Here is a 230686-nt window from a genome sequence, read left to right on the forward strand (position 1 = left end):
CATCGGCAACTCGTTGGCCGGGCTGCTGGCCGATTCCCACGGCTATGCCGGTGCCTACGCGGTGGCTGCCGGGGCAGCCGGGTTGATCCTGGCCGCCGGCATCGCGATGGCGATCCTGCGCCTGCGCCAGCGCCGCGCCATGCTCTCGGGCAACGGTCCGCGCGCCTGAGTGCAACCACCAGGAACCAACGGCGGGCTCCGGCACCGAGGAATTGTTCCTCGTGCCGGCGCCCGCTTTTCGCTTTCCGGGGCTGGATCAGGCCAGTTCGGCCTCGATGGCCAGCGCCGCGGCCTTCATCCGGGCGCCGATGGCAGCGACCTCGCTGGTGTTCGAGCCGGTGCTGTAAACCACCGCGACGGCCGCCGGAAGCCGGCCGGGGACGTTGATGGGTGCGGCCACCGACGACAGGCCCGGGATGACCTCGTCGATGCTGGTGGCATAGCCCTGGGCCCGGGCCACTGCGGCGTTCTGCCGGTACGGGGTCTCGTGGTTCAGGGCGTTCCACTGGGCCTCGGTGAGCGTGGACTGCATGGCGATGCCCGGCGCACCGTGCCCGAAGGGGTGCCGGGTGCCGGGGTGCTGGACCACCGCGGCGTGCACGTGGCGCGGCTCGACCGTCACCAGCGTGGTGCAGTCCGGCTGGTCCCACACGGCAATGAAGGCACACATCTTCAGTTCGTTGGCCAGCACCGTCAGCTCGGGCAGCGCCGCGCTTTGCAAATCGCGCTGCACCCCGCGGGCCAGCACCGCGAGCCCGGGGGCCCCGTGCACCCGGCCGGACTCGTCGCGGGTGACCAGGCGATGGGATTCCAGGGTGCGCAGGATCCGGTAGGCAATCGACCGGTGCACGCCCATGTCGGCTGCCAGCTCCGCAATGGTCCGCGGACCGTCGGCCTCGGCCAGGATCTCAAGCATGCGGATGCCGCGGGACAGGGTCTGCGATGCCGGGGCCGGGGTGCTGGTGGCAGTCATGGGTTTGGTGGCCATCCTCTGTGGGAATCGTGCTGATGTGGCGTTCTGGTTGCCGCCGGGGGTTGTTGGTCAACCGGTGCTGGGCTATGGTGCAAATATAGTTCTTTATTGGAACTATACGTTCGATATTAGAACATTTCCTCCTCCGTTGCGAGGAATTGAACGGCAGGAAATGGATCCGGGAGCACGCCATGATCGTTCCGCGCAACAGGGGAGCCGCAGAGGGCGGCCTTCCGCGCAGGATCGATGCCTCAACATTGCCACATTTCCGCGGCAGCCTCGGGCGTTTTGCCACGGGAGTCGCCATCGTGACCTTTGACGGGGCAACCCGCCGGCACGGGATCACCGTCAACTCCTTCACCTCCGTCTCCATGGACCCGCCGCTGGTGCTGGTGTCCATCGCCCGCAAGTCCAGGGCCCACGACGAACTGGCCAACACCCCTTTCACCGTGAACATCCTGGGTGCCGAGCAAAAGGAGCTGGCCCTGCACTTCGCCGGCCGCCCGAGCCACGATCCAGCCTGGATCGAGGGGGAGATTGCCCCGCGGCTGGCCGGGGTGCTCGCCTATTTCTCCTGCACCCCGTGGGCCGCCTACGACGGCGGGGACCACACCCTGTACCTGGGCGAGGTCCAGGACTTCAACTACCGGCGCGGCGACGCGCTGGCCTTCGCCAACTCCGCCTTCACCACCATCCCCGAAAGCCAGCTCGGCGTCGAGGAGTTGCTCTAGGTCCTTGCCCGCCGCATGGCCGTCCCCTCACGCCACCGCCAGAACCGAAGAAAGCCCACCACGCACAAAGAGGTCTTCACCATGGGAATCCGAACCGGCCAACAGTTCCTGGACAAGCTCGATGCGATGTCCCCGCACCTGGTGATCGACGGGGAGGTGGTTTCGAAGAACCTCACCCAGCACCCGGCATTCAAGAACCTGGCGCTGACCTACGCCAAGCTCTTTGACATGCAGCACGATCCGGCGTCCCAGGACGCCCTGACCTACACCTCGCCCAGCAGCGGGGACAAGGTCAACGCCTCCTTCCTCATCCCGCGCACCCAGGAGGACCTGGCCCGACGCCGGGCCGCGACCAACACCTGGGCGCAGTACTCCAACGGATTCCTGGGCCGCACCGCCGACTACATGAACTCCGCGCTCACCGCCCTGGCCGGCGCCAAGACCTTCTTCGCGCAATCCGACCCGGTGTACGGCCAGCGCATCGAGGCGTACTACGAGTTCGCCCGCGAAAACGACCTGCTGGCCACCCACACGCTGATCCCGCCGCAGGTCAACCGCTCGGTCTCCGGCTCCGAGCAGCTTGGCGGGCAGCTCACCGCCCGCATCGTGGAGGAACGCAGCGACGGGATCATCATCAACGGGGCGCGGATGCTGGCCACCGTCGCCCCGATCGCCGACGAGCTGTTGGTCTTCCCCTCTACGGTGCTGCGCGGCACCCCGGAGGACGCCCCGTACTCCTTCGCCGTCGCCATTCCCAACGACGCCCCGCGGCTGCGCTACCTCTGCCGCACGCCGCTGCACAACGGCGGGAACACCCACGACGAACCGCTTGCAGCGCGCTTCGACGAGATCGACGCGGTCGTGGTGTTCGACGACGTGTTCGTGCCCAACGAGCGGATCTTCATGCTCGGGCACCCGGAGCTGTGCAACGCCTGGTACACCGACACCGGTGCCGGGGCGCTGATGACCCACCAGGTCGTCACCCGCACCGTGGCCAAGTCCGAGTTCTTCCTCGGGTTGGCCTCGGAGATCGGCGCGGCCATCGGCATCGACGGTTTCATGCACATCCAGGAGGCGCTTGCCGAGCTGATCCGCGACGTGGAGATCGGCAAGGCGCTGGTGGTGGCCGCCGAGGCGCAGGCGGCGATGAGCCCCGACGGGGTGCTGCTGCCGCACTGGGACACGTTGAATGCGGCGCGGAACTGGTACCCGAAGATCTCCCAGCGCTTTCCGGAGATCATTCGCATGATGTGTGCCTCGGGCCTGATGGCGCTGCCCGGCCAGGCGGATCTGGAGGTGGCGGGCGATGACATCGCCAAGTACCTGCAGGGCAAGTCGCTGACCGGACCCGAGCGCATCGCGCTGTTCAAGCTCGCCTACGACGCCTCGATCACCGGGTTCGCCGGGCGCCAGTCGCTCTACGAATACTTCTTCTTCGGCGACCCCGTCCGCATGGCCGGGGCCATGGTCAACGGCTACGACCGCGAGCCGGTGCGGGCACGGGTGCGCGAGTTCCTGGCCCGCGACCGGTGACCCGGGGCGGGGCCCGCCTCCGCAGCCGAGCTGTTGCGCCACGGCCGTCGTGCGTGGTGTCGGTCGCCGGAACGGTACAGATTCCGCGCCGAGGGGATGCACGGACGCACCCCGGGCAGCGGGGCGACGTGAGTGAACTCACGATCATGGGTTATCATGGTCACAGTCCAATACCGTCCGAACGGTCGGTATAGCCACACCCACACCGCGCGTAGCGCCCAACGCTGGAGATCCCCATGGCCCGCACCTCCCTGGCTGCAAGCAAGAAACGTTCCGAGGAACGTCGCGTTCTTGCCGGCACGCTGGTCGGCACCACCATCGAGTGGTACGACTTCTTCATCTTTGCCCAGCTCACCGCCACCTTGCTGAGCCCGCTGTTCCTGGAACCGCTGAGCAAGTCGAACCCGGGCTTCGGCCAGATCCTGGCCTTCGCCATGATCGGCATCTCCTTCCTCTTCCGCCCGCTGGGCGCCATCGTGGCCGGCCACCTGGGGGACAAGTACGGGCGCAAGCGCATCCTGGTCGCCACCCTGATCATGATGGGCGCTGCAACCGCGCTGATCGGCCTGTTGCCGACCTACGCCTCCATCGGCCTGGCAGCCCCGCTGCTGCTGGTGCTGCTGCGCATCATCCAGGGATTCTCCGCCGGCGGCGAATGGGGAGGCGCGGCCCTGATGGCCGTCGAGCACGCCCCGAAGAACAAGCGCGGCTACTTCGGCGCCTACCCGCAGATCGGCGTCCCGATCGGCATGATCCTGGCCACCGGCATGCTCTACATCCTGCGCACCTCGATGACCCCGGAGCAGTTCGCCGCCTGGGGCTGGCGCATCCCGTTCCTGCTCTCGGTGGTGCTGATCCTGGTCGGCTACATGATCCGCAAGGCCGTCGAGGAATCCCCGGTCTTCAAGCAGCTGGCGCTGCGCAAGGCGTCCGAGCACACCCCGCTGAAGCAGCTGTTCCAGACCAACACCAAGGAAGTCATCCAGGCCGCGCTGATCTTCATCTCCAACAACGCCGCCGGATACCTGGTCATCGCGTTCTTCATCTCCTACACCACCAAGGTCCTGGGCATGCCGGTCGCACCGGTGCTGCTGGCCACCACCATTGGTGCTGTCGGCTGGCTGATCTTCACACTGGTCGGCGGCTGGCTCTCGGACCACCTGGGACGCCGGAACACCTTCGTGATCGGCTACGGCATCGTCTTTGTCTGGATGATCCCGATGTTCATGCTCATCGACACCGGATCCATCTTCCTCTACGGGCTCTCGGTCTTCGTGCTGACCACCGGGCTGGGGCTGTCCTACGGACCGCAGTCGGCGATGTACGCCGAGATGTTCCCGGCGCACATCCGCTACTCGGGCATCTCCATCGGCTACGCCCTGGGTGCAATCCTTGGCGGTGCCTTCGCGGCGACCGTCGCCCAGATCCTGCTGGAGGAGACCGGCAAATCGATCTCCATCGCCATCTACATCATGGTCCTGACGCTCATCTCGATCGCCGCGGTGCTTTGGGTCGGGGAGACCAAGGGCAACAACCTGCATGTCGAGGACGTGGACCCGGGGCTGCAGGCCGCCCACGACGAGGCGCAGCGCGACCAGCTCGCCTAGCAAGCACACCCGGTGCGTCGCCTCGCGCCAAGCAAGCGACCAACAAGCAAGGGGCCGAGCGGCTCCCGTTCCCCGGTATTTCGGGGAGCGGAAGCGGCTCGGCCCCTTTGCTGCCTGCGCCCGGGCGCTGCCCGGGGTTTCCGGCTACAGGTGGGGGACCAGGGCCAGGATCTCGTAGTCGGCCAGCGAGTCGAAGCGCGAGTAGAAGGCGCTGACCGAGTGAAAGACCCGCGGGGTGATGGCGCAGATGAATTCGTCTACCAGCGGCTGAACCGCCTTGCACGCCGGGGCCGGGGCCACCGGGATGGCCGTAACGATGCGTCCGGCGCCGGCTTCGCGCATCAATTCCACCGCGGCGAGCATTGTCGCCCCGCTGGCCATCCCGTCGTCGACCAGGATCACGGTGCGACCGGCGACCGGCAGCACGGCCTGACCCACCAGGCGGGCCCGCAGCTCGTCGAGCTCCTTGCGGGCGTCGGCCTCGACCTCGTCGAGGATCTCCTTCTCGAAGCGCAGCTGCGCCGAGTCCCAGACCCCGTCGATGTACTTCAGCGAGGTGTGCTCCCCGTAGGCGGCCAGCGCGGCGAAGGCGATGTCGGTTCGTTCGGGCATCACCAGGCGGCGCACCGCCAGGGCGTCGAGCGGCAGCCCCAGCCGCGCGGCGATTTCCGCAGCCACCGGGACCCCGCCGCGCAGCAGGCCGAGCACCAGCGCGTTCGGGTCCCGGGCGTACTTCTGCAGGTCGACCGCCAGGAATTCGCCGGCGGCCGTGCGGTCCGCGAAGCGGTTGGGGGCAATGTGTTCGGGTGTCATGTCTCCAAGTCTGCACCCCCGCGTGTCCGGGCGGGAGCCAAGCCACGACTTGGGCGCCTCTTTGGCCGTCAAACGCCCATTGTTGCGTACTACGATGTGGGCATGAAGCGATCTCCAGCCCTCGTCATGGCTGCGGCGCTGGCCCTGGCGCTGGCCGGCTGCGCGGGCGCACCCGGTGCGCCAGCTCCGGAAAGCACCGCGCCCAGCGTGTCCTTGCGCCTGGACATCGTCGAACCCACCGACGGCAGCAGCCTGCCGCGGGCGGTGCGCCCGACCGCGATGCCGACTCCCACAGCCGTGCCGCCGCCGAAAGCCTGGGCGCCGACACCTGCCATGCCGCCCCCGAGCGGCCCGGTTGCCGCCGCGGTCACGGGCCAGTGGGGCGGGGCGACCGAGGGCTCCCCGGTGCTGTGGTTCTCCGACACCGGCCGCTTCAACGGCAACGACGGGTGCAATTCGCTCGCAGGCTCCTGGGTGGTGGACGGGGCGCGCATCGAGCTGAAGGACACGATCATGACGCTGGTGGCCTGTCTCGGGATGGACACCTGGCTCTCTTCGGCGGCAGCGGTGCGGGTGAAGGGCGACACGCTCCACGTCACCGACGCGGCCGGCCGGGAGATCGGCACGCTGCCGCGCCTCAACCTCGGCTACTGACAACCGCGGTGCGGGCCGGGAGGTGCGGGGGGCGAATCGAACAGGTCCGGCTGCGGTGATTGCCGATTCCCCGGCTACTGCATGATCTTCCCGTTTCCGAGTGGATCCGGCGCCCGGCGAACCCCGACCGCAGTGCCCGGTCGTGGCTGACCAGCACCACGGTTCCCGCGAAGTCATCCAGGGCCCGCTCGAGGTCATCGGCCAGCGCGGGGGACAGGTGGTTGGTCGGATCATCGAGCAGCACCAGGTCCGCGGGCCGGGAAAAGAGCCGCGCCACATCGAGCCGGCGCCGCTGGCCCAGCGACATGGCCCCCACGCGCGCGACCAGTTCCCCGGGCCGGAACAGGCCCAGGGACGGCAGTTGCTCCAGGTCCTCTTCGAGTCCGCGCCCCGAGCCGTGGCAGAAGGCCTGGGCAGTCAGCCAGTGCGCGGGAAACCCGGTGAGATGCTGGCGCAGGTATGCCACGACTTGGTTGGCCGCGCAGGTGACGGAGACCGGCTTCAGCACACCGGCCATGACATCGAGCAACGTGGATTTCCCGGCGCCGTTGGAACCTGTGACCAGTACCCATTCCCCGGCGCGGACCTGCAGCCGGTCGATGTCCAGGCGTCCGGGAACACGCACAACGGAAAGCTCCAGCGCCGCGGGAGAGGGCCGGTCCGCGGGGCCGGTCCGCGGGGCCGGCAACGGGAACCCGGCGGCCACCACGATCGTGCGTGGCGGGAACGCCGGGCGGTCCGGACCACGGGTGGAAGGCCCACATGCCACGCCCCTGGCAATCGGGTGCGAAGAATGTCGATACCCCCTGCCAGCCGATGCACAGCCATCCACGCGGCCGGCCCGGTTCGCGTACCGGTTCCGGAAGGGGCTTTTGGCTATCGGGCCGCCAACCCCGGGGGCCTACACGCGCGCACCGGATGGCCTATAGCATCGGGCGAAGATGCACCCTGCGCGCGGAACACGCGCGCGGAAGGCGGGTCTGCTCCCGGTGCACGCGCGGGAGGAACCCGAAACGCAGGAAAACGAACCCGGAGACAACGATGCACGACCGAACCCCGGAAGCGCCCGTCCCGACGCCGGACCCGGCCCGCTGGAGGGTGCTGGCGGTGCTGCTGGCCACGCTTTTCATGATGATGATCTCGGTGAGCATCGTCAACGTCGTTTTGCCTTCGGTTCAGGTCGGACTGGGCGCCACGCAGGCTGACCTGCAGTGGGTGCTGGCGGGGTACGCGTTGACCTTCGGGGTGCTGCTGGTCGCCGCCGGCCGGGCCGGGGATGTCTATGGCCGCGGGGCGATCTTCCTGGCCGGGGTGCTTCTCTTCACGCTCTCCTCGGTCGCCGCCGGCATGGCCGCCGACCCGCTGGCACTGAACGTTGCCCGGGCCGTCCAGGGCATCGGCTCGGGCCTGATCAACCCGCAGATCATGGGGATGATCCAACACTACTTCCGCGGCAAGGAACGCGGCCGGGCCTACGGCAGCGTCGGCACGGTGCTCGGGCTTTCGGTGGCGCTGGGCCCGCTGCTGGGCGGGACGCTCATCGCCTGGCTGGGCCCGGATGCCGGATGGCGCTGGACCTTTTTGATCAACGTGCCCGTCGGCGTGGTGGCCGTGGTGCTGGCGTTGCGCTGGTTCCCCCGCCCGCTGTTCACCGGCGCGCGGGCCCGTTCCCGCCAGGCGGCCAGGAGCCTGGCCCCGGGCACCGGCGGACCGGTAGCGAAACGAACCGACATGGACCCGGTGGGCGGGGTGCTGCTGGGTCTCGGGGTCTTGGCCGTGCTGCTGCCCTTCGTGCAGGGCAGGCAGACCCCCTGGGTGTGGTGGCTGCTGCCCACCGGGCTCGCGGTGGTGGCCGGATGGGTGCTCTGGGAAAAGAACTACGCGGCCCGCGGGAAATCCCCGATGGTGGACCTGGGGCTGTTCCGCATCGGCTCCTATTCCATGGGCACGGCGGTCGCCGGGCTCTACTTCGTCGGGATGCCCAGCGTCTGGGTGCTGGTGGCGATCTACGTGCAGCAGGGGCAGGGCTTCAGCGCGCTTCAGGCCGGGCTGCTGGGCCTGCCCGCCGCCGCCTGCACGGCCGTCGGCTCGCATCTGGCCGGGATGCGGGTCATGGAGTACGGGCGCAAGATCGTGATCTCAGGGATCGGGTGCGCGCTGGCCGGCCTGCTCATCTGCATCGCCGTCATCGAGCTGCATGCCCGCGGGATGATCGGGATGTGGTGGCTGCTGGCCGGCCTGGCGTTCCTCGGCCTGGCCCAGGGCGCGGTGATATCCCCGAACCAGGCCCTGACCATGCTCGAGGTCCCGCTGAAGTCGGTGGGAAGCGCCGCCGGGGTCATGCAGACCTCCCAGCGCATCGGCACCGCCGTGGGCATGGCGATGATCACCGCGGTCTTCTTTGCCGTGCTGGCTGCCAGCGACTGGGACGTGGCCATGCGCGTGGGGCTGGCCGCGATCGCCGTGGTGGTGCTGGCGACGCTGTGCGTGGCGCTCGCCGACCAGCGCCGGCGCGCCCGCGAGGGCTGAGGAACGGGACCCCGACGATTCGGTTCGCTCGGGGACCCCGGATGCTGCGGCCCGGGCCGGCGGCATTCCATCCCGGGCCTGGTGCCGGGGCTAGCGATCCAGGCGCCGTTGGCGGATGGCGCCGTAGACCCCGGCGACAATCACCGCGCCAACGATGGACAGCACCCAGGTGCGCAGGTTGAAGAGTCCGCCGAGCCCGGTGTGGAAGATGAGGCTGCCGATCCAGCCGCCGACGATGGCGCCTGCCACGCCCAGTGCCAGCGAGGTGAACCAGCCGCCGTTGACGCGCCCGGGCATGATGTTCTTGATCAGGGCGCCGACGACCAGGCCCAGGATGATCCAGCTAACCAGCCCCATCGGGTGCTCCTTCGAGACATCGGGCGCCCGGGTCCCGGGCCGTCCGTGCGGACGGTGCCCAACACCGGACGAGCAACAATTTACGGCCCAAACCGCCGCTACGCAATGCACGGCGGGCGGCGAATCCCGCGCGGGAGTCCGCACCACGGCACCCGCAACCGCACCGGTGTTCAGGACCGGCGGTAAACCGCCGTGTGGCGTGGGCCTTTGGCAGGGATGCCGGGAGCGCGTATGAATGGAGTGAGAAGCGAAGGGGGAAGCGATGCGCGGCGAGGTGCCGGAAGCGGAGAGCCACGTGCCCGACCCCGGACGCTGGCGCATCCTGGCGGTCCTGTTGGTCACCATGTTCATGTCGCTCATCGGGGTGTCGATTGTCAATGTCGTCCTGCCGGCCCTGCAGCAAAGCCTCGGTGCCTCGCAGTCGGACATCCAGTGGGTGCTCTCCGGGTATGCGCTGACCTTCGGTGTGGTGCTGGTGGCAGCCGGGCGCGCCGGGGACGTCTTTGGCCGCGGCGCCCTGTTCATTGCCGGGGTCGCGGTGTTCACCCTGTCCTCGGTGGCCGCGGGGCTGGCACCGGATCCGCTGAGCCTGAACCTCGCCCGCTTCATCCAGGGCGTGGGGTCGGGATTGATCAACCCGCAGGTGCTGGGCATGATCCAGCAGTACTTCCGCGGCACCGAGCGGGGACGGGCCTACGGCGCCATGGGCACCATGGTCGGGTTCTCGGTGGCGATCGGCCCGCTGCTCGGCGGGGCGTTGATCGCGCTGCTGGGACCGGACGCCGGGTGGCGGGCGACCTTCCTGGTCAACGTCCCGGTCGGGGCGCTGGCCATCGTGCTGGCGCTGCGCTGGTTCCCGCGGCCGATGTTCACCCGGGCCGCCCTCCCGGAACCGCAACCGGCGCCCGGTGCCGGGCGCCGCACCAGGCGCCGAACCGACCTGGACCCGGTCGGCAGCACGCTGCTGGGGCTCGGCGTGCTGGGCATGCTGCTGCCCTTCGTGCAGGGACGCGAGAGCACCTGGGTGTGGTGGCTGCTGCCCGCAGGTCTTGCGGTGATCGCCGGCTGGGTGCTGTGGGAGTGGAACTACGCGGCCCGCGGCAACTCCCCGATGGTCGACCTGGACCTGTTCCGCATAAGCTCCTTCACCTTCGGCACGCTGATCGCCGGGCTGTACTTCGTGGGGATCTCCAGCGTGTGGGTGCTGGTGGCCATCTACGTCCAGGACGGGCAGGGGTTCACGGCGCTGGATGCCGGGCTGCTCGGGTTGCCGGCGGCGCTGTGCGCGGCGGCCAGCTCGCACCTGGCCGGGCTGCGGGTCATGGAGTACGGACGCAAGATCGTGATCCTCGGGATCCTGTGCGCGCTGTTCGGGCTGCTGGCCAGCATCGTGGTCATCGAGCTGCACGCGGGCGGGCGCGTGGGCCTGTGGTGGCTGCTGGGCACGCTCGCGTTCGTGGGCATCGCCCAGGGCGCGATCATCGCCCCGAACCAGGCGCTGACGATGCTCGAGGTTCCCGCCGAGCACTCCGGCAGCGCCGGGGGAGTCATGCAGACCTCCCAGCGCATCGGCACCGCGGTCGGCATCGCCATGATGACCGCCATCTTCTTCGCCACGCTGTCCGCCACGGCCTGGGACACGGCCATGAGCGTGGGCCTGGCCTCGATTGCCGCGGTCGTGCTGATCACGCTGCTGGTGGCGCTCGCCGACCAGCGCCGGCGCACCCGGCAGGGGCCGGCGGCCGGGGGCGGCTAGGCCTCCGGGTTCCGCGAATCCCGCAGCAGGGCCGCCACGGTCTCCTCCTCGACCTGGGAGAAGTCCTCGTAGTGGGCGCCGACGGCGGAGAACTCGCGCGGGGAGTGCAGGGCGATGATGGCCGATGCCCCCTCCATGGCGTGCACCCGGTCCCGCGGTGCCACCGGGACCGCGACGACTACCTGTCCCGCCCCGCACCGGGTGACCACGTCCAGGGACGCGTGCATCGTGGCACCGGTGGCCAGCCCGTCGTCGCACAGCACCACGATCCGCCCGGCCACCGACGGCGCGAAGTCGGCGAAGCGTGCGGCCAGCACTTCCAGTTCTCCGGCGGCCCGGTCTTCCACGGCCTGGAGTTCGGTGTTCCCGACCGAGGCCTGCGCGTGGTGGTGGACCGAGGGCACCAGGTACCGGCCGGTGACGGATCGGTAGGAGGCGATGGCGCCGAAGGCAACCTCCGAATGTCCCGGGACCCCGAGTTTGCGCACGGCCAGCGCACCGAGCTCGGCACCCAGTCTTTGGGCCAGCGGGGCGGCGACCGGCAACCCGCCGCGCAGCAGCCCCAGCACCACGGTGTCGGCGCCCAGGCCCTGGGCGGCCAGGACCTCGCCGAGCAACGCGCCGGCCTGCGCCCGGTCGTGGAACTTCACCGCTGCATGCCTGCCCATGCCTCCAGTGTGCCCGCGTTTGGCGACCGGGTGAATACCGGGCAGGGACCCCGGCCGCCCAATATCGCGCCGCCGACGGCCGGGGTCTGCACGCGTGCCCGGATCGACCGGTCACTTGAAGGGGTTCCACCCGGCGGTGGGAAACAGGAACGCCAACGAGGATCGCATCATCAGGAACCCGAGGATGCCCGTGATCCACGGCAGCCACTCCGCTGACGACTTGGCCAGCCACGCGGAGAGCCGCCCCAGCGGGCCCTGGAACCTCAGTCCTGCAACCGCCCGGATGCCGATGACCGCCGCTCCCGGAATCAGCATCACCAGGCAGTAGAGCACCAACAGCCCGGATTGCACCGGCAGGGAATAGGGGCTTTGGGTCAGCAGCCCGATGGCCCCCAGGTAGGGGAGCATGGTGGGCAGCTCCAGCAGCCCGGCGGTGACGCCCAGCCCCGCAATGCCCCACGGGCTGGCCAGTGCCGTGTCCAGCCGACGTGCCCAGCGGCCCTCGGAGCCCGGCCCGGTCTGGCGTGCGGCGTCCTGTGCGGGAGCAGGTGCGCGGCCGGTTTCCGCGGCCGACCGGCCCGCACCCGTGGTCACTGCCCCGGATGAGGCCCTGGCCTTGTCCGGGGTTTTCTTGAAGGACCAGGCAAGCATCCCGGCGCCGAGCAGCAGCACCGCCCACCGAAAGGTCGAAGAGCCCAGCAATGCGCCGGTGAATTCCTTGCTGACCAGATCGACACCGCCGAGCAGCAGCAGCCCGACGGCCAGGTAGAAGCTCCCCAAGACCCCCAGGTAGGCCAGCGCCGAGCGCAGATCCCCGCGCGACCTTGCCCGGAGCACCAGCCACACCGGGATCACCAGGGTGCCGATGCTGGTGGCATCGATCAGGGCCAGCACGGCCAGGGAAGCGAACAATCCGGTGGTTCCAAGCATCATGCTTCCAGCTTCCCCCGGGCACCGGCGTATTGGCGTCGATCAATGGGAGCATCCGGGGTCATCCCTTCGTAGGACACCGGGCGCCGACGCCAAGGCGCAGCGCCCCGAATCCGCCACTTCCTCCGCTTCCGCTGCCCCCGCGGCCCGTGCCTCGCGCGCGCGACCCTGATGAATCTGGCCGATGCACCGGGTTTGTGGCGCGTCGCCCCCGGGCCGCGCGCGCCGCCCAGGCATTCAAGAAGGCACTGAAGGCCGCGGGAACCCCGGGCCTCGCGCGCGCGGGCGCCCGCGACGGACTTGGCAGGGGCACTTCGTGGTGTCGCCCTTGGTAAAAGCACCCCGACGTACCACGATGAAAGGGTGATAGCCGATGACAACGCCACCGCGACGCCCGGGCCCGGCCGTCTCGGACGAGTGCGACCCCAGGACCTGGCCCTGGCGCTGGGCTATGGGGGACTCACCTGGCTGCTGCACGCCCTGGCCATGGACAACGACGGGGCCTGGGGGCTGCAAAGGTACATCGGGTGGTGGCCGCTGCCGCTGGCCATCGGCTGCCTGGCCATTGCCCTGAGGCAACTCCACGTCCTGGCCGCCTCGGCCACCATGGCGGTGGCCGGGATCGTGCTGTTGCTGGTGGGCAGCAGCGGAGGGTTCTTCCTGGTCTTCGAAACCGTCTTCACGTTGGTGCTTTGGGGTGGCGCCAGGGTTTCGCGGGCCGCCGAGCACGGCTCGCTGGTGCTCACGGCGCTGCTGTCGATCGCGATGTACTTCGTGACCGGTTCCGCCGCGATCAGCGTGACCCTCGCCCTGGTTGCGGCGATGGTCCTGGTGATGCCCGCGCAATGGGCGGGAAACATCCGCCACGGCCGGGAGCTGGCGGCCAGCGAGGCACGCACCGCGGCTGCCATGGCCGAGGCCGCCGCGGCGCGCTCCGCGGCCCAAGATGCCGAACACGAACGGATGCTGGTGGCCGAGCGCACCACCATGGCCCGCGAGGTCCACGACGTGCTCTCCGCCCGGCTTGCCGCGATTGCGCTGCAAAGCGGTGCGGCACTGAACGCCCCGCAGAACCCGGCGCTGGCCGCCCGCGCCATGGACGAGATCCGCGCACAGAGCGTCAACGGGATCGAGGAGCTGAACACCATGATCCGCATGCTGCACCGCGGCACCCCGCTCGCGCCGGCCGGGTCGCTGGGCGATGTCCCGGCCCTTCTCCGGACCTACAGCAGCTCGGGGCTCCGCGTCGCCTACCGCAACGAGCTGCCCGGACGGGGAAGCACCCTGGATGCCGTGACCCAGGCAACCATCTACCGGACCATCAACGAGTCCCTGGTCAACTTCGCCAAGCATGCCCCGGAGGGCGAACTCTCGCTCTCGCTGGTGCCCCGCGACGGGTCGGTGCTGTTGACGGCGTCCAACCCGGTGGCCGCCGGGCATCCGGGCGATGGCGGGGCCGCCGGCGTCCACGGCACGGGCACCGGACTGCGGGGCATGCGGGCCCGAAGCGCCGAGCTGGGCGGATCGTTCCGGATCTCGACGGCCAACAACGCCTTCGCGGTGTTCATGCTGCTGCCGATGGGCCACCGCCCGCCGGCAGCGGCCCCGGCGCCGGGGAAACCGGCCCCGCCCCTCGGCCACGCACCTGCCCACCTCAACGAGGGAACCACGTGAGCGCACACCAACCGCCGGAACCGGGCCCCGAATCCCGCGAAGCACCACCCCGGGGTGCGATCACCGTGCTGCTGGCCGACGACCACGCCGCGGTCCGGCTCGGCATGCGCATGGTCGTGGAATCTGCACCGGGATTCACCGTCGTCGGCGAGGCCGAAAACGGTGCCACCGCGGTATCCATGGCCCGCGCCCTGCGGCCGGACGTGGTGCTCATGGACCTGCGCATGCCCGTCATGGACGGGGTTGCGGCCACCGGGCGGATCGTGGCCGAGGAGCTGTCCAAGGTCCTGGTGCTCACCACGTTCGACCACGACGAGTACCTCTTCGGGGCGCTGGCCGCCGGTGCCCAGGGCTTCCTGCTCAAGAGCGCGTCCCCGCAGTCCATCATCGCCGCCATGCACGCGGTGCTCGGAGGCGAGAAGGTGCTGGCCCCGGAAGTCACCGCCAAGATCGTGCACGCGGCGCTCGAGGCGGCGTCCGCGCCCGCCGCGGAAGCCATGGGCATCGACCCGCGCACGGTGCTGACCGGGCGGGAGCTGCAGGTCCTGCGGGAACTCGGGGCGGGCCACACCAACCACCGGATCGGGCGGAACCTGGGCATCGGCGAGACCACCGTGAAGACGCATGTTTCACGGCTCATGGGCAAGCTGGGCGTCGCCTCCAGGGTCCAGGCGGCCTTGGTCGCGCACCGTGCGTTCGCACAGGAACAGGAAATCCGCACCCAGCCCCCGGGCACCGGCCACAGGCGGAACCGGTGACTTCCCGGCCGGCGGGGAGTAGCCTGAACCCGACGCGCCGAAGGGCCCCGTCCACCGTTCGGGGATACCCGGGGCGCCCGGGAAAGGGAACACCATGGCCAAGCTGATCTACGCGTACCTCGCCTCGCTGGACGGGTACGTCGCCGACGCGTCGGGGGACTTCGGCTGGGCGTACCCGGGCGAGGAGGTCATGGACTTCATCAACGCCGCCGAGCGCGACGTGGGCACCTACCTGTACGGGCGCACCATGTACGAAATGATGTCCGGCTGGGAAACCGACCCCGGGTATGCCGCCGGGTCGCCCGGGGACGCAGAGTTCGCCCGCCTCTGGCAGGCCGCCGACAAGGTCGTGTTCTCACGCATCCTTCAGGCGGCGAGCACGAGGCGCACGCGGATCGAGCGCACCTTCGATGCCGGGATGGTGCGGGCACTGAAGGAAACCGCGGCAAAGGACCTCAGCGTTTCCGGCGCCGAGCTGGCGGCCGAGGCGTGGCGCGCGGGGCTCATCGACGAGTGCCAGGTCTTCGTGTCCCCGATGCTCGTCGGGGGAGGCAAGCGGATGTTCCCCGACGGGATCCGCCAACCGCTCGAGCTGCTCGAGGAGCGCCGCTTCGACAACGGCATGGTCTTCATGCGCCACCGCGTGCTGCACTAACCGCCCCGGCGGCGGGATGCGGAAACGTTGCCGCATCCGCAAACACCGCCGGCTCCCGGCACGCAGAAGGAGCCGGGCACGCCGAAGGGGCCGGCGCGCACGCACCATCGCCACGATGGTGCCATGCACGCCGACCCCCCGTCGAACGCGAAGGTCCGGTGGTGCTGCGGGTTGCCGGGGGCCGGCTAGAGCTGGTGGCCCATCTTGAAGCCGACTTCCTCGCCCGGGTCCCCGGTCAGCGCGTTGCCCGGTGCGCGGGTGTAGGAGAAGCCGTCGGCCCCCACGGTCACCGCCATCTCGGAGGAATCGGTGCGCTTGACGACCTCGCGCGGGTTGCCGTCCAGGTCAAGGACCAGGGAGGCCTCGGTGTACCAGGACGGGACCACGGGGTTGCCCCACCAGTCGCGGCGCTGGTTGTCGTGCACGTCCCAGGTGATCACCGGGTTGTCCGGGTCCCCGGTGTAGTAGTCCTGGGTGTAGATCTCGATGCGGTGGTCATCGGGGTCCAGGATGTAGAGGTAGAACGCGTTGGAGACGCCGTGGCGTCCGGGGCCGCGCTCGATGCGGTCGGACATGCGCAGGGCGCCCATCTTGTCGCAGATCTGGATGATGTTGTGCTTCTCGTGGGTGGAGAAGGCCACGTGGTGCAGGCGCGGGCCGTCGCCGCCGGTCAGCGCGGTGTCGTGCACGGTGCCCTTGCGGTGCATCCAAGCGGCGTAGGTGGTGCCTTCCTCGTCCTGGATGTCCTCGGTGACGCGGAAGCCCAGGTCCTCCAGGTAGGCCCGGCCGCGCGGCACATCCGGGGTGACCTGGTTGAAGTGGTCCAGGCGGACCAGCTCGCCGGCGTTGTAGATGTCGTAGCGCTGGTGCAGGCGCTCGACGTGGGTGGTCTCGAAGAAGAACTCGTAGGGGAAGCCCAGCGGGTCCTCCACGCGGACCGCATCGCCGATGCCGCGCACGAAGCCCTCGGTGCGGCGTTCGGTGCGGCAGCCCAGTTCCTTGTAGTAGGCCTCGGCGGCGTCGACGTCCGCGTTGGAGCGCACGCGGAAGGCCATGGCCTTCAGCGCCGCGACCGGGCCGAGGGTCAACACCAGGTTGTGGTGGATGAACTCCTCGAAGGAGCGCAGGTAGATCTGCGTGTCGTCCTCGTAGGACACGTGCAGGCCCAGCATGTCGACGTAGAACTTGCGCGAGGCGGCCAGGTCGGTGACGACGAGCTCGGCGTAGGCGCAGCGCAGGATGTCCGGGGCCGGAACCGAGGGGGTGGGAACGGGGTTGGTGGGTGTCTTGGTCATGACGGGGTTCGCTCCTTCGCGAATAAAGCTGGAAAGTTGGGGGAGTGGCTAGGCGCCGAACTTGGGGGTGTGGACCTCTCCGAGGGTGATGTGCACGGCCTGCTGGTCGGTGTAGAAGTCGATGGAGCGGTAGCCGCCCTCGTGTCCCAGTCCCGAGGCCTTCACGCCGCCGAACGGGCTGCGCAAATCGCGCACGTTGTGGCTGTTGAGCCAGACCATGCCTGCCTCGACGTCCTGGGCGAAGTTGTGCGCGCGCTTGAGGTCGTTGGTCCACACGTAGGCGGCCAGCCCGTACTTGGTGTTGTTGGCCAGCGCCAGGGCCTCCTCGTCGGTGTCGAACGGGGTGATCGCCACGACGGGGCCGAAGATCTCCTCCTGGAAGATGCGGGCGTCCGGGGCGACGTCGACGAACACGGTCGGGGCGACGTAGGAACCGTTCTCCTGGCCTTCGGGCAGGTTCTCCGGGCGTCCGCCGCCGGCCACGACGCGGGCCTCGGTCTTGCCGATTTCCACGTAGCCCATGACCTTGGCGTAGTGCTCGGGGTGCACCAGCGCGCCGACCTGGGTCTCGGGATCGTGCGGGTCCCCGACCTTGATGTTCTTCGCGCGCGCGGCGTAGGCCTCGATGAACTTCTCGTAGATGGGGCGCTCGACCAGGATGCGCGAGCCTGCGGTGCAGCGCTCGCCGTTGAGCGAGAACACGCCAAAGAGGGTGGAATCGATGGCGGCGTCGAAATCGGCATCGGCGAACACGATGGCCGGGGACTTGCCGCCCAGCTCCATGGACATGCCCTTGAGGTTTTCGGCGCAGTTGCGGAAGATCAGCTGGCCGGTGGAGGACTCGCCGGTGAAGGAGATCAGCGGAACCTTCGGGTGCTTGACCAGCGCGTCGCCGGCCTCCTCGCCGATGCCGTTGACCAGGTTGAAGACGCCGACCGGCAGGCCCGCATCCTCGAAGATGGTGGCCCACAGCGAGGCCGAGAGCGGGGTGAACTCGGCCGGCTTCAGCACCACGGTGCAGCCCGAGGCGATGGCCGGGGCGAGCTTCCAGGATTCGAGCATGAACGGGGTGTTCCACGGGGTGATCAGCCCGGCCACACCGATCGGCTTGCGGTTGACGTAGTTCAGCTGGGAACCGGGGACCTTCAGCGCGGTGTCGTGCTGGGCGACGATCAAATCGGCGAAGAAGCGGAAGTTCTCCGCGGCGCGCTGGGCCTGGCCGCGGGCCTGGGTGATCGGCAGGCCGGTGTCGAAGGTTTCCATCTCCGCGAGGCGGTCTTCGGCGGCGACGACGGCGTCGGCGATCTTGTACAGCACCTTGGCGCGGGCGCGGGCACTCATGGTCGGCCACGGGCCGTTCTTGAAGGCCTCGGTGGCGGCCGCGACCGCGGCGTCGATGTCGGCCTTCTGGCCCGCGGCGGCGGTGGCGTAGGTCGTGTTGGTCACCGGGTCCAGCACCTCGAAGGTCTCCCCGTTGATGGAGTCGACGAACTTGCCGTCGATGTAGTGCTGGATTCTCGTCGGAAGGTTCTCGGGAACGAAGTGCTTGCTCATTTACTGGCTCCTTGTGGGGGATTGCGGGGGAAAGCGGTGTGCTGCGAAAAGGGCTAGAGCGGGGAGGCCGGGAGGTTGGCCGCCGCCAGGTAGGCGTTCAGGGTGGTGGTGCGGTGGGCACGGGCCGCCTGTTCGATTTGCGCGGCCGGGGCCCGGGTCTCGATCAAATCCAGCAGCCGGGCGTGCTCGGCCACCGATTCCCGGGCGCGGCCGGGGATGTGGGTGAAGGAGGAGGTGCGCATCACGGCCAGGCGGTTCCAACCGCGGTGCACCAGCTCTAGGATGTGCGGGTTGGGGCAATTGCGGTAGAGCACCTGGTGGAACTCGTTGTTCAGTTCGGTGAAGCGCACCGCGTCGAAGTCGACCAACAGGTCGGCCATGGCCTGGTTGATGGCCCGGGCCGCGGCCAGCTGGCCGGCGTCGATGAACGGGGCGCTCAGCGCGGTGGCCGCGCCCTCGATGATCGCCAGGGTCTGCATGGTGTGCAGGTAGAGCGTGGTGTCCGCGGCGGCCACCATGGCCCCGACGTTTCGTTCGAAGGTCACCAGGCCCTCGGCCTCCAGCCGGCGGATGGCCTCGCGGACCGGGACCACCGAGCAGCCAAGCTCGGCGGCGATGGTGCCCAGCACCAGCCGGTAGCCGGGGGTGAAGGTTCCCTCGGTGATCTTCTCGTGCAGCAGCCGGTAGGCCGACTCTGACTTGCTCGGTGCCATGGCGGGCCTAGATTTCCGGTTCGCCGTCGGCGACCCACTGGTTGTACTTGGCCTTCCAGCCGGTGTTCATCGGGAACAGGCCCTCGATCTTGCTGCCCTTGGACACGTTCAGGAAGACGAAGGTGTCCTGGCGCTCGGATTCGACGACCTCCTCGGCGATCTCGGCGGCCAGGTGCGGCGGGATGACCAGGATGCCGTCGGCGTCGGCGATGACGATGTCCCCGGGCACGATGGTGGTCCCCCCGCAGCCCACGGCCACGTCGGTGTCCCACGGCACGTGCTTGCGCCCCAGCACCGCCGGGTGCGCGCCGTTGTGGAAGGTCGGGATGTCTAGGGCCGATACGGCGTCCAGGTCGCGGACCCCGCCGTCGGTGATGATGGCCTCGGCGCCGCGGACCTGGGTGCGCATCGCCAGGATGTCGCCGAGGGTGCCGGAGCCCTTCTCGCCGCGGGCCTCCATGACCAGGATCTCGCCCGGGCCGATGTCGTCGATGACGCGCTTCTGCGCGTTGTAGCCGCCGCCGTGGGACTTGAACAGGTCCTCGCGGCCCGGCACGTAGCGCAGCGTGCGGGCGGTGCCGATGACCTTGGTCATGCCCTTGGTGGCCTGCAGCCCGTCGACCGAGACGTTGTTCAGTCCGCGCTTGCGCAACGCGCCGGAGATGGTTGCGGTGGCCACGGAGAGCAGCTTTTCCTTGACCTCGTCGGTCAGTGCCTGCTTGCCGGTGATCGGCAGCTCGATGCCCGCGCCGGCGGCGGTGCCGAAGGCGTCGATCCGATCCGCGTCGGTGATCTTGGGCTGGTTGCCGAAGGCGGCGAAGTCCGCCGTGCCCTCCACGACGGTGGTGGACAGGCGCCCGGTGCCCAGGCCGGCGGCCTCATCGTCGACCTGCACCTCGACCGTATCGCCCGGGACGATCACCGAGGAACCTGCCGGGGTGCCGGTGAGGATCACGTCGCCGGCCTTCAGCGTCATCTGCTGCGAGAGGTCCGCGACGATCTGCGCGAAGGAGAAGATGAGTTCTTCGGTGGTGGCGTCCTGGGCGAGCTGGCCGTTGACCCAGGTGCGGATGCGCAGGGCTTCCGGGTTCACGGCCGCCGCGGGAAGCAGCACCGGGCCCATCGGGGTGTAGCCATCTCCCGACTTGGAGCGGATGTTCGAACCCTTGTCGGCGTACTTCATGTCGTACACGCCCAGGTCGTTGGAGGCGGTCACGTACCCGACGTGGCTCCAGGCGTTCTCGACACTGACGCGGCGGGCGTCGTCGCCGATGACCAGGGCGATCTCGCCCTCGAAGGCGAGCAGTTCGGTGCCGGCCGGGCGCTCGACGGTGGAACCGGAGGCTGCCAGCGAGGAGGAGGCCTTCATGAAGTAGGAGGGGAATGCCGGGGTGCGGCCGCGTTGGGCGGCGCGGGAGGAGTAGGAGAGGTGCACTGCAAGAACCTTGCCGGCCTTGTCGAAGATGGACTGGTCGACCTGGACCGGTTCGGTGGCTGTGGCGTCGCTGCTCACGGTTTCCTCCTGTTGTGTATGAAATCGTATACGATCTAGTGTGATCTCGATCTCCCGGCCTGTCAAGGGTTGGCCCGCCGCAAGGGTGTCGGTGCTGGCATGAAATGCCCAAGATCCCCGGATCCATGCGGGAAATCGGTGGCCCGCCCGAGCCGGAAAAGATTTTCCGACAATCCCGCGAAATCGGCGTCACGATCCCGGGCACCCCGGCTCTTAATGTTTGAAACCAGCAAGGTGAACGCCTTTGCTGCTTCGAGAAGGGGTGCACGGAGCGCTACGGCGGGTTCTTGGGGAACCTGCCGCGGCCCGCGGGCACCGGTCAAGCGATGTCGGCTAGCGAATCGGCCGCTGCGTGTCTCGTCTCCTTTGGGGGAGGCGGGGCACGCCATCGTGACGACGCGCGACGTGGTGTGGCCGCGACACGGATTTCACGGCGGGGCCCGGATTCCTTGGGGAGGGTCCGGGATCCGCCGATGCCGTACCCGAGGGGCGGCCCAGGGGCCGCGCGCCGAAACGTCGGTGCGCCATGGAAGTGTATGCGGCAACCATCGTCCCCGTTGCACATCAGGAGCCAACCGACATGCCGGAAACCACAGACGCCTGCCAGCCATGGTGCAACAACCATTTTGGCGGCACCTGCGCCGCAGCGTTCGAACTGTATGAGAAGCCCGCGTCGCTTCGCGGCAGGGAGGCCCTGGCGGGGATCGACCTGCAGGGCGCCGGCGGTGCCACCGGCTGCAACGACCTGGAGCTTTCGGTGGGCAGTGAATTTCTGGACGACGAGGATGAAACCCCCGCGCTGTGGTGCACCCTGAACCTGGCCCTGATTGGTGAGACCTACCGCGGGGAGGCGGCGGCATCGTTCCAAACCAATGGACCGGGCATGAAGAGCGTCCGCGCGCAGCTGGGCAGGTTCCTGGCCCTGATTCGCAGCGGGGAGGCACACCGGGCCGAGCTGGAAGAAGGCATCGCCCCGGCCCGCGCCGGTTGGGCGGCCCTCAATCGGTCCGACCAGCACCCGGACGACTGCCAGCCGTGGTGCCGGGACCACGGCGACGACGGCTGCCGGCTGACCATGACCCTGGGGTTGACCGCCGGGAGTGGTGACCAGAACCTGGTCTACGGCACCCCGGGTGAGGCGGCCGGGGCGGCCGACCTGCTGGCGGCACGGGCAATCTACACACCCGGCGCCGAAGGCAGCCGAGGCTCCTTCCACCTCGCGCTGGACTGCTGGAACACCGTCGGCAACGACCCGGACGGATACCGCATCGACCGCACCGCGTCGTTGCCGGTGACGATGCCTGCCCTGAAGCGCATCCACGCCCGGCTCGGCGACCTGTTGGTTCAGGTGGGAGCCGCCGGCTGAGGACCTTCGCGCAACCACCGGGCGCGGGAAGGTCCTTCGGGACATGGTCGGGTACGGGTACGGGGGCGGGTACGGGCTACTTCCCGCCCAGGAAGGCGACCGCAGCGTTCCTGAACTCCCGGCTGGTCACCGCGTTGGCATGGTCGCGTCCGGCCAGCCAGAGCACGGACTTCTCGGTCTCGCGGGTTGCCAGCAGCTCGGTCAGCCGCGGCATGGTCGTGGCCAGCGCGTCCCCGTCCCCGGCCACCAGCAGCGTGGGCATGGTGGGGACCATCTGCTCGGGGGAGAAGGGCTCGGTCTTGATGGCCTGGATCATGCTCATGAGCGAGAACATGTCGTTGGATTCCACGGTTTGCGCCATGCGCAGCAAATCCGCCGTCGACTCGTCGGCGATCGAGGTGCCGTCGGCCAGGAATTGCTGGGCGGCGTTCAGGTCGAAGGCGGCCAACGGATCGATGCTCGCCGGCCCGCCGAGCACCAGGCGGTTGACCAACTGCGGCTGGGTGCCGCCGAACTCCCAGGCCAGGCGCGCACCCAGGGAGTAGCCGACAACGTCGATGCCGCTGAGCGGGTCGCTTGCCGACAGGGTTTTCGCGCCGTGGTCCATCAACAACTGCAGCAAGTCAGCGCGCATGCGGCTGGGCGTGTAGGCATCAAGGTCCTCGGGCGCCGGGGAGGTGCCGTGCCCGGGAAGATCCACCGCCAGCACCTTGCGGCCGGCCTCGGTCAACGAGCGGACCCACCCGGACTTCACCCAGTTCAGCTCGCTGGAGGAGGCAAAGCCGTGCAGCAGGACCACCGGGCGCAACGCGGTGGGGGAGCCTGGTTCGTAGACGGTCAGGCCCAGTGCGTTGGCGGTGCCTTCGACAAGGTGCTCGTGTGTGGATTCCATGTGGCAGATCCTTTCAGATCCGGAAGGGCTTGGCGAATGTCCCGGCGTTGCGCGGGGCGCTCGTCGGGGCCGCTGCCACTTTGCATGGTGATGTCATGTGGCGATGCGCGGGGCGGTGGTTGCCGGTTCAACGGCCTGAAAGTGTTCGACCACCGGGAACGGATCGTAGAAGCGATGCAGCAGTGCCTTCCACTGGCGGTAGTTCCCCGAACCGCGGAAGCCGACGGTGTGCGCCTCGAGCGATGTCCAGGAGACCAGCAGCAGGAAGTGGTTGGGCGTCTCGATGCTGCGGGACAGCTGCAGCCCGAGGAAGCCCTCGGTGGCGGAAATAAACGGGCGGGCCCGCTCGAAGGCGGCCATGAACTCGTCCTCCATGCCGGCGATGACCGGCAGCAATGCGTGTTCGGTGATCATGGTTCCCAGTGTGCGCCCTGGCGCCGCACCAGGGCGACATTGTGGCGCGGACCGGTCTGTCCGCGCCGCAAGGCCGCTCAGCGGTCGGCTGTCCCGGATTCGAGCAGGGCCTTGAGCTTGCCCAGGTCCTTGCCCATGGCGCGGCGCATCATGGGGTCCATCAGGAATCCGGCGACCTTCGAAAAGCCCGCGGGTTCACCGGTGTTGGCCAGGACCATGCGCGTTGCCGCGCCCTCGTCTTCCCACGTGTAGGTGGTCTGCATGGGGAAGGGGCCCTGGGCGGTGCGCATGACCAGCCTGCGCCCGGGCACCCAATCGACGAACTCGTAGGTGTATTTCAGTTCCCGCCCCATGAAGCGGGCGCCGAAGTCCACCAACGTGCCGGCCCCCAGCGGCGGGCCGCCCCGGTGGACGGCCGAGTCGATGTTCGAGTACCACGACGGGGCGTTGGAAGGATCGGCAGCATAGCCGGCCACGACCGCACGCGGACGCTGGATCACGATCGAGCACGCGACATCGACCATCCTGGCTCCTTGGTTCGCCGCTGCGCCTCAGCGGGCCGTGACGTTCCGGCCGGTGAAGGCCACCAGGCGTTCGAGGCTGGCGGCGGATTCATCGACCAGGGTCTCGTCGGCAAAGCTGTTGCCGCGCATCTGCGGGCTGATGGTGTTCCGGGCGAGCCCCAGCACGTAGTCGGACAGGCCCGGGTGGACCTGAAGCGACTGGCCGGTGGCCGTGGCCAGGTCCCAGGCGTGGACCAGGAATTCGAGGTTCAGGATGTTCGCGACGATGGTGGCAGGAAGCTGGGCGAAGCCCATGTCGATGGTGCCCTCCAGCCCGCGCCTGGTGAAGGACTCGAGCGTCGCCTGGGCGGCGTCGGCCACGCGGGCCTCGGCCGGGGCGGAGGGGTCATCGAGCAGTTCCAGGCCCAGGGCCTTGCCGATGCCGTGCACCGAACCGATCAGGTGGTCCACCAGCTGGGTGACGCTGAAGTTTTCGCACGGGGTCGGCAGCCCGTTGTCGGCGGGCGTGAGCTTGTGCAGCACCCGCTGGACGACGGCCAGGGTTGCCTCGGCGCTGGCCAGCTCGTTGATCGGATCCGGGATCGCGGCCCAGTCATCGGCCCCGGCATCGCCCTCGGTGGCAAGGCGCACCAGGCGGTCCAGGAAGTGGTTCCAGCCCTCGGTGTGCCCGGCGACCTCCTCGGGGGCAAGGCCCTCGTGCAGCAGGGTCAGGCGGGTGCCGCCGTCGACCGGTTCCAGGGTGATGGTGACGGTCGAGGTCGCGGATTCGCTGCCTTCCCAGCCCCAGTCGAAGACCAGGCGCTTGCCGGGCTCGACCTCCTTGATGGTTCCGGCCGCTGAATGGCCCGGGGTGATGGTCCAGCGGTATTCGCCGCCGGCGCGCAGATCCATGCGCGCCGCGACGGTCTGCCAGCGACGGAGCCGCTCGGGGCGGGTCACCAGCTCGAAGGCGGCCTCGGGATCGATCGGGAGGAACACTGATTTTTCAATGGACATGGGGTATCTCCTGTGGGTGTGTTCATGAATGATGTCCCGTGGCCTCGTCGACCAGCAGCTCGAGCTCCGAGGTCCAGAAGGACTCCAGCGATCGGCGCAGCGTGGCCATCCCGGACGGGTCGAGGCGGTAGAACCGGTTGCGGCCGTCCTTGCGGGCGGTGACCAGGCCAACCTCTGCCAGCAGCAGCAGGTGTTGGGAGATGGCTGAGCGGGTCACGGGGAAGCGCCCGGCCAGTTCCGTGACGGTGCGTTCCCCGTCGGCCAGGATGTTCAGCAGGGCGCGACGGGTTGGTTCGGCAGCGGTTTCCAGGACGTCGGGCACAAAAGATACGTTAGTCGTCGCTAACGCATCGCGCAAGGGCTCGCGGGCGGGCAAATCGACATGCCGGGAAACTTTCGCGTCACAGGGCTTGTGAACGGAAGGGCCGGGCCGTATTCTTAGTTCTGGTCAAGATGACACTAACTAGGAAGGTGGATCGGTTGCCGTTTTCGAATGTGGCAGAACGCCGCGAACAGCCACCGGCACTGGCCGTGTCCACGGTGATCTTCTCGCTGCGCGACGATGAACGCACCGGGCGCAAGGGCCTGTGGCTGCCACTGGTGCGCCGCACCCGCGAACCCTTCCGCGGCCAATGGGCCCTGCCCGGCGGCCCGCTGGGCCCGCGCGACTCGCTGCTGGACGCCGCGGCAAACAACCTGCGCGACACCACCGGGTTGGTCCCGCGCTACCTCGAACAGCTCTACGCCTTCGGGGACCTGGACCGCTCGCCCACCCGCCGCATGGTCTCCATCGTCTACTGGGCGCTGGTCCGCGAGGACGACCCCCACGACACCGCCACCTCGGTGCTCGTGGACGACCCCAACGTCGCCTGGTTCCGTGCCGACGACCCCGAGGTGCTGGGAAACCTGGCCTTCGACCACCGGCAAATCATCGAGTACGCACTGTGGCGACTGCGCAACAAGGTCGAATACGGCTCCATCGCCCACCGACTGCTCGGCGAGCGCTTCACCCTCGCCCAGGTCCGCGAGGTCTACGAGGCGGTGCTGGATCGGGCGCTGGACCCGGCGAACTTCCGCCGGACCCTGCGCAGCACCCCCGACATCGAGGAAACCGACGAGTTCCTCTCCGGCGGCAAGCACCGCCCCCCGCGCCTCTACCGCTACACCGGCTCAACCACCCACCCCCTTGAGAGCGAGAACATCTCATGAGCAGCATCCAAGCCACCCTGCAGACCCTGAAGCTGGTTTCCCCCGAAGCCAGCTGCAACACCGATTTGACCAAGGGACCGTGGCTCTTTGACACCGGGGAGGCCGACTACGGGCCGGGCTCCTCTCAGGACGACGTTGCCCCGGCCGACACCCCGCGGCAGGGCGAGATCCCGGCCGAGTACCGCGAGGCCTCGGATGCGGAGCTGACCGCGCGGATCCTGGCGGCCAAGGAAACCCTGGGGGATTCGCTGGTGGTCCTGGGCCACCACTACCAGCGCGACGAGGTCGTGGCCTTCGCCGACTTCGTGGGGGACTCCTTCCAGCTGGCCAACGCGGCGCTGACCCGCGAGCAGGCCAGGTACATCGTCTTTTGCGGCGTGCACTTCATGGCCGAGACCGCCGACATCCTCTCCACCCAGGAGCAGGCGGTGATCCTGCCGAACCTGGCCGCGGGCTGCTCGATGGCCGACATGGCCGACGAGTCCTCCGTGGAGGAATGCTGGGAGCAGCTCATGGACCTCTACGCGCACGAGGACTCCTCCGACGGTTTGGCCGCGGTCATCCCGGTGACCTACATGAACTCCTCCGCCGCGCTGAAGGCCTTCGTCGGCAAGCACGGCGGGATCGTGTGCACCTCCTCCAACGCCGCCACGGTGCTTGAGTGGGCGTTCGAGCGCGGCCGCCGGGTGCTCTTCTTCCCCGACCAGCACCTGGGCCGCAACACCGCCAAGGCCATGGGCATACCGCTGGAGCGGATGCCGATGTGGAACCCGCGCAAGCCCCTGGGCGGGAGTGACGAGGCCACCTTGCACGATGCCAAGGTCATCCTGTGGCACGGCTTCTGCTCGGTGCACAAGCGCTTCACCGTCGCCCAGATCGAGCGGGCCCGCGTGGAGCACCCCGGCGTGCAGATCCTGGCGCACCCCGAGTGCCCGATGCCGGTGGTCGACGCCGCAGACGCGGCGGGGTCCACCGACTACATCCAAAAGGCCGTCGCCGCCGCCCCGGCAGGATCGGTCTTCGGCATCGCCACCGAGATCAACATGGTCAACCGGCTGGCCGCCGAACACCCCGAGCACACAGTGTTCTGCCTGGACCCGGTGATCTGCCCGTGCTCCACCATGTACCGCATCCACCCCGGCTACCTCGCCTGGGTGCTCGAGTCCCTGGTGGACGGAGTCGTGCTGAACCGGATCGAGGTGCCCGCCGAGGTGGCGGCCGACGCCAAGGTCGCCCTGGAACGGATGCTGGCGGCACGGCCGTGAACGGCACCGATCTGGTGGTCGTCGGCTCCGGGGTCGCCGGGCTCTACGCCGCGCTGACCGCCGCGGTCCGCGGGCTCGATGTCACCCTGCTGACCAAGGACAAGCTGGCGGACTCCAACTCCTGGTACGCCCAGGGCGGCCTGAGCGCCGTGGGCCCTGCCGGCGCCGCGGCGGGGGACTCCATCGCCAGCCATGTCGCAGACACGCTCACGGCCGGGGCGCACCTGAACGACGCGGACGCCGTGGCGATCATGTGCTCCACCGCGTGGGGCCACGTCACCCGGCTCATCGAGGCCGGTGCGCAGTTCGACACCGATGCCTCCGGCGCCTTCGCCCTGGGCCTGGAGGCAGCGCACGCCCACCCGCGGATCCTGCACGCCGGCGGGGACGCCACCGGCAAGGGGCTGGCCGGCGCGCTGATCAATGCCTGCCGCACCCAGCAGGCCGCCGGCCGGCTGCAGATCCGCGAACACGCCTTCGTCACCGAACTGCTCACCGAGGCCAACCCGTTGGCCCGTGCCCAGCGGGACCCGGCCGCCATGGTCACCGGGGTTCGGGTGCTTGGGCCCGACGGGGGCAGCGAGGAGCTTCGCGCGCGCGCGGTGCTGCTGGCCACCGGCGGGACCGGGCAGCTCTTCGCCGCGACCACGAACCCGTTGGGTGCCACCGGAGACGGGGCCGCCCTGGCCTACCGGGCCGGCGCGGCGCTGGCGGATGCCGAATTCATCCAGTTCCACCCGACCCTGGTCTCCCCGGGCGGCTTCATGGTCTCCGAGGCCGTGCGCGGGGAGGGCGCGGTGCTCATCGACGGCCACGGCGAACGCTTCATGGTGAAGGTGCACCCGGATGCCGAACTGGCGCCCCGCGACGTGGTGGCCCGCGCCATCCACGCCGTGCGCGCGCAAGGCGGCACCGTGCACCTGGACGCCCGCGGCGTGGAGGCCACGCACGGGCCCGGGTTCCTGGCCCGGCGCTTCCCCTCCATCACCGCCGAACTGGCCAAGCTCGGCTACGACCTGACCGCCGAACCGGTCCCCGTCACCCCGGCCGCCCACTACTGGATGGGCGGGGTCCTCACCAACGACACCGGCGCCACCACGCTGCCCGGGCTCTACGCCGCCGGGGAGGCGGCCTGCACCGGGGTGCACGGCGCCAACCGGCTGGCTTCCAACTCGCTGCTCGAGGGGCTGGTCTTCGCCTGGCGCACCGTGGTGAACCTGCCGGCGAACCCGCTGGACGCCGCGGCTGCCGGCCCGGCCACCAGCAGCAGGGACACCAACCTGATCATGACCCACCCTGCCGGCGATGCCGGGGATGCCGACGACGACGCATCGCGCGCGCGAGGCACGGCGCTCCAAGAGATGGAGCTGCCCGCGCTGCAGGCCCTGGCCCAGGCGCACCTGGGCGTCGAACGCACCGCCGACGGGCTGCGCACCGCCCTGGCCCAGCTCGCGCGCTGGCACGTCACAACCCAAGACCGCGCCTCCCGCGAGCGGGCCAACCTGCTTGAGCTGGCCAAACTCATCGCCACCGCCGCGCTGAACCGGGAAAACTCCCTCGGCGCGCACTACCGTTCCGACGCCCCCGAGGCACCGCAGCGCCTGAACGGGCACCTGCCCCGCTACGCCCAGGTGCCGGCCACCACGAACCTGAACCTAAGGATCTCCTCCCTTGTCTGACATCGCCACAACCACGGCCCCGGCCATCGCCGCCCCGGCCCGCCCCGCCACGCTGCTCCCGGTCCCCGCCCGCGCCATCGAGAAGATCGTGCTCGCCGCCCTGGAAGAGGACAACCCGCGCGGGGACCTGACCGGAAACGTGCTGATCCCCGCCGGCACCACGGCCACCGCCGCGGTCATCGCCCGCGAACCGGGCATCTGCGCCGGGCTGGAAACCTTCATCGCCGCCATGAAGCTGACCGACCCGGCCCTGGAGCTCACCCCGGCGCTCGCCGACGGGGAGCCCTTCGCCACCGGCGACACCCTGGTCACGGTCTCCGGCCCGGCCCGCGGGCTGCTGGCCGGGGAGCGCGTGGGGCTGAACCTGCTCCAGCGAATGAGCGGCATCGCGACCGCCACCGCCGCCTTCGTCAAGGAGGCCGAAGGCACCGGTGCGCGCATCGTTGACACCCGCAAGACCACCCCGGGGCTGCGCGTGCTCGAACGCTACGCGGTGCGCTGCGGCGGCGGGCACAACCACCGGGACAACCTCTCCGAGGCCGTCATGGCCAAGGACAACCACCTGGCCCTGCTGGGCAGCGGCTCCGAGCTCACCGCCGCGCTGCGCCAGGCCCGGGGGAACCTCGGGCACACCGTGCACTTCGAGGTGGAAATCGACTCGCTGGACCAGCTCGACGCGGTGCTTGCCGCCGGGGTGGACACCATCATGCTGGACAACTTCTCCCTGGCCGACCTGGCCACCGGGGTGCGCCGGATCGCCGGCGCCGCGCTCGTGGAGGCCTCGGGCAACGTCAGGCTGGAGACCGTGGCAGCCATCGCCGCCACCGGGGTCGACGTCATTTCCTCCGGCGCCCTGACCCACTCGGTGCGCGCCCTTGACCTCGGCCTGGACATCGCCATCGATCACGGCCGCGGGGCGAACACCCCGTGATCTACCTCGATGCGGCGGCCACCACCCCCGTGCGCCAGGACGTCCTGGATGTCATCATCCCGCTGCTGACCAGCGACTACGGCAACCCCTCCAGCACCCACTCGATGGGCCAGACCGCCGCCCGCGCGCTGGACTACGCCCGGGGAACCGCGGCGAAGGTGCTCGGGGTGCGCACCGGGGACGTGGTCTTCACCTCCGGCGGCACCGAGTCCAACAACCTGGCGATCAAGGGCCTGGCGCTCGGAAACCCGCGCGGGCGCCACCTGGTCCACTCGGCCATCGAGCACCCCGCGGTGGCGCAGGCTTGCGCCTACCTGGTCAAGCACCACGGGTTCGAGCTCGACGTGGCCCCGGTCGATGCCTTCGGGATCCTGGACCTCGACGCATTCACCGCGCTGCTGCGCCCGGACACCACGCTGGTCTCGGTGATGGCGGTGAACAACGAGGTCGGGACCATCCAGCCGGTCGCCGAGGTCGCAGCGGCAGCCCGCGCGGTGGGCGCCCTGGTGCACTGCGACGGGGTGCAGGCCGCCGGCTGGCTGGACATGGCCGGCATCGCTGCGCATGTCGATGCGTTGGGCATCTCCGGGCACAAGATCGGCGGGCTCAAGGGCGCCGGGCTGCTGATGGTCCGCGGCAAGCTGGCCCTGGAGCCGCTGATCCACGGCGGCGGGCAGGAACGCGAACGCCGCTCCGGGACCGAAAACGTGGCCGGGGCCGTCGCCACGGCCACCGCGCTGTCGCTGGCCGCCGCGGCCAACACCACCGGGACCGCGCAGGGCCACGGCCGGCACCTCATCGACACCGTGCTGGGCGGGCTGAACACCGACGGGCGGATCCGTGCCCGGCTCACCGGGGACCCGGAGCGGCGCGTGCCGGGCATCGTCTCCTTCGTGTTCCCCGAAACCGGCGGCGAGACGGTGCTGCTGGAACTCGAGCGCCGCGGGGTGGTGTGTTCCTCCGGGTCGGCCTGCGCCGCCGGGTCCACCGATCCCTCGCACGTTTTGCTGGCCATGGGGTACGACGAGGACACCGCGCACACCGCGGTGCGGCTGAGCTTCACCCGCACCGTGAAGGAGGCGGAGATCGCCACCGCCGCCCGCGCCGTGGTGGCGGCGGTCAAGGCCATCGCCGGCAACTAGCTCCCGGACCCGGCGGGGCAGGGTAAACGAACCCGGCAGGAGCGCTTGGGCCCGGGGCATCCTTCGTGATTTCATGGCTCCATGTCGATAGTGCTGGTTGAAGGCGAGTCCGACGCCGTCGCCGTGAAGACCCTGGCCGTCAGGCTCGGCCTGCCCGAACCGCGCGTGCTGCCCGTCGGCGGGTCCAAGGGCGCCCGCCGCGCGGCGGGTCAGCTGGACGGGCAGCGGCTGCTTGGCCTGGTGGACGCGGCGCAGCGGCGCGACTTCGAACGGGTGCTGGGCACGGTGTTCGTCTGCGACCCGGACCTGGAAGCGGAATTCATCCGCGCCCTGGGCGTGGAGGGGGTCGAGGCGGTGATCGCCGGGCAGGGCGAGCTCGAGTCCTTCCGCCGCCTGCAGGCCCAGCCCTTTTTGCGCGAAAGGCCGATCGAACACCAGCTGGCCCGGTTCTTCGGCGGCCGCAGCGGCAACAAGGTGCGCTACGCCCAACTGCTGGCCGAGGCGGTGCCCTTGGACGCGATTCCCGCCCCGCTGGCCGGGCTGCTTGCCGCGCTCGACGGCGCGGATCCGGCTGCCGAAGCCTGAGGGGCGGCAACTTCCCTTCCGCCCCGGCTTGCGGGGGACAGTGGACCTCTCCCCGACGCCCTTCACAACCTTGGGGTTGTGCGGTAAACATGGGTGCATGCAGGAAGACGCGAGCGCAGCGGCCCCGATGACACCGGCGGCCATCACGGCCAGGGCACAGGTCCTGGCGCGCGAACACCGGTTGATGCGCGCGGAACTGGTTGGCTTCCGGCGGGAGGCGGGACTGTCCCAGGGCGAGGTTGCCGAGCGCATGGGGGTTACGCAGCAGGCGGTCTCAAAGTTCGAGGCCTACGATGCCGACCCCAGGCTATCGACCCTCCGGCGCTACGCCAATGCGGTGGGAGCGCTTCTCGGGCACCGGGTTGAGCAGGACCAAGGGCAATCCGAAGAGCTGGCAGGTGATCCCTTCGCGCGCGTGCGCGCGCGAGGCATCTCCGGTTCCGCCGATCAGCCGTAACCGATCCGATAAGACGCCTGCGGGTGGACGGCCGTGGGCCGGTCGACCGCCCGGCGCCGCGGCATAGACTGTCAAACATGTCACCCACCTCACATCCGGCAGGAATCCCCGGCCAGGCCGCGCAGCAGGTGGCGGCCAAGCTGGCGCAGCTGATCGCCTGCCGGACCGTGTCCCGCCCGGACCGCGACGACGAGGACCGGGCCGAATTCACCAAGCACGCCCACCTGCTCACCGAGCTCTTCGGGCACATCGCCGGCGCCGTCGAGCAGCACACTCTGGGGATCACCGGGCAGCTGTGGCACTGGCGGGGCACCGAAAGCAGCAAGCCCGTGGTGCTGATGGCCCACCAGGACGTGGTCCCGGTGCAAGGCGAAGCGGACTGGGAGCACCCGCCCTTCGCCGGGGTCATTGCGCAGGGCCGCATCCACGGACGGGGCACCCTGGATGACAAGGGGGACCTGGCCTGCATCCTGCAGGCTGCCGACGACCTGGCCGCCTCGGGCTTCGTTCCGGGACAGGACGTGTACTTCTTCTTCGGTGACTGCGAGGAGACCTCCGGGCCCACCGCCATGGAGGCGGTGGACTTCCTCACCGCGGCCGGGGTGCGCCCCTGGATGGTGCTTGACGAGGGCGGGGCGGTGGCCAGCCAGGCGTTCCCGGGGATCGATGCCCCGGCCGGGGTGATCGGCGTGAGCGAGAAGGGCATCCTGGACCTGCTGCTGGAAGCCGAGGACGTCGGCGGGCACGCCTCCGCACCTCCCCGCTTCGGAGCCGTGCAACGCATCGCCCGGGCCGTGGGCAGGTTGCAGGCCAAGCCGTTCCCCGCCGCCCTGCACCCGGTCACCCGGGAGACCTTCCGCCGCCTGGCCGCCACCGCCCCCGGGATCACCGGCACCTTGCTGAAGCTGGCGTCCCGCCCCGGGCGTCTGGCCGGCGAAGTGCTGGCCCGTGCCGGGGCGGAACCAGCGGCCATGGTGCGCACCACCGTCGCGGCCACCCGGCTCGAGGGAAGCGACGGCATCAACGTGCTGGCGCGGCGGGCCGCGGTGGGGCTGAACATCCGCATCAACGTCACCGAATCCGTGGAATCGGCGATTGCCGGGGTGCGCAGGCGCGTGCGGGATGCGAAGATCGCCTTCACGGTGCTCGGCGCCACCGAACCCTCGCCGATCTCACCGACGGACTCCGACGGCTTTGCCCTGCTGGAATCGGCGCTTGGCCATTCGCACCCGGAGGCCCGCCCGGTCCCGTACATCATGATGGCGGCCACCGATGCGCGGCGCTTCACCGGGATCTGCGAGCAGGTCTACCGCTTCGCGCCCCTGGGCATGGACAAGGCCCAGCGCGGGGCCATCCACGGTACCAACGAATCGGTGGAGGTCGCAGAGCTGGGCAAGGCCGTGCAGTTCTACACCTTCCTGCTGAGGGCGCTATAGCGCGGGGAGCTCCACGTGCCGGATGCCGCAGGGGGGCACGGGGATGCTCAGGGGCCTTCGGCGGCCGGGGGCGCGGTGTCTGCGTGCCGGTGCACGACCTTCCATTCGCCGTCCTCGCGGCGGTAGATCTGGGTCACGCGCAGCACGTAGGCGCTGGGTTCACCGTTGACGTGGGTCGAGGTGGTTGCCCGATGCACCGTGTAGGCCAGGTCGCCGCTCACATCCGCCGCGATCAGCTCGATGTCGCCGGACACGGAGTGGGAGAAGCCGTCGGCCAGCTTCAGGAAGACCTCCCGTGCCGCATGGGGACCCAGGGCTTCGTGCCAGGCACCGAAGAGCGTGACCGGCTTGCGGTCCGACCAGGTCGTGAACCTGGCGGCCGCATCGCCGTTGTGCAGCGTGTCCTCGGCCCGGCGCCACGTCGTGTTGAACCACTGGAGGAAGTCATTGCGATCGTCCATGGCAATGGTCTACACCCGCGGCCCGGGCCGGGGAAGACCGCGGTCGCGGGCGGATCGATCCGAGGTTGCCCGCACGCCGCGGGCAGCCCCGGGGCCGTCGCGAAAATCGCCATATTCGAAACTGTGTTCTAGTCTGGTTCGGGAATGGCCGGAAGCGGGGCTAAAGCACCCGATGCATCACGTTCAGGCCCACCAGCCCGTGGACCGGGTGGTTGAAGGCCTGCGGGATCACTGTCAGGACCTCGAAGCCCAGCGACTGCCAGAGCTGGATGGCATGGACGTTGGTGGAAACCACGGCATTGAACTGCATGGCCGTGAAACCCTGCCCGGCCGCCGCCTCGATGACATGTGTGGCCAGGGCCCGCCCGAGCCCCCTCCCGGAGGCATGCGACGCGACCATGAAGCCGGCATTGGCCACGTGGGAACCTGCGGCGGGCTGGTTTGGATGCAGTTCCGCGGTGCCCGCCACCGCGCCGTCGTCGTCAACCGCGACGAAGACCGTCCCGCCGGCCTTGCCCATCCACCACGCGCGGCACTGCTCCTCTGTCGCATCCACGGGCCAGCAATAGGTCTCGCCCTGGCGCACGACCTCCTCGATGATGGGCCACAGGCCCGGCCAATCTTCCTGCGTGGCAACACGAATCTCCATCCACCCAATCTATTCCAGATTCCCCCTGTCACCGGCCACGCCCGCGCGGGTAATGTGGCGCATAGCGGGAGGGAAGGCGGGGAATGCCGCCGGCGACGGGGGCACCAGTCAGGGAACCGGGAAGGGGCGGGGCAGATGTCCAAGCGCAGCGACGCACGGGTGCGGGAACTGCTCGCCTCCATGGCCTCGATCGCCGGGGACCTCTCCGTCACCGCCATCACCCACCGCGTGCTGGACGAAGCCATGAAGATCTTCGGCGCCAGCTCCGGGGTGCTGGAACTGACCAACGCCTCCCACCAACAAGGGCACCTGTCCAAGGGCAAGGACGCGGCAAGCCTGCTCGAGGCCGCGGGCAAGGACGAAGCCAAGCGCCTGCGCCTGGATCTGAAGACCCGCCAGCAACACTTCGCCCGCCTCACCCTGGGGCCCAAGCACGGCAAGGACCGCTACTCCCGGGCCGACCGGGAACTGGGGGAAGCGCTCGCCGGAAGCGCCGGGGTGGCCCTGGAGAACGCCCAGCTCTACCAGGACGCCGCGGACCGCGCCCGCTGGCTGGCGGCTTCCGCACGCATCGGCACCCTGCTGGGCGGCGAATCCCGGCACCACACCCAGGGCCTGAACGACGTCGCCGAACTGGCGCGCCGAGAATCCCGGTCCAAGTACGCCCTGCTGCTGACCCCCATCACCGGGGAGGAACCCGAGAACACCGGCTACCGGATCGCCGGGATCAGCGAATACGTCCACCCCCACCTGGCCGGGCGCGTGCTGCTGCAGGTGGGGGTGCGCCACAAGCTGGTGCTGCGCAACAGCCCACCGCTGCTGCTTGAAGCCCCAGACGCCATCGTCCCGCTGGGCGAACTGGCCGACGGGGAAGGCACCCTGGTCACCGAGCTGCTGGCCCGCGGCATCCACTACGGGCTGCTGGTCATGGTCAGGGAGCACGGGGCGCAGGGCTTCCGCCCCGTCGAGGCCCAGATGGCGGGGATCTTCTCCGCCAACATCGCCCAGGGGCTCGGCCTGGTGCAGATGCACCACCTGCGCGAGGACGTGCTGCTCTACCTGGAACGCGAACGCATCGCCAGGGACCTGCACGACATCGTCATCCAACGCATCTTCGCCGCGGGCCTGGGCATCAGCGCCCTGCGCAAGCAACTGCCCACCCCCGCCGCCCGGGAGCGGGCCACCGGCCTGGCCGGGGAACTGGACACCACCATCGCCGAGCTGCGCGCCACCATCTACTCGCTGCGCGCCGACGCGGGGGAGACCGAGACCCCCAGCTCACGGATCCTGCGCGCCATCCGACTGGCCTCCGAACCGCTGGAAATCACCCCGGCGCTGCGCCTGGGCGACGAACTGGATGCCCTGGCCGACGAAACCACGCTCGCGCACCTGCTGGCGGTCATCACCGAGGCCCTGAGCAACGTGGTCCGCCACGCCCGCGCCAGCTCCGTCGAACTGACGGTGGAACGCACCGACGGGACCCTGGCCCTGACCCTGCGCGACGACGGGGCCGGCTTCATCCCCGGAGGGCCCGAAAGCGGGCTGGCAAACATGCGCCAGCGCGCAGGGGAACTCGGCGGAACCCTGGACATCGACTCGACCCCGGGCCAGGGGACCGTGCTGCACTGGGTCGTGCCCATGCCCGCCGAAGACTAGGTGCCGCCGTCGGCTAGGTGCCCCCGTCGTTTGGCCCCGGCAGCGGATGGGTCACGAACACCGCCGCCTGCGTGCGCGACTCGAACCCCAGCTTCGCCAGCATCGAGGAGACGTAGTTCTTCACGGTCTTCTCCGCCAGGCGCATGCGCTCGCCGATCTGCCGGTTGCTCAGCCCCTCGCCGACCAGTTCCAGCACGCGGCGTTCCTGGACGGTCAGCTGCTTCATGCGCGGGTCCGGGTTTTCGTGGGTGATCAGCCCGGAGATGATCCGGGCCTTGAGCCCCGGGGTGAACAGCGATTCCCCGCGGGCCGCACGGCGCAGCGCACGGATCAGGTCGTTGCCGGCGATCTGCTTGAGCACGTAGCCCACCGCACCGGCAAGCACCGCCCCGCGCAGCGCCTGCTCGTCGTCGTAGCTGGTCAAGATCAGGCAGTTCAGCGACCCGTCGATGGAGCGCACGTCCCGGCAGACCTCGATCCCGGTGCCGTCGGGCAGCCGGGCGTCGAGCACCGAGACATCCGGGCGCAGCGCCGGGATCTGCTTGCGGGCGTCGTTCGCGGTGCCGGAGGTGCCCACCACCTCGAAGCCCTCGCCCTCCAGCAGCTCGCGCAGGCCGCGGCGGACCAGCTCGTGGTCATCGAGGATGAAAACGCGGATGGGGGCGGCTGGTTCCGGGTCGGTGGCGGGCTCGGGGCCGGTGGCCTGCCCCGGGGCGTTCCCCGTTGCCGCTGCGTGGTCCATGACGGTCCCTCCCGATCCCGTGGGTGCGTGCCGGTGCCCCTGCACCCTTCCATTCTTGGCCGCCGAACCGGCTTCGGACAAGGGGCCAAAGGCCCGTGGTGGATTTCGGTGGCCGAAGGATCCGGCCCCGGCGATCCCGGACGGGACCCACCGGAGGCTGCCGGAGGCTAGGCGGGCTGCGGGAATCCGAGCAGGTCCCGGACGCGGGAGTACTTCGCGGCCAGGCGGACACGGACCTGTTCGGGCAAGATGGCCGTGCGGGCCGGGTCGGTGTTGTCCTCGATGTCGGAGCGCTTGACCAGCAGGCCGATGGGGTTGGCGCGCACCCGTGCGCAGTAGTCCTCCAGCGTTTCGCCCTCGGCCTTGGTGACGGCACGGACGGCCTCTGTGACGGCGGCGGGGATTCCCGCTGCCAGCAGGTCCTCCTCGGTGACGTCGCAGTCCTCCAGCACGTCGTGCAGCCAGGCCGCGGCCACTGCGGCGTCGTCCCCGCCGTGGGTGGCCACGCCCGCGGCCACGCGCGCGGGATGGGTGATGTAGTCGACTCCGGACTTGTCGAGCTGGCCTTTGTGGGCGCGGCGGGCGATGTCTTCGGCAACCTGCACGAATGCGTGGCTGGTCATGGGGGTCCTCCGTTGGGTGCTGGAATGCTCTGGCTCCCAGCGTAACGAGGGCCGGTGACGGTTGATCCGGCCGGCAGGGCGAGGGACGAAAAGAACCGGCGGTGCGCAAACACGCCGCGGAACGTCTTGCCCGCGGGTGCGGTGCGAGGATTGCCGCGGTGGGAATGCGGAACAATGGATGCCGTGATACGCAAACGACGCAAGAGGAGCCGCTCGGCCGGGCGGACGCCAAGACGCCAACGCAAGAAGTTGACGCCGCGTCAGCGATGGGGCGTGTGCCTGTGGACGATCGGACTATTCCCGGCCTATGTCGGGTTGCTCCTGGTGATCGGCGGCGCCATCTACCTGCCGTCCGCCGCCTCCGCCCATCGGGCCGACGTCGAGGTGCGCCAAAACGGGGCCCCGGCCACCGGCGAAATCGTCGAGATCGGGCGCGCGTCCACGCCCGGCGGCGGACGCGGCGGCGGAAGCACCACCTACTACCCGGTGACCGAGCAGGAAATCCGCGGCGTGCACACGAGAACCGAATGGAGGCACTACGCCTCGACGGAAAGCGGACTCTGGGTCGTGGGGCGGCAGCTGCCCCTGCTGTACGACATGGGCGGTTCCACGCGCATGGTCATCGACACCCCCGAGGCCTCGGCGCTCCTGGGCCGGAAGGTCCGGTCCTTCCAACTCGGCCTGCTGTATGGCGCCCCGGCGTCGGTGGTCGGGTTCGGAATGGTCTACACGGGCCGGCGCATGAACCCCGATGCCCGTGAAAAGCGGGCCCGGGCCCGGGCCTTGCGGAGCAAGCAGCTGCGGCGCCGGACCCCCTGACGTTCCCGGCTAGGGCGTGCCCTCTGCCGGGTCCTGCGAGGCAGGCGGGTAGGTGATGGCGGTGCCCTGGACGCGGGCGAAGGATGTCAGCGTGTGGGCGGTGGCCTTGGTGTCGGAGAAGATGTCCAGGACCTCGATGCCGCGCACCAGCAGCGCGTCGCCGACCAGCGAGCGGTGGCAGCGCCAGGGGACGGCCTCGGCGCACATCACGGCCGTGTCGTTGGCTCCCGCGCGCGCGATGAGCCCGTCGAGGGCCCGGGCGAAGGCCTCGGTCTGCATGTAGTCGGCGTAGCCGCGGAACGAATCGTTGTGCCAGGCGCCGTTGATGCTGTCCTTGTGGGTGGGCCGCAGCCCGCCCAGCTCCTTGGCCCGCAGGTAGCGGATGCCTGCCGCGACCAGGGCCGTTTCCAGCTCGTCGCTGTTGAACTGGGGGTTGTGCCGGGACTTGGGGATGGTGCGGATGTCGGCCAGCTGCGTGATGCCGTGGGTGTGGAGGATTCCGATGAATTCCTCGACGGCGTGCGTGGAATGCCCGATCGTGTAGATGCGTGTGCTGCCCATGGTGTGCTCCCGCTGGTGTCTGCCGGTGCGGGGGACCGCGGCTTCGGCCCCCTGCCTTCAGCGTAGAAGGCTTTCTTCAAGATGCCCACTGGTCCGCCATGGCGCAGCGGGCGAAGCCATCCCGGCGTGCTGCTGATTGCGCCGGAACCCATTTCCTGCCGGGCCATGTCCGGATCACCGGCCAATGTTTTGCCCAGGGCGGGCGTGTTCCGGGGAACCTGGACCCAGGGGCGCCGGCGACTACCCGTTGGCGTACCGGTCGAGGAGATCCACGGAGTCTGGGTTGGCCGAGAGCTCGGCAATGCTGTGGGTTTCGGCCAGCAGGTGGGTTTCCAGATCCTGGATCACCGGGGCCCGGAGCAGGCGTTTGGTCGGTCCCAAGGCATGCACTGCCCCTTGCAGGAAGCCGTCTTCGACCTGGGCCAGGCGTTCGGCGAAATCCGCCGCGGGAACCGATTGATTGGCCAATCCCCACTCGACAGCCTCGACCCCGGTCAAACGACGCCCGTTCAGCGTCAGGTCGACGGCTCGTTGATGGCCTACGGCACGCGGCAGCAGAAAGGAAACCCCGGTGTCAGGGGTCAGACCGATCGTGGAATAGGCCGCCACGAGGCGTGCGTTCTCGGAGACCAGGACCCAGTCCGAGACGAGCAGCAAACCCAGGCCCGCGCCGGCGGCGGCACCATTGACTCCGGCGACGGCGATCAGGCGGGAACGCACGATGGCCAAGGCCAAGTCGTGTGCGGCGGTTGCCAGCTCGCGAAGGTATCGGGGCCGGTTTGCCGGAAGTTGTTCCGCGATGCCGTGGATGTCCCCGCCGGCGCAGAAGAACCTGCCCACACCGGTCAGGCCCAGCACGTGGACCGTCGGGTCGGCTTCGGCGGCACGCAAGGCGGCCAGGATTTCGCGTGCCATGGCCAAATCCAATGCGTTTCCCTGCGCCGGCCGCTGGAAAACGATTCTTGCAACGCCGGGACGCCGCTCGATGCGGATCGGCCCGGCCGGCTCGGAGTACGTCACAGCTACCTTCCCTGGGTGCTTTGGTTGTTCAACTTACCCGGGGGGGGAATCCACCCGGACCGCCGAAGGGACCCGGTGGGCAGCAGGGTGCCGTAATGCTTGGACGTCGAGGGCCATGGTCCCCATGTTCAGGAGCGCTCGGCCCGCAATTGGCGCTTGAGCAGCTTTCCGGACTGGTTGCGGGGGAGCTCGGACACGAAATCCACCCGCTTGGGCACCTTGTGGTTGGCGATCCGGCCCTTCACGTGCCGGCGCACCGACTCCGCGGTCAATACCGCGCCGTCCTTGAGCACCACCACCGCTGTGATGGCTTCGATCCAGCGTTCATCCTCGAGCCCGATCACGGCCACCTCGGCCACCTCGTCGAGTTCGTAGATGCAGTCCTCGACTTCGCGAGGGGCCACCAGTACCCCGCCGGTGTTGATGACGTCCTTGATGCGGTCAACCACCTGGATGTATCCCTGGTGATCACGGGTGACTTGGTCGCCGGAACGGAACCAGCCGTCGGTGAACGCCGCGGCGGTTTCCTCGGGCTTGTTCCAATACCCGGACATGACCTGGGGGGAGCGGTACTGGACCTCGCCGGGCTCGCCATCCTTGGCGATCATCCCCTCGGCATTGACCACCCTGGCCTCGACGAAGAACACCGGCCGGCCGCAAGAGGCCGGACGGGCCTCGTGTTCATCCGGGCGCAACACCGAACACAGTGGCCCGAGTTCCGACTGGCCGAAGCAATTGTAGAACCCGATCCCGGGGTAGCGGGAGCGCAAGCGATGCAGCACCGTCACCGGCATGATGGAGGCACCGTACTGGGCCTTGGTCAGCGATGACAGGTCGCGGGTGTCCAGATCCGGATGGTTGCCCAGGGGCACCCACACGGTGGGCGCCAGGAACAGCGAGCCAATGTGCTCGGCTTCGACCCGTTCCAGGATTTCGGCGATGTCGGGCTTGGCCAGCAAGCGGACCGTTGCCCCCAGGGACAGGTAGGGCAACAGGAAGACATGCATGGCCGCCGAGTGATACAGCGGCATCGCAATCAGGGGCCGGTCCTCGGCCGTGAAATCCAGGGCGATGATCGAGGAGACATACTGTGCGACCAACGCCGAGTGGGTCATCATCGCACCCTTGGGCGCGGAGGTCGTCCCCGAGGTGTACAGGAGCTGCGCCAGATCGCCGCCGCCAACCCCCACGTCCACCGGGTCCTCGCCCGCCTCGGGGTCCAACGCGGTGTCCAGGATCGAGGCCGTTTCGGAGGCGCCGGGCAGCAACGACCACACCTGCTCGATGGCGCCGGCCCGTCCATCGGCACGAACCTGGTTCACCAGCGGCAGTCGTTCCCCGTCGGCCACCACCACGACGGCTCCCGAATCCTCCAGGAGGTAGGTGAGTTCATCGCCCTTGAGCGCGAAGTTCACCGGTACGTGGACAAGTCCGGCGGCGGCGCAGGCCAGGAACAGGATTGCGTAGGCATCGGAGTTGGCGCCGTAGGCGGCGACCCGGGAGCCTGCCGGAAGATCGACCCTGCGCAGCCTGCCGGCAACCCGATGCACCGCGGCATCAAGTTCCCGATAGGTCCAACGCCGATCCTGGAATTCCAAGGCGGTGGTGTTCGGATTGCGGGAGGCGCTGCGGCGCAGCAACGCAGCGATGGTATCGCTGGGATCCGTGGCGGCGATGGTCGTGGCCTGTCCGCCCCCTGGCGTGGAGTCTTTCATGGTGAAGGTCCCTTCGAAAAAGTCATCAAGCCTGGACTGGAGTCGTTCGATGATGGCGACGTTGGCCTGTCGGCCGCCCTCGCACATCGTGGGCAGCCCCCACCGATCTCGGCCACGGGCACTCCTCCAGGGGGTGGTGTTTCGCGTCTTGGGCGGTGGCGGCGCTTGCAAAAGGGAAACGGCCAGTCGATTCCAGATGAACGGTGATACTAGGATGCCCAACTAATTTCGAGTTGTCTAGGTCACACCCCCGGTTCGGGGCCCATGGTTTGATGCGGGGCGGGGGTGGGCGAACAAGGCATTGGATTCGGGCAACACGCAACACGGGGTCTCGTGGACATGCCTCTTGGCCGGAAGCGGCAAATGAAGGAGCCCTGCGGCACGGACCCGCGGCACCTATGCCTTCCCTGGGCAAGCGAGGGAAGCGGTGGACGTCTTGCCGGCCAGAACGGTCCGCGCCGCGCAGATGCCCTCGGTTTCGGACTGCAGCCACGGCGTGGGCCACCACCGTCTTGACGGTGCCGGACCACGTTCTCGACGTCGTGGAAGTCCCCCCGCGCGCGCGTCGGGATTCGTCGTGGCCCGAGGAATGGCCATCCCGGGGAGTACTGCCAAACCGGGGCAGTCCGGCTTCAATGAACCGTCCTCGCCGCGGTCGGAAAGCACCTGTTCGCTCCGCCTCGGGCCGCCGGGCAGGTTGCCCGCCCGGGCAACAACCGACCGCTTCGGCAACTAGGTGCCGGGGGATTCGGAGCTGGCGGCCAGCCACTGCTCGCGGGTGATGGCGTATTCGACGTCGCCGAGCTCGTCCCCGTCGATGTGCACCGGCCAGTCGGCAACGAAGTGGCGCACCAAATCCATCCCGCACTTTTCCATGACCAGCCGCGAGGCGGTGTTCACCGCCATGGTGCTGGCATGGATGCGGGTGACCGGGGGAACGGAGAAGCCGTGGGCGATCAGCGCGCGGGCGCCCTCGGTGGCCAGCCCGCGGCCCCAGAATTCGTGTTTGAGCCGGTAGCCCAGCTCCGGGTCCGTGGCCGGGGACCCCGGCTCGGGGCGCAGGTGGAACCAGCCAGTGAATTCGCCGGTGCCGCGCAGCTGGGCCACCCAGAACCCGAAGTCCGGGCCCGCCCGGTGGTACCTGAGGTAGGCGGGGATGTATTCGTCGGTGATCTCGGCCCGCGGGGTTGGCACGCCGTTGGAGATGTAGCGCATGACCCGCGGATCGGCGTCCAGTTCAACCAGCAGCCCGGCATCGTCGGCGGTGAATTCGCGCAACACCAGCCGCGCGGTCTGCAGCAGGATCCTCATGCACCCATTGTGCGCCGGTTGGTCCATTTGCGCGCCGGTTATTCCTTGACGGCTCCCTCGAGCATGCCCTTGATGAAGTGGCGCTGCATCAGGAAGTAGAGCACCACCACGGGCAGCGCGACCATCACCGCGGCGGCGGCCAGCAGCGCCGTGCCCTGGGTGTATTGGCCCTGGAAGAAGGCCAGGCCCAGCGGCGCGGTGCGGAATTCCCCGGAGGGGGACATGACCAGCGGGATCAGGAACTCGTTCCAGGTCCACATGAACATCAGCACCACCATGGTGGTGATCGCCGGGCGGCCCATGGGCACCAGGATGGAGAACAGGATGCGGCCCTTCGAGGCCCCGTCCACGCGCGCGGCGTCCATGATCGAGGGGTTCACGCTCTTGAAGTAGGCGCGCATCCAGTAGGTGCCGAACGCCACGGACTGGGCGACCTGCGGCAGCGCCACAGCCCAGACGGTGTCGGTGAGCCCGAAGGTGCGCAGGTCGAAGAACAGCGGCACGATGATGGCCTCGGAGGGCACCATGATGCCCAGCAGGAAGAGGTAGAACAGGGACTGCTCGCCGCGGAACCTCATGGTCCCGAACGCGTAGCCCGACAGGATCGAGAGCAGCACGGACAGGGACACCACGATGACCGCCACGAGCACCGAGGTGCCCATGTACTGCCCGAAGCGGCCCTCCACCCAGGCGGTGGCGAAGTTGCCCGGGTGGAAGGCGCCCTCGCGGGCTGCGGAGGCGTTGGCCGGGCCGAACGCGGCGGCCAGGATGGAAAGGACGGGGGTGAGCACAATGAGGGAAAAACCGATGAGGATGGCGTAGTTCAGCGTCCGCTCGGTGGCCGAGACCCTCATGCGCCGCGCTCCGAGATCCGGTTCACGGCCAGGGTCACCAGGAAGATGATGATGGTCAGGGTGACGCCGATGGCCGCGGCACTGCCGACCTGCCCGGTCTCGAACGCCCGCCGGTAGACCTCGTAGCTGGGCACCGTGGTGGAGGAGCCGGGCCCGCCGGAGGTGGTCATGTAGATCAGGTCGAAGGTCTTCAGCGAGGCGACGATGGTCAGCGTGAGGGCCACGGTGAGCTCGGCGCGCACCGAGGGGACGATGATGTAGAGGAACTCGCGCACCGCCCCGGCGCCGTCCAGCCGGGCGGCCTCGAAGAGCTCGGTCGGGATCCTGGCCATGCCGGCCAGCAGCAGCACGGTGACCAGGCCGGTTGACACCCAGGAGCCGATCAGCCCGACGGCGGGCAGCGAGAAGACGTAGTCCCCGAGCCACGCGCGCGTGAGGGAATCCAGCCCGATGGAGCGCAGCACGGAGTTCAGCAGCCCGTCGGGCGCGTAGATCTGCTTGAAGGCCACCGAGACCACGACCATCGCAATGACCTGGGGCAGGAACACCAGGGTGCGGAAGAGCGCCAGCCCGCGGGCCTTGGCCCGGGTGAGCACCGCTGCAAGCACCAGCCCGATCCCGCAGGGCAGCACCGCGTAGAAGAAGATGAAGGCGCCGGCGTGCCCGAACGCGGCGCGCAGGCGCGTGTCGGAGAGGATGTCGGTGTAGTTTCCCGTCCCCACGAAGGTCGCCAGGCTCAGCCCGTCCCAGTCGTAGAGCGAGAGGTGCACGGCGCGGGCCAGCGGGTAGAGCATGAACGCCGCGTAGATGATGAAGGCCGGGGCGATGAAGAGGTAGGGGGTGATGGCGCGCCCCTGGCGGGCCGTGTGCCTGCCGGGGGCGCCGTGTCCGCTACTTGCCCTGGGTAAAGCCCGCATAGTCCGCTTCCATGGCCTCGGTGAAGGCCTTCGCATCGATCCGGCCATCGAGCAGGCCCTGCAGCGAGTCGCCGAGGGTGTCGCCCATGGTCGGGGTCGCGTAGTCCAGGTACGGCAGCAGCACCCCGTCGGTGGTCACCGACTCGAACGCGGTGTACACGTCCTTGAGCACGCCCGATGCCGGGGCGTGCGCCGCGGTGTCGAGCACCGGCAGGTTCCCGGTGTCGGCCAGGACCTTCATCGCGTCCTCGTTGGTGATGAAGTCGATGTAGGCGGCGGCCAGGTCCGCGTTCTTGGTCTTGGCGGTCACGGTGAAGGGCAGCCCGGTGCCGCCGGTGGTGTGCGCGCCTTCCCCGGCGGTGGCCGGCGGGGCGAAGAACCCGACGTCCTCGCCCATGGCGTCGGCCAAATCCGCGGCCATCCAGGAGCCGCCCATCAGGAACACGCCCTCGCCCTTGGTCAGTTTCTGCCAGGCGGCGTCGTAGTCGGTGCCGTTGACGCCCTTGTTGAAGTAGCCCTTGGCGCTCCAGTCGGCCAGCGTCTGCGCGGCGGCCTGGTTCTCCGGTGTGGTCCAGGAGGCACCGGCGTTGCCGAAGCCGAGCTTCTCGATCTGCTCCGCGGGGACCTTGGCGCCCTGGATGGGGCCGAAGACGTGCCCGGCGGGCCACTTCTCGATGTTGCCCAGCAGCAGCGGGGTCTCGCCCTTCTCCTTGGCGGTGGCGATGGCCGATTCGAACGCCGCCCAGTCGGCGGGGACCTCCAGGCCCAGGGATTCGAGCTTCTTCTTGGAGTAGAACACGCCCACGACCTCGCCGACCTGCGGCAGCCCGTAGACCGAGCCGGAGCCGAAGGTGGTGCCGTCGGTGGAGTACTGCGAGTACTTCAGCACCGAGGCCGGGTAGCGGTCACTCCAGCCGTAGGCCTTGGCCCAGTCGTCCAGCGGCAGCAGCTGCCCGGCCTTGACGAACGCGCCCATGGTGTTGCGGGCGTTGTTGGCCTGGACCACGTCGGGGGCGTCGGTGCCCGAGAGGGCCAGGCGCAGGGTCTTGCCCAGGTCCTCGAAGGACTGGGAGTTCCGCTTGATGGTGATGTTCGGGTACTTGGCCTCGAAGGCGTCGTTGAGCTTGGTCATCTGCTCGTTCTGCCCGCCGCGGACCTCCTGGTCCCAGACGGTGAGCGTGGCCTCGCCCATCTTGGAGACATCCTTTTCGATGGTAGCGCCGCTTTGCGGCGTCGACGGGGCAGGGGCCTCGGAGCCGGGGGCGCAGGCCGAAAGCAGCAGGGCGAGGGCTGCGGTGGCGGCCAGCGCCAGTGTGCGGGTTTTGCCTCTGGGTGACATGGTGGGTGTCCTTTCATGCAAGGTGCGGTGGAAATCGGTGTGCGGCGCGTTGCTGCGGAAGCCGGCGGCCGCGGGTGGAAGCTGGCGGGCGCGGGGATCAGCGGGAGGGCGGCAGCGGGTCGTGCCCGTGCGGACGGTAGTGGGCCTCGGCCTCGGTCAGCAGCCCGAAGGTGGCCTCGGCGCGGCGCACGGCATTGGGCTTGTGCTGCGGGAGCACCTCGTCGAGGAAGCCGTAGCGCTTGGCGACGTCGGCGCATTCGGCGTTTTCCCGGGCGCGCAGCTTCGTCGATTCCCACCAGTCGGCAATGTCGCCCCAGCCCGGGGAGGCCAGGGAACCGCCGAAGTGCTTCACGGCCAGGGCCGAGCAGAGCGTGGAGAAAAGCAGCCGCCGTTCCAGCGGCCAGCCGGCCAGGGTGCCCAGCACGATGCCGGCCGAGAACACGTCCCCGGCGCCGGTCGGGTCGATGGCCGCCACGCGCAGGCTGGGAACGCTGGCCTGTTCCCCGGTGGAGGAGTCGATGGCGATGGCCCCGTCCACGCCGCGGGTGATGACCACCAGGGGTGCGCGGGAGGAGAGCGCCTTGAGTGCGGCGTCGGGCGAGTCGGTGCGGGAGTAGGCCATGGCCTCGACGTGGTTGGGCAGGAAACCGTGGCAGAGTTCCAGGTCGTTGAGCGTGGAGGTGTCCCACTTCTCGGTGGGGTCCCAGCCGACCGCGGCGAAGACCTTGCCCTGCCTCGGGTGCGTGGCGATCCACCAGGGTTCCCCGTGCCCGGGCATGGCCAGTTCGGCGATCATGGCCTTGGAGGTGGGCGGGGTGCCGATGAGCTCGGCGGCGCTGATGGGCATCGGGTGGCCGTGGGTGATCATGGAGCGGTCCCCGCCGCGGGCCAGGGAGACGGTGAGCGCCGAGTGCCAGCCCTCGAAGATGCGCGAACGGCTCAGGTCGATGCCCTCCTGCTCCTCCAGCAGCGACCACGACCAGGCACCGTACGCGTCGTCCCCGAAGCCGGCCGACAGCCCGGTGGACAGGCCGAGCCTGGCGGCGGCCACCGCGAGGTTGGCGATGCCGCCGGGGACCGACCCCATGCCCTCGGCCCAGACCTCGGTGCCGGGCTGCGGGGCGGTGGGCAGGCCGGTGAAGATGATGTCAAAAAAGAGCGAGCCGGTGAGGAACAGGTCGAGTTCGGTGTCGGGCTCGGATGCGGTGTTCACCTGTATGTTCCTCTTGCTTGCGCCGCCAGCGGGCGGTCCGGGACGCGTGCCGGTTTCCCGGTGGCGTTCGGGGCGCTCGGCGCACCCTTGATTGGACGTTAGCACGCACCAGGGGGTGGTACAAGTGATTGAAAATGCTCGGTTCTGCTCATTGGTGACTGTTAGTCTTGGGGCATGCTGATAAGTGCGAGGCAGGGCTCGATCCTGCGCCGGCTCCAGGAGACCGGGGACGTCTCGGTCCAGGAACTGGCCAACGACCTGGGTGTGAGCCCGTCGACCATCAGGCGGGACCTGAACCTGCTCTCCTCCGAGGGCCACCTGCGCCGGGTCCACGGGGGCGGGTCCCTGGACTCGGACAAGATCGACTTCCGCGAGGTGCTGGCCAGGAGCTCGCCGGCCAAGGAAAAGATCGCCAACCGGGCCGCGGAGCTCGTCGAGGACGGCGACGTGGTGCTGCTGGACATCGGCACCACCACCGCAATGCTGGCCCGGGCCCTGCGCGGGCGCAGGATCACGGTCATCACCTCCAGCCTGGCGGTGCTTGACGAGCTGCGCACCGACCCCGAGGTGGAATTGGTCATCCTCGGCGGAGTGCTGCGCCGCTCCTACCACTCGCTCGTGGGCTCGCTGACGCTGGCGTCGCTGGCCAACATCCGGGCGAACATCAGCTTCCTGGGCTGCAGCGGCATCAGGGAAGACACCACGGTGCAGGACACCACCGGCATCGAGGTGCCAGTCAAGCAGGCCATCCTGGACACCAGCGCGAAGATCGTGCTGCTGGCCGACGAGACCAAGTTCCCCGGGGTGGGGATCCGCGACGTCTGCACCGCCGCGCGGATCACCACGCTGGTGACAAGCCGGGGTGCCGATCCGCGCACCCTCGAAGCATTCAGGAAATCAGGAAGCGAAGTGGTTCTGGCATGAAACTGACCATCATCGGCGGCGGCGGATTCAGGGTCCCGCAGATCTTCGAGGCGCTCTCTGCCGGGAACGAGGCCGTGCGCATCACCGAACTGTGCCTCTTCGACTCCCATTCGGAACGGGTGGCGGCGATCGAGTCCGTGCTGTCCCAGATGGCACCCTCCCTGCCCGCACCCCCGAAGGTCACCACCGCCGCGTCGCTGGACGAGGCGGTCACCGGGGCCAGGTTTATCTTCTCCGCCATGCGCATCGGCGGGACCGAAGGGCGGATCCAGGACGAGCGCGTCGCCCTGGAAATGGGCGTCCTCGGGCAGGAAACCACAGGGCCCGGCGGCCTGGCCTACGCCCTGCGCACCCTGCCGCACGCCCGGGACCTGGCCGAACGCGTGGCCAGGCACGCGCCGCAGGCCACCGTCATCAACTTCACCAACCCCGCCGGCATCGTCACCGAGGCCATGCGCGAGGCGCTGGGGGACCGGGTCGTGGGGATCTGCGACACCCCCATCGGCCTGATGCGCCGGGCGGTGGCCGCCATCGGCTCCACCCCGGACGCGGTGGACTTCGACTACGTGGGCCTGAACCACCTGGGCTGGCTGCGCTCCCTGGTGGTGGACGGGGTGGACAAGCTGCCTTCGCTGCTGGCCGACGACGCGGCGCTTCAGGGGATTGAGGAGGCCCGGCTGATGGGCCCGGACTGGGTCCGGGCGCTGGGCGCGATCCCCAACGAGTACCTGTACTACTACTACTTCCAGCGCGAGGCCACGGCGCGGCTGCGCGGCCCGGAGCCCACCCGCGGGGAGTTCCTGCACCGCCAGCAATCGGGCTTCTACAAGGATGCCGCCGCGCACCCGGAACGCGCGCTGGATGCCTGGCTGGCCACCAAGCACGAGCGCGAGGCCAGCTACATGGCCGAAAGCCGGCCCGAGGACCAGCGCACCAACCGGGAGGCCTCGGACATCGAGGGCGGGGGCTACCAGCAGGTCGCCCTGGATTTGATGGCCGCGCTGCTGGGCGGGACTCCGGCCACCATGATCCTGAACGTCGCCAACCGCGGGGTGGTGCCCGAGCTGCCCGACGACGCGGTGATCGAGGTGCCATGCACCGTCAGCGCCGCCGGCATCGTGCCCAAGCACATCGCGCCGGTCACCGGGGAGATGCTCGGGCTGCTGCAGCAGGTCAAGGCCGTGGAGCGGATGGTCATCGCAGCCTCGAGGGAAAGAAGCGAGACGCTGGCCTGGCGGGCGCTGGCCGCCCACCCGCTGGTGGACTCGATCTCCGTCGCCCGGCAATTGCTGCAGAACTACCGGGAACGGATCCCGGGGGTGGCCGAAGCGTTGTCCCCGGGTGCCTGAGCACAGGGCCTGAACCGGCGTTCCGGGACGGATACGCGGGGCGGTGTCGGGGTGGATTCTTGGTCGGCCGCGCGCGCGAGGGCCGCGAGGGTAGGGTTTGTCGGCCGATATCCCGGCCGATGACCAAGATCTTGGGTTGCCTTCACGCGCGGGGGAAGTATTTACGCCAAGAACCAAGCCAAGAACCAAGCCAAGAGCCAGGTGGAAGGCCACGGATCACCGGGCGGCCTCGCGCGCGCGGGCCTGCGGGACGGGTTCAGTCCAGGAGCCGGGCCCCGGCCTCGGAAATCAGTGCATCGAATCCGCCGGCGTGGAAGAAGCGCCGCTGGGCAGCTGCACCGTTGCCCTCGCCGGCGATGCGCGCCAGCCCGGCACCCACGAAGTCGGTGTCGCCGCTGTCCTCCAGTTCCCCTCCGATGTAGTTCAGCAGGGCATCCAGGCGCCGGTCCAGGCTGGCCTTGGTGCCGGCGGCCAGGTCGTAGTGGTTTCCCCGGGTCCCGAACTTCGCCGCCTGCCATTGGGCCATGTCCAGGGCCTCGGGTGCGGGATCCGGGATCCGGCCGGGGCTGTTGGCCCCGGCGGACACCAGCGCGCGCATCACCAGCGCCAGCACCACCACGTCCCTGGCACCCATCTGGGCATCGGCCACCCTGATCTCCAGGGTCGGGAAGCGGGCCGAGAGCCTCGCGCCCCAGCCGATGTGCCCGGCATCCAGGACCACGTCGGAGGCCAGCAGGAATTCCATGCGCGCCAGGTAGTCCCGGGCGTCGGCGAAGTGCGGCGGGATCCCGTGGATCGACCAGCGCAGGTACGCGATGCTGCGCCAGGACGCGAAGCCGCTGTCGGCGCCGCGCCAGAAAGGCGAGTTGGCGCCCAGCGCCGTGAGCAACGGCAGCCACTGGCGCAAGGAGTTCAGTGCCTGGACCCCGGTTTCGAGGTCCTCGATGCCCACGTGCACGTGCGTGCCGCAGAGGTAGTGCTCGGAGGTGATGCCGGGGCAAAACCGGTTGATGGCGTAGTAGCGTTCCGAGGCGTGGACGGCCGCCGGGCCGGCAGGGATCCGCGGCGCGGTGCCCAGCCCGACCAGTTGCAGCCCGGCCTCGCGGGCGACCGCGGAGAGCTCCCGCCGGGCGGAGACCACCGCCTCGAGCGCCTCCGCGCCCGTGGTGCAGATCGGGGTGCTGTTTTCCACCTGGCAGGCCAGGAACTCCGGATGCGTGTGGGTACCGCCGCTGCGCAGGGCCATGAGCTCGTTGTGGACATGGTGGCGGGGCACCGCCGGAAGCCCGGTGGCGGGATTGATGAGGAAGAATTCCTGCTCGATGCCGAAGGTGCGCACCGCGGGCACCGCCCTACTCGTAGGCGCCGGAGAGCCGGTCCGCGGACGGGCCGGGATGGACGGACACCGACGGCACGGCATCCTCGAGCCCCGGAATCTGCCTGCGGGCATCCCGTGACACCTTGGTGCCCGCCCATGCTTCGGCAGCGGAATCCGGTGCCGCGTCCGGATAGCGGACGTAGCGGGGGTTCTCGGAGGCCAAGCGCACGGCCTGGCGGTCATCGGGTACCTGCGTGGTGAGCATCCCGTAGAACGATTCGCATTGCCCGCACCAGAACTCGACGTCCCAGCATGGCGGCTGGACGCGCCGCCGGTCCAGCCGCAGCTCGACGTGCTCGTACACCAGGAAATCGCTGGAGCCGCAGGAATCGCAGGTGGGTGCCTCGTCGGTCGGCACCCGGGAGGGGTGCACCGACAGTTCAAGCGCCGGAGGGATGTCGGGCGCGGAGCGCAGCAGGGACTGGGAGGTGCGTTTGCCAAAGGACTTCTTCATGGGAGCACTTTCGACGTACCGGCCGGAAGGGACGGGCGCCGCAGTGCGTGCCCACACCATCTTGCTCCGCGGCGGTGCACCGGCACAATGAGCCACGGGAATTACCCAACGTCCTGCCATGGAGTTCCATGGCAGGACGTTGGGAATTCCGCGACAGGAACCTCTACGAGTTGATGCCGATGCGCACCTTCCCGGCTTCGACTTCCCAGCGGGCATCGAGCCGGACATTGTCCAGCAGCCGGCGGTCGTGGGTCACCAGCAGCAGGGCGCCCTCGTAGGATTCCAGGGCCTCCTCGAGCTGCTCGATGGCCGGCAGGTCCAGGTGGTTGGTCGGCTCGTCGAGGACCAGCAGGTTCACCCCGCGCGCCTGCAGCAGGGCCAGGCCCGAGCGCGTGCGTTCGCCGGGGGACAGGTCGCGGACCAGGGAGGCGGTCTGGTGCGCCTTGAGCCCGAACTTGGCCAGCAGCGTGCGGGCCTCGGCGGGGTTCATCTCCGGAACCGCCAGCTCGAAGGCATCGCCCAGGGCGGAATCCTCGGGCAGCTGGCTGCGCGCCTGGTCGATCTCGCCGATGGCCACCGAGGAACCCAGCGAGGCGGAGCCGGCGTCCGGGGCCAGGTGCCCGAGCAGCAGGTTCAGCAGCGTGGACTTGCCCGCTCCGTTGGGTCCGGTGATGCCGATCCGCTCCCCGGCATTGACCTGGGCGGAGACCGGGCCGAAGGTGAAGTCCCCGCGGGTGACGATTGCCTCGTTGAGCGTGGAGACGACGGAGGAGGAGCGCGGGGCGGCTGCGATCTCGAATTGCAGCACCCATTCCTTGCGCGGCTCGGCGACCTCGTCCAGGCGCTTGATGCGCGACTCCATCTGGCGGACCTTCTGCGCCTGCTTCTCCGAGGACTCGTTGGACGCCTTGCGCCGGAGCTTGTCGTTGTCGGGGCTCTTCTTCATGGCATTGCGCACACCCTGGGAGGACCACTCGCGCTGGGTGCGGGCGCGGGAGACGAGGTCCGCCTTCTTGTCGGCGAACTCATCGTAGGCCTCGCGGGCGTGCCGGCGGTTGATGGCGCGTTCCTCCAGGTAGGAGTCGTAGCCGCCGTCGTACACCGCGACCTGGTTCTGCGCCAGGTCCAGTTCGACGATGCGCGTGACGCAGCGGGCCAGGAATTCGCGGTCGTGTGACACCAGCACCACGCCGGTGCGCAGCGAGGAGACGAAGGATTCGAGGCGTTCGAGCCCGGCCAGGTCAAGGTCGTTGGTCGGCTCGTCGAGCAATACCAGGTCGAAGCGGCTCAGCAGCAGCGCGGCCAGGGCGACACGGGCGACCTGCCCGCCGGACAGCGCGGTCATCAGGGTGTCGGTGGGCAGGGTGAGGCCGAGTTCGGCCAGCGTGGCCGGGGCGCGGTCCTCGAGGTCCGCGGCGCCGGCGGCCATCCAGTGGTCGAAGGCAGCGGCGTAGGCGTCGTCGGCACCCGGTGCCCCGGAGCCCAGGGCCTCGGCGGTGGATTCCATGGCGTGCGTGGCAGCTGCGCAGCCGGTGCGCCGGGCCAGGTAGGCGTCGATGGTTTCACCCTCGATGCGTTCGTGTTCCTGCGGCAGCCAGCCGATGAACGCGCCGTCGGGGGCACTGGAGACGGATCCGCCCAGCGGGGCATCGACCCCGGCGAGCAGCCGCAGCAGCGTGGACTTGCCGGCGCCGTTGGCCCCCACCACCCCGATGACGTCTCCGGGGGAGACGGTGAAGCTGAGGGAGGAGAAAAGGGTTCGGTGGGCGTGGCCGCCGGCAAGGTCCTTGGCCACGAGTGTTGCAGTCATTGTTCCAGTTTAGATTCCCTAGGCGCACTCCCTGACATCGGGCCGCGGCCGGGGCACTCAGCGCAGGTACTGCGAGCTCATCCACCCGGTCGTGCCGCGGTGCGTGGCCTGGACCCAGGTCCCGGATTTCTTGCCGGTCAAATGCACCGCCGAGCCCCGGGGCACCGTCCTGATGATGGTGCTGCCGGTGGACGGTCCACGGCGCAGGTTCAGGTTTGCGGTGGTCTTCCTGGAGTTCTTCACGGTGCCGGATTTGGGTGCCGGGGGCTTGGCAGCGGTGGGCTTGGATTTCGGGGCGACGCCGTAGAACTGCTCCAGGGTCTTGGCCTTGGACCCCGCCATGGCCTTGGCCTGGGCGGTTCCTACCTAGCGGAAGTGCCACGGCTCGTAGGCGTAGCCGGTGACCGATTCCATGCCCTTGGGATAGCGCAGGATGAAGCCGTGCCTCGGCGCGTTCTTGGCCATCCACTTGCCGACCTTGGTAGTGGCGAAGCAGGCCTGCAGCGCGCAGGCGCGGTTGCGATTACCCACGTCGATGGCCAGCCCGGTCTGGTGCTCGGAGCTGCCGGGTTTGGCCGCGATGCGCCGGGCGTAGGTCGATCCATAGGCGCGGGTGTACTTCTCGAGCAGTCCCTTTTGCACCGCGTAGGACCGGTAGCCGGAAGTGAGCCTGATGTTCACCCCGTCGCGGCGGGCCGCGGCAACCAGCTTCCTGTAGGCCTTGGCCGCCGGTGGCTGCAGGCGGATCCCCGTGCCGGGCACCTCGGTGAGCCTCGGCACGTACTTCCGGGGCACCAACGGGTATTTCTTGTTGACCAGGACATCGGACTTGGCCGGGTCCCGCGGGGGCTTGGGCTTGGTGGCCAACGCAGCCGCGGCGGACCTCGCCGGCGAGGCATCGAGCTCCACTTGCACCACCTGGTGCGTTGAAGCCGGCGTGGCCACGGCGGGCGGGGCCGCCAACGGGGAGATCGCGATCGCCAGGGCGAATGCGGCGGCGCCGAATGCGGCCGGGCGTTGGTGCCGTGTGCTCATAAGGGCGAACTCCGTTGGGTTGGTGGCGGGACCCCGAAGCGGGTTCGGGCCGGGGATGGGCAAGGAATCGGTTGGCCCATCCTAACCATCGGCCGGGGCAAAGAGAATGGAGCCGGGATTGAGCATTCCCGAGGCGATGTAGAAGACGTTGCTCAGCAGGATCAAGACGAGGTTTGTCGCCAGGTACATCGCGGTGGTCACCGCGGGCACCGCATCGGGTTCCAACAAGTAGGCCAGGATCACGCGCAGCACCGCGTCAAGCAGGAATCCGCACCCCCACATGACTGTGGAGATGCGCCACATGCGCCGGAAACGCGGTGCCTGCTCCCAATGGGTTTCCCAGCCACCGGGCCAATGAAAGCGGCCCTCAACGATGGGCTTGGTCAACGTATAGACCAGGGGTCGTGCACCGCGCAGCGTCGAGATGAACCAGATGCCGGTTCCTGCGGTGATCAGCGCGTCGCGGGCCAGCAGGAATTGCGGGCTGCCCGGAATGAACGCCAAAACGACGGCGGCAACGGAGGCGAGCGAAAAGTAGGTGGTTATCACGTGCTTCTTCGGACCGCACCGGGTGAGCGAGAGCAGGGCAGGCAATCCGGTGGCAACCGCGACCACCACCAGCGACACGTAGATGGACAACCCGAAATGACGCAGGAGATAGAACAACAGCGGCGGAACGGCAATGGCAGCGACCGTGCCCAGGACACCGCGCAAGCGGCCTGCGGCCCGAAGCACGGTGTCCTGGGCCTGTTTGCCGGTTGCCTTGCGTTGCCGTCGTGTCATTTCGGGTCTGCCACCCGAGGCGGGCGTTGCCTATGCCTGGTGTTCGGCCCGGTAGACATGGACCAAGGCATTGGCATGGCCGTGGCCGATCCCGTGTTCGGTTTTGAGCCAGTTCACCTGCTCCAGGTGCTTTTGGCCCGCCACCTGGTCCAGCAGTTCCATCCAATGGCCAATGGGGTGGCCGTACTTTGTCTCGATCGACGGGAAATAGGATTTGGGGCCTTTGGCGGATTCGCTCATGGTTTCCATCAAACAGAGCTGGGAGGGATACCGCAAGGGGGTGGGTGCGTGCCTCACCCAAAGTGCTCGCGAAACACCAGGCTTGCCACTATCCATTAGAGAAATAGCCGGTCGTCGAGGGGGTGCAGGGATGGCGCCCGCGTGCCTCACCAAAAGTGCTCGCGAAACACTACGCGTGCCTCACGTGGATTTGCTCGCGAAACCGGTGGGCAAAGCAGCGGAGGTGCCCTCGAGCTCGGCACCGTGACTTTGGACCCTACCAGCGGAGGGGCGCGACGGGCAGGATGGGATTACAGCCGAAGGGATGGCACGGCAGGAAAGTTGGGGCCAGCTGGACCGTCGGCACCGCAAGGGCATCCTTCGCGATTCCGGAACATCCGCGAATCGGGGGTGTACGGAAGACAAAGGAGATCTGGACCATGAAGCGATGGACTGCATGGCAAAATTGGGTCGCCGTGGCTGCAGGCCTGTACACGGTCTTGGCCATGACGTGGACCACGGCAGTGGGATCCTCGAATGCGTACATGCTGACCGGCGGCGTTGTCTTGATTGTCATCGGCGTGATCAACTTGGCGGCTCCGGGTATGCCCGTGGCCGAATGGGTGCAGCTGGTTGTGGCCGCACTCGTTGTCGCATCTCCCTGGATGGGCAGCTTCGCCACGGATATGCCGGCCGTGGCATGGCATACCTGGATCCCGGGTGTTGTGGCACTGATTGCCTCGATCATGGCAATTCAGCCCGCGATGAAGGTCTACCACGAGCATCATCCAATCGGCTCGCACTAGACAATCAACCATCAAGGGCCCGGTCGTCGACCGGGCCCTTGACCTGCTTCTGAACGGTTTCAGCGGCGCAAAGCCCTAGGCTGGGGAGATGAAGATTCGAAGCGAGGTGCCGGCCGACCGGCAAGGTATCCGCAAGTTGACGATCAGTGCCTTCGCCGACCCGGATTCCGGCAGGGAACCCGGGGAAGCGGCATTGCTTTCCGAGCTGTATGCCTGCGACGGATACCTGCCCGAGTACTCGGTGGTGGCAGAGATCAACGGCCACCTGGTGGGCCACGCGATTGCCACCCGGGGGTGGCTCGATGGAGACATCCCCCTGCTGGGACTTGGGCCCGTGTCGGTTGAACCCGGCCACCAAAAACAGGGTGTGGGCACGGCGCTGTTGGCCGAAATCCGGAACCGCGCCGCGAAGCATGGAGAGCGTGCCATCGTGCTGCTGGGCAGCCCCGAGTACTACGGGCGCTTTGGCTACGGCCCGGCCATGGCCGCGGGCATCATCCCCTCGGACCCGTCCTGGGGCGATTACTTCATGGTGCTGAACCTGTCGGCCATGCAGCTGCCGAAGGGCAACTTCCGCTACGCCGAACCATTCGGGGTCTGAGCCGGCCGGCCCGCTTGGCCTCGGGCATGCGCAGGGGCCTTGTTGCCAGGGATTTTTTCCTGGCAACAAGGCCCCTGCTTCGTGCGTGCGGGAATCGGTGGCTAACGCGCTTCCATGTGGAGGCGCAACTTGTTCGACAATTCCTGGAGCGTCGCGAATTCCTCGGTGCTCAGCGCGGTGCCGATCAGGGCGTGGATGCCCTTGACATGCTCGCGTCCGATCGCCTTCTGAAGTCGGGCGCCCTCTTCCGTGAGTGTGAAGAGCACCGCCCGCTGGTCCGTGGGATCCGGCTGGCGGGTGACCAGGCCCTTTGCTTCCAGTCGCTCGGCCATGCGGCTGAGGCTTGGCTGGGAAATCAGCAGGTGCTGGTTCAGGTCCTTGAGACGGCTGGTCCCGGCCTCGCAGCGCGAGAGGTTGAAGAGCACGTCGTATTCCCGGGTGCTGAGTTCCTTGAACTCCGGCAGCTTCTGGATCTCTCGCATCACCGTCACCTGTGCCCGGAACAGTGACTCCCAGGCGGCGTTGGAGGAGCGCAGCGAGGCCGGGCTAGGCATTGTCGCTCCCGGCGGGGGTGGCGGCCAGCTTCGCATCGCGGGCGGCGACGCGGTTGGCGTGGGTGGGTGCCTCGGGGTGGTCGGCCGGCTTGCGGGCTTCAAGTTCCTTGCGCAGCGTCGGCAGCACCTCTTCGCCGAAGAGGTCCAGCTGCTCCAGGACGGTCTTGACCGGCAGGCCCGCGTGGTCGACCAGGAAGAGCTGGCGGTGGTAGTTGCCGAATGCCTCCTGGAAGGTGAGGGTCTTTTCGATCATTTCCTGCGGCGAGCCGACGGTCAGCGGGGTCTGGTCGGTGAAGTCCTCCATCGACGGCCCGTGGCCGTAGACCGGGGCGTTGTTGAAGTAGGGACGGAACTCGTTCTTGGCATCCTGCGAGTTCTTGCGGATGAAGAACTGCCCGCCCAGGCCCACCATGGCCTGGTCGGCGCGGCCGTGGCCGTAGTGCTCGTAGCGCTCGCGGTAGAGATTGATCAGCTGCATGTAGTGCTCCTTCGGCCAGAAGATGTTGTTGGCGAAGAACCCGTCACCGTAGTAGGCAGCGATCTCGGCGATCTGCGGGGTGCGGATCGAGCCGTGCCAGACGAAGGGGGCCACGTCATCGAGCGGGCGCGGGGTGGAGGTGAAGTTCTGCAGCGGGGTGCGGAACTTGCCCTCCCAGTTCACCGTGTCCTCGTCCCAGAGGCGGCGCAGCAGGTTGTAGTTTTCGATGGTCAGGTTCACCGAGTCCTGCATGTTCTTGCCGAACCATGGATAGACCGGGGCGGTGTTGCCGCGGCCCAGCACGAGGTCCACGCGGCCGTCGGCCAGGTGCTGGAGCATCGCGAAGTCCTCGGCGATCTTCACCGGGTCGTTGGTGGTGATCAACGTGGTGGCGGTGGAGAGGATGATCTTTTCGGTCTGCGCCGCGATGTAGGCCAGCGTCGTGGTCGGGGAGGACGAGAAGAACGGGCGGTTGTGGTGCTCGCCGATGGCGACGACATCCATGCCGACCTCTTCGGTCTTCTTGGCGATGGCCACGATGTCCTTGATGCGCTGGGCCTCGGACGGGGTCTTGCCGGTGGTGGGGTCGCGGGTGATGTCGCTGACCGAGAAAATTCCGAACTGCATGGTTGCCTCCTGTGTACTGGTCTCTGACATCCATTGTGCCAGATTTGTATGCGTTTGCATGTAATAGCACCCGTGGCCGCGGAATAATTCCCCGGAGCCGGCGTGAGGTCCCTCACTGCCCCGTGCAACTTCGCGATAGGCTCCCGCTATGGACACCCCGCTTTCCGCAAACGAGGATCCGGCCCAGGCCCAACCGGTGCGCTGGAGCGCGGTGGCCGGGATCGTCGGGTTCCTGGCCATCGTCGAGCTGACCAGCGGCATCCTGCAGGGCTACTACACGCCGCTGATGACCGACATCGCCCGCCATCTGGGCATCCACGACGCCGACGTGAACTGGTTCGAGGCCGCCCAGCTGATGGTCTCCGCGCTCGCTGTGCCGCTGCTGGCATCGCTGGGGGACATCTTCGGGCACAAGAAGATGCTGCTGCTCTCGGCCGTCGTCACCGCCATCGCCTCCTGGGCCGTGGTGTTCTCCGGGTCCTTCACCACCTTCCTGATCGCCTGGGCCTTCCAGGGCTTTTACGCGGTGTGGCTGCCGCTGGAAATCGCGATCGTTTTCTCCCGCGCCCGCAAGCTCGGTGTGCCGGGGCCGATGACCCGGCGGGCCGCGGGGCTGCTGGTCGGGGCGCTCGAGTTCGGGGTGATCGGCGGGGCGTTGGCCGGCGGCGCCTTGATCGGGGTGTTCGACGGGAACATCGCGCTGACCATGGCCATCCCCGCCGTCGCCACCACCGCGTGCATCTTCGCCGTGGCCTTCGGTGTGCCCGACGACGGGGACCGCAACGGGGCGAAGATCGATTCCGGTGGATTCGCCTACCTGGCCATCGGCCTGCTGCTGCTCACCAGCGGGCTGAGCTTCCTGCGGATCAACGGGCCTTCCAGCCCGCTGGTGTGGGCGTGCCTGGTGCTGGGACTGGTGGTGCTCTACGTCTTCTACCGCCATGAGAACAAGCAGGACGATCCGCTGATCGATTTCACGGTGCTCTTCGCCCGGTCCATGTGGCCGGTGCAGTTGACCGCAGGGCTCTTCGGCGTCTCGGTGCTCGGCGCGCAGATCCCGATGAGCACCTTTGCCCGCACGGACCCGGGCGTGAACGGCTACGGCCTGGGCCTGAGTGCCTCCGGGGTCTCGGTCATCATCGGCGCCTACGTGCTGGCACTGCTCATTGGTGCACTGCTCTTCCCCGTCGCCGCCCGCTGGGCCGGAACCCGGATGACCCTTGTCGCCGCCAGCGCCCTGGTAGGGATCGGCTACCTGCTCTTCCTGCCGTTGCACGATTCGCTGGCACAGGTGCTGGCGAACATGATGATTGCCGGAATCGGCTCCGGCGCCCTTGTCGCCGCCCTGCCCGCGGCGGCGGCCGCCGCCGCGCCGTTCAACCGAACTGGCATGGCCACGGGGCTGACCAACGCGATCAAGACCGTTGGCGGGTCCTTCGCCTCGGCCATCTTCGGGCTGGCGCTCATCGGGCAGGTGGCCGGTGCGGTCTCGGACGGGGCGGGCGAGAACTTCGCGGCGCCACTGGCCGGGTACATGATTGTCTGGGCGATCTGCGGCGGCACCGCGACCGTGTGTGCGCTGGCCCTGTTCGCGGTGCCGCGCGATGCGCTGGAGGACGTCCACCACGCCTGAGCTTCACGCCGTGGTTGAGCGAACCCGGGGTGGCTGGTGGATGCTCAAAAGAGCGGTGGTTGTTCGCTCTGCCAGTGCTTGTTGCGGCGGGGAAGCTGGTCGGGGTCCTCGAACGGGGCAAGCTTCACCCACGGGACGCCGTTCTTCATCACGACCTCGAAGTCGCCCTTGTCGGCGCCGCGGTGCTCGGAGGGGCAGAACATGCCCAGGTTCCACACGCTCGTGGTTCCACCCTCGGACCACGGTTTGATGTGGTGGTAGTCGCAGTGTTCGGGCGGCACTGCGCAAGCGGGCTTGAGGCAGCCGCGGTCGCGGGCGCGGATCGCCTGCTTCATGGACTCGGGTGGATGGCGTCGCTCGCGCCCATAGTCCAGGATCTGGCCCTCGCCGCCGAGCGTGATGGGAATGATTCCGAACTCTGCCAGTCGTTTGCGCAGCTCGGTCACGGAGATCTCCAGGCCGTGCGCGCTCCATCCGGCGCCGCGGGCCAGCCCGAGCAGGACTTCCAGGGTGATGTAGACGAAGAGCTTTGCCGTGGGCAGGCCGGTGGCGCCGTTGGCCGAGGTCCTCGGAGTGCGCATCAAATTCAGCAGGGTTTGCAGATGCCGTTGGGCCGGGGTCGGCTCCTCGGTAACCGCGCCGGTCCCGGTTTCCAACGGCGGAGGATCGTCGAAGGTTTCCGCGTCGGCCGGATGGTCGAACCAATCGGGTCCGTCCGCGGGTTCCGGTGGCGGGAACAAGGAATCCTGGGTGGGGTCGGGGCCCATGGCCGGGATCGGGGGTGAACCGGGTTCAGGTTCAGGGTTGGAATCGGGGTTTTCAGGGGTTGACGGGGTGCCGTTTGCGGTGGGTGAGAAGTCGTCGGCTTCGACCGGGGTGGCATTTGTCCCTGCGTCGGAACCGGGATCGGTGGCCGTGGAGGACGTTGCGTCGCCGCCGTCCGCGGTGCCGGTTCCTTCGTGGTCCGTACTGCCCGAGGGGGTGCCGTCTGCCTTCGTGGTGGAGCGGTCGGTGCCGAGTCCGCGGCCCGGGAGCGTGGCCGCCGCGGCGATGGCCTGGCGGTTTCCGGCCAGGGTGCGGGCGTTGTCGGACTCGGCGAAGTGCGAGAGGAAGACCTCGGCGTCGGCATTGAGCATGCAAGCGGTGAAGTAGGTGAAGTGCCGGGTGCGCTTGGTGACGGAAATGCCGGCCTTGTTGCGGATTTCCTTGGGCGTGGGGGTGGAATCGGCGTCGTCGAGCTCGTCGCTGATCTTGTCGAAGAGCTTGGTGGTGTTCTTTGCGTCGCCCTCGGCCAGGGACTGGGCCACGCGGGACTCGACCTGCTCGGCGAACTGTGCGGCGTCGGGTCGGGATTCGATGGCGGGGCGCAGCTTCTCCAGCTTGCGCGCCGCAGCGGCAACGGTGCTCGGCGCGCTCTTGCCGGTGGCCAGTTGCTGCGCCAGCTGCGGGTAGCGCGGGCCGCGCGGCACGCCGTGCTCATCTACGCCCGGCAGCAGGTCATCGCCCGCCTGCATGCGGTTGAGGGCCTCGAAGTAGTCGATGCCCGCCATGCCGGCGAGGCAGTCGGCCGGTGTCTTGAATTGCAGCTTGCCGGTGGGAACCGTGCGCGGGTCTTCGGGCAGCTGCGCTTGACCGGCCAGGAATGCGGTGGGGTCTTCGGCGATGGCGCGCAGCTCGGTCAGGGTGTTGGCGGGAAGCTCGTGCACGAGGGATTGCCGGGCCATTTGGGCGACCTTTAGCTGTGCGACGGCGATGGCGTGCTTGGCCTGCTCGATCATCATGGCGGTGAGCAGGGCGCGGGTCGGAGAAGCGGGACGGGCAGCGATCCGGGCGACGAGCACGTCGATGCCGCGGATGCCCTCGAACAGGGCGCGCAGTTCATCGTCCGGGGTCGGTGAGTACCCCGGATCGTCGCTGTGTCCAGCGAGGTTGGCGATGAAGGCGTCTGTTTGCATGCCTCCAGTGTGCGGGCTCGGCAGTGCGATGGGGGCCGGGCCGGGAAATTGTGGATAACCCGGGGTCGGGCGATTCGGGCGTGCCGTGCGCGTGGGAGCACCCGCGCGCGAGGAGGCGAATGGGCGGGGGAGCGGATCGTTGGGTGCCGGGCAGGGGGAAGGGACGAAAGGGGGAAGCGGCCTGGCTGGCGGGTGCGGGGTGTGGCCGGGGAAAAACCAGGGGCGTCTCGGGGCGGACCCTGAGGGATTTTGCTGTGAATGGGCCCGGGCCCGGCCTAGCGTGGAAGGCAGGGAAAAGCACATGGACAATCGGGCGGGGGACTGCCCGGAAAGGAGGGGATCGTGATCACGCTGGAGGACCTGAGCAAGGATTTCGGGTCGGTCAGGGCCGTGGATTCGCTGAGCGTCGAGGTGGCACCGGGGAAGGTCACCGGGTTCCTGGGGCCCAACGGAGCGGGGAAAACCACCACGATGCGGATGCTGCTGGGCCTCGATGCCCCGAGCTCCGGCCGGGCGCTGGTCAACGGGGTCGGTTATGCGAAGCTGGCCGCGCCGCTGCGCACCGTCGGTGCGCTGCTCGAGCCGCGCACCGGGCACCGCGGGCAACGTGCCGATTCCCACCTGCGGGGACTGGCACGCAGCAACCGGATCCCGGTGGCCCGCGTGGATGCGGTGCTTCAGGAGGTCGGGCTGGGGGAGGCCGGGAAGCGGCGCATCGGCACGTTTTCGCTGGGCATGCGCCAGCGCCTGGGCATTGCCGCGGCGCTGCTGGGCGAACCGGAGGTGCTGGTGTTCGACGAACCGGTCAACGGGCTGGACGCCGACGGGGTCGCCTGGATCCGCGACCTGATGCGGGCCAATGCAGCGGCCGGGGCGACGGTGTTCGTCTCCAGCCACCTGATGAGCGAGATGCAGTCCACCGCGGACCACCTGGTGGTGATCGGGCGCGGGAAGCTGCTGGCCGACGAATCGATGGACGCGGTGCTGGCCGCCAGCGCGCAGACAGCCGTCGTCGTCTCCTCCCCGCAGGCCGGGGTGCTGGCGGCAGGCTTGGAGCGCGCCGGGTACGCCGTGGCGGTGGCGGGGCACGAATCGCTGCGGGTCACCGGTGCCACGACGCAGGAGGTCGGCGGCGTCGCGCATTCCCTGGGCGTGCGGATCAACGAGTTGGGCCTGCGGCGGGCCTCGCTGGAACAGGCCTACACGGAGCTGACGGCCCAGTCCCTGGACTTCGTGCCGACACGGATCGGGGAGGAATTATGAGCGGGTTCAAGGCGACGCAGGGGGAAACCATGAGGCAGGCACCGATGAAGCAGTCGGAGGGCCCGCGTCCCGGGTTCGGGGCGGCGGTGGCGTTCGAGTTCACGAAGCTGTGGGCGGTGCGCTCCACCCGCATCACGCTGGGCGTGGCCCTGGCCGCGCAGCTGGCGATGGCCTGGCTGCTCGGGTTCTCCGCGTGGGCCAGCGGGGAAAACGGCTACGAGTCGGCGATGCCCGCACCGTTCATGGCGCTGGCCTGCCTGCAGCTGGCCCAGCTGTTCATCGCCACGCTCGCGGCGCTGGCGATCACCTCGGAGTATTCGAACGGGACGATCATTTCCTCGCTGCAGGCCGTGCCGGTGCGCTCCCGGCTGCTCGGTGCCAAGGCCGCGGTGCTGGGCATCGTCGGGCTGGTAAGCGGCGTGGTGCTGGTGGGCACCGGGACGCTGGTGGCGGCGCTGGCGGCCGGGACGTATGGCGCCTTCACGGTGTCGGACATGCTGCTCGCGCTGTCCGGGGGCGGGGTGTACCTGGGGATGCTGGCCCTGGTGATGCTGGGTATCGGGGCGCTGCTGCGCAGCACCGCCGGGGCGATCACCGGCGCGTTCGTGCTGCTCTTCGGGCTGCCGCAGATCCTGCCGCTGTTCACCGTCGACTGGGTGCAGCGCGTCGTGGGCTACCTGCCGACGACGGCCGGGCAGGTGCTGGGCACCGGGGCGGTGGAACCCTACGGCGCGGCGACGGCGATCACCGTGCTGGTGGCGTGGGCAGGTGTGCTGCTGGGTGCCGGGATGTGGGTGTTTACGCGCCGGGATGCCTGAGCCCCCTGGGACGGGCATCGGTCCGGGCATCGGCCCGGCCACGGCGGCCTAGCCGTGGCGCATGTGCTTCCACCAGGTCAGCGGGTCGGCGACCTTGAAGCGCCGGCCCGTCATCGAGGCCGGGACGATGCGCACGAACTGGTCCTTGGGGCCCGACTCCCACGGGAAGAGCATCAGGTTGAAGGAGTCCAGGGTTTCCTCGATGCCGCCGAAGAGCTCGGCCTTGCCCTGGATCATGACCGACCAGGCGATGCCGGTCTCCTGGTTGACGCCGTCGGCCTGGAACGCGACCTGGGGCTGGGCCCGCAGCGTCTTGAGCTTGGTGCCCTCCCCGGTGCGGAACACCACGGTCCCGTGGTCGACGGTGAAGTTGACCGGGAAGATCTGCGGCATGTCATCGTGGCTGACGGCCAGATGGCCGAGTGAAACCGCCCGCAGCAGTTCCAGGCACTGGTTAGATTCGAGTTTCTCGACGTCCGTATGAGTCTGGTTCTCTTCCATGGATTGAGCGTACGTCGGCGCGCGCCATGTGGCCAGAGCTGGACGGCGTCTCTCCGGGGCCTTGCCCGGTGGGGAGCCCGGAATGGTTGGACCAGGTGGCGTCGGGGCCGATACCGAGACGATTTTTCGTGGGTTGCCGACGCGAACATCGTGCGCCCCTGCATGAAGGATGCCCGACGTTGGTCGGTAGAGCCACAGCGTCTTCCCGAGCGGTCCCGACAGCCCCAAGAGTACGCTTCGCGCGCGCACGCGCGTACGCGTGCGAGAAAATTTCGGGGTGGAGCGTGTTGGGGGAAGCCGGCCACCGCGCCTGGAGGCGGAAAGATGCCAATAAAATACGCGGGGCGGCGGGAACCATTGGTTCCCGCCTCCCCGTGTGGTGCCCGCGCTAGGAGTCCTTGGGCTTGCGCTTGAGCTCGCCCTCGATTTCCTTGCGTTCGCGGCGGGTCAGCGGAATCGATCCGGTGGCCGGGTTGATCAGCACCCCCGGTGCCGGGGCAGGAGCCGTGGGGCTCGCTGGAACGTGCATCGGGATGGCTCCCGCGCCCGGCCCGGAGATCGGCGTCGAGGTCACCTTGGGAGCGGCCTGTGCCGCGGGCACCTCCATGCGGGCACCCACCAGCGCCATGACCTCCTCGGTGACCGGGTGGGCACCGTGCCTTTCGTCCCGGCGCGCGGCGGCACGCTCCTTGGCTCCCTCCACCAGATGGTAGAGCACCGGGACCAGGATCAGGGTCAGCGCGGTGGAGGAGACCAGCCCGCCGATGACCACCACGGCCAGCGGCTTGGAGATGAATCCGCCGCCGCCGGTCAGGCCCAGGGCCATCGGCACCAGTGCAAAGATGGTGGCCAGCGCCGTCATCAGGATCGGGCGCAGGCGCTGCCTGGCGCCGTGGTGGATCGCATCCTGCAGGTTCATGGCCGGGTGCCCGTCGCGCGGCAGGCGGTACTGGTTGATCAGGTCGATCAACACGATCGCGTTGGTGACCACGATGCCCACCAGCATCAGCATGCCGATCAGCGAGGGCAGTCCCAGCGGCACATTGGTGAGCAGCAGCAGGGCGATGGCGCCGGTGGCGGCAAACGGGATGGACACCAACAGGATCAGCGGCTGCACCAGCGACTTGAAGGTCGCAACCATGACCACGTAGACGATGGCGATCGCGGCAAGCAGTGCCAGGTAGAGCTGGGCGAAGGACTCGGCCTGTTCGGTGGCGGCCCCGCCAAGTTCGGCGGTGGCACCCTCGGGCAGGGTGAGCGCATCCAGGCGCTTGGTGACCTCCGCGGAGACAGCGCCGAGGTCGTTCTCGCCCGGGGTGATCGAGACCGTGGCGATCCGCTCCCCGTTCGAGGAGGTGATGGTGGCCGGGGACTCGGAGCGTTCGACCTTCGCCACATCTCCCAGACGCACCGTTCCGGTCGCGGTGGGCAGCTTGAGGTCGCGCAGCTGGTTCAGGTTGGTCAGGTCGGTTCCCTCACCGATGCGCACCGGGTAGTCGGTGTAGCCCACGCGCACGGTGCCGGCGGGGATCGGGGAGAGGGTGCCGGCGGTCAGCGCGCCGATCTGGGCCTCGGAGAGCCCGGCGGCCGCGGCCTTGGTCCTGTTGATGGACACCGAGACCTGCGGGCGGGCGGTGGAGAGGTTGTCACTGACGTCGGTGGCGCCCTCGATGCCGGTCATGGCCTCCAGGGTGGCCTCGGTGGCCTCGGTGAGGATCTCGGGGGTGGGCGCGCCGACCTTCACGGTGACCGCGGAGGATCCGCCCATTCCGCCCTCGGAGGCGGAGATGGAGATGTGGGAGTCCTTGGCCAGGGGCTTGATCGCGGTGCGGGCCGCGTCCTGGATCGCTTCCTGGTCGGCGTCGGCATCGGTCATCACGGTGAAGGACGCCGAGTCGGTCCCGCCGGCCAGGAATGCGGCGAACCCGCCCGAGGGGGTTCCGGCGGTCAGCTGCACGTCGGCCACGGAATCGAGGTTGCGCAGCGCCTTCTCGACGGGGGCGGCGGCCTTCATGGTGGTCTCCAGGGAGGAACCTGCCGGAAGTTTCTGCGTGACCGAGAAGGTGTTCTGCCCGGTGCCGCCCAGCAGGTTGGTGGGCACCAGCGGGACCATGATGACGGTGAGCCCCAACAGCGCCACGGAGGCGACAAGCGTGATCACCGGGTGCTTCTGGGTGCCCTTGAGGATGGGGGAGTAGCCGCGCTGCAGCCAGGAGGAGGCTTCCTTTTTTTCGGCCTTCGCGCGCGCCGCGGCGAGGTCCGCCGCGCCGGGACGCGAGTGGCCCAGGAACCAGTAGGCCAGCACCGGGACGATGGTCAGGGAGACCAGCAGCGAGGCCAGCAGGGCGATGGTCACGGTCAGCGCGAAGGGACGGAAGAGTTCCCCGGCCATGCCGCCGACCAGCGCCACGGGCAGGAACACCGCCACGGTGGTCAGCGTCGCGGCCGTCACGGCGGTGGCGACCTCGCGCACCGCGGTGAGGATGGCCCTGGACTTTTCCTCGCCGTAGGTCAGGTGCCGCTTGATGTTTTCGATGACCACGATGGAATCGTCCACCACCCGGCCGATGGAGATGGTCAGCGCGCCGAGGGTCAGCATGTTCAGCGAGTAGCCGCCCATGCGCAGCCCGATGAAGGTGACCAGCAGGGACAGCGGGATGGAGATCGCGGTGACCAGGGTGGAGCGCACCGAGAGCAGGAAGATGAGGATGACGATGACGGCGAAGCCCAGGCCCAGCAGGCCCTCGACGGTGAGGTCGTGGATGGACTGCTCGATGAAGGGTGCCTGGTCGAAGACGGTGGTGAACTTGGCGTCGGCGCCGAGCTGGTCGGCCAGGGCGGGCAGCGCGGCGGCCACGGCGTGGGAGATGCCCACGGTGTCCCCGGCGGGCTTCTTGGTCACCGACACGGCCAGGGTTTCGACCCCGTTGGTGCGGGTGATGGAGGTGGCGGTGTCATCGACCATCTTCACCTCGGCCAGCTGGGAGAGGTCGTACACCCCGGAGGCCCCGCGCACCGGCAGGGACTTGACGGCGTTCAGCGAGTCGACCAGCGAGCCGGAGGTGACCGGCAGGTCCAGGCCGTCGGTGTCCAGCCGGCCCACGGGCATCAGCCCGGAGCCTTCCTCGATGACGGTCTTCAGGTCGTTCACGCCCAGGCGCTCGGAGGCCAGCGTGGCGGCGTCGGGCAGCACGGCGATGTGCTGGGAGGTCCCTCCGGAGACGTCCGCGGTGCGCACGCCGTCGATCTTGGAAAGCTTGGGCAGCACCAGGCGCTCGACGTCCGAGCGCAGCGAGTTCAGGTCCTTCCCGCCGGAAACCGCCAGGTAGACGATGGGGAAGTCGGAGATGGAACCGGCGAACGCGGAGGGCTCCACGTCGTCGGGCAGCGTGGCCTTGGCGTTGGAGATGGCCTTGTCGACCTGGGCGCGGGCGCGGTCCAGGTCGGTGCCGTAGGCGAAGGACAGCGAGACGGTGGTGAAGCCGGTCTGCGAGGTCGAGGAGGAGGACTCCAGGCCCTCGACGGCCTGCAGCGCGCCCTCCAGGGGTTGGGCCACCTGCTTGTCGATGACCTCCGGGGATGCGCCGGGCTGGGATGCCACCACGGAGATCCGCGGGAACTCGAGCGCGGGAATGAGTTCCTGCTTGAGTTGCCCCATGGTGATCACGCCGAAGACCGCCACAAACACGGTGATCAGTGCGATGAGGGCGCGGTTGCCCAGGGAAAGTGCGGCCAGCCGATGCATCTGCCATCCTAGAAAGATTGTCTTGTTCGCTATTGCTCTGCCGTCCACTCTAGTTGGCGCCGGAGGCAGCCGGGTCCACCCAAAGGCGTACCTTGACGCACGCGGGCGCCGGCCACCGAGGGGTGTACTTCACTCCCGGCTCCGTGCAACCATGGGCCAACGGCCCGCAGCTGCATCCGGCGTCCGGGACCAACCCGTCGCCGGGGACTGCGGCACGAACGAGCGTCAACTCCCATCAGCGAAGGAGAAACATGTTCCCGAAATCCACCGATGAATCAAGCCCCTGGATGGTGCCGGGCAGCGAATCCACCATGCCGCCGGAGCACGCCCCGTCCCCGGAACCGCCGCCGGGGCCACCGCCCGGTCCGGAACCGGACTATCCGCCCGCACCGCCCTCGAGGCCGGAGCCGGAACCAGATCCCGGTCCGTACCCGATTCCCCCTGGGCCGTCGCCCGAACCGTATCCGCCGGGGCCGGTTCCGGACCCCGCCCCGTTCCCGAACCCGGTGCCCGGCCCTGACCCGATGCCGCATCCGGATCCGACCACCAGGCCTCCGGCCTGAGCCGCATGCGTGTGGGCCCGCTCCGTGGAGCGGGCCCACACGCATGGCTTGATGTGTACCTTCACGGGCGCCGGGAATCCCCCGATTTATGTATTGTTTCCTGGCGCCCGCGAAGGGGTCATTGATGATGCTTGTTCCTGGCGGTGGCCCGTATCGGCGGGCGCGGATGCCAGGGAACGGACCGGGGCGTGCTCGCGGCTAGGCGGCGGTCGGCCGGGTTGCTGCAGCCGGCCCTCGAGGTCCCGGATCAGGTTTCAGGTTTCGGTCGCCCCGAGTCACGGGCCCTGCCCGGCCACCGGGCCGAAAGCGGCCCCGATTGACCGACGATGCCGGACCGGGAACGGTCTTGCCGAACACTGGAAAACCTGTCTGGGCCATGGGCCGCCCTCCCTGATAGATGTGCTGATGGTGACGTTACCGAAGGTGCAGGTCAGAGGGGAGTGGAAGGAACGTTTCCGGGACGGATTTTCTTGGGACACGGGAAAGGGTGTTGGGAAAATCGATACAGCCGTCCCCGAAGGGGCAGGGCTACATGGCCCGGCCGGTGCGCAGGTCGATGGAGGCAACATGGATTCCGCCCACGTACACGTTCAGGTCCCCGGTTCCCGGCAGGGCATCGCCGCCCGGGACGGTGCCGGAGATGTCGATGCGGAATTCCGGGGCATGGGGTGCCGGGAAATCCAGGATCTTGTACATGCCGTCGCTGGACTCGGCTTGTGCGGCCGGGGATACCGAGATCGTGCCCCAGGAATCCAGATAGCCCAGGTCGATGCACAGGGTGAGCGGTTCGTTGATTCCTGCGACCGAGCGGATCTCGATGGCCAGCGCGGCAGCGCCCCCGGGAAATGCGGAGCCGGGGGTGTGCACGGTGACCGCGTAGCTGCTTCCCCAGATGGCCTCGATGCCGCCCAGCCCGTCGATTCCGGGCAGGTCCGGATCCAGCGGGGTCGAATCGGGCAGTTCGGGTTCCTGCGCCGGAGCTCCGGGGAACATGTCCATCGTGCTTCCTCTCGTTCCCGCCCGCGCGGGCCGACTGCCGTTGTTGGGTGGATTGCCTCCCTGCCACCGTCTCGCTCCGTGCCCCGGGCGTCAAGTGCCCGCGGCACCGAAAACGCGGTGCCATTTCCGTCCCCGGGTACAGGGGGCCGGCGGGGTGCCAACGGACCGAAGCACGGTGGGCTTCCTTTACACGCCGCCGGTCCGTGGTGAATGCTGTCCCTAGTGCCGCAACGGCAATCCCGCCGGCCCCGGACCGGGGCCGGCGGACCGGAGGGCGAATGCGTGAGGAGCGTGGGGACCGGTGGAAGGAATCCGCTTGCGCGTCCAGGACGCCATGCAATCGCACAACGACGGCCTGACGCAGGCGAAGATGGCCCGTGAAATCGGCATGAGCCGCGATGCGCTCAGCCGTTCACTGAGCGGGCAGCGGAACTTCAGCGCCACCGAGCTGGCCAAGCTGTCCAAGGTGCTCGAGGTGTCGCTGAGTTGGCTGGTCACCGGGGACCCGCGCCCCGAAGGGTCCAACGGCAGGGCTGGTCAGGCTGCGGGCTGGAAGCACGATTCCGTGGCGGAGACCGTGGCCTTCCCCGCCGGGGCGTATCGGGAGGTGGGGCTCTCCACCGGGACGGTGCCGCAGCTTGAGCCCGGCCTGGGCCCGGAGGAGGGCGCGGCGGCGGTCGCGACATTGCTGGATGCGGCCCTGGGCCAGGACTTCGTGCACGACCTGCCCGCGGCAATCGAGCGGGCCTACGGGATCGGGGTGTTCGTGGCGGCCGAGGGACCGGCGTTCGACGCCCGGGCCATGCGGACCCACGACGTCACCTACATCATGGTGCGCGGCACCGGCGCCTGGTACCAGGCCAACCTGGTGCTCGCCCGCGAACTGGGCGCGCTGCTGGGCGGACGGCACGAGGGCATCGGCATCCGTACGCAGGCCGAGGACGGTTGGGCCCGCGACTTCGCCCTTGCGCTGCTGCTGCCCGCCGCGAGGCTGAGGTCGATCGACTGGAACCGGCAGACCCCGCGCGAGCTGGCCGGGTTCCTGTGGGAGTCCGGGGCCTCGGCCAAGGCGCTGGCGCACCGGCTCGACGCGCTGGGCATCGGCCGCGGCCCGGCCATGGTTCATGCCGACGAGGGAACCTTGCAGCTGCTGGTCTGGCAGGACCCCGAGTGTCTGAGCCACCACCGGGCCGGGGCGTACCGTGCCCCGCGGATTCCGGCCGACTTGTTCGGTGCCCACCTGTTCGGCATGCGCCGCGGCGTGGTGGACGGGTCCTCGTTGGCCTGGATGCTTGACACCCCGCTGTCGGAGCTTTGAACCGGCAGGCATGATTCAGTGGGTGATCGTTGGGCCGTGTGTTCGGTACGGATTGCCGGGGCAGGTTGGGTGCGTGGCCAAGTGATGGGGCAGGGAAGGGCTCAGGTGCCGGTTCCGGGGTCCATGGCCGCGTAGTACTTCTCGAGCATGTCCTTTGCCGCATCGTTGAGTTCGGAGGCCGGGTCGATGTTCGGGGCGTGCTTGATGACGTCCTTCGGAAAGCGGACCTGCAGGTGGCCGTCGGTGAACACCGCGCCCTCGAGCGAGACCAGGGCCTCCTCGGAGCCGAACAGGCCCAGGTGGATGCTGACGAAGTCGGCGTCCCCGGTGCGCACATCCATGAAGATGTTCCCCAGCGTGCCGACCTTCTCCCGCGCCGGCCCGTAGACGGTGCTTTTCGCCTTCTTCAACGCGTTCAGGTAGCCGTGGCCAAGCATTGCGGTGTCCTCACCGGATGGGCCTCCCGGGCGCGGCCGCCGGCACCAGGCTGGTGCAGGTCAACAAACCGCAACGGATCAAGGCAAGCACGACCATGGCAGGCACATTCTCCCGGGCATCCACCTCAAGCAAAGCACCGCGCGCGCGGCCTTTCAAGGGCCCGGATGCGGCCAAGGCCCGGCCCCCGTGATCGGGGACCGGGCCTTGGCAGCAAAGCCGGGGCAATGAAATCAGGCGAGCTTGAGGACCTTGTCGGTCTCGGCACGCACCTCTGCGTAGAGCGAGGGGTTCTCATTGAGCTTCACGCCGTAGGACGGGATGATCTCCTTGAGCTTGGACTCCCAGCCGGAGAACTGCTTCGGGAAGCAGCGGCCCAGCAGCCCGATCATGATCGGGGTCGCGGTCGAGGCACCCGGGGATGCGCCGAGCAGACCGGAGATGGTGCCGTCCTCTGAGGTGATGACCTCGGTGCCGAACTGCAGCACCCCGCCCTTCTTGGCGTCCTTCTTGATGACCTGGACGCGCTGTCCGGCGGTGATCAATTCCCAGTTCTCACCCACGGCCTCGGGCAGGTACTCGCGCAGCGCGTCGTCCTTCTTGGTCCGGGACTTGAGCACTTCCTTGACCAAGTACATGGTCAAGTCCAGGTTGTCCTTGCCCACTGCCAGCATCGGAAGGATGTTGTGCGCGCGGATGGAGAGCGGCAGGTCCAGCAGCGAGGAGGTCTTGAGGAAGTTGGTGGAGAATCCGGCGTAGGGGCCGAACATCAGCGAGCGCTTGCCGTCGACGAAGCGGGTGTCCAGGTGGGGCACGCTCATCGGCGGGGCGCCGACCGAGGCCTGGCCGTAGACCTTGGCGTGGTGCTGGTCGATGATTGCCTCGTCGGTGCAGCGCAGGAACTGGCCGGAGACCGGGAATCCGCCGAAGCCCTTGATTTCCTCGATGCCGGCCTTTTGCAGCAGGCCCAGGGCGCCGCCGCCGGCGCCCACGAAGACGAACTTGGCCTTGACGGTGCGCTGGGCCTTGGTGGCGTTGTCGCGAACCGTGACGGTCCAGCCGGCGCCGTCGCGCTTGATGCCCTTGACGCGGTGGCCGAAGTTGACATCGGCGCCGTTGGCGGCGAGGTCGTCGGTCATCTGGCGGGTGAGCGAACCGAAGTCCACGTCGGTGCCGGAGCTGACGCGGGAGGCTGCCACGCGCTGGGACTCGTCGCGGCCGTTGGCCACCAGCGGGGTCCAGGACTTGATGGTTGCCAGGTCCTCGGTGTGCTCGATCTCGTTGAACAGCGTGTTCGGCTTCAGCGCCTCGTAGCGGTTCTTGAGGTACTTGGCGTTGTCCTCGCCGATGACGAAGCTCATGTGCGGCAGCGCGTTGATGAAGGTGGACGGATCGCCGACCTGCTTGTTCTTCACCAGGTGGGAGAAGAACTGGCGCGTGACCTGGAACTGCTCGTTGATGCCGATGGCCTTGGCCGGGTCGACGGTGCCGTCGGGGCCCGCGGCGGTGTAGTTCAGTTCGCACAGGGCCGAGTGGCCGGTGCCGGCGTTGTTCCAAGGCGAGGAGGACTCGAGGCCGGCCTGGTCCAGGTTCTCGAAAAGTCCAATGCTCCACCCCGGCTCCAGTTGCTTGATCAGGGTTCCGAGCGTTGCGCTCATGACACCGGCGCCGATAAGGACGACGTCGAATGACTGCTGGGTGGATTCAGAAGGCACGGGGGGATCTCCATTGAAAGTTCTTCTAGACTCTACGCAAGGGTAGCTTGATGCGGCCGCGTCCAGGAAATTGGTCGCTTGACATCGACGGTGTTAAGTGTTCAGTCTCACATCGGAGAAAACCTCGTCCAGCACCGGGGACGAAGGATAGTTCTTCACGGTGTCATTGAAGGCCAGCGCGGAAATCGGGAAGGCCAGCGGCAGGGCCGGCAAATCCCGGGCCAGCGTGTTGGACAAATCCTCGTAGGCGGCCACGCGTGCCTCGCCGGCGGGCATGGAGCGGGCCAGCAGCACCTGGGCGGTGAGGATGGGGGAGTCGTAGTCGAATTGCCGGTTGTTCGAGGCGAACAGCGCGCCCATGAAATCGTCAGGGTCCCGGTAGCCGCCGTTGAAGCCCAGCAGGTGCAGCCCCGGGGTCTGCCCCGAGCGGACCTTGGACACGTAGCCGTCGGTCCAGTCGATGGGCACCGGCCGGATCTTGATGCCGACCAGTGCCAGCTGCCGGGAGAGCTCGGCATAGATCAGCTCGGGCAGCGGTAGGTAGGCCCGGGAAATGTTCAGCGGATACAGGAACGGGATGGGGGTGCCGTCGTAGCCGCAGGATTCGAGCAGCTCCTTGGCGCGCTTGGCGTCGGGCCCGTAGTAGGTGTCGGAGGTCTTGATGCCCAGCGAGGCAGGCAGGAAGCCGCGGGCCTCCTTGGTGCCGGAGATGAAGAACTGCTCGATGATCTTGTTCCGGTCGATACCGTGGGCGATGGCGCGGCGGAACTCGTCCTTGGCCAGCCACTCGTTGGACCGGTTCATGCCCAGGTAGGTGACGGAGTACGGGTCGCGCTGCACGATCAGCTTGCCCTCGCGCACCAGCTCGCGCAGGCCCGTCACCGTGACCATGTCGAAGCCGTCGATTTCCTTCCGGCCCAGTGCGCCCAGGCGCCCGGACGGGGTGCGGATCTCCTGGAAGACGACCAGCGTGGGGGAGGTGGTGTTGGCCGCGACGGCGTCCGCGTCCCAGTAGCCGGGGAAGGACCGCAGCGTGATGGCCCCGTCCTTCCAGGACACGAACCTGTAGGGCCCGGTGCCCACCGGGTGCGCGGAGAGCGCCGAATCGGTCCGCCCGGATTCCGGTGCTGCGGCCAGCGCCTTGGGCGAGGCGATGGCCAGGCCCGGCAGCGTGAGCGCCTCGATGAGTCCGGTGATGGGCTTGCGCAGCGTGAGCACCACGGTGTGGGTGTCGGCGGCCTTGATGGATCCGAAGTAGCTGGCGGTCCCGCCGGTGTTGGCGCCCACGAACGGGTCGTCCTTGAGTTGCTTGCGCAGCGATTCGAGCAGCTGGAGTTGCTCGGCGTGGTGGGCAAGCTGCTGCGGGTCGACGATTTCGTCGCCGTTGGCATCGAGGGTCGGCTCGGGTTCGGGGATGGTCTTGGGCAGCACCGGGAGCTGGTCGTTGGGCCTGAAGACCTGGGTGAAGCCCTGGTCGGAGTTGGCGCGCACGTCGGCGGGCAGGGCCACCCAGTGCTCGAAGTTGGTGACCACTGCCGCCGCGTCGAAGTCGGTGCCGTCGTGGAACTTGACCCCGCGGCGCAGGATGAAGGTGAATTGGAGCCGGTCCGGGCTCACGATCCAGTCGGTGGCCAGCAGCGGGATCGGGGCGCCGGTCTCGCGGTCGACTCCGATGAGCCCCTCGTAGACCTGGCGGGTGACGCGGAAGGTCTCGTTGTCCCCGGAGATCCCCGGGTCCAGGGTCAGCGGGTCGGCGGCGGAGCCGAAGTGGAAGGTGCGGATGGCCGGTTCGGTGCTGGCGGTGGGGCTGGGGGGCGCCGGGGTTTCCTTCGGGACGCAACCGGCCAGGGCCAGGGCGCCGAGCCCCAGGCCCCCGGCCAGGAAGGCCCGGCGGGTGGCGCGCGGTGGTTGAAGGCTGTGCGGCTGGCTTGGCACCAAAGACTCCTCGTCAGTGTTTTGGGCTCCACGATCGTGGCTGGCCGCTGCCGGTGGTTAACGAGCAGGGCCCCCGAAATCATCCGGGGGCCCTGCGCGATGCCGCTGGTCCCCAAGGGGGATGCATGCGGCTCGGGAGTGCGAGCGGGGGGACTTGAACCCCCACGTCCGAAGACACTGGAACCTAAATCCAGCGCGTCTACCAATTCCGCCACGCTCGCAAGGCAGCGAACCGCTTTCGAAGTTCGGCAGGAATCAGTCTAGCGGAGATTTTCGGCCCGATTTATCGCTTTTGGGCTGAGGGCGAAACTTTATTTGGGGTCAATACCCAAATCACGACGCAATTTCGCAACGTGCCCGGTGGCACGCACGTTGTACTGCGCCGCCTCGACGATTCCGCTCTCGTCAACCACGATCGTTGAGCGGATCAGGCCCTCGTAGGTGCGGCCGTAGTTCTTCTTCTCGCCCCAGGCTCCGTAGGCCGCGGCCACGGCGTGGTCCTCATCGGCCAGCAGCGGGAAGGTCAGCTCTTCCTTCTCGGTGAACTTGGCCAGCTTGGCCGGGGCATCGGGGGAGATGCCCACGACCTGGTATCCGGCGGACGCCAGGGATTCCAGGGAATCGCGGAAGTCGCAGGCCTGCTTGGTGCAGCCCGGGGTGGATGCGGCCGGGTAGAAGTACACGATGGTCTTCTTCCCGCGCAGCGAGGACAGGGCGAGCTCCTGGCCGCGGGCATCGGTCAGGGTGAAGTCCGGTGCAGTGTCTCCGACGGACAGGCGGACGGCTTCGGCGGTGGTGTTCTCACTCATCGGTGTGGGTGCTCCCTAGGGTCTTGGGGGTCGATGGGCCAAGGGAATTGGCATGCCCGGCGCATCGAATAGTGAATGGGGTTCTGCCCATGAGCCTATCGAAGTCTGTTGAATTGGATGTCAGTGTGTCGCCCCAATGCCTGACTGATTGCCTTCCATGTCAAGATCAGATCATGGAAAGCGATGACGCACTTTACTTGGCGCGGGTGAAGGAAAAACTGAAACCAGCCGTTATCCGATCGACGATGACATATGCGGGTCTTTTTCAACTTACCCATCAATTGATCGAGCTCGCGGTGGTTGGCAAGGTCAAGTCCCATTACGGGTTCGTCGACTTCACGGGTCCGCATTTTTGGATGGATGACTTTGGCGGCGAGCGCGATTACAAGGAGGAAGTGCTGAAACTTTCGCCCAAGAACAAGTTCTTGGCATCGGTTCAGTGGCTTCTCCAACAAGGTGGGCTGACCCGCCAACAAGCCGACCAGTTGCGCGAGATATACGATCATCGAAATGACTTGGCTCATGAGCTAACCAAATACATTATCGATGTCGACCATGAGCCCAATTACTCCTTACTCGGTGATGCACTGATCATCTTGCGCGACCTTGACCGTTTCTGGATGTCCAAGGAAGCAGGGGCGGTTTCCTTTGATGTCACGGAGGAATCGGATCTTGATGACGTCCAATCCGGGACGTCCGTGGTTTTGTCGCTTTGTCTCCAAGCCTGCATAGACAGTTCAACTTGAACCGAGCTCGAAACGCGGCAGGCGGGTCCCGGTGAACGTTGCCGTCCGGGGGCCCGCCTGGCGAGGGGGAGGGAGATCCTTAGCTTTCCTTGTAGACCCGGCGCACCACGGTCAGGCTGACCAGCGACACCGCGGCAATGGCCAGCAGGTAGAAGCTCGGTGCCAGCAACGACCCGGTGGAGGCGATCAGCCAGGTGAGGATGAACGGTGCGAAGCCGCCGAAGACGGTCACGGCGATGTTGTAGCCCAGCGACATGCCGGTGGTGCGGATCTGCGGCGGGAAGATCGAGGCCATCAGAGCCGGCAGCGGCGCGAAGTAGGCGGTGGCCAGGAAGCCGAAGACGATCTCGATGCAGATCATGGTCGCGATGGTGGGCACGTTGACCAGGAGGATGAACAGCGGCAGCGCGGCAATCAGGGTGCCGATCGCGGCGAAGGTCATGATGCGCGCAGGGCCAATCCGATCGGCCAGGGCGCCGACGAACGGTGCGCACACGGCCATCATGATGCCGAAGATCAGTGTGGAGGCGAAGGCCGCGGACTTGGTCATGTCCAGGTTCACGATGGCGTAGGTGGGCATGTACAGGGCCAGGTAATTGGCCACGGAGCACAGTGCCACGACCCCAACGATGGCCCAGAGCCGGCCGCGGTTGGCCACGAAGGCCTCGGTGAGCGGGGCCTTGGATTTCTCGGTGGCCAGGAACTCGGGGGTCTCGTCCATCTTGGTGCGGATGTACCAGCCGACCGGGCCGATGGCCAAGGCGAAGATGAAGGGTATGCGCCAGCCCCAGGACTCCAGGGACTGGGTGGAGAGGTAGTTGTTCAGCACGAAGCCGAAGAGCCCGGCCAACAGGATCGCCGCACCTTGGGTGGCGACCTGCCAGGAGCCGTAGAAGGCCTTGCGGTCCGGGGCGTACTCGATCAGGAAAGCGGTGGCGGAGGCGAACTCGCCGCCGGCGGAGAAGCCCTGGAGCAGGCGTGCGGTGAGGATGATGATGCCGGCCGCCACGCCGATGGTTGCCGCTGTGGGAGCCACGGCGATCAGCAGCGTGCCGACGAACATCAGCACGATCGAGAGCATCAGCCCGGCCTTGCGTCCGGCCTTGTCCGAGTAGCGGCCAATGACCACCGCGCCCAGCGGGCGCATCAAGAAGGAGACCCCGAAGGTGGCGAAGGCCAGCAGCAGGGAGGACTTTTCGTCGTGGGTGGGGAAGAAGAGCCTGGAAATGGTCACGGCGAAGGTTCCGTAGACGACGAGGTCGAACCATTCCAGGCCATTGCCGATGGAGGCGGCCACGACGGCCTTGCGGGCGTCGCGGCGTTTCTTCTCGAGCTCGGCGGTGCCGATGCGGGTGGAGCGTGAGTGATCAAGCATGATGTTCTCTCCGAAGTGGTGTGCGGTGTGGGGGAACGGGATTGCCGGGGCGGGGTGCCCCGGTGCGGGAGTGGTTAGGGCCGTGCCTGGAGGTCGGCGGCCAAGTCGAGCAGGAAGGTCTCGAGCGCGGTGATCTGGGAGAGCTCGATGAATTCGTTGGCGGTGTGGGCCTGGGCCAGGTCGCCGGGGCCGCAGAGGATCGTGTCGATGCCGGCCTGCTGGAAGATCCCGGCCTCGGTGGCGTAGGCGACCTTGTCGCTGGTGGCGGAGCCGAGCAGCCGCCGGGCCAGGTCCCCGGTGTCGCGGGCGCCCAGGTGGCTGAGTCCGGGGACCATCGCCACTTCCTCCAGGCGGACCCCGGCGGCCGGGTTTTCCGCCCGCATGGCCGGGTTGATGTCTTCGTCGAGGAAAGTGCGGATGCGGGAAACCATCGTGGCCGGGTCGTCGGCCGGGATGGTGCGGAACTCGAAGTCCACTGTGCAGGAATCGGGCACGGTGTTCACCGCGACGCCGCCGGAGATCATTCCGGTGCTTGCGGTGGTGTGCGGGACATCGAAGTCTGGGTCGAAGGGGCCGTTGGTGCGGTGCCCGTCGGCCAGGGACCGGATGAACGAGATCGCCCGGGCGGCGTATTCGATGGCGTTGACCCCGTGGGGTGTCAGCGAGGAGTGGGTGGCCACCCCGGTGAAATGCATGCGGTAGAGGTTGCTCGACTTGTGCGCGGAGATCACCCGCATCATGGTCGGTTCCCCGACGATGCATTTGTCCGGCCGGATGCCGAGGCGGGTGAGTTCGGCAAGCAGCTCGACGGCACCGTGGCAGCCGATTTCCTCGTCGCAGGTCAATGCCAGGTGCACCGGTTCGCGCAGCGGCCGGGCCAGGAATTCGGGCAGCAGGGCCAGGATGGCGGCACAGAAGGCCTTCATGTCGCTGGATCCGCGGCCGTAGAGCCTTCCATCGCGGACCTGGGCGGTGAAGGGGTCCGAGTGCCAGTCCTGACCGTCGACCGGAACCACGTCGGTGTGGCCCGAGAGCATGATCCCGCCCTGGGTGGAGCCGTCGGCGGCCGGGAGCGAGACGAAGAGGTTGGCCTTGCCGGACGTGCTGGAGGGGACCACCAGGGGATCCAGGCCCAGGGAGCGCAGGAAAGCCTCGACGTGGTTGACCAGTTCCAGGTTGGAGCCGCGGCTGGTGGTGTCGAAGCCGATCAGCGTGCCCAGCCAGTCGATGCTGCGCGGCGCGGTGGAGGTGCTCATCGGACGAATCGTTCCATGTAGGTGCGCAGCCGGGCCACGCCGTCGTCGATGCGGGGCAGTTCGCTGGCGAAGCACCAGCGCAGGTAGCCCTCGCCCTCGGGGCCGAAGGCGATTCCCGGGGCCAGGCCGAGGCCGGTTTCGGAGATCAGGTCGCGGCAGAAGGCCAGCGAGTCGGTGGCGCCGGTGACCTTGAAGAAGGAATACATGGCACCGGGTGCGGCGGCTGCAAGTTCGATGCCGGGGATGGTGGAGAGCTCGGCCTGCAGGTGGTCGCGGGCTGTCTTGAGCCGGGCGACGGTGCGGGCGATGAGCGGTTCTCCGTGGTTGACGGCATGGTTGGCGGCCGCCTGGACGAATCCGGGGGTGCAGGTGGTGGAGAATTCCAGCAGCTTGCCGATTTCCGGCAGGGTCGCCTTCGGGGCGACGATCCAGCCGATGCGCCAGCCTGTCATGAGCCAGGTCTTGGAGAACGAGTTGCAGCTGATGACCCGGTCGGCCTCGTCGGCGATGTCCAGGAAGGTGGGGGCGCTGGTGCCCTCGAAGTAGTAGCGCTCGTAGACGTCGTCGGAGATGATCCAGATGCCGTGCTTGCGGCAGTGTTCAAGGATGGTGCGCTGGTCCTCGACGGAGATGACCCAGCCGGTGGGGTTGTTGGGGGAGTTCAGCAGCAGGGCCCGGGTGTCGGGGGTGAGCATGTCAAGCAGTTTCTGGACATCCAGGCTCCAACCGGTGGCCTTGAAGTCCAGTGAGACGGTGTCCACCCGCGCGCCGAGAACCTTGGGGATTTCCACCAGGTTGGGCCACAAAGGGGTCACGGCAACCACGTGGTCGCCGTGGCCGACGACGGCCTGGACCGCGGTCATCAGGGCCGAGGTGCCGGAGCTGGTGACAGCGATCCGGTCGACCGAGCCGCGGCCATGCAGGCGGGCGGTGTAGGCGGCCAGCGATTCGCGCAGGGCGTTCGTGCCCAGGGTCTGGACGTAGAAGACGTTGCCGTCGTTGATCTCGCGTGTGGCGACGTCGCGGATGTCCTGCGGCGTGGGCTCGTCGGGTTCTCCGAACCAGAAGGGCAGCACGCCCTCGGTGCCGATGGCGGCGTTGGCGACCTCGCGGATGGCGGAGGAACGGAGCTGCTGGACCTGGGTGCGGGCCCGGAGGTCCCAGCCGGCTGGAGCCGTGGGGAGTGACATTGCGATGGTTTCCTTCCGCCCGTGGCCCGGAACGGTGGCCGCGGTGCTGGTTTTGGCGGGCGTTGGGAGGCGCCGCCGATCTGACATGATCAACTGTGCGGCAGCTCACGAGCGAATGTCAAGATAATCCAAAAAATATCTACGTGTTTGAAAAGTCTTGAATTGGATGACCTTTCATATGTAAGGTGGAGCATCAGTCCTCGCCGAGGGCCGGAGACGAAAGGCAGCAAGCGTGGATGCCGATACGGGAAATGCAGGTCATGGGCCGGATGCCACCGCCAAGGGGCGGGCGCCGCTGGGCGGCCTGAGCCAGGCGATCCGTCCGGTTCCGGACGAGGAAAGCTTTGACGCCGTGGATGTTGCGTTGCTGCAGCTGCTGGCCGCCGATGCGCGGCAGTCCCAGCGCACGCTGGCCCGGCACGTGAACATGTCGGCGCCCGCCGTGGGGGAGCGCATTGCCCGCCTCGAGCGGGTGGGCATCCTCCAGCAGTACACCGTGAGGGTCGACTGGGCGCGCCTGGGCTACCCCATGGTCGTCTACCTGCCGGTGGTTGCCGTCGCCGGAACCGATATCGGTGCGCTGATGAATTCGCTGACCGAGCTCGCGGAGGTCGAGGACATCAATGTCGTCTCCGGTGCCTACGACCTGCTGGTGCGGATCCGGGTGCGAAACCACAAGCACCTGACCGAGATCCTGCTCGAAAGCATCTGGCAGATCCCCACGCTCCAGCGCACCGAGACGCTGCTGTGCCTGGCCGAATCCAAGCAGGAATCGTTCACCGAGAAACTGCTCGGCCAGCTTCACGAACGCATCACCGGCTAGCCGCCACCACAACCCACGTTTTCAAGGAGTCCTTGCAGTGCGCACGAACATCATCAAGCAGTCCCTTCTCGCCCGGACCTCCAGCACCGGCGCCTGGCTCACCCTGGGGTCCCCGGCCGTGGCCGAGGTCATGGCGCACTGCGGTTTTGACTGGCTGGTCATCGACCTCGAGCATGCCCCCAACGACCCGGCCAGCGCCACCGAACAGCTGCGCGCCCTGGGCGCCGCACGCGACGCCGGCGCCCGGGCCGAGGCGCTGATCCGCATTGCCGAGCTCGACCCGGTGCTGGTCAAGCGCGCCATGGACATTGGCTGCCAGAGCATTGTGGTGCCCAACGTCAATGCTGCCGAACATGCCGAACTCGCGGTGCGCTCCATGCGCTTCCCGGACGGTGGCAACGGTGGCATCCGCGGTGTTGCCGGGCTGGTGCGCGGCGGGACTTTCGGGCTTGACCCCGAATACGTCAACGGCTCCAACGCCCAAGCGTGCACCATCGTGCAGATCGAGTCGGCCGAGGCACTGGGGAATGTGGAGGCGATTGCGGCTGTCGACGGGGTCGATTGCCTGTTCATCGGCACCGCGGACCTCTCGGCCAGCATGGGCCTGCTCGGGCAGCCGACCCACCCGGCGGTGCGTGAAGCGATCGCCAGGATCATTGCTGCGGCACGCGCGGAAAACAAGGCCGTGGGTGCCTTTGCCGTTAGCGTCGAGGACGCGCGCTGGTACCGCGAGCAGGGCGCCGAGTTCATTGCCCTGCATTCGGATGTCGCGTGGCTGGCCCGCGGTTCGATGGGAGCCTTGGCGGAGCTGAACGCCTGAGTATTTCCGCCGGCACGGCTTGTGCTTTTGGGAACGAGAGCCCTACCCTTAGTGATTGAAAACATTCAATCACTAAGGGTAGGGCTCTTTCCATGACGAAGAAAAACCGCACGGCCGCGTCACCGGGCTTCGCCCTGCCCGAGGAGCTGGTCGCCCAGCGCGTGGCGTTTGCGGCATCGGGTGCCGCCGGGACGCATGAAGACCAGATGTCCCGCATCCATCGCACCGGCTCGACCAACCGGGTGGGATCGCGCTCCGCACGCACGCGTGCAGCCATCCGCAACGACGGCTGGTGACGGTCGCGGGGTTGAAGTGGAGGTGCTGGGCACGTTCGGGAACCCGTGAGAACTTTTTCAGTGCCGGAGCGCTTCGCGGTTGTTCCTGAATGACCGGGCTATGGTGACAATCACTCGCGAATGAATTTCGCGGGACGTGCAATGGATCCAAAAGGGGGAAGCATGCCGAACGAGGCAATGCAGAAAATCACCGAAACCCAGGCCTTGGAATACCTCAAGCGGTACTTCGGCGATGGAACGGGCCAGGGTGGGTTTCTCGGTTTGAACTTTGAAACCTTCGGCGGGGGCGGCTCCGGCGATCCCTTCGCCATCACCGCCGAAGACCTGCTGGCCGTATCCATGCTCAGCGTGCACGTCCCAGCAAAGGCTGCCCTGGGAATACTTGGAGAGGACGCAGCGAGGATTTCGGAGCTCTTGCGGAGACTGGATCCCGACCTCAAGTTCGAGGAACTAGGCCAAGACGGGTTCGACGATCTGTTGGGACCCCAAGGTCCCGCTCAGGAGTTGTGGGACCTCTTGAGGCGCAACGGCTCGGAGCGCTGGGGGATAGGAGCCACTACTGCCAGCAAGATCATGGCGCGCAAGCGCCCGCACCTCATACCGATCTATGACTCGGTGGTGGCCAAGGCCAGCCGCCTGACATCAAGCAAGGACCATTGGACGGTGTGGTATCAAGCCCTTGCTCCACTCGCGCTGCCGAGTGCAAGCGGTTCCGCCGAGAAAACACTGACCCAGCGACTGGGGGACTTACGTGAAAAATCCGGACTGGCCGACAAGTCGTTGCTGCGCATCCTGGATGTCGTGATCTGGATGCACGACCCAAAGAGCGGATCCCGAAGGTCTTCGAACAACCGGAGCTAACGCTGCGGTCGAGAAGCATGCATTCGTGGGGTCAGAAGCGGCGCTGGAAGCCCCGGTGGAGCAGGGAACCAAAGCGTCAGGACCAGCCCATGGATCCGGGCACTTCCGGGGCAATCCCGGGTTCGAAGCCAAAGTGCCCGTGGGTCGATTCCTGTTCCTGCTCCGCGTCGCTCTCCCCGGTCCCTCCCAGCAGGCTGCGGGTCAGCGATGCGGCATCCGACATGAGCTCGGTGGCCGCCGCCGACAAATGCGCATCTCCCGGCTCCTCGCCGGCCAGGGCCGCAAGCAGGATGGCGCGGCGGGTCAGTTCCTTGGCAAAGGAGGCGGTGGTCCCGTCGATCTGCTCGGCGATGGACTCGATGGTCTGCGCCGAGGGGTTGAGCCTGCGCCCGTAGAGCTCCAGCAGCGCGCGCCGGGCCGCCACGTCGGGACGCGGCACCGCCACGGCAAGGTCGACGCGTCCCGGCCGCTGCACCAGGGCCTCCTCGAGCAGCTCCACCCGATTGGTGGTGAGCAGGAACGCCACATCCGCATCGGTGTCCAGGCCGTCCATGGCATCGAGCACCTCGAAGAGCAGCGGCTGGGGCCCGTGGCCAAAGCTCCTGTCCTCGGCAACGAGGTCGCAGTCCTCCAGCACCACGATGGCCGGCTGCAGGGCCCTTGCCATGCGTGCGGCCTCGCTGACGAAGGCAAGGGTGTTGCCCGAGAGCAGGATGACGGTGTGCCCGGCCGCTGCGGATGCCAGGTAGCGCACCGTATGCGTCTTGCCGGTGCCCGGAGGGCCGTAGAGCAGCACTCCGCGCTTCAGGTGCGCTCCGTGCGCCAAGAGCTTTTCGCGGTGCTCACCGACGCCCAGGACCTGCGCCTCGATGCGCTCGAGCGTCCCCGGTGGCAGAACCACATCGCCGGCCGCCACGTTTGCGCGGCGGTGGAAGGTGATCCCCGCGGCGGAAGAGGAGTAGTCGTTGGCGGTGAAGGAAATGACGTGGCCGCGGAAGATGCTGTTTTCGCGAAGACTCGTCTTGAAATGCTTGAGGAAGTCATCCACGGCATCCGGGCTGGCGCCGAGCACTTCCACAGTGGCGCGTTCTCGCCCGTACTGGGGATTGGCCTGCCGCATCAGCACCGCCAGGGGATTGCCGGCGTGGGTGAAAAGGAAAAGCCCGAAGGAAACGATTCGGCGTTCCTCGTCCGGGCCGACCGAAATTGTCTCGTAGTCCGGTTCGCCGAGCCACCCGGCATGCATGCCGTTGCTGGCCACGAGGTCCGAGAGATCCATGTGGTGGCGCTGCTGGCCGGCCAGGCCGTGGATCCTTGCGCCGGGGTCGGCCTCAATCAAGCCAGCCAGGATCCCGGAGGCGTCAGCGAGCCGGTGGGAGGGGAAAGGTTCGACCACCACGGGCAGCCGTCCGGGTTCCGTGCCGAGGTGCGCTTCGATGGTCGGCAGCAGCGGGGTGCCGCCGGTGATCTCGGAGGCCATGGAGGCCAAGGTCGTGAGCTTGGAGAAATCGCGAAGGAAGGATGCCAGCTGTTCGTCCATGACCGGAGCCTATCAGCGGGCTCAAACGATTCGGGAGACCATAGCGGGAAAACGAAAGACCCGACCTGTCGAAACAGATCGGGTCTTTCTCACCGTGCACCCCTCGGGACTTGAACCCGAAACCCATTGATTAAGAGTCAATTGCTCTGCCAATTGAGCTAGAGGTGCTTAGTCGCTTCGGTCAGCGCCCCATGCGGAGCCCGTCCTTGCGACGCAGATAATCATAACCAGAAAGTGGTGTGGAAATAAAATCCGTGATTCCATGAACGCGCGGCTTGCCAAATACCGCGATTTCATGCGGATTTCAGAGTCTTTCCAGGTGCGAAACTTGATGCTTTTGCGCCTTCGGGGACGAAAAGCAATTTGTGATGGTGCGCACAGTGAATGCCGTTGTGGCTCGCTGTCCCGGAATTCGGCCATGAAAGTCAGAGTCGGAGGCGGTTGAAGCCAGGGTTTGCCGAGCGGTTTCGCGGGCGGCGGGGCATCCGGGTCTTCGCCGGGCGAGTGGTCGCTTGAACGTGGATCCGCGGTGCAACCCTTGACCGCCTGAAATGTTAGCGACTAACATTTTGTGCATGGGAAAAGCAGCCGCCACCAAGGCCCGCTTGCAGGAGTTGGCCATGGAACTCTTCGCCCAACAGGGTTTCGACGAAACGACCGTTGCGCAGATCGCCGACGCGGCCGGAGTCTCGCAAATGACCTTCTACCGGTACTTTCCAACCAAAGACTCCGCCGTCTTTGACGACCCGTACGACCCGCTGATCTCGGCCCACATTCTCGCGCAGGACCCGGGGCTGCCGGCGATCGAGCGGGTCCGGCGTGGGCTGCTGGCATCGTGGAGCTCCGTGCCGACCCCGGTTGGCGACGAAACCCGAAAAAGGATCCAGCTGATTGCCGGCAACACCCGGCTTGCTGCCGGGGTTTGGGAGAACAACCGCAGGACGGAAGGGCTGATCGTTGATGCCCTGACGGGATCCGGTGTACCCCGGCTTGAGGCACGGGTCGCAGCCGGCGCGTGCCTGGGCGGACTGACCTCAGCGCTGCTGGATTGGGCAGCGGAGCCGAACGGGCAGGAGCTGCGCGAGCGCATGGAGGAGGCGCTGGCCCTGATGGGCCAATCAAGTCAAACCGTGAGGGGCAACCGATGACCACCCCGGCGTCCATTGAGGCACGGCACATCTCAAAGGTGCTGGGCGGACACCTTGTCCTTGACGATGTCTCGTTGGAGGTGGGGCCGGGGGAAACCCATGCCCTGATCGGACTGAACGGCGCCGGGAAGACGACGTTGATGCAGATACTGCTGGGCATGCTCAAGCCGGAGAGCGGTTCGGCATATCTGGCAAGGTGCCCGGTGGCAGGACCGGGGGAGCCCCAATGGTCGAGGGTTGGCCAGATGCTGGATACCGCATTCGCGTACCCGGAGCTGACCGCCAGGGAGAACATCTATTGTTCCGCCCGATTGCACGGGATGGGCAGGCGCTCCGCCGGCGTTGCGGCGCAGCGGGCATTGTCGGACCTCGGGCTGGAAGAGTATTCGGCCCGTCGTGCCGGAGCGCTGTCGCTGGGAAACCGGCAGCGCGTGGGGCTCGCCGCCGCGCTGGTCCAGGAGCCGGACCTCCTGGTCCTGGATGAACCGACCAACGCCCTGGATCCCCGCGGTGTCATCGTTCTGCGGCGGTTGCTCCGGGAGGCGTGCCAACAGCGAGGTGCATCCGTCCTGGTCTCCAGCCACCACCTGGACGAGGTCGCCCGAATGGCAGACAAGATCAGCGTGCTTCACCGGGGCAGGATCATCGGAACCCTGCGTGCCGGAACCGTGGACCTGGAACGACGGTTCTTCGACATGGTGCTCCAGTCCGACATGCAAGGGCAGGGGCAAGACCGGGAACAGGATCGGTGATGGGTGCTGCAGCGCAGGCCAGGGAATTCGAGGCCCTGAAGTTCCGCAGGGCGCCGGTGGTACGGACGGTGTCCGCCCTGATCGGTGTCTGCTTGCCGGTGCTCGCGGCGGCCTTCATGGTTGCCGCGACCTCCGACGCCTCCAGTCAGATCGGTCTCAAGGCCGCGGCCATGCTGACCGGTGCAGGTTGGGGCGGGTACCTGTCGATGGTGGGGATGATCCTGTCCGTTGGGGCGCTGCTGGGCGTCGGCTTCGTGGTGTGTTGGAGTTTCGGGCGCGAGTTCACGGACAAGACCCAGGGCTGCCTCTTTGCGCTGCCGGTCGGCCGCCGCAGGATTGCGTATGCGAAGTTTGAGGTGATCCTGCTGTGGGCGTTGCTGCTGTGCCTGGCATGCATGGTGGTCGCCTTTCTGGCCGGCGCCGTCATCGGCCTGGGTGTTCCCGGCCCTGATGCGGTGCTGGTTGCGCTCAAGGCATTCAGTGCCGGTGCCTTGGCGGCCTTGCTGGCCTGTCCGCTGGCTCTCGTGGCCAGCATGGCGCGAGGCTATCTTCCCGGAGTGGGCGCGCTGGTTCTGCTGGTCGTGGTCACCCAGGTGGTGACGGCCTTTGGTGCCGGGGCGTGGTTTCCCTATGCCGCGCCGGGGCTATGGATGGGCATGGGAGGCCCGGCGGCCGCCGAGGTGGTCAGCCCGGTGCAGCTCTTCCTCTGCGTCCCGGTCTCCGCGCTAGGCATCGCGTTGACTGGTTCGTGGTGGAAGAGGATGCAAATCACTTCCGGTTGAGACACGCTCCCGGCGGCCCGGGGATTGATTTCGGCAGCCCGGGTCGAAGTATCCGATACACGTTGTCCCGAAACCTAGACACGCCGATGCTGCCAAGCCGCAATAGGAAGTGGACGGTGTGCGTGGCCGGGAGCGCCGTCCTTCGCGACCGGATGGGGCGCTTGGGAGAAACTCCTTGACGCACCGCAAGTGACGCGTATTAGCCGCGCCCCCTGGGACGCCGTGGGCCCGGTGCAATCCGGGAAAAGCAGAAGGCCCGGTCCGCTTTAGCGGACCGGGCCTTCTTGACTGTGCACCCCTCGGGACTTGAACCCGAAACCCATTGATTAAGAGTCAATTGCTCTGCCAATTGAGCTAGAGGTGCGGCTGTTGTTTCGCTGGGAGTTCGTGGCTCCCGCGCTCTGCAACGACATGAAACTCTACCAGCTTGCCGGCCGAATGCAAACCGAAACGGTAGTTTGCGATTGACGTCACAAATATCGCCTTGAGTTGGGTCGTTGCAAAGTTCCTGGTGTCGGCGGCGGTGCCGCGTCATATGCACACGCATTTATGTCCATGCAGCGTTTCGTCCTTGGGCCGGCCAGTTACGGCGACCTACGCTGGTGGGCATGAAGCCGATTCGCGTTGTGACCTTTCCCAGTACCCACTTGCTCGAGGCCGTTGGCCCGTTGCCCGAAGGCATCGTGGCCGGCGTCTGGGACATCGAAGGGGATCCCGTGGGGGTGGAACTGGATGAGATCGACGTCGCGATTTTTCCGTACATGGCGAACTTCTCAATGCTTCAGGGAATCGGGCGGGCCAAGAACCTGAAGCTGGTCCAGACCCAGACCACCGGATATGACGGCGTCCACGACCTGGTCGGTCCCGGTGTTTCCGTCGCCACCGCGGCCGGCGTGCATGCGGCCTCGACGGCCGAACTGGCCGTGGGCCTTGCCATCGCCTCGTTGCGCGGCATCGGGGAGTCGGTGCGCGACCAGGCGGCCAACCGCTGGAACCCGACCCGCTGGCCCGGTCTGGCCGACCGCAAGGTCGCCATCGTGGGCGTCGGGGGAATCGGCGAGGAGATTCGCAAGCGACTTGATCCCTTTGAGGTCGTGCTGAGCCGCTTCGGTACGCGCGCCCGCACCGATGAGCACGGAGAAATCCTGGCGGTCGGCAACCTGCTGGATCACGCCAAGGACATCGAGGTGCTGATCCTGATCGTTCCGCACAACGCCGGCACCCACCACCTGGTTGACGCCGAGCTGCTGGCCGCCCTGCCCGATGATGCGGTCATCGTGAATGTCGCCCGTGGCCCGGTCGTGGACACCGATGCACTGGTCGCCGAGCTCAAGACCGGACGGCTGCGCTGCGCGTCGGATGTCTTTGATCCAGAGCCGCTTCCGGCCGACCACCCGATCTGGCAGTTGCCCAATGCCCTGATCGTCCCGCACAACGGCGGGAACACCGAAGCCTTCCTGCCGCGCATGACCGCGTTGCTCAAGCGGCAGGTGGGTTCGTGGGCCCAGGGGGAACTGGGCGAAAACCTTGTTGTGCCGCCGAAGGTGTGAGCGATCTGGGGTGAGCCAGCGAGGGTCACTACCCGCGGGCGGCACGACGCCCGTCTAACGGCCAATCATGACAAAGACGCCAATATCATCAATTCCTGGCTGTTTCGCTCGGACTGGCGAACTCTGCAATGTGGTCTGCGTATTCGAATAGGAAGCTTCCTTGCGAATGAGGAATGTGCGAGAATCGCACGTATGGTAAACAATGCAGCGGCTACTCTTGGTTCGCGCGTCCGTGACGCACGAAAGCGCGCCAACTTGAAGCAAGACGAGCTCGCAAGCGCGGTTGGATTGGACCGTACCGCACTCAACAAGATCGAGAGCGGCGTGCGTAAAGTGACCGCCCTTGAACTCTCGGACATTGCTAATGCCCTTGAGCTCCGTATGTCTGCGTTTTTTGAGGATCCGCCTCCGGCAATTGTCGCCCATCGGTCGAGTCAAGGCCTCGATACTGCCGACTCTCAAATTGATGCGGCCCTCGCCTCCCTTGCCGGTGAGGTCGAGTTCTTGCAATCACTCGGTGTTGAGGAGCTCCAGTTCCCCGGCCTGGAGCGTGTTGAAAACGCCAACATCAGCACTCCGGAGACAGTAGCGGATGCTGAGCAGTTGGCCTTCCGGGCGCGCCAACTCATGGATTTGCCACCTGACGAGCCACTGACCGATTTGGTCGAAAATGTCGCCGGTCTAGGTCTCTTGGCGTTCTCACGTGACATCGGCATCGATACCGCTGACGCCGGAACGATACTGTTGCGTCACGGCGGAGTTTGCTTTGTAAACAGCCATATGAAGGTGGGGCGCCGTCGACTTGCACTGTCCCACGAACTTGGCCATTACCTTATTGCCGACGATTACACCATCGACTGGCGTGTTGGTGATCCATCTGGTCATGCGGCATCGATCGAGTCAAGGATCGACAGATTTGCTCGTTCCCTATTGCTTCCCAATACTGCTGTCTCCAAGCTATGGCGTCTTTATAGTGGTGCTTCAGGAGAACGAGCTGCAGCAATTCGGCTGGCCAGTGAGTTCCGCGTCGATATGGCCACCTTGGCCCGACGCCTTCGAGAACTCGGGGTGGTTGATGGTGATTCTGAGTCACTGGTCAGGAATACGAGAACGACTCGTGCAGACATCTTGGAAATGGACCTCCGTATTCCCCTTGAAGAACTTGAAGGGGCTTCCGTGCCGCGAGCATATGCGCTGGGAGTCATCCGGCTGCTGCGTGACGAGCGGATTAGCCGTGAGCGGGCACTTGACCTACTCCAGGGAACGTTCACGGACGCGGATCTTCCCGGCAACCGGAAGCGTAGGGCAGATGAGATCTGGACATTCGTATCATGATCCCGTCGCGGAATGCATGGGTTTTCGACACCGGGCCAATGCGTCACTTTGCGCTTCAGGGGTGGCTTGGCGTTCTGCGCTTCCTTGCCGACGGGCGTGAGGTGTACATACCTGATTCCGTCGAGAGGGAATTGATGCAAGCTGCAGCCGAACTCCCTGCGGTTGGCACAGTGCTCGATGCGGACTGGATTCGAGTTTTTAGGTCCGTGGACGAGGGGTTCAGCAGGAGCTTCGGAGAATTTCACGATCGTTTGGTAGCCGGCGGAAAAATGTTGGCGAATGCGGAGTACTTGCCATGGGCGAGACCTATGGGTGTGAATTAGTTATTGATGATGGAGTTCCGCGTCGTCTCGCAAAAGAATTTGGACTGAACGTTACGGCTACGGTCTCGATCCTTTGTGATGCCATTCGAGCGAAGAAGCTCACGATGGTGATGGTTGAGAGTCTTGCTGATGACCTGTTGAGCGGAGAGTACTTTTTGCCGTTCGAAAAGGGCGGTTTCCGCCAACACGTACTTGAGAACGGCCTACTCGATTGGGATGAAGCCAATTGACAGAGGCTCCGAGTCCCTCGATAAAGTCCCTGTCTCGTTCATGTCGGCGCAAGCGCCCACGGTCACGCGTGTAAGTGCCGTTTCGAAGAGGTGGGTTCGAGTTGGGCGATGGGCAGATTTTCGTCGTTGGCAGCGGCCTGAGCATAACCACACGAACCACATAGTCGTTGCTGTCTTTCCAGTACAAGCGAACTTCTAGATGCTGCAAGGGCAACTGGGCGAAAACCTTGTGGAGCGCCCGCGGGGCTGACCTCGGAACCATGCTGCGGGGCATGGGCGCAACCTGCCGCTCGGGGCTTAAAGAAAGAGGCGGTGGGTGCCTCGGTTGAAAACCGAGGCACCCACCGCCTCTTTGCCTAGTTTTAGGCCTTCTTGCGAGTGAGGAAGCCCCAAACAACAAGGACGATCAGTGCGCCGCCGATGGCCAGGAGCCATGTCGACAGGTCCCAGAAGTCTTGGATGCCCACCTTGAAGATGGCCGACCCGATCCAACCGCCCAGGATGGCCCCTACGACGCCCAGAATCAATGTGGCGAACCAGCCGCCACCCTGTTCGCCCGGCTTGATGGCCTTGGCGATGGCGCCGGCAATGAGGCCCAGAATGATCCAACCTATGAAACCCATGACTTTTCTCCGTTCGGATGAAGGTTCAGTTTCAGCATCATGGTGGCGATGCCTGCAGCGAGACTACAGGCAGAAACATTCCCATGACCAGCATTTTTACTAATTGCTAAATTGGCTTGTTTATGCTGCCCATGTGGTGCAGAATGCCGGTCGTCATTCGATAGTTAACAACTAAATGAGAAGCTGAAATCAATTGCGGCGTGTCCAAGTCAAGGCCGATCTACCATGCGGTAACCTACGCGCCGTATAGTTCGATCCCGGACCGGGTGGCGGCGTGCGGAGCGGGACAGAAACGTCATCTGCCGAGCGCACGGATGACCGCTACCAAAGCCATTGGCTTTGGAAGTGGTCATCCGGATTGTTTCTAGTGTTCGTTGTCGGGTTCAGAGGTGGCGTCATTCCTGGGTGCCGGCTTCGAGCCGCGGTAGGCCACCGGCTCGCTCCCGTACGATGCCCTCCGTACTGCCACCGCGACAAGAATGCCGATGGCGGCGAGGATGGCTAGGCATGTCAGGGCCTTGCCCTTGCCCCGATGCCGGGTTCCGGCCTTGCGCTTTGCATTGACCAGCGACTTCTCGATCGCCTTGCGTGCGCGGCGGGCCGTCTTTCGGTTGCCCGTCAGGGTGGCAATAACCTCCTCCGAGGCGTGGGCCAGCGCGGCTGGATCCAGCCGGTCCACGGCGCTGCGCACCGAATGCTCCAGCTGTTCCGGGTAATCCTTCTTTGCCTTTTGCGCCCAGAGTGCCAGGTGGTTCTGGATGGATTTCATTTGCTTTTCGAGGTCAGACACGTCAATTCCTTTCCTTGTGGCGTGATCCCTTGGCTCTCGGGAACAAGCCGTCGGTCCAAGGCTTAGGGACCGTTTTTGGTCCGGGCCTTGTTGGCGGTGCGGGCGCGGGCCCGCAACTGGATGATGCGCACCGCACCGACGATCGACACCACCACGGCGCCTCCGACAGCTGCAATCAGCATGGCCACGCCGAGTGCCAGTTGCCCATGGAATCCCAGGAAATAGACATTGACTCGATCCTGGTTCTGCACCATGAAGATGACCAAAAGAATCAGCACCAGGACGGCTACCACGGTAAAGGTCCATATCACCGCGGCCCTTGTTCCTCCTGTCTGGGTGGAGGCAGGAGCTCCGGGCGCACTGGCGGGATCGGGCGTGCCGGATGAGGCGGACCCTAGCGGTTCTTCGCCCATGGCTTCCTCGTTTCCTTCGTGTTCCTTGCCGGCCGGCATGGGGTTGGCCCGCCGGCAAGGAAACCAAGAGGTTGGTGCTTAAACGCTATGCCCATGCGGGTTCGGGCACAAGGACGGCGCCGGGTGCCGAAAGCCATGACCCAGGAAGAGGCCGGGAGCGTGGTGCAGTTGTCCCGGGCTCAGTCGGGACACCGTTCCCTGTTGGACGGGACAGCGGAGGGATCATGCTTGTTCCGTTGAACCGCCCGGCAGGATCTCCGGGCCTAGGAAAAGGGGAAAGCCATGGGTTTCACCATGCATTTCAATCCGGTGCACACCACCGGGTCGCCACGGCGCGCCAAGGTGCCTGCACCCGGCGAATGGGCGCCATGGGTCAGGGTCGTTGCGGGCGCGATTCCGGTGTTGGCCTTTGCTGCGCAGCTTGTCAACCGCTCGCTCTTTGACATGTCATCCGGCTACCAAAGCCTGTTCCTCGAACAGGCCCAGCACCCGGCGTTGTTGGATGCCGCGGTCATTGCCGGAGTTTTCGCCCCGGCGCTGCTGATGTCCTCGGTGCTGGTCTGGTTCCGGCTGGGCCGGGACCAAGCTCCGGTGGCCGCCTGGATCTCGCTGGTCTCCGGGGTGCTGGCGTTCACCTGCCTGCCGGCGCTTAGCGGGTATTCCGTGTCCGCGCTCGCCATGGGCTCGGCGCACCTGGGCACCGGTGCGGTGGCTGCGGCGCTGTCCGACTACCGGGGGTTGCCGGCCCTGGTGCTCTTTGCGGTGTACAACCTTGCGTCGCTGACTGCCATCATGGCCGCCTGCCGGGCCCTGTGGCGTTCGGCCCGCGTGTCCCGGTTCTCGGTGGCCATGCTGGGACTGTTCATGGTCGCGGACATCGCCGGCGTGCTGCCCTTTGACGCCCACTACCTGGGCTTGGTGGCCGCGCTCTCCATGGCGTGGTCGATGGTTGCGAGGCCGCGGCGCTATCGCCCGGGCGGTGCCGATCCTACGATGGAAACATGAGTAGGGAAACTCGGTGAACGGGAGGCCAGCAGGCATTGCGGCCGGCGCCGCCACGGCCTTGGCCGTGGCGGCCACGGCCGGAATTGGCTTGTCCGCGGTCATGGTGGGGATGGATTCCGCCGAGTGGGCGTCGCTGGCTGTGGGGAACGGTCTGGCGCCCGGGGCGATGGCCCTTCCCTATGCCGGGATCGGCGCCTTGGTTGTCTCGCAGGATAGGCGCCACGTGCTGGGCTGGGTGTTTGTCGCCCTGGGCCAGCTGTGCACTGCGGCCACCCTTGGAGCGGTGTGGGCGGACCGGGGAATCGCCCCGCATGCAGTGGCCGTGGTGCTCTCCGCGTTCGCCTGGATTCCCGCGGTGCTGCTGCAGATCGCCGTGCCGGCACTGTACTTCCCCTCCGGCCGCCTACCCTCGCCGCGTTGGCGGCCGTTGGCGTACCTGGCCTGGGCGGTGGTGGGATTCGGCGCCGTGGCACAGGTCTTCCTGGGGCCGCCGCTGGAGGACTACGATCCGGCGCTGCATAACCCGTTGCGCCTTGAGCAGCTCGCTCCGGCGGTGTCGCTGGGGATCTTCGGGGTGCTGCTTGCCCTGGCGTTGGGGTGCCTGCTGTCCGGGCTGGCGGGGTTGGTCCTGCACACCCGGGGAGCCCGGGGCCGGCAGGCCGCCGCCCTGTGGTGGTTCGCCGGCACCATTGCGGTGGCCGTCGCAGCCTCGTTCGCCGGGCCAACGGCCAACCTGGCCGGGGCATTGGCCATCCCGCTGGGCCTGGGGCTTGCCACCCTGCGCTACGGACTCTACGACGGGGACCGCTGGATGGGCCGTCCCGCGCTGCATGCCGCTGCCTCGGTGGTGCTGCTGGTGGTGCTGGCCGTGCCGGCCGGGCTGTTGGCCGCGCACGCGGCGGGGTCGGCGGTCGGCGCGGTGCTGGCCGCGGTGATCGTGGCGGGCGGATTCGTGCCCCTGCAGGCATGGGCGGGGCGACTGCTGGACAGGTTGCTCTTTGGCGGCCGGGCCGGCCCCTACGCCACGCTGGCGCGTCTGGGGCATTCGCTGGGGCAGGCCCCCGCTGCGGAGACAGTGCTCCCGCTGCTGGTGGACACGATCGCCTCCTGCCTGCACCTGCCCTATGTTGCGGTCCAGCTGGCCGGAGAGAACACCCCTGCTGCGAGCATCGGACAGGCATTCGGGCCCATCGAGTCGCTGCCGCTGGTGCACGGCGGGCGGCAGGTCGGGACGCTGCAGATCGGGGTTCCGGCGGGCCGCCGGGTGCTTGATGCCCGGGATGCGGGGCTGCTCCGAGATGTGGCCGCGCAGGCAGGTCCGGCGGTGGGCGCGGTGTCGCTGAACCGGCAGCTGGCCCGCAGCCGCGAACGGCTGGCGCGCACCAGCGAGGAGGAGCGGCAGCGGATCCGGCGCAACCTTCACGACGGGCTGGGGCCCACGTTGGCCGGCGTGGCCCTGGGGATCGAGGCCTCCCACCGGGCGGCGCTGCGTGCCGGGGTGGATGTGGGCCTGGAAGGCATCCACCGGGACGTGCTGGCCGGGCTCGACGACCTCAAGCGGCTCCTGGCGCAATTGCGTCCCGCCTCGCTGGACGAGCTGGGGTTGGCCGGTTCACTGCGTGAGCATGCGGCGGCGCTTGCCGCGGTCGGCACCATGGCCTTGGAAGTCCGGGGCAGCAGCAACGCGGGCCTGCCGGTGGCCCTGGAGGTGGCAGCGTACTTCATCGGGCGTGAGGCGATGAACAATGCGGTGCGGCATTCGGGCGGCTCGCTCTGCACGGTGTCGCTGGCGGTCGGCAATGCGCTGGATCTTCAGATCAGCGACGACGGCTGCGGGCCCGATGATTCGTGGGTGCCCGGGGTGGGACTGGGGTCGATGGCGGAACGGGCACGGGAACTGGGCGGCGAATGCGCCGTGGAGCCGAACCCCGGCGGCGGTACGCGGGTGCGGGTGTGGATCCCGGTGCCCTTATGAGCGCGCACATCCGGGTGCTGGTGGTCGATGACCACCCGATCTACCGCAAGGGGCTGCTGGCGGCGCTGGCCGGGGAACCCGACGTGGAGGTCGCCGGGGAGGCGGCCAGCGCGGAGGAGGCCCTTCAAATGCTTGGGGTGCTGGAGGGGATCGGCGTGGTGCTCATGGACCTGAACATGCCCGGGGTTGGCGGGTTGGCGGCGATCGGCGCCGTGGAGCGGGAGCATCCCGGAGTCCGGGTGCTGGTGCTGACCATGACCGGGGGAGACGCATCGGTGGACGCCGCGCTGCGGGCCGGGGCCGCTGGCTACCTGGTCAAAGGTGCCAACCAGGAGCGGATCGTTTCGGCGATCCGCTCGGTGGCGGCCGGGGAAATGGTGCTGGGCGCGGAGGTCGCCGGGCACCTGTCCCGGACGCTGCGCCGGATGCCGGTGGCCGCCGGTGCCTTTGGCGAACTGAGCGCCAGGGAACGGGAGGTGCTGGAATTGCTTGCACGCGGGCTGGACAACGCCTTGATCGCCAGGACACTGTTCCTCTCGGAGAAGACGGTGCGCAACAACGCGAGCGCGATCTTCGCCAAGCTGGGTGCCGGGAGCCGGGCCCGGGCCGTGGCACTGGCCCGCGATGCCGGCTTCGGGACCAACAACAAAGGGGATGGGCCCGGCTAGGAAATTTCCTGGATGGTCGGGTCCAAGTGGTCCATGAAGCCGTTCATGAAGTCCGCGAAGTCGGCCGCGTCGTCGTCCTGGGCCAGCAGGCCGCAGGCCGCTGCGCCCTCGGCTCCCGGGATGTTCAGCGACAGCCGGGCAGGGACATTGAAGCGATAGACGCGACCGGTGCTGGTGCCCACCTCGTAGCCGCCGTCCAGCACCAGGGCCACATGGGAGACATTGGTGTTGTTCACCGACACCGCGCGCTCGGAGGGTCGCAGGTTCCTGGGGTTCAGCGGGCACAAAATGAGTTCGGCGGGTTCCCGGCGGAAGCCGATGACCTTGAGTCCCGCGGAGCCGGAAGTGCCCGCGGCCGCCACCAGGTTGTAGCTGCCGAAGTTGGGGATTTGAGCATCGAAGGCCTCGTGCAAAAGCTGCTTGAGGATATCGTCACTGGATTCAACGTTGAGTGTCTCCATGTCACCCACTCTAACCAATCGGATGTTTCGAACATATGTCTCGTATTCGCGGGGCGAAATATGTCGGGTTGCCGTCACGGGTTCGGCGTCGGTGCCTGCCAGCCCTAGAATCAAGGGCATGAGCCAGGACACTGCCCCAGATATCAAACCTCGTAGCCGAGTAGTCACTGATGGCATCCACGCCGCCCCGGCGCGCGGTATGTTCCGCGCCGTGGGCATGGGCGATGACGACTTCGCCAAGCCCCAGATCGGAGTGGCGAGCTCGTGGAATGAAATCACCCCGTGCAACCTTTCGCTGAACCGACTTGCAGCCGGTGCCAAGGAAGGCGTCCACGCAGGTGGCGGCTTCCCGATGCAGTTCGGCACCATCTCCGTCTCCGACGGCATCTCGATGGGCCACGAAGGCATGCACTTCTCGCTGGTGTCCCGCGAGGTCATTGCCGACTCCGTCGAGGTCGTCATGCAGGCCGAGCGCATTGACGGCTCCGTCCTGCTGGCCGGTTGCGACAAGTCGTTGCCCGGCATGCTGATGGCCGCGGCCCGCCTGGATTTGGCCTCGGTGTTCCTGTACGCCGGTTCGATCATGCCCGGCTGGGTCAAGCTGGAGGACGGCTCCGAAAAGGAAGTCACCCTGATTGACGCCTTCGAAGCCGTGGGCGCATGCGCCGCCGGCAAGATGAGCCTCGAGGACCTCACCCGCATCGAAAAGGCGATCTGCCCCGGCGAGGGCGCCTGCGGCGGCATGTACACCGCCAACACCATGGCCTGCATCGGCGAGGCCCTGGGCATGAGCCTTCCGGGCTCCGCCGCCCCGCCCTCGGCCGACCGCCGCCGCGACATGTTCGCCCGTGCCTCCGGCGAGGCGGTGGTCAACCTGCTGCGCCTGGGCATCACGGCCCGCGACATCATGACCAAGAAGGCCTTCGAGAACGCCATTGCCGTGACCATGGCCTTCGGCGGTTCCACCAACGCCGTGCTGCACCTGTTGGCCATCGCCCGCGAGGCCGAGGTCGATCTGACCCTTGCCGACTTCAACCGCATCGGCGACAAGATCCCGCACCTGGGGGACCTGAAGCCCTTCGGCCGCTACGTCATGACCGACGTGGACAAGATCGGCGGCGTGCCGGTGATCATGAAGGCCCTGCTCGATGCCGGCCTGCTGCACGGGGACTGCCTGACCGTCACCGGCAAGACCGTTGCCGAGAACCTCGCGGCGATCAACCCGCCGGATGTCGACGGCAAGATCCTGCGCGCGCTGGACAACCCGATCCACAAGACCGGCGGCATCACCGTGCTGCACGGCACGATGGCACCCGAGGGCGCCGTCGTGAAGTCCGCCGGCTTCGACGCCGACGTCTTCGAGGGCACCGCACGGGTCTTCGACCGCGAGCAGGGCGCGCTTGCCGCGCTGGATGCCGGCGCCATCAAGGCAGGCGACGTGGTGGTCATCCGCTACGAGGGCCCCAAGGGCGGACCGGGCATGCGCGAGATGCTTGCCATCACCGGCGCCATCAAGGGCGCAGGCCTGGGCAAGGACGTGCTGCTGCTGACCGACGGGCGCTTCTCCGGAGGCACCACCGGCCTGTGCATCGGCCACGTGGCCCCCGAGGCCGTCGACGGCGGCCCGATCGCGTTCGTCAAGGACGGCGACAAGATCCGCGTGGACATCGCTGCCCGCTCCTTCGACCTTTTGGTCGAGCCGGCGGAGCTCGAGGCACGCAAGGTGGGCTGGGAGCCGTTGCCGGCCAAGTTCACCACCGGCGTGCTGGCCAAGTACGCCAAGCTGGTCAAGTCCGCTTCGACCGGAGCATACTGTGGCTAGGCAATAGGCCTTGAAACGATGGGTGGACGCCACCAAAGCGTCCACCCATCGGACAACAGTCTCAAATAGTGAGATTGTGGGTGTTGGTGTTTGACTCCGGATGCGGCGGCGACCAAACTGGATGCATGCACAACCGCACCGTACTACTAGTTATCAAGCGCTGAGCTTGAGTCCCTCCACAACCTGGAGGGCTTCGGTGACGCGCAAACCCCATTCGCCGCAAGGTGCCTTTGGGGTTTTTTTATGTGCAGGGTTAGAAGAGATAGAGAAGGATATATCCCCATGAGTAACGGAACCACCGCCAGCCCCGGGCTGCCGGCTAAACCCGCCAACCGCAGCAAGGATGCCACTGTCTCTTCCGTCGTGGAAGCGTCGAGCCTGGTCCAGGGCCCGAACAACATCATTGCTCCCACCGAGATGCTTGGCTCACAAGCCATTGTGCGCTCACTGGAAGAATTGGGCGTCAAGGACGTCTTCGGGTTGCCGGGCGGGGCCATCATGCCCACCTACGACTCGCTCATGGATTCGACCAAGATCAACCACGTCTTGGTCCGCCACGAACAGGGCTCGGGCCACGCGGCCCAGGGCTACGCCATGGTCACCGGCGAGGTCGGCGTCTGCATCGCAACCTCCGGACCCGGCGCCACCAACCTGGTCACCTCCATTGCCGACGCGCACATGGACTCGGTCCCCATGGTTGCCATCACCGGCCAGGTGCACAGCGCCTTCATCGGTTCGGACGCCTTCCAGGAGGCGGACATCGTGGGCATCACCATGCCCATCACCAAGCACTCCTTCCTGGTCACCAAGGCCGAGGACATCCCAAGGATCCTGGCCTCGGCATTCCACATCGCATCCACGGGCCGTCCCGGCCCGGTGCTGGTGGACATCACCAAGGACGCCCAGCAGTCCAAGATGACGTTCTCCTGGCCGCCGAAGATCGATCTGCCCGGCTACAAGACCGTGGTGCGCGGGCACAACAAGCAGGTCCGCGAGGCGGCCAAGCTGATTGCCGCCTCTTCCCGCCCGGTCTTCTACGTCGGTGGCGGCGTCATCAAGGCGCACGCCGCGGCCGAGCTGAAGGAATTCGCCGAGCTGGTCGGCGCCCCGGTGGTCACCACCCTGCAGGCCCGCGGCGCATTCCCGGACAGCCACGAACTGCACGTGGGCATGCCCGGCATGCACGGCTCGGTCTCCGCGGTCACCGCGCTGCAGCAGTCGGATTTGCTGATCACCCTCGGCGCCCGCTTCGATGACCGGGTCACCGGCGTGCTGCACACCTTCGCGCCCAACGCCAAGGTCATCCACGCGGACATCGACCCGGCGGAGATCTCCAAGAACCGCACCGCGGACATCCCGATCGTCGGTTCGGTCAAGGAAATCATCCCGGAGCTCACCGAGGCCTGCCGCACCCGCTTCACCGAGGGCGGCGCCCCGGACCTGTCGGCCTGGTGGAACACCATCGGCCGGCTGCGCGAGACCTACCCGATCGGCTTCACCCCGACCCAGGACGGTCTCTCGGCCCCGCAGCACGTGATCCAGCGGATCGGCGAGCTCACCGGCCCCGAGGCCGTGTACGTCGCGGGCGTGGGCCAGCACCAGATGTGGGCAGCGCAGTTCATCAAGTACGAGCGCCCCCAGTCCTGGCTGAACTCCGGCGGACTGGGCACCATGGGCTACTCGGTCCCGGCGGCCATGGGCGCGAAGGTCGGCAACCCCGACCGCGTGGTCTGGGCCATCGACGGCGACGGCTGCTTCCAGATGACCAACCAGGAACTGGCCACCTGCGTGATCAACAACATCCCGATCAAGGTCGCGATCATCAACAACTCCTCCCTGGGCATGGTCCGCCAGTGGCAGACCCTGTTCTACAACTCGCGCTACTCCAACACCGACCTGAACACCGGGGCCGGCACCGCGCGCGTCCCGGACTTCGTGAAGCTTGCCGACGCCTATGGTTGTGTTGGCTTGCGCTGCGAACGCGACGAGGACATCGACGCGACGATCCAGCAGGCCCTGGCCATCAACGACCGCCCGGTCGTCATCGACTTCGTGGTCTCCCGCGACTCGATGGTCTGGCCGATGGTCCCCACCGGCGTGAGCAACGACCTGATCCAGATTGCTCGCGGCATGACGCCCGAGTGGGAAGAAGAGGACTAGAAATCCCATGGCACGACACACTCTTTCCGTACTCGTCGAAGACGTCCCGGGCGTGCTGACGCGCGTGGCAAGCCTTTTTGCCCGCCGCGCCTTCAACATCCACTCGCTGGCCGTGGGCCCCACGGAGATCACCGGGATTTCCCGCATCACCGTGGTCGTCGACGCCGAGGGCGACCTGCTCGAGCAGGTCACCAAGCAGCTGAACAAACTCATCAACGTCATCAAGATCGTTGAATTGATGCCCGAGGCTTCGGTGCAGCGTGACCATATCCTGGTCAAGGTGCGCGCCGATGCGGCCACCCGCCTGCAGGTCACCCAGGCCGCAGACCTCTTCCGTGCCTCCGTGGTGGACGTGTCAACCGACTCGCTCATCATCGAGGCCACCGGCAACGCCGAGAAGATCCACGCGCTGCTGGCGGTGCTGGAGCCCTTCGGCATCCGCGAGATCGTCCAGGCGGGCACCCTTGCCGTCGGGCGCGGCTCCAAATCGATGTCGGACCGCGCCCTGCGCTCCGTCTCCGCCTAAAACCCCCATTCTTCACACTGATACCAAGGAGAAACCACAGTGACTGAAATGTTCTATGACGACGATGTAGATCTCTCGATCATCCAGGGACGCACCGTCGCCATCATCGGCTACGGCTCCCAGGGCCACGCCCACGCACTGAACCTGCGCGACTCCGGCGTGGACGTGCGCGTCGGCCTGAAGGCCGGCTCCAAGTCGATCGCCAAGGCCGAGGCCGAGGGCCTGCGCGTCCTTTCCGTCGCCGAGGCAGTGGCAGAAGCCGACCTGATCATGATCCTGACCCCGGACCAGGTCCAGCGCCACGTCTACAAGGACGACATCGAAGCCAACCTGCAGCCGGGCGACGCCCTGTTCTTCGGCCACGGCTTCAACATCCGCTACGGCTACATCACCCCGCCGGCAAACGTCGACGTGGCCCTGGTCGCCCCGAAGGCACCGGGCCACACCGTGCGTCGCGAATTCGAAGCCGGCCGCGGCATCCCGGATTTGATCGCAGTGGAGCAGGACTTCACCGGCGGCGCCAAGACCCTGGCCCTGTCCTACGCCAAGGCCATCGGCGGCACCCGCGCCGGCGTCATCGAGACCACCTTCACCGAAGAGACCGAAACCGACCTCTTCGGCGAGCAGGCTGTCCTTTGCGGCGGCGCCTCGCAGCTGATCCAGTACGGCTTCGAGACCCTGACCGAAGCCGGCTACAAGCCGGAGATCGCCTACTTCGAGGTGCTGCACGAGCTCAAGCTCATCGTGGACCTGATGTGGGAGGGCGGCATCGCCAAGCAGCGCTGGAGCGTCTCGGACACCGCCGAGTACGGCGACTACGTCTCGGGCCCGCGCGTGATCACCCCGGAGGTCAAGGAGAACATGAAGGCCGTTCTCGCCGACATCCAGAACGGCAACTTCGCCAAGCGCTTCATCGAGGACCAGGATGCCGGCGCGCCGGAGTTCATGGCACTGCGCAAGAAGGGCGAGGAGCACCCGATCGAAGAGACCGGCCGCGAACTGCGCAAGCTCTTCTCCTGGAAGACCAGCGACGACTACACCGAGGGCTCGGTCGCACGCTAAGGCGAGCCGAACCCATTGGTGGCGGGGTCCCAAAGCCCCGGCTGACCGCATGACGATGCCCGTCCCGACGAAAGTCGGGGCGGGTTTTGTCGTTGGCACAGAAAATGGTGGTGGACAGAGACCAAGGTTAATGATCGTCTATGCGATCGTTGACTCTGTTTGTGATCATTATTGTGACCATAATGTAGGCATGGCACCTACACCGACCTCGCCCAAAACCCGCCGAACCGCCGCCACCATCGGTGACCAGTTGACCACGTGGCGGAAGCTGCAGGGGCTGACCGCGCAACAGGTTGCCGATCGCGCGCGGATCAGTCGAACGACCTTGCGCAAGATCGAGCACGGTTCCCTTGGTGTGGGGTTCGAGGCATTTTTGGATGTTGCACGCGCCCTGGGGCTCTCTCCCCAGCTGACCACCGCGTTCGACCCCTATGAGACCGACATGGGTCGTGCCCGCGCCGATGAAATGTTGCCGCAGCGGGTTCGGGGTCGGCAAGAGAAGCGAAAGCAATAGTTACTGCCGAGAATATGGGCAGGAGCAATGAGCCGTTCGTCAACAGGCGTTCTTCTGCGACGTCTATCGCCGCTCCCGGCGACAAGGTCGGAGTCAGCCGCAACGGACGGGACGTTGCCAAATCCAGTGTCCGGTTGGTCAGGCTCCGAAAAGGGAGCACCGGAACCGGACTCCAGGGGAACCGCGTGGAAGCGCTCCTTCCCAGCTCTCCCGATTCGAACCGGTCGAGCAACGTGGCTGCAACCCGCATGACCCTTGAAAGGGCTACTGCTGGGGAGACGCCTCGCTATCGAATCGACGCGAGGGCCGTTTCTCAACCCGTCGTTTTTGGCCGTCAACGTGCCGGTATGTGGTGCGGCAACGCGCCCCCGGTAGACTCAGTGAGCATGCACGCAAAGCCCCAAATGCCCACGAAAACCATCCACGCCGTCTTCCTCGATGTCGACGGCACCTATGCGGATTACGGGCTGGTCCCGGAGGCCCATGCAAAAGCTGTTCGTGCGGCACGCGAAGCCGGGAACAAGGTATTGCTGTGCACCGGGCGTCCGGTCTCGATGCTCCCGGCACACATCCTCGAAGCCGGGTTCGACGGCTTGGTCGCGAGCGCGGGTGCCTACGTCGAGGTGGCCGGCGAGGTGCTCATGGATCGGCGGTTCCCCGCGGACCTGGCAACCCGGACGCTGGCGGCCCTTGATGCGCATGATGCCATCTACGTCTTGGAGTCCCAGGAATCCTTGCACGTATCCAAGGCCGCCGAGCAAAGGCTGCGGGAAATCATTGAGGATCATTTCAGTCAGACCCCGGACGGCCAGGGGACAGGCTCCGATGCCATCCTGGATGCCTTGACGGCAATTCCCGCCAAACCGGCCTTTGCCAAGGTCTCGGTGTTCGAATCCCCGATCTCCGTGGGCGCCATGGCCCAGGAAATCGGTGAGGACATTGCGGTGGTCGAAAACTCCATCGCCTCGGAGGGGCGCCACTCCGGGGAGCTTTTCCAGCGAGGCATCAGCAAGGCCGACGGAGTCGCCGTGGCCATAGAACGCCTGGACATCAGCCAGGGGGACACCATCGCATTTGGTGACGGGGAAAACGACCTGGAAATGATTGCCTATGCGGGGATCGGCGTTGCCATCGAGGGCTCGCATTCCGGTCTGCTGGCCCTGGCCGACCGCACCGCGCCGCCGCCGAGCCGAGACGGGATTGCCTCGGCTTTCGCGGAGCTTGGGCTTATTTGAAATCGGACTGATGCCCACAAGCCAAGGATCGCCCGACCATCAGGTCGGGCGATCCTTGGCTTAATCGGTTATGTGGCTATTGCGGAATGCATTCATCGGTCCGATGGCTCCCACGAGTATGGGGTGAGTCGCTCGCCGGTGAATCGAGTCAAGTGGGTTCTACTTGGGACCGATGGCACACAGCGGGCGGTTGGAGTTGTTGCCGTTGTTGGAGTTACCGTTCGGGTTGCGCTTCTCGGCTCCCTTGCCGTTGTTGGTTCCGGCATTCTCGGAACGGTTCTCCAGGCACGCGTGGGTGGCTGGAGGTTCCATGCCTGCCTCGGTGACCCACTTGGAGCCCTTGTCGGTCTTGGTGATGGTGAATTCGTCGTAGAGCGCGCCGACCGGCAGGTCGGTGGTGGCGTTGGCCGTCTTCTCGGCAATGTATGAACGGTAGACCATCTTGTCCGCCGAGACGTCAATGACCTGGTAGGTGGTCACGCCGGCACCGCGCAGCACCTGGGTGGCGCCGTTGAGGGTCCAGACGTTCTTCTCGTCGGTTTCCAGGTTGTAGTGCTTGGCCCCTGAGTTGGCCACGGTGTAGACCGGTCCGGTGGTCAGTCCCTCGGTGTCCGTGGCATCCGCGTTGACGTAGCCGCGGGCATAGGTGTGGTCGTGGCCCATGAGGACCAGATCGATGTTGTGCTTTTCGAAGACCGGGACCCAGACCTCGCGCAGGATCGGCTCGTTGCGCCCGGCCGAGGTAGAGAAGACCGGCTGGTGGAAGGTGACGACGTTCCACTTGGATTCGCTGGTTTCCAGCACGTGGTCAAGCCAGGCGCCCTGGAACTCGGTCCAGAGGCGGGCGACCTTGGTTGAGGGGCAGTCGGTTCCGGCGCAGGCCGGAAGGTTGTCCGGGGTCAGGAACGCGGTGTCGCGGGTGGCGTTGATGGTGATGAAGCGGGTGTCCTGGTAGTCGGTGAAGTACACGGTCTCGGCGGCGAACTCGGCCCAGTGGGCAAAGTAGGCGGCGTACTGGCGTGCAACCTCGGTGTCGCCCACGGCGAGCTCTGCCATGGCGCCGATGGTCTCGGTGTCCGGGTTGTTGTGTGGGTATTCGAAGTTGGCCTTCCAGGCGGCAAGCTTCTTGTCTCCGGAGTATTCGTGGTTGCCGGGGGCGGCCATGACGTTGGTGGTTGCCGCGGACTTGGCCATGCCTGAGAACCAATTGAGCCACTGGGTCTCGTTGCTGCCGGTGTCGATCAGGTCGCCGGCGTGGACCGAGCCGATGGAGTTCGGCGCCTTGGCCTCGGCCTGGCGCACGACCTCGGGCCAGGTTGAATCCAGGCCGATCTGTGCATCCCCGTAGTAGATGAACTGGAAGTCCTTGGACTTGGGATCGGCGGTGGAGAATTCGTGCCATTCGCTCCAACTGCCCTCAAGCCCTACCCGGTAGCTGTAGGCGGTCGCGGGGGACAAGCCGTCAACCGTGGCCGAGTAGTGCGGCTTCGGGTTGTTGTTCACCGTGCCGGCCAGGTAGGCATCCACGCTGCGGGTTTGGCCACCTGCGGCCGGGCGGATCTGCACCTGGCCGCTGGTCTGCGAGGCATCCCCGGCGAGCCAGGAGAAGGACTGGGAGGTTTCGGGCGTGGTGGTGGGTGTCAGGATGACGCGAGTGGGTGGTGCGGCAACGGTTTCGCCGACCCTGGCCAGGCGGATGGAGGGGACATCGAGGAAGATGTCCGAGCTGGTCTCGCGGTCCTGGTAGAGGGCAATGGCCACGGTGTTGGTGCCATCCACCAAAAGCTCGGGATCGGCATGGAAGGTGTTGGCCACCGGGTCGCCGTTGCTGGTGCCGGCGTACTCCTGGTTCTTGGTGCCGGTGGCGCGATCGTCAAGGAATCCGGCAACCTTGGTGCCGTTGATCCAGACGGCCAGGGCGTCGTCGTGGACGACGTCACCGATGATGTCGCCGACCTCCGCCGCGACGCCCTGACCGAGTTCGAAGGTGCTGCGGAAGAAGTAGGTGGGGATCGTTGGCGCGGCGGCGCCGTCCAGGTAGTGGTTGAGCAAGGTGGCCGGGGTGTGCGGGCCAACGGCCGAAAGCTTGCCGTTCTTGGCTCCAAAGCTTCCCTTGGCGCTCTTCCACCCGGCATCATCGAATCCTGGGGTGGTCCAGGCGCGCATTGCGCCGGAGCCTGCCGCGGGGTCCGAACCGTCATCGAGGTACTGCCAGGTCGTGTCGGTCGTCGAGACGACCGGGTCGGTGGGAACCGCCGGAGCGGCAAAGGACGGCACGGGTGCGGCAAGCGCACCGCCGAGCACGGCGAGCAGCACGGCCGAGGCAATGCCCCGCTTGTGCCGGCGCGCCGGAGTCTGGGTCTGGGTCATGTTTTCCTTCATGTGGGGATGCGAGAGCCATGCGCGCCTGGGCAAGATCCGCCGTTGCGCAAGTGCTGCCGGTTACGGGCCCCGGGACAATGCCGGTGCACGCATGGAATCCCAACGTATCGATGGCGTATGTCGTTCTGTTCGCGTTCACATGGACGGGCGGTAAACCCCGGGTGACTGGTGGTTCATGGCACCGGACAGCAATGGGCAGTCCGAGGGAAGGTTGATTCCAGTTGCTGTTCCCCTTCCGGGAATATGGGCGGAAAATATCAACTAGATAGAGGTTGGATTGCAACGACGCTAAGGAGGCCATGATGGACAAGGAAATGCCGGACGTCGGGGGAGTGGGCCCGATCGTCGTCGGGGTGCTGCCCAAGCAGCCCCGGCGCGTGGTGCTCGAGGCGAGAACGCTGGCGGAGGGTTTGGGGGCACCGTTGGTCTTTGCCTATGTGGAGATCAACAGCTACCTGGTCGAATGGGAATTGAAGGAAGACATTCGCGGCAACTCCTTGCACCCCCAGGACATCGACGAGGACATGACCGAGGACGCACGGGACATCCTGCGGATCCTGGACAGCGCCATGGCCGGTTCGAAGATTTCCTGGTCTTTCCGCGTGCTGGCCGGGGACCCCGGCAAGGCGCTGGCGCGGCTGGGCAGTGAGCTGCATGCGCGCATGATCGTGGTTGGCACCCGGCACCAGGGCGTGGGCGCCCGGCTGTCGGAACTGCTCAACGGAACAACCGCCCACCGCGTGATCGCCCACCAGAAGCTGCCGGTCGTGGTGATCCCGGTGCACCACGAGGCCCATTGATTCAACGGTCTATCGATTTGTCGGAGTGTTCGGGCCCGTGGCCAGGCTTGCCCTGGGGCCCGAACGCAACAAGGGCATTGCCTGGCCGCAACTTGCTAATGAGAATCATTCTTAGTTATTGTGGCTGGTGTGACTCTCATACTTGTAACTTCGCTTGAAGCCCACGTCCGAGACAAGGCGCTGGACGCATTGGTGGCGACCAATCCGGAGGCAATGGTGGTTCGCCACGACTTGCTCGAGGGCGAACGGGTGCTGCGCCGCGTGTCCCGCGGTGCGGTCGCAGTAGAACGCACCGAAATTGCGCTGGAGCATGGCTGCCTCACCTGCACCGTGAGGCTGGATGTGGTGCCCACGGTCACTCGAGTCCTCGACGCCGCGCCCAGGGACGTTTTCGTGGGACTGCCGCCAAGCGTGAACGCCGGCATGGTGCTGGAGATTCTCGGGCCGCAGTTGGCCCTGCGGAGGACAAACCTTGATTCGGTCTGTGTCGCGCTAGATCCGGCCGCGCTTGAGGACCAGATGTGGGACACCCGCACCCTCTGGCAGGCGGGGCTCAACAGCGTGCAAGACGATGACCGGACCGCTGGGGAATTCCTTGTCAAGGAAATCGCCTTCGCCGACACCGCACTGTTGCTCGAGGGGCTCTTTGCCCACCTCTTTGGGGCCGAGGCACCCGGCTGCCAATCCGGAGGCGAACTGTTCCATCGCGGAGCCCAGCTGCTCGGGGAGCTGGGGCCGCACCTGGCCGTGATCCACCCCGACGAAAAACATGCCTTCAAGGTCCATGAGCTGGATGCTGCTTGCCGGCGCTCGACACCCGGCAACGTCGATGCCCGCAGCACCGGCACTCCCAACGACGGCATGGCCGAGGACGGTCCGTTCGCAACAATTGAATTGCTGGCGGAGCGTCCATTGCACCCGGGGCGGCTCAAGGAGGCGCTGGGCTGGCTGGCCGAGGGATGTGTGTGGTTGCGTGGCACATTGTGGGTCGGCAATTCACCGGAAACCAAGGTGGTGCTTGGCGGTGCCGGCCCATTCGTTTGGCTCGAAAGCCAGGGGACTTGGGACGCAGAAACGGCTCGCACGCATATTGCGCTGACAAGCGACAGCAACGACGCCGTTTATTTGGCGGCCCTCCTTCTCTCCTGCGAGCTCACCGAAGCCGAAATCCTGGGGTCACCGGATTTCGAGGATGCCCTCCGACTCACCGACTTGGCCTGAAACCAAGGCGCTTGCCTTCAACAGATTTTTGCTGGAACACCTACAAAAGGACAAAGAATGAAAGTGCGCAATTCCATCCGCTCGCTGAAGAAGATACCCGGAGCCCAGGTTGTTCGACGCCGTGGCAAGGTCTTTGTCATAAACAAGAAGAACCCCCGAATGAAAGCCCGGCAAGGCTAACGGGAATCGCCATGGGCGCGCTGGTGGTACGTCTTTGAACGACGTATAGGCATCGCGCCCATGCCATTTCATGGGCAAAGCGCAGCGCTTCGGGAGACTGGATGTGCTGCGGGCCGTGGCTCCACCAGTCGGACTTCCTGCACCGCCGGGAAAAGCTTGGACACCGATCTAGCCTCTGGCAGAGCGGGCCACCGACGGTCGCTGACGCACCTGGGCTGCATGACTGCGTGGGCAGTCTGCGGCGCATGTTTTTGGCCAGAACGGATATTTTCATGGAAACCATCCCCGACGTGACGTTATTGGGTACTGTTATGCCTTGATCGTCACCCTCTTTTCCTGGAGTCCACATTGCAGCGTAAACACCTTGGAGTAGCGCTGGCCCTTGCCGTTGCGCTGGTTGGCGGGCCAACCACCATCGCCACCGCACAGCCGCTTGCGCCGCTTGCCTCGGTCGGTATCGCCACCGCCAAGGCGAAGCCGGTCAAACAGACCACGGCCAACCTGACCCTGCGCAAAACTGCCAATGCGAGCTCGGCCTCGTTGCTGGTGATTCCCAAGAACACCAGGCTGACCATCCTCAAGACCAGTGGGATTTGGAATCAGGTCACCTACAAGTCGAAAACGGGCTGGGTGTCGGGCAACTTCCTCAAGCAGGTCGCAGCGGCCAAGGCCAAGGTCTACAACTACACCAAGGCGTTCACCACGGTGAAGGCGAAGGCAGCCGCCTCGTCGGCGAACCTCATGACGATCCACCGCCAGACCAAGGTAGAGGTAATTGGCAAGACAGGGTCCTGGACCAAGGTTGTCGTTTCGGGAAAGACCGGATTCGTTCCCGCCAGCGCCCTGGGCGCTTCGAACCCCGCTGCCGTGTACCGGTGGGTGAACGGCAATCAGCCGGTCTTCCAAACCACCAAGACCACCAGCAAGAAGCTCGGCACGCTCTCGAACAACACCCGGATCCAGTGGCTGCGGACCTCGGGTTCCTGGCAACAGGTGCGGACCACGGCCGGGATTGGCTGGATTCAGTCCAGCAAGCTTTCCACCAAGGCAATCACGCCACCCGCGAAGCCCAAGGTGTACAACTACACCAAGGCCTTCACCGCGGTGAAGGCGAAGGCAGCCGCCTCGTCGGCGAACCTCATGACGATCCACCGCCAGACCAAGGTAGAGGTAATTGGCAAGACCGGGCCCTGGACCAAAGTTGTTGTTTCGGGAAAGACCGGATTCGTTCCCGCCAGCGCCCTGGGCGCTTCGAACCCGGCTGCCGTGTACCGGTGGGTGAACGGCAAGCAGCCGGTCTTCCAAACTACCAAGACCACCAGCAAGAAGCTTGGCACTTTGGTGAACAACACCAGGATCCAGTGGCTGCGGACCTCGGGTTCGTGGCAGCAGGTGCGGACCAGCGCCGGCATTGGCTGGATGCCGTCGAGCAAGCTTTCGAATGCAGCGATCAAGCCTCCGGCAATACCCAAGGTCTACAGCTACGCCAACGCATACACCACGGTGAAGAGTGCGGCCTCTGCTACCTCGGCGAACCTGCTCGCGATCCACCGCCAGACCAGGGTCGAGGTGCTGGGCACAAGTGGTTCCTGGACCAAGATCGTTGTCTCGGGGAAGACCGGATTTGTCCCGTCATCCACGCTGAGCAAGACCAGCCCCTCGGTGATCTATCGGTGGGTCAACGGCAGCCAGCGCGCCTACGCAGGCACGAGCACCACCAGCAAGGCAATCATCACTATGCCGATGAACTCGAAGGTACAGTGGCTGCGGACCTCGGGTTCCTGGCAGCAGGTGCGGACCAGCGCCGGTATTGGCTGGATGGAATCCAAGGGCTTGTCCACGAAGGTGAACCAGGTTCTGCCTTCCAAGCCACCGGTTACCTTCAACAGCCCGCGCTGGGCCACAGCCAATGTCAATCTCCGCTCGGGCCCCGGAACCAACCACGGCATTATTAAAGTGGTTTCCAAGGGGGAGCGGGTCATGTTCGGTACGTCCTCCGGCGGCTGGGCCAACATTGAGGTGGGTGGACGAACAGGTTGGGTCAGCGCCGACTACTTGGCAACCTCGGCACCCAAGCCGCCTGCCCCCAAACCCGATGAAATCACCTTCAGCTCCCCGCGCTGGACCACCGCAAACCTGAACCTGCGCTCGGGAGCCGGAACCAACCATGACGCCATTGGCGTCGTCCCCGTGGGGGAGAGAGTGCTTCTTGGCCGCTCCTCGGGTGGCTGGGCCAACGTCAAGACCAGCAAGGGCACGGGTTGGGTGAGCGTGCTGTACCTCGCCACCTCGGCCCCGCCGCCGAAGCCAGTCACCCAGTACCGCTGGGCCACGGGAACCGTCAACGTGCGCGCGGGCAGTTCCACTATTTACCCGGTTATGGGCCAAATCCAGCCAGGCGAACAGGTGACCTACCTGGATTCCCGGGACAAGTGGGCGCGAGTGATTTCCCGCCACGGCACCGGGTGGATCTCCGAGGCATTCCTGACCAAGACTCCGCTGGCCCCGCTACAGCCGGAGACCGAGGCCATCATGAATGCGGTCAAGTCCAGGTTCGGGGATTATGTGTCTTCATACGGTGGCGTCCGCCCGGGTTCCTTTGGACACAGCCAAGGCCTGGCCACGGATATCATGATCAAGAACTACAAGACCGCCCAGGGCATCAGGAACGGCGACGAGATTGCCAATTTCCTGATCGCCAACCGGGAATCCTTGCGTGTCAGGTACCTGATCTGGCAGGACAAGATCTGGCTGGGTCCGGCAAAGGGTTGGGAAGAATACTCGACGTCCGGGAAGTACGGCCAACAGTTCACCAACAACTGGAACGACACGACCAGGCACCTGGACCACATCCATGCCGAGACCTATGCCAAGTAGCCGCAGGTGGAAGATGCCCGCCAAATAATCCATCGAGGCACCGGAACGATTCCGGGTCATCCCGCGCGGGTGTTGAGTTCGCGCAGGATGGCCGACTGGATCAGGCGCTTGCGGATCTTGAGATTGATGGGCCGACCGGCCATCAGCATGCCGTAGGCGATCTTCTCGACCTTGCGCTCGGCCCGGCCGATGATGTTGTCGATCTCGCTGGCGGGCAAGGACTCGATGTAGTCCCAAATGAGTTGTTCGTGGGCAGAACTGTCGCGTGAACCGGTGAATTCGTTTGCAGACACGGCACGCCTCCTGCTTCCAGTGTGGCATTGGAAGCGGAAACGCGCCATCATGTTGAGCCGCTGAGGAGGGGCTTGAAGGGAGCCTGCGGCCAAGCCTTGTAGAATCATTGATGGTGTTTAGCGGTATTGGCTCGTGTCCATTTCACCGAGCGGACTCCGCATGGGGAACGTGCCCGCTATTCCACCACCGATGCTATTGATAGGACCACACCAGCATGAGCTTGATCCGGCTAAACGATGTCAGCGTTCGATTCGAAAACAACCAAATCCTGCGCGAGGCATTCTTCAAGCTTGAGACGGGGGACCGGGTAGGGCTCATTGGGCGGAACGGCTCGGGCAAGTCGACCCTGCTGAAGCTGGTCCTGGACCAGGTATCCCCGGACACCGGCACGGTGGCCGTGGAACTCGGAACGAAGATCGGCTACTTCTCCCAGTTCTCCGAGCTCAACGGTGCCGCCACCATCTCCGAGGTGCTGAACGAGCTCTTTGTCGAGGTCAAGGCCATCGAAGCGGAACTCGCCGAGATCGATGAGGCCATTGCAGCAGATCCAAAGGCCGATGAGATGGAACGATTGATCCATCGCCAGTCGGAGCTCTTCGAATCCATGGATCGATTGGATGGCTGGGACTACCCACGCACCATTGACACGGTGCTCACCAAACTCGGCTTCGACGAAGCCCACCGCATTTGCCCCATTGACTCCCTGTCCGGCGGCTGGCGCAACCGTGCCGCTCTGGCCAAGATCCTCCTCGAGGACCCGGACGTGCTCCTGCTGGATGAGCCGACCAACTTCCTCGACGTTGCAGGCGTCGAATGGTTGGAGAACTGGTTCAAGTCCTTCCAAGGTGCGGCGATCATCGTCTCTCACGATCGCAAGTTCCTGGACTCGGTGGTCACGAGGATCGTTGAGGTCGAGAACTTCCACCTCCACGAATACCCGGGAAACTTTGCCCAGTACGTGGTGGCCAAGCAGTTCAAGCTCAAGACCCTCGAATCCCAGTTCGTCCACGAGTCCGAGCTGTTGGCCTTCGAAGCCGAGGGCATCTCGGACCGCCGCGAGGCAGCCAAGGCCGCCAGCAAGGGGCTGGACAACAAGCTTTCGAAGATCAAGAAGTCGCGGGCCCCGCGCCCGGTGGACAAGATCATCACCGAGATCTACGGCGGCCTGCACATCAAGGACACCCTCTGCCGGGTGGAGGGCCTGTCCAAGTCCTACGGGGAGAAGACGCTCTTCACCGATCTCAGCTTCGAGGTGCGCCGCGGCAACCGCCTGGTGATCCTCGGTGCCAACGGCAGTGGCAAGTCCACTTTGCTGCGCGTGCTGACCGAGGAGGAAAAACAGGATTCGGGCTACGTCACCTGGACCAAGGGCGCCGCAGTCGTTTCCTACAACCAGATCCTTGAGGAACTGGATAACGAGGACACCGTGACCCACGCGGTCAACGCCATGCCTAATTCCTTGGCCCTCACCGCCACCAAGAAATCGGTCAATCGCTTCCTGGCCATGTTCCAGTTCTCCGAGGCCGACTTGAAGAACCGCATTGGCAATCTCTCCGGCGGTCAGCGTTCTCGCGTGGCCATGGCCATGTGCCTGCTCTCAGGAGCCTCGGTGCTGGTGCTGGATGAGCCCACGAACCACCTGGACATGTCCAGCACCCAGGTCATGGAACGGGCGCTGCTGCACTTCCCGGGCGCCGTGGTGGTGGTCAGCCACGACCGCTTCTTCACCGAGAAGATCGCTAACCACTATCTGGTGTTCGGGGCCGAGCACGCGAAGCCTGGTGAAGTTGCGGTCCGCGGGGCCTAATCACCTTCCTGTAATTTCGCCTTTGGTTTCGGGTATTGGATGTGGAGGGGCTCGCATGAGGTAACGAAAGTCGAGGAAGACAAAATGCTGTCAGGAAGTTTTGGATACAGACTGCGTGGTTGTGTGAGTGGTGCGAGAAATATCCCCACCGAGCACCCTCACTCCCTGCCCTCGGGAAAACGAAAAACAGATTATGTTGACCCGCTTGGTCCGGGGAGACACGAGCTTCCACGTAAACCCAAAACCTGTGAAGATATTCACAAAAGACCGGGACTGTGCCGTAACATCAAGCCGTCGAGCCGGGATTATGACGTGCTGGGCGATATTCTGGGCATTCTGGTTCGGTCGATCCCGGACCATGCATCCAGCCCACTGAAATAGCAAAGGTGCCACCCCGTGTCTGTAAACAAGCCAGTCGTCCTTTTAGCCGAAGAACTCTCGCCCGCAACCATTGCGGCCTTGGGTCCCGATTTCGAGATTCGGCAGACAGACGGTGCGGACCGCTCACTGCTGTTGGCTGCGATTGCTGACGTGGATGCCATCCTCGTGCGCTCAGCCACCCAGGTCGATGCAGAGGCCATTGCCGCGGCCAAGAACCTGAAAATCATTGCACGTGCCGGTGTCGGCCTGGACAACGTTGACATCAAGGCCGCTACCCAGGCCGGTGTCATGGTCGTGAACGCCCCGACCTCCAACATCATTTCCGCCGCGGAGCTGACCGTGGGTCACATCGTTTCCCTGGCCCGCCGCATTCCGGCAGCCAACGCCTCGCTGAAGGCCGGTGCCTGGAAGCGCAGCTCCTACACCGGTGTCGAGCTTTTTGAGAAGAAGGCCGGCATCATTGGCCTGGGCCGCATTGGCGCCCTCGTGGCCGCACGCCTGCAGGGCTTTGGCATGGAAATCCTTGCCTACGACCCCTACATCACCCCGGCACGCGCCCAGCAGCTCGGAGTCACCCTGGTGGAGCTGGATGAACTACTGGCCCAGTCGGACTTCGTCACCATCCATATGCCCAAGACTCCGGAAACAATTGGCATGCTTGGCAAGGATGCTTTTGCCAAGATGAAGAACTCCGCCTATGTGATCAATGTGGCCCGTGGTGGCCTAGTTGACCAGGATGCCCTGTACACGGCGTTGAAGAACGAGGAAATCGCCGGAGCCGGCATTGACGTCTTCGTCCAGGAACCGAGCACGGATCTTCCGTTCTTTGAATTCGAGAATGTCACGGTCACCCCGCACTTGGGCGCCTCGACTGACGAAGCCCAGGAAAAGGCCGGCGTATCCGTGGCCAAGTCCGTTCGCCTGGCGCTTGCCGGCGAGCTGGTTCCCGACGCAGTCAACGTTGCAGGTGGCGTCATTGACGAAAACGTCCGCCCGGGCATCCCCCTGATCGAGAAGTTGGGTCGCATCTTCAATGCGCTGACCGTTGGCTCCCTGACCAGTATCGACGTGGTCGTTTCCGGCGAGATCGCTTCCTTGGATGTGAAGGCACTGGAACTTTCGGCACTCAAGGGTGTATTCATGGATGTCGTCTCCGACCAGGTCTCCTACGTCAACGCCCCGGTGCTGGCCGAACAGCGCGGTGTGGCCACCCGATTGGTGACCACCCCTGATTCACCCGAATACCGCAACCTGCTGACTGTCAAGGGCGCCTCTACCGAGGGCACACAGCTTTCAGTGGCAGGAACCCTGACCGGCCCGAAGCAGATCGAGAAGCTCGTTGGCATCAATGGCTACGAAATCGAGATCCCGATCACCGACCACATGATCGTGCTGCGATATACAGACCGCCCGGGTGTCATTGGTACCTTGGGCAACGTCTTGGGTGAGCAGGGTGTGAACATTGCCGGCATGCAGGTTGCCCGCAAGGAAGAACGCGGCGAGGCAGTTGCAGTGCTCGCCATTGACTCTGCTCTGCCGGCCGGAGTGCTGGACATCGTTCGTGCCGCCATTGGCGCCGCTGTCGCGCGGGAAATTAATCTGTCGGAATAGTGTTCAACTGGTCATGTAAAGTCAATATTTGTATATTGAAGCTGCCTGTATGCAGGGAATGATCACGAGGTGAGCCCCAAAGCAGGGATGCTGCGAGGCGCACCATCCCTGCTATGGGGCATTAATTCGATTTTTTAAATTAATTATTTAATGTGTAACAAATATGGGGTATAAATTGGTTTCTGCTCGAAAGATAAATAAGAAATACATCGCATTCTGGATAATTCTTATACTTTTGGTGTGCGCTGCATCTGCTAGCGCATTAGTCGCCCAGTGGGGTCTGAGTATTGTGTTCACCGCGGTTCTAACGGCAGCTGCTTTATCTATGCTGGTGGTTGTGATGAGTGATTCCCGCTCGTTGAATGCTAAATCGATCAAGTTGATTAGTTTTATTCAAACACAAGAAGGTCAATATAGAGACGTTAAGCGCTCACAGCAGGCAGTAGAGCAAGCCTTAGACAGATTGACATCTGATACAAAGAATATACTTTTCAATGTCGCGACTTTGTCTGACAGATCGAATAGCTTGAATCGAAATTTCGATCAGTTTGAACGACGTGCTGATACGTCGGCGATTGCCTTTAGCGATAGACTGGGAAGCCTTCAGTCTAGGTTTGAAGAACTACGTGGAGATTCTTCGCGACATACTACTGATGTCAATGAAATTTGGCGCAAATATTTTGAGGCTTTTGATCAATCTCTGCGAGAAATTACTGCAGCGGACGGTCCATTGGAGAGAATCTTAATGGGCGTCAGACGATTGACGAATCTTTCTCGCGCCGAACACTTGGAAATTAACGATAAAATCAAAGCACTGGAGATAGGTTCGGCGGAAATTGAACGAATTGTCGACACTTCAATTAAGACATCGATGGTTCAGGTTCGTAATCGGATGGCCCGGCATGTGACCGACACTGTTCTTGAAGGGACGAAGCAAACGGAGATTCTGCTTCAACTGCTGCCGCGACTGAAAGACGTCGAGAAGTTGCTTCCGTCGACGGGAGGGTACGCGATGGACGCACAGGCGCTATTGCATCTCGTAAATCTCCTAGAAGCGCGAAAGCCAAAATTTATTCTCGAACTTGGTGGGGGAACATCGACCATCTGGATGGGGCATATTTGTCGCCAATTTGGTACAAAGATTATTTCCGTCGACCACCTAGAGGATTACCTTGATGCGACTCGGGCAGCTGTCATCCGCCACGGTCTCGAAGACATTGTAGATTGTCGGCACGCTCCTCTCGAAAAGATAGTCGTCGACGGACGCGAGTATGACTGGTATAGCAAGACAGGTTTCAGTGGCATCGATGGGATTGATTTCTTGCTAATCGATGGCCCCCCTGAATCAACTGGGCCTGAGGCGCGGTATCCTGCCGTACCGGTCCTGAGCGAACTTCTTGCCCCAGAGGCGTTAATCGTTCTCGATGATACCCACCGAGGAACTGAGAAAAACATCTTGATTTCTTGGAAAGAAAATGCCAACAATTTACGCATCGTGGACAGTGGCGTAAGCCGTCTCGGGGTTTTAGAGAAATTCTGAAAAGTGGCTATCCATCTCGCCGACGTGATTTAGGGGATCTTGGTCCGCCAGGGGCGTAGGGCCGGAGGTCCGGCAAGGGTCCATGGCAGTTCGTGCGGAATCTGCGGCGCCACGGACCGGGGCCGTGGCTGCCGGTGGATCCCGGAGATTTCTCCATAGGAAACAGGAGCTCCGGCCACCGCGGCTTTAAGGCGCCGATAGAACAGCAGGCCTCGCTTTGCGGAGTGGCGCCGTTTGAAACGAAACACGAATTCATCCAGGTAAGCCTGCAAATGATAGGGCTGGGCACCGCCCTGATAGGTGTCGTCGAGCACCCGCTTTACGAGGGAAAACAGCCGATGCACCCAGGGCAGCAGCACGTGGGCAGGCTGTCCGGAGGCCCTGATGCTGTGCGCCGTATGCCGGAGACCCGCCGCCTTGCATGCCGGGCGGTATGGTGACCATCCATCCGAAATCACGTGCGCCCCCGGTGCCACGTTCGCCTTCAGGAAGGCGGTCAGGCTCGGTGCCGAGGCGTCGGGAATGATTTGTAGCCGGGTCCTGCCCATGCCCCGGCCCCGGCGCTCAACCGCTCCGGCAACAAGGGTCTTGCCGGACGCTCCACGGCCCCGGACCATGGGACGCGGACCACCGATGAAGGTCTCGTCGACCTCGACATTCCCCGTGAGTGGCCCATGGGCCGAAGGGTCCATGGCCAGGCGGAAGTTTTGCAGCATCGCCCGCGCAGTCTGATAGCTGCCCAGGCCAGTGGTGTGCTGCAGTGTCTGGGCCGAGTGTTGGCGGCCACGGGAAAATGCCCACTGGCGGCCACCAAGAAGCCACCGTATCAGCCCAGCATGGACACGAGGACTGCCCGCCGGCGGCCAGACCAAACGCATGAATCCACGGTTGCTGGCGACCAGATTCTTCTCGGACCCACGGGCCCGCGGGACTTCCCCGTCGGCCGGCAAATCGGCCTGGATCGACACTGTTGGCGCAACTCCGACGCACCCGCCCTTCCCTGGCGCAGCAACGAATCTCGGCGGAGGTGGATCCGTCGTCAGGCGCGGCCGGCAGTCACCGTCCACGCCTTCGGAGATGACGATTCGCCTCCGTGCGCGCGATTCTTTCTCCGGACTCTTGACTGCCCCGATGCCGGGAAATGACTGCCCACGGGCGGCCATGACCGAGCCCGCCTATGGACATGATCAGTTGGCCGCCAGTGGGCACTTCTTCATGGCCACTAACCCGGCGTTTTCATGGGATGGGTTGTCATTAAGCGTCTTTAACGAGGAAAAGGTGAGCTGATCTGGGAAAATAGAGGTACCACACCTTATATTCCACCAGATCAGGACTCACCTTTTCGATGCTTAACGATACCCGTGTTTTCCCCGCCGTTCCCGCAACCCTGACCGGCCAGTCGCTGGTCTCCCACGCCGGGCTGAACGTGCTCACCTCCTTCCTGGACGCGACCGGCTTCGGTGCCCTGTGCGAGGACCGGCTCTCCCAGTTCGTCCCCGAACAGGCCATCCACCGGCCCGGCGGGATCCTGGGCCCACTGGCGGTGATGCTCGCCGGTGGCGGGGAACACGTCACTGACCTCGACACCCTGCGCGACAGCCCCGGCTTGTTCGGCCCGACGCCCTCGAACGCGACCGTGTCCAGGTTCGTGGCGCGTGCCGCCGAATCACCGGAGGCCTACGCCCACGGCTTCGCCACCCTCACCAAGGCCCTGCGCTCCAGGATCTGGGAAGCCTCCGGCCCACGGAACCCCGCCATCCTGGCCACTAGGCTGGACCCGCTGAACATCGATCTGGACGCGACCCTGGTGAATTCCCACTCCGAGAAGGAATGGGCCGCAGGCGACTTCAAGGGCGGGTTCGGTCACGCCCCCTTCGTCGCCAGCCTCGACTACGGCAGGAGCAACGGCAACGGCGAGGTCCTTGTCGCGGAACTGCGGGCCGGCAACAAGGGCGCTAACTCGGCAACGGACCACATCCGCGTGCTCGACAAGGCCCTGGACCAGCTCCCCGATGCGATGCGCGACCAGCAGGGGGAACTGGCCGCCGAGAAGATCCTGGTGCGCACCGACAGCGCCGGGGCCAGCCGCGAGTTCCTGCACCACCTGCACGACAGGGGGCTGCAGTTCTCCACCTCCTACGCCCTGCCGGTCCCCAACGAGCGGTTCATCCACTGGATCAACGACAAGACCCTGTGGGAGCGGGTCGTGGAGCAGGACGGGTACGAACGCCGCGACGCCTGGGTCATCGACGCAACCCGGGTCATAAAACTGAAGGATTACCCGCCAGGAACGCGCCTGTACCTCCGTGCCGAGCCGTTGCATCCCGGGGCGCAGGCCAGCCTGTTCGACGTGGACGGGCACCGGGTGACCGCGTTCCTCACCAACGCCCCGCGCTGGAACGTCGCGTTTTTGGACGCCCGGCACCGGGCCCGCGGGCGGTGCGAAAACCGCATCAAGACGCTCAAGAACAGCGGTATGGGGAAGCTGCCCTTCTTCGGGATCTCGGCGAACCAGCTGTGGACTGACCTCGCGGTGCTCGCCATGAACCTCGTGGCGTGGATGCCGTTGGCGATCCTGCCCACGGACCACACGGCCGGGGCCTGGGACATGAAACGCTGGCGTTACCGGCTGTTTTCGATCGCCGGGAAAATCATCAGCAGCGCCCGGCGGAAACGGCTGCTGATCCCGCAATCCGCACCCGAATCGCCGCTGCTGATCGCGCTCCTGGATGGGACCGCCCGTCTGCGCCAGCGCTGGCGGCAAGGGCACCTCGCGGCATAAGGACCCATGCCGCGAGAACCCCCTTCGAGAGAAAGAACAAGCCCTTTTCGGGAGTGGAACCCGACGCCCGGACCGGTGGCAGGTCTTCTTGCCGTGCCCGGAAACCGGTCGGGCCGCCGAATCCGGGAAAACCATGGATCCAGCGGCCCACCGGCATCACATGAAAAATCCGGGCTAACAGCCGAGACGCCTTGCTTGGAGACCGTCACCAACCATGCCGCCTCGAACCACACCATCAGTGGGGTCCGCGTCCCCTGGAAAAGCGTCCCCGCGGTGACGCTGACCAGCCTGGATCAGTCAGCGCGCTGGTGCTGTCCAGGGGCCGTTGCCCATTCGCCCACGCCGGCACACGAAGCCATCGGCCATCGCAGCCAATCCAGGTAATCAAGGCAGTCCGCGTCGGAGCTGAACCACGAGCGGAGATCCGGCAACGAACCAGGATAGTCCCTGCCCTCGTCCGGTGAATCCTTCATCTGTCAAGACTAACGAGATCCGCGGAATCACGTCAGCGACATGGATAGCCACTTTCTGAAATATCGCTACGCCGACGTAGGACTGATTGCATGCAAGACGTTCACTTCGGCATCTTCCGGAGGATCACTCACATTTTTCGTCGTATTGAAGGCGGGAAAACGTTTAGCCCTCTCGGCTAAACAGGGGCAAATGTTGAACGACGCCGTAGCTGGCCTCAATACTCACGAGGGGTGATTGGCGGTGGATGGAAGTGGTTGGATTCCGCGAGATTCCGGGGTTTCGTCGTTGGGCAACGTTGGTCGAAAATGGCCCTTTGCGGACTTTCTGCGGACTTGGATCCATGTCTCACTCCGAACCGAGTGGCGCATAGCAGGTCGCTCGAGTGGCTCTGCGGTGCCGGGATTCTCACCGCGTGGATCCCGGCGTACGTTGGCAATATGAATATGAAAAGGACGCGCATTACTGGGCTTGCGTGAATGAAGCCATCAGCAAGGCCCCACCGGTGACCGCGGCGCAGTGCGAAGTGCTAACGAGGATCCTTGCTCCGAAGGGGTGGGAGTTTGTGCCGAAGGAGGCCCTGGCGCAGCCAGAGGTGCATGATGATCACCGCGCCAAAGCGCTACCGGCAGATCCAGGCAGTGACGCTAATCTCCAAGTGAACGCGCTCGCTTACCGGGATTGGCGATAACGTCATGCCAGTAGGAATTCAAGGGCGATCGGTGTTGCGCCGAACAAAGCTCTCGATGGCAGACTCCTCAACCTTCCAGCGCCCTCGGAGCCCTGGCATTTTCATCCCCACAAGGTCCCCACGGCGGAGCAAGATGTATACGGTATCGGGGTGCATGTCGAGTATTTCTGCGACTTCCTGAACGCTCAAGAGTTTCTTCATGCTTGCAGAAAAGCACTTGGGGGTGTCGATTCGATCGAGGATCAAGACACGAAGTTCAGACGGTCAAGGACGATGCTGCAGTCGATCAATGAACCCGACAATCGCCTCCGGGCGTACCTTCCAAGAGCCGCTTAGCCCAGGCATCTTGGAACCGACTAGGTCACCCCTGCGCAGGAGCTCCCGCACGGTTTCTGGGTGCATGTCAAGTACCTCGGCGGTTTCGCCAACGTTCAGTAGTTTCTGCATGGCTCAGCCCACCATGCGGCACCCCTGCTTTGGACACACTGCCGCACCAACTCTGCCTGGGCACCAAAGCTCATCGCCTACGGTTGATACGTGTTCCGCTTGATGAAACGGTCTATCGCGGAGGGTTCGACTTTCCAGCGGCCCCGCAGTCCAGGCTTTTTCACTCCGGAGAGATCACCCCTCCGGAGCAGTTCACGCACCGTTTGCGGATGCATCGCGAATTGCTGGGATGCTTCACTGATGTTCAATAGCTTCTTTGTCATGTGAACAGCTCAGCACGTCACCCGGCCTCCGGCTCCCAAGACACTCCGCAAGATGGAACGCATATTCGAATTGTCGGCGGCTCTCGATAGCTTCACTTCATGGAAAGTATCGAGGTGCAGTGGGCGACTGCGGGCCAGCCGTTGCGGGTTCGCCGGCAGGGCCGTGTGTGGAATGTGGCGGCGGAACCGGTTCGTTGGTTAGAGCGATTCGCCCGGTGGGAGACGGAGCTGCGGTCGCCGAAGGGTGAGACGTTCCGGATCGACTCGATGGTGTGGCATGTGCAAGTCTCCCTGGGTGCCAGGTCGTCGGTCATCCTGACCTGGGAGCTAGTGCATCATGCACCAACCGGCGGATGGCGCGTCCGGGATCCCTGTTGGGCAGTTGCGTAGCCATCCGCAGTTGCCAATTCCAGCAGGGAGTGGGGCGTTCATCAACCAGTCTTGACAGCTCCAGTTTCCGCAGTGGTGGATAGGATTGTGCGATGATCTCCGCTGATGCCATAACGTGCCATATCGCAACGCCCAATGCGGTCAAACTGGAACTTATCAACTGCACCACTAATCTCATGGACACAGCTAAAGGTGTGGAACTTTTTTGGATGATGGTCAGCGCTCTGGGGGCAGTGCTTGCAGCCATTTTTGCAGGAGTAGCGTGGCGAACAGCAAAGAAGCAATTGAAGGATCTTCACGACACGCGGCGTCGAGATGAGAAGAGAGCAGCGACTGTCAATTTTGTCCGTGTGATCCATAACCTTCGCAGATATTCACAAGACTGGAAGTACGACATTGGGGAAGCGCGAAGTGCTGCGGGTCAAGAGCAAGTCCTATTCCGGATGGTAATTGGACGCGAGATTGACCGCGAAAAGTTGTATTTGGTGACGAACGTCGTGATAAAGGCAGCAGGGATCTGTCATAACACGTTTAACCCCAAAGCCGTTGGCGTGCAACCAGAACATGGACGTCTCGTGCTCGAGTTGGTTGACGCGATGGTTGATCGCTTGGGGGACTTTGACCGTGGTGACCTCAGTGCTTCTGACCTTGCGGACGCCATTTACAGGAATTTTGAAACGATTGTTGAACCACCAGGTTATAGGTGGGACAGCACTATACGTCCCGTTATGGCGGCTACAGGGTTTGCACCATTCGTTACGCCAGGAGCGGCGGATGCCAACATCGGAACACCCAAGGAGGAAACCGCGTGGGAGGAGTTCAAGAACGAAGTTGTTGAAGAATCGTCATAGTGATGGATGGTGCCGAGCCATGGTGAGTTCTAGGCGTTTCAGTTAAACGAATAAATGAGTCCCAGCCTGCACGCAGGTTGGGACTCATTGGCTTTCACTGCCAGTCGCGGTCAGGTGACCTGGTGGGCTCGTGCGGGCCCGCGACGGGAAAACCCTCGTATGGGCCATCCGTGATGAACTCCCCGGCGATGGTCTCCGGTTCGTTCTCTACGCCGGTACCGAGGCCGATATTCGCAAGGAAGTCCTGGGCCTGCGCCAGTGCCATCAGACGGGTAATAAACGTGGCCAGCGCGACGAGGAACGCGGCCGCTCCGGTGAGCCATACGACCCACGATTCCGGCAGGTAGTCGCCGAGGTGCTCCTGCATCAGCGGGATCGCCGCGGAGAGGAAGATTGCGGCGGCTACCAGGTAGGCCACCGCCGTCCGCAGTGAGGTCTTGACGGGGTGGGCGACTTGGGTGGGTGTGCCGGTTGCGATGTGCTTTGCCATGGGTATTGCTCCTTATGCTCGTCGGTTTACTTCGGCGCGGACCTTCGCGTAGATCGCATTGGTGACACCGAGGGACTTCTGCCGGTGGGGGTGGCCGTTGCCGTGCTTGCCCGGGCAGACGGTGGCCTTCGTGTCGCGGTGGCCGCCGTCGAGCTTGTTCTCGGTCCACCAGCCCTTTTCGATGCCGTGGTTCAGCAGCCACGCCAGCGCGGCGACCTGCTCAGCGGTGACCTGGTTGGTCTCGTAGTTCCCCGCGAGGCAGATGCCCGCGGAGATGGTGTTGCGGCCTGCCGTGTGAGCGCCGACCCGGCCAATGCTGTGGCCCTCGTAGATCCGCCCGGACGGGAAGACCACGAACGTGTAGGAAATGCCGCCCTTGAACCGAGACTGGCCGATGTTGTCCAGGTTCCGCATCTCCACACGCTCATCCGAGGTGGGAGCACCCGTGGGGAGATGCTTGGTAACACTGTGGTGGAGTCACTTGTCCAAGCGGCCGACCTTGCGGTTGTAGAAGCCGTTGTTGTGACCTGCTCCCCAGGTCTCGCGGCTGATGATGTTGCTCATGGTGTGCCTGCCTTTCGGGCATAAGAAAAGCCCGGACCAGGACGGTCACTGGCTCGGGTGGGAATGGGGTTGGTCAGTCCTCGGTGTGCTGCTGGATCAGCTTCTCGAGGGTGGGCATCAGCCCCGCGGTCTGCTCGAGGTGATCGGTAAGTTCCTGGCGGAGATGCTGGGTCTCGCGGCGCCCTGCCCGGTCCTCGGCGTGGAGCGTGCCGATGTCCTTCCGAGTCGCGTAATGGTCCTCGCGCAATCCTCGTACGTCGCGGCCGAGCGCGGTGAGTGCTGCCATGGTGGCCTCGTGCCGCTCGTCGCCCACCTCCCGCATATTCGTGTCGTGTGAGTTCTTCACATGGATGCGGGCTTCCTTCGCGTCCTTCGCTGCGGCCTGCGTACCGGTGTTGATCTCGGCAAGCTTCGACTTGAATGAGAAATATGCGGGGATGCCGGCGGCGAGGATGACACCTCCCGTGACCAGGATCTGGTCGATGACGGATTGCAACCAGTCAGGCATGGGTGGCACCTTCCGGCGCAAGAAGGATGGGTATGGGAGCCTTTCGGGTACGACGAAGGCCCCCACCAAGTGGTGAGGGCCTTCGGGTCTGAACGGTTAGAAGAGGTCGCTGATCGCCTGCAGCTGAGCGTGGTAGGTCTCTTGCGTGTAGTGGAAGAACGCCGGCCCCCACTTGTGTCCCGGGTTCGCTACGGCATCGTCCTCGTTCACCCAGGCCATCGCGACTCCGGCGTCCGAAGCATAGTCCCACTACCTCTGGATTGGGTCGTTGAACCATTCAGGGGACCTGCCCTCGGGGTCGTAGGGAAGCATCCCGTAAATGTCCACGGACGCCCAAGAGGTCGCGTTGACCACCAGCTTCTCGCGGGCACCAACTTGGTCCAGGGTTTCCATGAACCGATCGAACGCCCACACCCATTGAGTGAAATGCGCATCGGTGCCGAAATCATAGAAGCCACCCATCTTCACGGCGGTGTGTCCGGCGGCAGCATGGTCAACGTTTCTGGTTACCATGCCACCGGTCGATACCTTGCGGACGCCGAGGCGCTCCACCATCATGTCCCAGACGATGATGTCGTAGTCATCTGCGTGTTCGACTAGCAGTTTCGGCAGTGACGATTCAACATCGCCGACGAGCATTCGGCGCTGGAATGACGATGAAATAAAATTGAAGTTGAAGTGTTTCTTGGCTGCTGGACGGTAGGCGCTAATCAGTGATTGTCTTGCCACGTAGTGGGCCAACTGTGATGATGCTCCTATTGTTGTCAACGGCTTTCCGCGACCTGTTTCTCCAGCCATGTCCGGTAACGTTCAACGACCTCACGGTCCCGGCACAGACCACGCTCAATCCGTGAAATCGCGGTTGTCCAGCATCCCAAGGAGGAAGCTGCCACCACCTGCGTGAGGCCCAATGCCAGGCGCAGGGGACGTAGGTCATTGGTCAACGGGGTAGGCCTGGGATTCTTCATGACACGGAAGATTTCCCGGGCGACGTAGCGCTTCAGGCAGCGGATGATTTCCTTCTTGCTCAGGCCGTCCTCGGTGCGTTTGGCGACATATTCGCGCGTCCTGGGATCATTGGCCATGCGCACGAGCACGATGCGGTAAAGCGAAGCGTTTGCTTGCCTGTCACCGCCGCGGGAGAGCCTGTGGCGGTTCGTTTTCCCCGAGGACGCCGGCACCGGCGCAACGCCGGCCAGGGCCGCGAAAGCGGCCTCGCTTTCCATGCGTTCGGGGTTGTCCCCGAAGGTCACCAGCAACTGGGACGCGACCACGGTGCCAACGCCGTTGACCTCCAGAAGCTCCGGGGCATGGGCGGACACGATGGCGGCCAACTCGGCGTCGGTCTCGGCGATTTCCTCGCTGAGAAACCGGTACCGTGTGCCCATCCGCTTCAGCGTCAGCAGGGTCGCCACAACCGGGTCCGCAGGATCCCCGGAAGGCCTGCTCGCAGCCAAGGCCTTGGCCCGTGCCACGCTGGTCATGCCCCGATATCTGACTCTGACCTCCTCCGCTGCAGTGGTGAGGACTCCGCTGATCTGGTTCAGCAAGGCCGTGCGGGCCTTCATCGCGCTGGTGCGGGCGGTGCGCAGCACCCGCAACGCCTCGACGTACCCGTCACGCGTTTTGGGCGTGGAAGTGCCACGCTCCGCCAACACGGATTCAGCAGCCTGGTAGGCGTCCAAGGGATCTGACTTTCCGCGCAGTCGGCGCTCGGCGCGGTTGGGTCGGTTCACCTCCCTGACGGTGAATCCCTGGCCGGCCAGGACCCGGGCGAGCTCAGCCCCGTATGAGCCGGTTCCTTCGACGCCGACGGCAGTGACGGCACCGAAGCTAGTCAGGTAGGCGGCGATCTCCTGGTACCCGGATCCGACGGCCAGGAACTTGCGATCCCCGAGCCGTTTCCCGTAATCAGTGACGAGGGCAACGTGGTGGGTGTCGGCATGGGTATCGATGCCGGCGATGACTTTGTAGTTCTCATTTGTCATGATGGATGGAGCTCCTCTGAAACCGGTAAAGCAACAGGGTGGGCTCGTGTTGTCCAGCCGGGCAGACAGGACGGCGAGGGGACCTCTGGATCAGGCTCCTATGAAGTCATGTCCGGCCGGGCAGCACGCTTGGTGCTGGCCACCAGCCGGCGGACTGATCATTATCAAGACAACCCGTAAGGGTGTCAGTCTCAAGAAGGGTCACACCGGGCTGATGGCCTATTACCATCATCGCCGTCTCAAGAGATCGGTGACAGTTCTGCCTCAGGACACCGGTGACAGTTGATGCATCAGGACTTCGGTGACAGTCGCCCTGAATCCCGGTCCCTGCCAAGGACCGGGCGGGACTTGGAGATGCCGACGTAGGCCGTGCCTTTCGGCGGCCAGGCATAGTCGGCAACGACTTCCCCTTCGGTGTTGGCGAAGATGACGCCGTCGTCATCCCAGCTCGCAATGACGTTTCGTCCGCCCATCGATGCGGTCAGGGAGAATATGGTTCGTCCGATGTTGACGACGCCGTTGGAATAGGCCGTCAGCGTCCGGCTCCCGGCGCCGGAGGGCTGGATGATGCTGCCGGTGACCCGCTCCGGCCCAACGGTCGCCGGCGCCCCTTCGTTCACCGTGCCGGCGGTGGAAGCGGCGGCTTCCTGCTCCGCCGCTGCCGTCAGGCGTTGGGCAATGCCCAGGGTTCTTGCCTCGGGGACATTGGCCTCCGGAGGGATCGGGCTGGGCCGGGGTTCCTCGGCCACGGGCGTGGCATCCCATGACCGCTGTGGGGTGATGCGCCCGGGCAGTCCCTGGTGCGGGCGCTCGGTGTTGTAGATGTGGTCGAATTGGTCCACCTGGGCCTGGAGCTCCGCGTGGGACCGGGCCAGGGGCTGCTTGTCCAGCCAGCGGAAAAGGGTCTGGTGGAAGCGCTCGTTCTTCCCCTGGGTGGTGGGCTTGTACGGCTTGCCGGTGATCGCCTTGACCCCGAGCGAGGTCACGTAGGCGACCAGTTGCCCTTCGACCCCGCGCCGCGAGGGGTTGAGCGCGGCGCCGTTGTCCGTGAGAAGCCGCTGTGGCACCCCGCGGGCGGCGATGCCCTTTTGCACGACCGCGATGGCCGCCTCGCTGGTCTCCCCGGAGGCCACGTGGGTGGCGACGGCAAGGCGCGAATGGTCGTCCTGCAGCTGGAAGATCACGCACTTGCGTCCGCCGGCGAGCACGTACTCGGTGGCGTCCAGCTGCCAGCAGGCGTTTGGCGCCGGGTAGACGAACCGGCGGTACGAGGCCCGGGGTTTCTTGTTCGGCTCGGACCGTGCCACGTTTTTCTCGCGGAAGATCCGGGCCAGCGAGGCCACGGAGGGGGCCTGCATCCCCAGGGACAGCATCTTGTCGTGCACGCTGATCGGTCCGTGGTCCAGCCCGGAGGATTCCAGGGCGGCCCGGACCTGCAGCGCCTCCTGCTTGCGCTCCTCGGTGAGCTGCGTGGGCGAGGCCTTCGGGCGGCGGGAACGTGGCTCCAGGGCCGCGGCCTGGCCCTCGTCGCGTGCCCGGGCCCGGATCGCGTAGAACGTCTTGCGGGTGATCTCGTGCTCGGCGCAGAACGTGGTCACCGACCCGCGTGGTGCGTCCTCGGGCCATTGGGCGATCGCCAGGCGGATACGGGCATTGACAGGCTCATTCTTGTTCACCCGTCATTCTTCATGCCCGCGCCCTGCCGGTCAAAGCCACATTAACCGCAGGGAAGTGTCACCACCAAGACCCCCGGAAGTGTCACCGATGTGCTGGGGCAGAACTGTCACCGATCTCTTGAGACGGCGATGATGGTAATAGGCCATCAGCCCGGTGTGACCCTTCTTGAGACTGACACCCTTACGGGTTGTCTTGATAATGATCAGTCCGCCGGCTGGTGGCCAGCACCAAGCGTGCTGCCCGGCCGGACATGACTTCATAGGAGCCTGATCCAGAGGTCCCCTCGCCGTCCTGTCTGCCCGGCTGGACAACACGAGCCCACCCTGTTGCTTTACCGGTTTCAGAGGAGCTCCATCCATCATGACAAATGAGAACTACAAAGTCATCGCCGGCATCGATACCCATGCCGACACCCACCACGTTGCCCTCGTCACTGATTACGGGAAACGGCTCGGGGATCGCAAGTTCCTGGCCGTCGGATCCGGGTACCAGGAGATCGCCGCCTACCTGACTAGCTTCGGTGCCGTCACTGCCGTCGGCGTCGAAGGAACCGGCTCATACGGGGCTGAGCTCGCCCGGGTCCTGGCCGGCCAGGGATTCACCGTCAGGGAGGTGAACCGACCCAACCGCGCCGAGCGCCGACTGCGCGGAAAGTCAGATCCCTTGGACGCCTACCAGGCTGCTGAATCCGTGTTGGCGGAGCGTGGCACTTCCACGCCCAAAACGCGTGACGGGTACGTCGAGGCGTTGCGGGTGCTGCGCACCGCCCGCACCAGCGCGATGAAGGCCCGCACGGCCTTGCTGAACCAGATCAGCGGAGTCCTCACCACTGCAGCGGAGGAGGTCAGAGTCAGATATCGGGGCATGACCAGCGTGGCACGGGCCAAGGCCTTGGCTGCGAGCAGGCCTTCCGGGGATCCTGCGGACCCGGTTGTGGCGACCCTGCTGACGCTGAAGCGGATGGGCACACGGTACCGGTTTCTCAGCGAGGAAATCGCCGAGACCGACGCCGAGTTGGCCGCCATCGTGTCCGCCCATGCCCCGGAGCTTCTGGAGGTCAACGGCGTTGGCACCGTGGTCGCGTCCCAGTTGCTGGTGACCTTCGGGGACAACCCCGAACGCATGGAAAGCGAGGCCGCTTTCGCGGCCCTGGCCGGCGTTGCGCCGGTGCCGGCGTCCTCGGGGAAAACGAACCGCCACAGGCTCTCCCGCGGCGGTGACAGGCAAGCAAACGCTTCGCTTTACCGCATCGTGCTCGTGCGCATGGCCAATGATCCCAGGACGCGCGAATATGTCGCCAAACGCACCGAGGACGGCCTGAGCAAGAAGGAAATCATCCGCTGCCTGAAGCGCTACGTCGCCCGGGAAATCTTCCGTGTCATGAAGAATCCCAGGCCTACCCCGTTGACCAATGACCTACGTCCCCTGCGCCTGGCATTGGGCCTCACGCAGGTGGTGGCAGCTTCCTCCTTGGGATGCTGGACAACCGCGATTTCACGGATTGAGCGTGGTCTGTGCCGGGACCGTGAGGTCGTTGAACGTTACCGGACATGGCTGGAGAAACAGGTCGCGGAAAGCCGTTGACAACAATAGGAGCATCATAACAACGTAGTGGGCCAACTCCATGCTGTATGCCGGATAATGCTCGACTGCATCCCTGCTGGTGCAGCCACCGTAAATAAATACACGTTTTTTCCCCATCAGATGATGCTATCCATCGGGGTGCTAGCGCAGAACTCGCTAGAGGCGATTTTGGTTTAAGTTACAACAATCGCTAGAACTCAAGGATACTGAACATCTGTCACCTTTGGCCCCGTGCTTCACGCTTCCAAAGTTCCGGTCGACCAAGCTGCGGCTCACCTGGGTGTGGCACGACCGATAAGGCCGCGCCACACCCAACTACGCGGCGACGACTGGCCGACCAATCGCCGCTTCCATATCCGCCTAGCCCGCGGTGAACAGGTGGATGCCGTCTGCGTCGTAGGCCGGGTTAAGCGTCTTGTCGTCCAATGAGACCGCGGCCGACATGTCGAACACATCCCGGAAGATCGGGCTCTTCTTCATCCAGGCGTTGTACTCCCGGCGGCGGATCTCCGGTTCCCCCGTCACGGCAGTCCGCGGGGGAACCGTGCAGCCGAAGACGTTCGGCGATACGTGCTTGCGAAGCAATGCCACGCAGGCGGTCGTCTGGTCGATGCATGCCTGCAGCGTCGGCGTGGTCCCGGCGAAGATCAGGTTCGATCCCATGGCCATGAACACCGCGTCGGCCAGGACGATGTCTTTGCCGTACGGCGCCCACTTCTTTCCGAGGGGATCCAGCCACGCGTCGAACTGGTCGCCCGAGTGGGACCAGTGCATCGGCACGTATCCACGTGGGCGGCAGTACTGGTCCAGCCAGGAGTCGTACAAGACCCGAGTCGCCGAGACGCCGCTGCTCAGGCTGTCCCCGAATACGGCTACCTTGGGCTTCGACGCCGGGACCTCGACCTCGAGGTAGATGAAGAACGGGAGCGTATTCGTGGCCGCCGCAGTACCCGTGATGGCGTTCGCCGCAGATGCCCCGGTGAACCCGTAGCCGGTGTTGTTCTGCACGGTGCCGGCGGAAGACCACCCGAAGGCCACGAGCGCCTCTGTGCCCGCCGTCCCGGCCGGGAGATTCACCCACTCGGACTTGAATCCGTCTGTTCCGGTGGAGCCGGCAGCCGAAACCAACGTCCACGCGCTTGACTGCGAGGCGCCGCCGTTGTGGCGCCCGATGTTCACATTGGTGATGGTTGCTGCCGCGTCGTCGGCCATGTTGTAGCGAGGGTTCCAGTTCCGCACGCACAGCCGTACCCGCGTCGTCCCGACTGGCACCTGGTGAAGGGCACGGACGAAGCCCTGCCCGGTTGCGGAGGAACCACTGAAGCCCGTGGTGCAGGAAATTGCCGACTGCGCCAGGGAGCCCGGCGAGGCAGGCGCGAGGCCTTGGGACTGGGTCGGGTCGCTGTGGTGGTCGGTGCGACGCCACTCCGACCACACGAGTCCGTTGGCGTACATCGACCGCTGCCAGTTCTATTCGTTCGGGGCAGCGCCGCGTTGGATCTGCACCACCGAGGTTCCGATGGGAAGGATCTCAAACGAGCTCACTGCGGCGATGGGGAAACCTAGTTCTTTCGCCAGTGCTCCACCGAGGATGGAGTAAGAAAATGCGCAAAATAGGCGCCCACCACAGCACCAACACTCCACACGTCAGCGTCATTAAGCGGACAACCGACGTCATTAATCAAGAAGGCAGGCACGACTCCTGTTAAACATGTTTTCGACCAAGAAAACGTTTGACCAGGAGAATCGTGCCTGCCCTTCCATCATTCCTTATCGAACCACTCTGGTGCCAATTCGAGGCACTGATCCCTCCCGTTGAAGACCATCACCCGCTGGGCTGCCACCGCCCACGGATCACTGATCGCGTGGTCTTCGACAAACTCGTCCAGGTACTCGTCTTGGGTGCCTCCTACGAGAAGATCAGCGACACCGGCTGCTCCGCCACCACCATTCGGCGGCGGCGCGACGCCTGGATCGACGCCGAAATCTTCACCACCCTGGAGCAGATCTGTCTGGAGGCCTACGACAGGATCGTCGGGCTGGAACTGGAGAATCTCATCGTGGACGGGTGCATCGTCAAGGCCCCGTGCGGCGGGGAAATGGCCGGAAAATCCCCGGTGGACCGCGGCAAACTCGGCACCAAGCGCTCCGTGCTCACCGACGGCAAGGGCATCCCGCTGGGGGTCGTGGCCGCACCGGCCAACCGCCACGATTCCCCGCTGCTACGCCCCACCCTGGAGAAACTCTCTCGGTTCGGGTTCCACCTGCCACCGCGGATCACCGTGCATCTGGACGCCGGCTACGACAGCGGCAAGACCCGCACCCTGCTCACCGCGCTCGGGTGCGAATGGGTGATCAGCACCAGCGGTGAGCCGCTGCAGGCCGGGGCCCGCTGGGTCGTCGAGCGGACCAACGCCTGGCACACTCGGGGCTTCAAGAAACTACTGATCTGCACCGAACGCAAAGCCAAAGTCATTGATGCAATGATCAGCTTCGCCAACAGCATCATCGTCCTGCGGCGCCTGATCCGCGAGGCTTGGTATACCCAACGCTGGGACGCCAGGCCCAAGCGAAGGCCCTAACGCTCAGGGCCTATTGGCGGATTTTCTAAGACATTAATAATTCCAAGGACCACGGGCCGTGTTAAATAGTACGGGCGCAGGCGATGCTGCGTCGACCCTGTTCAACCTTGACGACTATGCGGTGCTCGGCGTGGACGGGGCCGGCGATTCCCGCTCGGTGCTGGTGGAACCCCGCAACCCCGAGGCACCGTGCCCCGCCTCCGGGGTGTTCTCCACCCGGATCCAGGCCCGGCCCGTGCACCGGGTCAAGGACGTGGCCTGCGGCGGCAGGGGCCTGGAGGTCCTGGTCAGGAAACGGCGCCTGGTCTGCCAGGAAGAGGCCTGCCCGAAGCGGACCTTTGTGCAGGTCACCGACTAGACCCCCTTGTGCTCCAGGTTGACCGCCAGGCTGGTCGGGGAATCGTGGAGGACGCCGTTCGCGAGCTGCGCGCGGTCACTGGGATCGCCAAGGCTCACGGTGTCTCCTGGCCCACCATCATGCGCAAGCTCCTGGTCACCGAGCAGATCGTCCTAGTCGTGGACCAGCGCCTGGTGCGCCGCATCGGCGTGGACGAGCTCCGCTTCCGACGCGTCCGTTTCGTGCTGGGCACCACCGGGAAAATGATGCGGGTCGAGCCGCGGTCGATCGTGTTCACGGACCTGGACACCGGCACGATCCTTGACATCGTGGACGGGCGTCGCGGCAAGGCCGTGACCAGTTGGATGTCCCAGCGCCCCGATTCTTGGAAGCGAAACATCGAATTCGTGGCCATGGGCATGTCCGCGGAATTCCGCAACTCCCTTCCAGCGGCCCGGATTTCCTTGGACCATTTCCACATCATCCAGCGTGCCAACCAGATGATCACCGCCGTGCGCAGGCACCGCTCCCACGACACCCACGGCCGCCGTGGAAAGATGACCGACCCGGCCTACAAATACCGGAAACTCCTGACCTGCAACATCGCGATGCTCTCCCTCCAACAGACGGAGCGGCTCAAGGAAGTCCTGGCATCGGATGCCCAACTCGGGGTCGTCTATGCCATCAAGGAACACGCCCGGGAACTGTTGAAAACGCGGGATCGGGATGCCGTCGCCACGGGGTGGGCGAAGCTGGAGGCCTCCGTGAAGGCCACAGGCATGCACGAGGCCAAGTCCCTGTTCCGCACCTTCACGGCGTGGAAGGAGGAGCTGGAGACCTTCTGTCTGACCCGACTCACCAACGCCCGCAGCGAGGCCGCCAACCTCACCGCCAAGAACATCAAAGGGATCGGCCGAGGCTACGTCAACCACCACAGCTAACGATGACGGATATTGTTGTAAACGGCCCGCCTGCGGCCGTGCTGAACACCCGGTCACCACGCTTAAAATCGGAGAGCCCGATTGCCCTAACAGGCCTGTAGTCAGAGGGGACCGAAATGAGGCCGGGTCGGTGTTCTATTTGCAGGTCCGTAGTGCAGAAGTTTTCCCGGCGGACTACGCGCTTATTGGATGTAAGTGGTGAGTCCTGGCCACCAATGGACTTTGGCACTCCGGATGCTACGACAGTCTTACGCATGCGGATTCATGGTCCCGGGCCCATGAGTTCTTGCCGGTATGGTGGGACGCATAGTGGCAGCTCTCCGGATTAGCCAGGGCCAACTATGAGATTCTGTGCGGGCGGGGGAGATTGTCGTTGTCCTGGAAGACTCCTCAATGAAGTGAGTCTGAAATTCTCAAAGTCCAAAACGAAACGAACTTGCCACGTCTGTTGCAGGAGCAGTTCACCTGAAGTCCCGTTCTGGTGCCCTTTCGGTTTGCAAAGGGATGAAACGCACAGCATAGGATTGAGTGATGATGTCTCAGAGTGCAATATTCGTGGATGCCAGTTTCCTGTTGGCCATCGGGGGACACCGTGCCTCCGGAACAACGCTCCGTGCCGCATTTACGGTCAACTACGAAGCGCTAATAGACGGGATCCTCAAGACCGCCAAGGAATTCAGCGGCCTGGAAAACCTGAGAATTTACTGGTATGACGCGGCCAAGGACGCGATCTTTACGGATCAGCACAAGCGGATCGGCCTGATACCCGGTGTGAAGGTTCGCTTGGGTCGTATTTCCTTCAATGGTGAGCAGAAGGGCGTTGACCTCAAGCTTGGCTTGGATCTGGTAGGCATTGCCCGAAACCGTGCTGCTTCGGTCGCCTTTCTCGTTTCCGGTGATGACGATCTTGCAGAAGCCGTGGAAGAGGCCCAAGACCTGGGCATGAAGGTCGTCTTGATTGGCGTCGAGAAGGCTGACCACCGTCTGGGCGTGGCCTCTGTCGCCGAACACCTTGCCCTTCGCGTAGACAGCATCATTACCTTGCCCGAGGAACTCATCAAGACGTCATTCGTGAAGGCCGTGGCATGGGACCCCGGGCATGCGGCCCAGACTGCCACTATCGCCAGCGCAGGCGCTGCGGCGAAAGTAGTTGAAGCCGGCGCCGTTCCACAGCCGCCTACTCCGAAACCGGCCGGGCTCAAACCCCCCACACCCGCAATGCTGAACCAGCGTCCTAAGTTGCAGGCGCCGGTGCAACCCCAAGCTCCGGTGCAGCCGGACTACCAGCTTGTCTATAGCTCAACGCAACAAACGTCGGGGTTTGCAGGTGGCGCGGGCACTGACGCGAGCGCCATGGATGTAGCTTCGGAAGTGGGGAGCAGCGTGGCCAAGAACTGGTACGCCAGTACGACTCGAACTGAGCTGAACGAGCTGACGTCCGATCGCCCACTCCTGCCGCCGGAAATCGACAGGGTGCTGCTCAAGGACTGCGCGCAACGTATTGGGGAGTGGAAGACCGACCTGCAAGATATCCGCCGTGCGCTCCGCGTAGCCTTCTGGGAGCAGCTCGACCAGCTCACATAAGGCTCGCCGATGGGCAGTTTGAAGCCGAACTACGGTAGATTTTTAGGGTGACTTCTGAGCAGACTCCGTTTTTCATCACCACCGCCATCTCCTACCCGAACGGCGTGCCCCATATTGGGCACGCCTATGAGGTAATAGCCACCGACGCCATGGCGCGTTTCAAGCGTCTTGACGGCTATGACGTGTTCTTCATGACCGGTACGGACGAGCACGGGCAGAAGATGCTGCAGACTGCCGAACGCGAGGGAATTACGCCGCGCGAGCTGGCGCAGCGCAACTCGGATGCCTTCCAAGCGATGAATGACGAGCTGGGCATCAGCTACGACCGGTTTATCCGCACCACGGACTCTGACCACTATGCCGCGGCTCAGGCCATCTGGAAGCGCATGGAGGCCAACGGCGATATCTACCTAGACAAGTACGCGGGTTGGTACTCGGTGCGTGACGAAGCCTTCCATGCCGAGGAAGACACTGAGGTCCGCGATGACGGCGTCCGGTACTCCAGGGAAACAGACACCGAGGTCGTCTGGACCGAGGAAGAGTCCTACTTCTTCCGTCTCTCCGCTTACCAGGACAAGCTTCTCGCACTCTACAAGTCGCAGCCGGCCTTCGGCGCTCCACAGTCGCGCTTCAACGAGGTCATCCGCTTTGTAGAACGTGGCTTGGACGACCTGTCGATTTCTCGCACCACCTTCGACTGGGGCGTGCCGGTTCCTGGCAATAAAGACCACGTCATGTATGTATGGGTTGACGCGTTGACCAACTACCTGACGGGCACTGGCTTCCCCGACTTCGAGTCCGAGTCGTTCAAGAAGTACTGGCCCGCCGATGTGCACGTCATCGGCAAGGATATCTCCCGCTTCCATGCCATTTATTGGCCGGCGTTCCTGATGTCCGCAAGACTTCCTTTGCCCAAGCGCGTGATGATCCATGGCTTCCTGCATAACAACGGCGTGAAGATGTCCAAGTCGCTGGGCAACGTCGTTGCGCCGGCAGACTTCATTAGCCAGTACGGACTTGACCAGGTCCGATACTTTTTCCTGCGTGAAGTTCCGTTTGGTGCGGACGGAAGTTACAGCCACGACACTATCGTCGGCCGGATGAATTCGGATCTCGCCAACAATCTTGGCAACCTTGCGCAGCGTTCGCTGTCAATGGTCGCCAAAAACTGCGGGGGAGTGGTACCGACGCCTGGAGATTTCACAGCAGCTGATCAGCAGATCATGGCCGAAGCCGGGAAATTGCTTGATATCTGCCGAGGATCGTTCTCGCGTCAGGAGTTCAGCAAGGCGCTGGAAGCGATTTGGGCAGTCTTAGGCGACACTAACGCCTACTTTGCCGACCAGGCCCCTTGGGTCCTGCGCAAGACTGACTTGGCACGCATGGAGACTGTACTCTATGTCACGCTCGAAGTAGTTCGCCGAGTTGCCTTGTTAATCCAACCTGTCATGCCGGGTGCGGCAGCACTCCTCCTTGAAGAGTTAGGGCAGACCGAGGGGGCGGCGCGTGAGTATGTTTCGTTTGATGAAATGCTGACCGAAGGTACAAAGTTACCAACTCCAGTGCCGATTTTCCCGAAATATGAGTCTAGCGCCGACTAGTACCGCGGCCTGCAATGTCTGCTTCACAGTGGTGAGATGTGGGGCGGTTCCCGTTGAGTATGTGCTGATTTCGGCGCAGGTTGGTCGCGCGGGGTCCGCTTTCTAGTGGACAGTCGCGTCACGGCGTGTGATGCTACGAGAACTTGAAAATGGCGAAGCAGTACTTTTCCTGCAGGCGGAGCGTGTCGGTCTCGATTGTGGCTTGGCAGCGGTCCCAGTTGGGGCCCCTGTTGGCCCGGGTAGGCAAATGGCCCCGATTTCGGAGGGCGCCTTAGCTAGCCAGGATCGGGTCCGGACGTGCTGCACAACTTCAACCGCGGCGAGCTGGATTCGCTGCACCTGCATTTCGCTTCTGGGAGGCCATCGAAATTCACCGACCGGTAACGGGATGAGATCCGAAGGATCACGCTGGGCCGCCCGTTTGATCAGGATCGGCCGTTCTCGACCCGAGTCCGTCGAAGCATGCCGACCACCTGGGGGACCGTCCGATGGTCAGGGCAGCGGAGACCACGGTCACGTGAGCATTGATTTCCGGCGATGATGGACTAGGCCATCGGCTCGGCGCGACCCAGGATATGACTAACTCCCGTAGGGGATGTTCTCATGAAGATGAGTCCGCCGAGCTGATTGTGCCGGAAACACCTGTGTTGCCCAGCCGCGCATGATTTTCTAGGAGCTTGAACGCCTAGTCCCCTCCCCGTCTTGTCTGCCGACTGGTCAACATATGCCCACCCTGTTGTTTCACCGCTTTCAGAGGAGCTCCATCCATCATGGCAACGAGCAGTTCAAAGTCATCGCCGGCTTTTACACGCATGCCGATACGCGCCATGTCGCACTCATGTCCGACTGCGGAAAACGGCTCGGGGAGCGCAAGCTCCTGGCGGTCGGTTCAGGGTACCTGGAGATCGCCGCGTACATGACGATATTCGTGCCCATCACCGCCGTTGGCGACTAGGGAAGCGGCTCCTACGGGGCCGACCTCGCCCGTATCTTGGCCGGCGTGGGATTCGCGGTCAGGGAGGTGAACCGGCCCAGCCACGCCGAGCGCCGTTTGCACGGAAAATCCGACACCCGTTTGCCGGCGGAGCCGTATCAGCACGTCATAAACCGCAGGGTGGGTCAGGGGCGTCCCAAGCGGTCGACCCAAAGATTGACGAAGACTTAGCCCGATTCCAACGAGTTGTATTCGGTATTTAGTCAATCCGCGTAGAGGCGCATCAATTGCCCACTGGTCGGAATGATCCGGGAACGTCACACCCTTTGGCTCTAGCCCCGTTGTTGTTCAGCCGCGGTATGACGGTCACCTGCCGCTCCGTGATGACTAGGTCCTCGTTCCGCAGCCCCAGGGGCTCGCCAATCCGCGACTTGCGTCAAGGAGCAGGCAAAGAGGAATCGGTCGCGCAGGTGCACGCACGCTTCAAGCATCGACTGGGCCTCGCCCACGCTCAGGACCTTGGCCTGCGGGGTGGAAGAGCGCAGCTTGATCACCTGCGGCGTTCGTCCATTCCCTTGGTCACTTGATGCAGGAACGACTAGAACGAGGACTCCGAGTACATCCCCGACCACGCAATGCGCCGACCGGACGGGATCTTCGTATTCGTCAAACGTCCGACGCAGGCCATACTTCGGATATATTCCCGGAGACTTACGTCCGCTCGTCAAACGACTGCCTACTCACGCTTAGGATTCTATCCGCCTTCATCTTCGAACCTCTTTCACCCCCAAGCAATTACTCATGCTGGGCGTACAAGCCAAGCTGTGCTGCTTCGGGAGCCTTCTCTCCCAAACCAGCACTCCGCATTGTCGCCAGATCAGCAGCCTTCCAAAAATGCCGTACGTTCTGCTGATAGTCTCGAACGCAGCCAAGCGATCCACTATCTCCAGGAGTTTTCCGTGCCCCAAGGTCCCCAAGGCACTCCTCAATGGCATTCGCGTCGGGGACTGCTGTCTCTAGCCGCCCTAGCCGTCGGTGGGGTCGCACTCTCTCCGCTACAGTCCCGTGGCATAGCGCCAATTGCGGAACCAGAGGCGACACACGTGGTAAAGCCCGGGCCACTGCCAATGCGCAACCGCGATCCACTCCTGACCACACCCCTGACATGCGCGCCTAGCACAAATGGTGCTATTTCTCGCTTCGAAGGCGCGTTCCCTGCCTTGATAGTAAAGGAGGTGTGCCCTTTGTCCGGGCTCACCGGGGCACCAGTCCCATGGCTTGCGGTGTCGATCGTTGGTCCGTCTAACCAACTGCAAATCGTTAATCCTGACGCTGGAGTTCCGGTGCATGTGCTGTCGATTGCCGGCATCCACAGCGGCGGGATCGATTCAATGGTTTGGCACCGGGAGAGCAAGACTCTGTATTTCGCTTTCGGCGCCAGCCTGCAGTCGTGGAGTCCGGCAAACCCCAACGTCGTCAGCCACATTGGTCGTGTCCCGGGCGCTTCCACGCTGTATGATCTTCAGTTCGATTCGGCCGGAAACATCTGGGGTGGCGCCTATCCGAATGGGGCCACCTTCACCTATGTTGCGTCAGCCAAGCAAATCCGGACCCATTCCCGTTTGGCCTCGGACACGGATTACATCACGAGCTTGGCCATCGACAACATCGACCAAGTATGGGTGGGCACCGGAGCCCAGAATCCAAGGCTGTTCACCTTCCCAACAAGTCACCCCGCACGACGCACAGAGATCCAGCTGCCCGACCCAATACCCAGCGGATTCATTACCAGCATCGACGCGATTGGGGACCGCGTCGTGGTGACTGCCAACGGCGTCAGGTCTGAATTGCTGCTGGACCGTGCCACTAAAAAGTGGGCGGGCAAAGTGGATCGAGTTTGGTCCTCACGCCGCACGTCGGCTGCAGTCACTTCACCGGAAATGCTGAACTCTGGGACATTTTACACTCTCACTGAGAAGTTTCTCTACGCGACGAACACCACGACATGGAAGGAAAGCAAACTCGGAGGGGTACGTACCAGTGCGCCCTTGACTATTCAGGCTTCCGAAACGACAGTGCTAGTTGTCGGCCAAACACCCACGGGCCTCCGCCTCGAATCCTTCCATCTTGCCAGTGGCCGTGTGGAACAGACAAGGGCCGTGACGCTGCGCGAAGGCGAGCTTACGATCCAGTCGCTCATGGGCCACTCCGATGGAAACATCTACATCGGAGGATATATGGGAGACGGAATAGCTGCCATCAACCCCGATACGGGCCTCCGCTGGAAATCCCCTGACGACCAAGGCATCATAAACCAGGTCGAGGGGATGATCGAGTTCGACGCGAAGCAGAGCTACATTGGCTCGTACGGCTTCGCTGATATCGTTGGCATGACGCATGGGCGTAAAGAATCTTCTGACGGCTATCACCGCCTTGGGCGACTCAGCCATCAGTATCACCAGTCGCGCCCTTTCGGTTGGGCAGTGAACTCACGCAACGTCTTCTTTGGAACCGTACCCGACTATGGTCGAGCAGGCGGCGTGCTAGGCATGATCGATCCAAACGCCAGGACTATCCCTTGGGTGCTCGATGGTGGAGGTGCAGGTTTTGTGCATGCGCAGTCGATCGTTGGCCTGGCAGCCGACGACCGTTACGTCTACGGCACCTCATCGGTACGTAACGGCTATGGCCTCCCGGACACGAAGGGGCCGGCCAAGGCCTTTAAGTTGGAAATCGCCACGAAGCAAAAGATCTGGGAAACCGCACCGGTTCCTGGAGCAGGAGCCCTATACGCGCCCGTGCTCATAGCTGGATGGCTCGTCGTGGCGGACATTGAGGGCATCCATATAATTGATCCTTCAACTGGGAAGCATGTACATCGCCATCGGCTTACACCTGCGCGGAATGAAACCTACCGTCCCGGCTGGGCCAACGCAGGCCTCGCCCTTGCCGGCGATGGATCCAAGCTCGTCCACAGCGCTTCCGGGACGACCACAGTCATAGACTTCCGCGCCGGAACCAGGTCCATCATAGGAAGCCCGCAGAGCAAGGAATCGTTTGGTGCCCACATGGCCACGTCACCCGCAGGGCGAGTCTTTGGTTACACTGACAAGACTGTCCTTGTGGAACTCGACTTGACCCCCCGCACGACACCACTTGCTGCGCAATTTCCGCGGCCGTAATGCGTCGTGACCACAGGCGGATACGGCCAATGGTGATTCGTGAGTGAATCTCAACAAGTAGTGCCCATCAAAGTACGTCATCCACTGCGGCGCGTAACACCGTCAACAAAAAGTACGTCCCTTCGCCAAAGGAGGCCGTTATCAATGCCCCAGTGACCACGCACCCAACCCGCCAGCTGCCCGGGGCTGGCCTGGTAAGTCGGCAGCGATGTAACCGCTCAGAGGTTTCCAGATGCCACTTCCCGGTGCCCATGGACCTGGATTTCCGGGTGATCTGCATGGTTTGGAAGGCGTGGGGGCGGGGAACTTGGTGCCCGGGCTGAGGGCGGCGCATTTGACTGACCGGATGATCTGTCGTTCGTTGGCCTTGGCACTGCTGCCATCACAGGTGGGGACCTGCTCCCAGGTCGTCTCGGAAAGCTGTTTGAATAGCTTGGGCTGGTTTTCTTTCACGGTGAAGATGTAGTGCGCTCCGCGACCCGCCAGGTAGTGGGCGTGGCCGGTCTGTGTGTGCAGCGCGTCCGCTGTGACCGCCACATCTGTCAGGGACTGAAAGTGTTCCATGAGTACCGGGGACAGCGGGATCTCATTGTTTTTCTCGCCGACCGATACCTGCGCCAGCACCGCGTGGGTGTCCTGGTCGATCGCCAAGAGGAAGTGTACGCGGCTTCCCTTTTTGCCGATGCTCCTAAGTTTGTCAGTTGCTTTCCTCGGCCTGTCTTCCAAGCCACGCCCGGTAACTAGCAATGGCTTCGCCATCCCGGGACTTGCCGCGCTCGATCCATGCAATAGCAATCGGTCAGACGCCCATCGCAGCTCCCGCCAGCACCTGCGTGAGACAAAGTGCCAGGCGCAGCGGGCGCAGATCGTTGACCAGCGGGGCGGGCCTCGGGTTCTTCATGACACGGAAGACTTCACGGGCGACATAGCGTTTGAGGGAGCGGAAGATTTCCTTTTTTGCCCGGGCCGTCCTCGGTGCGATTGGCCACGTATTCCCGTGTCCTGGAATCTGCGGACATCCGCGTCAAGACGATGCCGCAAAGGGCGGAATTCGCCTGCCTGTCACCGCCCCGGGAGAGCCGGTGTCGGTTCGTTTTCCCCGAGGAAGCGGGTACCGGTACGACGCTGGCCAGAGCCGCGAACGTGGCCTCGCTTTCCATCCGTTCGGGGTTGTCACCGAAGGGCACCAGCTGCTGGTACGCGACCGCGGTGCCCACGCTGTTGACGTCCAGAAATTTCGGTGCGTGGGTGGAAACGATGATTGCCAACTCGGCGTCGGTCTCGGTGATTTCCCCGCTGAGGAACCGGTCCCGGGTCCCCAGCCGTTTGAGGGTCCGGAGGGTCGCCACGACCGGGTCCGACGGGTCTCCGAAGGGTCTGCTGTAGACCATGGCGTTGGCCCGGGCCTCGCTGGTCGTGCCGCGATACTTGGCCCTGACCTCCTCCGCTGCAGAGGTGAGCGCGCCGCTGATTTGGTTCAGCAGGACCGTGCAGGCCATCATCGCACTGGTGCGGGCGGTGCGCAGCACCCGCAACGCTCGACGTACCCGTCTGTTACGCGTCTTGGGCGTGGAGGTGCCCCTGTCTGCTGTGTAACCTCGTCACTTCGGTAACACCGGAGCGCATGAGTTTGTACACAACTACCACCAAGCCCCGGTGTCCTTGCCTGAAGCCTGCAGGACGTCGAATACCGCGGGGAGCTGGTCCTGACGCTGCTCAAACTGCGCTTGGAACCCTGCGAGTTTTCGTTCCCCTTGCTTGTTCGGGTTGATACCTTGGCCCCTAAATGGCAGATGAGGCAACATACGGTCCCCGCACCTGCAGCGCGATCATGGGCAGCGGGAACGAGAACACCACCTCCCCGGAGTCAGGGGAGGTGGGCAGGAATTCGTCATCGGGGATCGTTGATAGAACTGACGCCCGGCAAACGTCGTCTGCAGCGACACGTGATACCCCTGATAGTAGACCTGCCTATTCGCGGCGGTCACTTCCACCAATGGTTGGTCGGCCGTCTGCTGCCGCTGCCGCTGCAAAGAATTGGCGGCTGGCTCGGGCAGCATCTGCCCATTCTTGAAGATCGTCAACGTTGATCGGCCTAGGTCAGACTGGCGCAGCCTGCGTACCTGGCGATACCGGGCTGCCTTCCTGCCCCCCTTCGAGTATGGTCAGTGGAATCGGCTCCGTTGCTGGCGTGTGCGCCAGTAGCTCCCAGTCGTTCCTGGGAGTCGCATGCTCCAGGGCCTGATGGGGCCGGCGGTTGATGTAGTGCTCCCTGTAGCGTGCGATCCGTACCCGCAGCTGCTCGAGCGTGGCCGGCGAGTTCGCGTCCAGGAACCGTATCAGGGTCTGGTGCGAGCATTCGTTCTTGCCCTGGGTGGTCGGCTTGCCCGGCAGGCCGCTGATCGGCATCGTGCCGCGGGAGGCAAGGAAGATTTCAACCGATCCGACGCCACCTTGGGGCCGTTGATTGAGCGCCAGCGAATTGTCGCTGTTCTCTGCCCGGCCCGGTTATGTGGCCCAAACCGCCGATCGCTCGTTTCAGCACCAGTTTCGCGTCGGCACTGTCCTCATGCCGGGCATGCGCCCAGGTGCCCGCGTCATAGCGGGTCGCATCGTCAATCACCTGGCAAAGCTTTGCCACCGGTCCGCTGGTGAGGCGGTACTCGAACGCATCCAGCTGCCATGGCGCCATCGCCGTGGATGGCACGAACGGGATATAGGAAGACATCGGACGTTTTTTCGGTGCAGCATCGACCAGACCGACGCTGACGAGCAGCCGCGCTATGGTCGCCACCGATGGCACCATGCCGCTAGGGAAGACGTCTTGGATCGTTGCCTCGTAGTGGCTCGTCCGAGGACCGTGATCCCAACCATCGAGCTTGAGCTGCTTGCGGATCTTTACCAGTTCGTTGATCATAGCGGGCCCATAGCGTCTGGCAGGATGCTTTGGTGCCCGGGACCGTGGCTGCAGTGCGGCCGTCGATTCGCTGGCTGCCCGGTCACGAATCTTGTAGAATATGCTCCGCGAGAACTTCAACGAGCGGCAAAACTCGGTCACGGGCAGGGCATGGGGCTGCGAGGCGTCGTAGTTGATGATCAAGGCATAAACATGGGGGCGAAAGTGCGTTAGCCATGCCATCGACCATGAGAGAGCAACCCGCCGGCAAAGTATCCACGAAGTCACGAGGCATCATGTCCACGATGTCATGAGATCGAGAGCCCACGATGTTCTGAGACCGGACGTACAAACTCATGAGCTCCGGTGTCCACGAAATGACGAGGTTACGGACCACTTCGTTACACACCCGCTACCAAAAGCCCCATCCTAACAGTTCAGCGTCGATTGGTATATGACCTCGACGCCGGCCTTATTGGTTCGGCGTGAGGTGTTGATGGGTACGTGCATGGCCTTGTTGCCCTATTCCAGGGCAACAAGCTGCAGCCGCGAGGCGGGAAATTGAAGACTTCACGTTCCCGGAGATACTTACATGACGACACAGGGGGCTTATCGTCAAAACTATATTAGCTTCGGTTTTCGGCCCAAAATGAGCGTTTGCCTCGAAACCGTACGGGTCCGGGGCAAATTCCAAACGTAACTTCTCTAACGACTGCGCAGAAGGTTTGTTCGAGTAGCTACTAGATCGAGTTTTGTCGTCCCGAGCACCTTCCATGCTTCGAAGGCCTTCTCCGTATGGTTGGAACTGTCCGTCCAAAGGGAGCCTTCTTGTGCATATGGAGCGTTGCCTGCGAAGTGCCGGAATGAAATCAATTTATCGACATCAAGGTTGAACGCCCGGAAGTCAGCAGATGTCCATTTTCGGCTGTTTTGGTGCTCCCTCGCGAAGCTGCGGCGGCTGGTAAATCGTGATGATGATTGGCGGTGTCGATTGTAGAGGAACACAGCATCATTGATGTCCAGACGCAACACAGTTTTGTTCGAACGTTCAGCCCAACCCATCAGGTGTGTATGACCCACGCGAGAGAATCCTAGAAGGGCGTTGGCGTCACCGTACGCGACGTTCACGAGGTAGTCATGAGGGCCTTGAAGCATTAGTCGCTCTACCGGGAAACATTCGATTGCGCTTGACGAGCTCATGAATAGCTCTTCAGAGTCGGAACGTTGCGCCAATTCGACGAATTTGTGGATTGTGTCGTGGCGCAGGGCATCATCATCATCAATTCGCGTCAGATAGATCGGCCCGTCAAGCATCGAGTGCGCGAGGTAGTCTTCAAGTGCGTTGGATACTTCGAACGAGAAATTGACGAAAACAAGTCGAATGTTGGCATTTGCAGGATGATCTGCGATTTGTGCTTTGAAAGCATCGAGTGAAATCCTGGGCATATCACGATCCAAAAAAATTAACCAACTGTCCTGTGGACGCATGATTGCCGTTACAGATGGAAGCGTGAAAGCTCCGAAGGCTCGAACGCGGAAATCTAGCCACGCCTCATCAAAAACACCTATGCCAAAACGAGTGTAGAAAACGAACGGTGCATATAATTTGTCCCCATGGCTGCTCATAAAACACTAGGTTAGCGGCCCTCGTTGTTAAAGCAGAAATCCGTTGAGCTAGATTTTTTGCCTCTTGGTGAAGAAGTTGGTCATTTCTACTGGTTGTACAAGCCGAGATGAAGTGGATTTCGAGGCGGTTTCTGCCTGGAGCCAACGATCCGCCACCGGCCGCCTTTTGATTCCGGCGACCGGAGGTGATTTCGTTTGAGGGCCGAGAAATCGTGTCGGCCTCGCTGCCGGTGATTGCTACACGGTGTTTTTCCGGTTGCGGCAGAGGATGTGGGCGCATGCAGTTAGGCCGGTTGCGGTGGCCTGGACACCAGGTCTAAGGCAAAGTCGTATGTGACCGCCCACGGACAATTGTTTACGACACGGCTTGTCGGTTCTTTTAATGACATCCTGCAGATCGGTGCTTGACGTGTTCAATGTCCGCGTGGCAGGGGTTCTTGTGGGGAGGCAGCAGAGTGTCCGGGACCTCTGGGGCCACGGTGGCGTGAAGAACGCATGGAAATGGTAGTGATCAAACAGCGTTCCGTGGAACTGGGTGGGCACCTTTTTATGCCCCTTGACAATGGACAAGTAAGACTCGCTAATGAGGGCTACTGGTAGCCCAGAGCGGGCCACTGATGGAATGACCTGGGCTCCTAATCACTCCGAGACTCGAATCACAGAACCGAAATTGATTACTCAAGGTGCGTTAGTATGGACAAGGTTTGCGTGATGGCCCTTGCCGCTAAGTGGTTCAGAAGTCGGATATGAGCAATTTCTCCTGCTCTTGACTGAAGGATGCAAGCTCGACCTCATATCTACTAGAGAGAAAAGCGAATATGCAAAAACTCGTCGTTGTCGGCCAAGGCTATGTAGGCTTACCACTGTCTCAAGGTGCAACTCACGCCGGACTCCAAGTTACTGGATTGGAACTGAACCCCGCAGTAGTGAAAAACCTCAATGCGGGAATATCCCACGTGGACGATATTTCTAATGCCGAATTGAGTGACCTGATCGCGAAAGGTTACCGAGCCAGCACCGACCCCGCTGTGATTGCAGAAGCAGACGTAGTAGTTATCTGCGTACCAACACCATTGGGCGACGCTGGAAGCCCAGATTTGGGTGCAGTCATCGGTGCAACGAAAACGATTCGCGACAATCTCTCTGGCGAAACCCTGGTCGTTCTTGAATCCACGACCTATCCGGGAACAACGGAAGAGGTCTGCCTCCCGATTCTCACTGAGAATGGTGCCAAACTTGACGAGGACTTATTCTTGGCTTTCTCGCCAGAGCGTATTGACCCCGGGAACCCTGTATATGGGCTGACGAACACTCCGAAGATCGTGGGTGGCATGTCTGCTGTATCAGGTGATCGGGCGTATGCGTTTTATGATCAATTCATTGACACAGTCGTTCGGTCGAAGGGGGCAAAGGAAGCAGAAACTGCGAAGCTTCTAGAGAACACTTACCGACATATCAATATTGCATTGGTAAACGAAATGTCTAAATTCTGCAATGATTTGGGAATCGACCTTTGGGATGTTATCGATGTGGCAAAGACCAAGCCCTTTGGATTCCAGGCGTTCTACCCCGGTCCAGGTGTTGGCGGACACTGCATTCCGATCGACCCAAATTACCTTAGCTATTCGGTACGAAAGTCCTTAGGCTATCCATTCCGATTCGTTGAATTGGCCGAAGAGATCAATAACTCTATGCCACGATACGTTGTAGATCGTGTGCAGGACGTTCTGAATAAGAGCGCCAAGGCGCTAAACGGATCAAAGGTGTTGCTGCTCGGTGTAACGTACAAGCCGAACATTGCTGATCAGCGTCACTCTCCGGCAGTTCCTGTAGCGGAAGTATTCTTCGAAAGAGGTGCCGATATTTCTTTCCACGATCCAAAGGTCGAGGAATGGCACGTAGGTGAGCGAACTATCCAACGAGTTGAATCGCTTGACGAAGCAATCAAGGATGCCGATATTGTAGTCATGTTGCAGAACCACGAAGCGTATAACGCGGATGAACTCGCAACTCAGAGCCAAGCCTTCTTTGATACTCGCGGCGTATCATCAAGCTCGAATGCAGTTCGGCTGTAGAACGCCTTGAAAGACAACATGATTAAGAAACTAAAAGGATTCCACCCGTGGCAACTCGCTGCGCTCATCGGCGTCGTGCTTGGGGTGGTTCTTGGCGCGATCGGAGGGGCTGTAGAGCTACTTTTCTTGGCGGTTTTAGGGTTAGGCTTCGCCCTTCTGTCAGTCTGCGTTTTGGTTCTACTGTTTAGCCGGCAAACTTGGAGACAGCTTAAGAAGCTAAGCTCTAAGGTTGGTCAGGTTTCACTTGAGAGCGTATCTCCTGTCTCTTTCACAGATGCCTCGAATTCTGGCGACCAACGAAGCCCGGCGGTTGTAATGCCACCCCGCCTCGGACTCGATTTCGAGTGGGCTCGACGCATGCCCCACATTCGCCCCCATATGGAGACCTTCGCCCTACGTTCAAAAAGCGTGCGCGTGCGCGACTCGATCACTCTCGCGGCAACCGGCGGTACTTACCGATACCAGGGGTTAAGCGAGCTTCTTGCTGTCATCGATCTTGGGGTGATTGAGCGGTCCAAGCTCGAGTTTATTCGTCAGTGGGATGAGAGCATGCTATTGACACTTGCACGACTCGCTGCAAACCAGCGCGCGCTTGAAAGTGATATGGAAGACGCCGGCCGCATCTTCGCTCTCGTCGAGCGGTACTTCGGCGCCAAGGCTTTGGGCCGAACTGACCGCTTAATCTACGTTGAGGTGCTAACCGAAACCGGTGAATTTAAGAAGCAGCGTGAAGCGATCAAACGGTTCGGATTGAAGAATAAGTTCCCAGTACAAGCCGAACTCCTGCGTTTGAACTCAGTGTGTTCCGTGGACGGCCGAATTAGTGACCGATGGATAGACGAGTTGAACGCAATGTTCGAGAGCAAAGGCTTCGCGACAGTCAAGCTCGACGACGATTCTTCGTTGACGCCGTTGGACCGTCTTCGTTCTTCTACGAGCAATTCCATCGACGGGCCGTTGGTCTCGGTTCTCGTGCCGTCGTTCCGTGGGGGCGAGCTTCTGAAGACAGCGCTCGCTTCGCTTTTGGAACAGTCGTGGTGCAATCTTGAGATCATTGTTGTCGATGACTGTTCCGGTGAAGACTACGAGCGATACCTTAGGGATGCCGAGAGTCTGAGTCCCAAGATCAAGGTTATCCGTCAGACGGAGAACTTGGGTGCATATTGTGCGCGAAACGCGGCCCTGGCGATTGCCAGAGGTGAATACGTGACGGTGCATGATGACGACGATTGGTCGCATCCAGATAAAATAGCGATTCAGGTCAAGCACCTTCAAGACCATCCCGATGTGCCGGGAAATATGTCTTTACACGCGCGGTCCACCGACGAACTCAAGTTCCTGCGAATTAATAACAACCCACAATTTGCTCAGCCAAACTTCTCCTCGTTGATGATTCGCCGAGGTCTATTTGACGAGATCGGTGCGTGGGACACTGTCAACCGTGGGGCGGATGCGGAATTCCGGGATCGCCTTGTAACTAGGTTTGGTCAGGGAATTCAAGCAGTAGGTGAAGTTCCAATGTCCTTTACTCGTACGCGCGATGGTTCGCTGACCGCCGGTGAAATGAGTCGTGGCTTCGTTGATCCGTCGCGGCTGTTGTACTTGGCGAGCTACACTAAATGGCACAAGACGTTTGCTGACAACCCAACGGAAATTCGACGTGGACCCCAGCGTGAGTATGCAGTCCCGACGACCATGGAAGCTGGAAAACGCGGAGCCGACCTGGGAACCTATGACGTCGTCTATGCAACCGATTTCCGCTTCCCCGGGGGGACGACCACGCTTACCCTTGCCGAGATGAAGGCTGTCTCGCTAGAGGGAAAACGTGTAGGTTTCATTCAACTTGAATCGCCGTTGAACAAGCCGTCCACACCAATAAGCGAGGGTTTGTTGGCGCTGCAGTCATCATCCCGCATCGAGCAACTTGGGCTGGGCGATATTGCGCATGCCAAGGTACTCATTGTCCGGCACCCGACTGTTGTAACCTTCTTGGACCGTGCAGTTGCGAAGATTACGGTTGACCAGGCCTTGCTCATCGTCAACAACCCCCCTGTAAACAAGGGTGGGAGCGGCATGGTTTTCGACCTCAATGAGTGCATCAAGAACATGGACCGGCTTTTTGCGACCAGGACCCTGGTTGTTGGAGAATCGGCACTGACCCGGACATTGTCTCTGACATTGGTCGCCAAAACTCGTTTGGTGGAGGGTACCTGGCCGGGCGTAATCACGAGCAACAGTATTCCGTCACTAGATTTTTCCAAAAAGCCGGTTCTGGGGCGTCATTCACGCGACCATAACCTAAAGTGGCCCAGCACTGCGGCTACGTTTCGCGCAGCTTATGTTTCTGACTCGTTTGAAACGCAGGTCTTGGGTGGAGACCAAGAACTGCGAAAGAAGCTGGGCGAAGACGTTGCCGCTGGTGTGACTGTGCATGAGTATGGTGCTTTGGAGGTCGATGAATTCTTGGGACTGGTTGATTTCTGGGCATACTTCCACGACGACAACCTAACTGAATCCTTCGGCATGTCCACGGCAGAAGCCATGGCGGCTGGAAAAGTTGTGATCCTACCGAAGTATATGGAGCCAACATTTGGTGAGGGCGCCATCTACGCCGAGCCTGGCGAAGTTACCGAAGTAATTAATCGATACTGGAGCAATCCATCATTGTACGAGTCTCAGTCGAATGCGGCTCGTAATTACATCTCGGAGCGCTATGGCGTCAGGTCCTTGATGGAGCGCATCGAAGAGTACTCGAAGCGTGAATCCTCCAATGCCCAGTAATTCAAGAATCGAGAATGCCTTTTCATGAGCCTGTTCTCATTTAGGCCCTTTGCGCGCAGTCTTCGATATCGTGTCGATAGGCTGCGCGCGAAGTTTTCATATGCAGTCTTGGCTGAAGGAAATGTCCGCGGCTTCACCTTTACCCGTTCGTCGGAAGATGTGCCACATATTCTCTTTGTCACCAGCAATGGTGCAGGAATGGGGCACATTACACGCTGTCTTGCTATTGCTACTGCTGGTGGTCCGCGTATCCGGGCCTCTTTCATTACGCTATCAACCTCGGCATCCGTTGTTGGAGCTCAAGGATTTGAATACTTGTATTTTCAAAGTGCGAGTAAAACTGGACTCGGAGCTCGACGGTGGAACGATCTTTTCTACCAGTTTTTGTCGAAGGTGTTGCAGAAAAACCACTTCGACGCGGTCGTATTCGACGGCACTTGGATATACCGCGGGCTCGAAGATGCGCTAAGATCTGTTGACGGTACAAAGCTGATTTGGTTGAGACGTGGACTCTGGAAAGCCGGCTCTAGAACCGATCAGATTTCCCGGATGGAGTCCTTAGTTCAGGGGGTAATTGCCCCTTGGGACGTGGGTTCGGCCTACGACAATGGGCCATTGAAGGGGCGTTCGGCAGCCACGACAGTCAATGCCGTAGTTTATTCTCCGGCTAGCGTGCCATTAGATCGCGCTGAGGCATTGGCAGCTCTAGGACTTGAAAGTGAGCAGCGTTTTGCACTGATTCAGTTGGGCGCGGGGAACATAAATGACATCACTGAAGTTCGCCGCCAAGTAGTAGCTGAAATCTCCGCATTTGCTGGTGACAGAGTTGTCCCTGTCTTGGCGTTTTCTCCGCTGAGCCGCGAACAAGTGGATATTGACGGGATCCGGATACTCCGAAGGTATCCGCTCGCTCCGTATTTACCAGCCTTCGACTTTGTGGTTTCTGCAGGCGGTTATAATAGCGTGCACGAGGTGGTTCGTTGGAACATTCCTGCCCTGATCATTCCGAATGATGCTGCTTCCACCGATGACCAGAATGCACGTGCTGACGGGGCCAGCGATTTACCGTATTGTTTTAAGGCTTCGTCGGAGTCTGAGATCCGCGACGGTATCGAGAAGCTTGTTCGTATGACAGCACAATTCGAAGCGGAACTTCCAGTTGTCCCTGGTCAGTCCAAACTGGAGGCCATATCAAGGATTGATAGTGGCGAGGAAGCTGCGGAAACAATTCTAAACATGATTCAAGCTGGCTGAAGTGCTTGCAATGTGTGATTCGCTTGAAAGAGATACGGTGCTGTGATGCGCATCCAACTGCTAACACATTCTTTTGGACCCGAAATATCGCCACCTCAGCGCAGATGGAAGGCATTTGTCCAGACATTTCTGGCGATGGACGTCGACGTCGACGTCGTAGCACCAAATCGACGAGGCAGGGTAATCTGGCAACCATATGGTGCCCTCTATCAATCCGAGCCTTCGGGTCGATTCAGACTTCACACATTCCCCTTTCGAATAAGCGCCATTCGCTGGCACACCAAGGTCTTGGCCCAATTTGCCATGGTTCTGGTCATGATTCCCAAGTCCATGTTCGCCCCGCGTCCGGACTTACTCATCGCCACTGTTCCAGCGCTTCCGACGTTGATCGCCGGATACTTGATTTCTAAGGTCAGACGCGTTCCCCTGGTCGTAGAAATGCGAGATGCATGGCCCGAGCTGTTGGAGGATTCAGGAATCGTTCGATGGAAGTTTGCTGAGAGACTATGTGTTCAAGCAATTAGGAGCATTCAGGCATCGGCTTCCCTTGTGATAACAGTGACTCCGGGCCACGCGCAACGGCTGATCAATGAGGGGCTTAGAGAAGTGAGAGTGGTTTCAAATGGTTATCGCTTCGCCTCACTGCCACACACACGGATTCGTCACTCGCAGGCCAGCTCAAAGCTTCGAGTCCTATATCTCGGAAACCTGGGAGAAAGTCAGGGTCTACAGGAAGTTCTGGACATCGCTGCAGTATCCCAAGACTGGATGGAACTAAGAATTGTAGGACAGGGCTCAGCATCGACTCGTTTGGAGTCCAGAGCAGCAGACCTTGGGTTGGTAGACGTTTTCGTTCCACCGGTACGCGGGGAGGACGTGCTGGAATGGTATGACTGGGCGGACACCTGTGTGGTATCCCTTCGCTCGGACTGGGACAGCTTTGCATACACGGTACCGTCAAAGCTGTTCGAGCTGGCTGGCTACGGTTGCCACATTACGGGCCTCGTGAAGGGCGAAGCATCTGAGATAATAGACAAATATGATCTTGGTATCAGTGTTGATGGTGATGTTCTGGCTGTATCACGGAAGTTACGAGAGAGCTCAACCGACATCAAAGAATGGAAATATGATCCACAGTCCATGGAGACGTTTAGATCTGTCTACGACCTGGAATCTTTGGCTGTCGGCTATCACGAGTTGCTGACCGGCCATCTTGCGAAAATCAGAGAAGGACGTGCATGATGCGAATAGGACGCATTCACGGGCTAAACGCTCTGGCTAGGCTTACCGTTCATGGACTACTTGAAGATCCAGCCCACTTTTTGTTGATGCTTTCTCGCCGTCTATCGACAGCATCCGGATTCTTGAAGCTGACTTCTTCGCTGGAAGGATTACTGGATTCAAGGTTCGTTCCAAAGACTAGGGGACGCCTTCGCGCGCTTTGTGCAATTCAGTTACTTCAAGGCCACCCGCAAGATGCGCTCAAGCGTATTGAGTCCGATCGTTCTTCAAGAGGACACGTGACTAGGTCCCGTGTCCTGGCTTTCCTCGGGGAGTATGAACTTGCTGTCAGTGAAGCGCGCTCCGGAGGGTTCCTTGGCCGCCGACTGGTGAGCTCCTACAGTTCAGAAATGTCTGTACTCGCTGGTCGATATGAGGGACTGAAATCGACTGGAGCACAGCTGGGGAGGCCTAAATTGGCCTTGCATCTGGTAACCAATTCGCTCCCTTCCACAAATAGCGGCTACACGCAAAGAACACACAGTGTTTTATCCTCGATCCAAGACACAGGATGGGCCGTAGCAGCGTACTCGCGGATCGGGTATCCGTGGAACGTCGGACAATTGCCGTCTGATGACATCTGCAAAGTCGACAATATAGAATACCGCCGACTTTTACCTCGGAGTTTACCGGCCGAGTTATCGCGACGGATCGACTTGCAGACAAGCATGCTTCGTGAAGCTGTACGAATTCATTCTCCGGCGGTGCTACACACGACAACCGAGTTTGTGAATGGTATCTCGGTTGGAACCGTGGCCGCAGAGAATGAACTTCCGTGGGTATACGAAGTCCGTGGTCAATTGGCAGATACGTGGCTCTCGGCTTGTGACGAACGATCTGAACAATCATTCAGATATCGAAATTTCAAGCAAGCCGAAGCCACTGTGGCTAATGCCGCGAGTGCTGTGATTACGCTCGGTGAGGCAATGAAGCAAGAATTGGTTGCGGGCGGGGTTGATCCTACGAAGATCTTAGTGTGCCCCAACGCGGTAGGGGAGGAATACATTTCAGAGCTGCCGGACAAAAATGAATGCCTAAATGAACTGGGCTTGAACCCGGAGCATCTTTACATTGGAACCGTTTCGAGTCTAGTCGGATACGAAGGACTGGATCTATTGGTTTATTCATTCGCGGAGTTGTCAACAGAGTTTGAGGAACTCAGGTTATTGATTGTCGGTGATGGTACGGAACGTGCCTCGCTAGAGTCATTGGCGAAGGCTTTGGGCGTGTCAGACAGAGTGGTATTCCCCGGGCGGGTGGAGAAATCCATTGCTCGTAAATATCACAGGGTCATGGACGTGTTCGTAGTTCCTCGACGTGATCTTGCTGTGACCCGTGCAGTTACGCCCCTCAAGCCTGTCGAAGCGCTTGCATCCGAGGTTCCCGTCGTGGTTGCGGATTTGCCAGCCTTGCGTGAAATCGTTACCGACGGGGTGGACGGATATTGCTATCGGCCGGAGGACCAGTCTGACTTGGTTAGTAAGCTTCGACTACTATTGAACGATGCGAACCGTAGGCAACGCTTTGGTGCAGCTGGACGTCAAAAGGTATTGTCTACGCGTACTTGGGCCGGAAACGCTGCCAAGATAGCGGATCTGTATGGGTCGTTAACTGGTCGGCCCAAAAAGGCTTCGCAGTAAAAGGCAGGGTTTCCCGGCGGTATAAGTACTTACAAGACAGCCCCTGAGAATCAATTCGAATTGAAGGTAGCCATTAAATGTGTGAAGTCGATGTCTGTGTAGTGGGGCTCGGGTACATCGGGTTGCCCACTTCACTTGTTCTGGCCACAAACGGATCGAAGGTCCACGGGGTGGACGTCGCTGATTCGGTAACTTCACGGCTTCAGGCCGGCTTAGCAACGTTTGAGGAGCCGGGACTACAGGATGCGTTGGACGCTGCGATCGGCACCGACAATCTGACCGTTTCGGACAGGACAGTTCCAGCCTCGACATACATCATCGCCGTGCCAACGCCTATTGGTTCAGACAAGTCACCGGATACCTCTTACATTCAGGCGGCCGCAGTCCAGATTGCAGGGCATATCCAACCCGGCGGACTCGTAATCCTGGAAAGCACCTCACCGGTGGGAACCACTGAGTTCGTCGCAAAAACAATCTATTCACTTCGTCCAGACCTAGACTCGGGCGACCTCGCATTCGCTCATTGTCCGGAACGAGTAATCCCCGGCAGCATGTTGCGAGAGATTACGGTGAACGATCGCATTGTCGGCGGTCTGAATCCTCAAGATGCGGCGCGAGCAGCAACGTTGTATCGAACCTTCTGCACGGGTGAAGTCCATTTAACTGATGCGAGAACTGCAGAGATTACAAAACTTGCCGAAAATTCATTCCGAGACGTCAATATTGCCTTCGCCAACGAACTGTCCATGGTCGCAGAGGGACTTGGCATTGACCCCTGGGAAGTCATTTCATTGGCGAACAAGCACCCGCGAGTTAATATTCTTCAGCCTGGTCCGGGTGTCGGTGGGCATTGTATCGCCGTAGATCCGTGGTTCTTGATTTCATCAGCCCCGAACGAAACCAAGCTGATCAAAGCAGCACGGATAGTGAATGATTTCAAGCCTTCGTTTGTAAGCGAAAAAATCAAGCGCGAATTGGAATCGAGCGACGGTACGAGTGTTGCTATCCTTGGGCTGGCGTTCAAGGCAAACGTCGACGACTTACGGGGATCGCCGTCGGTTGAAATCGTCGAGGAACTCGCTTCAAGTCGGCCGGACTTGCTTATACGGGTGGTGGAACCGTTTATCACCGACCTACCCTCAAATTTTCGGCAATACTCCAATATTCGGCTCGACTCATTGGAAGCGTGTCTAGAAAACGAGGAATTAATCGTCCTGCTGGTCGACCACGATCTATTTAAGAAGGTAGATATGTCGTTGCTAGCGACAAAACGCATAATTGACACTCGCGGAATGTGGCGTGAATTGAATGTCTGAACCTGTGAATCGCAAGAAGAAGCTCTTGGCTATCTTTGGTACCCGTCCCGAAGCCATCAAAGTGGCACCAATCGTTGAGGCAGCCCGACGCTCTGAATTCCTTGAATGCTCTGTCGCCGTTACGGGGCAGCATCGCGAAATGTTAGATCAGGTCAACGAACTGTTTGGAATCACTCCCGATTACGACCTAGACGTATTTGCGCCTGGACAAACGCTTAATCGGTTGGTGTCGAGAATTATTGATGGTTTGGACAATGTCTTTAATGATTGCGAACCGGATGCCGTTATTGTCCAAGGTGACACTACGAGTGCCGTTGCTGGGGCAATTGCTTCCTTCTACCGCGGCATTCCTGTCATTCATGCTGAAGCCGGGCTACGAAGTTACAACCTGATGTCTCCCTTCCCAGAAGAGGCAAACCGCAAACTGGCGAGTCAACTTGCGGTGCTCCATCTGGCGCCAACGATGTTCAACAAGCACAACCTCATCCGTGAGGCAATCGACGAAAGCACGATTGTTGTTACGGGAAATACGGTGATCGACGCTCTTTTCAAAACGCTTGAGAACAAGATCGCCTTCTCTGATGAGCGGCTAAATCTCCTAGAACTTTCGGGCAGGCGCATAGTCACAATAACCACTCATCGTCGAGAGAACCACGGTGAGAAAATGAGTGGAATTGCACGGGCAATCGCTCAACTTGCTCTCATGGAGCCAGACGTGGAGTTTGTACTACCACTCCACCTCAACCCAGCCGTACGCGATCGGATCATTCCAGAAATCGTAGGATTTGCCAACGTAACAGTGACCGATCCATTGAACTACGCGGAATTCACGAAACTGCTGAACATCTCAACCGCAGTTCTGACAGACTCCGGAGGTGTCCAAGAGGAGGCTCCAAGTCTGGGCAAGCCGGTTCTGGTCATGCGTTCGAACACCGAGCGTCCCGAAGGAATCGTAGCCGGTACGGTAAAACTTGTCGGAACACGCCCTGAGGACATTGTGCGTGAAATGCGCGCGGTGCTAAATGACTCGGATCTTTACACGGCTATGGCCAGCGCGATAAACCCTTACGGTGATGGTCGAGCCGCCGAGCGTAGCCTCACTGCTATCGAGAAGTTGCTGGGCCTTAGCCACGGTGGTGAAGAGTTCGACTCTTGGAAACCAAATGCAGATGACTTGCGTCGGGCTACAAACCTTATAGAGCTGTAATCAGCGATGCCAAGCTGGCGAAACCACGATCGGGTTCGACGGCTCAGGTTTTAGATTTTAGACTGAGGTTACGTTAGGGAATTGCCTCGGAACCGCGTGGTTCCGGGGCAATTTCCCTTTCTTGGCCGAAAATTATAGCCACTAAAATAATGGCCAAACCCCTTCCATGTCCGGTCAAACAAGCGTAGATTGTGTGCATGGAACCAAGCGCACGGGCGATGCATGTAGCCATCAACACCTCACGCCGGGTCAACAAGGCAGGCGTCGAGGTCGAATACCGCTCGGCCCTGGTGCGCCGCACCTTCCGCGAGGGCGGGAAGGTCAAGCACGAGACCCTGGGCAACATCTCCTACCTGCCCGAACGCGCCATCCAGGACCTGAAGGCCTCCCTGAACGGCAAAACCATGGTGGATGCCGAGGCCCGGATGCAGATCCTGCGCACCGTGCCCCACGGACACCTCGACGCGATCCACGCCATGGCCCGGGGCCTGCGCTTCGAATCCCTCCTCGGTCCCGCCTGCCGGAACCGGGACCTGGTCATGGGCCTGCTCGCCGCCCGGATCTGCAAGCCGACCTCCAAGCTCGCCACCCTGAATTGGTTCACCGACACCACCCTGGGCGTGGACCTCGGAGCGGTGAGCTCCGATGAGCTCTACGCAGCCATGGACTGGCTGCTCGAGCAGCAGCCGCGCATCGAAAAGCAGCTCGCCCGCACCCACCTCGGCCGCGAACACAACCCCGAGGGCCTGGCCCTGTTCGACCTGTCCTCCTCCTGGGTCACCGGAACCCACAACCCCCTGGCGAAGTTCGGGTATTCCAGGGACAGGAAACGCGGCTGCGAACAGATCGAATACGGCATGCTCGCCACCGGCGCCGGACTACCCATCGCCGTGCGCGTCTTCCCCGGGAACACCTCCGACCCGGCCTCGTTCATCCAGATCGCCTCGGAGATCCAGGACCTCTCCGGCGTCCAGAACCTGGTCATGGTCGGGGACCGCGGCATGATCACCAACGCCCGGGTCGAGGACCTCAAAAAGGACACCGACTTCTCCTGGGTCACCGCGCTGCGCAACACCGATATCCAGGCCCTCGCCGAGGACAAGGGCCCCCTGCAGATGAGCCTGTTCGACGAACAGAACCTCGCCGAAATCACCCACCCGAAATACCCGGGAGAACGACTCATCGCCTGCCGCAACCCCGCCCTGGCAGCCAAGCGCGCCCACAAACGCACCAACCTGCTCGAGGCGACCGAGGAAATGCTCGAAGCCATCAAGAAGTCCGCGGACGCCGGCCGGGTCAAGGGCGCCGGGCAGATCGGGGTGAAGGTCGGCAAGGTCGCCGGCAAATACAACATGGCCAAGCACTTCGACCTCACGTTCACCGACACCACGTTCACCTACGAACGCAATCAGGAATCCATCAAACGCGAGGCCGACCTCGACGGCATCTATGTCATCCGCACCAACGTCCCCGCCGATACGATTGACGCCCCCGAAGCGGTGCGCACCTACAAGTCCCTGGCCAATGTCGAGAAGATCTTCAAGACCCTCAAGACCCGGGATTTGGGCATCCGCCCCATCCGCCACTACACCGAAAACCGGACCCGAGCCCACGTGTTCCTCTGCATGCTCGCCGCCCACCTGACCTGGCACCTGCGCACCGCCCTCGCACCGCTGACCTTCACCGACGAGAACCGACCCGTGCCCGAGGAGCCGGTGGCCAAGGTCCGCCGCTCCGCCGCCGCGGCGCGCAAGGCCAGCACCCGGAAACTCGAGGACGGCACCACCGCCACCAGCTACCAGGACCTGCTCACCCACCTGGCCACCAGGACCCGGAACACCACCAGCGTCCCGGGCACCGAGGCGACCTTCGAACTGCTTTCCCTGCCCACACCCCGCCAACAAAGGGCCATGGACCTGATCGACCTCCACGCCAAAAACCACGGAAAGTAGCCAGAGAACCGGAACCAAAAACGCCAGGATCCCCGACAATCCGGGGATCCTGGCGTTCTGTCTGTCGTAACTTCAGTTTAGACGATGGCCTATATCGACTATGGACTAACTACTCCTGTTTCATAGGCGATGACCACGGCCTGCACCCGATCCCTCGCATTCAACTTGGCCAGGATATGGCCCACATGTGTCTTGATCGTTGCCTCGGACAAGAATAGCTCGGCCGCGATCTCCGGATTGGACTTGCCGTTGGCCATGAGCCCAAAGACCTCGCGTTCACGCGGGGTCAATGACTCCACGGCCTTGACGTGCGCGCTGTTCGGGAGCGTCAAGCGCCGTAGCATGGGGGCCACATGATCCAAGAGTCTGCGTGTCGTTGAGGGTGCAATGACAGCATCTCCGCGGAAGACCGTGCGGATCGATTCGAGGAGCTCCTCCGGAGGAGCGTCCTTGAGGAGGAATCCGCTGGCTCCGGCCTGGATTGCGGAGAGCGCATACTCGTCCAAGTCAAAGGTGGTCAGTACGATGACCTTCGGGCCCGGGGCACCAGTGGCTTGCTTCGCAAGCAAGTACTCCGTTGTCTCTATCCCGTTCATTTCGGGCATGCGCACGTCCATGAGGATGACGTCGGCGCCAGCCAGCGCCGGTGAAGCGATGGCTTCACGGCCATTCGAGGCCTCGGCAACGACTTCAAGGTCGAATTGGGAATTGATCAGCATTCGGAAGCCACTTCGAACCAATAGCTGGTCATCGACGAGTGCAACCCGAATGGGGTTTTCTTTGGGCAAGATTTCTAGTCCTCGGTGTAGGGGATAAATACGTCAACATGAAATCCGCCGCCAGCCTTTGGCTCGGCTCGCACACGGCCATCGTAGAGGGCGACCCGTTCGGCCATGCCGAGCAGTCCCTGTCCGGCGTCCGATGTGCCGAGGGCTCCGGCTCCGCGGCCGTTGTCAGAAATGGCCAGCTGCAGTCCCTTGCTGTTCCAGACGAGGCTCACGCTTGCCGTGGTCGAAGGTCCAGCATGTTTCAAAACATTGGTCAGTGCCTCCTGCAACGCCCTGTACGCGGTGAGCTCTGCGCCCGCAGGCAGCGCACGTCGGGAGGTTCCTTCTTGCGTGTAGCTAATCTCGAGCCCGCTCTTTCGTGTGGTTTCCAGCAGCTCGGGAACATCCACGAGTGTTGGGAGCGGCCTCGTTGAAGCTTCATCGCCGCCACGCAGCACACCCAACAGTCTGCGCATCTCTTGTAGGGAGCTTCGTCCGGTCTGGGCGATCGTGGCAAGCGTTTCCCTGGCAATCTCCGGGGCGTGTTCACTCGCGTAGCGTGCACCATCGGATTGGGTGATGATCACCGAAAGGGAGTGGGCAACAATGTCATGCATTTCCCGAGCTATGTGGTTGCGTTCGTCGGCGGCAGCCAACGCACGTTCCTGTTCCCGCTCAGTCTCGAGCCTCCGGGTGCGGTCCTCGAGTGTTTGCAAGGTAAGGCGTCGTGTACGGGCCAAATCCCCAAATGTCCAGGCGACCAGAACCACGAGTCCTAGGCCGATGAAGTTGAGAACCAAGCCTTCAATCGAATTGCCGCCGGCCCAGACGCCAATCCGAACACTGGCCAACAGGGCACCAACGAATCCCGCGGCCAGCCCGGCGAAAGATTCCCAACGTTTGCCGAATGCCGCCAATGTATAGACCGTAATTGGCACGGCAATCTGGGAAGGCAGGAGCTCGCTAGTGAACACAACTTGGATGAGATGGGCGAAGATGATGATTCCGGCTGTCAGCGCGGGCCGTCTCCGTCGCCAAATGAGAGGCAGCGTTTGCAGCGATCCCAAGACGAACATCATCCAGCCGTTTCCTGAGATGCCAAGCATGATGCCGGCAAGGAATCCGAAAACGAGCCATATTCCGAGGCCAAAGATGAGATCGACCTTGTTTGGATTCTCGCGAATCCACTTGTCTATGGTGCGGTGTGGCGTCATCGGTTCCTGCGTTGGCAACTGGGGGTTAGCTTCGTCCCCAAGCCTACGGGGCGAACGCAGGGGATGCCTCATGCCGCAGCATGAATTTTGGGCCTGTCCAGCAACGAACTGTTCATATTTTGAGACAGGTTGCTCACATAGTGATACGAGTCGATAAACTCATGTGTCATGAGCGAATCCTTGAATATTGCCGTCATTCCAGGTGATGGCATTGGTCCTGAAGTTATTGCCGAAGCCGTTAAGGTCCTGAAGAAGGCCACGGAAAGCACCGATGTCCAACTGGTGCTGACCGACTACAAACTCGGCGCCGAGCACTGGCTCGAAACGGGGGAGACCCTGCCCGAGGAAACCCTCGCCGCGCTGCGCACGCATGATGCCATCCTGTTTGGTGCAGTTGGTGCGGCACCGGGGGATACCCTTATTCCTTCCGGCCTGATTGAACGCGAACTGCTGCTCAAGCTGCGCTTCAGCCTTGACCACTTTGTGAACCTGCGTCCATCCAAGCTGTACCCCGGCGTCCCGAGCCCGTTGGCCGAACCCGGCGAAATCGACTTCATCGTTGTCCGCGAAGGAACCGAAGGTCCCTACGTTGGCAACGGAGGCGTACTCCGTGCCGGCACGCCGCATGAAATTGCCACCGAGGTGTCCATCAATACCGCGCACGGTGTCGAGCGAGTTGTACGTGACGCGTTCCGTCGCGCCAATGAGCGCACGCGCAAGCACGTGACCCTGGTCCACAAACACAACGTCCTGGTCTACGCCGGCCACTTGTGGCGCCGCACCGTTGAAGCAGTCGCGCAGGAATTCCCGAACGTCACCCACGATTACCTGCATGTGGATGCCGCAACGATCTTCATGACCACCAATCCCTCACGTTTCGACGTCATAGTCACCGACAACCTCTTCGGTGACATCCTCACCGACCAAGCCGGCGCAATCACCGGCGGCATTGGCCTGGCCGCTTCGGGAAACATCAATATGGATCGCACCGCACCGTCGATGTTCGAACCGGTGCATGGCTCGGCACCGGATATCGCCGGACAGCAGAAGGCCGACCCCACCGCGGCAATCCTTTCGGCAGCTCTCCTGCTTGACCACGTCGGCCTGTCGGAGGCGGCTCGCCGAGTGGAAGAAGCCGTGGAAAGCGACATTGCATCGCGCGACGAAATGACCGACCCGCGCACCACGGCCGAGATTGGCGATGCAATCCTCGCTGCACTGGCTTAAGCTGGAGCGTAGGTTCACTTAGGAACCAATTCTTAGGGTGGCAAGCCCTTATGGGCTTGCCACCGCAACACCCTGTCGAAGAGGAAGCCTGACGGCATTATGGAATTCACCGAAGTTCTCTCAACACACCGTAAAAGCGATCAGGAACGTGCCGATGTCTTGGCCAACCCAGGTTTTGGGGATTTCTTCACCGACCACACAGCTGTCATCGACTGGGCGGCCAACGAGGACGGCCGGAATGGCAACTGGAGCAATGCGCGCATTGAACCTTACGGTCCCATTGCCATGGATCCTGCGGCATCGGTCCTGCACTACGGCCAGGAGATCTTTGAAGGACTGAAGGCATACCGTCACGCGGACGGAAGCATCTGGACGTTCCGTCCGCATGCAAACGCCGCGCGGCTCAACCGTTCGGCCGAACGCTTGGCACTTCCCACGCTTGATGAAGAAGTCTTCGTCGAGTCGTTGCGCCGACTGGTCAAGGCCGATGTGCAGTGGGTCCCCTCGGGAGACGGTGAGGCACTGTATCTCCGCCCGTTCATGATCGCCACCGAGGCCTTCCTGGGTGTTCGTGCGGCTCGCCAGGTTTCCTACCGCGTCATCGCATCCCCTGCAGGTAACTACTTTGGTGGGGAACTGAAGCCGGTGGGGATCTGGGTGTCCCACAACTACGCCCGAGCCGGTCGCGGCGGCACGGGTGCTGCCAAGTGCGGCGGCAACTACGCAGCATCCCTGATTGCCCAGCTTGAAGCCGAAGAGAACGGTTGCAAGCAGGTGCTGTTCCTGGACCCTTTCAATGACGAGGCAGTGGAAGAGTTGGGCGGCATGAACGTCTTCTTCGTCATGAAGGGCGGCAAGCTCGTAACGCCACGACTGACCGGAACCATCCTTGAAGGTGTCACGCGTTCCTCGATCATCCAGCTGGCCAAGGACCGCGGCCTTGAAGTTGAAGAACGCACGATCACCCTCGGTGAATGGCGAGAAGGAATTGCAAGTGGCTACATCGAGGAAGTCTTTGCCTGCGGGACTGCAGCCGTCATAACGCCGATCGGTGTGTTGAAAAATGGTGACGAGCACATTGGCGATCCCGATGCTCCCGCCGGGGCAGTGACGATGGCATTGCGCACCGAGTTGCTCGGCATCCAGACCGGCGTCATTGAGGATCGCCACGGCTGGCTGGAACAGCTCGCGTAATTGCAGGATATTTGAAGAGGGTGGGATTCGAATCGAATCCCACCCTCTCTGCTTGTCGGACGTGAAACCCGTACGAAGTTTCATAGAATGAATTCCATGCGCATATTGGTCACCGGCGGCGCCGGGTACATCGGATCCCACACAGTGTTGCTTCTTCTGGAAGAAGGGCACGAGGTCCATGTCTATGACAACCTGAGCAACTCATCGCCCGAGGCTTTGCGTCGGGTCGGTGAGATTGCGGGGCACCATGCGCAGTTACATGTCGGGGACTTGCTGGACCAGGTCAAGCTTGACAACGTGTTTTCCACCGTAAAGCCCGAAGCCGTCATCCACTTCGCGGGCCTGAAGGCAGTCGGGGAATCGGTGGAGTTCCCCTTGCGCTACTACCGCAACAACGTCACCGGAACCCTCAATCTTCTTGAATCAATGGACTCGCATGATGTCCATACGCTGGTGTTCAGTTCTTCCGCCACGGTCTACGGAGATGCCGGTGTCGTTGAATACCGGGAGGACTTGAAGCTGGATGCGGTCAATCCCTATGGTCGTACCAAGATGCACGTCGAGCAAATGCTCGAGGACGTTGCCGGTTCCAATGACAAATGGCATATCGCCCGGCTTCGCTATTTCAACCCGGTCGGCGCGCACGAATCAGGCCGCATTGGGGAAGACCCCACGGGTATCCCCAACAACCTGATGCCATTCATTTCCCAGGTTGCCGTTGGGCGCCGTCCGATCCTGCGGATTTTTGGAGATGACTATCCGACTCCGGATGGCACCGGTGTCCGGGACTACATCCACGTCGTGGACCTGGCGGCTGCGCACCTGGCAGCGCTCGAGTATTGTATCGATCATTCCGGGGCCCACGCCTGGAACATTGGCACCGGCCATGGAAGCTCCGTCCTCGAAGTTATGCACGCTTTCGAGAGGGCATCGGGGCGCGACATTCCCTTTGAGTTGGTAGACCGCCGCCCGGGCGACCTTGCCGAGTACTTTGCCGACCCCACGCTTGCCAGGGAAGAGATCGGCTGGAAGGCGGAGCGCGGCTTGGAAGAGATGGTGGCCGACAATTGGCGCTGGCAAGCTGCCAACCCCGACGGTTACCCGGAGGAAGCACCGCGCGATTCCGAAGATGACGAGATGCAAAATAGCACTATGGGCAAGTCGTCCAAGACGAAAGGCGATCCTGACGTCGACGAAACCACTAAGCTGTAACCCATGCGTATTGCTCGTTTTGTCGTTGACAGTGACCCCATGTACGGCGTCGTGGAAGATGACGAGGTCATCGTCATCGCCGGAGACCCGTTCTTCCAAGGAATCAAGCCAACCGGTGCTAAGCACAAGCTTGAGGACGTCCGCCTGCTCGCCCCGATCATTCCCCGCTCCAAGGTCGTGTGCTTCGGACGCACTTATGCAGACCATGCCGCCGAGCTCGGCAACGCCGTGCCGGCCGAGCCGTTGATGTTCCTCAAGCCGAACACCGCGGTTGTCGGTTCCGGGGATCCCATCACCTTGCCGAGTTTCTCCGAGGAAATTTCCTATGAAGGCGAGCTTGCAGTGGTCATCGGACGCATCTGCAAGGACGTCCCGGCCGAGAAGGCCCAAGACGTGATCTTTGGCTACACCATTGCAAATGACCTCACTGCGCGTGACGCCCAGCGTACGGACGGCCAGTGGGCCCGTGCCAAGGGCTGGGACGGCTCCTGCCCGCTGGGTCCGTGGATCCAGACCGAGCTGGACCACGACGACACGCAGCTGACCACCCGCCTGGACGGAAAAGTCGTCCAGGACGGCAACACCTCCGAAATGGTGTGGGGCATCAACGACCTGGTTGCCTATGCATCCCAGGCCTTTACCCTTCTTCCCGGCGACGTGATCCTTACCGGCACACCCGCAGGCGTCGGCCTGGTCACCGAAGGCCAGCGCGTGGAAGTCGAGATCGAGGGAATCGGTACGCTGGGCAACACGTTCCGCCGCTGATCTCCCTGCCTGATCGCTCTTGAGTTTGGCCCCGGTTTTCGGGGCCAAACGTGGTTAAGGGTAAATGGGTTGCGACGACATCTGCATGCTGGCCGGTTGATTTCCTGTCGCGGCATAGAATGGTCACATCATGACTGATGTATCCCTCATTCCCACCGTGACCGATGAAACCCCCGTCCGCGTACGCTTTTGCCCGTCTCCGACCGGCACACCGCACGTAGGCCTGATTCGCACCGCCCTGTTCAACTGGGCCTATGCGCGCCACACCGGCGGAAAAATGATCTTCCGCATTGAAGACACCGACGCCAAGCGAGACTCCGAAGAGAGCTACCACCAATTGCTTGATGCGTTGGATTGGCTCGGGATCACCTGGGATGAGGGTGTCAACGTCGGGGGACCGCACGAGCCATACCGCCAGTCCCAGCGCGGCGACATCTACCAGGATGTCATTGCCAAGCTGCGCGCCGGCGGGCACGTGTACGAATCCTTCTCCACCCCCGAGGAGGTCGAGGAACGCCACAAGGCAGCAAGCCGCGATCCGAAACTGGGCTACGACGGCTACGACCGCGACCTGAGCGAAGAGCAGATCGCCGCCTTCCGTGCCGAGGGTCGCGAGCCGGTGTTGCGCGTGCGCATGCCGGATGAAGATCTGACCTTTACGGACCTGGTCCGCGGCGAGATCACCTTCAAGGCCGGTTCGGTTCCGGACTTCGTGGTGGTCCGGGCCAACGGCCAGCCCCTCTACACGCTGGTCAACCCGGTTGATGACGCGCTGATGGGAATCACCCACGTGCTCCGTGGCGAGGATCTGCTTTCCTCCACCCCGCGCCAGATTGCCTTGTACCGTGCCCTGATTGCCATTGATGTTGCGAAGTACATGCCGCTCTTTGGCCACTTGCCATACGTGATGGGCCAGGGAAACAAGAAGCTTTCGAAGCGCGACCCCGAATCGAGCCTCTTCCTTCACCGGGACCGCGGCTTCATCCCGGAGGGCCTGCTGAACTACCTGTCGTTGCTGGGCTGGTCGCTGAGCGCGGACGAGGACATCTTCACCCGGGACCAGCTCATCGAGGCATTCGACGTCCACGACGTGCTGTCGAACCCGGCTCGCTTTGACATCAAGAAGGCCGAGGCCATCAACGGCACCCATGTGCGCATGCTGGAGCCGGAAGACTTCCGTGCCCGCTTGGTTCCCTACCTGCAGGCCCATGGCTTGGTGGGGGAGACGCTCACCGACCGCCAGAATGAGATCCTTGCCGAGGCTGCTCCGCTGGTCCAGGAACGCATCACGCTCCTGGGCGAGGCACCGGAAATGCTCGAGTTCCTCTTCAGTGAGGATTCGTCCATTGAACCGGCAGCCGATGCCTTGAAGGGTCTCCCGGAGAACACCGCCGAGGTTCTAGACGCCGGTCTGGCCGCGTTGGAGGCTGCACCCCAGTGGAATGCCGAGACCATCCAAGACGTCTTGAAATCCGCCTTGGTCGAGGGGCTTGGCATCAAGCCTCGCCACGCCTTCGGACCCATCCGCACTGCGGTGTCGGGCAAGCGCATCTCCCCGCCGCTCTTTGAATCCATGGTGATCCTGGGCAAGGAATCATCCTTGAGCCGCGTACGCGCATTCCGGGCCACCCGGTAGCCAGGAGCAAACGAGAATCGTGCATAACGCGACCAACGCCCTCAACCCAACTCGCGGAGCATCTTCCATGGCCCGGGTTGAGGGCGTTCTCTTTGACATTGATGACACCCTGGTGGACCTGAACTCCGCTTCGATCATGGGCTTTCACCAGCTCACCGCAGAAGACTTCCGGGATATTCCAGCTGCACTGCGCGAGCATGCAGCCCACGACTATGCGGATGACTGCGCGGGGGCTTACGAGCGCTACATGGCCGGGGAACTGACATTCCTTGGCCAGCGCGCCGAACGAATCCGCCGGGCCTATGGGCTTGTTGGTGTGGAAGCGCCACCGGCCGAAGCCATTGCAGTGTGGAGTGCCCTCTACGAGGACGTGGTTCAAAGCATGTGGGCGCCGTTCCCCGATGTCCATGATTGCCTTGACGAACTGGATGCGCTTTCCATTCCCTACGGAGCCGTCAGCAACAACGTGGAGGACTACCAGCGCAACAAGCTGTTGCTGGCAGGTCTCGAGCGCATCGCGGTGCTCGTGGGCTCGGACACCGCCGGTGCGCCAAAGCCGGATCCACGTCCTTTCCATGCCGGCTGCCGGCTCTTGGGCACCAGCATCGGCGCCACGTTGTATGTGGGCGACAACCCGGTCAACGATGTGCAGGGCGCCAAGTCAGCGGGGTTGCAGGGAATCCTGCTGGATCGTGCGGCAGATCACACAACCGGGTCTGGCGGAATCCTGCAAAATCTCGGGTTGCTAGCTTCGCTAATCCGCGGAAATTCGGGGTTTTTGGGCACCTAGGCACCTAGTGAGCCCCCGATTTGTACTTTCCGCAGATCCGCCGGTATAGTTATTTCTCGTGCTGAGGCGCAGGAAAGCTTCCGAAAAGGAAAGCCGGAGAGCGAGTCAAGCGCTGTGGGGTATGGTGTAATTGGCAACACACTGGTTTCTGGTACCAACATTCTAGGTTCGAGTCCTGGTACCCCAGCGTCACGGTCTTCGCGAAAGCGGGGACCGGTCTGCTTGGGGGATGAAAGTCCTCCAAGCAGAGCATACGGCCCCATCGTATAGCGGCCTAGTACGCTGCCCTCTCACGGCGGTAACGCGGGTTCGAATCCCGCTGGGGTCACGATTCAATTGAATCGGACGGCAACAGTCCTAAAACGTTGCAGCTATGCGGCCCCATCGTATAGCGGCCTAGTACGCTGCCCTCTCACGGCGGTAACGCGGGTTCGAATCCCGCTGGGGTCACCAGCGCAAAGGTTCCAAACCAAGGTTTGGAACCCTTTGTATTTAACGGCTACTTTAGATTTTTTCCGGGTAACTCCGCACAGCTTGCGGATGAAAAGCCCATCTCTTTGGCATGATGTAGTGGTGACTACTAGTAATGGCTCTGGACCCGAAGGTTCGCCACACCTCTCTGCCGTTCCAGCAGACATGGAAGCCATCAATCTGCTCACCGAGGTCCGAGCCGAACTTTCGGGCAACATCCTTCCCCTGGACATTGCGGGTATTGCCCAGATCCGCGAGAACGCCCGCACCGCGGTGGAGCAGCTCGACGACTACATCCTGCCGCGCTACCGCAGCCTGGATGCTCCGCTGCTCGCCGTTGTCGGCGGATCCACCGGCGCAGGAAAGTCCACGCTCGTCAACGCGCTTGTGGGCCACCCGGTGACCCGCGCCGGCGCGATCCGGCCAACGACACGCCAGCCCATCCTTTTGCACCACGAGCTGGATCGCCCCTGGCTGGAAAACGACAGGATCCTTCCAGGCCTGCGCCGCATCACCGGAACCGCTGTTGGCCGCAACCAATCGATTCCGGCGAGCCAAGCCGGTGCCACCCCGGATGCCGCCCTGACCGATTCAATCATCCTGCTCCAAGACGATGCCGTACAGCGCGGTCTGGCGATCCTTGATGCCCCGGACGTGGACTCCATCTCGGATGAAAACCGCCGCCTCGCCGGCCAGCTGCTGGCCGCGGCAGACCTATGGATCTTTGTCACCACCGCCAACCGGTACGCGGACGCCGTTCCCTGGAAGTTGCTATCGGAGGCTGCTGGCCGCAACATCACCGTCGCCGTGGTCCTGGATCGGGTCCCGGCCGGAGTCGAGGACGAGATTTCAAATGACCTGCGTGGCATGCTCCAGCGAGAAGGGCTGGGCGGGGCCGAGCTCTTTGTGGTTCCAGAGCGCGAACTGGACGAGATGGACATGCTGCCGGGTATCGCCGTTGCGCCACTGAAGACGTGGCTGGGCGAACTGGCGGACACCAGCGAATCGCGCGCCGCCATAGCCCGCCAGACCCTTGCCGGGGTCCTCGGCCAGCTTGCCGATCGTGGGGACGTCATTGCCGTGGCCATGGGGGAGCAGGAAGCAAGCGGCAGCAGGCTGGCCCAATACGCGGATGAAGCCTTTGCCCAGGCCCACGCCGGAATCCTGGCCAGCGTTCAAGACGGAACCTTGCTGCGCGGCGAGGTCCTGGCGCGCTGGCAAGACTTTGTGGGAACCGGTGAATTCTTCCGATCACTCGAGTCAGGGATCGGCAGGTTGAGGGATCGGATCGGTGCCTTCTTCACCGGCAAGCCCAAGCCCGTCGACAACGTCGAGGCCGCCATCGAAAGCGGCCTGCATGCCGTCGTCGTCGACCAGACGGCCAAGGCGAGCGAAACCACGGAAGAACGGTGGAGAGCCGATCCTGCAGGCAAGGCCCTGGTCGGCACAGCCAATCTGGGAGCCCTCTCCGAGGGATTCTCCGACAGGGTTGCCGAGCAGGTAAGAGCCTGGCAGGGCGACCTGATGGGCATCATCCGCACCGAGGGGGCCAACAAGCGCATGACTGCCCGCATGGTCTCCTTTGGCGTCAACGGGGTTGCCGTTGCGCTCATGGTTGTGGTCTTTGCGTCCACCGCCGGCCTGACAGGGCTGGAAGTCGGTATTGCAGGAGGTTCGGCCGTGGTCGGGCAAAAGCTTCTCGAGGCGATTTTTGGGGAGGACGCCGTGCGCAGACTCACCAAGCGTGCCAAGGATTCCCTGGCGACCCGGTGCACCAATCTTCTCGAGACGGAAAAGGAACGTTTCCTTGTCCGCCTTCAAGGCATTCCCACCGCTGAGGACGCCAAACGAATGAAACAGAACTCGGCGGCCATACGCCGACTGGCCCGGGAGCAGGGTGCATGAGCCGTCGCCGTCAAACCACGACCACCAGCCCGCTCGAGCTTCGACTTGAAGCCTTGAAGGAAGCCACAGAGTTGGGAACCGACCGCATCGAACCTGCGGTGAGTGAAGCTTCCTGGAAGATGCTCGAACGAGCATCAACGCGCAGGACGCTTTCCGCTGAACACACCGTGGTGGGATTCTTTGGAGCCACCGGCAGCGGAAAGTCATCATTGTTCAATGCCGTTGCCGGACAGGACCTCGCGAGGGCGGCAGCAACCAGGCCAACCACAAGTCAGCCACTGGCCGGGATCTGGGGCCGCGCCGGTTCCGATCCACTGCTTGATTGGTTGGGTGTCCAAGAACGCCATGTACTTGACGCGCCATTGCGCCTGGAAAAGAAGGGAATCTTTGGATCGGAAAAAGAAGCCAGCGGGCTGATCCTCCTTGACCTGCCGGACTTCGACTCCACGGTCGCAGCAAACCGCGAGATTGCCACCAAGCTTGCTGGGCAGGTCGACGTGTTGATTTGGGTCCTTGATCCGCAAAAATACGCGGATGCTGCAGTGCACCACGACTTTATCCGACCGCTGGCAACCCACGGTTCGGTCACCCTGGTAGTCCTTAACCAGATCGACAAGCTCAGGGACAATGAGCGTCAACCGGTGATGGATTCCTTGCGCTCGATACTCTTGGCAGACGGCTTGGCCAACCCTCGGCTACTGGGGGTCTCGGCGCTGACCGGCGAAGGCCTGGACCCATTGCGCCAGGAAATTGCCCGAGTGGTCACTGAACGCGGTGCCACAACACGCAGGCTAACCGCCGATGTGGCAAGCATCGCCGAGCGGATGGGCGAAGGCTCTTCCATGGAAGAACTTGAGCTTCCCTCGGAGCCCGCGAAGAAGGCGCTCACAGGTGAGCTGGCAGCAGCAGCCAGTGTCGGCACCGTGGTGGATGCCGTGCGAAGCTCCTATCGCCTTGACGCACACAAGAAAACCGGCTGGCCGCTGACCCGGTGGCTGGCCAAAGTTCGTCCGGATCCGCTGCGCCGGCTCAACCTGAAGAGCACGGAAGTGAACCCAAAGCTCAACCGCACCTCCTTGCCTGCCCCCGGTGCCGCACAAAAAGCACAAGCCGATTCCGCGGTCCGCCGCTATGCGGACCAGGCCAGTGAGGGTGCACCCGAAGCCTGGCAGGGTTCAATCCGGCGTGCCGCGCGAGCGGGCCAGGAAACCCTGCCCGATGAATTGGACCAAGCCATTGCCAACACCGATATCGGCGCCACGAAGGGCGCCTGGTGGTGGCCGGTGGTCTCCGTCATCCAATGGATATCGCTTGTCACCGCCCTGGCCGGCGGCCTCTGGCTGGGGGCGTTGTTCGCTGCGCAATACTTCCAATTCTCTTTGCCCGAGGTTCCCAAGATCGAAGGGTTCCCCGTCCCCACGCTCATGGTCGTCATAGGCATATTATTGGGAATCGTCCTGGGGCTTGCCACGGGACTGGTTGCCCGGATTGGTGCGGCGGGGCGTGCCCGAAAGGCCCGAAAAGCTCTACAAGCCTCAGTCGCAAAAGTCGCGAGCCGAGCGGTCGTTGAACCAGTCGGCGCTGAAATCACCAGACACAATCTTTTTATTGGAGCCTTGGAACGTGCCAGAAACTAATGTACTGACCGTCGGGAGCCTTGGGGAAAGCGGGCTTTTGGCAAGGATCCTGCCTCGCCTCAAAGGTGCACCCGCCCTGCTTGGACCAGGAGACGATGCCGCACTGATCTCGGCGCCGGATGGCAAGTTCGTGATCACTGTGGACACCCTGGTGCAGAACCAGGATTTCCGGTTGCGCTGGCCCAGCGGATTTGAAAGCAGCGGCTTTGACGTTGGGTGGAAGTCGGCCGCCCAGAACCTGTCGGATGTGAATGCCATGGGGGCCTTCGCTACTTCCGCGGTGATTTCCCTGACCCTGCCGCATGACACACCGGCATCCTGGGTGGAAGAACTGGCGGAGGGATTCAGCGCGGCCGTTCGCGACCTTGGCGCCAGCCATTGTGCCATTGCCGGGGGAGACCTCGGGCGGGGGAGCGAGCTATCCATCACGGCGGCCGTCACGGGAAGCCTTGCGACAGAAAAGCCGGTGTTGCGCAGCGGTGCAAGGCCGGGTGACGTGCTGGCGGTCAACGGTGTCTTGGGCGTTGCCGCCGCAGGCCTGGCTCTGCTTGACTCGCCGGTCTCTTACCTTGAGTGGACCGAAGCGGAGCGGGTGCTGGTCTTTGGCCAGCGTTGTCCGGCACCGCCATTGGCTGCCGGGCCGGAAGCTGCCCGTGCCGGAGCGACCGCCATGATGGATCTCTCGGACGGTTTGCTCAAGGACGGGCGCCGGATGGCGATTGCCAGTGGCGTGGATATTGATTTCGACACCCAGGAAATGGGCCAAGACCTTGAACGCCTGGCTCCCGCTGCTGAACGCCTTCAAAGGAATCCCATGGATTGGGTGCTCGGGGGAGGAGAAGACCACGGATTGCTGGCCACGTTCCCGAGTGCGGAGGATCTGCCGCAGGGTTTTCGGGTGATAGGTATGGTCAAGAAAAGCGCCAGCGGCACCAATGGGCCCTTGGTGTGGCTTGATGGCAAGCAAACGCAATCGGCACAGGGGTTTGACCACTTCGAAGGGTGAGCGAGCCCAGCCTCTGAATTCTCCCAATGACGGGAAAGTCCAGAAAACAAGGTGATGCCCGGCCTGCAAATGCGCGTTCTTGCTAATCCCCGGTCTTGCGCAAGGCCTCACTCAAGGCGTTGGCAGTCTGGACCACCACTTCCTGGTGCGCCCGGCCCGGCTGGCGGGAAAGACGTTCGATCGGCCCGGACATGGAAACCGCGGCAATGACACGACCCGAAGGCCCACGCACTGGAGCCGAGACCGAAGCCACGCCGGGCTCACGCTCGCCGAGGCTTTGGGCCCAGCCGCGTCGCCTCACACCGGCAAGAATGGTGGGGGTGAACCGGGCACCCTGTAGCCCGTCCAAGAGACGTTCGTGGTCTTCCCACGCGAGCAGGACCTGGGCCGCCGAACCGGCCTTCATGGAAAGCTGGGTCCCCACGGGAATGGTGTCACGCAAGCCAACGGGACGTTCCGCGGAAGCCACGCACACGCGATAGTCTCCCTGCCGGCGGAACACCTGGGTGCTTTCGCCGGTGGAGTCGCGCAATTGGAGCAGCAGGGGGCCGGCCGCTGCTATCAGGCGATCCTCACCGGCGGCCGAGGCAAGCTCGACGAGGCGCCCACCCAGCACGAACCTGCCGTGGATGTCCTTGCCCACCAACCGGTGGTGGACCAGGGCCTGTGCCAGGCGGTGCACGGTGGGCCGCGAGATCTTGGTCAGCGACACGAGCTGGGCCAGGGAGGTGGGTCCCGCCTCAAGCGCATTGAGGATAAGGGCCGCTTTGTCGATGACGCCAACGCCACTTGATGTGTCCATAGTTTGATATTGCAGTCTCACTATTTGAGATGCAAGTCCGTGTACTGGATATTACGTGGGTGCCGATGGAACAGTTGAGACATAGGATTTTTATCAAGTGAGGGAGTCGGTCATGGCCGCACACCAGGCAGCACAGACGCTGGCCGAAAAAGTATGGAATTCGCACGTGGTGCGCAAGGGAGAAGGGGCCGGCGCTGCGCGCCAGCCTGATCTGATCTATATCGACCTGCACCTGGTTCACGAGGTGACTTCCCCGCAGGCCTTTGAGGGCCTTCGCCTTGCCGGGCGCCCGCTGCGCCGACCGGATCTGACGATCGCCACCGAGGACCACAACACCCCGACGCTTGACATCGACAAGCCGATCGCCGACCTGACCAGCCGCACGCAGATCGAGACCCTGCGCAAGAACTGCGCCGAGTTCGGTGTGCGCCTGCACTCCCTCGGTGACAAGGAACAGGGCATTGTCCACGTGGTCGGCCCGCAGCTGGGCCTGACCCAGCCTGGCATGACGGTTGTCTGTGGCGATTCCCACACCTCGACCCATGGCGCCTTCGGCGCCCTGGCCTTTGGCATCGGAACCTCCGAAGTCGAGCACGTGATGGCGACCCAGTCGTTGTCCTTGAAGCCTTTCAAGACGATGTCCATCAACGTCGAGGGAACGCTGAAGCCGGGGGTGAGCGCCAAGGACATCATCCTGGCAGTGATCGCCAAGATCGGCACCGGCGGCGGCCAGGGCTACGTCCTGGAGTACCGCGGCTCGGCCATCCGGGCGCTTTCCATGGACGCCCGCATGACCATTTGCAACATGTCGATCGAGGCCGGCGCCCGCGCCGGCATGATCGCACCGGATGCAACGACCTATGAATACCTCAAGGGCCGCCCGCACGCACCGCAGGGCGCCGACTGGGATTCGGCCGTGGCCGAATGGGACACGCTGGCAACCGACGAGGGCGCAGGCTTTGACGCCGAGGTGTTCCTGGATGCCGATACCTTGGAACCCTTTGTCACCTGGGGCACCAACCCGGGCCAGGGCGTCTCGCTCTCCGAGACCGTGCCGGCACCCGAAGACTTCGAGGACGAAAACGCCCGCGCGGCCTGCGAGCGTGCACTCGAGTACATGGACCTGAAGGCCGGGACGCCCATGAAGGAAATCCGGGTGGACACCGTCTTCCTTGGTTCCTGCACCAACAGCCGGATGGAAGACCTCCGCGCGGCCGCTGCGATCATCGAGGGTCGGCAAAAGGACCCCGAGATCCGCATGATTGTGGTCCCGGGTTCCGCACGGGTTCGCCTCGAGGCCGAGGCCGAGGGTTTGGACAAGATCTTCAAGGAATTTGGTGCCGAATGGCGCTTTGCAGGGTGCTCGATGTGCCTGGGCATGAACCCGGACCAGCTCGCGGAGGGGGAGCGTTGCGCGTCCACGTCCAACCGCAACTTCGAGGGTCGCCAGGGCAAGGGTGGCCGAACCCACTTGGTCTCCCCGCTTGTCGCCGCGGCCACCGCCATCCGTGGGACCCTGTCCTCGCCGTCCGACTTGGATGCCCCTTCCGCGTCCGCAAAAGTAGCCTAAGGATTCATCATGGAGAAAATCACCACCCATACCGGAATCGGCGTCCCGCTGCGCCAAAGCAATGTCGACACCGACCAGATCATTCCGGCCGTTTACCTCAAGCGGATCACCCGCACCGGGTTTGAGGACGCACTCTTTGCCGGCTGGCGCAAGGACTCTTCCTTCATCCTGAACCAGGAGCCGTTCTCCAAGGGCTCCGTCCTGGTGGCTGGCCCCGACTTCGGCACCGGATCTTCGCGTGAACACGCGGTGTGGGCCCTGAAGGACTACGGATTCAAGGCCGTCCTTTCGTCGCGTTTCGCTGATATCTTCCGTGGAAACTCCGGCAAGCAGGGACTGGTTGCCGCCGAGGTGGCCCAGAGCGACATCGAGTTGATCTGGAAGGAAATCGAGAACCATCCGGGCACCGAGGTCACGGTCGACCTCGAGGCACGTACGGTCACCTGCGGATCGATCATTGCCCCGTTCGCAATTGACGATTACACCCGGTGGCGCCTAATGGAGGGGCTTGATGACATCGGCCTGACCCTCCAGCATGAGGAAGAGGTCACGGCCTTCGAAGCCCAGCGTCCGGCCTTCAAGCCAACCACCCTGCCGGCACGTTACTCCTGAGTATTAGCTGACCGCGTAACCGGCTCTCATGTTCCGCTCATAGTCGCTGATCACCCGTGGATTACCGGGATTTCAGCAATTGTGGCGGGGGAGGACGCGACCGGCGTTACATCTTCCATGCAGCCCCCGGCAATGCCGGGGGCTGTATGCTTGCTTAGTCTTACCTTCGGTTTCGAAGGCCAAACAATTGTGGTGAGGTTCTTAAGTTCATGGCGAAAGTCCTAACGATTCATGGTGGCGTGCCACTCAAGGGAAAAGTGACCGTCAGGGGTGCCAAGAACCTGGTTCCCAAGGCCATGGTTGCGGCTCTTTTGGGGGATTCACCCTCTGTCTTGCGAAACGTCCCGGAAATCAAGGACGTTGCCGTTGTCACGAGCCTTCTGAAGATCCATGGTGTCACCGTGACCAAGGACGAGGCCACGGGCGACCTGACCATGGATCCCAGCGGCACCAAGACCGCCACGAGCAATGAGATCGATACCCATGCCGGGGATTCCCGCATCCCGATCCTTTTCTGCGGACCCTTGCTCCACAGCCTGGGCGAGGCACTGATCCCCAACCTTGGCGGTTGCAAGATCGGCGACCGGCCCATTGACTTCCACCTTGACGTGCTGCGCCACTTCGGTGCCGAGATCGACAAGGCCGGCCCGCTGGGCACCAGCATCCGGGCCCCGCACGGGCTGACGGGTGCCAAGATCTCCCTGCCGTACCCGAGCGTTGGCGCGACCGAACAGGTGCTGCTGACCGCCGTGCGTGCCAAGGGCACCACCGAGGTTGAGAACGCGGCCATTGAGCCGGAGATCCTTGACTTGATTTCTTTGCTCCAGAAAATGGGCGCAATAATCACGGTGGGCCGCGACCGGGTCATTCGCATCATCGGTGTCGAAAGCCTCAGCGGCTACAACCACAAAGCCCTGCCGGACCGCAACGAGTCCGCTTCCTGGGCCTCGGCCGCATTGGTCACCAAAGGTGACATCTACGTCGAAGGCGCGGCCCAGCGTGACCTGACCGCCTTCCTTCACACCTACCGCCAGATCGGTGGCGAGTTCGAGGTCACCGACGGCGGCATCCGATTCTTCCACCCGGGTGGGGAGCTCAAGCCCCTCATCCTTGAAACCGACGTGCACCCGGGCTTCATGACCGACTGGCAGCAGCCGCTGGTTGTGGCGCTGACCCAGGCCACCGGCGTTTCCATCATCCACGAAACCGTGTACGAAAACCGTTTCGGCTTCACCAGCGCCTTGGTGGAAATGGGTGCCCGCGTCCAGCTGCACAGCGAATGCCTCGGGGCGATCCCGTGCCGTTTCGGCCAGCGCAACTTCCAGCACTCCGCCGTGATCACCGGGCCGACCCCGCTGGTTGGCGCAGACATTGACATCCCGGACCTGCGCGGCGGATTCTCACACCTGATTGCTGCACTCGCGGCCGAAGGCACGAGCCACGTCACCGGGATCGAACTGATCAACCGCGGCTACGAAAAGTTCATGGACAAGCTCACTGACTTGGGTGCGCGCGTCGAGATGAATGAAATCGCCTGATCCGCATAGGCTGACTTGCATGAAAGAATCTCGCGGTACAGAAACCGCGTTTGCAATAGCGGCCGGAATCGTTCGGCCGATCATGAACCTCATGATCAGCCGAACGTGGCGGGACTTCGACAAGTTGCCCGAGGGCGGTTTCATCCTGTGCCCCAACCACGTGACGGAAATCGATCCGCTGGTCGTGGGCCACGCGATCTACAGCTCCAAGCGCTACCCGCGGTACCTTGCCAAGGAGTCCTTGTTCAAGGTGCCGGTGCTCGGTACGATCCTGCGCAACACCGGACAGGTTCCCGTTGCCCGCACCTCTGCGGGAGCATCCCAGTCGCTGAAGGCCGCACGCGAGGTCCTTGACGCCAATGGCGTCATTGTCATTTACGCCGAGGGTACCTTGACTCGGGACCCGGACCTGTGGCCCATGCGTGGGCACACCGGTGCCGCGCGACTTGCCCTGCAGACCGGTGCCCCCGTCATTCCCATGGCCCATTGGGGTGCCCAGGAATTGTTCCCCCGCTATGCCAAGGGCCTCAAGCTCTTTCCCCGCAAACGGGTAACGGTAATTGCCGGGGATCCGGTTGACCTTGATGACTTGCGGGATGTTCCCTTGACGCGAACGGTCCTCCTCGAGGCCACCGAACGCATCATGCGTGCCATTGCCAAGGATGTGGGCGTCTTGCGTGGCCAGAAGGCTCCGGATGTCCTTTGGGATCCGGCCGACCACGGCCAGGCAGCCCAGGGCCGCAATTTCGACAACGGGACTCCGCCGAACGAAACAAAGGACAAATAGATGAGGCCCGCACCAAGGATGATTGCCGTCATGGGCGCCGGAAGCTGGGGAACCACCTTTGCCAAGGTGCTTGCCGACTCGGGTGCCGATGCAGGCACCGAGGTCATGATCTGGGCCCGCCGCGACGAAGTCGCCGTGGAGATCAACACGCGCCACACCAACTCCCGCTACCTGCGCGAAACGAAGCTGCCTGGCAACATCACCTCATCTTCCAGCGCCGCCGAGGTCCTGGCCGGTGCCGAATTGGTGGTCCTGGCCGTCCCTGCCCAAAGCCTGCGCGAGCAGCTACGTTCCTTCAAGGAATTCCTGGAACCCAACGCCGTGCTCATGTCCCTGATGAAGGGCCTTGAACGCGACACGGATGCCCGCATGAGCGAAGTGATATCCGCCGAGGTGGAAATTTCACCGGAACGAATCGCTGTTCTTTCCGGCCCCAACCTGGCCATGGAAATTGCCCGCAAGCAGCCGACCGCTTCGGTGGTGGCTTGCACCGACATCGAGACGGCGACGTGGATTGCCACTCTCTGTTCCACGGACTACTTCCGCCCGTACACCAACACCGATGTCATTGGCGTTGAAATCGGGGGCATTGCCAAGAACGTCATTGCCCTGGCCGTGGGCATCTGTGACGGCCTGGGCATGGGGGACAACACCAAGTCCTCAATCATCACCCGCGGCCTTGCCGAAACCACGCGTCTGGCCTTGGCACTTGGCGGAAGCTACGAAACCCTTTCCGGCCTTGCCGGCCTGGGCGACTTGGTCGCCACCTGCTCCTCCTCGCTTTCCCGCAACAACACCGCGGGTCGGCTGCTGGGCCAGGGCCTCTACCTGGACGAGGTCAACGACCGCATGTCACAGACCGCGGAAGGCATCAAGTCGGGGCGGGCAGTGCTGGACCTGGCGACGCGCCACAACGTGGAAGTACCCATTACCGAGGCCGTGGTCATGGTTCTGGAAGGCACGCTCAGCGTGGAGAACATGGGAGCACGCCTGCTGGGGCGTCAACTAAAGTCTGAAGGTGAACTCAAATGAGTCAAGTAAACAACCACAAGCCCCGGGTCATGCTGCTCTTCGGAGGCCGCTCATCCGAACACCCGGTCAGCTGCGTCACCGCCGCCGGCGTTCTTGAAGCAATCGACCGCGACAAGTACGAGGTCGTACCCGTGGGCATCACCCGCGAGGGAGCTTGGACCCTGGTGGACCAGGACGTCACCACCTGGTCGCTGGCCAACAGCCAGAAGCCCGAGGTGACCGCCGGAACCGAGGTCCTTCGCCTGACGGGCGAACCCGGCAGCCACGAACTGCTCGCCTCGGATCCGACACATGTTGTGCGCAGCCTGGGCGACATTGACCTGGTCTTCCCATTGCTGCATGGTCCGTTCGGCGAGGACGGGTCCCTGCAGGGAATGCTGGAAATGGTGGACGTCCCCTATGTGGGTTCCGGCATTGCCGCCAGTGCCATTGGCATGGACAAGCACTTCATGAAGGTGGTCTTCGAGGCGGCTGGATTCAAAGTGGGCCCCTATGTTGTCATCCATGACAAGCAATGGGAACGCGACCAGGATGCCTGCCTGGAATCGGTGAGAAGCCTGGAATACCCGCTATTCGTCAAGCCGGCCCGCGCGGGATCTTCCGTGGGCATCAGCCGGGTGGATACACCCGATGGACTTGTTGCCGCCATTGAGGCGGCACGCATCCACGATCCAAAGGTGATTGTGGAAGCCGGCATCGTGGGACGTGAAATCGAGTGCGGTGTCCTTGAGGGACGCGGCTCGCTGCCGCCACGTGCATCTATGCCCGGCGAGATCGTGGTGGACAATGCCGGCCACACCTTCTACGACTTTGATGCCAAATACGTGGACGGAGCTGCCGCGCAGCTCAGCTGCCCCGCGGTCCTTGATGCAGCAGCCACGGAGGAAGTGCGGCGGCTGGCAGCCGACGCCTTCGACGCCGTGAATGCCGAGGGCCTGTCTCGTGTTGATTTCTTCTACACGCCAGAGGGCAAATGGATCATCAACGAGATCAACACCATGCCCGGCTTCACCCCGTCAAGCATGTACCCGCACATGTGGTCCAAAACCGGATTGGGCTACGCGGAACTCATTGACGAATTGATCCACCTGGGACTGAACCGGAAAACGGGTCTTCGCTAGGATCCGTGCCGAATGAATAAGGGGTGTTTAGCCAAGTAGATCTTGGCTAAACACCCCTCATTCACGTTCCAGCAATTTTGCTAGGGGACATCCACGGTCTTGCTCACCGTCGAGCACGTGCGCTCGGCAGGGATCTTTGACGCTGCCGATGACAGGGTCGCCAGAACCGTGCTGGAAGGGATCACATTGGGATCGAACACCAATTCGGTGGCCGGGATCCTCCCGTAGGTGGTCAAGGTCCACGCCTCGTCGCCTTCCTTGGCCAACCAGTCAACCCCGTTCACGCTGACGCATGGATCGGTTGACGGCGGCGGGGGAGTGACCCCGCAACGCAGCACCAACTGGGCAGGGTCGCCCCACACTGCGGTGGCCTGGCTATTGGTCTGGCGCTTTTGCTGGTCCGAGATCTCCGGCGGAAGCACCACCATCATTTCGGCACACAACGGGTTGCCTGCATCGTCCGCTGGCTGGACGTTGGCAATGGATGCGCAACCGGACAAGACAAGCAGTCCTGCCATCGAGGCGACCGTGACAGTGGCAAATCGCATAGGAAGACTCTTGCGGGCTGCGTTTTGTCTGGGAGCCGTCTGTGAGTTGTGGGAATCTAAGCTACTAAAAATCAATCTGGGCACTAAAACAGCCTACCGGTCGTGGGACATGACTAGGATGTAAAGGAGTATTTGCTAGAGAGGCATGGATGACACATTTGAACGGGTCCTTCGAGGACGCAGGCTACGAATCACCACAAAAGAAGAAACGCACCGGGCTGATGATATTGCTGGGTGCAGTATCTCTGGTCCTTATTGCACTTCTGGTAGCCGGGGGGTACCTGTTCTCGCTTGCTCGCAGCTTTGACAACAACACCACCAAGCTCACGGACGCATTTCCGGAGGAAACCCTGCGCCCGCAAAAGGCGGAGGCTGCCAAGGACGCGGTCAACATCCTGCTCCTGGGAAACGACACCCGGGCCAAGGACCAAGGCGAAGAGAACTTTGCCTCGCTGCCCAACGGCGGCCGTTCCGACACCATGATGCTTGTCCACATCCCGGCGAACCGCGAGGGTGTTTACGTCACCTCGATCATGCGCGATACCTGGTTGGATATTCCGGGCCACGGCAAGGCAAAAGTGAATGCCGCCTTTGCCTACGGCGGAGTGGCACTGGCCGTGCAAACACTTGAAGGCCTGTTGGACACGCGTATTGACCACGTGGCTTCCATCGATTTCGAAGGATTCAAGGGACTGACCGATGCGCTCGGTGGAGTCCAGATCAATAACCCGATCGCCTTTAAGCAGAACCTCAAGAACGGATTCGTGTTCCCCAAGGGAGTGCAGACGCTCGATGGTGACCAGGCATTGGCATTCGTCCGTGAACGCTACGCATTCAAGGACGGCGACTACCAGCGCGTGCGCAACCAGCAGCTTTACGTCAAGGCAGTCATGAGCACATTGATGTCCAAGGAAACCCTGACGGACCCCGCCAAGATCTCCGAGACGGTCAAGGAATTCGCACCATATGTCGCAGTCGACGAGACCCTCGACGCCGTCAAGGTCGCCAAGCTTGGCGCCACCATGGCCAACGTCCGCTCCAACGACATGCACTTCTTCACGCTCCCCAACAAGGGGACGGGGCGTTCCGCCGACGGCCAGTCCATCGTGATTCCCGACATGGCAGTGATTTCGGACTTTGCAGACGCCTTGAAGCAAGACAAGGTGGGACAATTTGTAGAGGACAACGGTCTCTAAGGATCCAGTGATCACTCACACCATGAACCAAAAAATCCATGCCAATTCCAAGGCCATGTCAACGTGGCTTGAGCGAATGGTCAAGAGCCTGGGAAACCACAGCGACCGCCTGAACGCGATCAATATCTTCCCGGTGGCGGACGGTGACACCGGCAGCAACCTCTACCTGACCGCACGCAGCGCCCATGACGCGATTTCCAAGTTGGAAACCGAGAACATTGGTGAGCTTCTCACCATGGCATCGCGCGCCGCCATGGAATCGGCCCGTGGAAACTCGGGAACACTGCTGGCAGTCTTCCTGGCGGGCCTGGCCGAGCCCCTGTGCGGAGTGGAACGTATGACCGCCCCGGCCTTGGCCACGGCACTGGAGCGCGGCAAGGTCAGGGCCTGGTCTGCCCTGAGCGACCCGGTCTCCGGAACCATGCTCTCGGTCATGGAAGTTGTCGCTTCCACGGCCCGGTCCACCCACCGAGCCAGCGCATTGGAGCCGGAAAGCAAGGCGGCACTCGTTGAACTGCTCGATGCCCTGTGCGTCGCGGCGGAAGCTGCCGTGGTGGCCACGGAGAACGAACTCGGGGCACTGCACGACGCCAAGATCGTCGATGCCGGTGCCGTGGGCATGCTGATCATCCTGGACGAACTTCGAGGTTCCCTTCTGGGACACATCATCGACCCCGACGAATACTCAAACCTCCACGGCTACGACATCCAGGACCCCCACATCCACCAGGACGTCTCCACGGAAACCGGCGTCGAAGTCATGTGCACCATCAGCCTCGATGCCCTGGGTGCGGCCACCTTGCGCGGGCAGCTGGACACCATTGGCGACTCCGTCATCATGAGCCCGGTCAACCCCACTGAAGACGGCTACCGCTGGCGCGTCCACGTCCACGTACCCGAAGCCGAGAGCGCTCTGGAAGTCATCCGAAGCCTGGGTTCTCCGGTCAACGTCTCGGTGACCGACCTTTGCACGCATGACGGATGACCAAGACTTCACCAGCCATACGCCATTAGACTCCGTCCTTGGCGTTGCTTCCGCACGCAAGGTGGAAACCGCGTTCGGATACACCACCGTCGGCCAGCTACTGGGACATTTCCCCCGCCGCTACATGGAAATCGGAGAGCTGTCCAAGATTTCGGAACTTCCCGTCGGGGAAGACGTCACGATTGTTGCCGAAGTGAAATCGGTGAACCAGCGGCGCATGCACTCGCGGTCAGGATTCCTGCTTGAAGTTGTCGTCAGCGACGCTCTGGGACCCGAACAATCAATCTTGCGGATGTCCTTTTTCAACGGATACGAAGCCAAGCGTGACCTGCAGGTCGGATCCACCGCCATGTTCAGCGGCAAGGTCACCATCTACCGCAACCATCTGGAACTCACCCACCCCGAGTACTCCATACTCGATACGGCAGAAGAAGCCGATCCGCGGCCGATCCCCATTTACCCGGCCACCGCCAAGTTTCCGAACAAGAAGATTCGGGAGACCATGGAGCTCGTGCTTTCCCGGATGAGGCCAGAGATTTTCGAGGAATTCATTCCGGAACAGGTACTGGAATCCCAACGGATTCCAGGCAGGGCCACGGCTTTTGAAAACATCCACAGACCACAGACCGTTGCCCAAGGCTATGCGGCCAGAAAACGCTTTGCCTTTGAGGAAGCCTTCTTGCTCCAGCTCGCGCTGGCTCAACGCCGCGCCCACCGGATGCAACAGCCAGCTATCGCCCGTCACGGAGCCCCAGCAGGTCTGCTGGAAGCCTTCGACGGCTCGCTTCCCTTCACCCTCACTGACGGCCAGGTACTGGCCGGAATGGAAATCGCGGAAGATCTCGTACGCGGCCACCCCATGAATCGGCTGTTGCAGGGGGAAGTCGGCTCGGGCAAGACCCTGGTGGCACTGCGGGCGATGCTGCAGGTCATTGACTCCGGCGGGCAAACCGCCTTGCTCGCACCCACCGAAGTGCTCGCACAACAGCACTACCAATCCATCAAGAAATTGCTTGGTTCCCTGGGCGCAGGCGGCGAACTTGGATCGGATCCCCGTGCCACCCGTGTTGACGTACTGACCGGATCGGCCGGGACCGCCGAACGCAAACGCGTGCTGCTTGGTGCCGCCTCGGGGGAAACCGGGATCCTGGTGGGCACACACGCACTGCTCTCGGACGTGGTCAAATTCGTGGACCTTGGCCTGGTGGTCGTTGACGAGCAACACCGCTTCGGTGTCGAGCAACGCGACGTTTTGCGATCAAAGGCGGATACGCCGCCCCACATGCTGGTCATGACCGCCACGCCGATCCCGCGCACCGTGGCCATGACTGTCTTTGGCGACCTTGAAGTCAGCTTGATGAAAACCTTGCCCCCAGGACGGGCACCCATTTCAACCCACCTGGTTCCACTCCAATTGCCACGGATGCAGGAACGGCTTTTTGCCCGCATCGCAGAGGAAACGGCCAAGGGCCACCAGGTGTATGTGGTGTGCCCGCGCATCAGCGAAAAGGCGGTCGAGGACGACTTCCTTCCGATGCCTGTGGAACTTGGCTCCAACGACGCGAGCTCAGATGCCAGCGCGAAGCCGGCATCGATGACCGTCGAGAAGATGATGGACATACTGACCACCATGCCCATCTTTGCGAACACCGGCATCCGCGCCCTTCACGGGCGCATGGCAAGCGACGAAAAAACCGAAGCCATGAATGCCTTTGACAGGGGCCGTGCCTCCATTTTGGTCTCGACCACGGTGATCGAGGTCGGGGTGGATGTGCACAATGCCACGCTCATGGTGATCATTGATGCGGAGAATTTCGGGATCTCGCAATTGCACCAGTTGCGTGGTCGTATTGGGCGAGGCGGCCTGCCGGGCACCTGCCTGATGACCACGTGGCTGGATGCGGAGCATCCTTCGGTGGTGCGGTTGCGGGCAGTTGAATCCACCACTGATGGATTCCTCTTGGCCGAGTCGGACCTGAACGAACGCCGTGAAGGCGACATTCTGGGGGCGAGCCAGTCCGGCTCCCGGTCCACGCTCAAGGTCCTGCGCGTCATGAAAGACGCCAAGCTCATTGCCCGGGCCCGGGACGCGGCCGAGGCCATCGTGGACGGCGGTGGCGGGCTCGGGTCCTATCCCAGGCTTCAAGCCGCCGTCGAGGCATGGGTAGACGAAGACATGCAAGCATTCCTGGAAAGGGGATAGATCCACAATGAGTCGTATCGTGGCCGGCGCCGCCGGAGGCACACCACTTAAGAGCGTTCCGGGAGACTCAACCCGGCCCACCACCGACCGCGTCAAGGAAGCGTTGTTTTCCAGGCTCGAGAGCTATGACGTGCTGGCCAACGCCAGGGTCCTTGACCTGTACGCGGGCGCTGGGTCACTGGGCGTCGAGGCAGCAAGCCGCGGGGCCCGTACCGTATTGCTCGTGGAGCTTGCGCCCAAGGCTGTCGCCGTGTGCCAGGCCAATGCCGGACTCGTGAACAAGGCCCTGCGCAATGATTTGGTTAGCGTTCGGCGTGGCTCGGTCGATTCCGTCCTTGATTCTTTTGCCCCGGTTCCCGGCGCGAGCGCGGGAAAGACCTGGGACTTGGTATTCATGGATCCGCCGTACCCGCTGACAAACGAAGAACTCGCCAAGACCCTGGAAAAGGTTTCGCTGGTGCTCGACGTCGGGGCAACCGTGGTGGTTGAACGCTCGACCCGATCCGCCGAACCCACTTGGCCCGCTGGTCTGGAGAAATTTGCGGACAAGAAATACGGCGAAACCCGACTATGGTTTGCCGAACCCGTCCAGGTCGCTGCCGAATAGCACCGTTCCCGGGTGCGGGCCCGCTGCCCGCAGACGATCGACCATAGCCATGTCGATTTTCGATTGGGTGCCGGCCAGAATCATGTTTCCCGGATACTTTCGGGAGAAGATCTCGGTCGGCGCACTGGCGATCAGCGTTTGAAAGACCTGCGACATGGCCCGGATCTGGGAGTCCGCAAAAGAAAAGGGGGGATCGTCGCCCACATTGATCAGCACGATGCCTTCGGGGCGCAGCAAAGCATTCATCTCGGAATAGAAGCCGGGAACGGTCAAATGATCCGGTGCCCCGGAACCGCTGAAGATATCCAGGACGATGATGTCGAAATTCTCACCGGCTAATTCCTCGGTCAGTACTCGCCGTGCGTCCCCAATGATTGTCTTGAGGTTCTTGGGGTCGCCCATGGGGAGAGCGTCAAGGACAAAGTCGAGCAATTCTCGCTCGAGGTCAACGGCAACATGCAGGCTCCCGGGACGCAACTTCTCGATGTAGCGCGCCAACGTCAATGCGCCCGCTCCGAGATGAAGGACCCGCAAGGGGGCTCCGGGAACTGCGTGCTCGTCAACATGGTTGGCCAGCCTTCGCAGGTACTCGTAGAAGATTTGCTCGGGGTGATCCACATTGACGTGGGATTGTTCCGCGCCGCCCAGGGCCAAGACCCAGGCGCCCGGTACAAAGGCATCCTCCTCCAAGGTGGCGTGGGCCCCAAGGTTGCTGAGCCAGCGGCTGGCACGTTGCACCATCGTCAGCCACCCAGCTTTGCGGTGAGCAGGGACAGCCGTCGGGACGCCTCGATGAGGAGCTCCGGCTTCTTGCAGAAGGCAAAGCGCATCAAGGTGCGGGTGCGCTCTGCGGCCTCTTCATGGCAGAAGACGGACAACGGGATTCCTGCGACACCAATTTTTTCGGGCATTTGGCGTGCCAACTCCAAAGCGTTGTCAAAACCAAGGGGTGCCACGTCGGCGACGATGAAGTATGTTCCCTGCGGTCGGTAAACTGTCATGCCGGCCGATTCAAGGCCCTTGGCCAACACCTCGCTCCGATCACCAAGGTCCTTGGCGAAATCAGTAAAGAATCCGGTCTGGCTAGCCAATGCCTCGGCGACCGCCGGTTGGAATGCCGTGCCGGAAGAGTAGCTGAGGAACTGCTTGACCGTTCGTACTGCAGCGATCAGCTCGGCCGGGCCAGTGGCCCATCCGACCTTCCAGCCGGTGAACGAAAAGGTCTTGCCCACCGAGGAAATGGTGATGGTGCGATCCCAGGCACCCGGAAGGGTAGCGATAGGGATATGGGAAAAACCAAAAGTGAGGTGCTCGTAGACCTCATCCGAGACGATGAGGCAATCGTGCTGTTTGGCCAAGGCCACGATCTCAGCGAGCAGCTCCCGGCCGAAGGCGGCACCGGTGGGATTATGTGGGTTGTTCAACACCACCACCCGTGTGCGCGCGTTGAACGACTTGCGGAGTTCCGTGAGGCCTGGCTGGAAATCCGGCGCGTTGAGCGCGACAGTCTTGTGGACTCCGCCAGCCAAGCCGATGGTTGCACCGTAGGAGTCGTAGTACGGCTCAAAGGTGATGACCTCGTCTCCGGGCTTCACGAAAGCCAGAATGGCCGCGGCGATCGCTTCGGTGGCACCAGTGGTGACGACCACTTCGTTCTCGGGGTTGACGTCCAACCCGTAGAACCGTTTCTGGTGATCCGAGATGGCCATGCGGAGGGGGAGTATTCCGGAACCCGGGGCATATTGGTTAAGGTGCCCTGAAATACCTTGGGCAGCCATGGCCTTGAAGACTCCAGGCCCGTCGGTGTCGGGGAATCCTTGTCCCAGGTTGATGGCCTGGTGCTTCGCAGCGAGGGCGGTGATCTCCTCGAAGATGGTGACACCAAGATCACCGTTGGGGGAGAGTAGGTTGGCGCCAGCAGCCATGCGCTGCCAAGGAAATTCGAATAGGGGCATGCCCCTATTATCCCGTCATCGACCGGCCCCGTGGGCAACCCACCGGTAAACGACACGTTGTGTCAACAAACCATTGGAAGCAACTGTGCCTATAGCCGAGTTGATAGATTGCAAGGTATGCGTCGAGCCGTCTGCCCCGGGTCATTTGACCCCATCCATAATGGTCATGTTGAGATCATTGCCCGTGCCAGCAACCTCTTTGACGAGGTTATCGTGGCGGTGTCAACCAACTATGCCAAGAAATATCGTTTCGAACCCGAGGAACGCCTCGAAATGGTTCGGGAAACGATTGGGGGTCTGCGTGGCGTCAGCGTTGAGCCAATGGGTGATGGACTGCTCGCCGATTTTTGCAAGCTGCACGGGGCCGACGCGATCGTCAAGGGCCTTCGATCCACCGTTGACTACCAGTATGAGACCCCCATGGCAGTTATGAACCGCCACCTGACCGGCGTCGAAACGGTGTTCTTGGCCGCCGATAATCGCTATACGCATCTGTCGTCTTCCTTGTTGAAAGAAGTTGAATCCCTCGGTGGTGACGTGGCTGATTACTTGCCACGAACCGTCCTCAAGAGACTTCGAAGTAGCTCACAATAGGCCCAAATGGTTTCGATGTTTATGCATTGGATGACGTAAAGTCGAAGGCATGACTCAAAGTAGGCGTGTAATTAAGGCCGTTATCCCTGCGGCAGGTTTGGGGACGCGTTTCCTGCCGGCGACCAAGGCAATGCCCAAGGAAATGCTGCCTGTCGTTGACCAGCCAGCCATTCAATATGTTGTAGCAGAGGCGTCGAAGGCCGGACTCACCGATGTACTGATGATTACCGGGCGAAACAAGCGCGCGCTGGAAGATCACTTTGACCGGGTACCGTCCCTGGAAGCAACGCTCGAGGCCAAGGGTGACACCGAGAAGCTGCAGCAGGTGCAGGGCGCCACGGCTCTCGGTGATATCCACTACATCCGACAGCGTGATCCGAAGGGGCTCGGACACGCCGTCCTCTGCGCCAAGCAGCATGTCGGTGACGAGGCCTTCGCGGTGTTGCTCGGTGATGACCTCATTGACGAACGCGATGAGCTCCTCTCGATCATGATCGATGTGCAGGAGAAGACCGGTGGTTCCGTCATTGCGCTGATGGAAGTCGAACCGGCCCAAATCAGCGCCTATGGCTGTGCTGACGTCTCGGCCGTTGACGGGGAAGAGTACGTCAAGGTCAACGGGTTGGTGGAAAAGCCTGCTATTGAGGATGCCCCGTCAAACCTAGCGGTCATCGGGCGTTATGTTCTTCACCCGCGTGTTTTCGAGGTTCTCGAAGAGACGAAGCCAGGACGTGGTGACGAGATCCAGTTGACCGACGCGCTGGAGACCTTGGCCGTGGCGGATGGCCCGGGCAGTGGCGTTCACGCGGTAGTCTTCCGCGGTCGCCGCTACGACACGGGCGACAAGCTGAGCTACCTTCAAGCGGTTATTTCCTTGGCAACCGAACGGACGGACATAGGTCCGGAACTTCTTCCATGGCTCAAGGACTTCGTCGCCGGGCGCTAGGATTCTTGTAGTTGGCAAGGCTAACCCAGCATCCTCACAGGGGTGTTGGTTAGCCTTGCTTTGTTTGTGCGAAAGTTGTCGACCGAAACATTGCCTCGAGTCGTCCAAGGCTTCTCGTTCCGGTTTTATGGAGACGTTGATTGACTGACAATAGAGAATTTGAAGGCGGTTACCTACCGCGGCGGCTGGCCCGTCGAAAGAAACGTACAGGCCTTGTTGTGCTTCTGGGCGCGATTGCCGTGGTGGTCGTGGCGGCGGTTGTGGCCAGCACCTACCTGGGTAGCCTTGCCCAGACGTTTGACAACAAAACGCAGGTTATTGCCGAGGCTTTTCCTGACGAAGAGACGCGCCCGATCAAGAACCCAGATGACGGTTCCTTGAATTTTCTGTTGCTGGGCGTCGACCACGGCGCAGACGGCAGTGAAACGTCCGACCTGCTTCAGGGCGGTGGCACGGATCAGCGGTCAGACTCGATGATGCTGATGCACATTCCGGAGGATCGCAAGGGCGTCTACGTGATGTCGATCGTGCGGGACCTCTACACCGACATCCCTGGGTATGGACGCCAAAAAATCAATGCCTCCATGGCGCTCGGTGGGGTCCCCCTCGTGGTTCAAACGATCGAAGGCATGCTGGATACCAAGATCGACCACGTGGCCATGATTGACTTCGATGGCTTCAAGGAACTTACAACAGCACTTGGCGGAGTCACAGTTCACAACGACATCGAGTTCTACTCGACAGACAGCAAAAAGTACTTTTACCCTGTGGGTGATGTCGTCCTCAAGGGAAATCAAGCTTTAAGATTCGTCCGCGAAAGAAAGCCCTTCGTCGACGGAGACTACCAACGAGTGAAAAACCAGCAGAAATTTATCAAGGCTGTCATGAACGGATTGCTGTCCAAAGACACCTTGACCAATCCAGCTACGGTCTATGAGGTCATTGACAAGATATCCCCATATCTGTCGCTGGATGATGGTTTTGATGCGGCAACAGCCGCTGGACTGGGGCTTCAGTTGAAAGACCTGCGAGCTCCCAACATCGAAATGTTCACGTTGCCAACAGCCGGAAGCAGTACGTCTCCTAGCGGGGAATCGATCGAACTGCGAGATGAAAAGGCCATTGAGGAGATCGGTAAGGCGCTCCGAACTGACACCCTTAAGACTTACTTGGACAGCGCAAACTTAGAGCACTGAGCAGTGATGCGTAGATCACACAACGTGAAATGGGACGATGCCAATCGGCCTTCAGTACGCGCATCTACTAGACTTCAATAGGTTCGCCGGCCAGAGCCGACGAGAAAACCGTGATCAACGAGGTAACGAAAACTATGACAGCTGCCGAATATGCGGCGCAGTACGGCCTGAACAGGGTCGGTGCTCGCCCGAGCCTGGTGAGCTATCTGAAACAGGCTTGGGGCCGGCGCGACTTCGCCTATGAACTCGCCAAAAGCCGTGTCCAATCGGAGAACCAACGAAACCGCCTCGGCATGTTGTGGGTAGTCATCAAGCCAACGATGAATGCGCTCATGTATGGGTTTATCTTCGGAATCCTGCAGGGCGGGAGCCGAGGTCATGATTTTCCCGTTTACGTCGTGATTGGCGTATTCCTCTTTGAGTTTTTTTCGGGATCCTTATCCACTGGAGCAAAGGCTATTACCGGGAATGCGGCGTTGGTGCAATCGCTGGCTTTCCCGCGTATCACACTAGTGATTTCCGCAGTAATCCAGCAATTCTTGACCCTGGTCCCCATGGTTGTAGTCATGTACGTGTACTGCATGATCTTGGGAACATATCCACGTTGGAGCTGGCTGATGATCGTTCCCATGTTGGTTATGTTCACTATGTTCAACACCGGCATGGCCTTGATTTGTGCTCGGTTGACCGTGCACATTCGTGATTTCACGCAGATTCTTCCGTTGATTACGCGGATGCTCTTCTTCACCTCCGGCGTGCTCTTCCCCGTCGAGAAGGTCCTGAATGCATTCCCTTTCCTCGTGCGGATGTTTGATTTCCATCCGATCTATCAGGCACTTCAGGTTGCTCGCGGATCCATCATGAATGGTGTGGAGTACCCGTCGTTCTATTGGATTGTCATGGCAATCTGGGCCGTGGTCGCCCTCGTTGGCGGCACCATCTACTTTTGGGCTGCTGAGGAGCGTTATGGTCGAGTTGACTAGTTTTGATGATCTGATCAATCCCCGCTTACATGGCAAGTTCGAGCCTGAGCCCGTATACGATGTGCCGTCCGAAGCCCCTTCGGAGAAAGCATCGATTGCGTTGGACGAGACTCGTACCCCCGTGGTCATTGTCGATAACCTTCACGTCAAATACCAGGTCTACTCGAGCGGAAAATCGGTGGGAGCAGCGGGCGCCAAGCGCCTCCTGCAGTCGTCAACTCGCGGCATCCGTGAAGTCCACGCCGTGAAGGGCGTCTCTTTCGTGGCATACGAAAATGAGTCAATCGGCGTGATTGGCTCGAATGGTTCAGGCAAGTCGACGCTGATGCGTACGATCACCGGGCTTACCACGCCTGCGGAGGGGTCTGTTTATGCTTCGTCCCGTCCAAATATGTTGGGCGTCGGCGCGGCATTGATTCCGGATCTCTCCGGGGACAAGAACATCATGCTTGGCGGCCTGGCGCTCGGTTACAACCGCCAGGAAATCAATGAGATGCGCGAAGACATCACCAAGTTCGCAGAACTTGAGGAATTCATTGACTTGCCCATGCGCACGTACAGCTCCGGTATGTCGGCTCGATTGAAGTTCGCCATCGCGGCTTCAAAACAGCACGACATCCTCATCGTTGATGAGGCCTTGGCGGTCGGCGATGCGCGCTTCCGGAAGCGCAGCGAGGCAAAGATCCGCGAGATTCGCGAAAACGCGGGAACGATCTTTCTGGTTTCCCACTCCATGAATTCAATCTTGGATACCTGCAATCGCGTGATCTGGATTGAGAAGGGTGTCCTGATGATGGACGGGGATTCCAAGACCGTCGTCGACGCCTACAAGGCCAAAAAGAAGTGACTGCAGCAAGGGCCTTGGGAGTTTCCTATGTGATGCCGGTGCTTAACGAAGCAGGGTACCTACGAGATGCCGTCGTCAGCGTGCTTGGCCAGGATTATGCCGGCGACAAGGAAATCGTCCTGGCACTTGGCCCCAGCACCGATTCCACTGACGATGTCGCTGCGGCGTTGGCAGCCGAAGACTCCAGGGTCAAGCTGGTCCATAACCCCCAGGGACGCACTCCGATAGGCCTGAATCTGGCCATAAAGGCCTCGCAGTACCCGATCGTGGTGCGCGTGGATGCCCACAGCGAATTGACACCCTCGTACACGGCACGGGGAGTGGACACCATGTTTCGCGTGGATGCCCACGACGTCGGGGGACTCATGGACGCGAAGGGGAAGAATCCGCTCCAGCGTGCCATAGCCGCCGCATATCATTCGCCATGGGGACTGGGTGGTGCCGCGTATCACAGCGGTGCCCCGGAAGGTCCTGCCGAATCCGCCTACCTCGGTATTTTTCGCCGCGAGGTCTTTGACGAGGTCGGCTACTACGACGAGTCGCTGCACCGTGCCCAGGATTGGGAACTGTGCCTGCGCATTCGCCAAGCCGGTTACAAGGTATGGTTCGACCCTGAACTAGAGACCTCCTATTTCCCGCGCGACAAGTACAAGGCGCTGGGCGCGCAGTCGTATGCCTCCGGTGTCTGGCGGGGCGAGTTGTCACGTCGTTACCCGGACGGAAAATCGATCCGCCACGATCTTCCGCCGCTCATGGTTGTCGGGACCACTCTGGGTGCCGTTGCTTGGGTGATTGACCCGTGGCTGACGGTGGAGGCACCCAATGCCGTGCGGGTCGCACTAAACCTGCTGAAACTCGCCCCGGTGGGATACGCGGGCCTAGTGGTTTTTGCGACGCTGACCGGCAAACGAACCACCTTGAAGGAAAAGCTTTTGATGCTTGGCGTTTTCCCGACTATTCACTTCCCGTGGGCCGTTGGCTTCGTCAAAGGTCGTGTGTATGGTGCCCAAGGCACCTTGGACAGGGGGCGGGTGCGTTCATGAACAATGAAACCATCCGGCCCAGCAACCCGACGCTCGAGCAGCTACGCGCAGTGTGTCAGCCTCCCGAAGTCCGCGCCCGGCGCAATGCCGAGCACTGGACTGCGGAGCTCTACCTGCGCCACATCTCCATCTACTTGACGGCCGTCCTCGTGCGTACACGCATCAGCGCCAATGGCGTTACCGGGCTCATGATCCTGGCAGGTTGGCTTATGTCGGCGGCACTTCTGATCCCCGGTGTGTGGGGGCCGCTTTTGGCAGTGGTCCTGTCGCAGGTGCAGCTCTACTTCGACTGCAGCGATGGCGAAGTGGCCCGTTGGAGGGGCACCCAGTCTCCGCGCGGCATCTTCATCGACATGGTCGGCCACCACACCACCGAGGCCCTTATTCCCATAGCCTTGGGCTACCGAGTGTTCCTTGAGCTGCAGACGCAGGGTGCAGATGCAGCCCTGGCGTGGCCGACGCTCTTTGTTGCGGCGGTTCTTTCGGTTCTGCTGGTGCTGAACCGTTCCCAAAGCCTTATGGTGCATGCCGCTCGCAGCATGGCCGGGTTGGGCAAGCTCCCGGACACGGCCGAGGCACGCGCGGTGTCGCAGACCAGTCTGGTCGGAAAGCTGCGCTCCGCAGCCCGCTTCCTTCCCTTCCACAAGATGCTCCATGCTGTGGAACTCAGTCTCCTCATCTTGGTTCTTTCGGTAGTCTCGGCAATCGTTGGCGTTCCCGGTATCGCCGAGAAATGGATGCTATGGATCCTTTTGCCGGCAGTGGTCCTTGTGAACATCGGGCACTTTGTGGCGACCATGGCCTCGTCGCGGTTGCGGTGATCCATTGAATACTTCATCAGGAAACTTGCCCATCGTTGGTGTCGTTGTGCTGACCATGGGAAATCGTCCCGAGGAGTTGGACCGGGCCCTCCGCAGCTTGCTTGGGCAACGCGACGTTCTGCTCGATGTCGTGGTTGTGGGAAACGGCTGGGATCCGTGCGGATTGCCCCCCAACGTCAAAGCGCACTTCCTTGAAGACAACCTCGGCATTCCGGCGGGTAGGAACGCCGGGGTTCCACTGGTTTCGGGGGAGTACCTGTGCTTCCTTGATGACGACTCTTGGTTTCTTGATGATGACTTCCTGGATGAGGCTATTTCCAGATTCAAGCTGCACCCAAAGATGGGGCTACTTCAGCCACGGATCACGGACCCTGAGCGAGACGATGATCCCACTCGCTGGATTCCACGCTTAAACAAGCGAACAGCCGAGGAGTCCAGTCGCGTCTTCCATGTGGGTGAAACCTGCCTGATGATGCCACGTTATATTTTCGATGAAACCGGAGGATGGGCAGGCGGATTCTGGTACGCCCATGAAGGAATCGAATTGGCTTGGCGTGTTTGGGATACAGGTCATCACGTTTGGTATGCCGGGGACATGAGAATTGGGCACCCGGTAGTCGATCCGCGAAGACACGAAGAATTCTATAGACTCAATGCCCGCAACCGAGTCTGGTTGGCCCGACGAAACCTGCATTGGCCCTTCAGCTGGTTGTACGTTTCGAGTTGGGCTTTGCTCGAGACTGCCCGGCTGCGCAAGGAACCCGGAGCTGTCCGACAGTACTTCAGTGGATGGCTCGCCGGTTGGCGCGAAGATCCTTGGTATTCAACCCCTCGCCCTAAACTTAAATGGGCGACTCATCTGAGGATGCTGCTGGCCGGCAGACCACCTGTTATCTAAGACCCTTGAATTCTGCGCTTTCTGGCGCATCAAAGCAGCATATGGAGCTGAACATGGCAAAGACAGTCTTGACGTACGGTACCTTCGACCTCTTCCACATTGGACACTTGAACATCCTCAAGCGACTGAAGGAAAAGGGCGATCGCCTGATTGTCGGGGTATCTACCGACGAATTCAACGCCATCAAGGGAAAGAAGCCGATCGTTCCATTTGAACAGCGCATCGAGATCGTCAGGGCCATCCAATACGTTGATGAAGCCATTCCGGAAGATAACTGGGACCAGAAGCGCCTCGACATCGCCAAGTATGATGTTGACGTTTTTGGCATCGGCGAGGATTGGAAGGGCAAGTTCGACGACTTGGGCGACAAAGTTGAAGTTGTGTACCTACCACGCACTTCGGGTATTTCCACCACTGAATTGAAGCGCGTACTGAGCGCATTTGATGAACGCCACGTCGCGAAGCTCAAGGACACCTTGGATAGCCTAAGCCAAATCGTCAAGGAACTGAGCTAGCAGTCCAACGCCCACCTCGTCCGGGTCCCTCAGCGGTTTTGGGTGTTCCGGTGCATGTAAATGGACGTGTTGGTCAAAGCTCACGTCGAAGTAAATCTAGAAATTAGGCTTGAATTGGAAAAGTACTTTGTCAAGGCCATCCTGGCGGTAGGCCGGCGTCTTGAGCACCACGGCAAATGGAACGCAGCGATCCGGCTGTACCTTGGTGTTCTGCGTCGGGCTTGGACCAAGAGTCCTGCAATCAGGTATCGGCTTGGGTACTGTCAATTCAAGGTTGGACAGCTCGATGTTGCTGAAAAAAACATTCGCCGTGCCATTAACCGCCGACCGCTTAAGACACTCTGGAAGTACCAACTCGCCCACGTTCTGCGGCGCAAGAGACAATTTGACGAGTCCCTCGAACTTTTTGAATTTTGTGTAACTGAGGAACCAGGGCGCCTGCAGTGGCGAATCCAATGGGCCATTTGTGCAGTTACTGCCAAGCAGCATGCCATGGCCGTTAAAGTGTTTGAGGACGCAGCCCACGATTTCCCTGGAGAAACGTCGGTACTGGATACATTTGCTGCGCAGCTGCGAAGAATGGGCCAGCGATGGCGAGAGCTGGAAGTGCTCACCGAGGCACTGCCCCATTTCGAAACACAGGCTTCTTGGCACATCCGCTTGGCCGAAACCTGCGCCTTCATGTCTCGTTTTGACGATGCGGTAAGACACTACGAAATCGCAAATCAACTGGAACCGGGGAAGTCCAGTCCCTGGTACGAGCAGGGCTTTGCCTTGAGCCAGCTTGAGCTTTCGGATGGAGCAACAGAAGCATACGCAAACGCGGTGCGATTCTCCGACAAGGAGGATGCCCAAATCTTCGGTGTTGGAGTCCTTCATCAGGAACGTTCCCGTTGGGCGCTGGCCGCAAGTGCATATGAGAGCCAAGTGGTAGATCCTGATGTGGCCGGTCTGCTGCACATGCGTTTGGGCGAATGTTATGCACGGCTGTATCAGTGGGACAAGGCCATAACCTCGCTTCGCCGTTCCGTGGAAACAGACCCTGGACTTGTGAAGGCACGAGTCATGCTTGCGAAGGCACTGATGCGAGCAGGCGAGGCTGACAATGCTTCCCAGGTACTAGCAGCCACGGGAAATGAAGATGGCTCTGGTGCCGTTGATTTTCAGTTCCTTCGGGCATTCGCCTTGCGAGATGCCCATGATCTTGACGGTGCTGCCGACACTTTCGAGAACGTGGCCACGCTCCTCGGCTACTTTGAAGCGGACGATGACCCAACTGTGGCAAATAGCCCAGGAGAAAGACTTCTGGAAGAAGGCCGCGAAGCCGAATCGCGTGGATCATGGCTCGAAGCTGCAGAAGCCTACTCGGCCGCCAATGACCGGAACGACAGCCTGTCCCCAGGTTGGTTTGCCCTTGAAGGGCGCGCGTGGCAGCGTGTGGGTGATGCCCAGAAGGCCAACGACGCATTCACCGAAATGACCACATCCGGTCGTGTTTCATTCGTGGCACCCGGACCGCATTTAAAGACGGCCAACAGGCGTCGGGCTGCGCTCTTTGTCGAGTACTCAACTCGGCTCCCACTGGCTGACGATGTTGTGCTCTTCGAATCGAGCCACGGCAAGTCCATCCATTGCCACCCATACGCGATATTCTCCCAAATGCAGGAAGACCCGCGTTTCAAGGGCAAGAAGTATGTCTGGGTCTTCAACCAGCCAGACGAGATCCCCCCATATATGGTGGGCAAGCATAACGTCATTTTTGTCCGGCAGCATTCCAGCCTCTATGTCAAGTACTTGGCCACGGCAGGATATCTGATCAACAACGCTACGTTCCCCATCTACTATGTGCGACGTGATGGACAGAAGTATCTCAATACGTGGCACGGTACGCCCCTGAAGCTCATGGGCAAGCTCGTTCGCGAAGGAGTTGCTGAGCATCGCAATGTTTCCAGGAACTTCCTCCAAAGCACACACATGATTGTGCCCAACGAGCACACCAAGGACTCGTTGGTGCGTGACCACGATCTTTCCGGGATCATGCCAGCCAAGGTCGCGAAGGTCGGCAGCCCCCGGGTTGACCAGATGGTCAACGCCACGGAGGAACAGAGAGCCGAGCTGCGTGAGAAGCTGGGTATCCCGGCTGACAGCCGCAAGCCAGTGGTCCTTTTTGCACCGACTTGGCGCGGTCAACTCAAGGACCAGGAATTTGATTCCGAGTCACTGGTGAACGACATGAAGGTACTGGGCAACCTGGACGTTCATCTCTTGTTCCGCGCCCACCGCTTCGCCGAAGCCGCAATCGGTGACGTCGAGCTGGACGCCACCGTGGTGCCCGCAGAGGTCGACACGAATGAGCTGCTGGCCGTCGTTGACGTCTTGCTTACCGATTACTCGAGTGTCTTCTATGACTTCCTGCCAACCGGTCGTCCCATCGTTTTCTACACCCCCGATCTGGCCGAGTACCAGGATTCCCGTGGTCTGTACTTCGAACCAGACACCTGGCCCGGCCCTGTACTGGCTGACATTCATGACGTTGCCCAGGCGATTCAGCGCCAGTCGAACCGGGAAACCAGCCTCAATGACGTCGTTTACGCGGAAAACGTCGAAAAGTTCGCATCAATGGAAGATGGCCACGCCACCCAGCGTGCCCTGGACTTCTTCTTCGATGACGATGACACCCATGTGTTTGCCCCCGATCCGGATGAGAGAACTTCGCTGCTGTTCTTCCAGGGCCCGTTCAAGCCCAACGGTATTGCCACCGCCTTCACGAATCTGGTTTCAGCGCTCGACCCTGAGAAATATCGTGTAATCGTTGTAGGCGACGCGGATGCAATCCATCGAGACGAAGACGCGGTGGCAATTCTGCGAAGTCTCCCTTCACACGTTCAACTGATCCCTCGTGCGGGCTACACGCTGATGACAGCGGAAGAACGCTGGGTTTCCGAGCGCTACCACTCCAACAACGGTTTCGACTCGGCCGGTGCTGAAGAGGTCTACTCGGAAACCATGCGGCGTGAGTTCCTTAGGTGCTTTGGCGGGGCAAAATTCGATGTCGTCATCGACTATGAGGGCTACTCCCGCTTCTGGGCTGCACTGTTGGGGGGAGCGCAAGAAAGCGCCGGCAAGACCTGCATCTACCTGCATAACGACATGGTTGGTGAATGGCTGCTGCGATTCGGTCGGCTACCCGCCTTGTTTGCCCTGTATCCAAAATATGATGCTCTGGTGTCCGTCACGCAAAGCGTCGGGCAGCAGAACAAGGACCGGCTTAGCCAGCGATTTGGTCTCGATGACGACGCTTTCGTCGTCAGCGACAACTTAATCGATCTGACGAAGCCGGTGGCGTGGTCCACGCTCGAGGAGCCAGCCGTTGAATTTGCTGGCGACGACCTAACCATCTTTGCCAACATGGCTCGTCTGTCTCCCGAGAAGGGCCAATTGAAGCTCCTGGAGGCCTTTGATGAAGTTCACCGACTTCACCCGAAGACTCGCCTACTGCTCATTGGTGATGGCCCGTTGCGCTCGTCCCTTGAACGGGAAATCATCCGACGCGAACTGTCGGCTGCCGTCAAGATAACCGGCTTGCTCGGCAATCCCTTCCCGACATTGAAGACCGCTGACTGCTTTGTCTTTTCTTCAGAATATGAAGGTCAGGGACTTGCCATGGTGGAAGCCATGATGCTCGGATTACCTGCGATCTCGACCGATGTCGTTGGTTCTCGCAGCGTGTTGGAGGGAGGATTCGGCCTCTTGGTCGAGAACTCCGCCGCGGGTCTGTCTGAAGGAATGACCGCATATTTGTCTGGATGGACCCCCAAACGCGACTTTGATCCAGAGATCTACCAAAAGGCTGCACTCGAACAATTCGAGGAATTGGTCGCGAATACGCCGTCCATTCAACAACGGGTTGGCTGAGACGGCGGAGTATAGGCTTCCAGAATGACAAGAGGGCTGGTGGTCGGCGCATAAATGCTCCGACCACCAGCCCTCTGTCTGTATCGACGCTATCGAACTGAAGAAGATCTTAAGTTGTTTGAACCCACCTTGGGCAACTACGCGTCCACTCGGTCGGTGTCGAGCGACGGCTGCTTTCCCATGACTGACAAAGACTCCGTGATGAACCGCTGCATGCTGGCGCCGGACGCAGTCTCACCGAAGTAGTGCTCGACAAGTTCAATGAAATCGTGGTCTTCACGGGCTACGAGTTCGGTGATCAAGGCAACAGCGTTGCTTGCTTCCTGGCTGGACAAGGCCGGAAGCTTGAGCAGGGCCGGCGAATCGGAAACTGCCGCATTCTCATTCTTCGGCGTTGTGACGATGATTGGCTTTCCAGTGGCCAGCCAGTCGTAGGCGACTGCGGATATGTCGGTGACACAGATATCGGCGCATGCCCATTGCCATCCCCAGGAGTCGGACTCGTCGTAGACATAGCTGGGAGCGCCAGTTTTCCGGTTTAGGATGAAGGAGACACGAATGCTTTCGAGTCCGGCTTTGTAGGCATGGCTGTTTATGCCGCTGCGTGGGTGTGGGCGGAAGATGACGTTGTACTTGCCGCTCTCGACGAGTGCCTTGATCATGGATGTTCCGTGGCTAGTCACCGAGCCGTAGCTCATCGAGGGGCGATCGCCTTCCCATGTGGGAGCGTAGAGGACAGTCTTGTAATCGGCATTCAACACGACGGGCGCCGGGTACTCCACATCGATTTGGGGTCGTCCAATTAGCCTTGTACGTTCAATCGCGTCATAACGTAGCAGATTCTTGGCCAATCGGTCGCGAGCCGCTTGGCCCGCGGAAAATACGTAGTCGTAGGCCTTGAGCTGATTTGACCACATATAGGCCTTTTCGCTCTCACCATGGCTGATGAAGACGTGGGCGGGGTCATTAAATCGCATCATTTGGAAATTGCGGATGTTCTGATTGACGTAGAACACCGCACGGATGTCCTGCGTTTCGAGCATCTCTTCGATGTCAGCGATCGTGGGAGCGTAGTAGATAGGCAAGGGCGACTCGCCAAGTAGCGCAATTGCGGTTTCTGGATTGCGAACAAGAATGACAACGGGTGCGAATTCCGACAATCGCCGCAGGGGTTCATACCATTGGCGGATCTGATACGCGTTGACCATGGGGTCGGCAAAATAGAGTGCCGCTTGATACCGGTCTGTCCCTGCAGGGAGATGGGTGAACACCTGCGGAGATGCCTTGATTGCGCTTATAGACTTGCGTTTGTTGATGCGGTGCACAACGTTGCTCGTCAACGTGTTGGCTACCTTAAGGGGATTCATCCGTTTTCCTTTCGGCCATGTTGCCCTTTGGCCACAGACAAGTCTATTGGCAACGGCAAAAAACTCTGGCACGCCATCAATTGGTGGGCCATAGGGGTCATAGATTTCTAGATCAGGGCGTCAATGGTTGTCCTGAGCCGAGCGACTCCAGCGCCAACCTCCAGCTCGCCAAAGTGATGGTGAACAAACTCCTCGATACCGGCCATGGGGCCCTCATCCAGGGCATCAATGAGTTTGTGTCCGATGGGGATGGTGTCGTCTATGTCGAGGTGGCGGGCGACTTCCCACAGCGGGCTGTTGTTCATGGCCGTGTGCATAGCACTAGGTAGGCTGACGAAATATGGACGCTTTAGGACACTGAAGTCAATGGCCATCGCCGAGACATCGAAGATGGCAACATCTGCGGAAGCCATCGCTGGATTGCAATCGAGGCCTCTGTCGATAAGGTGGCCAGCGGAAGGATTGGCTTTGCGTGCTGCTTCAATGAGATTCCGGATGTTTCGGTCGGCCTTACGCGTGGATGCGCTGCGCATGCCAGTCCTTGGATGTGGCCGATAGATCAGGCGTAGAGACTCGTCCTCCAGTATCTCGGCTGTCCATGCTTCGCCGCGGCCCGCTACAGAGCTGTAGGCCATCGCGGGGCGATCGCCCTCCCACGTTGGCGCGTAGAGCACTGTCCTACGCCCCGGGATGCCCCGGAACGGACTTGCTGCCAGCAACTGGTCGAGCTGCGGGCGGCCGATGAGCTTCAGATGCGATTCGTGGAAGAGCGGCAGCGAAGTCATGATGCGATCGGCAGAAGCCTGCCCGGCGACGAAGCAGTAGTCATAGGCTTTGAGCTGGTTGGAAGTCATAGAAGCTTTCTCGCTTTCCCCATGACTTAGGTGGATATGCCTTACATTCGGAATTCGAAGCACCGAAAAGTTGGAGAGGTTGTTGTTGACGTAAAACATGGCCTGAAGGCCCCACTCAACGGCTAGAGGCTCAATCGCATCGGCACTGCCAGCTAACCTAATAGGCAGCTGACTAATCTTGGCCAACTCCAGTGCAGCCACCGAGTCTTTCATCAGGATGATGGTTGGCAGTTCGTTCGCCAACTGCTCAAAAACAGGCAACCACTGCCGAATCTGGTAAAGGTCGCCGGCCGAACCTCCAAAATATATTGCCAACATTGGCTTTTCGATGGACCACTTGGCACCAAGGACCTGTCGCGCCTTCTTTGCAGCCAGAATGTGAGCAAGTCGGTCGGTCATGGGCGATAGTCTTTGAATCAGTGGCATGGGTTCAAGCCTACCGACTCGTCTGGCATGGTTCCCGTTTGGGTTCTTATCTTGGATCAGGCTAAGATGTAATGTCGGTCTATGTTCTACAGGAGTCATCATTAGCGAAAAGCGTTCAGATCGTTCGTCGTCACACGGCATCGATCGCAGTTCGCCCTTGGTTTTTCTAACCACGGATCTCGGGCGCAGCCCGGGAAACATGACGACCCTTGATGAGGTGGTCGCCGCACCGGCTGAAATCGGTGTTGCACTCATCGGAGTCCGTGAAGGGTCAGAAATTGACCTCGATCTGCGATTCGAAGCCGTGCACGAGGGCATTCTGGTTTCCGGAATCGCCACCGTCGAAATCGACGGTGAATGCGGCCGGTGCTTGGAAGCCATCGCGTATGACTTCGATGCCGACATTCAAGAACTCTTCTACTACGAGGGCTTACACGAGTTCACCGAAGAAGAAGAGCTTGACCAGTATCAGGTTGTAGACGATCGTATCGATCTCGAACCTGTGCTCCGGAATGCAGTGGTGACCGCGCTGCCGTTCCAACCGGTATGCCGGGAAGACTGTGCAGGGCTTTGCTCCGAATGTGGAAAAAGCCTGAATGAGGATCCTGAGCATCACCATGAGGTCTTGGATCCTCGTTGGGCAGCGCTTGCCGGGCTGACCGACATCGTCGCAGAGGACGCGACACAGAGTACACATTCAGTCGAGAGAGAAGAGAAGTAGCCGTGGCTGTCCCGAAGAGGAAGATGTCCCGCTCAAACACTCGCGCCCGTCGCGCCCAGTGGAAGGCAACCGCGCCTACCCTGGTGAAGACCATGGAAAATGGCCGCGTCACCTACAGCCTGCCGCACCAGGCAAAGGTTGTCACGGATTCCGCAGGCACCGAGCTGTTCCTTGAATACAAGGGTCGCAAGGTCGCAGACGCGTAAGTCTGTCTGATGCCTTCAACAGAAGAGCTTTTGAAGCGTCTCGGGGTCAATATTGACCCCGAGACGCTTCGTCTTGCCCTCACACACCGTTCTTACGCCTACGAGCATGGTGGCATTCCCACCAACGAACGCCTCGAGTTCCTGGGGGATTCGGTCCTCGGCTATGCCGTCACCGACCACCTCTACAAGAACTACCCGGATCTGCCCGAAGGCGATCTGGCCAAGCGTCGCTCCGCAGTGGTCAGCACCCGTGCCTTGGCTGGCATAGCCCGTTCCCTGGGCGTGGGGGAGTTCATCCTCCTGGGCCAAGGCGAGATTCTGACCAATGGCAAGGACAAGTCATCAATACTTGCCGACACCATGGAATCCCTCATCGGTGCAACGTTTCTGAACCACGGCATTGAAGTTGCCCGGCAAATGGTCATGCGACTGATCCTGCCGCTGCTGCACGACGTGGATGTCCTGGGCGCCGGCACCGACTGGAAGACGGCCATCCAAGAGATCGCCGCGGCCAAAAAGCTTGGCAACATCGAGTACCGGGTCACGGGTTCCGGCCCTGACCACCAACGCACCTACCAAGCCGTGCTGCACATCGGCGGCACCGCCTACGGCGCGGGTACCGGACCTTCAAAGAAGGAAGCCGAACAGGAATCCGCTGCGGTGTCCTGGAAGATGGTTCGCCCACACGATGAATCCACCGAGGCAAAATAAGCAATGCCAGAACTGCCTGAAGTAGAGGTGGTGCGGCGCGGCCTGGATGACTGGGTCGTTGGCCGCACCATCGAGTCGGTCCAGGTTGTTGACCCGCGGTCCGTCCGGCGACACGTGGACGGTCCATCCGACTTCGCCGCGAGCCTCACCCACGCTCGCATTTCGGGTGCCGTGCGCCGCGGAAAATTCCTCTGGATGCCGTTGGACGGATTGTCCATCCCCAGCGCACTGGTGGCGCACCTGGGCATGAGCGGTCAGCTTCTGGTGGAGGAACCCGCGGCACCGGATGAAAAGCACCTCAAGGTGCGCCTCGAACTATCCAGTGAGGCCAACAAACCCGGCCAGTTGCGGTTCATTGACCAAAGAATCTTTGGCGGAATGTTTCTCTCGCCCATGGTGCAAACCGGTGACCATTTCCCGGGTGGCATCGGGTCCGAGGATCCATTGATCCCGGAGGCTGCCGCGCACATAGCTCGGGATGTGCTGGACCCGGCGTCCACTCCCGAAACGCTCTATGAAGCCCTGCGCAAGAAAAACACACAGCTCAAGCGCGCCATCCTCGACCAGCAAGTGATCTCCGGTGTGGGCAACATCTACGCGGACGAGGCCCTGTGGGTGGCCAAGCTCCATGGGCTGCGCTCCACGGCCACGATCCGCCGTCCGGACGTTGCCCGGCTTCACGCCGCGCTTGTAGACGTCATGGGCCGGGCGCTGGACGCGGGCGGCACCAGCTTCGATGCGCTCTATGTCAACGTCAACGGAGCTTCCGGATACTTTGACCGGTCATTGAACGCCTACGGCCGTGAAGGCAAGCAGTGCCTGCGCTGCGCCGAGCAAGGCCTCATGTCGCTGATTCGTCGCGACCCGTTCATGGGGCGATCTTCCTACAGCTGCCCCAGGTGCCAGCGCAAACCCCGCTAGGCCGATCTGTCCAGCGGGGCTTCACATTTACCTACCGCTGATCTCGGAAACAACCTTGTCGTTGAACGGTGTCCACGCTTCCACTGCCCACGGACCAAAGGGCTTGTCTGTCAACGTCACGCAGGCGGCGTCCAATGCCGGGTCTACCCACAGGAACGTGCCGGCCTGGCCAAAGTGTCCGTAGGTCTCCGGCGAGTTCAACAGCCCGGTCCAGTGCGGGGACTTCTCGGAACGTATTTCGAAACCCAGGCCCCAGGTATTGTCGGTTTGGCGCCCATAACCGGGCAGGATCCCGGAAAGCCCCGGGAACACCGCGTGCGTGGCTTGGGAATGGGTTTGCACATCCAAGAGCGTGGGACTCTGCAATTCGGTTGCGAATAGCACCAGGTCGCCCAGCGTGGAGATGCCATCCGCGGCAGCGCTGCCGTCGAGGGACGTTGAATCCATGCCCAGGGGCTGCAGGACCGCCTCGCCCAGGTAGTCCGCGAAGCTCATCTCCGTGGCCTGTTCCAGGGTCTCTGCAAGCACCTCAAAGCCGACATTTGAATACAGGCGCCGGTCCCCGGGGGCAAAGCGCACCTTGCGTTCGGCAAAGTCGTAGCCGGAGGTGTGTGCCAACAGATGCTTGACCGTGGATCCCTCGGGACCGGCCGGGGTGTCAAGCTCAAAGGCACCCTCTTCAAGGGCCACCAGGAACGCATAGGAACTGAGCAACTTGGTGACCGAGGCCAGCGCAAAGCGATGATCCGCATCGCCATGCGATCCCAAGACCGTTCCGTCCGCAGCAACAACGGCGGAGGCCGCATGTGTCGAAGGCCATGAATCAATGGCCAAAAGACTCTTCAAGGGGTCTGCTCCTAGCATCCGTGATGAAAATACCTATACGCCGGGCTTGACCTACGCCATCGAGTCGGAGCGACTCGATAGGATGGAAGGCAGCCCATCGACCACTTTAGCCACCAAATACCCAGGACGCCCCCACGTGCATTTGAAAACACTCACCGTTCGCGGATTCAAGTCTTTCGCCTCGGCGACGACCTTTGAATTCGAACCGGGTGTCACCGCGGTGGTGGGGCCCAACGGTTCGGGCAAATCGAACGTCGTGGACGCCTTGGCTTGGGTCATGGGGGAGCAGGGTGCCAAGACGCTGCGCGGCGGCAAGATGGAAGACGTCATTTTCGCAGGGACCTCCGGCCGGGCGCCGTTGGGGCGCGCCCACGTCTCGCTGACGATAGACAACAGCGACGGCGCGCTACCCATTGAATACGCCGAAGTCACGATCTCCAGAACCCTGTTCCGCGCGGGCGGCTCCGAGTACGCCATCAACGGCAATTCCTGCCGCTTGCTGGACATCCAGGAGCTTCTATCTGATTCCGGCCTTGGCCGCGAAATGCACGTGATTGTCGGCCAGGGGCAGTTGGATCGGATCCTGCATGCCACACCCGAGGACCGCCGTGGGTTCATCGAGGAAGCAGCCGGCGTGCTCAAGCACCGGCGCCGCAAGGAAAAAACCGTTCGAAAACTCGACGCCATGCAGGGGAACCTGAACCGGCTCGAGGACCTCACCGGTGAAATCCGCCGCCAGCTCACCCCCTTGGGAAAACAAGCCAAGATTGCCCGCCGCGCACAGGCCGTCCAATTCGAGGTGCGGGATGCCAAGTCTCGACTCATGGCAGACACCCTGGTGACGCTGCGCACGGCCCTGGAAAAAGACATTGCCGACGAGGCCACCCAGCGGGCTGCCCAGCAGGTCGTCCAAGGACGGCTTGAAGAATCCAGGACGGAACTCACCGGCCTGGAGGTGGCCGCCGCACACGCCACTCCGGCACTAAACAAGTCCCGGGACCTCTGGTTCGGGCTGACGTCCACCAGAGAACGATTCAGGTCCCTGGGTGCTTTGTCGGCCGAACGCTCACGCCTGCTGGGTACCGACGGCCCCGAATTCGACCCAAGCCGCGATCCCGACAGGCTGGAGTCGCAGGCCGAACGCCTCGGCGACGAACTCGAGGAACTGGAAGAAAACCTTGAGATGCGCCAGGAGCTGCTGGAAGAGGCACTCGAAACCAAAACGGAAGCCGAGGAAGCCGCCCACGCGGAGCAACAGCGCCTGACCAACGAATTGCGCACGGCCGCTGACCGCCGCGAAGGATTGGCGCGGCTGGCCGGACAGATCGGCGCATCCCGCAGCAAGGCCGAAGCCACCGAAGGGGAACTGGGCCGCCTGAGGCAGTCCCTGACGGGCTGGGCCGAGCGCCGCGAGGGAACCGCGAACGAGTTTGCCGCCCTCGAACAACAGGCCGCCTCCGTCCAGGGCGGCGAGGAGGACCTAGACACGGCCTATGAGAATGCAGCCGACCGCCACGAGGCCCTGGTGGCCAAGATGGATGCCCAGCGGGTGGCCGAGCAGGAACTTGCAACCACGCTCGGTGCCCTGCGAGGAAGGCTTGAGGCGCTGCGCATGGGGGCAGTCCGCAAGGATGCCTCCGAAGAAATCCTTGCCGGTGGACACGAAGGTTTGTTGGGTCGTCTTTCGCAATACCTTGAGGTTGAAAACGGCTATGAAGTTGCCGTTGCCGCTGCCTTGGGTCCGGTTGCCGAAGCCATTGCCGTGAAGGAACTTGACCACGCCTTGGCAATCCTTGGGGACCTGCGGGAAACCGACGGCGGCCGGGTGCACTTGGTCAACGGCAACCTGGATGCAGCAACACCGCCCAACATTGCAGCTCCCCTTGGAAAGCACGTCCTTGAGGTCATCGGAACCCCCGAGGCGCTGGCTGGAACGCTATCGCACCTGCTTCACTCCACGGTGGTCGTGGCCGACCTATCCGAAGCCCGGCAGCTGCTGGAGAACGACCCGCATTTGAGGGCCGTGACACTGGCCGGAGACCTCCTTACCTCGGGCACCGCCAGCGGCGGAACCACGGCCGCCCCCTCCTTGATTGAACAGAACGCCGCCATCAGTGAAACCGAGGTCGAGCTGTCAGTGGTTGACGAGAAGCTCGTAGCCATGCGCCTCGAAGCCGCGGATCTCACCGCCCAGCTCATGGCGGCGGAGGAAGCCGCGGATGCGGCGCTGAGCCGGCTGCACGATTCCGATGCCAGGATCTCCGCCGTGGCCCAGCGCATGGAGCATCTTGGTTCCTTGCTGCGCCAGGGCCACGGTGAGCGAGAACGCCTCGAACAACAGATCACTGTGGCGCAGGAAAAGCTCGAAGTGGAGCAGGAAAAACTCGCCGAACTTGTCGAACGCCTGGACATGGCCCAGGAAGCACCCGAAGACCACGAACCCGAAACGGACCAACGCGACGAGCTTGCTGCTGCCGCCTCCGCGGCCCGGCAGAAGGAACTCGACGCCCGCTTGGCACTGCGCAGTGCGGAGGAACGCGCCAACGCGTTGCGCGGCCGCGTCGAGTCGCTGAAGCGGGCGGCGGAGACCGAACGCCGGGCTCGTGCCGAGGCACAGCGCCGCGCCGAGATCCGCCGAAGCCAGGCATTGGCAGCTCGAGAGGTCTCGACCAAGGTCCAGCGCGTCATTACCTTCATGGACGTGTCGATCGAGCTTGCAGACAGGGAACGGGAGCAGCTCCAGCAGCGGCGCGAAGAACTGGAAGCAGAACTTTCACTGGTCCGCGCGCGGGTGGACAAACTGGGCCACGAACTGGCCGAACTGACCAACTCGGTGCACCGCGACGAAATGGCGCGCGCCGAGCAGCGCCTGCGGATCGAGACGCTCGAGAACCGGTCCATTGAGGAACTCGGGCTCACCAGCGAGCACCTCGTTGAAAACTTTGGGCCTCACCTGCCGGTGCCCCAGCCGCCCCCTGAAGATGACAAGTGGGCCGCCCTCCGCCAGGAAGTCGACGACGAGGGCAACACAGTTCCCGAGGGAATTGCCTTTGACCGTGCCGAGCAGGAAAAACGGCTGAAGAAGGCCGAAAGGGACCTTTCGGCCTTGGGCCGGGTAAACCCGTTGGCATTGGAAGAGTTCGCCGCGCTCGAGGAACGGCACAAGTTCCTGACCTCCCAGTTGGAGGACTTGAAGAACAGTCGCAAGGACCTGCTGGACATCATCAAGGACGTTGACGAGCGGGTCGAGCGGGTTTTCACCGAGGCCTACAACGACACCGCGGCGCAATTCGAGCGGGTCTTCGGCCGTCTCTTTCCCGGGGGAGAGGGACGTCTTGTCCTTACCGACCCGGACAACATGCTCACCACCGGCATCGAAGTCGAGGCACGCCCCGCAGGGAAGAAGATCAAACGCCTCTCCCTGCTCTCGGGCGGGGAAAGGTCGCTGACGGCGGTTGCCTTGCTGGTAGCCATCTTCAAGGCCCGGCCTTCACCCTTCTACGTCATGGACGAGGTGGAAGCGGCGTTGGACGACACCAACCTGGGTCGGCTGATCACGATTTTTGAGGAGCTGCGCGAGTCGAGCCAGTTGATTGTGATCACCCACCAGAAGCGCACCATGGAAGTCGCGGATGCGCTTTACGGCGTGACCATGCGTGGAGACGGAGTTTCCATGGTGATCAGCCAACGCGTTGATCGCGCGGAAGCCCAAAGCGCATAGGCTGGCGTCGGGATTGCTATTCGACGTCGTACGGATCTCAACTCTGGGCGAAGCCACAGTTCACGACCAGGGTTTTGTCTATCGGATCATCTAGTGTTGGAGGTTACTGCTGAGCGGGATGGGCGTAGCTCGCCAATAATTGAGGTGTGGGGAACAGATGACCTTAAGAAAACTATTTGCCAAGGGATCGAAAGCTTTTTCCCGTTTCTCCTATTCGAACACGGCAAAGCTTACGGGCATTATTGTCAGTGTCATTCTTCCCGTTTACAACACGGAAAAGTACCTTCCAGCGATGCTCGATAGCTTGGTAGCCCAGGATCTGCCGTCGAAGAATTTTGAAGTCATTGCCGTCGACGACGGATCGACGGATTCCAGCGGGGCGATACTGGATGACTACGCCCAACGGTTCAGCCATTTTCATGTGATTCATCAAGAGAACAGTGGATGGGCGGGAAAGCCGAGAAATGTCGCACTCGGGCTGAGCCGTGGCACCTATGTCTTCTTTGCTGATGCGGACGACCTCCTTGCACCCCAAGCGTTAAGGAGGATGGCTGAGTTCGCCCAACAGCACCAGCTGGATGTAGTCATGCCCAAGGTCGTGGGTATCGGTGGACGTAAGCAGACCTCAAGCTTGTATGCAAAGACAAATCCATCAGCGACGCCACTCCAGGCGCTTAAGTCATTGACACCGCAGAAGCTTGTGTCACGTTCACTTATCGAATCTAATCAACTTCGATTTGTTGAGGAACCGGTGAGGCTTGAGGACGGCATGTTCATGGTGGCATGCTATCTGAAGGCGAAAAGGATCGGGGTGATTTCAGACTTTGATTTCTACAGTCTGAGGAAGCGGGCCGATGGCTCGAATATCAGTTTTCGTCCCCTGGTGCCGCACGAATATACAGCTTCGATCGGGAAAATTGCCTCCATCATAAATGCGATGGCGAAAAGCCAGGAACTAGCAGAATCCATGGTCCTGTCTCTTTGGGCCCGTAAGGGCCTCAAGATCTATGAACCTCCGCGATTCAAACGCTATTCCGAGAAGATCCGAGGGCAGTGGCTGGAAGCCCATGCGGCTTTCCTCGAGGCCTTCATCTCAGCCGAGCTCTCCGGACGTCTCGCCGATATCCATCACCGGAAGACTGAAGCGATTCGCAGTAAAGACATGTCAGCTGTTCTGGCAACGAACGAGCTGGAAGCCGTGCTGACTCAGCCCGTTACAGTGGGTGCTGCAGTCGTCGTGGACGGCGCCCTCGTGATCACAGGAATGGTGCCAGGAACAGGACTTGATAGGGTCCGGATTACCGCGGAGCCGCGTGGCAAGAGAGGTATCATAACCGCGGAAGCCATACTCATCGTGGCTAACGGTGAGTTCACTTGGACCATGCCTTGCCCTTCACGTGCCTTTGGCATCCTCGACTTTTTTGTGCAGTCGATCACGGAGGAACTTTCGGGTCCCAACCGACGTTTGGCTGCAGCACAGGGAACGTACGTTGCCGGCGGTCAGCTTGAACCTTACCAAACCAAGAACGGGTACTTCAGCGTGCGAATTTCCACTCCTGAGGTCCGACCGGACTAGTCCTGCAGCCTACGTCAACTGTGTGAGGCGTTGCCTGAATATTGGGTTTTTGGCTAACTGATTGTGGGTGTGTCCAGGTTTGAAGTCTCGCGCTTCTCCTTGACCAGCAGCCAGGCCAAGACACCGAAGAAGCCCAAGGCTCCGCTAACGGTAAATGCCCATCCGAAGCCCACTTGGTCGGCAATGAGGCCAGCAAGGATAGGGCCAATGATGGAACCAAAGTCCGTGGCCATCTGGAATGTAGCCAAGACCTTGCCTCCGTTTCGTCCTTGACCCACCACATCGGCAATGGCAGCCTGCTGGGCCGGCCCCATGAGACCGGTGCCGACGCCGCCAATGACGGATAGAGCAATGAACCACGGGATGTTGTCGACCCAGCCGATTGCGGCCGTGGAGAGCGACGCGATCGACAGCCCCACCAGAATCGGGAGCCTCCGTCCGTAGGTGTCGGTGAGCCTGCCGGCGACGGTCAACGCCGCACCGTTGCCAACGGCAAAGATTGCCAGCGCCAGGCCAGCCAACAACGTTCCCTTCGAGGCAAACGCGGCGACGGCAAAGAGCGGGATCAAGGACATCCGTACGCCAAAGGCCATCCAGCCGTTTGTGAACCCGGACACCAGCGCCGCCTTGAAGGAGGCAGCGCCCCAGGCCTCGGACAACGGGATTCGTTCAACCGCGACGGCTTCTTCAGCTGCACTTTTCTCGGTGGCCCCGCGTGAATGCGACAGGGAAAAGTAGACGATTGATGCGGCAACAATGAGTGCACCGCCGTAAATGAAGAACGGAATCCGGAAACCCATGCCGGCCGCAAAGGAGCCCAGCACCGGCCCTGCAACATTTCCCAGCAGGAACGAACCGGAATACAACCCGGCGATCCGGCCCCGGATCTCCCTCGGCGACATCCGGGCAATCAGGGCCATGGCCGAGACCGTAAACATGGTTGAGCCCAGTCCGCCCAATCCGCGGAAAATGAGTAGCTGGGTGTACGACTGCGCAAAGCCGCACAGGATCGTCGAGGCGGCGACAATCAACACACCAGTGACATAGACGGTGGGTTCCCCCAGCCGATCGGTCAGCTTCCCGCTGACGGGTGCGAAGATCAGCCGGGCAAAAGCGAAGATGCTGACAATGACGCTGGCGGCGGCAACACCGACGTTAAAGCTGGTGGCAAATTGGGGAAGGATCGGAGCAATGAGCCCAAATCCCAAGGCAACAACAAAGGCGGCCGCGACAAGGACGCGGATTTCTCGGGGGACCGACGGCAATTTCCGTAAATCCGGATTAACCGGTTTTTCTGGGAAATCGGAAGTCGAAGCATTCTTAGGCATAGGTAAGACAAGTTTAGTCTGTGAGAAGCTAGGACAGTGTCAGAACAACTTAACTTGATCATTGTCCTCGTTGCAGTGGTTGCCGTCATCGGTATTGGTGCTGCCTTCTTCCTTGTGCGTGGCCGTAAGGCACCCAAGGGAACGTACACCGGTCCGCGCGACGCCAACGACCCAGCGCCAACGCTCACCACAGATGCACCATCCACCGAAGCCCCGGAGGCATTGGTCCCGGCCGAGGCCGCGGAAATCGAAATTGTGGACGAAACCGCCGGCAAGGTGCTCGTCCCCACCGATGTCCCCGAACCGGTCCAGGGGCGTCTGGCGCGGCTGCGTGCCCGCCTGAGCAAGTCCAACACCGTCCTGGGCAAGGGCTTGCTCGCCCTTTTGAGCCAGGACAAGATCGACGAAGACGTCTGGGACGAAATCGAAGAGACTTTGCTCTTGGCAGATTTGGGCACCGAACCGACCCTTGAGCTCGTGGACGCCTTGCGCGAACGTGTCAAGGTTGAAGGCAGTCGGGACCCGCAGCGGGTCCACGACATGCTCCGCGAGGAACTCATCAAGCTGGTCGACCCGACCATGGACCGCAACTTCATCCCGGTTCGCCATGCGGATCGCCCGAACGTGATCATGGTTGTTGGCGTCAACGGCGTCGGCAAGACCACCACCATCGGCAAGATGGCCCGAGTGCTGGTTGCGGAGAACAAGGACGTCCTCCTCGGTGCAGCCGATACCTTCCGTGCCGCTGCAGCCGAACAGCTGGCCACCTGGGGCGACCGCGTGGGGGTACCCACCGTCAAGTCCGACGTCGATGGCGCCGACCCGGCATCCGTTGCCTTTGAGGCAGTGACCGCCGGCATCGAGCAGGAGGTCGACATCGTCATGATCGACACCGCCGGCCGCCTGCAGAACAAGGTCGGCCTGATGGACGAACTTGGCAAGATCAAGCGAGTCATTGAAAAGAAGGCAACCGTAGACGAGGTCCTATTGGTCCTGGATGCGACCACCGGGCAGAACGGCCTGAACCAGGCCAAGGTCTTCTCCGAGGTCGTCAACGTCACCGGCATCGTCCTCACGAAGCTCGACGGCACCGCCAAAGGCGGCATCGTCGTGGCCATCCAGCGTCAGCTCGGTGTTCCGGTCAAGCTGGTCGGCCTGGGCGAAGGCCCGGACGACCTGGCACCGTTTGATGCCGAAGCGTTCGTCGACGCACTACTGGATTAATCCTGCAGATCAGAGACACCTTTGATGCCTGCGAACGGCGGTCATGGAACCATACATGGCCGCCGTTCGCATATCCAGAGAAATTGGGTATGAAGCATTGATCTTCGGGTGGACGGGGTGTAGATCTTTAGACACGGGGAAGTCTGGAATAACTTGGGGGGAATATTGTGGGGAAGTTATTGCGTTTGGGGATGACTTTGTGGCTTGCGCTTGCCTTGGTTGGGTGTGGAGGCTCAACGAACCAATCAGATATCAGTCAGTCGGCGGCCGCCCAATCATCTGCTGAAGCGCTGAAGGCTGAACAAACAAGGAAAGCTGCTGCGTCATCTTATGAAGCTGCACAAGAATCGGCTCTCGCCGAAGAACAGGCTGCTGCCGAATCGTCAGCTGCTGCACAAGCCGAAGCAGATGAGCTGGCCGCTGAGGCATCTGCAGAAGCCGAAGCGGAGGCAAGTGCTAAAGCTGAGGCAGAGGCGGCAGCCGCTGCAGCAAAAAAGAGCAAACTGGCGATTAGGAACGCAGAGCCAGTCAGTGCCCGCAAACTAGCAAAGCTTGTCAAAAACCCGGACAACTACAAGGGTGACGTGATTGTTGTCTATGGTGAAATCACACAATTTGATGCAGCCACAGGTACATGTTCTTTCCGCGCTAATATTGCGAACTCCCGGAAATACGAAACTTGGGATTATGAGTACAATTCGCTATTTACTGCTGGCGACGGTGTCGAGGATTGTCCCGCCTTGGATGATTTTGTGGCCGATGATCAGGTCAAGATGACTGCGACATCGTTGGGTTCGTTGAGCTATGACACCCAGATCGGTGGCAGCACAACTGTGCCGTATTTCCAAGTGGAAAAGATTTCGATGCTCAAGTAGACAGGTATAGAAGTCCTCATTCGAGCATTCATTTAATGTTGGGCGGCCACGCAGAACGTGGCCGCCTTTCTCATGCCACCAAGATTCGGAAACAAGCACGCAATGTGACAGACACGAGCCTTTTACTTCAAAGCCGATTCGGTAACCACCGCGAAACGGTTGGTCGAATCGCATGTAACACCGCCACGGAATTCTTGAATCAGGCGAGAAAGACTCGCGAGCGATTCAGGGAGGCGTTAGACATGGAGCTAACAACGACTCAGGTATGGATGATGGTGTGTGCCGCGCTCGTCCTGCTGATGACCCCGGCACTGGCATTCTTCTACGGGGGCATGACCCGGGCCAAGAGTGTGCTGAACATGATGATGATGAGTTTCTCGGCCATTGCCCTCGTCACCGTGGTGTGGGTGCTCTGGGGCAACTCCATGGCAGGCGGAGGCGCAAGCCTTGGCGGCCTCATGGGAAATCCGGCAGACGGGTTCGGGATGGGATCCATGCTCGGCACCGACGGCTTCATTGCCGCCGGTTACGGAGCGACCTTCGCGATCATCACCGTTGCACTGATTTCCGGGGCCGTGGCGGACCGCGCAAAATTCAGCGCCTGGATGGTATTCGTTCCCGTCTGGGTGACCGTGGTCTACGCACCGATCGCCTTCTGGGTGTGGGGCGGCGGCATCCTCGGCGCCGACGGCGCCATCGGCTCGGTGGTGGGCGAGGCCATTGACTTCGCCGGAGGCACCGTGGTGCACATCAACGCCGGCGTTGCCGGATTGATCTTGGCGCTCATCCTTGGCAAGCGCCGCGGATTCGGAAAAGATCCGAGCCAGCGTCCCCACAACATCCCCTTCGTCATGCTTGGTGCGGCCCTTCTCTGGTTTGGATGGTTCGGATTCAACGGCGGCGCCGCCAGTACCGCCGAGGAAGCCGGATTGATCTGGGTGAACACCTTGGCAGCCCCCGCTGCAGCATTGCTGGGCTGGATCTTGGTCGAGCGCCTTCGTGATGGCCACAGCACCTCCTTGGGTGCTGCCTCAGGTATCGTGGCCGGTCTGGTGGCCATCACCCCCGCTTGCGCCAACATCACTCCGGTTGCCGCCATTGGATTGGGCATCGTTGCCGGGGTCGCCTCGGCCTTGGCCGTGGGGCTGAAGTACCGCTGGGGCTACGACGATTCCCTTGACGTGGTGGGTGTGCACCTGGTCTCCGGCATCATTGGAACCGTGGCGCTGGGATTCATTGCCCTTCCCGTTGACGGGGTGGGTGGCGGACTCTTCTACGGCGGCGGGTTCGGCCAGCTCTGGGCACAGATCGTTGCCTGCCTGGTGGTCATGTCCTTCACTGCCATCATGACAGCCATCATCGGCCTTGCCATTCACAAGACCATGGGCTTCCGTATCACCACCGAGCACGAAATCGCCGGCATCGACCTGATGCAGCACGCCGAGACCGGCTACGAGTTCGGTGGATTGGGCACCGGCGGCACCTTCGTCCCGCACCCGGCCACGTCGGCACACCTGAAGTCCACCGCCGCCGACAAGGATGCGGATCGAGTCAAGGAAGAGGTCAACGCATGAAACTCGTGACAGCCATCATCCGGCCCGAAAAGACCGACCAGATCCGGGAGGCACTCGAGTCCTACGGAGTCCAGGGTATGACCATCAGCCAAGCCAGCGGTTACGGTCGGCAGCGCGGACACACGCAGGTCTACCGGGGCGCCGAATACACGGTCGACCTCCTTCCCAAGGTCCGCCTCGAAATCCTGGTGGAAGAGGACTCCTGCGACGACATCCTGGATGTCTTGATCTCCACGGCCAACACCGGCAGCGCAGGTGACGGGAAGATCTGGGTCACCCACGTGGAAGAAGTGATCCGGGTCCGCACCGGGGAGCGCGGCATGGCCGCGGTGTAGTCCGACGAATACGAGAATGCGGGTTGGTCCATTCTGAATGAATGGACCAACCCGCATTTCTGTGTGTCTGCTTCGTTGAACGGCGAGGAGGGAGTCAGGAGTCGTCCCCGTCGTCGCCGGAGTCTGTTGAGTCCACGGCGCTGCCACGGAGCTCGTATGACTGCAACTGCTGTTCCCGGCCCTTGATCAGTGTGTCGATCGCCCCGATGAAGTCCGTTGTTGACGAGCCGCGTTGGCGATCCCCAAAATAGAACGCACGCATCTGCAGGCGTTCCTCACTCGGGGCCGCGTTGAGATGCGTGGCCATTGAGGCGAGCAAGGAGTCTTGGGTTGAATCGCTGATCACCGGGCATGCCCTGCTGACGGGAACTTCCCGATTCAGCTTCTCCAAGTCGTTTCGACGATCGGTGAGAATCAGCGGCTTTGCCGGGTGCAAGTACAGGAAATCCAGGCCCACGCTCGACACATCGGTGACCAACGCGTCAATGTCTTCGAAGAGCGCCAGGATGTTCTGGGCTTCGGCAATCACGTGTTGGGCGCCGGCGGTGTTGTGTTCTTCAAGGATTTCACTGATCCGCGTGTGTGCACTTGCGACTGCGGATGTCGTTGACGTCAGGATGCGTGGATGAGGCTTGTAGATGACCCGCGTGTCTGGGAGGGCCACCAATGCCTCGATGATCCTCTCGCCAAAGAGATCCATGGAGGTGTAGTTGTTTGCATCGTTCTCACCTTCCCACGTGGGCGCATACATCACGGTCCTGCCGGTGAATGCGGGAAGTTCGGACTCAAAACGCGAGTCCAACTGTGGCCTGCCAACGCTGAGAAGTTTGTCCAGGTCGAAATCCAGTAGGACCGCCTTGTGGCGTTCAACGGCGGCCGGGCCGGCAACAAAGATCTTGTCGTAGGCCTTCGCTTGGTTCGAGACCATTGAAAGCTTGTCGCTCTCGCCATGGTTGACATGGACGTGTACCGGTCTGCTGGCGCTCAGGGACTGGAAATTCGCCACACCGTTGTTGACGTAGAGGCAAAGCTTGAAATCGTTGAAGTTGTAGAAGTTCACGAGGTCGTCCAAACGGCGGACGTAGATCTTGGGGAGGTCCGTCAACTTCCTGAAATGGCGCATCGTGGGCACCTTCCGGAAGACGAGCACGACTCGGTGGAGCTCGTGGAGCTTCTCCAAGGTGGGGATCCACTGTTCAAGTTGGTAGGCCTTGTTGACCACGTCGCTGAAGTAGACCACGACGTCTCCGGCCACCGGAATATGGTCCAGTTCGTGATTGGCAACGGTTGCCGTGCCCAGGCCAAGCCATCTTCTGGTCTTGAGGCCCGGTTTGGAGCTGATCGCTGCCTTGAGCTGTTGGCTCAACCAATCCTTCATCGTGCCGGTCACCTGCTTCCGTCTTTTCATGCCCGTTCTCCGGCCGGCACAACGTCCGGCGAGAAACGGGAAATTCAATATGTGCCTTGCCCTCAAAGCTGGCATCGCAACCTGTGTGCTTCATGAGGGTGAGCTTGATGGAACCAATCTTCCGGCACAGAAGTGAGTATTGATAGGGCGGGGCTGGTAGCCGCGGTCCGCGGATCCTGGCGCGCGAAGACGGGGATTCCTCTCGCTATTTGAAGCTCAGGTTTCCGTAGGCGGTGAAATAGGGCACAGAAGCCGGTTTGGGCGTGGCGCCGAGGCGTATGGTGCGAGTCAGACCGCCAACGTCAAGGACGGCGTTGATGTCCAACGCATCGGAACCCGGAAGTTGGGCGCGCAACGAGGAGGGAATCCTGAAACCGAAGATGCCATCCGATTCGCTGTACGGTTCGAACGTCTTTCCCTGGCTGGCGTCGGTTCCCCGTTCGGTGACAACGAGCGTGAGGCCCCCAAGCTGTTCGGAGCCGGTGTTGACGGCGACCTCCAGGTCGGTGTCACCGTCCGCATGGAACCGCAGCCCGGCCAGCCGAACCGTGGCAGCCGCGAGGACCTCGCGGTTCTTCTTGTTCAGTCGGGCCATTTCGAGGGCTTCCTTCCATTGGGTGAAGATCTTCTCGCTGCTGTATTGCCTGGCCGTTTGGAACGCGTGGGCAGACATCTCGGCGCACAACGCATCATCGTCCAGGAGCCGGGCCACGGCCCTGGCGGCCGCTTCCTGGTCGCCAAAGGGGATCAGGAAACCGTTGCGTCCATCCTCGATGACGTCCCGGGGACCGAAGTCCACGTCGTAGGCGACCGGTACACAGCCGTGGGCCTGGGCCTCGAGGATCGCCAGCGATTGCCCTTCGAACTTGCTGCACAGCAGCAGGACACCTGCCTTCGCCAGGCGCCGTGGCACATCATGGACGTGCCCGTGGAAGCTCACCAGGTGACCGATATTGAGGTGATCGACGTGTTCTTCCAGGACCGGGCGTTGGTCCCCATCCCCGATCAGGTCCAGGTGGACAGGAACGTTTGTCGCGGCCACGGCGTTGACGATGTCTATGACCGCCCCGATGTTCTTGCCCTTGGTGAACCGGCCCACGTGGAGCACCTTGCCCGGTTCCCGGTCCTCGAATGCAGGCAACACGGCGGGCCCGTCCACGGGGTTGCTGATGACCACGGTGTTGGAACCGTCGCCGAACCTCTGCACAAAGGCGGTGCGCTGGGATTCGGTCAGGAAGGTGATGCCGTCCCAGGCGTCGCGGTTGTCAATGATCTTCCGGTGGGCCGGCGACAGCTTCCCGGTGAGCGTGTCTTGTCCGGCGGTGACATGCGTGCTGTGGAAGTTGACGAACTTCAGTGCGGTGGGGTGCTGCCATACGAAGAGGAATCCCGCCGCGAACTTGCTGTCAATGATCACATCGGCATTGCTTCTGTCGACGAGTTCCGTTAGCCAATGGCGGTAGAGCCGAGCGGCACTGGTGAATTCGTATTGGACGCTTCCGTCGGCGGTCAGAAGCTGCAGCGTCCTGACTGCTTCGTCGGGATCGTGCGGGGAAGGGAGCGTTGCATCCACCAAGTACACACTGCCGTCGCGTCGATGGTATTCATGCTTTGACAACTTGTCGTTACCTGTGGATGCGTAATCGATGCAGAACAAGGACCCGTCAATCGACCGGTCGAGCCGCGCGGCCTCGGTCCAGGGAATCCCGGCGTCGCGCAACGTCAGCTCGCGACCTCCTGCCGTGGCTGGAGCTTGCTCGGCGTAGTACTCATGGAGATTGAGCAGCGGAACCCCGGGGTGGAGCTTTCCGTTGGCCTTCAGAGACGTGCGAATTTCGTCGAGCCCGGGGTTTGCGTCGAAGGTCACCACGGCGCTGGGAACGCCCCGCTCGTGGAAGAGCCCGGCACGCTTCAGGCACATGGCGGTCATGCCGCCGAAACCCAGTTCGACCGCCCACGTGACCATGAGTGCAGCCCTTGGCGCCCAGTGGGACTGTGCCGGCTGGCTTACCACGTGGCTCAAATGATTGTGCGTTGGACTGGATTGCATTGACTAAGGCTCCTTGGTTGCGTGGATCGGTTGCAGGTTGCCTTCGACCACCGTAGCCGTTGATCCTTGGTGCTGCACGAGAGCGGACTCTCTTTTCGCGAATTGTGTAGGCCTTTACCTAGGTGATGGACTATCACAGTGGTCCAGGGTCAAGTTTCGAAGGACCGTGGAAAAGCAGGAACTTATCCACCTGAACCGGCACCGATTTGAGGACGCAGTATCCACGAATTGCATATGCAAGCACGTCTTCCCTTCGACTTCCGACGCCATGCTGCCCTGACGATGGCAGGCGGGGCGGTGTTGAAGGTTTGTCTTATCGCGTGGTGCTCGGTGAGAGATTGGCCAGGGGGTGTGGCCGATGGCATGGAGTCTGCCAGGCACGCGGAAATTCCGGCGTCAAGCTAGTTCGGGCACCTCGCCGAGGGCACGATCCGAGCTCGGATCGTGCCGTCTTGGATCGAGGGCTCCAGCCAAACGGACCCGGGAACATTGGCTGGAGGCATGAAGAATCCACATCGTGACGAAGGAAAATGGATCCTATTGATCGGTGATTCGGATTGGCCGCGCAAGCTCCGTATATTGAACAGGTGCGCGCCCCTTTTGTTTTGACACCGTATTTGTGGACTTGCCTGGTTCTGGGAGCTTTCTTCATCCCGGTCATTGTGGTGCTCCCTGCCTCGAACGATCTGTTCGTGCACGCGGCCACACTCGAACAACTGCAGGCAAATTTCTGGGCCCCTCGGGATCCCATGGTGAACGAGAACGGGCTGGGAAATCCCTATTTTTCGCCGTACATGGTTCTCTGGGCCGCCGTGGAGAAAGTCACCGGCTTGGGGACGTTCGCCGTTCTGCGACTCGCGGCCGTCGTGAACCTGGTTCTGTTTCTGACCGGATTTGGGGCCTTTGTGGGCACAATGACTGACAACCGGAAGGCACCGATCTTTTCGCTGGCAGCGGTGTTCTTCCTCTGGGGCACTGGATTCCTCTACTGGAGCGGATTCATCTCGTTCCCAAGCCTCATTGCGTCGATTGCCTACCCATCGACTTTTGCCGTTGGCATGGGGATGTGGCTTTGGGTATGGCTCTCCAGGCTTCTCTTTCGAACGGGTGATTCACATTCGCGGGCCTCGCTCACACTATTCATCGCCGTGGGCGGAGCATTAGTCGTCCTGTCCCACCAATTCACGGCCGTGGGTGTCTGCCTATACGCGGGGCTGTACGTGCTGAGGCACCACCGCAGGCTTACCCGGAACACATTGATATGTTTCGCCGTGATAGTGGCCGTCGTACTGTCATCGATTCTGGTGTGGCCGTGGTTCAACCTGCTCTCCTCAACCGGCGGGGTGGAAGGCTTCAATGCGGTGCATAAGCCGCTCTACACAGACTTGGTGAAGCGGTACTCGTTGTTGCTTGTCGCCGTCCCTGTGCTGGTCTATCGACTGGCAAAGGACAAGGCCGACCCCTTGGTGCTCACCGTCCTGATTTGCCTGGGTGTCTTCGTTTATGGAGGCGTGAGCGGAAATTATTTTTTGGCCAGGATCTTTCCTCCGGTGGCGCTGCTGAGCCAGATTGCCGTGGGCATTGCCGTAGCCCAGTGGCTGGGTGGCGGACGCAAACGAATCCAGCGGCTATATGCGGCAGCCGCATGTGTTGTCATCTTGGGCGGGGTGTTTTTCCAAAGCGGATTCCTCAATCTTTTGTTGCCAGGTGCCTACCCCGCGGCACTGGATAAAACTTTCGGATCGCGCATGACCAAGGGTGACTACCGCTGGCTGACTGCGCATGCCGAACCGGGAGAGTCGGTGATGACCACCAACTGGGACGCACGGGCAATGGCGCCCGGATATGGGATATTTACTGTCATGACCGCGTGGCCGGACCCGTTTTTGGGCGACGTCGAGCGGGAGCGGCGTGCCGATTCGCAGGAATTCTTCAGGGCGAATACGGATTCCCGGCGCAGGGCCGAACTCATGACTAAATACGGCGCACGATGGGTGATTGTGGTCGAGAAGGACGCAGTGGTCCTTGCCGATGATCCGCAATTCAGCTGGGTTGGCGAACGGCCCGACACCGGGGTGCGCGAGGAGGACACGCTCCGTGGGCGGCAGCAGCTCTTCGAATTCTTAGGGGGATAGCGGCCTCCCAGCGTCAAGCCTCCGTCCTCGGCCACCATCACCTGACCCACGCCTCGATCTTGAAACCGTGGGCAGGTTTTCAGCTTGGCCTCCGGTGGTCAGGAAGAATTCCCGGGTCCCAGGCCGCCATAGTGGGCGGCGAGACGCTTCAACCCCTCGTCAAGGCCCACGCTCGGCTCCCAGTCCAGGACCTCCCGGGTTTCGCGCTGGTCGAACCAGTGCGCGGTGGAGAGCTGTTCGGCGAGGAACTTGGTCATGGGTGGTTCGTCGTGCACCAGGTTCCGCGACCCGGCCGCGAGCCACAAGCGCTCAATGACCGAGCCCGCGCCGCGCGCCAGCCAGCCAGGGACGCTTAGGCGCGGTGCCGGCACGCCGCCGGCCCGGCAGATCCCGGCGATCAGCTCGCCCACGGGCCGCGGTTCGCCGTTGGTGACCACCAGGGCACGGCCGTGGGCGTGTTCCATGCGCTCGAGCCCGCGCACGATGGCACCGGCGGCATTGTCGATGTAGGTGGTGTCTATCAGCGCGGCACCCTGGTCCAGCAACGGAAGCCTGCCGTCCCTGGCCCGCTCGATCATGCGTTCCACCAGCTGGGTGTCGCCCGGGCCCCAGACCACGTGCGGCCTGATGGCCGTCACGCGGAAACCCGGTGCGTCCTGGGCCAGCGCATTGAGCTCGGCGGCCGCCTTGGACCGGGCGTAGTTCCCGCGGGCCCGGTCCGGGTCGGCAACCCCGGCCCCGGCTCCGGCCAGCGGTTCGCCGAAGTGGGCGACCGAGGGGGAGGAAACGAACACGAAGTCCCTGGCCCCGGCGTCCCTGGCCGCCTCGAGCAGGGTGTTGGTTCCGGTGATGTTGGTGGCCACGAAGTCGTGCCAGGAACCCGTGAAGGAGACCTTGGCCGCCAGGTGGATGACCGCGTCCATGCCGCGCACGGCACGGCGGACCGCGGCCGGATCTGTCAGCGAGCCCAGCACCTCGTCCGTGGCTGCCGTTGAGGCACGGCGCTGGAAGGTTCGCACCTGGTGCCCCTTGGCCCGCAGCAGCGTGGCCACGGCCCCGCCGAGCAGCCCGCTGGCTCCGGTTACCAGCACATGGCGCGGGGCCTCGGGAATCAGCTCGGCGCTCATGGGTTGCGGATCCTTCCCCCGGCCAACGTGGTGGTGGCCCATGTGGCCAGTGCGGCCCGGTCGATCTTGGAATTGTGCCGGATGTCGGTGGGCAGCACCGGGACCACCAGCACCGCCGAGACCTTGGTCCCGGTGCGGGCGACCGCGACACGCACGGCCTGGGCCAGTGCCTCGGGTGCGGGTGCCGCGCGGCGAGCCGGAGGAACGGTCTCCATGACCACCACGGAGGCCTGTGTCCCCGTGGGGCCCACGCCGACCAATGCGGCGCGTCCGGCGCCTGTTACGGATTCGGCGGCCTGCTCGGCCGCGACCGGGGTCTTGGGTCCGGTGGGGGTGTTGAGCACGTGGCCCAGCCGTCCCTCGACCCAGAGGCGTCCGGCGTCATCGAGGTGTCCCACGTCCCCGGTGCGGTGCCAGCCGGGGATCGAGGTGCTGAGCTGTTCGGTGATCCAGAGCCTGTCGTAGCGGTCCTTCACGTGCGGGGCACGGACCAGGATCTCACCGGTGAGGTTGGCGGTGGTTTCCGGTGTGTCGCCCGCTTTCCCGCTGGCGTCCAGCGGGGCAATGGAAACCTGTGCCCCGGCGACCGGGGTGCCCACGCAGACCCCGTTGCCCGATCCGGCGGCACGGATACCGTCCAGGTCGATGTCGGTGACAGGAAGGGCCTCGGTCATCCCGTAGGGGGTGTGCACCCTGGCATTGGGAACCAGGTCCTGGACCTTGGCGAGCAATGGCTCCGGGATCGGGGCTCCGGCCGAAAGCATCAGTGAGATGCCTTCCAAGACACGGCGCTGGGATGCATCCAAGGAATCCTGGGTTTCCAGGACATTGGCCAGGGCCGCGGGGGAGGCAAACACCGCGGTCGCATCCACGGCGGCGGCGGCATCCGCCAGGGCGCCGGCGGTGAGCGTGCGCGGTGCCGTGACATCCATGTCCGGGGTCACCGAGGTGGCACCCAGGGCCGGGCCGAGCAGCGCGAACGGGGCGAACCCGGCCACCAGGGCCGAGCCGGCCTTCAGGTCGTAGGTCTCGCGCAGGGTGTCCCGCATCGCGGCCAGCTGCCGGTGGGTGTACACGACACCCTTTGCCGGTCCGGTGGAACCTGAGGTGAAGAGCACCGCGGCGTCCGCGTCCGGGTCCGCCGGGGCGAAATCCGTGCCCGCTGGTGTTGCTTGGCTTCCTGCCTCGAGCAGCTCGGGGATGGTGTGTGCCACCCCGAGCAGCTTGCGTTTGGCGCTTGGCATGTCCTGAACGGCGATCCGGGTTCCGGGCCAGCCCAGGAACCTGGCACCGGTCAGCGCCCGGTCGATTCCAATGAGGTAGCCGGGGCCCGCCCCGCGGATGGCCCGTCCCAGTCCCTGGGTTCCCAGACCTGCGTCGGCCACGACAATGACGGCGCCCAGGCGCAGGCAGGCATAGATCAGCGAGGTCAGCTCAATGCCCGGGGGCACCAGCAGGTTCACCCGGTCACCGGGCTTGACCCCGATCCCGGCCAGTCCGCCGGCCAGTGCATTGACCCGTTGGCCCAGCTGCGACCAGGACAGGGACCGCGGCGGGTTGATGTCAACGACCGCAGTGCTGTTGTCTTCGGTGCGCGAGTCCAGTTCGGCCAGCATCGGCCGGTAGACGGCCAGGGCCTGCGCGCGGTGGGCGGCTTTCGATTCGTTGTTGTGGCCAAGGAAGTCAAAGACCGGGGTGGCGATGTCGCGGTCCTCGGGCAGCAGGTGGCCGGCTCCCTCGAAGCGGTGAACCGCGGCGTGGGGGAGTCGGCCCATGAGATCGCGCAGGTAGCGGTCGGAGAAGACCGGGTCCTTGGGGCCCCAGAGCAGCAGGGCCGGGACCTTTAGCGATTTGATGCCCTCGGCGGTTGCCTCGAGCGCGGGACGGCTGGGGTGGTCCTCGGTGAAGGGGATGTCGGCAACGAAGTTGCCGACCCCGGTGCGCCGGTTGGCGTTGGTGTAGGGCGCCATGAAGGCCTTGCGGACCTCCGGCTTCAGGGCCGGGTGGGCCAGGGAGTGGGTGGTGCGCAGGAACGCATCGGTTCTCTTGGTTCCCCAGCCGTGCACCGCGGGGTGGGATGCCAGGCGCAGGGCGGCGGGCAGCTCGAAGCCGGCCGGGTGAACCGCGGTGTTGGTGAGAACCACGTTGGCCAGCTGCTGTTGGTGTGCCAGGGCCCAGCCCAGGGAGATGAGTCCTCCCCAGTCGTGTCCCACCGTGGTGACCGGGCCGGTGATCCCCAGCGTGGTGGTCAGGTCGCCCAGGTCGTTGACCCGGTCCGCGAGCCGGCGGAACACGCCCGTGCGGGCGGAGAAGCCCATGTCCAGCTGGTCCACCGCCACCACGCGCCAGGGCAGCTCGTGGGCGGAGACGTGGTTCAGCAGGCCGCGCCAGAGGTAGGACCAGGTGGGGTTGCCGTGCACGCACAGCAGCGTGCCCACCGGTTCGATGCCCTTGTCCTTGAGTTCGGATTCGTTGTCCAGCAGGTGCCACTGGTGGCTGGTGCCCGGTGCATCCGCCGCCGTGGTGGAGGGAACCTGGACGCGGCGGGAGTACCGGCGAGCGACACCGGGGAAGATCTCGGTCACCAGGCAAGCTCCAGCATGGCGGTGTTCAGGCCCGAGCCGACACCCATGCACAAGACCCGGTCACCGGGCTTCAAGGTCTTGGCTTCCTGGGAAAGGGTCATGGGCAGCGAGGCCGGCCCGACATTGCCCCACTTGGGGAACGTGATCGGCACCCGGTCCCGGACCAGGCCCACGGCCTTGATAATGGCATTGGTGTAGGAATTGGAAACCTGGTGGGTCACGTAGCGATCCATTGACCGCCAGTTCCACCCGGCATGGTGCGCCTCGTCCCAGGCGTTGACCACCAATTCCAGTCCGTTGTCCAGCAGTCCCTTGGTATCGGTGTACATGCCGTTCAGGCCGCCCACACACAGTTCGTGGTGTTCGGTCCCGGCGCGGGAGACTCCGCCCACGATCCGGTGGGCACCGGGGTGTGCGTCGGCCGGGCCGATCACCGCGGCGGCGGCACCCGAGCCCAGGGTGAGGGTGGCGAACTGGTTCAGGTAGTCCTCGCGGGTCGAATCCTCGGCGTTGAGCCGGGCAAAGGTGGTTTCCTGGGTGGTCTGGGCGTCCTCGCCTGCCACCACCAGCGCGTATTTGATCTGCCCGGAATCGATCATGTTCGCGGCCAGGGTCATGCCGTTGACAAAGCCCAGGCAGGCATTGGTGATGTCAAAATTCATCGCCGAGGAAGGCAGGCCGAGATCGTTGTGCACCTTCGAGGCAACCGAAGGCTCCAGGTTGCGCCGGGTCACCGAGGTGTTGATCAGCAGGCCGATCTGGCCCGCCTCGATGCCGGCCTCGGCCATGGCCTTGCCGCCTGCCTCCACCGCTGCGTCGTCGAAGCTGGTGCCCTCGGACCACCAACGGCGTTCCACGACACCGGAGACGCGTTCAAGGAGTTTCTTGGACAGGCGCAACCGCTTGAGGCTGGGGGCCAGACGTTCGTCGAATTCGGCCGAACTCAGGACCCTGGGGGCCTGCACGCTGGTGACGGCCAAAAGGGCCGCGTTGTCGTGCCTAAACGTTGCATTGCCGTTCAAAATCTAGCCTTTGTGTCGGGGCTGTCGTGCCGGTGCCGGCCGCGCAGAATATGGTCGTCGGGGTCATCGGGGAATCCAACGATAAAGGTTGTCCTCCTCCTACCGTATTCCCTGCCGGGCCCCGCGCCACACACGGGCGCGCCCTTTGCCGATGGTGGCGCGCCAAGCGGTGCCTTCCATGGAACCGGGAAGCATGCGCAATCAGGCCGGAATTCGGGGGCTGGAATCGGCCGTTCGTTCGCGGGAAGGCCCGTGGCGGTTTCCCTAAGAGCCAAGCGCGAAGCGGGCCACGGCCAAGGAGCCGCGGGCGGTTAGGCGACCGGCACCGTGCGCCGCGCAAGGAACAGCGCACCCACCGCCATGGCCACCGCCGCGGCGCCCGTCGATGCCGCCTGCACCGACTCGGCCCACCGGGCGTCATAGGCCTTGAGCGCAAGCAGGGGCGAGATCACGTAGATGGCCGCGAGGTAGCCCGCGAAACCGGTGCCGAGCAGGAACACGCATGCGGCGCCGGCGGCCGGCAGCCTGGCGCGCCACATGGCGGCAAGGATCAGCGGAGGCACGACCCCGGCCAGGAGCACGCCCCAGGACAGTCCCGTGGCATCCGGCATCCCGGATGCGGCTCCGGTGAGGCCGGAGACGAGTGCATGGGACCCGATCACGGCGAAGGAGGCCGCGAAGAGGACGGCAAGCAGTGCCTCGCATGCGGCAGCGGCGATCCCGACGCTCCTGAGGTGGTCCACCGTTGGATCCGGCAGGAACATGACACCGGCCGCCATGGCCAGGACCCCGATCGCCTGCAGCAGCAGGGCGAGACCGAACAGTTGCGCGGTCGTGCCCAGCGGGACCCAGTTCTCCACGGGGAAGTAGTAGTCGTAGCGGTGGTTTTCGATCAGCAGGCCCCTGGGTCCCCGGGCGCCGGCGGGAACCACCCAGCGCTGCAGCACCGCGGCCAGCTGCACGAGGAAGGAAAGCAGGAACAGGGAGCCGGCAATGGCCAGCCACAGGATCCTGGCCCTGCGAAAACGCAGGGCTTCGAGGCCCGTTCCCGATGGCTTGCTGCCCGACATGACCCAACCGTAGCAATGTGCCCGCACGAGTCAATGGCTGCGCTGTTTTCCGGTGCCCGGCGGCGCTCGCCGGTGCCCGGATCAAGGGGATTGCGGCGCTATGCGCGCTCCACGCCCACGTCCGCGCGCCGGACCACGTCCCTGGCGCCGAAGGCCAGGGCAATGGCCGCAGCGGCGGTGGATGCGGCGACAACCGTCTCGGTGAAGCGCGCGGTGTCGTGGGACCCTCCAAAGAAGATCGGCGCCACCACGTAGGTGGCCAGCAGGTAGCCCAGCAGGGTCGTGCCGATCAGCAAGGCGCACGCTGCACCGGCCGCCGGCAACCTGTTCCCCCAGATCAGTGCCAGGGCACCCAGCCCGAGCAACGCGGCCCAGAACATTGTCCAGAACACTCCCGGCCCGATCTGCATCCCGGGAATCGTTCCGTTGGCCCCGGAGGCGAGGAGGTATCCACCGTGGGCCGTGAAGGTTGCCGCCACGAGGAGCACCAACACCGCCTCGAGCACCGCGATGCCCGCCGTTCCGAGGCGACTGAAAATCCTCGTCGTGGCCGGCAACAGCATGATCCCCAGCGCCATGGCCAGCAGGCCAAGCACCTGGACCAGCAGGCCCGCCCCGAGGAGCTGCGCGGCAGTCCCGATGGGCTCCCAGTCGTCCCCCGGGATGAAGTAGTCATAGACGTGGTCTTCGACCGAGGTGTCGGTGGGCCCGCGCGTGCCGCTGAAGGTGACCCAGCGCTGCAGCGAGGCCAGCAGCTGCAGCGTGAAGGACACCAAAAACAGTGCCGTGGCGGCAAGCAAGGAGATGAACGCGGTCCTGCGGAAACGCACTTTCCGGGTGTAGTCACCGGCTTCGTCTAGGCCTGGCATGGCCCTACCGTAGCAACGTCCGGGCAGGAGTCAATGGTTGTTCGGGCTCCCGGGCCAGGGGTCGGGTTCTTCATCGGGCAACCCTGGCCCGGCGCACCAGCGAACCGACGGCGAAAAGCATCGAGAGTCCCGCTGCGGCGGTGGATGCGATGACCACCATTTCGTTCCACGGGAAGAACCCGTCGCCGGCGAACATGGCCAGCAGGGGAGCGAGGAGGATGGCGGCCGTGAAGTCGCCCAGCACGGTGGATCCGAGCAGGAACACGCACGCGAACGTGGCCGGCAGCGAGCTGCCCCGCCACGAGATGGCCGCTGCCACCAGGCCGGCCAATGAGAGCAGGAGCAGCATCCTTTCGGGGAACGGCGATTCCGCCATGATGGTCTGGGTGCCGGAGGTCCCCGTCACCAGGGCCCGGATCGCCCAGGCCGCAAACGCACCTGCGGCCAGGAATGCGGCCACCGAGCCGGCCACCGCTGCCTTGCGGCGGCCCGCAGCCCGGGGCAGTGCCGGAACCCCGGCCGCCATGGCGAGGATCCCCAGCACCTTGAGCCCGGTGGCGGCACCGATGAGCCGGTTGATCGCGGCGAATTGTTCCAGCGGGTCCGCTCCGGGCGCCTCTTCGGCCATTTGGCTGGAGAAGAGGTCCCAGCCCTGGCGCGAGGCCTGCTGCTGGATGAGCGCCGAGACGAGGAACAGCACGGCTGCCGCGAGCAGGAGCGTGGGTGAAGCGGCGCCGAAGCGGACTCCGGGCCTGGCCCGGATCGAATCTGTGGTGGCCTCCATGGCCCAACCCTAGCCATGGGGCGGGCGAAGTCAATGGGAGCGGTTGTGCGCCGGTTCCGGGGCCTTGTTTTATTCAGCGTGCCGGTAGCGGCGCACCACGGTGCCGGCTGCGAAAATCATGGCCAGGGCGGCCGCGGCCGTTGAGCCGGCGACCACGCTTTCGAGCCACGGGGTCGTGTCGTGCGAGACGTAGCCGGCGATCATGGCAGCGATCGTGAAATTGGCGATCGCGCCACCGAACATATTTGAACCCAGCAGGAACACGCACGCAACCGATGCCGCCTTCGACATGCCCGCCCACAGCCACGCCAGGGCGACCATGCCGCCGAGCCCGCCCCAGACCATGAGCGGGAGCAACACCGAGGAGTGCTGCAGGTCGGAGGGAGCGGCGTTGATCCCGGAGATCAGGGCGTGGGCGCCCAGGACCGCGAAAGCGGCGGCAACCAGGAGTGCGAGCACCGGCTCGGTGACGATTCCGATCCGGTTGGGTGCCACCCGGGGCACGGCCAGCACGCCCACGGCCATGGCCAGGACACCCAGCGCCTGCAGCAGCGTGCCCGCCCCGAAGAGCTGGGCCGCTGTCCCGATGGGTTCCCACGGATCGGCGGGGAAGCTGTAATCCAGGAGGTGGTCTTCGACCGAGAGCTCGTTGCCCGGCCGTTGCCCCCGAAGCACAACCCAGCGTTGGATCGAGCCCAGGTGCTGCAGCACCGCCGAGGCCAGAAACAGCACGGCGGCTGCAAGGAACCCGAAGACCGAGGCCTTGGGGAGGCGAATGGCCAGTTCGGGCTGGCCTGTTTTGTTGGTGGCCGACATGGCCCCACAGTAGCTGTGGAACGCCGGGAGTCAATACGTACGTTCGTCCCGCGGTTTCTCGAAAGAGCCCTGACCTGACCGGAAAACGTTCGCGATAGGTTGCGGATTACGCAGCGTTACCTGACATCTATT

General features: G+C 63.3%; 198 protein-coding genes, 6 tRNA genes and 3 pseudogenes (1 of these 207 cut by a window edge). 116 read left to right on the top strand and 91 right to left on the bottom strand.

Features of this window, described 5'->3' with window-relative positions; translation table 11 throughout:
- Positions 1–169, top strand: the 3' portion of a protein-coding gene (locus JOF46_RS11100) for an MFS transporter (protein ID WP_209907337.1). 1103 nt of this gene lie to the left of the window's left edge; the window shows 169 of its 1272 coding nt (coding positions 1104–1272); the start codon falls outside the window, past its left edge; its stop codon occupies positions 167–169.
- 87 nt (positions 170–256) lie between these two features.
- Here JOF46_RS11100 and JOF46_RS11105 read toward each other — a convergent pair whose 3' ends face one another.
- On the bottom strand, positions 257–973 hold the full coding sequence (locus JOF46_RS11105; protein ID WP_209907338.1) for an IclR family transcriptional regulator: 717 nt from the start codon (positions 971–973) through the stop codon (positions 257–259).
- A gap of 191 nt (positions 974–1164) precedes the next feature.
- Here JOF46_RS11105 and JOF46_RS11110 point away from each other — a divergent pair, with 191 nt between their 5' ends.
- From JOF46_RS11110 to JOF46_RS11120, 3 genes are all read left to right on the top strand, one after another.
- The gene (locus JOF46_RS11110) at positions 1165–1704 is read left to right on the top strand and encodes a flavin reductase family protein (protein WP_209907339.1); all 540 of its coding nucleotides are present in this window, start codon (positions 1165–1167) and stop codon (positions 1702–1704) included.
- A gap of 81 nt (positions 1705–1785) precedes the next feature.
- Positions 1786–3237, top strand: coding sequence for a 4-hydroxyphenylacetate 3-monooxygenase, oxygenase component (hpaB, locus tag JOF46_RS11115; RefSeq protein WP_209907340.1), 1452 nt, complete (start codon positions 1786–1788; stop codon positions 3235–3237).
- A gap of 236 nt (positions 3238–3473) precedes the next feature.
- Positions 3474–4844 (top strand): MFS transporter, encoded by a 1371-nt coding sequence (locus JOF46_RS11120; protein WP_209907341.1) that lies wholly within the window; start codon positions 3474–3476, stop codon positions 4842–4844.
- Positions 4845–4988: 144 nt separating this feature from the next.
- Here JOF46_RS11120 and JOF46_RS11125 read toward each other — a convergent pair whose 3' ends face one another.
- Positions 4989–5657 carry a phosphoribosyltransferase gene (locus JOF46_RS11125; protein ID WP_209907342.1) on the bottom strand — a complete coding sequence of 223 codons (669 nt, stop codon included), beginning with the start codon at positions 5655–5657 and terminating at the stop codon, positions 4989–4991.
- 102 nt (positions 5658–5759) lie between these two features.
- Between JOF46_RS11125 and JOF46_RS11130 the strand changes: the two genes are divergently transcribed.
- Positions 5760–6311: an META domain-containing protein gene (locus JOF46_RS11130; RefSeq protein WP_209907343.1), complete on the top strand. Its 552-nt coding sequence runs from the start codon at positions 5760–5762 to the stop codon at positions 6309–6311.
- On the opposite strand, the gene JOF46_RS11135 is transcribed toward JOF46_RS11130, so the two are convergent.
- On the bottom strand, positions 6295–6936 hold the full coding sequence (locus JOF46_RS11135) for an ATP-binding cassette domain-containing protein (RefSeq protein WP_209907344.1): 642 nt from the start codon (positions 6934–6936) through the stop codon (positions 6295–6297). The two genes, JOF46_RS11130 and JOF46_RS11135, sit on opposite strands and share 17 nt — an antisense overlap.
- 416 nt (positions 6937–7352) lie before the next feature.
- Here JOF46_RS11135 and JOF46_RS11140 point away from each other — a divergent pair, with 416 nt between their 5' ends.
- Positions 7353–8840 carry an MFS transporter gene (locus JOF46_RS11140; RefSeq protein ID WP_209907345.1) on the top strand — a complete coding sequence of 496 codons (1488 nt, stop codon included), beginning with the start codon at positions 7353–7355 and terminating at the stop codon, positions 8838–8840.
- Between the two features lie 90 nt (positions 8841–8930).
- Here JOF46_RS11140 and JOF46_RS11145 read toward each other — a convergent pair whose 3' ends face one another.
- On the bottom strand, positions 8931–9197 hold the full coding sequence (locus JOF46_RS11145) for a GlsB/YeaQ/YmgE family stress response membrane protein (RefSeq protein WP_209907346.1): 267 nt from the start codon (positions 9195–9197) through the stop codon (positions 8931–8933).
- 262 nt (positions 9198–9459) lie between these two features.
- Between JOF46_RS11145 and JOF46_RS11150 the strand changes: the two genes are divergently transcribed.
- A complete protein-coding gene (locus JOF46_RS11150; protein ID WP_209907347.1) occupies positions 9460–10953 on the top strand; it encodes an MFS transporter in 1494 nt (497 codons plus the stop codon).
- Here JOF46_RS11150 and JOF46_RS11155 read toward each other — a convergent pair.
- Both JOF46_RS11155 and JOF46_RS11160 read right to left on the bottom strand, forming a co-directional pair.
- Positions 10950–11621, bottom strand: coding sequence for a phosphoribosyltransferase (locus tag JOF46_RS11155; RefSeq protein WP_209907348.1), 672 nt, complete (start codon positions 11619–11621; stop codon positions 10950–10952). The two genes, JOF46_RS11150 and JOF46_RS11155, sit on opposite strands and share 4 nt — an antisense overlap.
- Positions 11622–11732: 111 nt before the next feature.
- Positions 11733–12554, bottom strand: a complete 822-nt coding sequence (locus JOF46_RS11160) for a GAP family protein (RefSeq protein WP_209907349.1) — start codon at positions 12552–12554, stop codon at positions 11733–11735.
- 360 nt (positions 12555–12914) lie between these two features.
- Here JOF46_RS11160 and JOF46_RS22725 point away from each other — a divergent pair, with 360 nt between their 5' ends.
- The 3 genes from JOF46_RS22725 (at position 12915) to JOF46_RS11175 (ending at position 15638) form a co-directional block, all read left to right on the top strand.
- Positions 12915–14225 carry a sensor histidine kinase gene (locus tag JOF46_RS22725; protein WP_209907350.1) on the top strand — a complete coding sequence of 437 codons (1311 nt, stop codon included), beginning with the start codon at positions 12915–12917 and terminating at the stop codon, positions 14223–14225.
- The gene (locus JOF46_RS11170; RefSeq protein ID WP_425355051.1) at positions 14222–14983 is read left to right on the top strand and encodes a response regulator; all 762 of its coding nucleotides are present in this window, start codon (positions 14222–14224) and stop codon (positions 14981–14983) included. Before JOF46_RS22725 ends, JOF46_RS11170 begins: the two co-directional genes overlap by 4 nt.
- A gap of 94 nt (positions 14984–15077) precedes the next feature.
- Positions 15078–15638 carry a dihydrofolate reductase family protein gene (locus tag JOF46_RS11175; RefSeq protein WP_209907351.1) on the top strand — a complete coding sequence of 187 codons (561 nt, stop codon included), beginning with the start codon at positions 15078–15080 and terminating at the stop codon, positions 15636–15638.
- A 185-nt stretch (positions 15639–15823) separates the two neighbouring features.
- On the opposite strand, the gene hpaD is transcribed toward JOF46_RS11175, so the two are convergent.
- Genes hpaD through JOF46_RS11195 form a run of 4 tightly spaced genes read right to left on the bottom strand, consistent with a single transcriptional unit; the run spans position 15824 to position 20713 of the window.
- A complete protein-coding gene (hpaD, locus tag JOF46_RS11180; RefSeq protein ID WP_209907352.1) occupies positions 15824–16933 on the bottom strand; it encodes a 3,4-dihydroxyphenylacetate 2,3-dioxygenase in 1110 nt (369 codons plus the stop codon).
- A gap of 48 nt (positions 16934–16981) precedes the next feature.
- Entirely contained in the window at positions 16982–18487 is a 1506-nt protein-coding gene (hpaE, locus tag JOF46_RS11185) for a 5-carboxymethyl-2-hydroxymuconate semialdehyde dehydrogenase (RefSeq protein WP_209907353.1), read from the bottom strand.
- A gap of 53 nt (positions 18488–18540) precedes the next feature.
- Positions 18541–19200 carry a GntR family transcriptional regulator gene (locus JOF46_RS11190; RefSeq protein WP_209907354.1) on the bottom strand — a complete coding sequence of 220 codons (660 nt, stop codon included), beginning with the start codon at positions 19198–19200 and terminating at the stop codon, positions 18541–18543.
- A 7-nt stretch (positions 19201–19207) separates the two neighbouring features.
- On the bottom strand, positions 19208–20713 hold the full coding sequence (locus JOF46_RS11195; RefSeq protein WP_209907355.1) for a fumarylacetoacetate hydrolase family protein: 1506 nt from the start codon (positions 20711–20713) through the stop codon (positions 19208–19210).
- Positions 20714–21293: 580 nt separating this feature from the next.
- Between JOF46_RS11195 and JOF46_RS11200 the strand changes: the two genes are divergently transcribed.
- Entirely contained in the window at positions 21294–22079 is a 786-nt protein-coding gene (locus JOF46_RS11200; protein ID WP_209907356.1) for a hypothetical protein, read from the top strand.
- A 76-nt stretch (positions 22080–22155) separates the two neighbouring features.
- Here the strand turns inward: JOF46_RS11200 and JOF46_RS11205 are convergent, their stop codons facing one another.
- The 5 genes from JOF46_RS11205 to JOF46_RS11225 all read right to left on the bottom strand — a co-directional run bounded on the left by JOF46_RS11205 (position 22156) and on the right by JOF46_RS11225 (position 25227).
- Positions 22156–22971, bottom strand: a complete 816-nt coding sequence (locus JOF46_RS11205; protein WP_209907357.1) for an alpha/beta fold hydrolase — start codon at positions 22969–22971, stop codon at positions 22156–22158.
- 93 nt (positions 22972–23064) lie between these two features.
- A complete protein-coding gene (locus JOF46_RS11210; protein WP_209907358.1) occupies positions 23065–23385 on the bottom strand; it encodes an antibiotic biosynthesis monooxygenase family protein in 321 nt (106 codons plus the stop codon).
- Between the two features lie 77 nt (positions 23386–23462).
- Complete coding sequence (locus JOF46_RS11215; RefSeq protein ID WP_209907359.1) at positions 23463–23909, bottom strand: SRPBCC family protein; 447 nt, start codon at positions 23907–23909, stop codon at positions 23463–23465.
- Between the two features lie 27 nt (positions 23910–23936).
- A complete protein-coding gene (locus tag JOF46_RS11220; RefSeq protein WP_209907360.1) occupies positions 23937–24905 on the bottom strand; it encodes a TIGR03086 family metal-binding protein in 969 nt (322 codons plus the stop codon).
- A 22-nt stretch (positions 24906–24927) separates the two neighbouring features.
- Positions 24928–25227 (bottom strand): ArsR/SmtB family transcription factor, encoded by a 300-nt coding sequence (locus JOF46_RS11225; protein ID WP_209907361.1) that lies wholly within the window; start codon positions 25225–25227, stop codon positions 24928–24930.
- A gap of 158 nt (positions 25228–25385) precedes the next feature.
- Between JOF46_RS11225 and JOF46_RS11230 the strand changes: the two genes are divergently transcribed.
- The 8 genes from JOF46_RS11230 (at position 25386) to JOF46_RS11265 (ending at position 33609) form a co-directional block, all read left to right on the top strand.
- Positions 25386–26114, top strand: a complete 729-nt coding sequence (locus JOF46_RS11230; protein WP_245348096.1) for an NUDIX hydrolase — start codon at positions 25386–25388, stop codon at positions 26112–26114.
- Complete coding sequence (gene nadA / locus JOF46_RS11235) at positions 26111–27379, top strand: quinolinate synthase NadA (protein ID WP_209907363.1); 1269 nt, start codon at positions 26111–26113, stop codon at positions 27377–27379. Before JOF46_RS11230 ends, nadA begins: the two co-directional genes overlap by 4 nt.
- On the top strand, positions 27376–29058 hold the full coding sequence (gene nadB, locus JOF46_RS11240) for an L-aspartate oxidase (protein WP_342592426.1): 1683 nt from the start codon (positions 27376–27378) through the stop codon (positions 29056–29058). Before nadA ends, nadB begins: the two co-directional genes overlap by 4 nt.
- A 25-nt stretch (positions 29059–29083) precedes the next feature.
- Entirely contained in the window at positions 29084–29989 is a 906-nt protein-coding gene (gene nadC, locus JOF46_RS11245; RefSeq protein WP_209911849.1) for a carboxylating nicotinate-nucleotide diphosphorylase, read from the top strand.
- Positions 29986–31131 carry a cysteine desulfurase family protein gene (locus JOF46_RS11250; protein WP_209907364.1) on the top strand — a complete coding sequence of 382 codons (1146 nt, stop codon included), beginning with the start codon at positions 29986–29988 and terminating at the stop codon, positions 31129–31131. The genes nadC and JOF46_RS11250 overlap by 4 nt, the downstream gene beginning before the upstream one ends.
- A gap of 81 nt (positions 31132–31212) precedes the next feature.
- Positions 31213–31716, top strand: coding sequence for an ATP-dependent endonuclease (locus JOF46_RS11255; protein ID WP_209907365.1), 504 nt, complete (start codon positions 31213–31215; stop codon positions 31714–31716).
- 97 nt (positions 31717–31813) lie between these two features.
- On the top strand, positions 31814–32173 hold the full coding sequence (locus tag JOF46_RS22575) for a helix-turn-helix domain-containing protein (RefSeq protein ID WP_209907366.1): 360 nt from the start codon (positions 31814–31816) through the stop codon (positions 32171–32173).
- Positions 32174–32250: 77 nt separating this feature from the next.
- Positions 32251–33609, top strand: coding sequence for a M20/M25/M40 family metallo-hydrolase (locus JOF46_RS11265; RefSeq protein ID WP_209907367.1), 1359 nt, complete (start codon positions 32251–32253; stop codon positions 33607–33609).
- Between the two features lie 47 nt (positions 33610–33656).
- Here the strand turns inward: JOF46_RS11265 and JOF46_RS11270 are convergent, their stop codons facing one another.
- Positions 33657–34070 (bottom strand): YybH family protein, encoded by a 414-nt coding sequence (locus JOF46_RS11270; RefSeq protein WP_209907368.1) that lies wholly within the window; start codon positions 34068–34070, stop codon positions 33657–33659.
- Positions 34071–34230: 160 nt separating this feature from the next.
- Positions 34231–34719, bottom strand: coding sequence for a GNAT family N-acetyltransferase (locus JOF46_RS11275; RefSeq protein WP_209907369.1), 489 nt, complete (start codon positions 34717–34719; stop codon positions 34231–34233).
- A gap of 135 nt (positions 34720–34854) precedes the next feature.
- Between JOF46_RS11275 and JOF46_RS11280 the strand changes: the two genes are divergently transcribed.
- Positions 34855–36375: a GAF domain-containing sensor histidine kinase gene (locus JOF46_RS11280; RefSeq protein ID WP_209907370.1), complete on the top strand. Its 1521-nt coding sequence runs from the start codon at positions 34855–34857 to the stop codon at positions 36373–36375.
- Between the two features lie 13 nt (positions 36376–36388).
- On the opposite strand, the gene JOF46_RS11285 is transcribed toward JOF46_RS11280, so the two are convergent.
- A complete protein-coding gene (locus JOF46_RS11285; protein ID WP_209907371.1) occupies positions 36389–37117 on the bottom strand; it encodes a response regulator in 729 nt (242 codons plus the stop codon).
- Positions 37118–37284: 167 nt separating this feature from the next.
- Entirely contained in the window at positions 37285–37740 is a 456-nt protein-coding gene (locus JOF46_RS11290; protein ID WP_209907372.1) for an HD domain-containing protein, read from the bottom strand.
- A gap of 273 nt (positions 37741–38013) precedes the next feature.
- On the opposite strand from JOF46_RS11290, the gene JOF46_RS11295 reads away from it, so the two are divergent.
- The gene (locus JOF46_RS11295) at positions 38014–38559 is read left to right on the top strand and encodes a hypothetical protein (RefSeq protein WP_209907373.1); all 546 of its coding nucleotides are present in this window, start codon (positions 38014–38016) and stop codon (positions 38557–38559) included.
- Positions 38560–38568: 9 nt separating this feature from the next.
- On the opposite strand, the gene JOF46_RS11300 is transcribed toward JOF46_RS11295, so the two are convergent.
- From JOF46_RS11300 to JOF46_RS11335, 8 genes are all read right to left on the bottom strand, one after another.
- The gene (locus tag JOF46_RS11300; RefSeq protein WP_209907374.1) at positions 38569–39120 is read right to left on the bottom strand and encodes a DUF488 domain-containing protein; all 552 of its coding nucleotides are present in this window, start codon (positions 39118–39120) and stop codon (positions 38569–38571) included.
- Between the two features lie 240 nt (positions 39121–39360).
- A complete protein-coding gene (locus tag JOF46_RS11305; protein ID WP_209907375.1) occupies positions 39361–40140 on the bottom strand; it encodes an enoyl-CoA hydratase/isomerase family protein in 780 nt (259 codons plus the stop codon).
- Positions 40141–40268: 128 nt separating this feature from the next.
- On the bottom strand, positions 40269–41855 hold the full coding sequence (locus JOF46_RS11310) for a fatty acyl-CoA synthetase (RefSeq protein WP_209907376.1): 1587 nt from the start codon (positions 41853–41855) through the stop codon (positions 40269–40271).
- Between the two features lie 732 nt (positions 41856–42587).
- Complete coding sequence (locus JOF46_RS11315; protein WP_209907377.1) at positions 42588–43166, bottom strand: GNAT family N-acetyltransferase; 579 nt, start codon at positions 43164–43166, stop codon at positions 42588–42590.
- A gap of 38 nt (positions 43167–43204) precedes the next feature.
- Positions 43205–44020 carry a carbohydrate ABC transporter permease gene (locus tag JOF46_RS11320; protein ID WP_209907378.1) on the bottom strand — a complete coding sequence of 272 codons (816 nt, stop codon included), beginning with the start codon at positions 44018–44020 and terminating at the stop codon, positions 43205–43207.
- A complete protein-coding gene (locus JOF46_RS11325) occupies positions 44017–44937 on the bottom strand; it encodes a carbohydrate ABC transporter permease (protein WP_209907379.1) in 921 nt (306 codons plus the stop codon). Before JOF46_RS11325 ends, JOF46_RS11320 begins: the two co-directional genes overlap by 4 nt.
- A complete protein-coding gene (locus tag JOF46_RS11330) occupies positions 44912–46276 on the bottom strand; it encodes an ABC transporter substrate-binding protein (RefSeq protein ID WP_209907380.1) in 1365 nt (454 codons plus the stop codon). The genes JOF46_RS11325 and JOF46_RS11330 overlap by 26 nt, the downstream gene beginning before the upstream one ends.
- Before the next feature lie 97 nt (positions 46277–46373).
- Positions 46374–47489 carry a PfkB family carbohydrate kinase gene (locus JOF46_RS11335; protein WP_209907381.1) on the bottom strand — a complete coding sequence of 372 codons (1116 nt, stop codon included), beginning with the start codon at positions 47487–47489 and terminating at the stop codon, positions 46374–46376.
- Positions 47490–47663: 174 nt separating this feature from the next.
- Here JOF46_RS11335 and JOF46_RS11340 point away from each other — a divergent pair, with 174 nt between their 5' ends.
- Both JOF46_RS11340 and JOF46_RS11345 read left to right on the top strand, forming a co-directional pair.
- The gene (locus JOF46_RS11340) at positions 47664–48413 is read left to right on the top strand and encodes a DeoR/GlpR family DNA-binding transcription regulator (protein WP_209907382.1); all 750 of its coding nucleotides are present in this window, start codon (positions 47664–47666) and stop codon (positions 48411–48413) included.
- Positions 48410–49762, top strand: a complete 1353-nt coding sequence (locus JOF46_RS11345) for a 6-phospho-beta-glucosidase (RefSeq protein ID WP_209907383.1) — start codon at positions 48410–48412, stop codon at positions 49760–49762. The genes JOF46_RS11340 and JOF46_RS11345 overlap by 4 nt, the downstream gene beginning before the upstream one ends.
- A gap of 256 nt (positions 49763–50018) precedes the next feature.
- On the opposite strand, the gene JOF46_RS11350 is transcribed toward JOF46_RS11345, so the two are convergent.
- The 7 genes from JOF46_RS11350 to JOF46_RS11380 all read right to left on the bottom strand — a co-directional run bounded on the left by JOF46_RS11350 (position 50019) and on the right by JOF46_RS11380 (position 55462).
- The gene (locus JOF46_RS11350; protein WP_209907384.1) at positions 50019–51101 is read right to left on the bottom strand and encodes a carboxylate-amine ligase; all 1083 of its coding nucleotides are present in this window, start codon (positions 51099–51101) and stop codon (positions 50019–50021) included.
- Positions 51102–51114: 13 nt separating this feature from the next.
- Positions 51115–51594, bottom strand: coding sequence for a hypothetical protein (locus JOF46_RS11355; protein ID WP_209907385.1), 480 nt, complete (start codon positions 51592–51594; stop codon positions 51115–51117).
- Between the two features lie 163 nt (positions 51595–51757).
- Positions 51758–53404, bottom strand: a complete 1647-nt coding sequence (locus JOF46_RS11360) for an ABC-F family ATP-binding cassette domain-containing protein (protein ID WP_209907386.1) — start codon at positions 53402–53404, stop codon at positions 51758–51760.
- 57 nt (positions 53405–53461) lie between these two features.
- Entirely contained in the window at positions 53462–53746 is a 285-nt protein-coding gene (locus JOF46_RS11365) for an SH3 domain-containing protein (protein ID WP_209907387.1), read from the bottom strand.
- 24 nt (positions 53747–53770) lie between these two features.
- Positions 53771–54439: a M15 family metallopeptidase gene (locus JOF46_RS11370; protein ID WP_209907388.1), complete on the bottom strand. Its 669-nt coding sequence runs from the start codon at positions 54437–54439 to the stop codon at positions 53771–53773.
- A gap of 81 nt (positions 54440–54520) precedes the next feature.
- Positions 54521–55222 (bottom strand): VC0807 family protein, encoded by a 702-nt coding sequence (locus tag JOF46_RS11375; RefSeq protein ID WP_209907389.1) that lies wholly within the window; start codon positions 55220–55222, stop codon positions 54521–54523.
- A 30-nt stretch (positions 55223–55252) separates the two neighbouring features.
- Entirely contained in the window at positions 55253–55462 is a 210-nt protein-coding gene (locus tag JOF46_RS11380) for a DUF4287 domain-containing protein (RefSeq protein WP_209907390.1), read from the bottom strand.
- Positions 55463–55881: 419 nt separating this feature from the next.
- On the opposite strand from JOF46_RS11380, the gene JOF46_RS11385 reads away from it, so the two are divergent.
- On the top strand, positions 55882–56247 hold the full coding sequence (locus tag JOF46_RS11385) for an SPW repeat domain-containing protein (protein ID WP_209907391.1): 366 nt from the start codon (positions 55882–55884) through the stop codon (positions 56245–56247).
- Positions 56248–56335: 88 nt separating this feature from the next.
- A complete protein-coding gene (locus JOF46_RS11390) occupies positions 56336–56848 on the top strand; it encodes a GNAT family N-acetyltransferase (RefSeq protein WP_209907392.1) in 513 nt (170 codons plus the stop codon).
- 101 nt (positions 56849–56949) lie between these two features.
- On the opposite strand, the gene JOF46_RS11395 is transcribed toward JOF46_RS11390, so the two are convergent.
- Together JOF46_RS11395 and JOF46_RS11400 are read right to left on the bottom strand one after the other, a co-directional pair.
- Positions 56950–57402 (bottom strand): MarR family winged helix-turn-helix transcriptional regulator, encoded by a 453-nt coding sequence (locus JOF46_RS11395; RefSeq protein WP_209907393.1) that lies wholly within the window; start codon positions 57400–57402, stop codon positions 56950–56952.
- On the bottom strand, positions 57395–58507 hold the full coding sequence (locus tag JOF46_RS11400) for an LLM class flavin-dependent oxidoreductase (protein WP_209907394.1): 1113 nt from the start codon (positions 58505–58507) through the stop codon (positions 57395–57397). The genes JOF46_RS11395 and JOF46_RS11400 overlap by 8 nt, the downstream gene beginning before the upstream one ends.
- A 148-nt stretch (positions 58508–58655) precedes the next feature.
- Here JOF46_RS11400 and JOF46_RS11405 point away from each other — a divergent pair, with 148 nt between their 5' ends.
- A complete protein-coding gene (locus JOF46_RS11405) occupies positions 58656–60140 on the top strand; it encodes an MFS transporter (protein ID WP_209907395.1) in 1485 nt (494 codons plus the stop codon).
- 44 nt (positions 60141–60184) lie between these two features.
- On the opposite strand, the gene JOF46_RS11410 is transcribed toward JOF46_RS11405, so the two are convergent.
- Positions 60185–62095, bottom strand: coding sequence for a hypothetical protein (locus JOF46_RS11410; protein WP_209907396.1), 1911 nt, complete (start codon positions 62093–62095; stop codon positions 60185–60187).
- Positions 62096–62437: 342 nt separating this feature from the next.
- Here JOF46_RS11410 and JOF46_RS11415 point away from each other — a divergent pair, with 342 nt between their 5' ends.
- Together JOF46_RS11415 and JOF46_RS11420 are read left to right on the top strand one after the other, a co-directional pair.
- Entirely contained in the window at positions 62438–63358 is a 921-nt protein-coding gene (locus JOF46_RS11415; RefSeq protein WP_209907397.1) for an ATP-binding cassette domain-containing protein, read from the top strand.
- The gene (locus tag JOF46_RS11420; protein WP_209907398.1) at positions 63355–64176 is read left to right on the top strand and encodes an ABC transporter permease; all 822 of its coding nucleotides are present in this window, start codon (positions 63355–63357) and stop codon (positions 64174–64176) included. Before JOF46_RS11415 ends, JOF46_RS11420 begins: the two co-directional genes overlap by 4 nt.
- Before the next feature lie 48 nt (positions 64177–64224).
- On the opposite strand, the gene JOF46_RS11425 is transcribed toward JOF46_RS11420, so the two are convergent.
- The 3 genes from JOF46_RS11425 to JOF46_RS11435 form a co-directional block, all read right to left on the bottom strand.
- On the bottom strand, positions 64225–64677 hold the full coding sequence (locus JOF46_RS11425; protein WP_209907399.1) for a pyridoxamine 5'-phosphate oxidase family protein: 453 nt from the start codon (positions 64675–64677) through the stop codon (positions 64225–64227).
- A gap of 388 nt (positions 64678–65065) precedes the next feature.
- Positions 65066–68422, bottom strand: a complete 3357-nt coding sequence (locus JOF46_RS11430; protein ID WP_209907400.1) for an efflux RND transporter permease subunit — start codon at positions 68420–68422, stop codon at positions 65066–65068.
- A gap of 1091 nt (positions 68423–69513) precedes the next feature.
- Positions 69514–69984, bottom strand: coding sequence for a hypothetical protein (locus tag JOF46_RS11435; protein WP_209907401.1), 471 nt, complete (start codon positions 69982–69984; stop codon positions 69514–69516).
- 316 nt (positions 69985–70300) lie between these two features.
- On the opposite strand from JOF46_RS11435, the gene JOF46_RS11440 reads away from it, so the two are divergent.
- A complete protein-coding gene (locus tag JOF46_RS11440) occupies positions 70301–71302 on the top strand; it encodes a helix-turn-helix domain-containing protein (RefSeq protein ID WP_245348097.1) in 1002 nt (333 codons plus the stop codon).
- 101 nt (positions 71303–71403) lie between these two features.
- On the opposite strand, the gene JOF46_RS11445 is transcribed toward JOF46_RS11440, so the two are convergent.
- The 5 genes from JOF46_RS11445 to bcp form a co-directional block, all read right to left on the bottom strand.
- The gene (locus JOF46_RS11445; protein ID WP_209907403.1) at positions 71404–71739 is read right to left on the bottom strand and encodes a hypothetical protein; all 336 of its coding nucleotides are present in this window, start codon (positions 71737–71739) and stop codon (positions 71404–71406) included.
- A gap of 231 nt (positions 71740–71970) precedes the next feature.
- Positions 71971–73452 (bottom strand): malate:quinone oxidoreductase, encoded by a 1482-nt coding sequence (locus JOF46_RS11450; protein ID WP_209907404.1) that lies wholly within the window; start codon positions 73450–73452, stop codon positions 71971–71973.
- Between the two features lie 93 nt (positions 73453–73545).
- A complete protein-coding gene (locus JOF46_RS11455; RefSeq protein WP_209907405.1) occupies positions 73546–75387 on the bottom strand; it encodes an ABC transporter substrate-binding protein in 1842 nt (613 codons plus the stop codon).
- A 139-nt stretch (positions 75388–75526) separates the two neighbouring features.
- Positions 75527–75608 (bottom strand) — tRNA-Leu (locus JOF46_RS11460).
- A gap of 90 nt (positions 75609–75698) precedes the next feature.
- Positions 75699–76196: a thioredoxin-dependent thiol peroxidase gene (gene bcp / locus JOF46_RS11465; protein WP_209907406.1), complete on the bottom strand. Its 498-nt coding sequence runs from the start codon at positions 76194–76196 to the stop codon at positions 75699–75701.
- A gap of 173 nt (positions 76197–76369) precedes the next feature.
- Between bcp and JOF46_RS11470 the strand changes: the two genes are divergently transcribed.
- Positions 76370–76942, top strand: a complete 573-nt coding sequence (locus JOF46_RS11470; protein WP_209907407.1) for a hypothetical protein — start codon at positions 76370–76372, stop codon at positions 76940–76942.
- A gap of 79 nt (positions 76943–77021) precedes the next feature.
- On the opposite strand, the gene JOF46_RS11475 is transcribed toward JOF46_RS11470, so the two are convergent.
- The 3 genes from JOF46_RS11475 to JOF46_RS11485 form a co-directional block, all read right to left on the bottom strand.
- Complete coding sequence (locus JOF46_RS11475; protein ID WP_209907408.1) at positions 77022–78317, bottom strand: MFS transporter; 1296 nt, start codon at positions 78315–78317, stop codon at positions 77022–77024.
- Between the two features lie 74 nt (positions 78318–78391).
- Positions 78392–79573, bottom strand: a complete 1182-nt coding sequence (gene argE, locus JOF46_RS11480) for an acetylornithine deacetylase (RefSeq protein WP_209907409.1) — start codon at positions 79571–79573, stop codon at positions 78392–78394.
- Positions 79570–80763 (bottom strand): pyridoxal phosphate-dependent aminotransferase, encoded by a 1194-nt coding sequence (locus tag JOF46_RS11485; RefSeq protein WP_209907410.1) that lies wholly within the window; start codon positions 80761–80763, stop codon positions 79570–79572. Before JOF46_RS11485 ends, argE begins: the two co-directional genes overlap by 4 nt.
- 232 nt (positions 80764–80995) lie before the next feature.
- Here JOF46_RS11485 and JOF46_RS11490 point away from each other — a divergent pair, with 232 nt between their 5' ends.
- From JOF46_RS11490 to JOF46_RS11505, 4 genes are all read left to right on the top strand, one after another.
- Positions 80996–81586 (top strand): Lrp/AsnC family transcriptional regulator, encoded by a 591-nt coding sequence (locus JOF46_RS11490; protein WP_209907411.1) that lies wholly within the window; start codon positions 80996–80998, stop codon positions 81584–81586.
- A 37-nt stretch (positions 81587–81623) separates the two neighbouring features.
- On the top strand, positions 81624–82406 hold the full coding sequence (locus JOF46_RS11495) for an HpcH/HpaI aldolase family protein (RefSeq protein ID WP_209907412.1): 783 nt from the start codon (positions 81624–81626) through the stop codon (positions 82404–82406).
- A 92-nt stretch (positions 82407–82498) separates the two neighbouring features.
- A complete protein-coding gene (locus JOF46_RS11500; RefSeq protein ID WP_209907413.1) occupies positions 82499–82702 on the top strand; it encodes a hypothetical protein in 204 nt (67 codons plus the stop codon).
- A gap of 162 nt (positions 82703–82864) precedes the next feature.
- Entirely contained in the window at positions 82865–83563 is a 699-nt protein-coding gene (locus tag JOF46_RS11505; RefSeq protein WP_209907414.1) for a DUF6308 family protein, read from the top strand.
- Between the two features lie 76 nt (positions 83564–83639).
- Here the strand turns inward: JOF46_RS11505 and JOF46_RS22230 are convergent, their stop codons facing one another.
- Entirely contained in the window at positions 83640–85103 is a 1464-nt protein-coding gene (locus JOF46_RS22230) for an AAA family ATPase (RefSeq protein WP_245348099.1), read from the bottom strand.
- 95 nt (positions 85104–85198) lie between these two features.
- Positions 85199–85271 (bottom strand) — tRNA-Lys (locus JOF46_RS11515).
- A 407-nt stretch (positions 85272–85678) separates the two neighbouring features.
- Between JOF46_RS11515 and JOF46_RS11520 the strand changes: the two genes are divergently transcribed.
- The 3 genes from JOF46_RS11520 to JOF46_RS11530 are packed head-to-tail and all read left to right on the top strand — an operon-like array spanning position 85679 to position 87785.
- Positions 85679–86251 (top strand): TetR family transcriptional regulator, encoded by a 573-nt coding sequence (locus JOF46_RS11520; RefSeq protein ID WP_209907415.1) that lies wholly within the window; start codon positions 85679–85681, stop codon positions 86249–86251.
- Positions 86248–87003, top strand: a complete 756-nt coding sequence (locus JOF46_RS11525) for an ABC transporter ATP-binding protein (protein WP_209907416.1) — start codon at positions 86248–86250, stop codon at positions 87001–87003. The genes JOF46_RS11520 and JOF46_RS11525 overlap by 4 nt, the downstream gene beginning before the upstream one ends.
- Positions 87003–87785, top strand: coding sequence for an ABC transporter permease (locus tag JOF46_RS11530; RefSeq protein WP_209907417.1), 783 nt, complete (start codon positions 87003–87005; stop codon positions 87783–87785). The genes JOF46_RS11525 and JOF46_RS11530 overlap by 1 nt, the downstream gene beginning before the upstream one ends.
- Positions 87786–88076: 291 nt before the next feature.
- Here the strand turns inward: JOF46_RS11530 and JOF46_RS11535 are convergent.
- Positions 88077–88149: transfer RNA gene (locus JOF46_RS11535), tRNA-Lys, on the bottom strand.
- Positions 88150–88411: 262 nt separating this feature from the next.
- On the opposite strand from JOF46_RS11535, the gene JOF46_RS11540 reads away from it, so the two are divergent.
- The 3 genes from JOF46_RS11540 (at position 88412) to JOF46_RS22235 (ending at position 91223) form a co-directional block, all read left to right on the top strand.
- Positions 88412–89335 (top strand): 2-hydroxyacid dehydrogenase, encoded by a 924-nt coding sequence (locus JOF46_RS11540; RefSeq protein WP_425355052.1) that lies wholly within the window; start codon positions 88412–88414, stop codon positions 89333–89335.
- Positions 89336–89590: 255 nt separating this feature from the next.
- Positions 89591–90670 (top strand): helix-turn-helix domain-containing protein, encoded by a 1080-nt coding sequence (locus tag JOF46_RS11545; RefSeq protein ID WP_245348100.1) that lies wholly within the window; start codon positions 89591–89593, stop codon positions 90668–90670.
- A 295-nt stretch (positions 90671–90965) separates the two neighbouring features.
- The gene (locus JOF46_RS22235) at positions 90966–91223 is read left to right on the top strand and encodes a hypothetical protein (protein ID WP_245348101.1); all 258 of its coding nucleotides are present in this window, start codon (positions 90966–90968) and stop codon (positions 91221–91223) included.
- Between the two features lie 362 nt (positions 91224–91585).
- Here JOF46_RS22235 and JOF46_RS11555 read toward each other — a convergent pair whose 3' ends face one another.
- The 3 genes from JOF46_RS11555 to JOF46_RS11565 form a co-directional block, all read right to left on the bottom strand.
- On the bottom strand, positions 91586–91846 hold the full coding sequence (locus JOF46_RS11555) for a GlsB/YeaQ/YmgE family stress response membrane protein (RefSeq protein ID WP_209907420.1): 261 nt from the start codon (positions 91844–91846) through the stop codon (positions 91586–91588).
- 364 nt (positions 91847–92210) lie between these two features.
- Positions 92211–92636 carry a hypothetical protein gene (locus tag JOF46_RS11560; RefSeq protein WP_209907421.1) on the bottom strand — a complete coding sequence of 142 codons (426 nt, stop codon included), beginning with the start codon at positions 92634–92636 and terminating at the stop codon, positions 92211–92213.
- 62 nt (positions 92637–92698) lie between these two features.
- Positions 92699–93049 carry a LapA family protein gene (locus tag JOF46_RS11565; protein WP_209907422.1) on the bottom strand — a complete coding sequence of 117 codons (351 nt, stop codon included), beginning with the start codon at positions 93047–93049 and terminating at the stop codon, positions 92699–92701.
- A 282-nt stretch (positions 93050–93331) separates the two neighbouring features.
- On the opposite strand from JOF46_RS11565, the gene JOF46_RS11570 reads away from it, so the two are divergent.
- Genes JOF46_RS11570 through JOF46_RS11580 form a run of 3 tightly spaced genes read left to right on the top strand, consistent with a single transcriptional unit; the run spans position 93332 to position 96697 of the window.
- Positions 93332–94054 (top strand): hypothetical protein, encoded by a 723-nt coding sequence (locus tag JOF46_RS11570; protein ID WP_209907423.1) that lies wholly within the window; start codon positions 93332–93334, stop codon positions 94052–94054.
- A 13-nt stretch (positions 94055–94067) separates the two neighbouring features.
- Positions 94068–96029: a sensor histidine kinase gene (locus tag JOF46_RS22730; protein WP_209907424.1), complete on the top strand. Its 1962-nt coding sequence runs from the start codon at positions 94068–94070 to the stop codon at positions 96027–96029.
- On the top strand, positions 96026–96697 hold the full coding sequence (locus JOF46_RS11580) for a response regulator (protein WP_209907425.1): 672 nt from the start codon (positions 96026–96028) through the stop codon (positions 96695–96697). The genes JOF46_RS22730 and JOF46_RS11580 overlap by 4 nt, the downstream gene beginning before the upstream one ends.
- On the opposite strand, the gene JOF46_RS11585 is transcribed toward JOF46_RS11580, so the two are convergent.
- The gene (locus JOF46_RS11585; RefSeq protein WP_209907426.1) at positions 96694–97158 is read right to left on the bottom strand and encodes a hypothetical protein; all 465 of its coding nucleotides are present in this window, start codon (positions 97156–97158) and stop codon (positions 96694–96696) included. The two genes, JOF46_RS11580 and JOF46_RS11585, sit on opposite strands and share 4 nt — an antisense overlap.
- Before the next feature lie 118 nt (positions 97159–97276).
- On the opposite strand from JOF46_RS11585, the gene ilvD reads away from it, so the two are divergent.
- The 6 genes from ilvD to JOF46_RS11615 all read left to right on the top strand — a co-directional run bounded on the left by ilvD (position 97277) and on the right by JOF46_RS11615 (position 104477).
- Positions 97277–98980 (top strand): dihydroxy-acid dehydratase, encoded by a 1704-nt coding sequence (gene ilvD, locus JOF46_RS11590; RefSeq protein ID WP_209907427.1) that lies wholly within the window; start codon positions 97277–97279, stop codon positions 98978–98980.
- Between the two features lie 282 nt (positions 98981–99262).
- On the top strand, positions 99263–101140 hold the full coding sequence (locus JOF46_RS11595) for an acetolactate synthase large subunit (protein ID WP_209907428.1): 1878 nt from the start codon (positions 99263–99265) through the stop codon (positions 101138–101140).
- 7 nt (positions 101141–101147) lie between these two features.
- The gene (ilvN, locus tag JOF46_RS11600) at positions 101148–101666 is read left to right on the top strand and encodes an acetolactate synthase small subunit (RefSeq protein ID WP_209907429.1); all 519 of its coding nucleotides are present in this window, start codon (positions 101148–101150) and stop codon (positions 101664–101666) included.
- A 39-nt stretch (positions 101667–101705) separates the two neighbouring features.
- Positions 101706–102728 carry a ketol-acid reductoisomerase gene (gene ilvC / locus JOF46_RS11605; protein WP_209907430.1) on the top strand — a complete coding sequence of 341 codons (1023 nt, stop codon included), beginning with the start codon at positions 101706–101708 and terminating at the stop codon, positions 102726–102728.
- Positions 102729–102777: 49 nt separating this feature from the next.
- On the top strand, positions 102778–103242 hold the full coding sequence (locus JOF46_RS11610; RefSeq protein WP_245348102.1) for a helix-turn-helix domain-containing protein: 465 nt from the start codon (positions 102778–102780) through the stop codon (positions 103240–103242).
- A gap of 404 nt (positions 103243–103646) precedes the next feature.
- Positions 103647–104477: an HAD-IIB family hydrolase gene (locus JOF46_RS11615; protein ID WP_209907431.1), complete on the top strand. Its 831-nt coding sequence runs from the start codon at positions 103647–103649 to the stop codon at positions 104475–104477.
- A 159-nt stretch (positions 104478–104636) separates the two neighbouring features.
- Here JOF46_RS11615 and JOF46_RS11620 read toward each other — a convergent pair whose 3' ends face one another.
- Positions 104637–106847: a purple acid phosphatase family protein gene (locus JOF46_RS11620; protein WP_209907432.1), complete on the bottom strand. Its 2211-nt coding sequence runs from the start codon at positions 106845–106847 to the stop codon at positions 104637–104639.
- A 314-nt stretch (positions 106848–107161) separates the two neighbouring features.
- Between JOF46_RS11620 and JOF46_RS11625 the strand changes: the two genes are divergently transcribed.
- The 4 genes from JOF46_RS11625 (at position 107162) to JOF46_RS11640 (ending at position 111937) form a co-directional block, all read left to right on the top strand.
- Positions 107162–107659: a universal stress protein gene (locus tag JOF46_RS11625; RefSeq protein WP_209907433.1), complete on the top strand. Its 498-nt coding sequence runs from the start codon at positions 107162–107164 to the stop codon at positions 107657–107659.
- 129 nt (positions 107660–107788) lie between these two features.
- Positions 107789–108880: a GTP-binding protein gene (locus JOF46_RS22735; protein ID WP_209907434.1), complete on the top strand. Its 1092-nt coding sequence runs from the start codon at positions 107789–107791 to the stop codon at positions 108878–108880.
- A 57-nt stretch (positions 108881–108937) separates the two neighbouring features.
- Positions 108938–109060 (top strand): type B 50S ribosomal protein L36, encoded by a 123-nt coding sequence (ykgO, locus tag JOF46_RS11635; protein ID WP_071216524.1) that lies wholly within the window; start codon positions 108938–108940, stop codon positions 109058–109060.
- 348 nt (positions 109061–109408) lie between these two features.
- Positions 109409–111937, top strand: coding sequence for an SH3 domain-containing protein (locus JOF46_RS11640; RefSeq protein WP_209907435.1), 2529 nt, complete (start codon positions 109409–109411; stop codon positions 111935–111937).
- 56 nt (positions 111938–111993) lie between these two features.
- On the opposite strand, the gene JOF46_RS11645 is transcribed toward JOF46_RS11640, so the two are convergent.
- A complete protein-coding gene (locus tag JOF46_RS11645) occupies positions 111994–112230 on the bottom strand; it encodes a hypothetical protein (RefSeq protein ID WP_209907436.1) in 237 nt (78 codons plus the stop codon).
- A 215-nt stretch (positions 112231–112445) separates the two neighbouring features.
- On the opposite strand from JOF46_RS11645, the gene JOF46_RS11650 reads away from it, so the two are divergent.
- From JOF46_RS11650 to JOF46_RS11660, 3 genes are all read left to right on the top strand, one after another.
- A complete protein-coding gene (locus JOF46_RS11650; protein WP_209907437.1) occupies positions 112446–114038 on the top strand; it encodes an ABC-F family ATP-binding cassette domain-containing protein in 1593 nt (530 codons plus the stop codon).
- 396 nt (positions 114039–114434) lie between these two features.
- Positions 114435–116030: a phosphoglycerate dehydrogenase gene (gene serA, locus JOF46_RS11655; protein WP_209907438.1), complete on the top strand. Its 1596-nt coding sequence runs from the start codon at positions 114435–114437 to the stop codon at positions 116028–116030.
- 340 nt (positions 116031–116370) lie between these two features.
- Positions 116371–117570 (top strand): O-methyltransferase, encoded by a 1200-nt coding sequence (locus JOF46_RS11660; protein WP_209907439.1) that lies wholly within the window; start codon positions 116371–116373, stop codon positions 117568–117570.
- 29 nt (positions 117571–117599) lie between these two features.
- Here JOF46_RS11660 and JOF46_RS11665 read toward each other — a convergent pair whose 3' ends face one another.
- The gene (locus JOF46_RS11665; RefSeq protein WP_209907440.1) at positions 117600–118538 is read right to left on the bottom strand and encodes an IS1595 family transposase; all 939 of its coding nucleotides are present in this window, start codon (positions 118536–118538) and stop codon (positions 117600–117602) included.
- A gap of 377 nt (positions 118539–118915) precedes the next feature.
- Here JOF46_RS11665 and JOF46_RS11670 point away from each other — a divergent pair, with 377 nt between their 5' ends.
- Positions 118916–120352 (top strand): IS1380 family transposase, encoded by a 1437-nt coding sequence (locus JOF46_RS11670; protein ID WP_209907203.1) that lies wholly within the window; start codon positions 118916–118918, stop codon positions 120350–120352.
- Between the two features lie 1180 nt (positions 120353–121532).
- Here the strand turns inward: JOF46_RS11670 and JOF46_RS22870 are convergent.
- The 3 genes from JOF46_RS22870 to JOF46_RS11685 all read right to left on the bottom strand — a co-directional run bounded on the left by JOF46_RS22870 (position 121533) and on the right by JOF46_RS11685 (position 122224).
- Positions 121533–121715 (bottom strand): helix-turn-helix domain-containing protein, encoded by a 183-nt coding sequence (locus tag JOF46_RS22870; protein ID WP_209907441.1) that lies wholly within the window; start codon positions 121713–121715, stop codon positions 121533–121535.
- A 63-nt stretch (positions 121716–121778) separates the two neighbouring features.
- The gene (locus JOF46_RS22875; protein WP_209907442.1) at positions 121779–121961 is read right to left on the bottom strand and encodes a helix-turn-helix domain-containing protein; all 183 of its coding nucleotides are present in this window, start codon (positions 121959–121961) and stop codon (positions 121779–121781) included.
- Between the two features lie 77 nt (positions 121962–122038).
- Positions 122039–122224, bottom strand: a complete 186-nt coding sequence (locus tag JOF46_RS11685; protein ID WP_209907443.1) for a helix-turn-helix domain-containing protein — start codon at positions 122222–122224, stop codon at positions 122039–122041.
- Between the two features lie 482 nt (positions 122225–122706).
- On the opposite strand from JOF46_RS11685, the gene JOF46_RS11690 reads away from it, so the two are divergent.
- Positions 122707–123465: a hypothetical protein gene (locus JOF46_RS11690; RefSeq protein WP_209907444.1), complete on the top strand. Its 759-nt coding sequence runs from the start codon at positions 122707–122709 to the stop codon at positions 123463–123465.
- 94 nt (positions 123466–123559) lie between these two features.
- Here JOF46_RS11690 and JOF46_RS11695 read toward each other — a convergent pair whose 3' ends face one another.
- The 6 genes and pseudogenes from JOF46_RS11695 to JOF46_RS11720 form a co-directional block, all read right to left on the bottom strand.
- Entirely contained in the window at positions 123560–123955 is a 396-nt protein-coding gene (locus tag JOF46_RS11695) for a hypothetical protein (protein ID WP_209907445.1), read from the bottom strand.
- A gap of 12 nt (positions 123956–123967) precedes the next feature.
- Positions 123968–124390: pseudogene (locus JOF46_RS11700) on the bottom strand (peptidoglycan recognition protein family protein); the annotation flags it as partial.
- A gap of 202 nt (positions 124391–124592) precedes the next feature.
- Positions 124593–125027 (bottom strand): hypothetical protein, encoded by a 435-nt coding sequence (locus JOF46_RS11705; RefSeq protein WP_209907447.1) that lies wholly within the window; start codon positions 125025–125027, stop codon positions 124593–124595.
- 249 nt (positions 125028–125276) lie between these two features.
- Positions 125277–125768, bottom strand: a complete 492-nt coding sequence (locus tag JOF46_RS11710; RefSeq protein WP_209907448.1) for a DUF6270 domain-containing protein — start codon at positions 125766–125768, stop codon at positions 125277–125279.
- Between the two features lie 23 nt (positions 125769–125791).
- Complete coding sequence (locus tag JOF46_RS11715) at positions 125792–127015, bottom strand: IS110 family RNA-guided transposase (RefSeq protein WP_209906532.1); 1224 nt, start codon at positions 127013–127015, stop codon at positions 125792–125794.
- Positions 127016–127305: 290 nt separating this feature from the next.
- Positions 127306–128691: an integrase core domain-containing protein gene (locus JOF46_RS11720; RefSeq protein WP_209907449.1), complete on the bottom strand. Its 1386-nt coding sequence runs from the start codon at positions 128689–128691 to the stop codon at positions 127306–127308.
- A 361-nt stretch (positions 128692–129052) separates the two neighbouring features.
- On the opposite strand from JOF46_RS11720, the gene JOF46_RS11725 reads away from it, so the two are divergent.
- On the top strand, positions 129053–130276 hold the full coding sequence (locus tag JOF46_RS11725; protein WP_209906532.1) for an IS110 family RNA-guided transposase: 1224 nt from the start codon (positions 129053–129055) through the stop codon (positions 130274–130276).
- A 360-nt stretch (positions 130277–130636) separates the two neighbouring features.
- Here JOF46_RS11725 and JOF46_RS11730 read toward each other — a convergent pair whose 3' ends face one another.
- The gene (locus JOF46_RS11730; protein WP_209907450.1) at positions 130637–131731 is read right to left on the bottom strand and encodes an SGNH/GDSL hydrolase family protein; all 1095 of its coding nucleotides are present in this window, start codon (positions 131729–131731) and stop codon (positions 130637–130639) included.
- Between the two features lie 293 nt (positions 131732–132024).
- On the opposite strand from JOF46_RS11730, the gene JOF46_RS11735 reads away from it, so the two are divergent.
- The 6 genes and pseudogenes from JOF46_RS11735 to JOF46_RS11760 all read left to right on the top strand — a co-directional run bounded on the left by JOF46_RS11735 (position 132025) and on the right by JOF46_RS11760 (position 141437).
- The gene (locus tag JOF46_RS11735) at positions 132025–132858 is read left to right on the top strand and encodes an IS5 family transposase (protein ID WP_209907451.1); all 834 of its coding nucleotides are present in this window, start codon (positions 132025–132027) and stop codon (positions 132856–132858) included.
- Between the two features lie 58 nt (positions 132859–132916).
- Positions 132917–134136, top strand: a pseudogene (locus JOF46_RS11740) (ISL3 family transposase).
- A gap of 534 nt (positions 134137–134670) precedes the next feature.
- A complete protein-coding gene (locus JOF46_RS11745) occupies positions 134671–135720 on the top strand; it encodes an NYN domain-containing protein (protein ID WP_245348104.1) in 1050 nt (349 codons plus the stop codon).
- Between the two features lie 47 nt (positions 135721–135767).
- A complete protein-coding gene (metG, locus tag JOF46_RS11750) occupies positions 135768–137321 on the top strand; it encodes a methionine--tRNA ligase (RefSeq protein WP_209907453.1) in 1554 nt (517 codons plus the stop codon).
- A 724-nt stretch (positions 137322–138045) separates the two neighbouring features.
- Entirely contained in the window at positions 138046–138276 is a 231-nt protein-coding gene (locus JOF46_RS11755; RefSeq protein ID WP_209907454.1) for a hypothetical protein, read from the top strand.
- Positions 138277–139499: 1223 nt separating this feature from the next.
- A complete protein-coding gene (locus JOF46_RS11760; RefSeq protein ID WP_209907455.1) occupies positions 139500–141437 on the top strand; it encodes a PQQ-binding-like beta-propeller repeat protein in 1938 nt (645 codons plus the stop codon).
- Between the two features lie 141 nt (positions 141438–141578).
- Here the strand turns inward: JOF46_RS11760 and JOF46_RS11765 are convergent, their stop codons facing one another.
- The 4 genes and pseudogenes from JOF46_RS11765 to JOF46_RS11780 all read right to left on the bottom strand — a co-directional run bounded on the left by JOF46_RS11765 (position 141579) and on the right by JOF46_RS11780 (position 145959).
- On the bottom strand, positions 141579–142088 hold the full coding sequence (locus JOF46_RS11765; protein WP_209907456.1) for a transposase: 510 nt from the start codon (positions 142086–142088) through the stop codon (positions 141579–141581).
- Between the two features lie 263 nt (positions 142089–142351).
- Positions 142352–142966 (bottom strand): transposase, encoded by a 615-nt coding sequence (locus JOF46_RS11770; RefSeq protein ID WP_209907457.1) that lies wholly within the window; start codon positions 142964–142966, stop codon positions 142352–142354.
- Positions 142967–143077: 111 nt separating this feature from the next.
- Positions 143078–144571: pseudogene (locus JOF46_RS11775) on the bottom strand (integrase core domain-containing protein).
- Between the two features lie 467 nt (positions 144572–145038).
- On the bottom strand, positions 145039–145959 hold the full coding sequence (locus JOF46_RS11780) for a glycosyltransferase (protein ID WP_209907458.1): 921 nt from the start codon (positions 145957–145959) through the stop codon (positions 145039–145041).
- An 818-nt stretch (positions 145960–146777) separates the two neighbouring features.
- On the opposite strand from JOF46_RS11780, the gene JOF46_RS11785 reads away from it, so the two are divergent.
- From JOF46_RS11785 to JOF46_RS11820, 8 genes are all read left to right on the top strand, one after another.
- Entirely contained in the window at positions 146778–148034 is a 1257-nt protein-coding gene (locus tag JOF46_RS11785; protein WP_209907459.1) for a nucleotide sugar dehydrogenase, read from the top strand.
- Positions 148035–148052: 18 nt separating this feature from the next.
- A complete protein-coding gene (locus tag JOF46_RS11790) occupies positions 148053–150815 on the top strand; it encodes a glycosyltransferase (RefSeq protein ID WP_209907460.1) in 2763 nt (920 codons plus the stop codon).
- A gap of 24 nt (positions 150816–150839) precedes the next feature.
- The gene (locus JOF46_RS22255) at positions 150840–152069 is read left to right on the top strand and encodes a hypothetical protein (RefSeq protein WP_245348105.1); all 1230 of its coding nucleotides are present in this window, start codon (positions 150840–150842) and stop codon (positions 152067–152069) included.
- 45 nt (positions 152070–152114) lie between these two features.
- Entirely contained in the window at positions 152115–153311 is a 1197-nt protein-coding gene (locus JOF46_RS11800; protein ID WP_281070102.1) for a glycosyltransferase family 4 protein, read from the top strand.
- 389 nt (positions 153312–153700) lie between these two features.
- Positions 153701–154990, top strand: coding sequence for a glycosyltransferase family 4 protein (locus JOF46_RS11805; RefSeq protein ID WP_209907462.1), 1290 nt, complete (start codon positions 153701–153703; stop codon positions 154988–154990).
- A gap of 77 nt (positions 154991–155067) precedes the next feature.
- Positions 155068–156306, top strand: coding sequence for a UDP-N-acetyl-D-mannosamine dehydrogenase (gene wecC, locus JOF46_RS11810; RefSeq protein WP_209907463.1), 1239 nt, complete (start codon positions 155068–155070; stop codon positions 156304–156306).
- Positions 156299–157513, top strand: coding sequence for a non-hydrolyzing UDP-N-acetylglucosamine 2-epimerase (gene wecB / locus JOF46_RS11815; RefSeq protein ID WP_209907464.1), 1215 nt, complete (start codon positions 156299–156301; stop codon positions 157511–157513). Before wecC ends, wecB begins: the two co-directional genes overlap by 8 nt.
- Before the next feature lie 197 nt (positions 157514–157710).
- Positions 157711–159465, top strand: coding sequence for an IS1634 family transposase (locus JOF46_RS11820; protein ID WP_209907465.1), 1755 nt, complete (start codon positions 157711–157713; stop codon positions 159463–159465).
- A 98-nt stretch (positions 159466–159563) separates the two neighbouring features.
- Here the strand turns inward: JOF46_RS11820 and JOF46_RS11825 are convergent, their stop codons facing one another.
- Positions 159564–160253, bottom strand: a complete 690-nt coding sequence (locus JOF46_RS11825) for a response regulator (protein WP_209907466.1) — start codon at positions 160251–160253, stop codon at positions 159564–159566.
- A gap of 5 nt (positions 160254–160258) precedes the next feature.
- Positions 160259–161446 carry a sensor histidine kinase gene (locus JOF46_RS11830; protein WP_209907467.1) on the bottom strand — a complete coding sequence of 396 codons (1188 nt, stop codon included), beginning with the start codon at positions 161444–161446 and terminating at the stop codon, positions 160259–160261.
- 168 nt (positions 161447–161614) lie between these two features.
- On the opposite strand from JOF46_RS11830, the gene JOF46_RS11835 reads away from it, so the two are divergent.
- The 12 genes from JOF46_RS11835 to thiL all read left to right on the top strand — a co-directional run bounded on the left by JOF46_RS11835 (position 161615) and on the right by thiL (position 173289).
- Positions 161615–162673, top strand: coding sequence for a 3-isopropylmalate dehydrogenase (locus JOF46_RS11835; RefSeq protein ID WP_209907468.1), 1059 nt, complete (start codon positions 161615–161617; stop codon positions 162671–162673).
- 99 nt (positions 162674–162772) lie between these two features.
- Positions 162773–163867, top strand: a complete 1095-nt coding sequence (locus JOF46_RS11840) for a branched-chain amino acid aminotransferase (RefSeq protein WP_209907469.1) — start codon at positions 162773–162775, stop codon at positions 163865–163867.
- A gap of 96 nt (positions 163868–163963) precedes the next feature.
- Positions 163964–165079 carry a UDP-glucose 4-epimerase GalE gene (gene galE, locus JOF46_RS11845; protein WP_209907470.1) on the top strand — a complete coding sequence of 372 codons (1116 nt, stop codon included), beginning with the start codon at positions 163964–163966 and terminating at the stop codon, positions 165077–165079.
- Between the two features lie 3 nt (positions 165080–165082).
- Positions 165083–165844 carry a fumarylacetoacetate hydrolase family protein gene (locus JOF46_RS11850; protein ID WP_209907471.1) on the top strand — a complete coding sequence of 254 codons (762 nt, stop codon included), beginning with the start codon at positions 165083–165085 and terminating at the stop codon, positions 165842–165844.
- A 130-nt stretch (positions 165845–165974) separates the two neighbouring features.
- The gene (gene gltX / locus JOF46_RS11855; RefSeq protein ID WP_209907472.1) at positions 165975–167480 is read left to right on the top strand and encodes a glutamate--tRNA ligase; all 1506 of its coding nucleotides are present in this window, start codon (positions 165975–165977) and stop codon (positions 167478–167480) included.
- Between the two features lie 19 nt (positions 167481–167499).
- Positions 167500–168270, top strand: coding sequence for an HAD family hydrolase (locus JOF46_RS11860; RefSeq protein WP_209907473.1), 771 nt, complete (start codon positions 167500–167502; stop codon positions 168268–168270).
- A 115-nt stretch (positions 168271–168385) separates the two neighbouring features.
- Positions 168386–168457: transfer RNA gene (locus JOF46_RS11865), tRNA-Gln, on the top strand.
- 68 nt (positions 168458–168525) lie between these two features.
- Positions 168526–168598 (top strand) — tRNA-Glu (locus JOF46_RS11870).
- Positions 168599–168647: 49 nt separating this feature from the next.
- Positions 168648–168723: transfer RNA gene (locus tag JOF46_RS11875), tRNA-Glu, on the top strand.
- Positions 168724–168906: 183 nt separating this feature from the next.
- Positions 168907–170646, top strand: coding sequence for a dynamin family protein (locus JOF46_RS11880; protein ID WP_209907474.1), 1740 nt, complete (start codon positions 168907–168909; stop codon positions 170644–170646).
- The gene (locus tag JOF46_RS11885; RefSeq protein ID WP_209907475.1) at positions 170643–172283 is read left to right on the top strand and encodes a GTPase; all 1641 of its coding nucleotides are present in this window, start codon (positions 170643–170645) and stop codon (positions 172281–172283) included. The genes JOF46_RS11880 and JOF46_RS11885 overlap by 4 nt, the downstream gene beginning before the upstream one ends.
- Entirely contained in the window at positions 172270–173289 is a 1020-nt protein-coding gene (gene thiL / locus JOF46_RS11890; protein ID WP_209907476.1) for a thiamine-phosphate kinase, read from the top strand. Before JOF46_RS11885 ends, thiL begins: the two co-directional genes overlap by 14 nt.
- 82 nt (positions 173290–173371) lie before the next feature.
- On the opposite strand, the gene JOF46_RS11895 is transcribed toward thiL, so the two are convergent.
- Positions 173372–174091, bottom strand: coding sequence for an IclR family transcriptional regulator (locus tag JOF46_RS11895; protein ID WP_209907477.1), 720 nt, complete (start codon positions 174089–174091; stop codon positions 173372–173374).
- 112 nt (positions 174092–174203) lie between these two features.
- Here JOF46_RS11895 and leuC point away from each other — a divergent pair, with 112 nt between their 5' ends.
- The 6 genes from leuC (at position 174204) to JOF46_RS11925 (ending at position 180751) form a co-directional block, all read left to right on the top strand.
- Positions 174204–175661, top strand: a complete 1458-nt coding sequence (leuC, locus tag JOF46_RS11900) for a 3-isopropylmalate dehydratase large subunit (protein ID WP_209907478.1) — start codon at positions 174204–174206, stop codon at positions 175659–175661.
- A gap of 9 nt (positions 175662–175670) precedes the next feature.
- Positions 175671–176273 (top strand): 3-isopropylmalate dehydratase small subunit, encoded by a 603-nt coding sequence (leuD, locus tag JOF46_RS11905; RefSeq protein ID WP_071215216.1) that lies wholly within the window; start codon positions 175671–175673, stop codon positions 176271–176273.
- A gap of 209 nt (positions 176274–176482) precedes the next feature.
- On the top strand, positions 176483–177811 hold the full coding sequence (murA, locus tag JOF46_RS11910) for a UDP-N-acetylglucosamine 1-carboxyvinyltransferase (protein WP_209907479.1): 1329 nt from the start codon (positions 176483–176485) through the stop codon (positions 177809–177811).
- 19 nt (positions 177812–177830) lie between these two features.
- The gene (locus JOF46_RS11915) at positions 177831–178598 is read left to right on the top strand and encodes a lysophospholipid acyltransferase family protein (protein WP_209907480.1); all 768 of its coding nucleotides are present in this window, start codon (positions 177831–177833) and stop codon (positions 178596–178598) included.
- Positions 178599–179630 (top strand): NAD(P)H-dependent glycerol-3-phosphate dehydrogenase, encoded by a 1032-nt coding sequence (locus tag JOF46_RS11920; RefSeq protein WP_209907481.1) that lies wholly within the window; start codon positions 178599–178601, stop codon positions 179628–179630. It begins immediately after the preceding gene.
- The gene (locus JOF46_RS11925; RefSeq protein WP_209907482.1) at positions 179627–180751 is read left to right on the top strand and encodes a D-alanine--D-alanine ligase family protein; all 1125 of its coding nucleotides are present in this window, start codon (positions 179627–179629) and stop codon (positions 180749–180751) included. Before JOF46_RS11920 ends, JOF46_RS11925 begins: the two co-directional genes overlap by 4 nt.
- Before the next feature lie 80 nt (positions 180752–180831).
- On the opposite strand, the gene JOF46_RS11930 is transcribed toward JOF46_RS11925, so the two are convergent.
- Positions 180832–181299, bottom strand: a complete 468-nt coding sequence (locus JOF46_RS11930) for a DUF3515 domain-containing protein (protein WP_209907483.1) — start codon at positions 181297–181299, stop codon at positions 180832–180834.
- Positions 181300–181448: 149 nt separating this feature from the next.
- Between JOF46_RS11930 and JOF46_RS11935 the strand changes: the two genes are divergently transcribed.
- The 4 genes from JOF46_RS11935 to rsmD are packed head-to-tail and all read left to right on the top strand — an operon-like array spanning position 181449 to position 186290.
- Complete coding sequence (locus JOF46_RS11935; protein ID WP_209907484.1) at positions 181449–182495, top strand: LCP family protein; 1047 nt, start codon at positions 181449–181451, stop codon at positions 182493–182495.
- Positions 182496–182517: 22 nt separating this feature from the next.
- Complete coding sequence (locus tag JOF46_RS11940; protein WP_209907485.1) at positions 182518–183480, top strand: DAK2 domain-containing protein; 963 nt, start codon at positions 182518–182520, stop codon at positions 183478–183480.
- Positions 183470–185683, top strand: a complete 2214-nt coding sequence (locus JOF46_RS11945) for an ATP-dependent DNA helicase RecG (RefSeq protein WP_209907486.1) — start codon at positions 183470–183472, stop codon at positions 185681–185683. Before JOF46_RS11940 ends, JOF46_RS11945 begins: the two co-directional genes overlap by 11 nt.
- A 7-nt stretch (positions 185684–185690) precedes the next feature.
- Entirely contained in the window at positions 185691–186290 is a 600-nt protein-coding gene (gene rsmD, locus JOF46_RS11950) for a 16S rRNA (guanine(966)-N(2))-methyltransferase RsmD (protein ID WP_209907487.1), read from the top strand.
- Here the strand turns inward: rsmD and JOF46_RS11955 are convergent.
- A complete protein-coding gene (locus tag JOF46_RS11955; RefSeq protein WP_209907488.1) occupies positions 186252–187031 on the bottom strand; it encodes a spermidine synthase in 780 nt (259 codons plus the stop codon). The genes rsmD and JOF46_RS11955 overlap by 39 nt on opposite strands.
- A gap of 2 nt (positions 187032–187033) precedes the next feature.
- The gene (locus tag JOF46_RS11960; RefSeq protein ID WP_209907489.1) at positions 187034–188245 is read right to left on the bottom strand and encodes an aminotransferase class I/II-fold pyridoxal phosphate-dependent enzyme; all 1212 of its coding nucleotides are present in this window, start codon (positions 188243–188245) and stop codon (positions 187034–187036) included.
- A 117-nt stretch (positions 188246–188362) separates the two neighbouring features.
- Here JOF46_RS11960 and coaD point away from each other — a divergent pair, with 117 nt between their 5' ends.
- The 10 genes from coaD (at position 188363) to JOF46_RS12010 (ending at position 200003) form a co-directional block, all read left to right on the top strand.
- Entirely contained in the window at positions 188363–188839 is a 477-nt protein-coding gene (coaD, locus tag JOF46_RS11965) for a pantetheine-phosphate adenylyltransferase (protein WP_209907490.1), read from the top strand.
- A gap of 49 nt (positions 188840–188888) precedes the next feature.
- Positions 188889–189785, top strand: coding sequence for a UTP--glucose-1-phosphate uridylyltransferase GalU (galU, locus tag JOF46_RS11970; RefSeq protein ID WP_209907491.1), 897 nt, complete (start codon positions 188889–188891; stop codon positions 189783–189785).
- Positions 189786–189925: 140 nt separating this feature from the next.
- The gene (locus JOF46_RS11975) at positions 189926–190981 is read left to right on the top strand and encodes an LCP family protein (RefSeq protein WP_209907492.1); all 1056 of its coding nucleotides are present in this window, start codon (positions 189926–189928) and stop codon (positions 190979–190981) included.
- 110 nt (positions 190982–191091) lie between these two features.
- A complete protein-coding gene (locus JOF46_RS11980) occupies positions 191092–191964 on the top strand; it encodes an ABC transporter permease (protein ID WP_342592430.1) in 873 nt (290 codons plus the stop codon).
- Positions 191948–192811 carry an ABC transporter ATP-binding protein gene (locus JOF46_RS11985; protein ID WP_209907493.1) on the top strand — a complete coding sequence of 288 codons (864 nt, stop codon included), beginning with the start codon at positions 191948–191950 and terminating at the stop codon, positions 192809–192811. The genes JOF46_RS11980 and JOF46_RS11985 overlap by 17 nt, the downstream gene beginning before the upstream one ends.
- Entirely contained in the window at positions 192808–193854 is a 1047-nt protein-coding gene (locus tag JOF46_RS11990) for a glycosyltransferase family 2 protein (RefSeq protein WP_209907494.1), read from the top strand. Before JOF46_RS11985 ends, JOF46_RS11990 begins: the two co-directional genes overlap by 4 nt.
- Positions 193851–194675: a CDP-alcohol phosphatidyltransferase family protein gene (locus JOF46_RS11995; protein ID WP_209907495.1), complete on the top strand. Its 825-nt coding sequence runs from the start codon at positions 193851–193853 to the stop codon at positions 194673–194675. The genes JOF46_RS11990 and JOF46_RS11995 overlap by 4 nt, the downstream gene beginning before the upstream one ends.
- A 55-nt stretch (positions 194676–194730) precedes the next feature.
- The gene (locus JOF46_RS12000) at positions 194731–195573 is read left to right on the top strand and encodes a glycosyltransferase family 2 protein (RefSeq protein ID WP_209911863.1); all 843 of its coding nucleotides are present in this window, start codon (positions 194731–194733) and stop codon (positions 195571–195573) included.
- Positions 195574–195626: 53 nt separating this feature from the next.
- Positions 195627–196088: an FAD synthase family protein gene (locus tag JOF46_RS12005; protein ID WP_209907496.1), complete on the top strand. Its 462-nt coding sequence runs from the start codon at positions 195627–195629 to the stop codon at positions 196086–196088.
- A gap of 60 nt (positions 196089–196148) precedes the next feature.
- A complete protein-coding gene (locus JOF46_RS12010; RefSeq protein ID WP_209907497.1) occupies positions 196149–200003 on the top strand; it encodes a CDP-glycerol glycerophosphotransferase family protein in 3855 nt (1284 codons plus the stop codon).
- 137 nt (positions 200004–200140) lie between these two features.
- On the opposite strand, the gene JOF46_RS12015 is transcribed toward JOF46_RS12010, so the two are convergent.
- Complete coding sequence (locus JOF46_RS12015; RefSeq protein ID WP_209907498.1) at positions 200141–201370, bottom strand: CDP-glycerol glycerophosphotransferase family protein; 1230 nt, start codon at positions 201368–201370, stop codon at positions 200141–200143.
- Positions 201371–201477: 107 nt separating this feature from the next.
- Positions 201478–202650, bottom strand: a complete 1173-nt coding sequence (locus JOF46_RS12020) for a CDP-glycerol glycerophosphotransferase family protein (RefSeq protein WP_209907499.1) — start codon at positions 202648–202650, stop codon at positions 201478–201480.
- A 199-nt stretch (positions 202651–202849) separates the two neighbouring features.
- Between JOF46_RS12020 and JOF46_RS12025 the strand changes: the two genes are divergently transcribed.
- Genes JOF46_RS12025 through mutM form a run of 4 tightly spaced genes read left to right on the top strand, consistent with a single transcriptional unit; the run spans position 202850 to position 205209 of the window.
- On the top strand, positions 202850–203371 hold the full coding sequence (locus tag JOF46_RS12025; protein WP_209907500.1) for a YceD family protein: 522 nt from the start codon (positions 202850–202852) through the stop codon (positions 203369–203371).
- 2 nt (positions 203372–203373) lie between these two features.
- Positions 203374–203577, top strand: a complete 204-nt coding sequence (gene rpmF, locus JOF46_RS12030) for a 50S ribosomal protein L32 (RefSeq protein ID WP_007273166.1) — start codon at positions 203374–203376, stop codon at positions 203575–203577.
- 9 nt (positions 203578–203586) lie between these two features.
- A complete protein-coding gene (gene rnc, locus JOF46_RS12035; RefSeq protein WP_209907501.1) occupies positions 203587–204288 on the top strand; it encodes a ribonuclease III in 702 nt (233 codons plus the stop codon).
- Between the two features lie 3 nt (positions 204289–204291).
- Entirely contained in the window at positions 204292–205209 is a 918-nt protein-coding gene (gene mutM, locus JOF46_RS12040) for a bifunctional DNA-formamidopyrimidine glycosylase/DNA-(apurinic or apyrimidinic site) lyase (RefSeq protein ID WP_209907502.1), read from the top strand.
- Between the two features lie 27 nt (positions 205210–205236).
- Here the strand turns inward: mutM and JOF46_RS12045 are convergent, their stop codons facing one another.
- Complete coding sequence (locus JOF46_RS12045) at positions 205237–206073, bottom strand: serine hydrolase domain-containing protein (RefSeq protein WP_425355053.1); 837 nt, start codon at positions 206071–206073, stop codon at positions 205237–205239.
- 118 nt (positions 206074–206191) lie between these two features.
- Between JOF46_RS12045 and smc the strand changes: the two genes are divergently transcribed.
- Together smc and JOF46_RS12055 are read left to right on the top strand one after the other, a co-directional pair.
- A complete protein-coding gene (smc, locus tag JOF46_RS12050; protein ID WP_209907504.1) occupies positions 206192–209776 on the top strand; it encodes a chromosome segregation protein SMC in 3585 nt (1194 codons plus the stop codon).
- 157 nt (positions 209777–209933) lie between these two features.
- Positions 209934–211352: a glycosyltransferase family 2 protein gene (locus tag JOF46_RS12055; protein ID WP_209907505.1), complete on the top strand. Its 1419-nt coding sequence runs from the start codon at positions 209934–209936 to the stop codon at positions 211350–211352.
- 53 nt (positions 211353–211405) lie between these two features.
- Here JOF46_RS12055 and JOF46_RS12060 read toward each other — a convergent pair whose 3' ends face one another.
- Positions 211406–212680: an MFS transporter gene (locus tag JOF46_RS12060; RefSeq protein WP_209907506.1), complete on the bottom strand. Its 1275-nt coding sequence runs from the start codon at positions 212678–212680 to the stop codon at positions 211406–211408.
- 36 nt (positions 212681–212716) lie between these two features.
- Here JOF46_RS12060 and ftsY point away from each other — a divergent pair, with 36 nt between their 5' ends.
- From ftsY to JOF46_RS12080, 4 genes are all read left to right on the top strand, one after another.
- Positions 212717–213904 (top strand): signal recognition particle-docking protein FtsY, encoded by a 1188-nt coding sequence (gene ftsY, locus JOF46_RS12065; protein WP_209907507.1) that lies wholly within the window; start codon positions 212717–212719, stop codon positions 213902–213904.
- A gap of 191 nt (positions 213905–214095) precedes the next feature.
- Entirely contained in the window at positions 214096–214779 is a 684-nt protein-coding gene (locus tag JOF46_RS12070; protein ID WP_209907508.1) for a hypothetical protein, read from the top strand.
- Positions 214780–215021: 242 nt separating this feature from the next.
- Positions 215022–216353: an ammonium transporter gene (locus tag JOF46_RS12075; protein ID WP_209907509.1), complete on the top strand. Its 1332-nt coding sequence runs from the start codon at positions 215022–215024 to the stop codon at positions 216351–216353.
- Positions 216350–216688 (top strand): P-II family nitrogen regulator, encoded by a 339-nt coding sequence (locus JOF46_RS12080; protein ID WP_209907510.1) that lies wholly within the window; start codon positions 216350–216352, stop codon positions 216686–216688. Before JOF46_RS12075 ends, JOF46_RS12080 begins: the two co-directional genes overlap by 4 nt.
- Positions 216689–216782: 94 nt before the next feature.
- Here the strand turns inward: JOF46_RS12080 and JOF46_RS22740 are convergent, their stop codons facing one another.
- Entirely contained in the window at positions 216783–218078 is a 1296-nt protein-coding gene (locus JOF46_RS22740; RefSeq protein WP_209907511.1) for a CDP-glycerol glycerophosphotransferase family protein, read from the bottom strand.
- Positions 218079–218301: 223 nt separating this feature from the next.
- Positions 218302–220062 carry a glycosyltransferase gene (locus JOF46_RS12090; RefSeq protein WP_209907512.1) on the bottom strand — a complete coding sequence of 587 codons (1761 nt, stop codon included), beginning with the start codon at positions 220060–220062 and terminating at the stop codon, positions 218302–218304.
- A gap of 641 nt (positions 220063–220703) precedes the next feature.
- On the opposite strand from JOF46_RS12090, the gene JOF46_RS12095 reads away from it, so the two are divergent.
- The gene (locus JOF46_RS12095; protein ID WP_209907513.1) at positions 220704–222281 is read left to right on the top strand and encodes a hypothetical protein; all 1578 of its coding nucleotides are present in this window, start codon (positions 220704–220706) and stop codon (positions 222279–222281) included.
- 98 nt (positions 222282–222379) lie between these two features.
- Here JOF46_RS12095 and JOF46_RS12100 read toward each other — a convergent pair whose 3' ends face one another.
- The 7 genes from JOF46_RS12100 to JOF46_RS12130 all read right to left on the bottom strand — a co-directional run bounded on the left by JOF46_RS12100 (position 222380) and on the right by JOF46_RS12130 (position 230554).
- The gene (locus JOF46_RS12100) at positions 222380–223408 is read right to left on the bottom strand and encodes an NAD-dependent epimerase/dehydratase family protein (protein ID WP_209907514.1); all 1029 of its coding nucleotides are present in this window, start codon (positions 223406–223408) and stop codon (positions 222380–222382) included.
- Positions 223405–225993, bottom strand: a complete 2589-nt coding sequence (locus tag JOF46_RS12105; protein WP_425355054.1) for an alpha/beta fold hydrolase — start codon at positions 225991–225993, stop codon at positions 223405–223407. Before JOF46_RS12105 ends, JOF46_RS12100 begins: the two co-directional genes overlap by 4 nt.
- On the bottom strand, positions 225990–227015 hold the full coding sequence (locus JOF46_RS12110; RefSeq protein WP_209907515.1) for a 3-oxoacyl-ACP synthase III: 1026 nt from the start codon (positions 227013–227015) through the stop codon (positions 225990–225992). Before JOF46_RS12110 ends, JOF46_RS12105 begins: the two co-directional genes overlap by 4 nt.
- 311 nt (positions 227016–227326) lie before the next feature.
- On the bottom strand, positions 227327–228085 hold the full coding sequence (locus JOF46_RS12115) for a hypothetical protein (protein WP_209907516.1): 759 nt from the start codon (positions 228083–228085) through the stop codon (positions 227327–227329).
- Positions 228086–228183: 98 nt separating this feature from the next.
- A complete protein-coding gene (locus JOF46_RS12120) occupies positions 228184–228954 on the bottom strand; it encodes a hypothetical protein (protein WP_209907517.1) in 771 nt (256 codons plus the stop codon).
- 70 nt (positions 228955–229024) lie between these two features.
- Positions 229025–229738 carry a hypothetical protein gene (locus JOF46_RS12125; protein ID WP_209907518.1) on the bottom strand — a complete coding sequence of 238 codons (714 nt, stop codon included), beginning with the start codon at positions 229736–229738 and terminating at the stop codon, positions 229025–229027.
- A 69-nt stretch (positions 229739–229807) separates the two neighbouring features.
- On the bottom strand, positions 229808–230554 hold the full coding sequence (locus tag JOF46_RS12130; RefSeq protein WP_209907519.1) for a hypothetical protein: 747 nt from the start codon (positions 230552–230554) through the stop codon (positions 229808–229810).
- Positions 230555–230686: the final 132 nt, after the last annotated feature.

It is taken from the genome of Paeniglutamicibacter psychrophenolicus, assembly GCF_017876575.1.
GTDB classification, from domain to species: Bacteria; Actinomycetota; Actinomycetes; order Actinomycetales; family Micrococcaceae; genus Paeniglutamicibacter; species Paeniglutamicibacter psychrophenolicus.

What these genes read in the sequence shown, in the direction of transcription:
- JOF46_RS11120 (WP_209907341.1), top strand. Translation starts at nt 3,474, where the DNA reads ATGGCCCGCACCTCCCTGGCTGCAAGCAAGAAACGTTCCGAGGAACGT.
- JOF46_RS11370 (WP_209907388.1), bottom strand. Translation starts at nt 54,439, where the DNA reads ATGAGCACACGGCACCAACGCCCGGCCGCATTCGGCGCCGCCGCATTC.
- JOF46_RS11385 (WP_209907391.1), top strand. Translation starts at nt 55,882, where the DNA reads ATGAAGCGATGGACTGCATGGCAAAATTGGGTCGCCGTGGCTGCAGGC.
- JOF46_RS11275 (WP_209907369.1), bottom strand. Translation starts at nt 34,719, where the DNA reads ATGGAGATTCGTGTTGCCACGCAGGAAGATTGGCCGGGCCTGTGGCCC.
- JOF46_RS11565 (WP_209907422.1), bottom strand. Translation starts at nt 93,049, where the DNA reads ATGGGCGAAGAACCGCTAGGGTCCGCCTCATCCGGCACGCCCGATCCC.
- JOF46_RS11705 (WP_209907447.1), bottom strand. Translation starts at nt 125,027, where the DNA reads ATGCCTGACTGGTTGCAATCCGTCATCGACCAGATCCTGGTCACGGGA.
- wecC (WP_209907463.1), top strand. Translation starts at nt 155,068, where the DNA reads ATGTGTGAAGTCGATGTCTGTGTAGTGGGGCTCGGGTACATCGGGTTG.
- JOF46_RS11375 (WP_209907389.1), bottom strand. Translation starts at nt 55,222, where the DNA reads ATGACACGACGGCAACGCAAGGCAACCGGCAAACAGGCCCAGGACACC.
- JOF46_RS12000 (WP_209911863.1), top strand. Translation starts at nt 194,731, where the DNA reads ATGGGAAATCGTCCCGAGGAGTTGGACCGGGCCCTCCGCAGCTTGCTT.
- JOF46_RS11660 (WP_209907439.1), top strand. Translation starts at nt 116,371, where the DNA reads ATGAGTGATTCCCGCTCGTTGAATGCTAAATCGATCAAGTTGATTAGT.
- rnc (WP_209907501.1), top strand. Translation starts at nt 203,587, where the DNA reads ATGCCTTCAACAGAAGAGCTTTTGAAGCGTCTCGGGGTCAATATTGAC.
- JOF46_RS11725 (WP_209906532.1), top strand. Translation starts at nt 129,053, where the DNA reads ATGACAAATGAGAACTACAAAGTCATCGCCGGCATCGATACCCATGCC.
- JOF46_RS12120 (WP_209907517.1), bottom strand. Translation starts at nt 228,954, where the DNA reads ATGCCAGGCCTAGACGAAGCCGGTGACTACACCCGGAAAGTGCGTTTC.
- JOF46_RS11310 (WP_209907376.1), bottom strand. Translation starts at nt 41,855, where the DNA reads ATGAAAGACTCCACGCCAGGGGGCGGACAGGCCACGACCATCGCCGCC.
- JOF46_RS11265 (WP_209907367.1), top strand. Translation starts at nt 32,251, where the DNA reads ATGTCACCCACCTCACATCCGGCAGGAATCCCCGGCCAGGCCGCGCAG.
- JOF46_RS11525 (WP_209907416.1), top strand. Translation starts at nt 86,248, where the DNA reads ATGACCACCCCGGCGTCCATTGAGGCACGGCACATCTCAAAGGTGCTG.
- hpaB (WP_209907340.1), top strand. Translation starts at nt 1,786, where the DNA reads ATGGGAATCCGAACCGGCCAACAGTTCCTGGACAAGCTCGATGCGATG.
- JOF46_RS11830 (WP_209907467.1), bottom strand. Translation starts at nt 161,446, where the DNA reads ATGACGCCACACCGCACCATAGACAAGTGGATTCGCGAGAATCCAAAC.
- JOF46_RS11430 (WP_209907400.1), bottom strand. Translation starts at nt 68,422, where the DNA reads ATGCATCGGCTGGCCGCACTTTCCCTGGGCAACCGCGCCCTCATCGCA.
- JOF46_RS11485 (WP_209907410.1), bottom strand. Translation starts at nt 80,763, where the DNA reads ATGTCACTCCCCACGGCTCCAGCCGGCTGGGACCTCCGGGCCCGCACC.
- JOF46_RS11915 (WP_209907480.1), top strand. Translation starts at nt 177,831, where the DNA reads ATGAAAGAATCTCGCGGTACAGAAACCGCGTTTGCAATAGCGGCCGGA.
- JOF46_RS12125 (WP_209907518.1), bottom strand. Translation starts at nt 229,738, where the DNA reads ATGGAGGCCACCACAGATTCGATCCGGGCCAGGCCCGGAGTCCGCTTC.
- murA (WP_209907479.1), top strand. Translation starts at nt 176,483, where the DNA reads ATGGCGAAAGTCCTAACGATTCATGGTGGCGTGCCACTCAAGGGAAAA.
- JOF46_RS11190 (WP_209907354.1), bottom strand. Translation starts at nt 19,200, where the DNA reads ATGGCACCGAGCAAGTCAGAGTCGGCCTACCGGCTGCTGCACGAGAAG.
- JOF46_RS11110 (WP_209907339.1), top strand. Translation starts at nt 1,165, where the DNA reads ATGATCGTTCCGCGCAACAGGGGAGCCGCAGAGGGCGGCCTTCCGCGC.
- JOF46_RS11340 (WP_209907382.1), top strand. Translation starts at nt 47,664, where the DNA reads ATGCTGATAAGTGCGAGGCAGGGCTCGATCCTGCGCCGGCTCCAGGAG.
- JOF46_RS22875 (WP_209907442.1), bottom strand. Translation starts at nt 121,961, where the DNA reads ATGCAGAAACTACTGAACGTTGGCGAAACCGCCGAGGTACTTGACATG.
- JOF46_RS11300 (WP_209907374.1), bottom strand. Translation starts at nt 39,120, where the DNA reads ATGGGCAGCACACGCATCTACACGATCGGGCATTCCACGCACGCCGTC.
- JOF46_RS11670 (WP_209907203.1), top strand. Translation starts at nt 118,916, where the DNA reads ATGCTTAACGATACCCGTGTTTTCCCCGCCGTTCCCGCAACCCTGACC.
- JOF46_RS11330 (WP_209907380.1), bottom strand. Translation starts at nt 46,276, where the DNA reads ATGTCACCCAGAGGCAAAACCCGCACACTGGCGCTGGCCGCCACCGCA.
- JOF46_RS11620 (WP_209907432.1), bottom strand. Translation starts at nt 106,847, where the DNA reads ATGACCCAGACCCAGACTCCGGCGCGCCGGCACAAGCGGGGCATTGCC.
- JOF46_RS11215 (WP_209907359.1), bottom strand. Translation starts at nt 23,909, where the DNA reads ATGGTCGATGTCGCGTGCTCGATCGTGATCCAGCGTCCGCGTGCGGTC.
- JOF46_RS11780 (WP_209907458.1), bottom strand. Translation starts at nt 145,959, where the DNA reads ATGAGCAGCCATGGGGACAAATTATATGCACCGTTCGTTTTCTACACT.
- JOF46_RS11715 (WP_209906532.1), bottom strand. Translation starts at nt 127,015, where the DNA reads ATGACAAATGAGAACTACAAAGTCATCGCCGGCATCGATACCCATGCC.
- gltX (WP_209907472.1), top strand. Translation starts at nt 165,975, where the DNA reads ATGACTGATGTATCCCTCATTCCCACCGTGACCGATGAAACCCCCGTC.
- JOF46_RS11820 (WP_209907465.1), top strand. Translation starts at nt 157,711, where the DNA reads ATGGAACCAAGCGCACGGGCGATGCATGTAGCCATCAACACCTCACGC.
- JOF46_RS11585 (WP_209907426.1), bottom strand. Translation starts at nt 97,158, where the DNA reads ATGGAGACACTCAACGTTGAATCCAGTGACGATATCCTCAAGCAGCTT.
- JOF46_RS11610 (WP_245348102.1), top strand. Translation starts at nt 102,778, where the DNA reads ATGACGATGCCCGTCCCGACGAAAGTCGGGGCGGGTTTTGTCGTTGGC.
- JOF46_RS11625 (WP_209907433.1), top strand. Translation starts at nt 107,162, where the DNA reads ATGGACAAGGAAATGCCGGACGTCGGGGGAGTGGGCCCGATCGTCGTC.
- JOF46_RS11840 (WP_209907469.1), top strand. Translation starts at nt 162,773, where the DNA reads ATGGAATTCACCGAAGTTCTCTCAACACACCGTAAAAGCGATCAGGAA.
- JOF46_RS11920 (WP_209907481.1), top strand. Translation starts at nt 178,599, where the DNA reads ATGAGGCCCGCACCAAGGATGATTGCCGTCATGGGCGCCGGAAGCTGG.
- JOF46_RS11505 (WP_209907414.1), top strand. Translation starts at nt 82,865, where the DNA reads ATGCCGAACGAGGCAATGCAGAAAATCACCGAAACCCAGGCCTTGGAA.
- mutM (WP_209907502.1), top strand. Translation starts at nt 204,292, where the DNA reads ATGCCAGAACTGCCTGAAGTAGAGGTGGTGCGGCGCGGCCTGGATGAC.
- JOF46_RS12130 (WP_209907519.1), bottom strand. Translation starts at nt 230,554, where the DNA reads ATGTCGGCCACCAACAAAACAGGCCAGCCCGAACTGGCCATTCGCCTC.
- JOF46_RS11880 (WP_209907474.1), top strand. Translation starts at nt 168,907, where the DNA reads ATGGAAGCCATCAATCTGCTCACCGAGGTCCGAGCCGAACTTTCGGGC.
- galU (WP_209907491.1), top strand. Translation starts at nt 188,889, where the DNA reads ATGACTCAAAGTAGGCGTGTAATTAAGGCCGTTATCCCTGCGGCAGGT.
- JOF46_RS11140 (WP_209907345.1), top strand. Translation starts at nt 7,353, where the DNA reads ATGCACGACCGAACCCCGGAAGCGCCCGTCCCGACGCCGGACCCGGCC.
- JOF46_RS12045 (WP_425355053.1), bottom strand. Translation starts at nt 206,073, where the DNA reads ATGCTAGGAGCAGACCCCTTGAAGAGTCTTTTGGCCATTGATTCATGG.
- JOF46_RS11205 (WP_209907357.1), bottom strand. Translation starts at nt 22,971, where the DNA reads ATGGAATCCACACACGAGCACCTTGTCGAAGGCACCGCCAACGCACTG.
- JOF46_RS11745 (WP_245348104.1), top strand. Translation starts at nt 134,671, where the DNA reads ATGTCTCAGAGTGCAATATTCGTGGATGCCAGTTTCCTGTTGGCCATC.
- JOF46_RS11320 (WP_209907378.1), bottom strand. Translation starts at nt 44,020, where the DNA reads ATGAGGGTCTCGGCCACCGAGCGGACGCTGAACTACGCCATCCTCATC.
- JOF46_RS11570 (WP_209907423.1), top strand. Translation starts at nt 93,332, where the DNA reads ATGGGTTTCACCATGCATTTCAATCCGGTGCACACCACCGGGTCGCCA.
- JOF46_RS12080 (WP_209907510.1), top strand. Translation starts at nt 216,350, where the DNA reads ATGAAACTCGTGACAGCCATCATCCGGCCCGAAAAGACCGACCAGATC.
- JOF46_RS11325 (WP_209907379.1), bottom strand. Translation starts at nt 44,937, where the DNA reads ATGCGGGCTTTACCCAGGGCAAGTAGCGGACACGGCGCCCCCGGCAGG.
- JOF46_RS11555 (WP_209907420.1), bottom strand. Translation starts at nt 91,846, where the DNA reads ATGGGTTTCATAGGTTGGATCATTCTGGGCCTCATTGCCGGCGCCATC.
- wecB (WP_209907464.1), top strand. Translation starts at nt 156,299, where the DNA reads ATGTCTGAACCTGTGAATCGCAAGAAGAAGCTCTTGGCTATCTTTGGT.
- JOF46_RS22575 (WP_209907366.1), top strand. Translation starts at nt 31,814, where the DNA reads ATGCAGGAAGACGCGAGCGCAGCGGCCCCGATGACACCGGCGGCCATC.
- JOF46_RS11315 (WP_209907377.1), bottom strand. Translation starts at nt 43,166, where the DNA reads ATGAGGATCCTGCTGCAGACCGCGCGGCTGGTGTTGCGCGAATTCACC.
- JOF46_RS12005 (WP_209907496.1), top strand. Translation starts at nt 195,627, where the DNA reads ATGGCAAAGACAGTCTTGACGTACGGTACCTTCGACCTCTTCCACATT.
- JOF46_RS11345 (WP_209907383.1), top strand. Translation starts at nt 48,410, where the DNA reads ATGAAACTGACCATCATCGGCGGCGGCGGATTCAGGGTCCCGCAGATC.
- JOF46_RS11420 (WP_209907398.1), top strand. Translation starts at nt 63,355, where the DNA reads ATGAGCGGGTTCAAGGCGACGCAGGGGGAAACCATGAGGCAGGCACCG.
- JOF46_RS22230 (WP_245348099.1), bottom strand. Translation starts at nt 85,103, where the DNA reads ATGGACGAACAGCTGGCATCCTTCCTTCGCGATTTCTCCAAGCTCACG.
- JOF46_RS11615 (WP_209907431.1), top strand. Translation starts at nt 103,647, where the DNA reads ATGCCCACGAAAACCATCCACGCCGTCTTCCTCGATGTCGACGGCACC.
- JOF46_RS11595 (WP_209907428.1), top strand. Translation starts at nt 99,263, where the DNA reads ATGAGTAACGGAACCACCGCCAGCCCCGGGCTGCCGGCTAAACCCGCC.
- JOF46_RS12090 (WP_209907512.1), bottom strand. Translation starts at nt 220,062, where the DNA reads ATGGTCACGTGGGCGGTCGAACTGGGTTTCGGCGGCATGACCGCCATG.
- JOF46_RS11410 (WP_209907396.1), bottom strand. Translation starts at nt 62,095, where the DNA reads ATGCAAACAGACGCCTTCATCGCCAACCTCGCTGGACACAGCGACGAT.
- JOF46_RS12075 (WP_209907509.1), top strand. Translation starts at nt 215,022, where the DNA reads ATGGAGCTAACAACGACTCAGGTATGGATGATGGTGTGTGCCGCGCTC.
- JOF46_RS11995 (WP_209907495.1), top strand. Translation starts at nt 193,851, where the DNA reads ATGAACAATGAAACCATCCGGCCCAGCAACCCGACGCTCGAGCAGCTA.
- nadA (WP_209907363.1), top strand. Translation starts at nt 26,111, where the DNA reads ATGAGCAGCATCCAAGCCACCCTGCAGACCCTGAAGCTGGTTTCCCCC.
- JOF46_RS12055 (WP_209907505.1), top strand. Translation starts at nt 209,934, where the DNA reads ATGACCTTAAGAAAACTATTTGCCAAGGGATCGAAAGCTTTTTCCCGT.
- leuD (WP_071215216.1), top strand. Translation starts at nt 175,671, where the DNA reads ATGGAGAAAATCACCACCCATACCGGAATCGGCGTCCCGCTGCGCCAA.
- JOF46_RS12015 (WP_209907498.1), bottom strand. Translation starts at nt 201,370, where the DNA reads ATGAATCCCCTTAAGGTAGCCAACACGTTGACGAGCAACGTTGTGCAC.
- JOF46_RS11895 (WP_209907477.1), bottom strand. Translation starts at nt 174,091, where the DNA reads ATGGACACATCAAGTGGCGTTGGCGTCATCGACAAAGCGGCCCTTATC.
- JOF46_RS11380 (WP_209907390.1), bottom strand. Translation starts at nt 55,462, where the DNA reads ATGAGCGAATCCGCCAAAGGCCCCAAATCCTATTTCCCGTCGATCGAG.
- ilvD (WP_209907427.1), top strand. Translation starts at nt 97,277, where the DNA reads ATGAGCCAGGACACTGCCCCAGATATCAAACCTCGTAGCCGAGTAGTC.
- JOF46_RS11280 (WP_209907370.1), top strand. Translation starts at nt 34,855, where the DNA reads ATGTCCAAGCGCAGCGACGCACGGGTGCGGGAACTGCTCGCCTCCATG.
- ykgO (WP_071216524.1), top strand. Translation starts at nt 108,938, where the DNA reads ATGAAAGTGCGCAATTCCATCCGCTCGCTGAAGAAGATACCCGGAGCC.
- JOF46_RS11200 (WP_209907356.1), top strand. Translation starts at nt 21,294, where the DNA reads ATGCCGGAAACCACAGACGCCTGCCAGCCATGGTGCAACAACCATTTT.
- JOF46_RS11390 (WP_209907392.1), top strand. Translation starts at nt 56,336, where the DNA reads ATGAAGATTCGAAGCGAGGTGCCGGCCGACCGGCAAGGTATCCGCAAG.
- JOF46_RS11470 (WP_209907407.1), top strand. Translation starts at nt 76,370, where the DNA reads ATGGAAAGCGATGACGCACTTTACTTGGCGCGGGTGAAGGAAAAACTG.
- rsmD (WP_209907487.1), top strand. Translation starts at nt 185,691, where the DNA reads ATGAGTCGTATCGTGGCCGGCGCCGCCGGAGGCACACCACTTAAGAGC.
- bcp (WP_209907406.1), bottom strand. Translation starts at nt 76,196, where the DNA reads ATGAGTGAGAACACCACCGCCGAAGCCGTCCGCCTGTCCGTCGGAGAC.
- JOF46_RS11685 (WP_209907443.1), bottom strand. Translation starts at nt 122,224, where the DNA reads ATGACAAAGAAGCTATTGAACATCAGTGAAGCATCCCAGCAATTCGCG.
- JOF46_RS11530 (WP_209907417.1), top strand. Translation starts at nt 87,003, where the DNA reads ATGGGTGCTGCAGCGCAGGCCAGGGAATTCGAGGCCCTGAAGTTCCGC.
- JOF46_RS11145 (WP_209907346.1), bottom strand. Translation starts at nt 9,197, where the DNA reads ATGGGGCTGGTTAGCTGGATCATCCTGGGCCTGGTCGTCGGCGCCCTG.
- JOF46_RS11220 (WP_209907360.1), bottom strand. Translation starts at nt 24,905, where the DNA reads ATGTCCATTGAAAAATCAGTGTTCCTCCCGATCGATCCCGAGGCCGCC.
- JOF46_RS11885 (WP_209907475.1), top strand. Translation starts at nt 170,643, where the DNA reads ATGAGCCGTCGCCGTCAAACCACGACCACCAGCCCGCTCGAGCTTCGA.
- JOF46_RS11520 (WP_209907415.1), top strand. Translation starts at nt 85,679, where the DNA reads ATGGGAAAAGCAGCCGCCACCAAGGCCCGCTTGCAGGAGTTGGCCATG.
- JOF46_RS12060 (WP_209907506.1), bottom strand. Translation starts at nt 212,680, where the DNA reads ATGCCTAAGAATGCTTCGACTTCCGATTTCCCAGAAAAACCGGTTAAT.
- JOF46_RS11945 (WP_209907486.1), top strand. Translation starts at nt 183,470, where the DNA reads ATGACGGATGACCAAGACTTCACCAGCCATACGCCATTAGACTCCGTC.
- JOF46_RS11930 (WP_209907483.1), bottom strand. Translation starts at nt 181,299, where the DNA reads ATGCGATTTGCCACTGTCACGGTCGCCTCGATGGCAGGACTGCTTGTC.
- galE (WP_209907470.1), top strand. Translation starts at nt 163,964, where the DNA reads ATGCGCATATTGGTCACCGGCGGCGCCGGGTACATCGGATCCCACACA.
- JOF46_RS11405 (WP_209907395.1), top strand. Translation starts at nt 58,656, where the DNA reads ATGGACACCCCGCTTTCCGCAAACGAGGATCCGGCCCAGGCCCAACCG.
- JOF46_RS22255 (WP_245348105.1), top strand. Translation starts at nt 150,840, where the DNA reads ATGAGCCTGTTCTCATTTAGGCCCTTTGCGCGCAGTCTTCGATATCGT.
- coaD (WP_209907490.1), top strand. Translation starts at nt 188,363, where the DNA reads ATGCGTCGAGCCGTCTGCCCCGGGTCATTTGACCCCATCCATAATGGT.
- JOF46_RS11805 (WP_209907462.1), top strand. Translation starts at nt 153,701, where the DNA reads ATGTCTGTACTCGCTGGTCGATATGAGGGACTGAAATCGACTGGAGCA.
- JOF46_RS11105 (WP_209907338.1), bottom strand. Translation starts at nt 973, where the DNA reads ATGACTGCCACCAGCACCCCGGCCCCGGCATCGCAGACCCTGTCCCGC.
- JOF46_RS11355 (WP_209907385.1), bottom strand. Translation starts at nt 51,594, where the DNA reads ATGAAGAAGTCCTTTGGCAAACGCACCTCCCAGTCCCTGCTGCGCTCC.
- JOF46_RS11985 (WP_209907493.1), top strand. Translation starts at nt 191,948, where the DNA reads ATGGTCGAGTTGACTAGTTTTGATGATCTGATCAATCCCCGCTTACAT.
- JOF46_RS11690 (WP_209907444.1), top strand. Translation starts at nt 122,707, where the DNA reads ATGATCTCCGCTGATGCCATAACGTGCCATATCGCAACGCCCAATGCG.
- JOF46_RS11150 (WP_209907347.1), top strand. Translation starts at nt 9,460, where the DNA reads ATGCGCGGCGAGGTGCCGGAAGCGGAGAGCCACGTGCCCGACCCCGGA.
- JOF46_RS11270 (WP_209907368.1), bottom strand. Translation starts at nt 34,070, where the DNA reads ATGGACGATCGCAATGACTTCCTCCAGTGGTTCAACACGACGTGGCGC.
- JOF46_RS11210 (WP_209907358.1), bottom strand. Translation starts at nt 23,385, where the DNA reads ATGATCACCGAACACGCATTGCTGCCGGTCATCGCCGGCATGGAGGAC.
- JOF46_RS11790 (WP_209907460.1), top strand. Translation starts at nt 148,053, where the DNA reads ATGATTAAGAAACTAAAAGGATTCCACCCGTGGCAACTCGCTGCGCTC.
- JOF46_RS22870 (WP_209907441.1), bottom strand. Translation starts at nt 121,715, where the DNA reads ATGAAGAAACTCTTGAGCGTTCAGGAAGTCGCAGAAATACTCGACATG.
- JOF46_RS11755 (WP_209907454.1), top strand. Translation starts at nt 138,046, where the DNA reads ATGCCCACCCTGTTGTTTCACCGCTTTCAGAGGAGCTCCATCCATCAT.
- JOF46_RS12025 (WP_209907500.1), top strand. Translation starts at nt 202,850, where the DNA reads ATGACGACCCTTGATGAGGTGGTCGCCGCACCGGCTGAAATCGGTGTT.
- JOF46_RS11285 (WP_209907371.1), bottom strand. Translation starts at nt 37,117, where the DNA reads ATGGACCACGCAGCGGCAACGGGGAACGCCCCGGGGCAGGCCACCGGC.
- JOF46_RS11650 (WP_209907437.1), top strand. Translation starts at nt 112,446, where the DNA reads ATGAGCTTGATCCGGCTAAACGATGTCAGCGTTCGATTCGAAAACAAC.
- JOF46_RS11785 (WP_209907459.1), top strand. Translation starts at nt 146,778, where the DNA reads ATGCAAAAACTCGTCGTTGTCGGCCAAGGCTATGTAGGCTTACCACTG.
- JOF46_RS11940 (WP_209907485.1), top strand. Translation starts at nt 182,518, where the DNA reads ATGAACCAAAAAATCCATGCCAATTCCAAGGCCATGTCAACGTGGCTT.
- argE (WP_209907409.1), bottom strand. Translation starts at nt 79,573, where the DNA reads ATGAGCACCTCCACCGCGCCGCGCAGCATCGACTGGCTGGGCACGCTG.
- JOF46_RS11365 (WP_209907387.1), bottom strand. Translation starts at nt 53,746, where the DNA reads ATGGCGGGGTCCAAGGCCAAGACCCTGGAGCAGTTCTACGGCGTCGCC.
- leuC (WP_209907478.1), top strand. Translation starts at nt 174,204, where the DNA reads ATGGCCGCACACCAGGCAGCACAGACGCTGGCCGAAAAAGTATGGAAT.
- JOF46_RS11155 (WP_209907348.1), bottom strand. Translation starts at nt 11,621, where the DNA reads ATGGGCAGGCATGCAGCGGTGAAGTTCCACGACCGGGCGCAGGCCGGC.
- JOF46_RS11835 (WP_209907468.1), top strand. Translation starts at nt 161,615, where the DNA reads ATGAGCGAATCCTTGAATATTGCCGTCATTCCAGGTGATGGCATTGGT.
- JOF46_RS12010 (WP_209907497.1), top strand. Translation starts at nt 196,149, where the DNA reads ATGGACGTGTTGGTCAAAGCTCACGTCGAAGTAAATCTAGAAATTAGG.
- JOF46_RS11500 (WP_209907413.1), top strand. Translation starts at nt 82,499, where the DNA reads ATGACGAAGAAAAACCGCACGGCCGCGTCACCGGGCTTCGCCCTGCCC.
- JOF46_RS11850 (WP_209907471.1), top strand. Translation starts at nt 165,083, where the DNA reads ATGCGTATTGCTCGTTTTGTCGTTGACAGTGACCCCATGTACGGCGTC.
- JOF46_RS12115 (WP_209907516.1), bottom strand. Translation starts at nt 228,085, where the DNA reads ATGTCGGGCAGCAAGCCATCGGGAACGGGCCTCGAAGCCCTGCGTTTT.
- JOF46_RS11475 (WP_209907408.1), bottom strand. Translation starts at nt 78,317, where the DNA reads ATGCTTGATCACTCACGCTCCACCCGCATCGGCACCGCCGAGCTCGAG.
- JOF46_RS11255 (WP_209907365.1), top strand. Translation starts at nt 31,213, where the DNA reads ATGTCGATAGTGCTGGTTGAAGGCGAGTCCGACGCCGTCGCCGTGAAG.
- JOF46_RS11960 (WP_209907489.1), bottom strand. Translation starts at nt 188,245, where the DNA reads ATGCCCCTATTCGAATTTCCTTGGCAGCGCATGGCTGCTGGCGCCAAC.
- JOF46_RS12020 (WP_209907499.1), bottom strand. Translation starts at nt 202,650, where the DNA reads ATGCCACTGATTCAAAGACTATCGCCCATGACCGACCGACTTGCTCAC.
- JOF46_RS11695 (WP_209907445.1), bottom strand. Translation starts at nt 123,955, where the DNA reads ATGGCAAAGCACATCGCAACCGGCACACCCACCCAAGTCGCCCACCCC.
- JOF46_RS11130 (WP_209907343.1), top strand. Translation starts at nt 5,760, where the DNA reads ATGAAGCGATCTCCAGCCCTCGTCATGGCTGCGGCGCTGGCCCTGGCG.
- hpaD (WP_209907352.1), bottom strand. Translation starts at nt 16,933, where the DNA reads ATGACCAAGACACCCACCAACCCCGTTCCCACCCCCTCGGTTCCGGCC.
- JOF46_RS11160 (WP_209907349.1), bottom strand. Translation starts at nt 12,554, where the DNA reads ATGATGCTTGGAACCACCGGATTGTTCGCTTCCCTGGCCGTGCTGGCC.
- JOF46_RS11955 (WP_209907488.1), bottom strand. Translation starts at nt 187,031, where the DNA reads ATGGTGCAACGTGCCAGCCGCTGGCTCAGCAACCTTGGGGCCCACGCC.
- JOF46_RS11400 (WP_209907394.1), bottom strand. Translation starts at nt 58,507, where the DNA reads ATGCAGTTCGGAATTTTCTCGGTCAGCGACATCACCCGCGACCCCACC.
- JOF46_RS11395 (WP_209907393.1), bottom strand. Translation starts at nt 57,402, where the DNA reads ATGCCTAGCCCGGCCTCGCTGCGCTCCTCCAACGCCGCCTGGGAGTCA.
- JOF46_RS12070 (WP_209907508.1), top strand. Translation starts at nt 214,096, where the DNA reads ATGACTTTGTGGCTTGCGCTTGCCTTGGTTGGGTGTGGAGGCTCAACG.
- JOF46_RS11730 (WP_209907450.1), bottom strand. Translation starts at nt 131,731, where the DNA reads ATGTACGCCAACGGACTCGTGTGGTCGGAGTGGCGTCGCACCGACCAC.
- JOF46_RS11175 (WP_209907351.1), top strand. Translation starts at nt 15,078, where the DNA reads ATGGCCAAGCTGATCTACGCGTACCTCGCCTCGCTGGACGGGTACGTC.
- JOF46_RS11290 (WP_209907372.1), bottom strand. Translation starts at nt 37,740, where the DNA reads ATGACCAGCCACGCATTCGTGCAGGTTGCCGAAGACATCGCCCGCCGC.
- JOF46_RS11445 (WP_209907403.1), bottom strand. Translation starts at nt 71,739, where the DNA reads ATGCTTGGCCACGGCTACCTGAACGCGTTGAAGAAGGCGAAAAGCACC.
- JOF46_RS11925 (WP_209907482.1), top strand. Translation starts at nt 179,627, where the DNA reads ATGAGTCAAGTAAACAACCACAAGCCCCGGGTCATGCTGCTCTTCGGA.
- JOF46_RS11360 (WP_209907386.1), bottom strand. Translation starts at nt 53,404, where the DNA reads ATGACTGCAACACTCGTGGCCAAGGACCTTGCCGGCGGCCACGCCCAC.
- JOF46_RS11125 (WP_209907342.1), bottom strand. Translation starts at nt 5,657, where the DNA reads ATGACACCCGAACACATTGCCCCCAACCGCTTCGCGGACCGCACGGCC.
- JOF46_RS22235 (WP_245348101.1), top strand. Translation starts at nt 90,966, where the DNA reads ATGGGCGAGACCTATGGGTGTGAATTAGTTATTGATGATGGAGTTCCG.
- JOF46_RS11580 (WP_209907425.1), top strand. Translation starts at nt 96,026, where the DNA reads ATGAGCGCGCACATCCGGGTGCTGGTGGTCGATGACCACCCGATCTAC.
- hpaE (WP_209907353.1), bottom strand. Translation starts at nt 18,487, where the DNA reads ATGAGCAAGCACTTCGTTCCCGAGAACCTTCCGACGAGAATCCAGCAC.
- JOF46_RS11935 (WP_209907484.1), top strand. Translation starts at nt 181,449, where the DNA reads ATGACACATTTGAACGGGTCCTTCGAGGACGCAGGCTACGAATCACCA.
- JOF46_RS11800 (WP_281070102.1), top strand. Translation starts at nt 152,115, where the DNA reads ATGCGCATCCAACTGCTAACACATTCTTTTGGACCCGAAATATCGCCA.
- JOF46_RS11425 (WP_209907399.1), bottom strand. Translation starts at nt 64,677, where the DNA reads ATGGAAGAGAACCAGACTCATACGGACGTCGAGAAACTCGAATCTAAC.
- JOF46_RS12100 (WP_209907514.1), bottom strand. Translation starts at nt 223,408, where the DNA reads ATGAGCGCCGAGCTGATTCCCGAGGCCCCGCGCCATGTGCTGGTAACC.
- JOF46_RS11435 (WP_209907401.1), bottom strand. Translation starts at nt 69,984, where the DNA reads ATGGACATGTTCCCCGGAGCTCCGGCGCAGGAACCCGAACTGCCCGAT.
- ilvN (WP_209907429.1), top strand. Translation starts at nt 101,148, where the DNA reads ATGGCACGACACACTCTTTCCGTACTCGTCGAAGACGTCCCGGGCGTG.